Consider the following 228,916-nt stretch of genomic DNA (forward strand, 5'->3'; position numbering starts at 1 on the left):
TAGACATCCGATGTTTGTGGGGGAATATGTTGTGGCACACAACGTGGCATATCCGCTGGGCGTGTGGAGCATCAACCGGTCGTTAGAACTCGACGGACGACAGGCAGCTCTCGAGCTCGACGAGAGTTGGGGGATTGGCTCCGATTTTCTGGACCGTCAGCGCCGCGGACAGCGAAGCGGTGCGCAGCGCTGACTCCAATGCGTCTTCGTCCAGATTCTCGTTGGACACCAGCGCCTGCAGTAGCGGGCCGTTGCCGATTGCATGGAGCAGCCCGGACATGAAGGCGTCTCCGGCGCCCACGGTGTCTGCGACGCTGACCTGCAAAGACGGCATGGAGACTTCAAGCTGGTCGGTGCGTGCTTCGCAGCCGCGCACCCCGAAGGTCATGACCGCGAGCTTGGCGCCGCGCGCCAGCAGGTGCCCGAGCACCCGTGCGGTATCCCAACCTGGGTAGAGCCACAGGGCATCTTCGTCGCTGAGCTTGACCACATGGCTCAAGGCGCACAGCTTCTCGATGCGGGAAATCACGGCACGGCGCTTGTCCACCAAGGCGGGACGGAGATTGGGGTCATAGCTGCGCAGCTGATGCGCCGGAGAGGCCGCGAAGACTTCATGGATCCGCGAGCAGCCCGGCTCGGCAAAGGCGGCGATGGAACCGGTGTGGAGGATCTGCGCATCGGTGGGGACCACAGATTCTAAGTTCCAATCGAGCTGGAAGTCGTAGGTGGCCTGGCCGGTGGAATCCAGGGACACGGTGGCGGTGCTGGTGGCCGATTCCGTGACCGAATCAGGGCCGAGCAGGACATCTGACGCATTTAAGTGCTCGATGATGGCGCGGCCGTGCTCATCGCCGCCGATTCCGGTCTGGAGTGTCACTTCATGCCCCAGACGTCCCAGTCCCACGGCCACGTTCAGTGGGGATCCGCCTGGATATGCGAGCCCATTGACGATGTCGACCAATGCCTCGCCTGCAACCTGTATTGATGCCATGCCAATGATCCTACGTACGGATGCTTCGAAAGTCCTCTTAACTCCGCCTTGGCGTGGGAGAAGGTTGTCCAGAGCACATATAAACCGTGTTCGTCCGGCTTGCCGGGGCCGGATGCTACAGTCGGTGGCGGCACGACAGCCGCCGCGGGACGGATAATTCGCAGACTAGAGGCAGGGAACCCATGGACTTTCTCTTCGATGACAGCGCGCTGCCGCGCGAGCCGAGGCTACTGCGTCCCGGCGCCTGGCATGTGCCCGGCTGGCTTTCGCCTGAAATGCAGTCCTGGATCATCAACCGGTTCTTCGAATGGGGAAACGGGCCGGTTCCGCCGCATCAGACATTGGTCAACGGGCACCCGATGAGCGTGCAGAGCCTGTGTCTGGGCTGGCATTGGAGCCCCCACAGCTATTCGCGCACGGCCGACGACATCAATGGGGAGCCGGTGGCGCCCATGGAACCTTGGCTGGTGGAGCTCGGGCGCCGTGCGGTCAACGACGCGACGGGGGACCAGGCCAAGGCGCAGTCTTATCTACCGGACGCGGCCATCGTGAACTACTACAACGTCAATGCCACGATGGGTATGCACCAGGATGCCGAAGAACGGATCAATGCGCCGGTGGTCTCGCTGTCCCTGGGCGATTCCGCGACCTTTCGACTGGGTAACACGGAGCATCGCAACAAGCCTTGGCAGGAGGTGCGCCTCGCCTCGGGAGACCTGTTCGTCTTCGACGGGCCGGCGCGCTTCGCCTATCACGCGGTAACGAAGATCCATCCGGGGACGGCACCGCAAGAATGCGAGCTGGGCGGCGGACGCATCAATATCACCCTGCGCCAGACCGGCCTGTCCTAGCCGCCGGCCAGGTCCACGGACGCCCGCAGGGCGTAGTGGTCGGAATCGCCGGCAGGAATGCGGTCGAGAGAGGTGCCGGTGACGCCGCGGACCATGACGTGGTCGATGCCGAGCATGGCGAATGGCGTGCGCGGCCAGGTCATCGCCAGACCCCAGGCGCTATAGTGCACATCGTCCAGCTGGTCAGCGACCGGGGCGAAGTGGCGGTCCGTCGAGGTGGCGTTGAAGTCGCCGGCGGCAATGACCTTGGACGAAGGATCCTTGGCCACGTAGTCCGCCAGGGACGCGAGCATGGTGTCGCGCTCATCATGGCCCGTCGGGCGCGCCGAAGCGGCGTGGACCGCGTACACGCGGACCGGCCCGGATTCGGTGTCGACGTCGGCGCGCAGTGCGCGGTCCCAGCCCAGACCCAAGTCCAGCGGTTCGGGGTTGGACAGCGGGTAGCTGCTCCATAGGCCCACGGTGCTCACTGAGTAGTAGTACGGATGGCTCCGCTTCAGGGCGTCCGTCACCAGATCAATCTGGCCCTCGCCCAGTTCCTGGAGCGTGATGACTTCGGCTCCCGATTCGGCCAGGGAGCGGGCCGAGGTCACCGCATCCTGGTGGACGTTCTGCGAAGCGACTACCAAGGGATCCTGGCTATCGACGGGCGCGGAGGGCAAGGCCGCAGACCCGAAAAGAACACCCCAGACAACAGTTGGCACCAGCAGCGCAACGTAGGTTGCGCGGCCGCCGAGGACGATGGTCAAGAGCAGCAGCAGTGGTATGCCCAGGCCGAGCCAAGGGGTTAAATTGTCAAGTATGAGCCCCAGTCCCGCGACGTCGGGAATCTGCTGGTGGAAAGCCATGAGCACGGCAAGGCCAAGGCACAAGAGGATGACCGTGATTCGTGCCAGGATTCGTGATGCCGACAACCGGCGAGGTGATGCTTTGGACATTGGACTTCCACAGTGCCACAGAAAACTGTGGGAATCGTAATTTTCCTCAGCCGTGCCTGCAACTACGATGGAAGTCAGGCGTCGATGAAGCCGTGCCATCTCCAAACTCCCGAGGATCCAAACGTGACTACTTCTGCGCCCAGCAAATACTTGTCCGGCGGCCGGCTGCTGTTGGCGATTCTCGCCCTGTCCATGGGCGGATTCGGCATCGGTGTCACCGAATTCACCCTGATGGGGCTGCTCCAGGAGGGCGCCGCCGACCTTTCGGTGAGCAATTCCCAGATGGGCCTGATGATCAGCGCCTATGCCATCGGCGTCGTGGTTGGCGCCCCGGTGCTGACCGCACTTGCCGCCAAGATTCCGCGCAAGCGCGCGGTCTTGCTGCTGATGCTGTTCTTCACTGTCGCAAACTTGTCATCGGCCTTTGCCCCGGATTACGGAACAATGCTGGCTACCCGATTCCTCGCCGGCCTGCCGCATGGCGCCTACTTCGGCTTGGCCGGAGTCCTGGCTGGTTCGCTGGTGCCCGGAAGCATGCGCGGGCGCGCCATCGCATGGGTGATGCTCGGGCTCTCGGTGGCCAACGTCGCCGGTGTTCCGCTGGTCACCCGTTTGGGGCAGCTGACTGGATGGCGAGCGATGTTCGTTGTTGTCGCTGTGGTTGGCCTGATCACGATGCTGATGATCAGCTTGTTCGTTCCGTGGCACAAGGCTGAACCCGGAGCGAGCATGCGCCGCGAACTCTCGGCGCTGAAGAATATCCAGGTCTGGATGGCCATGGGGACGGGCATCGTGGGGTTTGGCGGCTTCTTCGCCGTGTACTCGTACATTTCACCGACCTTGACCGAAGAAGCAGGGCTCGACATCAATCTTGTTCCCTGGGCTCTGGCGCTCTATGGCTTGGGCATGGTCGTCGGTTCGCTGGCCGGCGGACGCTTGGCCGACTGGTCGATTTTCGGTTCCATCAAGCTGACCAACCTGATCATGGTGGCGGCCATGCTGATTTTCGCCGCCGTGACCAGCTGGATTATCCCCACGCTCGTCATGGTCTTCGTGCTGGGCGCGGTGGGCTCGCTATTGATCCCGAGCTTGCAAACCTTGCTGATGGATTCGGCACCCCATGCCCAGTCGCTGGCCGCCTCCTTGAACCATTCCGCGCTCAACGTGGCCAACGCGTTGGGGGCCGCCCTGGGTGCTGCGGTGATTTCCGCGGGCTTCGGCTACCGTGCGCCGTCCATCGTCGGAGCGGGGCTCGCGGTACTCGGCTTCCTGCTGGCTTGGGCAACCCAAATCCGGGCAAAGAAGATCGGCCTGCTCGTGGGCAGCGAAGCGGTCGCTTCCCGCGAACAGGCCGAGCTGAAATAGCTACGTGCGCACCGCAGAGATATTGAACATCCAGGTGACGCCGAACTTATCGGTGAGCTGACCGAAAGAGTCTCCCCAAGGAGCTGTTGCCAACGGAACATCGATGCGCGCGCCTGCAGATAGTCCATCCCACCACTTCTGCAGCGGCACCGAGTCCGCATCGTCCGTGCCGTCGCTGCTGAAGGACACGGTGCCATTGGGCATGAGATTCATTTCGGGCGGGGTGTCCGAGGCCATCAGGTGCACGCCGCGACTCACGAACAGCGATGAATGCATGATTTGGTCGGTGGTTGCCGGGCGATCGTCATTCATTCCTTCTTTGAAGGTCATCATCGACAGTTCTCCACCAAATACGGAGTGGTAGAACTCCATGGCTGCGCGGGCATCGCCGGCGAAACGCAGGTACGGGGTCAGTCCAATGCTCATGGAAGTGCGCCTTTCGACTATGTTCTCGGGACCGATCGATCCACGTGGAAGATTCTGCCACCCGCAACCGACAAAGTGAATAGCATCCTGTGACCAGCGTCTCCGGACGCCGATTTGGTGTTTTCTAAACACGTCCGGTAGAGTTTTATCTCGGTTCAGAGGTCGAAAAAACCGAAGAAACCGCATCCTTTTGGGGGTATGGCGCAGTTGGTAGCGCGTCTGCATGGCATGCAGAAGGTCAGGGGTTCGAATCCCCTTACCTCCACAAGATAAATAATCTCGGGTGACTTATGGCGCCCGAGATTTTTCTTTCCGGTTGCACTTCTGACGCCAACCCACGACTGAACGTGCGAAACTCCAGGATGTTCTCTGACCCGCGCCGTTGTAAACGACGCCAGCACCAAAAATTCTTGTTCCGTAGAAGGTTCTTGCGGTATCAAGCACGCGTGGAGCCGTGATGCCGCCTCTGCCGCATGGAGTCCAGGAATACGCCACGTGGACGGCCGGCGTCAGCATTAATCGCGCCGTGAAGGCATTCGTGCGCTACCTGCTCGGAGTAGACTCTGCGCTTTCTATGCAGGTGCCTCTGCTTTCCGATGGGGCTTTAGTGGAACAGCGGGTCGAGATTCCGGATCTCGACCCGCTGTCCGCGTGGTTATCAGTCGTGAGGCTGCTTACGCGGTTTGCTCCGGCAACTAGGTGTATTACAACTAGGCCGGGCTGGCGGAGCTGTCCTTGCCGCGGACCATACGCTCCAGCTCGTCCTCTTCTGGCTGGGACAGGTAGCGCTCCAATGAATCATCCAGCTCGCGAAGCCACGGGGTGTGGTGCTCGCAGGCCATGGTGCCGGTCATGACCGAACGATAGACCTGGTCGCGGTAGTTCAAGATGTTGTGCTGTTTGTCGTTCTTCCACGCCAAGAAGATGCGGGTTACCTCGTCCAGATCGAACATCGGGTAGTCGGTCTGCTCTATGAGGTCTCGAATGTAGTCGGCCTGGAAACGGACTTCATCTGCTGCGCTGCCTAGATTCTCCAAGCGCTGTGTCCATTGCGCCATGTCAAGTTTCTGCTCGGCTTCAGAAGGAAGCTTCGCATCGCCGAGGATGACATCGCGGACGTACCAGGCCTGGGCATCGAACATGTTGAAGGTGAACCACTGGTCCTGGGCGCCCAGGTAGAACAAGTTGTTGTTCGCTTCGCTGACAACGCCGCGGTACAGGGACTTGGGGTACAAGTTGTTGGGAGAGGACAGGGCCAAATCCGATGGCAGGAACGGGTAGTGGTGCAGGTATCCGGTGCACAGGATGACTGCGTCGAACTGTCGCTCGGTTCCGTCGGCGAAGTGGGCGGTGCTCCCTTCGAACCGCTGGACCAGCGGGCGTTCCTGGATGCCCTCGGGCCAGTCGTAGCCCATCGGGGCAGTACGGTAGCTCATGGTCACCGAGCTGGCGCCCATCTTGAATGCCTGGATGCCGATGTCCTCGGCGGAGTAGCTGGCGCCGATCAACAGGACGTTGCGGCCGGCCAGCCGTTCCGCACCGCGGAAATCATGGGCGTGGATCAGCGTTCCCGGGAAGGTTTCGATTCCGGCGAAGTCCGGAACATTCGGGAAGCTGAAGTGGCCGGACCCGACGACGACCTTATCGAATTCGCTGCTTTCCGTTTGACCGGTTTTCAGGTTTTCAATCGTGACGGTGAACTTCTGGGTACCTTCATCGAACTGGACCCAGCGCACGACGGTCGAGAATTGGACGTACTTCTTGACATTCGACTTCTCGGCGCGGCCGTTGATGTAGTCCCACAGCACCGCACGAGGTGGATATGAGGAAATCGGACGGCCGAAGTGCTCATCAAAAGTGTATTCGGCGAACTCCAAGGCCTCCTTGGGACCATTGGACCATAAATTGCGGTACATGCTCGAATGGACTGTCTCACCATACTTGTCGATGCCCGTGCGCCAGCTGAAATTCCATTGGCCACCCCAGTCATCCTGTTTTTCGTAGCAGACGATTTCCGGGACCGAACGACCGGCTGTGCGCGCCGACTCGAAGGCTCGCAGTTGAGCCATTCCGCTGGGTCCTGCTCCGATGATTGCAACGCGTTGTGACAAGCGTACCTCTCCGGCATTTCAGCCTAATAAGTTACTCCTTGCGCGGCGAAAAAATGTTCAAAATCGACTGGGCTGCGCCACGCTGAACCCCAAATAAGCACCAGCCGAAACCCGGCGGGTCACGCTGAAAAAGCTCCCACGCGCCGGGTGTAAATCTCGTCAGGAATCGAGTGCGATGGATCAAGTATAGCAGATCGTCGATGCACTGGATCGTAAAGTCCCAAATCAACGAGTATTTTGCTGCGAATAAAACTTATGGAGTGAAATAAGATGACAAGCTCAGGGTGGCATCCGCTGTCCAACTGGCACCCTTGTGCACCGGGTCGAATTGCGGTCTATTCAAGCCTGAAAAGCCCCTTGTTTTGTGGATCAATTCGCATTTTTCCCGACGTGATATTCCGCTGAAATACACCTGGATTCACCTCACGCGCGGAGGGGCGCGCCTTGCTGGTTGCACCTTTCGTGCGCCGTTGCTTCTGGAGGGTTGCCCCTGGGCGGGTGCAACGTCGCAAAGATGGCGAGATCGGATCTTTAAAAACATATTTATTATCGCGTTTAGCTTGTTAAGTCTGTTATATTGGGCGTGGCGACGAGGCCCTCTGTGACGCAGCTGCTTGCTGGTCGGCGGGAGCGTCCGCCGACGACATCTGACATGTGATGGCAGCTTGCTGCCGTCAGAACAGGGAAGCGGGCAAGCATGAGCAATCTATTCGACCTCACGGGCAAACTGGCCTTGGTCACCGGATCATCACGGGGTATCGGCAGGGAACTGGCCCGGGCCTTGGCAGACGCGGGTGCCGACATCGTCCTGCATGGCCGCGACGCCGACCGGCTGGCAACCACGGTCGCCGAATTCACCGAGCTCTATGGGCGAGAGCGTATCCACTCTGCTTGCTTCGACGTGACGGATGACGAGTCGGTCAGTGCCAATATCGAGGACATTGAGAAAGGCATCGGCACTCTGGACATCCTGGTGAACAACGCCGGAATCCAGCACCGCGTCCCCTTGCTTGAGCTCGAGGTCGCGGACTGGCAACGAGTCATCGACACCAACCTCACCAGCGCCTTCCTGGTCGGCCGGGCCGTTGCCCGCGGCATGGTGCAGCGAGGCGCCGGGAAAATCATCAATATCTGCTCCGTCCAGACCGATTTGGCGCGACCGACGATTGCCGCCTACACCGCGGCCAAGGGCGGACTGCGCAACCTCACCCGCGCTATGACCGCTGAATGGGCCGGCTCCGGGCTGCAGATCAACGGCATCGCCCCGGGCTACATTCATACCGAAATGACGCAGAACCTGGTGGACGACGAGCAATTCAACTCCTGGATCCTGGGCCGCACCCCCGCCGGGCGCTGGGGCACGGTCGCGGACTTGGCCGGGCCGGCGGTCTGGTTGGCGTCCGAGGGATCCAACTACGTCAACGGGCAAACTATTTTCATCGATGGAGGCATGAGCGTTGTCGTCTAACCTGAACGAACAAACCTTGGCAGTGGTGGCCCACGCCGCCGGAGACCTCCGGGTGGAGCAGATCCACCTGCCCGCTCCCACCGCGGACCAGGCGCGCGTCGCCATTGCCTACGGCGGCATCTGCGGCTCGGACCTGCACTACTGGAGCCACGGCGCCGCCGGCGAATCCATCCTGAAGGCGCCCATGGTGCTCGGGCATGAAATCGTCGGCACCGTGGTGCAGGCCGCCGCCGACGGCACCGGTCCGCAGGCCGGTGCCCAGGTAGCAGTCCATCCAGCGACCCCTGCGGGCACCGGGGAACCCTATCCGGAGGGCCGCCCTAACCTGTCCCCGGGGTGCACCTACCTGGGTTCGGCCGCCCGCTTCCCGCACACCGAGGGAGCTTTCGCCACCGAAGTGAACCTGCCCGCGCGCATGCTGCGCGAACTTCCCGCCGGGCTGTCCCTGCGCGACGCTGCACTGGCCGAGCCGGCCGCGGTGGCCTGGCATGCAGTCTCCCGGGCAGGGGAGGTGGCCGGTAAACGCGTCCTGGTGATCGGGGCAGGCCCCATCGGCGCGCTGGCCGTCGCCGTGCTCAAGCGCGCCGGCGCGGGGGACATCATCGCGGTGGACATGTACGATGCGCCGCTGCACGTCGCCGCCGAGCTTGGCGCGACCCGCACTCTGCGTGCCCCGGAAGCCGGGGACATCGCCGGCATCCACGCGGACGTGGTCATCGAAGCGACCGGGAACTACCGCGGGCTGGCCTCGGCCGTGCGCGGCGCGGTCCGCGGCGGGCGAGTGGTCATGGTGGGGCTGCTGCCTTCCGGCGAGCAGCCGGCGCTCATTTCGCTGGCCATCACCCGGGAACTGGAATTGGTCGGATCCTTCCGTTTCAACGATGAAATCGACGAGGTGCTGCAGGCGCTGGCCGATGGATCGCTGCAGATCGGCGCCGCGGTCACCCATGAGTTCCCCGCGTCCGAGGCCTTGGCCGCCTTCGAAACTGCCAAGGATGCTTCCGTCTCCGGCAAGGTGCTGCTGGACTTCCGGTAGACATCGCAACGCAACGGTCCGCGACATGATCCTGCCGCGGGCCATCGCGTATCCCAGTCAGCCTGCCAGTGCCAGCGGTTGCTTCGCCGCCGGCCCTGCCCCGTGCCTAGAGCGCCTTGTACTGCTGTTCGGAATCAACCGACTGCACGCAGTCAAGTCCCTTGAGCTCCTTAACCCGTTCATCCGCAGCCTGGCCGATCACCTGCCCCAGCATGCCCAGTACCTGCTGGACTTGCAGCCCATGGGACTCCAGCTGGGTCACCGCGGCGGGCATGTTGCTGGTGTAGGTCTCGGAAATCGTCACGATGAACGTGCGCTGGGAAGCCATGATGCTAGGCCTTCTCCTGCGCCGGTTCCGGCGACCTGGTCAGGCCCGCTCCCACGTCAACGGAGAACTGCTCCAAACGCCGGGCCTGCTGCACCAGCTCGGCCCACAGCTCGCGGGCGCGGTACCCGGTCGCCTCGGCCAGCAGCGCGGCCACGCCGGCCACGTGCGGGGTGGCCATCGACGTGCCGCTGATCGTGTTGTAGCGCTGCGCGCCCGGCCACGAGGAATAGACCTTGACGCCGGGACCGGAAATGTCCACCTGTCCGCCGCGGCCCGGAAGTGTCCTCGCGGAGAACGGCGCGATCTGCAGGCCGGAGTCCAGCGCGCCGACCGCCATGATGTACGGGCTGTTCGCCGGCGCACCCACGAATCCGGGATCGTTGGAAGCGCGTTTCGCGTTGTTGCCCGCCGCGGCGATGATCAGGGTTCCCTGTTCCAGCGCGCGGCGCCCGGCGGTGACATAAGGCGGATGCACCTCGCGCACGTCCGCGCCGAGGGACATGGAAATGACGTGGCATTCATTCTGCAACGCCCAGTCGATGCCGGCCAGGATCATCGAGTCGGTGCCGGACCCATTGGAACCCAGCACCTTGCCAGCGAAGATTTCCGCGCCGGAGGCGACCCCGTAGCCGCGGCCGCCTTCGACTGCGCGCGGCCCGCAAGCGGTGCCGATGCAGTGGGTACCATGGCCGTGGCCGTCCGCGGCGTCCTCGCCGGCCGCGAAGGACTTGGTGGTGACGCTGCGCCCGGCGAAATCGGGGTGCTGGGTGTCGAAGCCGGTATCCAGCACCGCAACCTTGATGCCGGCGCCGGTGTACTGCGAATTCGCGGCCTGGACCGCTTGCAGCCCCCAGGTGAACTCGTCGTTGTCCGCATAACTCGTGGGTTCGTCATCGGCTTCAGCGAGGATCCGGTAGATCCGCTCCGGGACCACGCGGGCAGGCATGTGCTCGCCTGCCACTCGGGCTGAAAAATCATCCAATTGCTCCGGGGGAGAATCCACTACGGCGATGCCCAGACGCGGAAAATATTCCGTTGTCTCGTAGCCGGCGGCCGACAGCAAGTTGGGCACCTTGTCTTCAAGGGCTGCAATACCAAGGGTGGATGAATGGGCAGTTGTCGGCGAATCGAAAATCAGGACGTAGCGGCCGGGAACTTCCGCGGTGGGTTGGCTTTCTGGGGTAATCATGACGCACTCCTCGCTCGGGTACTTAGCACTGTAGCCCCAGTGCACCGACAGATAAAGGGGTTGGCCCACGCTCGCTGGTCCAGCCGATCAAGGCCATCGGATAACCATCGGCATGGTCTGGCGCGGAAACAACGAAAGCTCCAGAATCGGGAATACTTGATCCCATGACCGCCGCAGAAAACCTGAGCTTCCAGACGCTCGCACGCCGAGGCCACCACGGTTACCGCCAGTACCGCATTCCAGCTTTGGCGGTCACGACCGCCGGCACCGTATTGGCCGCCTATGACGGCCGCCCCAACCTGGACGACCTGCCCAACACCATCGACCTGCTGCTGCGACGCAGCACCGATCACGGACAAACCTGGGAAAACCAGCAGGTGATCCGCACCGGTTCCGGCCTTGAAGGCTTCGGTGATCCCAGCCTGCTGGTTGACGCCGACACCTCGCGAATTTTCTGCTTCCACGCCGCCGGCACCCGCGCGGGATTCTTCGAATCCGCCGAAGGGGCGCAGCCCGTGGACGAGGTGCAGCACGTGGACCTCTCCTACTCGGACGACGACGGGAGGACCTGGTCGCATCGCCGACTGACCGCGCAGCTGAAGCGGCCGGGCATCACCGGCATCTTCGCCGCCGCCGGCGCGGGGATCCAGCTGCGCACCGGCCGGCACGCCGGACGCCTGCTGCAGCAGATGGTGGTGCTGTACCACGGGCGGATCCGCGCCGCCTCGGCCTACTCCGACGACCACGGCGAGAGCTGGCGGCTCGGCGAGCTTACAAGCGCCGAAGCGAACGAGAACAAAGCGGTCCAGCTGCCCGACGGGCGGGTGCTGATGAATTCCCGGGCTCCGGACCAGCGGCTCCAAGCGGTGTCCACCGACGGCGGGCACCGCTACGGCGAGCTTGCGCCCGTGACTGACCTGCCGGATCCCGGGGACAACGGAAGCATCTGCGCCCTTCCCTCCGACGGAGGGCAGCTGCTGCTGCTGACGAACAACCGCGACGCGGCCCTGCGCCGCAACACGGTGTTGAGTGTGTCCTTCGACAACGGAGACCACTGGAGCCCGGTCCAGTCGATCTGCCCCGGCAGCAGCGCCTACTCCACCGCCGCGCTGCTGGCCGACGGCTCGCTGGGGGTGCTGTTCGAACGCGACGGCTACCAGGACATCGTCTTCACCAAGCTCGAACCCGGGAGTCTTGCCCCGACCGCGCTCGCCGAGGCCGCCGCGCGGTACCGGGAGGATCCGGGCAGCGAGTTCACCATGGTGCTGCGCTCCATCACCCCGGCACGGCCCGAGCGCTGGACCAGCATCGGCGAGGAGCACGTCATCAGCGCCACGGCGGGGGACTGGGCAGGGCACACCTGGAAGGAAATCGGCCAGGGGTACCAGGACGGAGTGCAGGTCCTGGGATCCCGCGAAGCGCAACTGACCAACTATGGCCCGGTGCTGCCGGGGTTGCGCGCCGGGGACATGCTGGCATTCACCGGGCGGTTCGTCAATTCCTCCGAGCGGGCTCTGGAGGTGGAACTGCTCGGGAACTACGACCGTGCCCCCGGCACAGGATTCGGGCCCGCCAGCGTACCGGCCGGCGGCCAGCGGCTGTTCTTCACCCCCACTTACACCGTGACCGCCGAGGACCTGCGCGCCGGCCGCGCCAGAGTGGGCTTCGAGGTCCGCGGCGGCTCAGGAAGCTGGAGCCAGGAGTTCGAGGTGGACACCGCCGCCGGCACCATCCGGTCGCTTCCGGCGCGCTGAGCACCGGAGCTTCGCTGGGAGCCGGCCGCAGTGATTGCCAGCGGTGCGCCGACATGTGAGGATCGAAGGACACCTACGCGTGAAAGGCGATCGATGAATCCGGAAAAGATTGTTGTCATTGGCGCGGGGCTGGCCGCGGCCACCCTGGTCTCCGAGCTGCGCTCCCGCGGGTACGACGGGGTGCTGCGGCTGATCGGGGACGAAGCCTCGCTGCCCTACGAACGCCCGCCGCTGTCCAAGGGCTACCTGCAGGGCAGCGACACGGTGGAGGACTTCACCGTGAATACCGCCGCCTGGTACGCGGCAAACCATGTGGATCTGCGCCTTGACACGCACGCCATCAGCATCGACCGCAAGCACCAGCACGTGGTGCTGGCCGACGGCACCACCTTGGACTACGACGCGCTGGTGCTGGCCACCGGCGCGCGCTCGCGGCTGGGCGGGGAGGAGCCGATGGCCGGGCACGACCTGCCCGGGGTGCATACGCTGCGCAGCCTGGCGGACGCGGACGCGCTGAAAACCGAGATCACCCAGGGCAAGCAGGTCGCGGTGGTCGGCTCGGGCTGGATCGGTATGGAAGTCGCCGCCAGCGCCCGCTCGCTCGGGGCGCGGGTGACCGTCTACTCCCCGGACGAGGTGCCGCTGGCCAAGGTCTTCGGCGAACGCTTCGGCCACCACCTGCTGGAGCTGCACCAGGGCCACGGCGTGGATGTGCGCACCGGCACCCGGGTGCAAGGCATCGAGCTGGCCGACGGGCACCTGCAGGTCATCTCCGACATCGGCAGCAGCCGCGCCGACGTGGTGCTGCTGGCCATCGGCGCGGTGCCCAACGTGGAGCTGGCCGAAACCGCGGGGCTGGACATCGACCGCGGCGTGGTGGTGGACGCCTCGCTGCGCAGCAGCGACTCGAAGATCCTGGCCATCGGGGACGTCGCCCAGGCGTTCAATACCCGGCTGCGCCGCCAGCTGCAGGTGGAGCACTGGGACAACGCGATCCGCCAAGGCAAGCTCGCGGCCGCCACGCTCACCGGGGCCGACCAGGCCTACGACTGGCTGCCCTACTTCTTCACCGACCAGTACGACCTGGGCATGGAGTACGTCGGGGACGCCGCGCCGGGGGACGAGACCGTGCTGCGCGGCTCCGAGAACGAGTTCATCATCTTCTGGCTGCGCGAAGGCCGGATCACCGCCGCCGCGAACGTGAACATCTGGGACGTGAACGACACGCTGCGCGGGCTGGTGGGCCGGCAGATCGATTCGGCGCGGCTGGAAGACACGGCCATCGAGCTGGGGGACCTGTAGGCGTGCCGGCCCCAGGCGAACTGGAGGTCACCGTCCCCGGGGTGTCGATCGGGCACTGGAGCACCGAGGGCACCGGGTGCACGGTCGTGTTGTTCGACCAGGGCACCGTCGCCTCCGTGGAGGTGCGCGGCGGGGCCCCTGCCTCCCGCGAGCTGGATGTGCTGGGCCCGCTGATGACCGTGCAGCAGGTCGACGCGGCGCTGCTCACCGGCGGGTCGGCCTTCGGGCTGGCCAGCGCGGACGGGGTCATGCGCTTCCTGCAGGAACAGGGGCGCGGGGTGCAGACCCCCGCCGGGCGGGTGCCCATTGTGCCCACCTTGGGCCTGTTCGACCTGGCCGAGGGCACCGCGCGGCCGGATGCCGAGTCCGGCTACCTGGCCGCCGCGGCCGCCGCCGCGCCCGAATCCGCCGGGAGGGTCGCCGTCGGGGCGCTGGGCGCCGGCACCGGGGCCCGCGCCGGACGCTGGCGCCGGGAGGACTCCTACCCGGGCGGGCTGGTCTACGCGGAGCAGCGCCTCGGCGAGCTGGTCGTCGGCGCGCTGTGCGCGGTCAACGCCTTCGGCGACGTGCTGGCTCCGGGCGAGGAGCCGTCCCTGGACTCCGTACCGGTGTTCGAGGCGCTGGCCGCGGCGGCCCGCAGCGGCGGGGCGCAGCCCCCGCGCACCAACACCACCATCGGGGTGGTGTTCACCAATGCGAAGCTGGACAAAACCGGCTGCCACCTGATCGCCCAGGGCGCCCATGACGGCCTGGCCCGCGCCCTGCAGCCGCCGCACACCAGGCTGGACGGGGACGCGTTCATCGCCGCCGCCACCGGACGGGTGGACGCGGACGTGGACACGGTGCGCCTGCTGGCCCTTTCTGCCACCGCCCGCGCCATCGCCTGCGCGGCGCGCAAAGATGCCTGATGGCGGGGAACAGGGTAATTTGGTAGTCAGAACGAAGGAGCGCCAATGAGCACTGTTGTAGTCGGCATCGAACCCGGCCAAGCCCCATCCGTCCTGGCCACCGCCGCGTCGATCGCCGCGGACCTGAGGGCCAAGGTCCAGGTGATCTACGCGGATTCCGGCCGGTACGTCACCGAACGCCTTCCGGAAAGCAACGTGCTGGGCACCGCAGAAGCCGACTTCCCGGCCGAGCTGGCCGAACTGGTCGCCGAGCACCTGGCCGGCGTGGACTACGAGCTGCACAACGTGCCAGGCGATCCCGCCAAGGTGCTGATGGCAGTGGCCGAGGAGGTCGACGCCCGCATGATCGTGATCGGCACCCGCCGCCCGGGCATCCGCAACAAGCTGGCCCAGTTCATCGACGGCTCGATCGCGGTGGCGCTGGCGCAGAAGCAGACCCGCCCGGTGCTGGTCGTCCCGCAGCAGATCATCAACCTGCCGGAGGCCTAGGCCGTGGATTTGGCGATCGTGGGCTCCGGCTCGGGCAACTCGTTGCTCACCCCCTTCTGGGACGGCAAGCAGGTCGCGATCGCCGAATCCGGCGTCTTCGGCGGCACCTGCCTGAACGTGGGATGCATCCCCACCAAGATGTTCGTCAGGCCCGCCCAGCTGGCGCGCACCTGGCAGGAAGCCGAGAAGCTCGGGATCCAGCTGCCCCCGGGACGTGCCGACTTCGCCGCCATCCGCGACCGCATCTTCGCGCGCATCGACCCGATCTCCGCCGGCGGGCTGGACTACCGCCAGCAGGCGGACAACGTCCGGCTGCTGGGCCGCGTGCAGCTGCTCGACGAGCACACCCTGCTCACCGAGGAGGGCGAGAAAATCCACGCGGAGCAGATCGTGCTGGCTGCCGGATCCTCCCCGGTGCTGCCGGACATCGAGGGCATCGACCTTCCCGGGGTGCACACCTCGGACACCATCATGCGCATCGAGCAGCCCCGGCGGTTGCTAGTGATCGGCGCCGGATTCATCGCCTGCGAATTCGCGTCGATCTTCGCCGGGCTGGGCACCGAGGTGACCCAGCTGGTGCGCGGGGACAAGCTGCTCAAATACCTGGACGAGGAAATCTGCGAGGCTTTTAATACCCAGGTTGACTGGGACGTGAAGCTGCATGCGGAGCCGCGGTCAATTGCCGCCGGGCCGCAAGGGCTGAGCGTGCGCACCGAGGCCGGGACCTTCACCGCGGACGCCGTGCTGGTCGCCACCGGACGCCGCCCGAACACCGAGTTCACCGCGCCGGCGGGCCTTGACTTGCACCCGGACGGCCGGCTGCAGGTGGACCAGTTCCAGCGGGTGATGCGCAGCGGGGAACCGGTCCCCGGCCTCTACGCGCTGGGAGATATCAGCAGCGAGCAGCAGCTGAAGCACGCGGCCAACCACCAGGCGCGGGTGGTCGCCCACAACCTGGAGCACCCCGGGGACCTGCGCGAAGTCTCGGAAGCCGACATCCCCGCCGCGGTCTTCACCCACCCGGAAATCGCGCATATCGGGCTGACCGAGGCCCAGGCCCGCGCCGAAATCGGCGAGCATGCCACGGCCAAGACCCAGAAGTACGCGGACACCGCCTACGGCTGGGCCATGGAAGACGAGCAGGGCTTGTTCAAGGTCGTCGCGGACAAGCGCGACGGACGCATCCTGGGCGCCCACGTGCTCGGCTACGAGGCGGCGAACCTGATCCAACCGCTGGTCACCGCCATGAACCTGGGCATCGACGCGCACACCCTGGCACGCGGGCAGTACTGGATCCACCCGGCGCTCATGGAAGTCGCGGAGAACGCGCTGCTGGGGCTGGAGGTCCCGGAGTCAGGAAGGCTCTAGGGCCGCAGCGGCGGCTCGAAGTACAGCGGGGCGTGCGCCTTGCACCCGGGGTTGAACAACGCCTGGCAGGCCGGGCAGGACCCGGTGCCCAGGTATTCGGCCGCTGTCATCTCGTGCCCGCACACCCCGCAGAGCACCGCCGGTTCGGTCCCGCGCGCCGCCGGCCATGGCACCGCCGGGTGGTCGGCCAGCTCCCGGTGGCACAGGTGGCAGGGGTACCAGGCATCGCAGCAGGCATGGCGCAGCGCGATGACGTCGATGAGCTGGCGGTAGTGCGCGCAGCGGGTCTGCGAATCCATGTCCACCCCGCGCACCTGCCGGGATCCGCTAGCCACGCAGCATGACCTTCAGGCAGGTGCGCGCCTCCATGGCCGCATAGCCCTCGGCCACTCGGTCCAGCGGCAGCACGCTGTCGAAGACGCGGCCGGGGTTGGCCCGCCCCTCCAGCACCCCGGGCAGCAGGTCGCCGATGTAGTTGCGCACCGGGGCCACCCCGCCGGTCAGGGTCACGTTGGGGCCGAAGAACTCGCGGCCCACCGGCCCGGTGGCGTACTGCGGCACACCCACCCGGGAGATCGTCCCGCCCGGGCGCACGATGCCGATGGCCTGCTCGAAGGCCGGCAGCAGCCCCACGGCTTCCAGCACCTTGCCCGCGCCGTGGCCGGTCATCTCGCGCACCGTGGCGATGCCTTCCTCGCCGCGCTCGGAGACCACGTCGGTGGCCCCGAACTCGCGGCCCAGATCCGTGCGGTCCGCGTGCCGGCCCATGAGGATGATGCGCTCGGCGCCCAGCTGGCTGGCAGCGAGCACCGCCAGCAGCCCCACCGCGCCGTCGCCGATGACCGCCACGGTGTCGCCTTCGCGGACCCCGGCGCTGCGCGCTGCATGGTAGCCGGTGCCGTAGACGTCGGACAGCGCCAGCAGGCTGGGAAGCAGCGCGTCGTCGACGGCGGCGTCGACCTTGAACAGCGTGCCGTCGGCCAGCGGGACACGGATGGCCTCGGCCTGGCAGGCGGAGTCCCGGGAGTTGGTGCGGCCCCAGGAGCCGGCGCGCAGGCAGGAAGTGGTCAGCCCCTGCAGGCAGAATTCGCAGCTGCCGCAGTTGATGGTGAAGGGGGCGATCACGAAGTCGCCGGGCTTGAGAGTGGACACTGCGGAGCCTACCTCGGCGACCCGGCCGACGAATTCGTGGCCGATCGGGCGGGCGGCGACCGCCGGGCCGTGGTAGTGGTGCAGGTCCGAGCCGCAGATGCAGCTTGCGGTGATGTCGACCAGGGCGTCGGTCGGCTCCAGCAGCACCGGATCCGGCACCTCGCGCAGTTCAACCGCGCAGTCTCCGAGCAGATAGGTGGCGCGCATGATGCTCCTTGCGTTGGCATGGGTTGCTGGTTCAAGCCTAGGATGTGAGCATGTTCCTTTCCAACCTCCGTGAAGCAGGGGGAATGCCCGCCGCGGGCGGGCGCATCGCCGCCGGGGTGCTCTTCCGCTCCGCCGCCCCGCATCTGGTCGACCAGCAGCTGGCCGACTGGGTGGCGCAGCAGCGCATCGAGCGCATCTACGACCTGCGCAGCACCCAGGAGACCGCATACCTGCCCGGTTTCCCTGCCAGCTTCGCCGGCACCATCCGCACCCACCTGCCGCTGCTGGAAGGCGCGGTGGGCCACCTGTCCACGCTGGATGAGATCTACGAGCCGCTGGTCGAGCTGCACGGCCCCACCTGGGCCACGCTGGCCGCGGGCATCGCCGAATCCGGCGCCACCCTGGTGCACTGCACCGCCGGCAAGGACCGCACCGGCGTGGGCGTGGCCATGGTGCTGATGGCGGTGGGCGCGGACAAGGACGCGGTCATGGAAGACTACGCCGCCTCCACCGCGGCGCTGTCCGGGGACTGGCTGGCGGCCATGACCCGGCGCATGGGCGAGCACGGGGTGGCGATGACCGAGCAGATGCGCACGCTGCTGGTCGGCACCTCCGTGGCCGGACTGGACAAGGCGCTGGACGCGGCCCGGCGCACCGGGTCGATCGCCGACTACCTGCTCTTGCACGGGCTTGGCCGCGCGCAGCTCGAAACCCTGGGCGAGAAGCTGGTGGTGGCCAGTTGAGCGCTGAGAACGCGGGTCCACGGGCCTTGGCGGCGCTGACCGACGAACGGGTGTTCGGGCTGCTGGCCCAGGCCCCTGCCACGCGCACCGAGATCTCCGCGCGGCTTGGCATCTCCAAGCCCACCGCGTCGCAGTCGATCCTGCGCCTGCAGGAGTTCGGGCTGGTGTCCGAGGGGCGTTCCAGCGCCGAGGGCAAGCGCGGGCGCATTCCCGAACGCTACGCCCTGCGCACCGCCTACGGGCACGTGCTGGGGGTGGATCTGAGCGCCGAGCGGCTGGCGCTGCGTGCGAGCGACGTGACCGGCACCGTGCTGGCCGAGCGCATCAGCCCGGTGCAGACCTCCACCGGCGCCGAGCAGCTGCTGGACACCGCCCGGGCGCTGCGCGACGAGCTGCAGGCCGAGCTCGGCTCGCCGCGGCTGGCCGCGGGCATCAGCCAGGCCGCCCCGGTGCTGCACGGCGAGGACGGCACCACGCGGGTGGTGCCCACCCCGATCTTCGCGGCGTCCGGCGCCGATCTGGCCGGGCTGTTCGATTCGCCTGCCACGCTGCTGGACAACGACGTGAACTGGATGGCGGTGGCCGAATACTCCCGGCGCGCCGGCTCCATGCTGCTGCTCTACCTGGGCGCGGGTCTCGGCTCCGCGCTGGTGATCGAGGGCCGGGTGTACCGCGGGCGCCATGGCCTGGTCGGCGAGCTGGAAACCCAGCGGCTGCAGGGACGCACCCTGCTGGAGCACCTGGACTCCGGGGGATTGGTGGGAACCAGGGTCCTGTTCGAGAAGCTGAGCGACCCGCAGATGTGGCCGGCGCTGCTTGAGCCGCTGGGGCAGGTGCTGGGCAACCTGCTCGGCTACCTGGATCCCGACGCGCTGGTGGTCACCGGCCCCGGGGCCAGCGCCGCGCTGACCGAGAAGCTGGCGGAGCGGCTGCGCGGCATCGTGCCGCTGGCAGGTCCCGACATCGAGTATTCGCCGCAGGGCGGGACCGGGGCGTTGGACGGGGCCCTGGCCGCCGCGCGCCGCCGCGCGCTGGCCGAGTTGTGGAGCGCCTACCGCCACGCGTGAGCCGCCACGTCGCACCATTGACCGCAGGCCGGGCGCTAGATATTGTAAAGAGTCCTAAATATTTTGAATGGAGTTCTCATGCCAGCTTCCGCCTCGCCCTATGCAGCCATCGGCCTGGATATGGGCGGCTCGTCCATCAAGTACGGCATGGTGGACTCCGAAGGAAAACTCGTCGAGAGCACCTTCAGCCACGCGCCCACCCCTGCCGGCGCGCATCCGGACGCCGTCGCCCAGGCGATGGCGGACATTGTGACCGGCCTGCAGGAGCAGGCAGGCAGCGACCTGGCCGGCGTGCCGGTGGGCGTCACGGTGCCGGGCATCGTGATCGGCGGGGTGGTGCACTCCGCAGCGAACATCGACAGCGCATGGATCGGGCTGGATGCGGTCGCCCTGATCGGCGGCGTGCTGGGCCGCGAGGTGAGCGTGCTGAACGACGCGGACGCCGCCGGCATGGCCGAGGTCTTCGCCGGCGCAGGCAGCCTCGACGGGAGGCCGCGCGCCGGCAGCACCCTGGTGCTGACCCTGGGCACCGGCATCGGCTCGGCGTTCTTCCGCGACGGACTGCTGTTCCCCAACGTCGAATTCGGCCACCTGGAAATCGACGGGGCGGATGCCGAATCCCGCGCCGCGGCCCGGGTGATCCGCGAGGAGAACCTGAGTTGGGAGCAGTACGTCCAGCGCCTGCAGCGCTACCTGGCCCACGTGGAATTCCTGTGCAGCCCCGACCTGATCGTGATCGGCGGGGCGGTCTCGGCGGACCACGAGAAATTCATGCCGCAGCTGAAACTGCGCGCACGCATCGTGCCGGCGCAGTACAACAACGCCGCCGGAGTGCTTGGAGCCGCGCACCGGGCGATGAACCACTAGCGGCCACCCGCCGCCGAAATAGGAACCGATGCATACCATTGACCCCGACGCCCGCCTCAAGCTCGTCGCCGTCGACATGGACGGCACCTTCCTGGACGGGGCAGGGATGATCCCCGACGAGGCCTGGCAGGTCATTGCCGACCTGCAGGAGCGCGGAGTGCATTTCGTACCCGCCTCGGGCCGCCAGTACGCGACCCTCAGCGAGCAGTTCGCCCGGCTAGGCGCGATCCCGATCATCGCGGAGAACGGCACCGTGGTGATGCGCGGGCAGACCGAGGTGTATTCGAACATCATCGACCCGCAGCCGGTGGCGGCGGTCGTCGACGCGGTGCGCGGCCAGCGGGAGCTGGATGCGGGACTGGTGCTGTGCGGACGGCGCACCGCCTACGTGGAGCGCGGCGATGCGGCCTTCGCCCGGGCCATCGCCCCCTACTACCGCGCGGTGGAAGTGGTCCAGGACCTGCACCTGGTGCAGGATGACATCATTAAGATGGCGGTGAACGTGGGCACCGGCAAGGTCGCGCAGATGGCCGCGGCGCTGGATGTCCCGCTTCAGGTCGTGGTTTCCGGAAGCCACTGGGTGGATGCCATGAACCACGGCGTGCACAAGGGCCTGGCCCTGGGCCGGCTGCAGGAGTCGCTGCAGATCAGCGCCGAGCAGACCGCGGTGTTCGGAGACTACCCGAACGACCTGGAGATGATGGGCCGGGCGCGCTATTCCTTCGCCATGGCCAATGCTCACCCGCAGGTGGCGCAGGCGGCGAACTTCACCGCCCCGGCCAACACCGAACACGGGGTGCTGCAGGTGCTGCGCGCCTACCTGGAGGGGCGCAGCAGCCTGTAGCCGCCCTTAGCAGCCCACGTAGTGCCCGATGCCCGCCAGTGCCGCGCGTACGCCGGTGTCCAAGGCGCCGCGGTACTCGGGCAGGAAGAATGGCGAATGGTTGCCAGCCGGCGCCGGGTCCGACGGATCCGCGCCGCCGAACATCCAGAACACGTTCGGCACCCCGATGGCGTCTCCCAGCGCGCCGAAGTCCTCGGAGCCCATCAGCGGGGCCACCAGCTTGACCCGGTCCTCGCCGAACTCGCTGGCCAGCGCGGTGGCGACATTGCCGGTCTGCTCCGGGTCGTTGAACAGGCGCGGGAAGCGGTACAGCGTGGTGATCTCGGGCTGTGGCGCGGCGGAGGCGGCCGCCTCCGCGGTGACGATGCGGGTCACCGCCGCCAGCACCTTCTCGCGCACCGCCTCGGTGAGCGTGCGGATGTTCAGCGTGAACACCGCCCGGTCAGGAATGATGTTCTCCTTCAGGCCCGCGTGGAAGGAGCCGCAGGTGACCACCGCGGCGTCCCGCGGATCCAGCTCGCGCGAGGTAATGGTCTGCAGCCGGGTGATGATGTGCGCACCGAGCACGATCGGGTCGATCGAGTCCTGCGGTTGGGAGCCGTGGGCCTGGGTGCCGTGCAGCGTGATCTCCAGCGAATCGGCCAGCGCCATGGCGGATTCAGGGGTTAAGTGGATGGTGCCTGCGGCGAAGGGGAAAACGTGCTGTCCCAGCACCACCTCGGGCACCGGGGCCTTGTCCCACAGCCCGTCGGCCAGCATGGCCGCCGCCCCGGCGCCGGTCTCCTCGCCGGGCTGGAACACCAAGACCACGGTGCCCGACCAGCCTTCGGTGCCCTGCGCCAGCACCGCCGCGGCGCCCAGCGCGCTGGCCACGTGGGTGTCGTGCCCGCAGCCGTGCATCAGCGGCACCTCGGTGCCATCAGCCAGCTGGCCTACCGCGGTGGAGGCGTACTCCGCGCCGGTGGCTTCCTTGATCGGCAGCCCGTCGGAGTCGGCGCGGAAGGCGATGACCGGGCCTGGCCCGTTGCGCAGCACGCCGACCACCCCGGTGCCGCCGCAGCGGAAGTGCTCGATGCCCAGCGCGGCCAGCCTCGATTCGATGTAGGCGGCGGTCTGGTGCTCCTGCATGGACAACTCGGGGTTTGCGTGCAGGTGAAGGTAGTCAGCGTGGACGGCGGCCTGGATGTCGGCGGTCGGTTTGAGGGAGTGGCTCATGGCGGGGTCCTGGTTCCTTGTAGTGGCTGGTTCGCGGAAGGCAGCTAGTGCTCGGAGGAAGCCTGGGTGGTGCGCTTGCGCAGCACCCAGGAGAAGACAATGGAGGCGATGACGACCAAAGCGGTGGCGAAGGCGCCGGTGGCCGGGGCCAGCGGGACCACCACGAAGTTCACCAGCAGGCCTGCGACGACCGCGACGATGGTCGGGCGCAGCGCCTTCATGGAGACGATGCACTGCACCAGCACCGCGCCCATCAGCGAAGGCAGGATGTACAGGCGGGCGACCTCGATGACCTCGACGGGGATGTTGTGCACCAGCCAGGTGCCCAGCACGCCCACGAACAGCAGCAGGCTGGTCAGGTGCACGGTGGCGGCGCCGCAGATGGCCATCACCGCGGCCAGGTCGCCGCGCTTGGTGCCCGGCTTCGCGTCAATGGCAGACTGGGCCACGATGGCCGCCGGGAGCAGCTTGTTGGAAATGTTGCCGATCATGAACGCCTGGTACATGGCGGCGGAACCGAGGATCGGGAAGTAGGTCAGCGGCTCGACCACCCACAGCACCCCGAAGGTGGCGGCCACTGCCAGCAGCGCCACCCAGACCATGCCGGCGGTGACTTCCATGCCGCTGAAGAACGCGATGTAGATCGGGCCGGCCAGCGAGAGGATCAACCCCAGGGCCATGGTGATGGAGCCGTAGCGGCTGGTCTGCCGGTCGAAGCGCTCCATGGAGGCTGCGGCATTGGCGGAAAGCGAGGTTGCGCTCATGGTCAATCCTTAGGCGGTATGCAGGTAGTAGGCGGATACGAGGGCGATGACGATGGAGATTCCCAGCGCCCATTCCTTGAGCCATTTCTGGTGCAGGGCCTTGGCCAGGTACAGGCACAGGCCCATAGCGGCGGCTGAAATCCCGACCAGGATCAGGTGCACGTTAGATTTCGGCAGTTCGGCGATGGTCAGCGCGGAGAACGCGCCGAGCAGCGCGGCGGTGGGAATCAGGGCCATGACCGCCGGGTTGCGCTTGGCCAGCGACTTGCCGCCCTTCTTCAGCAGCGGGGTCATGATCAGCGTGCAAAGCATCCACATCGCGCCGGACAGGCTCATGGCCATGAACGCGACGGCGAAGACCTGCTGGGTGTAGCTGTCCCCGCCCAGCGAGGCGCCCATGGTTCCGGCGGCGATGCTGGCCGAGGCGGTTTCGGCGGCGGCCGAGCCGATCAGGCCGATGCGCACCAGCACCGCCGGGGTGCCGAACAGCGCCAGCAGCGCGATGGCGACCAGCACCACTGCCAGCGACGGGCCGATGGAGGCCACCGCGCCAGCGCGGAACGCCTCCTTCAGCTCGCGGACCGGCATCTCGATGTGCGGTGCGGCGGCCGTGGCGGCCTTGGCGTAGAGCACTGTCTGGACGAAGATGACGGCGAAGACGCCCAGGACACAGATCCAGAGGAACGGCGTGTTGGCGATGGCCCAGATGTTCGTCGCGCTCGGGTCGGCGGCTGCCACTGCTAAAGGCGTTTGCATGGTGGTTCCTTGCGGGGGAGGTCGAGGTGCGGTGTGAGGTGGATCTCGTAGCTTTAACGGTGACCGAGCATGCCCATCGATGGCAAGAAATGGGGATTCTTGCCAAGTGTCTGACGATTTCCCGCATTTCGAGGGTCCAGATGTCGTTCAATAGGGCAATTGGCAACTGAATTCGTCATCTGCCGGTCAGCCGACGGACGAATGTTGCGCCCCGGTCGGATTAGCCCGAAAGTTGAAGTCATGGTTGATTTTCAGGAGTTGGGCGAACTCGAGCAACGCATAGTCATGGCCCTCCAGGTCGACGGCCGGGCCACCTGGCGCAAAATCGCCAAGGTCCTGGACGAGCCAGAACGCACGGTGGCGCGGCACGGGGCCGCGTTGTTGGAGGACGGCAAGGTGAACATCGCCGCCATCCGCCATCGTGCCGGAGCGGTGATCGCGGCCTTGAACTGCGTTCCGGGCACGGTTCCGGTGGCCAGCGAGGCACTGTCGGCCCGAGCTGACACGAGCTTCACCTATATGGTGACGGGGCAGAGCGACGTGGTCAGCGAACTGCACTACGACGGGGGACTGGAAGACATCCTGACCCTCCAGCTGCCGGCGACCCCGGGGCTGAGCCAGATCCAGGTGTATCCGATCCTGAAATTCTTCAAGACCATCAGGGGCTGGAGGGCCGGGAACCTGAGCACCGCGCAGTTGCGGATGCTGGAGCCGGAGGTCGGGGGCGAACGCACCGAATGGCATCCGACCGAGGCGCTGGACGCAACGGACCTGACGATCATCGATGCGCTGCGCCGCGACGGCAGGGCGAGCATCGAGGCGATCTCCCGCCAGGTGAAACTCGGGGAATCGTCGGTATCGCGCCGGGTGGAGGCGCTGCTGCGCGGGGAGCACATCAGCATCCGCACGCTGGTGGAGCCTGCCTTGCTGGGACTTCCGGTCGAAGCGCTGCTATGGGTGCAGGTCTCCCCGGAGCGCATCGACGAGTTGGGCCAGCGCCTGAGCCAGCTGCCGCAGGTGCGCTATCTGGCGGCCATCGCCGGGGACGCGCAATTGCTGGTCGACGTGACGGTGCCTTCCCAGCAGGACTTGTACCGCTTCATCGCGCAGACCGACTGGGGGCAGATGGTACAGCTGCGCACCTCGGTGGTGCTCGGTGCCCGCAAGCGCGGAGGACGGCTCGTCTCCACGGCCAGCGGACGGTAGCCGGACGCACCCGGCAGCCGACAGGATCCGATAGGTCCCGTTGGCGGGGCCAGCGCAGTAGCCCGGTTGCGGCGAACGCGAAGCCGGTTAACGGAAGGAGAATTCTTGGCTGATAGCCGATCATAATCCGTCATATGCGCTTCTGGCCCTCAAAAGGGCGCAAGATTTCGCCTATTGTCTCGATTAGAAGGCAGCGCAGGACGCTTCCGTCACCGATCGAGCATCGGTTCGTGCTGCAGAGCTGAGAGGACAACGGCAACCGTGACGATGAGGTTAGCCAAGAGCAACAAGCAAGCAATCGCGACGCCGGAGAGCGCGTGGAGAAAACGCAAAGACGCGTGGGAACACCTGGGCTACGTACTCAGCGAGATCGTCTCCATCCCGGTCGACGAAGCCGGACGACGGGAGAACGAGCAGGAAGCCGGGCGGCTGCTCGGGCTGCTGTCCGCGATCGAACCCTATTGGGCCAATCCGGGGCTTGAATACTTCAACCGCGTGGCCGCCCTGATGTCCGACGGGCACTACGAGGACGCCATGCATCTGGTCTACCAGGCCAACCAGACTTTCCGGACCCAGACCCAGTACTTCGATGCCGATGGCCATGACAGCGCCGCGCCCGAGCCTGCTGAACGAGGCGCCTCCCATGGCAGCCCCCAGCAGCACGGCGCGCGCACGGTTCCGCAGGTCGAGATCCTGCTGGTGGAGAATGGCCCGGCGGAGGAAATCGAACGCTTCAAGGAGGAAATCCTCGAGCAGCGCCAGCGCACCGATCCGTTCCACTACAACTTCGTGGTGGTTCCCAGCGTCGAGGACGCGCTGGCGGCGATCGTCATCAACCCCTCGATCCAGTCGGTGGTGCTTTCGGCCAGGTATTCGCTGGAATCCAGCCGCCGGCTCAGTTCCACGCTGCAGAACTTCATCGCCGGGCGGATGGCGGGATACTTCACCTCCCGGCGCCAGATCCAGGGGCTGCTGGACCTGGAACAGATCCTGGAGAAGCTGCGCCCTGAGCTGCCGGTGTACCTGATCGCCGGGGTTGCGCTTGAATCCATCGCCCATGAGATCACCGGGCGCTTCCGCCGCATTTTCTCGCGCAATGACCGCATGGATTTGCATCTGTCGATCCTCGCCGAGATCACCGACCGCTACGACACCCCGTTCTTCGCCGCGCTGCAGAAGTACGCCAAGCGCCCGGGCGGGGTCTTCCACGCGCTGCCGATCTCCCGGGCCGCCTCGGTGAAGAATTCGCCGTGGGCGCGCGACCTGGTGGACTTCTACGGCAAGAACTTGCTGCTGGCCGAGACCTCGGCGACTTCCGGCGGGCTGGACTCTCTGCTGGACCCGCAGAGCTCCATCAAGAAGGCCCACGAACTGGCGGCCCGGGCCTTCCGGAGCCACCGCACCTACTTCGTCACCAACGGGACCTCGACCGCGAACAAGATCGTGCACCAGTCGATCCTCGCCCCGGGGGACATCGTGCTGGTGGACCGCAACTGCCACAAGTCGCACCACTATTCGCTGGTGCTGGCCGGGGCGAACGTGAGCTATCTGGAGGCCTACCCGCTCAACGAGCACTCCATGTACGGCGCGGTGCCGCTTCAGGAAATCAAGGGCCGGCTTCTGCAGCTGCGCCGCGAGGGGCTGCTGCACAAGGTCAAGATGCTGACGCTGACCAACTGCACCTTCGACGGCATCATCTACGATCCGCGCCGGGTCATGGAGGAATGCCTCGCCATCAAGCCCGACCTCGTGTTCCTCTGGGACGAGGCCTGGTTCGCCTTCGCCGGCTTCCATCCGGTCTACCGCCAGCGCACCGGCATGACCGCCGCGGCCCGCATGGAAGCGCAGATGGAGACCGTAGAGTACCAGGAGCGCTACGCGGCCCAGGCCGCCGCGCTGCCCGAGCCCGGTACCGCGCAGGATCCAGCCAACGACGAAGCCTGGCTGCGAACCCGGCTGATTCCGGATCCCGAGGCCGTCCGCCTGCGGGTGTATTCAACCCAATCGACGCACAAGACCCTGACCTCCCTGCGCCAGGGATCCATGATCCACATCTACGACCAGGATTTCGCGGCCAGGAACCTGAATACGTTCCGCGAAGCCTACATGACCCACACCTCGACCTCGCCGAACTACCAGATCCTCGCTTCGCTGGATATCGGGCGCCGGCAGGCGGAACTTGAAGGCTACGCGCTGGTCCAGCGGCAGGTGGACCTCGCCCAGTCGATCGCCAGGGCAGTCAGCCGGAACAAGCTGCTGAGCAAGTACTTCCGCATCCTGAACACCGCGGACCTGATCCCGGAGGAATACCGCTGCACGCGGACGGCGAATCCGGTGCGGGACGGGCTGGCGGTCTGGGACGAATCCTGGCAGCAGGACGAGCTGGTGGTCGACCCGTCGCGGTTGACGCTGGACATCAGCCGGACCGGAGTGGACGGGGACACGTTCAAGCACACCTACCTGATGGACGGGCATTCGATCCAGGTCAACAAGACCAGCCGCAGCTCGGTGCTGCTGATGACCAATATCGGCACGACCCGTTCGGCCGCGGCGCACCTGATCGAGGTGCTGGTGAAGATCGCCGAGGGCCTGGAACGCCAGAGCCGGATCGACGGCCGCGTGCTGGCCATGGGCACCGTGGAGGGGCCGGGACAGATCCCGCTTCCCGATTTCAGCTCATTTGCCCCGCAGTTCGCCGGTGGTGGCGGCAGCGGCAACATGCGCGCCGCCTACTACCTGACGTATCAGGACCCGGCCACCCAGTTCCTCTCCTCGGCCCAGATCAAGGAGCGCATCGGCGCCGGGCAACGGGTGGTTTCCGCGGTGTTCGTCACGCCGTACCCGCCGGGCTTCCCGGTGCTGGTGCCGGGGCAGGTCGTCACCATGGAGATCATGCGCTACATGGACGTGCTCGATACCCGGGAGATCCACGGATACCATCCGGACCTGGGCTACCAGGTCTTCACGAACCGCGCGCTGCGCGAATTCGCCGCCGACAGCTAGCGGCGCAGCCCGCCACAACGCCCCGGACGCTGCCAGAGAGCGGCCGGGGCGTTGCTTTGCGGCCTACGGGTTCAGGCCGGGCATCCCAAGTGCCGTGCCACGGCCTCGAACGCCCGCAGGGTGGGGAAGAGCTTGGAAGCATCCTGCGGCAAGGGCCAGCTGGAGAGCTTGACCGCCACCAGCTTCACCGCGGGATCCATGTAGATCATCTGCCCGTGGATGCCCAGCGCCACCGCCGCATTCGTGGCGGGATTGGGGAACCAGATCTGGTTGCGGTACCGGCCACCGGGCATCAGGTTCTCTCCCGGCGACTGGGCGAACGCCTGGAACAGCTCATCGCTTTGCCGGAAGGTATCCTCAATCCACGCCGGAGAAAGCACCGCTTTCCCGGTCAGTGCGCGGCCGCCGTTGACGTAGAGGTGCCCGAAGCGGGCCAGATCCCGCAGCGTGGTGTTGAAGCCGCCGTCGAACATTCCGGTCCCGAATTGGTCCACACCCATCAGCAGATCCTGCTGGGCGCCGAGCTTCGACCACACGTATTCGGAGAGCAGCTGCTGCATCGGAGCTCCGCCAGCAGCCTCGCAGACCCAGCCCAGCACGTCGGTTTCACAGGACCGGTACTCAAACGGTCCGCCATGGGGTCCCTTGGCCTTGAGCGTCAGCAGGAAGTCGTACATCCCGACCGGGCCGATTGATCCGCGCTCCGGCGCCCAGCCGATGGCCTCTTCCAGCAGACGCACCTCGGCGTTGGGATCCAGATACTCCTCCGAAAACTGGATGCCCGAGCGCATATCGAGGATGTCGCGCACGCTGGCCCCGGCATAACCACTGCGCGCCAGCGACGGAACGTAGCTGCACACCTGCCGGGACACATCCAGCAGCCCGGCATCGGCGAGTGCGCCGGCCAAGGTGCCCACCAGCGTCTTGCTCACCGACATCAGCAGATGGTCGCTCTGCGCGGTCATCGTGTTGTAGTACTTCTCCCATAGGATCCGTCCGTTGTGGATGACGAGCACCGCGTCGGTATTCGTCGCGTGGATGACTCCTCGCACCGTCAGGGCTGGATCGGTGAAGCTGGATTTGGCGACCTCGAGCTTGCCGAGCTTCTCCTCGGCCAGCGGCAGCTTGACGATCGGCCCGTCGCCGCGGGAGACCCGTACGGTCGGGTGGATGCGTGCGATGTTCTGGAACGAGCGCTTGACGTTCTGCGGGGCCTGCCAGTTGGCGATGGACAGGGCGCCTGCGGGTTCAGGCCGGGCGGGAAGGACGCCATCGCCGGGAGGGCCCGCCGAATCAGTGTCCATTGTCATTGGGAGGAACGTCGATGCCCTTGTACTGGGAGCGGATGGAGGAAATGAAATGCTTGGCATCGATGGTGAGTTTGGTTTTCTTTTTGCCTTCGTACTGAAGCTTGGCCTTGGTGACCAGGACCCCAAGATCGGCTCCCTTCCAACGGTAGTCGTGCTCGCCGTAGATGCGCAGGAAAAACGCTTCCTTGTGGTTCTGAAGCTGGTGCCAGTCCAGGGCCGAGCGGGAGAATTGCAGTTTGCCGCGGGAATCGAGGTAGTAGTTGCCCGTGCGCGGCGCGTGTGTCAGGTACTGGAGGATGTCGTCGGTTTCCTTGATGATCATGTGGCTCCATACGTCAGCCCCGGACATCTCCTGCCAGCGTTCGTTGATCTCGTCCACGTCCAGCTTGAAGTCCACGTCGAGGTACTCCAGCAGGTGGAAGAGGAACAGCGGAACGTCCGCGTAGGCGCCGGCGGTGACGTTGGTGATTGCGCTGGCCCCTGAGATGCGCGGATTCAATTCGCCCAGGTACACCTCATCGGTGTCGGTGTCCACCAGCACGTCGACTTCGAAGAAGCCGCGGTACCCGGTATTCTGCAGCCCGCTGCCGACGTTTCGCACCAGCTCAATGGCCCGCGCTCGCTGCGAGTCCGTGAGGATATCTGGGTGCATTTCATTGCCGCACCACCCTCCCTTGTAGGGAGTGAGCTCCTTGTAACCGGCCAGTTCGGTGAGGATCGGTCCCACCACGGTGCCGCAGCGGGTCAGGACCGCCTCGACGGCCACCGGCTGGTTGTTGATGCGCTTCATGACCTTGAGGTCTTCGCCGAGAATGTACTTCGAATACTGGTTCCAGTTCTCTTCGTTGGCGATGAAGAATGTTGTCTTGCCCGAATCGCCGTAGGGGGTTTGCACCACCAGGTCATTTCCGAGCTTGCCCGTGCGCGCCAAGGCCATCAGCTCGTGGTAGCTGGAAGCGGTGCCCAGCACATTGGGCACCGAGGGAGCTCCGGCGGCGTTGCCCAGCTTGGTAGTGACGATTTTTGAATCAAGTTCGGTGCGCAGCGCAGCCGGGGGAAGGATCAGGTCGTAGCCTAGCTCTTCGCAGATGGATTCGGTCTCTTCGTTGAAAAACACCATGGCGACCTTGGGCTTCGGCCCGCCGACGGTGCGCTGGGAGTCGATGAATTCGCGGACCTCCGAGTTCTCCAGCAGCCAGTTGTTGATCTCCTCGGCGCTGTCGAATTCGACATAGGGTTTCTCACTGGGGGTGAAGACGCGCGGATGTTGTCCGTCCCACCCGTCGTAATAGGTGATGTAGCTGAACTTTCGAACCCAGCGGTCCAGCCCCAGCAGGTTCACCGGGGTCGCGCCAATGAAATAGATCGGCGTCTGATTGGTCCGGAAGAAATGGCGCACCTCGCTCATGTTCTTCAGCTGCCGTCCGAAAGGCAGCACCCGCGGGGCCGCTTCGGGATGGGGCTCGTCGTTGTAGGCGGCGTCGGTAGCGACATTGGCGTTCAAGCCTTCGGTGGCCTGGACCTGATGGCGCAGCTTGGACAGCTCGCTGGGCTTCGGGATTCGTGGACGTGTGATGTGGGATGAAGCTTCGAGAATATTGGCCATGTCGGTAGTCGGTCCTTCTCAAACGGTCAAGAGGCAGGTCACTGCGCGCACGGGGTGTGACAGTTTCATGCTCAGCGCTTGCGGTGAGCGCCGGAACACCGGGCGGTGAACGGCCGATGAACATTGGCCGGTGTCGCCCGCTGCCGCCCGGTGACATGGCGCGAAGCTGCGGGCAGCGCTTCGGCCTGAGCTTTTGTGACCCAAAATGACATGGCGAAGGCCGGAGGATCTACGAAAGATCCACCGACCTATCCCGGATCCGGCTAGCGACCAACGGTCGCCGCGAAATCCAGCTCCTTGAATTCGAAACCTGCGTCGCGAAGGACAGTGCTGGTCGCCTTGCGTCCTGTCAGGATGACCCGGGCATTGGTGCCCATGACCGCCGCGCCCACCGTGGGAATTAGGCTCCCGGTCGGCACACCGGGCATCCCGGCCAGCGAGCGCAGGGCTGTCATCACTTCCTCGTTGCGCAGCGGATTCGGGGCCGTGGCGTGCACGATTCCGTCGGGGATTTCAGGTGCTTCAAGGCGCAGCAGGCAACGGATGACGTGCAGCCAATCTTCCATGCCGATCCAGCTGAACCACTGCTTGCCGTGGCCCAGCTTTCCGCCCAGCCCGGTGTTCGCCAGCAGATTCAGCGGGCCGAGCAACGGGGCGTCCGGATGCATGACCAGGGAGGTGCGCAGGATGTAGCGGTGCTTCGCATTGACCTGAGCCTGGGTGAACGCTTTCTCCCACGCGGCGGCAACACCGGTCATCTCGGGCAGCGCCTGCTCGCCGGTGGGGATGGGGCTGGACTCGGTGAGTTCCGTTTCGCCGGCATCGGAGAAGATCGCGGTGGTGCTGGACTGGATCCAGGTGGCCAGCTTCGAGCCCTTGGCGGTGGCCTCGGCCAGCGTACGGGTGGTGCGCACCCTCGAATCTGTCAGTTCGGCGATATTCTGGGCGGTGTTGCGCTTGTCCACGCGCTCGCCGGCCAGGTTGACCAGGTGCACCGGTCGGTCGCTGGCGAAGGCACCGGTCCACGGGCCCTGGTGCTGCCCATCCCAGATGTACTGTTCGGCGGGGAAATCAGCCTCGCGGGTGCGCGAAAGCACCGCCACCGAGGCACCTCGGCAGACCAGGTCCGCGGCGAGGTTGCGGCCCAGGAACCCGCGCCCGCCGGCAATGACCACATGGGCGTTGAGCTTGATGTGCGCGGTGTGGGCGATCAGCCGGTAGAGCCGGGCTGCGGACACGGCGAAGTCCTCGCACAGGTCCTTGCCCACGGTGAACTTGAAGGCGGTGGTGCCCGGTCCGTGCAGCTCGACGGTGAAGTGCAGCATGCAGCCGCCTTCGTGCTCGTCGACGCGCCAGCGCAGCACCATGGAACCGCCGGGCTGAGGCTGGGTGAACTCGACCATGCGTGCGGCCTGGTTGCGGCGGGTGATGGAGCCGGACGGCGCGGTGGCCCGGTGCAACGGGCCGAAGACCTTGCCCGGAGGCAGCAGGTCCACCTTGGTGCCGACTCCGCGCTGGTCGTCATGCACCGTGAAGCCCAGCTGCTTCATCCAGTGCCCGGTCTGCGAGAGGTTTCCGACGATCGAATACACGGCGTCGGCGCCCGCCGCCAGGAACTGCGACTCAGTGCGCTGCCAGTGCGTGAACTTCTTGGTGCTGCTCATCGAGATTCCCCCTGCGTCGTGGAGCTTGCGGCTTATCCCAAGGCTACTTGGTGGAAGGCTGTTCGGTGGGCAGGAACCGGACGTGTGCTCGGACTGTTACGCGATCTGCTGTTCGAGGAAAACAAAGGCTCCCGCCGTCCCCTGGGTCCGGGGATGGCGGGAGCCATATGCAGGTTGGCGCGGGCGGCGCTTAGGCGGTGACCTTGACGCCGAGCTCGTTCTCCATTTCGGTGAATTCTTCCTGCACCTGCTCGTTGTGGCGGTAGGTGCCCAGGGACACCAGCCAGGCAACCAGCAGGTTGATGGCGAAGCCAGGAACGATTTCATACATTGCATTCGAAAGATCTGGGATGTTGCCCCAGACGAAGACGACCACGGCGCCGGAGACCATGCCGGCGAAGGCGCCTATGGCGGTCAGCTTGCGCCAGTACAGGCTCAGCAGCACAATCGGGCCGAAGGCGCCGCCGAAGCCAGCCCAGGCAAACGATACGAGCTTGAGGATCGATGAATTCGGGTCCAACGCCAGCAGCACGGCGATGACCGCGATAACCAGCACGCCGGCGCGGCCCAGATTCACCAGGGCCTTCGGGGAGGCCTTGCGGCCGGCGATGTTGTACAGGTCCTCCACCAGCGCGGAGGAGCAGACGATCAGCTGCGAGGACATGGTGGACATGATCGCCGCCAGCACCGCCGCCAGCACCAGGCCGGCGATCAGCGGGTGGAAGAAGACCTGGCTGAGCAGCAGGAAGACGGTCTCGCTGCTGGACTTGTCCAGCGGGGCGTCGGCGAAGTAGGCGATGCCGATCAGTGCGGTGCACACCGCGCCCAGGGTGGTCAGGAACATCCAGCCGATGCCGATGCGGCGTGCGCTCTTGGCCTCGGCCGGGGTGCGCAGCGCCATGAAGCGCACCAGGATGTGCGGCTGGCCGAAGTAGCCGAAGCCCCAGGCTGCGGTGGAGAAGATCGCGACGATGGCCAGGAAGGTGCCGTTGCCGTCGAAGGAGGAGAACAGGTTGAAGGCCACCGGGTTGGCGTCGGTGATGCGCTGGCCCAGGGTATTGATGTCTCCGACCTGCAGGACTGCCACGATCGGCACCGCGACCAGGGCCGCGAACATCAGTAGGCCCTGGACCATGTCGGTCAGCGAGGCGCCCAGGAAGCCGCCGAACAGCGTGTACAGCAGGGTGATGCCGGCGACGAACAGCAGGCCGGTCATGTACGGCCAGTTGAAGGTGGAGTCGAAGAACTTGCCGGCGGCCACCATGCCCGAGGAGACATAGAAGGTGAAGAAGCCCAGAATGATGATCGAGGAGGCAATGCGCAGCATGTGCGTGCCGTCCTTCAGGCGCTTCTCGAAGTAGCTCGGGATGGTGATCGCGTTCTGCGCGATGGCGGTGTAGGAGCGCAGGCGCGGGGCCACGAACTTCCAGTTCAGCCAGGCGCCGATGAGCAGGCCGATGGCGATCCAGGCTTCGTGCATGCCGCCCAGGTAGATGGCACCGGGCAGGCCCATGAGCAGCCAGCCGGACATGTCCGAGGCGCCAGCCGACAGCGCGGCCACCCAGGGCTTCAGGCCGCGGTCGGCCAGCATGTAGTCATCGATGTTGTTGGTGCGGCGATACGCGATATAGCCGATGCCAAGCATGGCGGCCATGTAGATCGCGATCGCGATCATCTGAAAAGTCTGGTCGGACATGTTTCCTCATAACCTGTTCTGCCCGCCGCGATGATGTACCGGGGCGGGACGCGGGTCTTGTGGTGCGAGTCACCACTATGGCACCAATTGGAGGGTTTGTCGCGTTCCGCCCGGAGCGTTGTTACCGAAATGTGACCCAACTCATCGAAGGAGCCGTTTGGTCGGCGGCGGGTCGGCCGAACCCTGCTCGTCGATCATTCCAGGCTGCCGGTGCAGCAGCGAGCGCACCGCCTGCATGGCCGGGGACTGGGTCGAGGAATGCCGCATGGCGGTGAAGATGGTGCGCATCGGCGCGCCCGGCAGCTCGACCGCGCGCAGCGTCCCGGAATCGGTGCGCAGCACCAGTGCGGGCAGCAGCGCCACCGCGTTGCCGGACGCCACCAGCTGCAGATGGGCCTGTAGGTCCGCGGTTTCGTAGCGCACGTCCGGCTCGAAGCCGGCCAGCCGGCAGGACTGCTCGGCCCAGTGGCGGCTGGCCGCACCCTCCGGCTCCATCACCCAGGGCAGGTGCGCGGCGTGCTCCAAGGTGGCGACCCGGTCGAATTCGGCATTGCCCGCCGCACCCCGGGCCGGCAGCGCCAACCGGATGGCGTCGTGCGTCAGCACTCGTCGGTCGAGGTTTTCATAGTGCGGTGCGGCGTGCCCGGGGTACTGCTCGGCGACCACCAGGTCGAAGTTGCGGCTGCTGGTTTCGTGCAGCGCCTCGGCCGGCTCCTGCTGGCTCATCTCCACCCGCAGGCGCGGGTAGGTGGTGCGCAGCTCGCGCAGTACCGGCGGCATCAGGGCCAGCATGGCGGTTTGGAACACGGCCAGGCGCACGGTACCGGTGACCGTGGACAAGGTGGCGGCCAGCGCCGCTTCGGCCCGCTCCATGGAGCCAAGCAGTTCCTCGGTGTGGGCCACCAGGACCTGGGCCTGCGGGGTCAGCTGCAGCGTGCGTCCGGTGCGGCGCAGCAGCTCCACGCCCGCTTCCGCCTCCAGCTGGGTGAGCTGCTGCGAAACCGAGGAAGGGGAGTAGCTGAGCACGTCGGCGACCTCCGCGATGGTGCCGCGGATGCTCAATTCCCGAAGCAGCCGCAATCGGCGCAGTTCAAGCATGGTTTACCCCCGCGTTTTCCGGTGAATTTCAGACCCTGTGGAAACATTAGCAAACCCGAATGAAATCCTTCGGTTTTGTTCACTTTTGCTTAACCCGCAAAAGGGTCATACTCAATCTTGCACACAGCTTCGCGTGGCGCGTGGTTCCTGACCGGAGCAGGCGGCCAGCACAGCCCAAAAACGACCTGAGCGTTCGGTGCCGAACCCCCATGTACGAACCGCATCGAAGGGACCACAAGTGTCTTCCACCAACACCCAGCACCTCGTGCCGCCGGCCGTCGACGCCGCCGGCAACACCATGACCACCCCGGCCGAACTGGCCGACGACGCCATCAAGCTGGTCCGCCGCTGGCTCACCGAAGCCGCGCAGTTCCCGACCGACGCCTCCGCCGCCCGCCTGGCCGGAGTGCTCAAGGACCCCAACGGCCTGGACTTCACCGTCGGCTTCGTCGACGGCGTGATCCGTCCCGAGGACCTGAACGTCGCCGCCGCCAACCTCAAGGCCCTGGCCCCGAAGGTGCCGGCCTTCCTGCCGTGGTACATGCGCAAGGCAGTTGGCCTGGGCGGCGTCATGGCGCCGATCGTGCCGCAGATCGTGGTTCCGGCGGCCCGCAAGGTGCTGCGCGAGATGGTCGGCCACCTGATCATCGACGCCTCCGACGCCAAGCTGGGCGGCGCGATCTCCAAGATCAAGCGCGAAGGCGTCAACCTGAACGTCAACCTGCTGGGCGAGGCCATCCTGGGCGAGGGCGAAGCAGCCCGCCGCCTGGAGGGCACCACCAAGCTGCTGGCCCGCGACGACGTGGACTACGTGTCCATCAAGGTCTCCGCCACCGTGGCCCCGCACAACCACTGGGCCTTCGACGAGGCGGTGGAGCACATCATCGAGAAGCTCAAGCCGCTCTACGAGCTGGCCAACCGCGGCTCCAAGAAGAAGTTCATCAACCTGGACATGGAAGAGTACAAGGACCTGGAGCTGACCATCGCGGTCTTCACCAGGATCCTGTCCATGGACGAGTTCAAGAACCTGGAAGCCGGCATCGTGCTGCAGGCCTACCTGCCGGATGCCCTGGGCGCCATGATCCAGCTGCAGGACTTCGCTTCGGCCCGCGTGGCCGATGGCGGCGCACCGATCAAGGTGCGTGTGGTCAAGGGCGCGAACCTGCCGATGGAAACCATGGAAGCCGACATCCACGGCTGGCCGCTGGCCACCTGGCACACCAAGCAGGACTCCGACACCAGCTACAAGATGGTCATCGACTACGCGCTGCGCCCGGAGCACGTGAAGAACGTGCGCATCGGCGTGGCCGGCCACAACCTGTTCGACGTGGCCCTGGCCTGGCTGCTGGCCAAGTCCCGCGGCGTCACCAAGGGCATCGAGTTCGAGATGCTGCTGGGCATGGCCACCGGCCAAGCCGAGGCGGTGCGCCGCGAGGTCGGCGAGTTGCTGCTCTACACCCCGGTGGTGCACCCGGAAGAATTCGACGTGGCGATCGCCTACCTGATCCGCCGCCTCGAAGAGGGCGCCAGCCAGGAGAACTTCATGTCCGCGGTCTTCGAGCTGGAGAAGAACGAGGCGCTGTTCCAGCGCGAGAAGGACCGCTTCCTGGCTTCCCTGGAGGCCATGAGCGAGCAGGTCCCGGCTCCGCACCGCGTGCAGAACCGCCAGGTCCAGGACGAGGCGCTGGCCGGGAAGGTCCAAGGCCTGATCGAGGGCACCACCGGGTTCTTCAACACCCCGGACACCGATCCGGACCTGGCCCAGAACCGCGCCTGGGGCCGCGAGATCCTGGCCAAGATGCAGGACTCGTCGCTGGGCAAGGACCTGGTCTCCTCGCACACCATCCACTCCTCCTCGGAACTGGATGAGGCCATCGCCATGGGCGTGGACGCCGCCGCCGGCTGGCAGGCACTGGGCTCGGCCAAGCGCGCCGAGATCCTGCACCGCGCCGGCCAGCTCTTCGAAGAGCGCCGCGCCACCATGCTCGAGGTGCTCGGCTCCGAGTGCGGGAAGACCATCGACCAGGGCGACGTGGAAGTCTCCGAGGCGATCGACTTCGCCCACTACTACGCCCAGCGCGGCCGCGACCTGGACACCGTCGACGGTGCGACCTTTGTGCCGTCCAAGCTGACCGTGGTCACCCCGCCGTGGAACTTCCCGATGGCGATCCCTGCCGGCTCCACCCTGTCGGCCCTGGCCGCGGGTTCCGCCGTCATCATCAAGCCTGCCAGCCAGGCCGCGCGCATCGGCGCCGTCATGGTCAAGGCCCTGTGGGACGCCGGCGTGCCGAAGGACGTGCTGCAGCTGGTCTTCGTCAGTGAGCGCGAGCTGGGCACCCAGCTGGTCTCCGACGCCCGCGTCGACCGCCTGATCCTGACCGGCGGCTACGAGACCGCCGAGCTGTTCCGCTCCTTCCGCAAGGACCTGCCGCTGCTTGCGGAGACCTCGGGCAAGAACGCCATCATCGTCACCCCGCATGCGGACCTCGACCTGGCGGCCAAGGATGTGGTGCAGTCGGCCTTCGGCCACGCAGGCCAGAAGTGCTCGGCCTCCTCGCTGGTCGTGCTGGTCGGCTCGGTGGCCACCTCGCGCCGCTTCAACAGCCAGCTGATCGACGCGGTCAAGTCGCTGAAGGTCGGCTACCCGTGGAACCCCGAGTCGCAGATGGGCCCGCTGATCGGCGAGCCGGGCGAGAAGCTCAAGCGCGGCCTGACCACCCTGGGCGCCGGAGAGCGCTGGGAACTGAAGCCCGAGCAGCTCGACGACTCGGGCAAGCTGTACTCCCCGGGCGTGCGCTACGGCGTGAAGCGCGGCAGCGAGTACCACCTGACCGAGTACTTCGGCCCGATCCTCGGCGTGATGACTGCCGAGACCCTGGAAGAAGCAGTGGCCATGGTCAATGAGATCGACTACGGCCTGACCTCGGGCCTGCACTCGCTGGACCAGGACGAACTGGCCTACTGGCTGGAGAACATCCAGGCCGGCAACATCTACGTGAACCGCGGCATCACTGGCGCCATCGTGCAGCGCCAGCCGTTCGGCGGCTGGAAGAAGTCGGCCATCGGTGCCGGCACCAAGGCTGGCGGCCCGAACTACCTGGTCGGCATGGGTTCGTGGACCGATGCGCCGGTCACCGAGACCGCCGCGCTGTCCACCTTCGATGAGCGCCTGCTGAACACCGCGGGTCTGGACGAGGCCGACACCCAGTGGCTGTCCGCAGCCCTGGGCAGCGACAAGCTGTGGTGGAACACCGAGTTCAACCAGGCCAAGGACCGTTCAGGTCTGCAGGCCGAGCGCAACGTGTTCCGCTACCGCCCGGTGGACGTGACCGTGCGCTACGAGAACGAGACCAGCGGCCACGGCATTGCCGAGGCGCTGCGCGTGCTGGCCGCCGGCGTGACCGCGGGATCGCGCGTGGTGTTCTCCGCTGACGTCGAGCTGCCGCGCGGCGTGCGCAACCTGCTGGCCGAGCACTCGGTCACCGTGGTGCGCGAAGACGCAGCGGGCTTCGCGGCCCGCGCCGCCAAGCTGGCAGCCAAGACCGGTCCGCAGTCCTCGGCCCGCATCCGCCTGATCGGCGGGTCGCTCTCCGAGGTTGCAGAGGCCACCAACGGCAAGCCTGACGTGGCGATCTACGCCTCGAACGTCACCGGCGCCGGTCGTGTGGAGCTGCTCCCGTTCCTGCACGAGCAGGCAGTGTCCATCACCGCCCACCGCTTCGGCACTCCGAACCACCTGAGCGACTCGTTGATCTAGGCGCCGTCAGCACCAGGTCGAAGACAGGCCGCGGTGAGTTCCCCGACAAGGGGAGCTCGCCGCGGCCTGCGGGTTTAATCGAGGTCCACTGACCAGTGGGCATGAACGCGCGATGCGCTGCCAAGGCCACGGCGATGCCTGGCCGAGCATTGCTGGTTTGGCCGGCAAGCATGGGGCCTCGGAGCAGGGCACGTCGTGTTGTCCCATATCCTCGATGCCGATCTTCCCGTGCCGCCTCTGGGAGGCCACGCGGAAGGAGCGGAACGCTCGAAGCTAGGTACCAGAAGTGCCCAGGGGGATATGTTCGAGTGGGCGCGTGTGCTTCCGGGAGGAATGGATCATCTGTTCGCGGCTGCACGTTAGGCGGTCACTGCGGGCAAACAGCGGAATTTCTCGAACGCGGACATCATGGTTCCATCCCTTGGGCCGGAAGCGCACTGCGGGGCTCTGCATCGCTTTCTGACACATTTCCCGGAAGGTGTACGCTTCATTGCGCTTGAGTTCAACGCCGTCTTCGGGATGCTCGGTGGATTCCGGCCCGGAAACTTGCCACAGGGTGAGCTCGTCCGAATACGGGTCATAACATCCGATAAGGACCGCCGAGTTGTAGGTGGATACCAGCCCCATCGCGGTGTCCAGCGTTTCGTAGGGTGCAGTGATGACTATGGGCATCGCAGGCTGCCAACCATAGCGGCGAAGGTGCTCCTGCGCATGGGGTGACGTCAACAGATTCCTAAGTTCATCGGCCGTGTGGGTCCGCAATTCTTGGTGAAACATCGCATGTGCTCCTGTCGTTCATGTCCGCAGCAAGTCCTTGCAATCTCAGGTATTCGCCAAGTGCGAGAGCTAATCTGTGTTCTATGTCGGTAGCTGAGTCACCACGAATCATAGGCCCTGCGTATTCTTGTCGCGGCGATTCCGCCTGATTCACAGCTTCCAACCATTTAGCGGGCGGCGGGCGGGGTCGGGACATCCGCTCGCCGGCAGCAAATCGATTGCTTCTCCGGTACCGCTCAAGGTGGGCTGGAGCCGCCAGCGGGGCACTGTGCCGGCCTAGGACGATGACTGCATGCCGCTGGGGATCGGCACTGCAATGCGCCCTGGTCGCGGTCGGCACCCGGAGCCGTCCTCCCGTACGATCAGTTCGTTCAACTCGGATCGGTCTTTGGGGTTGATCCAGTGTCCCCGGTGTGGATGCGTCCTTCTTGGTCATAGGCCAAGGAAGCCGGACGAGGCCGCTTCGCTTCTCGCGGTCCTGGGTCGGTTCAGGCATCCGCGCGCCGCTGAACGAATTCTGGCCAACGGGTCGTTCTTGGTGCGAACCGTTGCTGCTCGTTCCGAAGGGGTGCGCCCGGTCTTCGGTTCGGACGCACCCCTGTCGACCACTCTGTTCAGGTTCTTCGGCCAGGCTCACCGGCTACCGGTGGTGAACGCGAATAAACCCTTGCAGGTCCGATGGCGCGTACTGACCTTTCACTCACTCGGGTATCGTTCTCTGCTTCCGGACACCGCTGACTGGGCCGCGGAACACCGTCGAGCGCGGTTCGTCGGCGCGCTCGCGGCGGCTGGTCCTGACGTGGTGCCGTGGATAGCTCGAGCTCGTATATGGCCAGAAGCAACTCGTCATCAATGACCAACGGGTGGAACACCGGATCAATGAAGGCAGACATGACACATCATCTCCGCGCATGCCCCTCAGGGGCATCCTTGACTAGCTGGTTAATTCCTTGGGGTCTTTCCCGCCGCGGTTGACCGCAACCTGGATACGGCGGGGCTTGGCACTTTCGGCCACAGCAATATCCAGCCTCAGCACGCCATCGACATAGGAGGCTTGGATGCTCTCGGTATCCAAATGATCCCCCAGCACCAGTTCGCGGGTGAAGTGGCCCCACAGTCTTTCCGAACCGGTCACGTACTGACGGCCTTCCGGCTTGGTGCGCTCGGCGCGGATGGTCAAGATGTTCTTTTCCACGGCCATGTCGATCTGCTCGGCATCGATGCCTGGTAGATCGAATTCAGCATGGAATCCGTCTTCGTCCCGCCATGCCTCCATTGGCATCGGGTGGACGGGCTCAGAGCTGAGTTGGGTGTTGAAAGCTCGCTGTACCAAGCGGTCGAAATCGCGAAGTACCTCGGTCTGCATCATCTGAACTCATTCCTTTCTGGTGTGACACTCTATGATGGTGCAATTCACTTTCCGTTAGATCTATACCTAACGATGTAGATTTTATAGCATGGGAATCAGAGATTACGCAAGCTACGCAAGGTAAAAAATGTCAAAAAATTCTGCACACCCAGAAGGTGCCTCTCGAACGCATTCCATTGCCACCGCTGCGCAGAGCGTGGGGGTGAGCGTGCAAACTGTCAGGCTTTATGAAGTGCGAGGCTTGATCACCCCAGCACGGACCAGCGGGGGCACGCGCAGGTACCATGCGGAGGATTTGGCCCGGCTGAAGCAGATATCTGAGCTGATCGAGCGGGGCGTGAATCTGGCCGGCATCGGCATCATCTTGGAGCTGGAAGCTGAAAATATCGGCCTACGGGAGCAGCTTGCCGAACAGTCTGCCGAGGGGACGAATGAGCGCATCAGGGAATGAGCCTTGATCCGCCATCCGCCAAGGCCCGGAGGCCAGGGATGCGTTTCTCCTGCGTGGGAGAATGTGCAGTCGGGGGTTTGCTGCCGTGGCCGTGCATCAACGAGAGAGCCATCGCCAAGAACGCTGGGACGTCGAGCTTGAGCGGCGATCGAGATGACCGGGCCATGCGCGTCCTGTGTCCCGATGGTCTTCCGGACTCTGCGCGCAGATTCACCAGCAGCTCGAAAAAGGGCAGGGCGGACCGTTGGCCAAGATCTGCCGGTGCTGTGCTCCGCCAGGCAACGTGACTGCCATGCCTGCTTGCCGGCATTGGAGAGGAAGCAGCAGAGACAGAGCAAGCGGACGAAGCCTCTTAAAAGGAGGAACATCCCATTGGGCAATGGGATGGTTCCTCGCAAAAGTTACCGCAGCGCGGGATCCGTTGCCCACGGTACTGCCCTTCCGGATCTGCATACGCAAATGCGTGGAAAATTACTCGACGAAAGCACGCATCCGCAAAGGGCACCTCACGAGCGTTTTGACGCTATCTGGGAGTATCCACTCGAAGGACATGGGCAAGAGTTCCGCACTCTTAGTAATCTGCCGGTGGATCCGAGGCCGGGAACGATTCCTTCTCCCACTCGCGGGCCAGGGCCTCCTCTTCCTCTTTGGTCTCCTTGCTAAGTACTTCATTTTTCTTCGGGACTAGCGTCCACTCGATCTCGGTTCATCTTGTTCCCTGCCTTCTTGGGAATCCCTGAATCACCTCGTTGACGATTCGTCCGCAAATAATTGCGCGGCAGCCTCTGCGAATCGCGGGTCCGCCTGCGGCACGAGCCAGCCCTCTGGCATGCCCTGGCCTTGGCGGCTGACGGCTCTTCGACCCGTAGGCTCCGTGCAGCGCGTTCCCCTAGATCCCGGTGGCGGGATGGGGCAGCCGGTTCCACGCGCCAGCAAGCACATCTCAAGCAGACGAAGGCGGCGTGCAGGCATCAACCAGCGGGGAAGGAAGTGAAACTACAGTGCCCTCCGTCTCGCCCTAGCTTGGGAGGCAACTGCGTTCGGCTGCGAACCCCCGGCAGGTAGTTCTCGTTCCCGCATGCCAGCTGCGCAATAACGCGCCGGTCGTTGAACCCTTGAAGTCGTGGAAAAGCCCGGATTCCGGGGCCTGGCAAATGGCAGGGCGGGTAAAGATTCTCGCAGCGCTGGCGGTGCCGTCCGCAGCCTGCTTGGCCAGTTCCATAAGGGCCTGTCTTGCGCCCTCGCCGCCTGCCGGGATTCCCCGGGATCCGTTGCCAGCGATCCGGCATGTTCGGCAATCAGCGCGGGAGCACCCGCGCCGAATAGCGTGCCACAGCGAAATCGGCCAGAGCCGCCAGTGCGGCAGGCACGATGTAGCGGGCGACGGTGACCACGGCGAAGAGGGTGAAGGTTCCGTCCACGGATCGGGAGACAGCCTGCACCGCGAAGCCCATGCCCAGGGTGGAAGCCAGTCCGACCAGCCAGCCAGCCAGCCGGCGCTGGCGCAGGATGAACCAACCGGTCATGCTCAGCACCGGCAGCAGCAGGCCCCAGACGGTGAAGTAGCCGGCGTACGCGCCGGTGAGGTCCAGTGCCGAGACCAGGAACCAGTCCGCGTATTGCACCGAACCTAGCACCGGAAACTTGAGCAGCACGTCGAGGACCAAAGACAGCAGCACCAGCCCGATGCCGAAGATCTTCGTGTCCCGCGGCAGCGGCAGCAGCCAGAAGCTTGCGAGCACGAGAACCCGGAGGGCCCACAGGACGATGACCGACAGCACGCCGGTATCGAAGACGTAGTGCGCGGTGGCCAGGATGGTTGAGCCGATGATTCCGCTCAGGGCCACCAGCCAAACGACGATCAGCCGGGCGGACAAATTCACAAGGGGTTTCTCTTCTCGCACCCGAATGATTTTAGCGACCCCGCCTGTGCACCGGCTGATCCGCGACGTGCGGTTTTCCGGCAGCTGGCGCTAGAGCTCGAGCTTCATGGCCCTGCGAAGGGTCAGTGCCCCGCCGGTGTGCATGACCGCGCGGCGGTAGATGCGTTCGGAGAAGAGCAGCACGGCCCAGCACGCGGCCAGCAGCACGGCCAGCGACAGCAGCGGTTCCCACAGGGCCACGTCCCCGGACAGCATGCGGATGGGCATCGCCACCGAAGAGGCGATCGGGATATACGAGGCGAGGACCAGGAAGCCGCCCTTGGCGTAGATGCCAATGAACATCACCGCCACCAGCGCGCCGATGATCGGGCCGCTGGACTGCTGCAGGTCCTCGGTGCGGGTGGCCAGTGCGCCCAGCGCTGCCCAGATGCCCGCGAGCAGCATGAACCCGCCGAGGAAGAAGACAACGAACCATCCAGCCACGGTGGAGACCACGCCGAGGAACGGGATCTCGCCCGGCGCCAGGTAGGCCGCCAGCAGGCCGACACCGAGGAACAGGAGCAGCTGGACCATGGCCAGGATGACGTTGCCGATGATCTTGCCGGCCAGCAGCTGGCGCAGCCTGACGGTGCTGGCAAGGATCTCGACCACGCGGTTCTGCTTCTCCTCGATCACCGAGTTGGCGATCGGCATGCCGAAGATCAGCGCCGCCATGTAGAAGAGGAAGGAGAAGATGAAGGCCATCGCGCGGATCATCGAGCTGCGTTCGGAATCTCCCTGCAACTGCTCGGTTTCCAGGTCATCCGCCGTCGGCAGCGCGGAGGCGTCCAGCCCTTGGGCGGACAATAGCCGGTCGGTGAGCACCGTGCGCATCGCGGTGGAGACCAGCTGTTCCAGATCGGCGTCGAGCTCGTCGAAGCCGGTGAGCGTCATGCTGCGCTGGTCGGCGGAGGAGGCCAGCATCGCGTCGATGTCCTGCGACTGAACCTGGTCACGGGCCTGTCCGGGGTCGAGCTGGGAGATGGCAAGGCTCATGTTCTCCGGGCGCTGGTCCTGGGCCTCGGTGAGAACCTGGTAGCTGAGCGGGTCGGTGGCGGCCACGGAGTAGTCCGCGGACTTGCTGCCCAGGAATCCGGTGAGCGCGACGGCGCCGATGATCAGCGCCAGGGTGCCGAGGGTGGAGATGACGAAGGCCTTGTCCTTGAGCTTCGTCTCGACTTCGCGCAGAGCCACGATCAGCCAGGGGGCGGAGGTGGTGTTCATTTGATGATCTCCCGGTAGATGTCGGCCAGGGCGGGGCGGTGGATCGCGAACTCGGTGACGGTGCCCAGCGACAGGGCCTCGCGCAGCACGCGCTGGGAGTCGGTCTCGGTCTGGAAGTTCACCAGTGCCCGGGAGCCGGAGATGTCGATCACCTCGACCCCGGGCTCGTCGCGCAGCCATCCGGCGTCCGCGCCGAGCGAGAGCTTGTGGCGGGTGGCCTGCGATGCTCGCAGGTCCTCGGCGGAGGCGTTGGCCAGGATGCGGCCGTCCTGGATGATGACCAGGTGGTCGACCAGCACGTCGAGCAGGTCCAGCTGGTGGGAGGAGAACAGCACCGGGACGCCGCGGGAAGCGTAGTCGCGCAGGATGGAGCTCATGGAGTCCACCGCAATGGGGTCCAAGCCGCTGAAGGGTTCGTCGAGGATCAACACCTCCGGCTCATGCAGCAGCGCCGCGGCGACCTGGACGCGCTGCTGGTTGCCCAGCGAGAGGGATTCGAGCTTGGACTTGGCGCGGTCGTCCAGGCCGAAGCGGGCCAGCAGCTCCATGGCGCGGCGGCGGGCCTCGGACCGGGAGAGCGAATGCAGCTGGCCGAGGTACACCAGCTGGTCGATGATCGGCTGCTTGGGATACAGTCCGCGCTCCTCGGGCATGTAGCCGAAGTGGGGGCGGGTATCGCCCTCCAGCGGCTTCCCGTCCAGGCTCACGGTGCCCGAACTGGCCTTCAGCAGCCCCATGATGATGCGCATCGTGGTGGTCTTGCCGGCCCCGTTGGCGCCGACGAAGCCGGTCAGCGCGCCGCGCGGCACGGTGAAATTGACGTCGTCCAACACAAGCCGCTCCGCGAAGGAACGCGACACGTTGTGTACCTCTAGCATGGTCATCCTTTAGCTGCTGTGCCTTGTCTACCTCCTAGCCTAGGAATCCAGGCGGCGGCGGGGCTCACTCTGCAGGCTGAAACTATTGGATGAGTCCGACGCGGTGGGCGAAGAGCACACCCTGGACCCGGTCCCTCAGATGCAGTTTCGCCAGCAGGTTCGACAGGTGGGTCTTCACCGTCGCCTCCGACAGGGAGAGCACCGCGGCGATCTCCTGGTTGTTCTTGCCCTTGGCCAGCTCGGTGAGCACCTGCAGCTCGCGTTCGGTCAGGGCGGAGAGCAGGTCCTGCCCGTCCGCGTCCGGCGCCGCCTCGGCCGGGGCGGAGCGGTGGCGGATGAGCTTGAGGGTGACCTCGGGGGAGAGCAGGCCGTGGCCCGCGGCGACCTGGTGCACTGCGGTGATCAGCGTTTCCGGGTCGGTGTTCTTCAGCAGGAAGCCGCTGGCCCCGGCGTCCAGGGCGTCGAAGAGGTAGTCATCGCGGTTGAACGTGGTCAGCACCACGACCTTGGTGTCGGTGTCCCGGCTGATCCGGGAGGTGGCGGCGATGCCGTCCAGCTGCGGCATCTGGATGTCCATCAGGACCACGCTTGGATTCAGCTCGGTGACCAGCGCCACCCCCTGCTCGCCGTTCTCGGCGGTGCCCACCACGCTGATCTGCGGGTCGGTTTCCAGGATCAGCTTCAGCGAGGAGACGATCAGAGGCTGGTCGTCGCAGATCACGACGGATATCTTGCTCATGGCACCAGTGTAGTTTCCGCGCCGGCCACCACCCGCAGCCGCGCCCGGGTGCGCCAGCCGTGCGGGACGCGCGGGCCGATCTCCACCAGACCGTGGTGCAGATTGGCCCGCTCTCGGATGCCGCGCAAGCCGAAGCCGCTGCCGGAGCTGTCAGGGAGCGTAGTTCCCTCGTCGGTGATCTCTGCTTCGACCCACGGGCCCTGCTCGTCGACGCCCGAGCGCAGGCTCAGGGTGGCGCGGCGGGCGGTGGAGTGCCGGCGGACATTGGCCAGGGCCTCGCCGCAAATCCGGTAGAGGGCCAGGGACACGCCGGCGGGCAGCGAGTCCAGGTAGCCGGGGGTGTGCTCGGCGCGGGAGAGCTCGACGGCCAGGCCTTGCGCGCGGTTCTCCGCCAGCAGCGTCGGCAGCTGCTTCATCGACGGTTCAGGCCGGCGCGCGTCGCCGCCGGAATCAGGCAGCATGTCGCCCCCGCTTTCGCGCAGCACGCCGAGCAGCGCGCGGGTCTCGCCCACGGCGCTGCGCGCCGAGTCCTCGATGCCCTTCATGAGCTCGGCGGCTTTTTCCGGGTCGCGCCGCTGGACCATGCGCGCGGCGCCGGCCTGGACCCCGACCGAGGCGATGTGGTGGGCGATCACGTCGTGCAGCTCGCGGGCGATGCGCAGGCGCTCCTCGTTCACCGCGCGGTCCGCCAGTTGCTGGGACTGGTCGGCGATGCGCTGCGCTTGGGTCTTGACCAGTTCGTTGGCGTAGGCATTGGACCAGCTGACCAGCCCGAGGAAGATGGAGCCGCCGAAGAACAGCAGGTTGATCAGGAAGGTGTACAGCGGGAAGGCGATATCCGCCGGGATGTCGCCGGCGGGGTTGTCCACCATGCTGACGTCCATGGATTTCATCAGGTCCGAGGTGAACAGGTCGATGATGATCCAGACGGCCATGGCCAGCAGCACGATGCTCAAGATGCTCCACAGCGCGCGGCGGTTCCGCGACCAGGTGACGGCAGTGTACAGGCCCAGGAAGTAGGCAAGCTGCGCGCAGATCTGCATGGTGACCATGTAGGCCTCCGAGGTGCCGCTGACCATGAAGGCGGCGGAGCCCAGAAGCATCATGGAAATCGGCCAGCGCCTGCGGAACATCAGCGGCAGGATCATCGCCGACAGCACTGCCAGCGACGCCCCCTGAGATGGGGCGTGCTCGACCTCGGTCAGCGAGAGGCTCAGCTGCTGCATCACGATGGCGAAGGCCAGCAGCCCCAGCGCGGCGAACATGTCGCGGCGCAGGCCGGCCTTGTCGGGGGCCGGGCGTTCCCAGTCGGCGGGCGGGAGGGAAGGAAGCCGCCGGTGGACGTAGTCGGTCAGTCGGCGCATGGCGGCTCCTTGGACAAGTGCGTCGTTCAAAAGTCGCTTTCGACTTTAGCGGGCGGCGAGGGGAAAACGCGTGATCCGGCAGGATTAGGCCAAAGGTTGAGAGCGGAGGAAACAACTGGGAAAACAAGTTACCGAACGGTAATGTGATGGTATGCACATGATTTTTCGAATCCTGATGGTGTTCTTCAAAAGCAAGAAAGCACCGAAGCTGTCGATGTTCGACACCGGCTCGGTGAGCATGCGGGCCACGCTGACCGACATCGACTTCGCAGGCCACATCAACAACGGCATGTACTTCTCGATCTTCGACCTGGGCCGCTTCGACCTGATGTTCCGCTCGGGCGTCTGGGACATCCTGCGCAAGAAGAAGTGGACCCCGGTGGTGCAGTGCGAAACCATCACCTTCCGCAAATCCGTCGAGCTGGGCAAGAAGTTCTCCCAAGAAACCCGCTTGCTGGGGCTGGACGAGAAATGCATCTACTTCGAGCAGCGCATCGTGGTCGACGGGGAGATCTACGCCCGCGCCTACATCGCGACCCGCATGACCTCGAAGAAGGGCGCGGTGTCCAACGAGGAGATCATGCAGGCGGTGGGGCTGGAGGTTCCCGCGGACCGTGTGGTCCCGCAGTGGCTGCACGACTGGCGCGAAAACGGCGCGCTGCCAGGCTCCCGCAAGCCCGCGCCGCACAACTGGCTGGGCTAGCCGGCTCTGGTCTTCGCGGCGTCGAGAAACGCGGCGATCAGCTGCGGGTCCTTGACCCCGCGCGAGGATTCCACCCCGGAGGAGACATCCGCGCCGGAGGCCTGCGATTGCTCCAGCGCGCCGGCCACGTTGCCGGAATGCAGCCCCCCGGCCACCAGCCAGCGGCGCCCCGCCGCCAGCTCGCGCACCGCGGCGTAGTCCCAGCTTTCGCCGCTGCCGGGAACGGCCGCGTCGATCAGCAGGAAGTCCTCGCCCCAGTCCTCGAACTCGCTTGCTCCGGCATCCATGCGCACGGCGCGGATCGCATGGAATCCAGCAGCCTTGACCGCGGCGATGTCCTCAGGGGTGCGCCGTCCGTGCAGCTGGATCCAGCCGACGCCGGCCTGCCGGGAGAGCCGGATCGCGGTGTCCGCGTCCTCGGAGCGGAATACCGCCACCGTGGCCACCGCGGCGGGAACGGCGGAGAGCAGTTCGGCGGCCAGGGCGGGGGAGACCTCGCGCGGGCTGGGGGTCAGCACGAAGCCCAGGGCGTCGGCGCCGTGGGCCACGGCGGCCGCGACGTCCTGTGCGGTGGACAGCCCGCAGACCTTCACGAAGGGCGAAGCGCTCACTTGGACTGCTCCTGGGCTGCGCCGGCCTGCCCCAGATCGTGCGCCAGGTGGGTCGGGGTGTAGCCGCCGGGGGCGTTGGCGCGGATGGTCAGCAGCTCCAGCGCGTGGTCGTGCAGGCGGTGGTCCTCCTCGGTGACCGGGATCCATGGCTTGACCGGCACCGCGGTGCCGGTCTCGTCGCGGGTGACCATGATGGTCAGGCAGTAGGTGGTCAGGTTCATTTCGCGGGTCTTCGGGTTGCCCGAGCGCACGTGCACCGCGATGTGCATGCCCTTGGTGCCGGTGTAGACCAAGCGGGCCTCGACCTCCACCAGGTCCCCGATGAACAACGGGCGGTAGAAGCGGATGCCGCCGGAGAACACCGCGACGGTGTCCAGCCCGCAGTAGCGCGAGGCGCACAGTGCCGCGGCCTCGTCGATCCACTTCATCACGATGCCGCCGTGCACCTTGCCGCCCCAGTTCACGTCGGTGGGCGAGGCCATGAAGCGCAGGACTACGCGCTCGGCGGTGCCGGCGTTCGAGTAGACCTGGTCCTTCATCGAGGCGACGATCTGGTTGCGGACCTCGATGCGGGCCAGCGCGTTGTTGCGCAGCTCGATCTCCCGCAGGGATTCGGGAACGTAGTTCGGCACCGCGGTGGGCTTGCCGTTGCCGTCCACCGCCACGAAGATCACCAGGCAGGTGGTGGACATGGTGGGGCGCAGCTCGCGCGGATCCGAGAAGGAGACCTCGGTGCGGATGTGCATGGAGGTGCTGCCGGTGTAGACCACCGAAGCGGTGACCTCCACCAGGTCGCCGGAGCTGATGGGATCCTCGAAGCGGATGTTCCCCACGTAGGCGGTGACGCAGTAGCTGGAGGACCAGCCCACGGCCGCGGCGTAGGCGGCCTTGTCGACCCATTCCAGCACGGTGCCGGCGGAGACCGTGCCGGCCACCCCGACATCCATCGGGGCCGCCAGGAAGCGAAGGGTCACCGAATTCGGTCGGGTGGCAGGTGCAGGACTCATCATGCGTTCAAGTCTGACTGATGCGAAACCCTGCGGGCAATCTGTGACATCCCGGCCCCGCCGCGGGCGCTGGCCTAGGATTGAAGCTGTGCATAGGGTCTTTGGTCTTTTCTCGGCGTCCACGGCACTGGTGGTCGCGCTCAGCCTGCTCGGAGCGGCCGGCACCGCGGGGCTGGCGGTCCTCATCGGCCGCGCCATCGACGTCGTCGCCGCCGGCGGCATGCCGGATGCCGGCTGGTACCTCGGCGCCGTCAGCGAACTGCTCACCGTCGCGGTGTGCGCCTGGCTGGTTCCGGTGCTCGCCGCGCAGGCGGGCCGTCAGCTGACCGAGCACCACCGCACCCGGCTGCTGCAGCACTACCTGGCCATCGGCCCGCTGGCCGTGCGGCGCGCCGGGGAAGGCGAGCTGGTGCAGGCGGCCATGGACTCGGTGGACCGCTCGGTCAAGTACCGCACCGCCTTCATGGGCCCGGCGATCGCCGCGGTGTCCACCCCGGTGCTGGTGCTGGTGTTCATCGCGCTGTTCATCGACCCGCTCTCCGCGGGGCTGATGCTGCTGCCCACCGCCCTGGTCCCGCTGATCGTGCTCGGATTCCAGAAGCTGTTCAGCGCCTCCTCCGGCGAATACCGCCGGGCGCAGGGCATCCTGACGGCGACCTTCCTCGACGCGCTGCGCTCGCTGGGCATGCTCAAGCTCAACGGCGCCGGAGGCTGGATGGGGCGCCGGGTGGCCAGGGCCTCCGAGCGGGTGCGCTGGCAGGTCATGAAGCTGCTGGCCCGCAACCAGATCGTGCTGCTGGTCATCGACGCCAGCTTCGCCATCCTGCTGCTGTCCACCGCCTCGATCCTGGCCTGGTGGCGTTTGGGCAGCGGGGCCTTCACCACCGGCGAAGCGGCCGCGCTGGTCATCCTCAGCTTCCTGATGCTCGCCCCGGTGAACTACGTGGGCAGCTTCTTCTACATCGGCCTGACCGGGCGCAGCGCGGAGAAGAAGATCGCCGAGATCGAAGAGATTCCGGTGCACCAGTCAGTCGCCCGGCCGCTGGATATCGACCTGCACACCGGGGATCTGGTGCTGGAGAACGTCGGCGCGAGCTACGACGGCGAGCACCGCACGCTGCGTGGCGTCAACGCGGTGTTCCCGGCCGGCTCGCGCACCGCGGTGATCGGCCCTTCGGGCAGCGGCAAGACCACGCTGCTGCGAGTGCTGCAGGGGCAGCTGGAACCGGACGAGGGCATCATCCACGACGGCCGCCACGGCATGGGGCCCGCCACGCTGAAGCACAACGCGGCGGTGGTGGAGCAGCACGCGACGCTCTTCGCCCTGACGCTGCGCGAGAACCTGCAGCTGGCCGCCCCGCTGGCCACCAATGCCCAGATGATCCACGCGCTGGAGCAGGCAGGGCTCGGCGGCTGGCTGGGCGATCAGGCGACCAGGAGGCTCGACGAGCCGCTGGGCGAATCCGGGGCGCGGCTGTCCGGCGGCCAGGCCCAGCGCCTGGCGCTGGCCCGGGCGCTGCTGGCCGGCCGCCCGCTGCTGCTGCTCGACGAGCCCACCAGCTCGCTGGACGTGCAGACCGAGGCCGAGGTGCTGGCGACCCTGCGCAGCCTGGATCGCTCCATCACCACCGTCACCGTCACCCACCGGCTGGGCCTGCTGGCCGACTACGACCGGGTCATCGTGATGGACGGCGGACGGATCATCCAATCCGGGGACCGGCAGGCCCTGCTGGCCCAAGACGGCTACCTGAAACGCGCCATGGAACATTTCACGCAGCGCGCCCGCGGGCTGCGCACCGCCCACAGCGGAAGGGACAAGTAGATGAGGCCCCAGCCAACCGCCCCCGCCGCGCCGAAGCCCGGGACCGCCGCCACGCTGCGCTGGCTTGTCGGGGCCACCTCCGACCTGCTGCCGCCGCTGGCCCTGGCCTGCCTGCTTTCCTGCCTGACCCGCTTCGCCTCGCTGGGCATCTACCTGGTCGCCGCGCTGGGCGTGGCCAAGGCCGCCGGGATCCAGGTGCTCGGCATCTCCGCGTCCTGGACCGCACTGGCGCTGGGCATCCTCGCGCTCGGCCTGGCCAAGGGGGCGCTGCGCTACGGCGAGCAGTACGTCGGGCACAAGGTGGCGTTCCTGTCGCTGTCGCGGCTGCGCAACACGCTGTATGCGGCCGCCGAGCACCAGGCGCCCTTCGCCGCGCGGAGCCGGAATTCCGGCGGCCTGCTGGCCGTCGCCACCCGCGATGTGGACCGAGTCGAGGTGTTCTTCGCCCACACCCTGCCGCCGGCGGTCTCAGCCGTGGTGGTCAGCGGCGCCGTTACCTGGTGGACCTGGTCGTCCTTCGGCAGCGCTGCTGCGCTGGTCCTGCTGGCAAGCTACGTGCTGCTAGGCCTGGTGATCCCGGCGCTGGGCATCCCGACGCTGCGCAGGACCGCCGCTGGGCAGGCGCGTGTGCGCGGCCTCCAGAACCAGCAGCTGGCCGAGCTGCTCAACGGCATCGACGTGGTCCACGGCTACGAGGCGGGGCCGCGGATGCTCGCCCGCTTCAACGGAACGGCCAAGCCCTCCACGGCGGACACCCTGCGCGCCGGACGCATCACCGGCCTGCGCGCCGCGCTGTCCCAGGCGGTCATCTGGGGCAGCCTGCTCGCGCTGCTGGTGGTCGCGGCCCGGGACCACGAATTGGGGGCGCTGCTGGTGCTCACGGTGATCGCGGTGCCTTCCTATGAGGCGGTGCGCGCGGTGGACGGCTTCGTAGTGGGGCTGCAGGACTCGCTGGCCAGCGCCAAGCGGCTGCATGCCATGGCGCTGGGAGAGCCGCAGGTGGCCGAACCTGATATGCCGCGGCTGCTGCCTGAATCAGGCACGCTGTCGGTCAGGGGCCTTTCCGTGGCCTACGGGAAGGACACCGTGCTTTCCGGCCTGGACCTTCAGCTGGCTCCCGGGCAGCTGGTGGCGCTGGTGGGAGACAGCGGATCGGGCAAGTCCACCGCGGCTTCCGCGCTGGTCCGCGCGGTGCCCAGCACCGGTGAATGCTCCTATGGCGGAATCCCGCTGGAGAGCGCGCCGCTGCGCGAGGTGCGCTCTCACCTGCTGCTGGTGTCCCAGGAGGCGGTCATGGTGCGCGGCACGCTGCGCGAGAACCTGCTGCTGGGCCTGGAGCACATCGAGGACGCCGAGCTGGTCGCCGTGCTCGAAGAGCTGGGCCTGGGAACCTGGCTGGCAAGCCAGAAGCAGGGCCTGGACACCAGGCTGGGGGACCGTGCCACCCGGCTCTCCGGCGGGCAGCGCCAGCGTCTGGCTCTGGCCCGCGCGCTGATCCGCCGCCCGAAGGTGCTGATCCTCGACGAGTCGACCAGCGCGCTGGACGCCGCCAGCGAGCAGCTGGTGCTCGCGGCGGTCGAAGCCCGGCGCACCGCGGGAATGGCGGTGCTGATGATCAGCCACCGGATCTCCATCCTGCACGGGGCCGACCGGATCGTGGTGCTGCGCGAGGGGCAGGTTGCCGAATCCGGCACCCCTGAGCAGCTGCTGGCCCAGCCGGATTCGCTGTTCAGCCGCATGGCAGTGCGCGAAGCCGACCGGATCGAACCTGCGAACTAGCTTGGCGCAAGGCGACTATTTCCCCGGCGCACCTGACAGGGAACCCCGTGCGGGGTTAGGCTCGCCACATGATGCGCATAGTTGTCCTCCTGTTTTTAGCTGTGCTGGTGGCGGGCTTCGTCATCACGGCAATCCTCGCGGGAACCTCCGGGGAGTGGGTCTGGTGGATCCTAGTGGGGCTGACCGGCCTGCTGGTGGCCCTGGGCATCCACGATCTGGTGCAGAAACGCCACGCGATCCTGCGCAATTTCCCGATCGTCGGCCATGCACGCTACCTGTTCGAGTTCATCCGGCCAGAGATCCAGCAGTACTTCATCGAGCGAAACACCGATGGGAAGCCATTCAGCCGGGATACCCGTTCGGTGGTCTACGCCCGCGCCAAGGGGGTGGACAGCCACAAGGCCTTCGGCACCGAGCTTGACGTGAACCGGGTGGGGCACGAGTACCTGGTGCACTCCACCGCGCCGGTGGCGCCGCCCTCCGAGCAGCACAGGGTCCGTATCGGCTCCAGCCAATGCACCCGTCCCTATGACATCTCGCTGCTGAATATCTCCTCGATGAGTTTCGGTGCGCTGTCCTCCCACGCTGTCATGGCGATGAACAAGGGCGCTTCCATGGGCGGATTCGTGCAGGAGACCGGCGAAGGCGGGCTGACCAAATACCATCTGGAGTACGGCGCAGACCTTTTCTGGGAGATCGGCTCCGGGTACTTCGGCTGCCGCACCGAGGAGGGGCGCTTCGCGCCGGAAACCTTCCGCGCCAAGGCCAGCCGCGAGGAAGTCAAGGGCATCACCATCAAGATCTCCCAGGGCGCCAAGCCCGGTTTGGGCGGCGTGCTGCCGGCGGCGAAGATCAACGAAGAGATCGCCGAGGCGCGCGGCGTCCCCATGGGGCAGGACTGTATCTCCCCGGCGAGCCACCCTGAATTCTCCACCCCGCGCGAGCTGCTGGAGTTCGTGGCCCTGCTGCGCGAGCTCAGCGGCGGCAAGCCGGTGGGCATCAAGTTCTGCGTGGGCTCGCGCACCGACGTGATGGCGATCTGCAAGGCGATGCTGGAGACCGGGACCCTGGTCGACTTCATCACCGTGGACGGCGCCGAAGGCGGCACCGGTGCGGCGCCGATCGAGTACGAGGACCATGTAGGCACCCCGCTGACGGAGGCGCTGATGCTGGTGCACACGATCCTGGTGGGCACCGGGTTGCGCGAGGAGATCCGGCTTGCGGCCGCCGGCAAGGTGGCCAGCGGCTCGGATATCGTCAAGCGGCTGATCCAGGGCGCCGACTTCACCTTCGCCGCCCGCTCCATGATGATGGCCACCGGCTGCATCCAGGCCCAGCAGTGCCACACCAACCATTGCCCGGTGGGCGTGACCACGCAGAACAAGCGCCTGGAACGCGCGCTGGACGTCCAGGACAAGGGACACCGCGTGTACAACTACCACCGGCTCACGGTCACGGAAGCCGGCCAGCTGATGGCGTCCATGGGACTGACCAGTCCGGAGCAGCTGAACACGCGGATGCTGCGCCGCCGGGTGAACTTGCAATCAACCCGTTCCTATGCGGAGCTGTTCCACTGGCTGCGCCCCAACGAGCTGCTGGAGAATCCGCCGGCTTCCTGGGTCCAGGACTGGCAGGAAGCGGATCCGGACCACTTCGGCGAATTCGTACCGGTGCCCTACGGGGTGCCGCGCGGGGTGGGCATCGAACCGCCCCGGCGGGAAGAGGAACCGGCCGACGCGGTCAGCGCACCGCGCGTGGAGCCGCGCAACTCCACGAAAGTGCATCCGGTGCACCAGGACGTCACGCGTCCCGAAGGGCAGCCCGGGAACCAGATCATGGACCAGCAGCACGAGCCGCAGCAGCCCTAGGCGTCGGCCGGGTCCATCAGCTCCAGCAGCGCGTCCTGGTCGACGGCTTCCAGGGTGCCCGGGGTCCACGAGGGGTTGCGGTCCTTGTCGATGACCTGGGCGCGGATTCCCTCGGCCAGGTCGGGCCGGTGCATCAGGTGCGCGGCCAGCCGCAGCTCGCGGTCCAGCGCCGAACGCAGGTTGTCCTCGGCGCGGGCGGCGCGCACCGCATGGAACGCCGAGGCGACGGAGGTGGGGGAGTTCTGGGCGATCAGGGCGGCCGCCTGCTTGGCATGCGGGTGCACCATCTGCTCCAGACGCTGCACGACGTCCTCCGGGCTGGCGGCGCTGAAGGCGTGGTCCACCCAGCTCTGGTCCAGTTCAAGCCGGTGGGATTCCGCCGCGCCGTGCATCACCTCGATCGCCGCGGCCAGGTCCCCGGCGTTCAGGCCCATGTATTCGTCGAGGTGGTCAAGGATGTTTGCGGCGAACTCCTCCGAGACCACGACGTCGGCGAAGCCCAGGTAGACGGCGTCCGCGCCGGTGAAGGAGTCCGCGGTCATGGCGAAGTATTCGCCGAAGTGGCCGGGCATGTTGGCCAGCAGGTGGCTGCCGCCGACATCCGGGGTGTAGCCGATCTTGGCCTCCGGCATGCCCATGCGGGCCCCGGCGGTCACCAGGCGCACCGGCGCATGGCTGGCCAGGCCGATGCCGCCGCCCATGGTGATGCCGTGCGCCAAGGTGACCAGCGGCTTGGGGTAGGAGGCGATGAGCTGGTCGGTGTCGAACTCGTTGGACAGCAGGTTGAGGAAGTCCTCGTGGCGTCCGGTGGTCACCGCGGCGTGGAAGTCGGCGATGTCCCCGCCGGCGCAGAATCCGCGCGATCCGCGCCCGGTGAGCAGCACCGTGGAGATCTTCGGGTCCTGGGCCCAGGCCTTGAGCACGCGGTGCAGCTCCAGCAGCATCTGGAGGTTCAGGGCGTTCAGCTTCGCGGGGCGGTTCAGTTCCAGATGGCCCAATGCGCCGTAGACCGTCGAAATGACCAATGGTTCTGCCGGAGAATTGCTGTCGTGCGCCACGAAGTACCTGCCCTGCTGAGTTCTTGAACGAGTGTTGTTGGCTTAAGCCTAGTGGGCCAGCACCTGGGCGAGGCGGTCCAAAACCAGGTCAGCCTTCGGCTTCTTCGAATTCTCCGGTTTCAGCGCGAAGATGGAGCGGGCCAGCCGGATTTCCGGGGCGTCGACGATGCGGATGCCTTCAGGGGCGTTGGCCATGGCCAGGTCGGGCACCAGCGCCGCGCCCAGCCCGGAGGCGACCAGGCTCAGCGAGGCGTTGAAGTCGTCGCAGTAGGCCGAGACCTGCGGATGAATGTTGTAGGAGGCGAACAGCCGCGAGATCAGCGTCGCGTCCGAGGTGCCGGGGTGGTGGAAGATCCAGGGCCATTCGGCCAGCTGGTCCACGGTCAGCTGGGAGTCCTCGGCGATCGGCCAGGAGGAAGGGATGACCACGCGGAACTGGTCGTCGCCCAGCCAGGTGCGTTCCAGCGAGGCTGGCCAGGACAGGCCGCCGGGGCCCACCTGGAAGATGAGCGCCAGGTCCAGGTCGCCGCCGCTGCCCAGCCCGGCCACGGTCTGCTGTGGTTCGCCGATCCACAGGCGCAGGTTGATGCCCAGCGAGGGCCAGTCCTCGGCGGTGAGGATCTGCGGCAGCGCGAAGGTCGCCAGCGACGGGAAGATGCCGAGCTTGATTTCCTCGTTCTCCGCCGAATCGGTGGAGATGGTCGCGACGTCCGCCATGAGGGCGTCGAGATCCGTGAGGACACGTTTCGCGTGGCGCACCATGCGCAGCGCTCCGGCGGTCGGGGTGATGGAACGGGCGCCGCGGACGAACAGGGTGGTGCCCGTGCTGCGTTCCAGGGCGGTCATCTGCTGGGAGACGGCGCTGGCGGTATAGCCCAAGCGGGTCGCGGCGGTCGCGAATGAACGGTGTGCAACCACCTCGAGCAGGGTACGCAAGTGAACTGGATTAATCACTTCTAAAGTCTAAGACCTTCAGCCCAACCTTCGCTTAGTCAGTGAGCTAGTCCTCATCTTCGCGCTCGCCGTCCTCCGAATCCTCGTCGTCGTCCTGGCCGTCCTCGCTGAACTCGTTGTCCAGCTCGTCTTCGGTTTCCAGGTCATCGTCATAGAGGTAGTGGCGCTGGGCCAACGGGTCGATGTTGCGCATGGTTTCGGGCATGTCGCTGGATCCCTCGTAGGCCTGCGAGTCGCGGCCGTCGTCCGGCTCGTAGATGTCGTTGCCGTATTCGGGGGCGAAGTCGGTGGGTTCAAAGTCCCGGCTCATGGCGTGCTCCTTCGATTGGACGAGGATCTGCCGGAAGTCGGGCACATACCTCGTGACTTCTCTTGGCTCCAGCCTAGAACCCTTATGACCTGAACAAAAGACTTGTAATTGCGTGTCGCGGGTGGTTGCGATCAGTGGTCGTGCTCGGCGTAGTGCTCCAGCAGCGGAGCGGTGCGATAGGCCAGGTGGGAGTGCAGCGCGAAGGTCGTTTCCGAGCGGGTCACGCCCTTGATGCGCAGGATTTGGCGCAGCACCGACTGCAGCTGGTGGGTGTCGGTGGCGATGAGGCGGACCCAGACGTCTCCGCGCCCGGAGGTCTCGTGGATTTCCAGCACGTTCGGGATCTGGCGCAGCGCGGTGATGACCGCGTCCAGCTCCCGGTGGTTCACCTCCAGGGTGACGAAGGCCAGCACGTCGTAGCCCAGCACACCCAGGTCGATGTCGCGCCCGCCTTCGCGCAGCACCTCGGAGCGCTGCAGCCGGCGCAGGCGGGACTGCGCGGTGTTGCGGGCGACCCCGGCTTCGTCGGCAAGCTCTGAAACCTGGATGCGTGGATCCCGGATCAGGGCCAGAAGAATCTTCAGGTCAACGTCGTCCAACCGCACCATTTGCTCACTCCCGATACCGCCATAGGCCCTAAATTTGACCATATTGCTCAAATTCTATCAATAAACAATCCTTGGTGAGATCAGAGGGCGGATATTTGTGAGAGAACGATCTGTTGTAGTAGACAAACGCAAGCAGAACGCTCAAACAACCGGTGGGGCAGCGAGTGGCCCCACCGGTAAAAATTTTTCCCCTGCCGACAGCTATTTCCGCGGGAGCGCCAATGTCCGTCATCAGTGAGCTGCGTATGCAGCACGGCACGCCGCGCATGATGTCATGGAACCCCGGCACCGCCACCCGCTTGGCCATTACCATCCTGGTCAGCTTCACGCTGCTGGTCGGCGCGAACCTGGCAACGCCGCTGTATCCCCAGCTGCAGGCCGACCTGCACCTGGGCGCCATGGGCACCACGATCGCCTTCGCCTCCTATGTCTGCTCCCTGATGTTCTTCCTGCTGGTGGTCGGGCATTGGTCGGACCATGTGGGCCGCCGCGCCGCCCTGGTGCTGGCCGTCGGGGTCTCGCTGCTCGGTACGCTGGCGTTCGGAGCGGCCGGGAACCTGTGGCAGCTGTGCCTCGGACGAGGGCTGCAGGGCGCTGGAGTCGCCCTGGCCACCGGGGCCAGCGCCGCGGCGCTGCGCGAACTGCTGCCGAGCAAACCCGAATGGGCTTCGCGTTTCACCCTCCTGGCTTCGTCGGGAGGCGTGGCATTCGGACCACTGATCGGCGGCGCGCTGGCGGGCCTTCCGGGAGGCCGCTCCACGGTGTTCCTGATTCAGGCCGTCCTGCTGCTGGTCGTCCTGGTTCCACTGGGCACACTGCAAGCGCGCCCGGCCATTGCCATGGCGAACCGCGGTGAAAGAAGCCGCGCGCTGGCTCCGCGCCGCGTGGGCATTCCGTCCAACGCCCGCACCGAGTTCTGGATGGCTTCGCTTGTCGGTTTCCTCAGCTTCGCGATCTTCGGTTTCGTGCTGTCCTTGGCACCGGGCTACCTGGCCGGCGCCTTCGAGCTGCAGTCCCTGTGGGCCGTCGGGCTGGTTGCCGGGCTGCCGCTGGGTATCGCCGCGCTGTCGCAGATCGTGGTGCGCGGCGGAAAGATCCTGCTGCCGCTGGGCTTGGGGCTGATGGCCGCCGGGACCCTTGCCTTGCTCGTTGGCGCCACCCTGGGCTGGCTCTGGCTCGGGGTGCTGGCCATGGTGGTCCTCGGCTTGGGCCAGGGCATCGCCTTCCGCACGGCATTCGGCCTGTGCGTGGATGCTGTCAGCCCTGCGTCCCATGCGCAGACCGTCTCCAGCATCTACCTGGTCACCTATCTGGGCAGCGCGCTGCCGGTGATCGTGCTGGGTTGGGCCGCGGGGCGCTTCGGGCAGCTGCCGAGCATCATGGTGTTCTGCATTGCCGGTGCGGCGGCTGCCTTGCTGATGCTGGTATGGTCGGCGCTGTCCCTGCGCAGGACTGGCGGCCCCTCGCGCGTAGTGTAGGGGGGGCATGAGCGCTTCGGCCCTACGTGCACCGACCGCGCCGCCCTGTGGGCCGCAGCAGCCAGGTCCTTGCTCCCGCGCTGCGGCTGGGCTTGGTGACCGGTATTTCCTTCATCGAGGCACCGCTGAAATTCACCGCCCCGGGGATCACCATTCCGCTGGGGTCGGGCATCGGGCGCCTGGTCTTCTTTGCGAGTGAACATCGTTGGAATCCTGCTGTTCATCGCCCTGCTGCTCGGCACGCCCAGCCGCGGCACCGACACGGCCTGGAAAGGGGGCGTGGGGATTGCCGGCCTCGTGCTGCTGCTGAAGAAGGCAGCGATCCGCCCCGGCTCGTCCCGCCGCACCGATGCGGTGCTGTCCGGGAACTTCGGGGGCGGATCGCTGTGGCACTGCGCCTATATCGGAGCCGAAGGGGTGCTGACCGTGACGCTGGCGGTGCTGCTGGTCATGGCGGTCAGGCGCTGGGTGACGATCAGCGCGCGCTGACCAGTTCGGCGGCGTCGGCGGTGATCATGACCGATTCCAGGCGGGCCTGCTCGTCGGTCGGGTAGTGCACGGTGATCAATTCATCGGCTTGGGCGGTCTGCGCGAAATGCGCGAGGTACTCGGTAACCTGCTCGCCGGTGCCGACCGCCGAATACCGCATCATGTCCAGGATCTGCTGGGCCTGCGGCGTGTCCATGAGCATGTCGATTTCAGCCTCGGTGAACTCCTTGTCCGCTCCGCGGCCCAGGAAGCTGGCCACGCGGTGGCGGCGTGCGACATTGAACAGTTCATGGGCCCGTTCGCTGGTCTGCGCCGCCAGCACGCCGACGCCTGCGATGACGTATGGCTCGGAGAGCTGCTCGGAGGGGGTGAATTCCTCGCGGTACAGCTTCACCGCCTGGTGCAGGGCCGCGGGGGCGAAGTGCGATGCGAAGGAATACGGCAGGCCCAGCTGGGCTGCCAGCTTCGCCCCGAACAAGGAGGAACCCAGGATGTACAGCGGGACGTTCGTTCCGGCGCCGGGGATGGCCTGCACCGTGGGGATGCGGGATTTGCCGGCGAGGTACGCCTGCAGTTCCAGCACGTCGTGCGGGAAGGAGTCCGCTGCCGACGGATCGCGGCGCAACGCGCGCAGGGTCGTCATGTCGGTGCCCGGGGCGCGGCCCAGGCCCAGGTCGATGCGGTCGCCGAAAATCGTGGCCAGGGTGCCGAACTGCTCCGCGATCACCAACGGCGAGTGGTTCGGGAGCATGACGCCGCCGGAACCCAAACGGATGCGCTCGGTGTGGTGGGCGATGTGGCCAATCAGCACGGAAGTCGCGCTGGAGGCGATATTCGGCATGTTGTGGTGTTCGGCGTACCAGATGCGTTCGTAGCCGTGGCGTTCAGCAGTTTGCGCAAGCCTGACGGATGATTTGAATGAGTCTGCAATTGAGCCGCCGGGAGACACCGGGGCGAGGTCCAAAATCGATAGCTTCACCTTGTGCATAACCATGGGCCGGCTGCGTCTATTCCGTGGCGGGCACGGAAAAACCGATGGGTGGCTATCCATTGCGGATAGCCACCCATCGGGTGAAGTCAGGCGTTAGTGCCAAAGACCTTCTTTAGAGAGCACGGATGTCTGCAGCCTGCAGACCCTTTGGACCCTCAACTACTTCGAACTCAACCTTCTGGCCCTCGTCCAGGGTGCGGAAGCCCTGGGTCTGGATTGCGGTGAAGTGTGCGAAGACGTCTGGATCGCCGCTGTCTGGAGCGATGAAGCCGAAGCCCTTTTCAGCGTTGAACCACTTGACGATTCCGGTTGCCATATTCTTATTTGGTCCTTTCAGACGTTTCTCGCCATGGTTTGTGCGGCGAGCTTGGTTGTATCCACGCAAGTTCCACGCTGGTTGCGCGAGGTGAACTTGCGAAGCAGCCAAGTCATTCACTTCACGTCTAGAAGGGGTTCGCGCCAACCAGGGATGGTCCGACATTCACAAACTTCTAAAGGGTACTTCGCGAATTACTTTGGAACTACACTGCCTAGCCTACGTGGTCAAAGTCGACTTTTGAATAACTTTGCAGCAATTTATCGAAAATTTGAGATATCGTCGCGAAAGCTTCACTTCACGGCTGGTTTGATGATTTTCACGACCATGACCGCAGCGATCAGCGAAAGCACCGCGGCGATGCCCGAGGTGAACAGCACGCCGTGGTCGAAAGCCTGCGCGGCGGATTCGATCAGGGCCTGCGCCGAGGCCGGGTCCAGACCCGCAGCCACGTGGTGCGCGCCGCTGAGGGTTTCGCCCGCCTGGGCCGCCGCATCGGGGGAGATGCTGCCCGGCACCTTGAGGTTCGAGCTGTAGACAGTGTTCAGGATGGTGCCCAGCACGGCGGTGCCCAGCACGGCGCCGACCTCGTACGCGGTCTCGGAAATGGCCGAGGCAGCCCCGGCCTTGGAAGCCGGCACCGCGGCCAGCGCCATGTCGTTGGACAGCGTTTCGGTCATGCCGATGCCGATGCCCAGCACGCAGAAGGCAGCCATGAGCAGCACGACGTTCGGGTTGCTGCCCGCCACGATCACCATGGTGTAGGCCGTGGCCGAGAACAGCAGGCCCAGGATCATGATGTTCGGCGAACCGAAGCGCTTGGACAGCGGGACGGAGAGCAGGCCGAAGCCCATGGTCAGGATCAGGCCCGGAGTCATCAACAGTCCGGCCTCGATCGGGCTGTAGCCGGCGATCAGCTGCAGGTGCTGGGAGACGAAGTAGATGAAGCCGACCAGCGAGAACACGCCGATGAGGTTCACGATCAGCGAGCCGGAGAAGCGGCCGTTGTTGAACAGGCGGACGTCGATCATCGGCTTGTCGGAGCCCAGCTGGCGCCGCACGAAGGTCACGCCGCACACCACCGCCAGTGCCAGGGCGCCCAGCGGGATGTACCACGGGCTGCTCGAGAAGGACTTGATGGCGTAGGTGAATGGCAGCAGGGTCATCACGATCAGCAGGATCGAGACCGGATCCACGCGTCCCGGGTTCGGGCCCTTGGACTCCGGAACCAGGATCAGCCCGCCGATCAGCAGCGGCAGCAGCATCGGGACGGCGATCAGGAAGACCGAGCCCCACCAGAAGTGTTCCAGCAGCAGGCCGCCGACGATCGGGCCGAGCACCGAGCCGCCGGAGAAGGCAGAGGCCCAGACAGCGATCGCGGTGCGGCGTTCGGTGTCCTCGGTGAAGATATTGCGGATCAGCGACAGCGTGGCAGGCATCAGCATCGCGCCGAAGATGCCCAGCAGGGCGCGGGCGGCGATCAGCTGGCTCGCGTCGGTGGCGAACGAGGCCAGCGCGGAGACAATGGCGAAACCCGAGGCGCCGATCAGCAGCAGCCGGCGGCGTCCGATGCGGTCGCCCAGCGAGCCGAACGGCACCAGCAGGCCGGCGAGGATCAGCGGGTAGATGTCGATGATCCACAGCAGCTGCGCGCCGCTGGGGGAGAGGGCTTCGGAAATCGCCGGAACCGCGAAGGTGAGCACGGTGTTGTCCACCGAAATCAGCAGCACCGGGAAGAGGAGCGCTACCAGCGCCGCCCAACGTCGCGGCTTGGACAGCGTTGAGGTGTGGTCGGAGAGCAGTGGGCTCATGGGTATCATCCTGATGATCGTTAACGGGGCTGAATGCCTGAACAATTCGTAACTATACCGTCTGGACGGTATAGTTACAATTCTTGGGTATGGTTGTATCCATCACTTCAACTAATCGAATGGAGTCCCATGGCAAGGCCGGCGGCAGCGCGCGTCAAGGTTCTGGACGCATACATCTCATTGCTCTGCGAGGAAGGCGAGCGTGCAGCAACCCTGGAAGCGACCGCCGCGCTGGCCGGGGTGTCCAAGGGCGGGCTGCTGTACCACTTCGCCTCGAAGGAAGCCCTGGCCGATGCGGTTATTAAGTTAAGTGAAGAACTGATCCTGATCGACCTGAAGGACATGGCCCAGGCCGAAGAGGGGCCCGCCGCCTACTTCATCCGGACCAGCGCCGAGGTGAACACCGAACTGGACCGCCTGCTGGTGGCCCTGCATAGGCTTGCGCATTCGGGGGTTGAAGCGGCCACCGCGCAGATGGAAAGCATCAACGAGCGCTGGCTGGCCGCGCTCATGGAGGAAATCGGCGACAAGGATATCGCCCATCTGGTGATGCTGGTCAGCGAGGGGCTTTATGCTTTCTCCGGTACTCCGGGCACCTGGTACGCCCGCCATTTTGAAGGTAACCTGTCTCACTTACTAGAGTTGGTTCCGCAACTGAAAAAGTTGGGAACTAACAACCAGTAGTCAGCGGAGAACCAATCGATGTCGAATGCCAGCCCGAAAACCTCACTCAAGGGAAGAATCGGGGCACTGCTGGGCATTCTGCTGATGGCCCTGTCCCTGCGCGCAGCGGTCGTTTCCGTGCCGCCGCTGCTGGCCCGGATCCAGGTCGACATCGAATTCACCGAGTTCACCATCGGCCTGCTCGCCACCCTGGCGCCCATCGTCTTCGCTTGCTTCGGTCTGCTGACGCCGCGCCTGATCCGTTCCTTCGGGCTTGAGAAGACCCTCATCACCGCCATCGCGCTGGCCGTGGTCGGGCAGGTGGCTCGCGTCTTCATGCCGGAGGTCTATTCCTTCCTGGCGCTTTCGATCATCGCGCTGGCCGGATACGGCATGGGCAACGTGGTGCTCCCGCCGCTGGTCAAGAAATACTTCCCCGACCGCATCGGACTGGTGACCAGCGGCTACGTCACGATGCTTGCGGTAGGCACTTGGATGGCCCCGCAGTTCTCGGTGCCGTTGGCCAACGCCAGCGACTGGAAGATCTCCATCGGTTCCTGGGCGCTGCTGTCGATGATCGTCCTGGTGCCGTGGATCATCCAGCTGGTGGCCGACCGCAATGTGGACCGCCCGGACCAGCCGGTGCAGGCGGTCGGCGCGGCGCAGCCAATCGCGAAGATCAATCCGTGGAAGTCCAAGGTCGCCTGGGGCTTGGCCATCTTCCTGGCCGGCAATTCCGCGCAGACCTACGTGTACTTCACCTGGCTGCCGCCGTACCTGCAGGACCGCGGGCTGAGCGAGCTGTCCGCCGGCAACATGCTGGCCCTGTTCGCGATCCTCGGCCTGCCGGTCTCCCTCCTGGTGCCGCTGTGGGTTCCGCGCCTGAAGAATCCGATCATCGCTGTGCTGATCTTCACCGCCTGCTGGGTTTCGGGGCACCTTGGCATCTACCTGTCTCCCACCGAAGGCACCGTGCTGTGGGTCTGCCTGGCCGGTCTGGGCCAGGGAACCTTTGCCATCGCCCTGCTCATGATGAATCTGCGCTCGCGCACCACGTACGGATCCGGCGTGCTTTCGGGATTCGCCCAGGGCCTGGGTTACGCCGGCGCGGGCATCGTTCCGCTGCTGTTCGGCGTGGTGCAGAAGTCCACCGGCTCGTGGGGCCCTGCCTTCGCGATGCTCGGGGCCTGTGTGCTGGTGATGCTCATCGGCGCGATCATCATCAACCCGTCGCGCACCATCGAGGACAGCGTGGAAGGCTCCGAGAAAGCCGGCCGGCTCGAACGCATCGGGTAGGTTCCCGGGCGCCCGTGGCCTAGAAGTTCCGGCGTGGCCCGTCGCCGTGGTTCGGGATGTTCGGCTGCCGGTGCCAATGGCCGGCCGCCAGCGGGACGCTCCAGCCGAACCGGATCGAGGCCAGCCGCAAGACGAAGGTCAATCCGGCGATGCCAGTGCCAACGGCGATATTCAGCACATCGAAGTGCCAGACGAACGCGGTGGCGGTGGCGCCGAGGATGGCCGGGAGGGCGTAGACGTCGCGGGGGTTGAACAAATCCGGGGTGACGTTCGAGATGACATCGCGTAGCATGCCGCCGCCCACGCCAGTGATCACCCCGAGCAGCACCGCGGTCACCGGGTTCACGTCGTTCTCCAGCGCCTTCATGGTGCCGGTCATGCAGAACAGCCCCAATCCCGCCGCGTCGAAGATCTGCACCAGCCGGTGCAGCTTCTGTACCGCAGGAGTGAAGGCGTACACGCACAGCGCTGCCAGCACCGGCGGCAGGAAATACACCGGATGCGCGAAGGTGGCGGGGGACTGGTTCAGGATCAGGTCGCGGACCACGCCACCGCCCAGGCCGGTGACGCCGCCGAGGAACGCCGATCCGAGCATGTCGAATCCTCGCCGCGCCGCCATCAGCGATCCTGAGACGGCAAAAAAGAAAATACCAACGAGTTCGATAAGGGTCAGCATTCACGGACTTTCACTGAGGATCCAACGGCAAAAAAGCGCAACGCTCAATTATTGCCCGTGAAGGCGCTCAGCGAATAATCGCCGCCAGCTTCACCAAGGTGTTGTGGTTCCGGGTCGTGATCACCCGCTTGCGGGCCTGGGCGGTGGTGAGCTTGGCCAGCGGATCGGTGGTGCTCTGCCCCCTGCGCACGATCCAGCACAGCGCCCTGCCCAGCACGTCCACCGCCGGCTGCGGATCAAGGCCTCGGGCCAGCTCGCAGAGCTCCGCCGCATCGGCGGCGGATTCGCACAGGGTGAGGTATCCGTGGTGCTCGGCCGCGGGCTCGGGCAGTTCCAGGACGAAGGGCCGCGCCAGCTGGAGGATCTCCTCCCGGGTATAGACCAGTGTGGGAATGCTCCGGCCGTAGTACTCCTCCAGCAGCTCGTTGCACCGCCGCTGCACCGCCTGCGCCTCGGAGAGCTCGGATTCGAGGACCACGTTGCCGCTGGCCAGCAGCGTGCGCACCTCGGTGAAGCCGCCGTCGGTCAGCAAAGAGGCCAAATCCTTCATCAGGACCTTGACCCCGCCCACGTTCACGCCGCGCAGAAAGACCGCAAAAGTTGTCATGAGTTAATCCAAGCCGAACATCTTTGTACTTGTCGAGGGTCGTTTGGCATCAAAAATCTGGTTAGGATCGAATCATGCCTTCGAAACTGCCCTACGGATCCTGGCCCTCGACTATTTCCGCGAACGACGTCGCCGCGGGGACCAAACCACTAGGCGGTGCATGCTTCCACGGGCAGAACGTCATCGTCCAGGAAGGCCGCCCCGCAGAAGGCGGACGCATCACCCTGGTCAGCTACCCGCTGGATCAGCCGGGTGAACCAATCGAGTTGATCAGCAAGCCCTACAACGTCCGCTCCCGGGTCCACGAGTACGGCGGTGCCAGCTGGAAGCTGGTCACCGGGCGCCTGCAGGACGCCATCGTCTTCACCAACTTCGCCGACCAGCGGGTGTACCTGCAGCAGCTCGGGCAGGTTACCCCGATCGCACTGACCCCGGACTCGATGTCCGGCGGGAACCCGCAGCTGCGCTTCGCGGAGTTCATCGACGGACCCAACCGCAGCGTGCTGGCCATCATGGAAGACCTGCGCTCCGAGCCGGTGCGCCACATCGTGCAGATCCCGCTGGACGGCTCCGCGGCCCAGGACGCCACCCGTATCCGGGTGCTCACCGCGCCGGCCCGCTTCGTGGCCGCGCCCCGGCTGAGCCCCTCGGGAAAGATGCTGACCTGGATCAGCTGGGAACACCCGAACATGCCCTGGGACGGAACGCAGCTGCACCTGGCCGAGGTGGCAGGCAACGGGCAGCTGGAAGACACCGTGATCGCCGGGGCCCAAGACATCTCGATCATGCAGCCCGAATGGGTGGACGAGGACCGCATCGCGTACGTCAGCGACGAATCCGGCTGGTGGAATCCCTACATCCACCAGGTCAGCTCCGCCCGCGCCACCCGGCTGGTGGACCGCGCCGCGGAATTCGCCGGACCGCTGTGGCAGGTCGGAAGTGCCTGGTACGTGCTGGAGGACCAGCGCACCCTGCTGTGCTCCTACGGCACCGGTACCACCAAGCTGGCACGGGTCCATGCGCTGACCGGGGGACTGGAGGACCTGCCGCTGCCCTTCACCCGGGTGCGCCCGCTGCAGGTGCGCGACGGCTGGCTGCTGGCCGGAACCTCCTCGATGACCCAGGGCGAGCAGATCACGCTGGTCAACCTTGACACCCTGGAGCACCGCGCTGTGGCCGGTTCCATCGCGCGGCTTCCTGATCCGGCCATGCTGCCGCAGGTCGAGGAATTCGAGTGCACGAACGTGGCCGGCCAATCGGTCCACGCGCTGCTGTACCGCCCGCGCCAGGACGGCTTGACCGGCCTGGACGACGAGCTGCCGCCCTATGTCACCTTCGTGCACGGCGGGCCCACCGCGCAGGCCGCGGCCACGCTGAATGCAACCATCGCCTACTACACCTCGCGCGGCATCGGCGTGGTGGACGTGAACTACGGCGGCTCCACCGGATACGGCCGCGACTACCGCAACCGCCTTCGCGGCCAGTGGGGCGTCGTGGATGTTGCGGATACCGTCTCGGTGATCAAGGCGCTGGTGGCCCGCGGGATCGCGGATCCGGCGCGCGTGGGCATCGAAGGCGGCAGTGCCGGCGGATGGACGGTGCTCAGCGCGTTGACCAACTCCGAGGTGTTCCGCGCCGGGATCAGCCGCTACGGCGTCTCGGACCTGGTCGCCCTGGTGCAGGACACCCATGATTTCGAGTCCCAGTACATGTTTTCGCTGGTCGGACCATACCCCGAAGCCGCGGACCTGTATGAGAAGCGCGCGCCGATCAACCACGTGTCAAAGATTTCCTGTCCGGTCCTGTTGCTGCAGGGGGACGAGGACCTGGTGGTTCCGCCGTCGCAGTCGCAGGTCGTGGCTGACGCGCTCGCCGCCCGCGGCATTCCCCATGCCTACATCCTGTTTGCCGGGGAGCAGCACGGTTTCCGCCAATCAGAGAACATCGTCAGCGCCCTGGAAAGCTCGCTGGCCTTCTACGCGCAGATCTTCGGCTTCGAAACCGATGCCCCGGCCATCGAGCTGTCGTAGCGCGGCGGATGACCCGGCCTAGTCTTCGGGGTCGATCCAGGAGGCCCTCAGGCGATCCATTTCGCGGCGGTCCTTCTTGGTGGGGCGGCCTGCACCGCGTTCGCGCACCGGAACCTGCGGGATGATGATTTTCTCGCGCGGTTCGCTGTGGTCGATGTAGCATTTCACGGCCACGGAGGCGCTCATGCGCTTGGATATCAGGCCGACGACTTCCAGCTCGCGATCGAAGCCGTTCTTGCGCACACGCACGCGGTCGCCCGGAACCACCGGCTGCGCGGCCTTTGCGGACACTCCATTCAGCCTCACATGGCCGGCGCGGCAGGCAGCCGTCGCCTCGGACCGCGTCTTGTAGGCGCGGACAGCCCAAAGCCAGGCATCAATTCGGATTTTACCGGTTGTCGGAATTTCGAGCATGAAAAAAGTCTAGGTCAGGACCTGAGCGGGCCGCGCGCACTAGTTGGCTTGGGCGGTCGCGTCGTCGCAGGCCTGCACGAGGCGTTCCTGCAATCGGGAGGACACCGAGTCGCCGGAATCGGCCAGATCGTTCAGGACGTCAACCAGATCCTGTGGCAGGCCCCCGCCTTCTACCGCACCGACCAGCGATGTCAGTACACGCAGTTCGCTCGCGTCGATTCGACCGTCCTGGATCGGCGCGCAAGCCTGCCGGACGATTTCCTTGGATGCCGCATCGGTGAGCTCGTTGGCCGCCGAATTTGCCGTGTCCTGGATGACCGAGCAGCCCGCGCTGAAGAGTGTTGCCGATGACACCAGAAGCAGGATTGCCGTGTTCCGAACCTTTACTTTCCCCATGGCAATAAATCTTAGCCGCGAACTTTTGGGATCTCCTGAAAGCCAGCCGAGTCGATCATTAGAACCGAAACGCTCATGGGGCACAATGGTTCGGTGAGTAGCGATCAGAAGAACAACGCAGTCAGCAATGCCACCGAACAGCGCATCATCGAGGTGCTGGCCCGGGAACTGTCCGTCGAATCGATGGTGCAGCCCTGGCAGGTCAAGGCCGCTATTGAACTGCTGGATTCCGGATCGACGGTGCCCTTCATTGCGCGCTACCGCAAGGAAGTCACCGGCATGCTCAGCGACAGCCAGCTGCGACTGCTCGAAGAACGCCTGCGCTACCTGCGCGAACTCGAAGACCGCCGCGTGGTGGTCCGCGAAGCTATTTCCGAAGCCGGCAAGCTGACCGACCAGCTCGATGCGGCCATCACCGCAGCGAGCACCAAATCCGAGCTGGAGGACATCTACCTCCCGTTCAAGTCCAAGCGCCGCACCAAGGCCCAGATTGCCCGCGAAGCCGGCCTGGAGCCGCTGGCGGACCTGCTGCTCGCCAATCCGCAGACCGACCCGGCGGCCGCTGCCGCCGACTATCTCAACGCCGACGCCGGATTCCCGACAGATCTGGACGTGCTTTCCGGAGCCCGTTCAATCGTCACCGAGCGGGTTTCCCAGGATGTCGTGCTGGCGGCAGACCTGCGAGAGCGCCTGTGGACCAACGGCAAGATCGGCGCCAGCATCGCCGCCGGAGCCACAGCGGAAGGCCAAGGCAAGTATTCCGACTATCTGGACTACGTGGCGGACTTGGACAACCTGCCATCCCACCGCGTGCTCGCGCTGCTGCGCGGGGAACGCGACGGGGTGCTGAATCTTCAGCTGGCCGAGGCGGACCCGCGCGACGCGGAAGCCGTTGACCAGGCCCGCGCAGGCTACGAGAACGCGATCGCCGCTTCGCTGGGAATCAATGCCCCGGCTGACGCCCCGGCCGGCAAGTGGCTGGCCCAGACCGTGCGCCTGGCCTGGAAAGCCCGCCTGCTCACCCGCTTCGAATCGGATCTGCGTTCGCGCCTGTTCGAGGAAGCCGAGGACGCCTCGGTGAAGATCTTTGCCGCGAACCTGCGCGACGTGCTGCTGGCCGCACCGGCCGGCAACAAGGCAGTCCTGGGGCTGGATCCGGGACTGCGCACCGGCGTCAAGGTCGCAGTCGTGGACCTGACCGGCAAGTCCATCGAGACTGCCACCATCTACCCGCACGCACCGGCGAACAAGTGGAACGAATCGGTCGCGATCCTGACCCGGCTGGCGCAGAAGCACGGCACCACCTTGATCGCAGTGGGCAACGGCACCGCAGGGCGCGAAACCGACCGGCTGGCCGCCGAAGTCATCAAGGCACTGGGCACCGCCGAGGTCAGCAAGGTCATCGTCTCGGAGGCCGGTGCCTCGGTGTACTCGGCTTCCGAACTGGCAAGCCAGGAGCTGCCGGGCATGGACGTGTCGCTGCGCGGCGCGGTTTCCATCGCCCGCCGGTTGCAGGATCCGCTGGCTGAACTGGTCAAGATCGACCCCAAGTCCATCGGCGTGGGCCAGTACCAGCACGATGTCACCGCCTCGAAGCTCGACCGCGCGCTGGACGCCGTGGTTGAGGACTGCGTGAACGCCGTCGGCGTCGACGTGAACACCGCGTCCCCGTCGCTGCTGGCACGCGTGGCCGGCGTCGGACCGCTGCTGAGCCGCAACATCGTCGAGCACCGCAACGCCAACGGGCCCTTCGCCACGCGCAAGGACCTGCTCAAGGTGCCGCGCCTCGGCGCCAAGGCATTCGAGCAGTGCGCTGGATTCCTGCGCATCACCGGCGGCAAGGAACCGCTTGACGCCTCTTCGGTGCACCCGGAAGCCTACGACCTGGCCCGCGCACTGCAGAAGGCCGCCGCGCAGCAGGGCCGCCGCCTTGAGGAACTGAAGCCTGCGGACTTCGTCACCGAGCAGTTCGGCGAACCGACCATCCGCGACGTGGTGGCAGAGCTGCAGCGTCCGGCCCGCGACCCGCGCGGCGAATTCGTCACTGCGACGCTGAAGGAAGGCGTTGAATCAATCGGCGACGTCAAGCCGGGAATGATCATGGAAGGCACAGTCTCCAACGTGGCGGCGTTCGGCGCTTTCGTCGATCTGGGTGTGCACCAGGACGGGCTGATCCACGTGTCGGCGATGAGCACCAAGTTCATCTCGGATCCGCGCGAAGTGGTCAGCTCCGGGCAGATCGTCAAGGTCAAGGTGCTGGAGGTGGATACGGCCCGCAAGCGCATCTCGTTGACCCTGCGACTGGATGATGAGCTGCCGGCCGCCGGCGAATCCGGCAAGCCGAACGGGCAGCGCGAGCGCAGCCCGCGCGGCTACGGACAGAATTCCCGCTCCGGACAGCAGCGCTCGAGCAACCGGGGCCGGCCGAATGGCGGCAACCGGGCCGAAGCTCCTTCGGGAAACACGGCCATGGCAGAAGCCCTGCGGCGGGCGGGATTGGGCAAATAGGACGTGCATGTTCGCCTTCCCTAAGTTAGGTTAGTGCGGGCTATGTCAACCCGGGCCCAACTAGGGTTTATTGCCTAATTCCAGTACTACTAAGTGAGTCCAAACTTCGATGACAACGGTTTTAAAGCGTTCTAATCTAAAGACATGGAACTTACAGGAAAACTGGCAGAAGCCTTCAACACGCAGGTAACCCTCGAACTGACTGCTGCAACGGTTTACCGCCAGCTGGCAGTTGAAATGGATATCATGAGCCTTCCTGGCATCGCCGGTTGGTTCCGAGCCCAGGCCGCTGAAGAAATCGTCCATGCTGAAAAGTTCATGGACCACATGACCGACCGATCGGCACACCCGAGGATCGGCGAGCAGTCGGCTCCCGTAGTCAACGTGAAATCCGTTGCCGATGCCTTCGCTGCATCCTTGGCCCACGAGCAGAAGGTCTCGGAAGCGATCCGCGAGCTGTACCGCTTGGCGCAGACCGAGGGGGATATCGACTCGCTTCCGTTGCTACACTGGTTCATCGACGAACAGGTCGAAGAAGAAGCCACGGTCTCCGAGATCCTGGACCGTGTCAACTTGATCGGAAACGACGGCAACGGACTGCTTCGCCTGGATTCCGAATTGGGCGCGCGCAAGTGAAACTAATACGCAGAAGAACCAACTTCTAAAAATGGAATAAACTTAGGGGAAGCGACATTTGTTGCTTCCCCTAAGTTTTCTTTTTGAGGTGCTCGTGAATCAGATGGGTTATTCGCAGTCAACGGCTCGTTCGTCGTCGGCATCGCGTACGCATCGAACCACGGCACCATTGAAACTGCGCAAGGGCGCAGGCCGGCACTACCTGGTGCAAAGCAATTTGGATCAGGGAACCGAGCTGACCTTGGTCAAGGTGCACGGTTCGTGGGCGCACGTCTATGTTCACAAGATTTATGGATGGGTGCCGAACATTTATCTGGAACCGATTCCGGCGGAGTTCGACGAGCCGGTGGCTACCCAGTCCGACGACGATCACGACGAACGAACCCTCTCACGCTACTCCTTGGTCGAGACGACTCACTCAACCACCGCGACCCTCAATTTGCGCAAGGGCAGCGGCACCGGATATCCGGTGCTCATGGTGATCGATCAGGGCGTCAAGGTGCGTCTGCTGCTCCAGCAGGGGCTGTGGTCCCAGATCCAATGCGGAAAGCTGCACGGCTGGGTGCCGAGCATGTATCTTCACGAGCTGCCGGCTCGGCCTGCAAAGGGCGGATTGATGGCAGTTCCCAATCAGCGTGCGCTGACTACGATCGGCTTGAACGCACGTCGCGGACCGGGCGACCACTACGGTTTGGCGCGCATCCTCCAGGCGGACACCGCCGTGGTGATTGTCGCCCGACAGGGTGCCTGGCGACAGATCGACCGCGACGGTGAACAAATGTGGATCCCGGCCAGCCAGCTGCGCACTGTCTACTAGAACTCAGGCAATCTGCAGATCAGCGGACGTGATCAGGCCGGTTTCCGCCGCAATGACTGCAAGCTGCACCCGGTTTGTCACCGAAAGCTCATCCATGATGCGTGCCAGATAGAGTTTCACCGAGCCCTCACTGATGTGCACCGCACGGGAAATCTGGACATTGGTCAGACCCGCAGCAACCAGGCTGACCAGCTGCCGGTCGCGTCCGGACAATGCTTGGATAATCGTCTGGTTTTCCGTGCGTTTCTCCATACGAACCGGGTACTCCCAGCCATCAGTTGGTGGAGCGAACAGCTGGTAACCGGCGGCCACCATACGAAGCGCACTGGGCAATTCTGTGCTGATGGAACTCTTGGAGATGATTCCGGAGCTCCCCGCATCGTACGCTTGCGTCACTTCTTCCCGGCTATACCTTGTAGCCAGCACGACCACTTTGCTGTTTGGCGCCGCGGATATGAGTTGGCGGACGGACTTGAAAAGGCTGTTTCCGCTCAACGAGGTCTCCAACAGAATGATATCCGGCTTTTTCAGCGATGCGCTCTCTAAGGCTTCAGCTATCGATCCTGCGACATGTTCAACGTCGATATCTCGTTCTGCTGTCAGTGCTCCTACGATTCCGGCACGCGAGAAATGATCGCTGTCGGCAAGGTGAACTCGAATTTCAGGCATTGGGGGCATCCTTGGCTTGGCTTCCGTCAACTCAGGCCTGCAGCATTTCGCCCCTCACGTCCCCGCATGATCCAGTGCTGCAACTAGGTTCATTCTATGGCCAAGCAGTTAGAGGAAATAACCCCACCGGTAATTGTTAACTGTTCACTTGGCCAGGAACAGGGTGAGTCAAATCTCTTCCGAGTGTCTTCGTGCAAAGACAATACCGAAAATACACGCAAGCAGAGAATTAAGTTACCGCGTAGTTTATCCCAGTAGTGAAAAAGATTAGACAACTGGATAGAAAATATGACCTCAAACAACCAAGAAATAGCTGAAAGAAACCTGAGTGCCCTGATGTCTCGCGCCTAGGGTCGATATGGGGCTTGCCTAAAGTTCCGCGATCACAAACAACCTGGGAGGACTGCGGTGCAAGATACTCATTTGCCGCCTGAGAAGAAGGGTGCGGCCCCTCGTGCTGCTCGTCGGGTTCTAGCCGGCGCTGTAGTTACAAGTCTGTTTATCGCACCTTGTGTTACTGCTGCCTACGCAGCGCCGAACGATTCGTCTGAAGCACTTGGGCGGGCGATTGACCTGAACCTGCTGACGATTCCTGTAGCAGATGCTGGTTATGCATATTCTGGCAATCAAAGTTCGCCGGATGCAGTGCATGCACCTTTGAACGTTAGTGCGCTGGGTGCTATTGAACTGGACTTGGGACCTGGACTCCAGCTTCCCTTGATCGGCGAAGCCGGTACAGGGCTGCTTCAACTTGGACAAGCAGGTGTGCTCAATTCTTATGCAGAGGCGGCAACTGCCACCAGTGCCAAGGCCGGAGCTGGCGCAGTCAGTTCCAACGGTGGTATTGCGCTGGATGCCGAAGGCTCGGATTCGATGACCGCCAACGTGGATCTGACCAAGTTGCTGAAGCAGCTTAAGGTCGAGAATCTGACGGATTCAGTAATCGACGAGGCATCTTTGGAGATAGGCGCGCTTGGTTCAACGGCTGAGAAGTCCGACGGCACCTTGAAGAGCGAATACCTGGTTGCCGGAGCTGAAGCGACGATTAGTAGCCCCGCTGTGGAGGGCCTGACAACTTCGCTTGGCGGTGTCGTTGATGGACTTGGCACAACGCTGAATACGACCCTGTCATCAGACGGCGTTCTGGGAACCATTACTTCAGGGCTCAATGCCATTGACATTGATCTACGACCACTTGCCCGAATTGGTATTACTGAATCGAAGGTCGCGCTGGATGGCGTAGATGCTGCACTTGACCAGGTGAAGACCGACGTGCTGCAAGGCGTAGTTACTTCCAAAAGTGGCCTTGTTTCAATCGACCTGGGCACAGGAGATGTCTCAGTTGATCTGTCGAAGGTAACGACCGGTGGTCTGAACGGAAAATCGGCAAACTATGAGCTTCTTAGTGCGCAGGCGGTTCAAGAAATTGCCGATGAAGTGACTTCGGCCCTGTCCAGCATTGTCACAGATCTGCGAGATGCACTTGTAGCGGCGCTAGATGAAATCGATATCGTCGTTGACCTAGGACTGGAAGCAAGACTTGCACTGCCTTTGGCCGAGGGCACTGCGAATATTCGAGGAAGTGTGGCTAGCTTCCTGGGTCTTGTCGACACTGAACCGACCACGACTGTGGATTTGAAACTTCTTGGATTGAATCTCGGAGAACTGATCACTCCACTGGTTAAGGGTGTTGTGGGCGTCGTCCGTGGAGCCATCGGGCCCGTTCTTAACCCCGTTGTCGACGGCCTTGCTGGGACAATTACCGGTGTCGTCAGTGGTGTAACTGACCCGCTGGAGCCTGTGCTCGAGGGTGTGCTGAATGAAATTGTAGAAATTACCCTGAACGAACAGGGCAAAACTACCATCGACGATCCAAATGCGGATCCTGATTCTACGCAAGAAGCGGACTACGTTACTGCACTGTCCGTGACTTTGCTACCAGCAATGGGCGAGCAAGCGAACAAGGTATCGCTGGCTCGCTCGGAAGTTCGTGCCGATGACGAAGTCGCTCCGGTTGATATTCTGACTCCCGGCGAAAATACTACGGTTCCCATCGGAGATCTTGAAGTTACTGGTACTGGGCAAGCCGGAACCACACTTGATGTAGCTCTTGATAACAGCCCTCCGCAGAAGGTTACCGTAGGCGAGGATGGCACCTGGAATGTGATTTTCCTTGATGTGCCAGCTGGATCGCATACGGTAACTGCTACCGATGGCAGCACCGAAGATTCTGTTTCCTTCACTGCTGAGGACGATTCCACGACTGACGCTACGGCTGATGCATCTTCCGACGCTCAGGCTGATGCGGAGGTCGGTGCAGATACCGCTGGTGCCGACACCAACTCTGATGCTGATGCCAACGCTGACGCCCAGGCTGATGCCAACGCTGATGCTGAGGCTGGTGCGGATTCGGCTGGTGCTGATGCGCAGGCTGATGCGAACGCTGATGCTGAGGCTGGTGCGGATTCGGCTGGTGCTGATGCGCAGGCTGATGCGAACGCTGATGCTGAGGCTGGTGCGGATTCGGCTGGTGCTGATACCAACGCTGATGCGCAGGCTGATGCAAATGTAGACGCTGAAGCTGGTGCTGATGCGCAGGCTGATGCTGAGGCTGGTGCGGATACCGCTGGTGCTGATACCAACGCTGATGCGCAGGCTGATGCAAATGTAGACGCTGAAGCTGGTGCTGATGCGCAGGCTGATGCTGAGGCTGGTGCGGATACCGCTGGTGCTGACACGAACGCTGACGTGCAGGCTGATGCAAATGTAGACGCTGAAGCTGATGCTGAGGCTGGTGCTGACACGAACGCTGATGCTGCTTCGTCTGCTGATGCCAACGCTGACGCGCAGGCTGATGCAAATGTAGACGCTGAAGCTGGTGCCGATGCGCAGGCTGATGCTGAGGCCGGTGCGGATACCGCTGGTGCTGACACGAACGCTGATGCTGCTTCGGCTGCTGATGCCAACGTCGATGCTGAGGCTGGTGCGGATTCGGCTGGTGCTGATACCAACGCTGACGCGCAGGCTGATGCCAACGTCGATGCTGAAACCGGTGCGGATTCCGCTGGTGCCGACACCAACGCTGACGCGCAGGCTGATGCTGATGGCGACACGGACGGAAATTACGAGCCGGTTGGCATCACGTCGCCGAAGGAGAACGCTGAAGTTGAGGGTCCAAGTATCGTGATTTCTGGAGTTTCGGATCCTAACGCCAAGGTAACCGTTACCGTTGCCCGCGTACCTGAAGGCGCGGCAGCCAAGGCTGCAGTGACGGATCCGCAACAACAGATTGATGCGGACGATAAGGGGAACTGGTCCGTGACTGTTGCCGGCGTCGAAGCCGGCAAGTACACGGCACACGCAGCTGATGGTCGTACCGAAGATACAACGACCTTCGTTGTCTATGATCCGGCTGCGGAAAGTGATAGCGATTCGTCGGCTACTGAGGGTGGCAGTGATTCGTCGGCTACTGAGGGTGGCAGTGATTCGTCGGCTACTGAGGGTGGCAGTGATTCGTCGGCTACTGAGGGTGGCAGTGATTCGTCGGCTACTGAGGGTGGCAGTGATTCGTCGGCTACTGAGGGTGGCAGTGATTCGTCGGCTACTGAAGGTGCCAGCGACTCATCGTCCACCGAAGCCAACGCGTCGGCCGATGGAAAGGACGACGACTCCTCGTCCAAGCATGATTCCGACGGCAAGAAGGACGAGCTGGCTGACACTGGTGCCAATGGCGTATTGATTGCGGCAGGTGCTGCACTCATGCTTGCCCTGGCCGGTGCGGGTATCTTGTTCGCACGCCGCAAGAAAGCATAGCAGCGTCATGACGCGAGCTTGACGATAAGCCGGGTTGACCTCGTGAGCAACCCGGCTTATCAAGCGCCGGATGCCAGCAGTCAAGAGACTGTTGGCATCCGGCTTCACGACTTTGTACTTCCCCGATTGGCTGGGGCAGCTTTTCGCTTCCACCCAACCGGATTCCCGAACTGACAGGACAGGGATATGACCGAAACTGACAGCAAGCCCAAGATCAAAAAGCGACCCATGTGGCTTCGCCTAGTGGCGGTTGCCTGCGTAGGACTGACGGCATGGCATGTTTTTGCGACATTCCTCTGGGTTTCGCCCTCAAGCGAGTTGCGCAACGCTGTGCCCGGCAATGCACTCCGGGCTTACATGCAGCCGATGTTCGGACAGAGCTGGTCAGTTTTCGCTCCTAAGCCGATTGATGGAGACTATTCATTCGAAGTCCGCGCCACGTTGGAAGATGCCGATGGAAAGGGCGAAGCGACGCAATGGGTGGATGCGGTCAATTTGGAAATGGACATGATCCATCACAATCCCTTCCCGCCACGGGCGTCACTTGCTGGCAACCAGCTTGCCAGCGATTATCGGAACAGATGGCAGAAACTGAACGACGAGCAGAAAGATGTTGTCGAACTCGGTTATTTCAAAGGTGACGACTGGTCCAACCGACTTGATGAAGAATTAGTCGAGCGTGCTGCCCAGAGCGCTAGCTCGCAAAAGAATACCAAGTCGTTCATCGAATCAGAACGCGTAGCCAGTGCCTACGCTACGCAAGTCGCCAAATCCCTGTGGGGGCAAGATGTCAGCTCGGTGCAATTCCGTGCCGGGCGTCAGGGAGTGATCCCATTCGAGCAGCGCAACGACCCGGACGCACAGCGGCCTGATGCTGTGACCATCGACTCCGGCTGGCGTGGACTGACAGTTATCGAGGACCAGAACGAACAGAACTTTGCCGAAGTCTTCAACTCACTGGAAGGCGTGCAATAAGCATGGCAGGAAAATCGAACCTCGTTGCTCCCCTGGCGCGGGTCTGGTCCGCATTCTGGAAGGAAGGGCCAGCACATTTGGCACAAGCCGCCAAGGGCGTGATCGCCACGATTGACGGTTGGCTCTTGGACAGTAAACACGCGATGTACGGTATCGCCGTTGCACGAATGATTTTTGCAGCCGCTGCACTCGGTCTTCTACTGACCAACTTCAGCACGCGCCACTACACCTACGGTAGCGGTGCGGCCTGGAGCGGTCAGCTGGAGGAAGCCAACGGTAGTTTCGCAGGGAATCCGCTGTTCGAGCTATTTTTCAGTATTGCGCATAATGATGCAGCAGTTACCGTCTACTTCCTGATGCTGATGGTGCTAGCTTCGGCCCTTCTCGTAGGATATCGGGCCAGACTCGTTCTGCCGGTTTTCCTGGTTCTCTGGATCGGTTTGATCGAGACTCCGTACTTCGGCGGCGACCAGGGAGACAACGCACTGCGTATCGCTTTGTTCCTGATGCTGTTTACCGACCATTCGGCGCGTTGGTCATTCGATGCCCGCCGCCGTGGACGCAACGCGAACTCGACGGGCACAATTCCCGCCAAACTGTGGCGGGGCACGCGAATCCTGCCTGCTGGCTTGACCAACTTGTGGCACAACTTGGCCTTGGTTGCTTTGGCCTGCCAGGTGTTCATGATCTATGTTTCCGGCGCCTTGTTCAAGGCCGGTGGCGAACCATGGCAGAACGGAACGGCCATTTACGGCCCCCTGCACACCATGAGGTTCGGGCCATGGCCCGAGCTGAGCGAACTGATCACAACCTTCGGCTGGGTCGTGGCGCTGGGAAGCATTGGATCAGTGATGCTCCAAGTCTGCTTCCCCGGTGCATTGCTGTTCAGATGGACCCGGATTCCGGTCCTGTTTGCGATGATCTCATTCCATGCAGGCATCGCGATTCTGATGGGCCTGCCCTGGTTCTCGTTGGCCATGGTAGGTATCGATGCGATCTTCATTCGTGATGTCACCTGGGAGCGCATGGCCAACTGGGTTAAGCGTTCGGCACACGCCGTCGAAGAAGCACCGCCGATGCCTGTTCTAGACGAACTGGTCGACACCGGGGACCGGGAAACCGAGCGAATCACCGTTGGCGTCTAAGAAAACAAAGCTGGCACAAATTAAGACTGGCACAACTAAGGGGAAGCACCTGATGGTGCTTCCCCTTAGTTGATTAGACGATTACTCGCCTACGTAGAACAGGCGCTTGTTGACGAACTCTTCCATGCCCAGCGGGCCGAGCTCGCGGCCGAAGCCCGAGCGCTTGACTCCGCCGAATGGCATTTCAGCGCCTTCTGCGCTGGCGGCGTTGACGTTGGACATGCCGACCTGCAGCTTCTGGGCAACCTTTGCGGCGCGGGCTTCGTCGGTGGAGTGCACCGATCCGCCCAGGCCGTAGATGGTGTCGTTGGCCAGCTCTGCAGCTTCCTCGTCGCTGGTGACCTTGTAGACCACTGCGACCGGGCCGAACAGCTCCTCGTAGTAGGCGCGCATTTCCTTGGTGACACCGGTGAGCACGGCAGGGGAGTAGTACGCCGAAGGACCGTCATGCAGCACACCGCCGGCATGCAGGGTTGCGCCCTTGGAAACTGCGTCCTGAACCTGTGCGTGCAGGTCTTCTGCGGCCTTGCGCGAGGACATCGGCGCGAACGATCCGTCCTCTTCCTTCATCGGGTCGCCGGGCTTCAGGCCCTCGGCACGCTTGGTCAGCTCGGAGACGAACTCGTCGTAGATGTCATCCATGACGATCATGCGCTTGTTCGAATTGCATGCCTGGCCGGTGTTGTCGATGCGGAAGCCCCATGCGGCTTCGGCGATCCCGGACACGTCATCCGAATCCAGAACCACGAATGGATCCGAACCACCGAGCTCCAGCACTGCCTTCTTCAGGTTGCGGCCTGCCTGCTCGCCGATGATGGCGCCTGCGCGCTCCGAACCGGTCAGGGAAACACCCTGGATACGGCTGTCGGCGATGATGGTGGAGATCTGGTCGTGGGTGGCGAACACGTTGTTGTACACGCCTGCCGGAACGCCTGCTTCATCCATGATTTTCTGGATGGCCAGAGCTGAACGTGGGCAGGACTCTGCGTGCTTCAGCAGAATGGTGTTGCCCAGCATCAGGTTCGGAGCGGCGAAGCGTGCGACCTGGTACAGCGGGAAGTTCCATGGCATGATGCCCAGCAGCGGGCCTACGGGCAGCTTCTGGACGATGGCCTTGCCGCCGGAGAAGGACTTGATCTCCTGGTCCGCCGCGAGGGTCGGGCCCTCGGAAGCGAAGTATTCGAAGATCTCCTGGCAGAACTGGGCCTCGCCCACTGCCTCGGACAGTGGCTTGCCCATCTCGGTGGTCATGATCTTGCCCAGTTCCTCCGCGCGCTCGGCGAAGAGCGCACCGACCTTGGAAACGATCTTGGCGCGCTCGTTGATGTCAACGTCCTGCCAGGACTCGTATGCGGACTGCGCGGAGGCTAGTGCCTGCTCGATCTGCTCATCGGTGGCAACGTCGAATTCCTCGACTACCTCGCCGGTCGCCGGGTTCAAGACCTTGTAGGTTGGGGCGCTCATCGATGCTCCTGTCTTTGTGCATGTTGGTCGGTTTTACGCGAACGTAGCTGGTTGTTATTGAACTATAACCAATAAATGAATGTAATTCACTTCATATCGCGTCCACTCTGAGCTTATCCATACAATGCAGAATCTGCCAGCATGGAATCGCTGCGCTAAACGAACTTTCACTAGGAAGTGTTGGAGAGACAGAAAATGCCGCACTGCCTGGAAAATTCTCCAGACCAGTGCGACACCTTCAGATCACCATGCGGGTTCGCGCAGTCCTCATTTAGCCGATGGCGGAGCTGCGCCACCAGTCGATGCCTGCATCGCCCTGCGCGATCTGCGCGATTTCGTCCAGCTCGGCCTGCGTGAAATCGACGTTCTTCAATGCGCCGAGGTTCTCGTCCAGCTGCTTGGTGGAGGAAGCTCCGATCAGCACCGAGGTCGCGGCTCCGTCGCGCAGCAGCCAGGCGATGGCCATCTGGGCCAGCGACTGGCCGCGGCGCTGCGACACGTCGTTCAGGCGGCGGATCTTGGTCAGGTTCTCATCGGTCAGCTGCTCGGTCAGCGCCCGGCGGCCGCCTTGGCGCTCGACGTCGGTCGTGGTCAGGTACTTGTCGGTCAGCAGCCCCTGCGCCAGCGGGGTGAAGGCGATGGCTCCCATGTTCTCTTCTGCCAGCGTTTGCAGCAGACCGTGCTCCACCCATGGGTTCAGGATGTTGTAGGACGGCTGGTGGATCACTAGCGGGGTCCCCAGATCCTTCGCGATCGCCTTGGCCTGGGCCGTGCGCTCGGCCGAGTAGGACGAAATGCCGACGTACAGCGCTTTGCCGGAACGTACCAGCGTATCTAGCGCCCCGATGGTTTCCTCAAGTGGCGTCTTCGGATCGAAGCGGTGGGAATAGAAGATATCCACGTAGTCCAGACCCAGTTTCTCCAGCGAGGCGTCGCAGGAGGCGATCAGGTACTTGCGTGATCCCAGGGTTCCGAAGGGGCCGGCCCACATGTCCCAACCGGCCTTGGAAGAGATGACCAGTTCGTTGCGGTAAGGCTTGAAGTCCTTGCGCAGCATGCGTCCGAAGTTCTCCTCGGCAGCCCCCGCCGGCGGACCGTAGTTATTGGCCAGGTCGAAGTGCGTGATTCCGTGGTCGAACGCATGACGCAGGATCTCGCGCTGCGAATCAAAAGTCCGGTTGTCGCCGAAGTTCCACCACAGACCGAGGGAGAGGGGTGGGAGCATGAGGCCCGAATCGCCGACGCGGCGGTATCCGAAGTGCTCGTAGCGGTCAGCCGCGGCCACATAGGGGCGGTGGGTGTCGTTCACGGGGTTGACGATCTCGTATTCCATGAAAAACCTTTCTGCCGGCTGAAGCCGATCAGTGCGATGGAGAAATCTCTCTGCTCCACCATATGTCAGATTTTTGAGACATTTCTGGGTGGAAACCGAATCGCTCGGAAGGAATGTGGAGATGAGCGGACCCACCGCCTGCGCGTGGCATGCGATGGGCCCTGCGATACGAAAGCTTGGGGGTGCTTCCGTATCCCGCAACTGCATGGTTTATGGGGGTACCATGCAGCCACGGCCGGCTTAGCCGGTTCTTGAAGTCTATCTTTGTGCAGATCAGCTAGGGCTTTATGACAACCAAGAGTGGCTGGTGGACCGATGATTCTAACCAGTTGGCTATTGGTTCGGGGCTGGTTGCCGGATTAAATGAAGAACCGATCTGTCAGGCCAAGGAGGTAACGCCTGCGCAGATCGGTTCTTCCAGATCACTCGCACCTTGAGAAGGTAGTACCAAGACTAGGAGCGAAGGCTTGAGATAACCTGAGAGTCGCGTGTGCGACAGCTTGAACGATTGGTGCCTAGTAATTCGAGGGTGGGTCGGAGGCCGGGAATGACTCGTCTTCCCATTCCTCGACCAGCTGCTCGTCATGCTCGTCGTGCAGCTTCTTCTCGAGATCCTCTCCATTGGGTTGCTCGCTCATGTCATTCCCCTTTCATAGCTCTCAACGCGTGGCCGGCAAATGGCCAAGCCACTGTAACCTCAGTGTTCTCCTTCTAGCCCAGGTTGTCGAGGGCTGGGAAGGACAGGCGATTTCCTTCGGAGGAAAGGAAGGGATTTAATCGAGGGTATGCCGATGATCAAGAACCCCGCTGACGGTGCAGAAATCTTCTTCGACGACGATGCTGCCGATGGCGAGCCGATCCTGTACCTGCACGGTTCCGCCCTTTCGCGATCCATCTGGCGCGGTCTGGGCTACACCAAGACCTTGGGCGCGGGTCATCGCAACATCCGGATGGACCTGCGCGGCCACGGCCGCTCCTCCAAGTCCCACGACGTCGCCGACTACACGATGGAAAAGGTTATGGGGGACATCCATGCGCTCCTGGACCATCTCGGCCTGGAATCCGTCCACGTGGTCGGGTACTCGTTCGGCGCGCGCACCGGGCTGCATCTGGCGATGACCTCTCCGGCCTCGGTGCTGTCGTTGATCATGCTCGGCGGCACCTTCGAAATCACCCCGGGCGAAATCGGCAAGCTCTTTTTCCCCGGCTACCTCCAGGTGCTGCGCGACGGGGACATTGAAGGCTTCGTCACCGGCCAGGAAACGCGCGGACGCCTGGATCCCGCCACCCGGATGGCGTTCAAGTCCAACGACCCGCTGGCCCTGGCCGCCTACTACGAGGCGGCGGAAACGGTCCAGAACGTCGAGCTGGCCGAGCTGGCCCAGATCCGCGTCCCGACGCTGCTGCTGATCGGCACCCGCGACCAGCCGCGCTTCGACCAGAACAAGATCATGGCCCACACGTTGCCTAACGCGCGCATGGTCGCGCTGCCCGGGCGCACCCACGGCAGCACGCTGTTCCCCATCGAACCGGTGGTCCAAGCCATCGAGTCCTTCTGGAACGGCCGACGGCGATGAGTTCCGCGCTGTTCGACCTCGACGCGGTCTCCCGCGGCCTGGCCTTCGGCCCGAGCCGCCACGAGCTGTTCAACAGCGTCAAGGCCGACCCGGCCCAGCCGCTGGTGATCCAGGCACCGCCGGGATCCGGCAAAACGACCATCGTGCCGCCCACCGCGGCCAATGCGCTGGCAGGCCGCGGGCTTGATGGACGGGTCGTCGTCACCCAGCCGCGCCGCGTGGCAGCACGCGCCGCGGCCCGGCGCCTGGCGCAGCTCGACGGCTCCAAGCTCGGGGACCGGGTGGGCTTCTCCGTGCGCGGCGAACGCATGCTCAGCGACCGCACCAAGATCGAATTCGCCACCGCGGGCCTGATGCTGCGCCGCCTGCTGGCCGACCCGGACCTGGATGGCGTCAGCGCGCTGATCATCGACGAGGTCCACGAGCGCTCCATTGACACAGACCTGCTGCTGGCCATGGCCAACCAGGTCTCCGAACTGCGCGACGACCTGAGCTTGGTGGTCATGAGCGCCACCCTGCACGCGCAGGAGCTCTCCCAGCTGCTCGCCCGGGACGCCCCGGCACCGGTGCTCAGCGCCCAGAGCGCCCAGTTCCCGGTCCAGGAACTGTTCGATAGCTTCTCCGGCCAGCGCAATACCGAGCGCGGGCTCTCCCACGACTACCTGAGGCATGTGGCCCGCAGCGCGCTCAAGCACTCCGAGCTGGCTAACCGCGCTGCCGGGCAGCCGGTGGACACCCTGGTGTTCCTGCCCGGCGCCGGGGAGGTGCAGCGGGTCTGCTCGTACCTCGAAGCCTCCGGCGCGCGCAGCTTCGCGCTGCACTCGCAGATCTCTTCCCGCGAGCAGGACTCGATCCTCGGCGTCCCCGACGTTGCGGAACCTGCGCGCATCATCGTGTCCACCTCCATCGCCGAATCCTCGGTGACCGTGCCGCGGGTGCACCTGGTGGTGGATGCAGGCTACTCCCGGGAACCGCGCCGTGACGAAGGCCGCGGTTTCAGCGGCCTGGTCACTGTGGTGTCAAGCCGTGCCGCCGCCACCCAACGGGCCGGCCGCGCCGGACGCCTGGGACCCGGCACGGTGGTGCGCACCCTGGATGCGAAGTCCTTCGCCGCGGCCCCGGCGCACTCGACCCCCGAGATCCGCACCGCGGACCTGGTGGACGCCGGGCTGACCCTGGCCGCCTGGGGAGCTCCACGCGGGGAAGGACTGTCCATGTGGGAGCAACCTCCGGCCGCGACCATGCGCGCCGACCAGCAGGTGCTCCACGCGCTGGACGCCGTGGACGAATCCGGCCGGATCACCGCGCTGGGCGAACGCATGTCCAAGATCCCCACCGATCCCCGTACCGCCAGGGCGCTGCTGGAAGGCACCGCGCGCTTCGGCGCGAAGGCCGCCGCAGAGGTGGTCGCGATGCTGGCGGGGTCCGAACGGGTGGCCAGCGCCGACCTCGGCGAGCTGCTCGCGGCGCTGCGGCGCACCTCCCACCCCGGGCACCGCAGTTGGGCCCGGGAGGCCAAGCGGCTGGCCGCGCTGGCCCCGGCAGGGAAAGACGGCAACGCGGCCCGGCCGCAGGCGGCGGCGGACGCCGTGGCTGGGATCTGCGCACTGGCCTATCCGCAGTGGATCGCGCGCCGCATGGGGCCGGCCGAATACCTGCTGGCCTCCGGCACCAGGGCCTCGCTGCCGCGCGGCAGCCATCTGGAGCATTTCGAATACCTGGCGGTGGCCGAGGTCTCCCGCACCGGCGGGGGCGCGATGATCCGCAAGGCCGCGGGCATCGACTTCGATACGGCCTGCGAGCTGCTGCCGCAAATGCACCGGATCCGCGACACCGCGCAGCTGCTCGACGGCAGGATCAGCGCCCGCAGGATCGAGTCCTTCGGCGAGATCGAACTGTCTTCCAAGCCGATCAAGGTGACCGGGGAGCTGGGGCTGCAGGCGGCGCAGGCAGCGCTCGCCGAGCAGGGCCTGGCGGTGTTCGGGACGCAAGAAGGTTTCGAGGCGCTGCGCCGGCGGATGGCGGTGGCGCACCGGCTGCTGGGCGAGCCCTTCGCCCCGATGGACGAGGCCTCGCTGATCGCCCGCGCCGAGGACTGGCTGACCCCGGCGCTGCGCCAGCTGGCCGCCGGCAAGAGCGCGGCGAAGATCGAGCTGCATTCCGCGCTGCGCACGCTGTTGCCCTGGGAGCACGCCCACGACTTCGATGAGCTGGTGCCGCAGCGCCTGCAGGTGCCCTCCGGATCGCGGATCACCGTGGCCTACCCGCCGGTGGGCGACGCCGGACCGGCGGTGGTCTCGGTGAAGCTGCAGGAATGCTTCGGGATGGAGAAGTCGCCCAAGCTGGTGCGCCAGAAGCTGCCGGTGCAGTTCCACCTGCTCTCGCCCGCGGGACGGCCGCTGGCGGTCACCGACGACCTGGTCAGCTTCTTCAACGGCCCCTATGCGCAGGTCCGCTCCGAAATGCGTGGGCGCTATCCGCGCCACCCCTGGCCGGAGAACCCCTGGGAGCACGTGGCGACCGCGTCGACCAAGAACAGGCTGAAGCGCGAGGCCGGAGGCAACGCTTAAAGCGAGCCGGGCCCCGCGCGAGGTGCGCGGAGCCCGGAAACCGGTGTGCCGTAGGCGGCTTAGGCGAAGGCGGAGATGCCGGTGATGTCGCGGCCCATGATCAGGGCCTGGACGGTCTCGGTGCCTTCGTAGGTGTGGATTGCCTCCACATCGGCGAAGTGGCGCGCCACGCGGTTGCTGGTCAGGATGCCGTTGCCGCCCAGCAGGTCCCGGGCGTTGGAGGCGATCGATCGCGTGGTGCGGGTCGCGGTGTATTTGGCCAGCGAAGCCTGCGGGCCGGTCAGCTCGCCGGATGCTTCGCGCTTGGTGGCCTGCATGACCAGCAGCTGGATGGTGGCCAGCTCGGACTGCATGCGCGCCAGGCGCTCCTGCACGATCTGGCTGGCGGCCAGCGGGCGGCCGAACTGGATGCGCTGCTTGGCGTAGTTCACCGCGCTTTCGTAGCAGGCCGTGGCGTGCCCCACGGCGGCCCAGGCGACACCCAGGCGGGTCGCGAACAGCACGCGCGAGGTGTCCTTGAAGCTCTTGGCCTCGGGCAGCACGTCCTCGTCGGGGACGAAGACCTCGTCCATGCGGATGTGCGCCTGCCAGATGGCGCGCAGAGAGAGCTTGTTCTCGATGTTGGCGGCCTGGTATCCCTCGGCCTCCTGGTGGACAATGAAGCCGCGGACCTTGCCCTCCTCGTCGCGGGCCCACACGATGGACACCCCGCCGATGGAGCCGTTGCCGATCCACTTCTTTTCGCCGCTCAGGGCGTAGCCGCCCTCGACCTTGCGCGCTGCGGTCTCCAGCGACACCGAGTCCGAACCATGGGTCGGCTCGGTCAGCGCGAAGGCGCCGGGCAGCTCGCCGGCGAGCATCGGCATGCCGTACTTGGCGATCTGCTCCGGGCTGCCGCAGTAGATGACCGAACGCAGGGCCAGGCCGCCCTGCACGCCGATGATCGTGGCCACCGAGCCGTCGCCGCGGGCCATCTCCATATTGATCAGGCCAGCGGCCAGCGGGCTCATCTCCTGGCGGCCCTCGATCGCCAGGCCGTCGCGCAGCAGATCGGCGTCGCCCAGCTTCTTGACCAGGTGCAGCGGGTAGTCGGCCTTGTCCCAGTACTCGTGGATGTCGTCCTTGACCTCGTCGAGCACGAACTTGCGGGCCTTGGCGCGCCAGGCCGCGTCAGCCTCGGACAGCTCGGAGAAGATGCCGGTGGGATCGATGTTGACCCCGTCTGACCACAGGTCGTATTGCGGCTCGGTGACTCCGGAAGGGAAGGCGAAACCGGTCTGCTGCTGGGTCATGTGGGCGCTCCTTAGGGGCCTGGGAGAAAATGTTCTACCTCAAGCGTAGTGGAACGCAGTGTCATGTCAAGATACTAGGTTTCAAATGTGGTGTGTTGCGTCGGAGACGAGGTCAGTGCTGGCGTTCTCGCAGCGCCTTGGCGACGGCGTCCAGGATCGACTGCTCGTCCGCGCCGGCGGGCAGCACTGAAACCACCACGCTCGGGGCGGCGCTGGCTGGTTTGCGCAATTCGTCGTTCGGATTGAGCACGTCGGAGAAGCGTTCAAGGAAGATCAAAACGTCGTGGGCGAGCTTCGTGCGGTCGGTGCTGTGCGGCTCGCGCAGCCACATGCGCAGGTGGTCGTTGTGGATCGCCACCAGGCCGGCGCTGATCCCCAGTCCCAGGGCGTGGGCGGCCGGGGTGGACACCAGATCGCGGCGGGCCAGGAACTGGTAGAACGCCCGTTCGTAGCGATGCGTGGATACCAGTTCGCGCTCGCGCAGCGAAGGCACCGAGGACAGCAGCTTGTGGCGCAATTGGGCGGCCTCCGGATTGGCCGTGTACTGGTCGAAAACCACGTGCGCGGCATCGATCAGCGTCTGCGTGGCATCCACGGAGGACGCGGCAAGGGTCGTTTCGACATGCGTGATGATCATTTCCTGATCCGCGAACACCATGTTCTCCTTGGAGCCGAAACGGCGGAAAAAGGTTGAACGCGAGATTCCCGCCGCGGTCGCCAACTCGTCGACACTCGTGGCATCGAAGCCTTGGGTGATCAGCAGATTCAGGGCGGCGGAAGGCACGGCGGAGGAGGGGATCATGATTCAAAAATCTAGCATGATTCCCGCAGCGGGATTCTTGCCCTTGGCTGAAAACGACACGCAAAAGATTGTGAACACCCAAGTCGATGACTACGCTGAGCAACAAGGCAACCCGTTCGGGCGGCCAATGACGAACCTAAGGAATGAGGCCCCATGGGAATCTCGATCGCAAACGCAGCGCTACGTTTGGTCAGTGGCGCATTCATTCTCAATAGCGGCATCAACAAGCTGCGTCTGGACGAGGCCAGCGCCGCAGGCCTGCAGCAGATGGCGGCCAACGGCGTCCCGCAGCTGGGCGAAATGGAGCCGGCGGCCTTTGGCAAGATGCTCTCGATCGGAGAGATCTCGCTGGGCAGCGCGCTGCTGTTGCCCCTGATTCCTTCGCGGCTCGCCGGCCTGGGGCTGGGAGCGTTCTCCGGAGTCATCCTGGCTTCCTATCTGCGCACCCCGGGGCTCACCGAATCCGACGGCATCCGCCCGACCCAGGACGGCACGGCCCTCGCCAAGGACGTCTGGCTTGCGGGCATGGCAGTGGCGCTGATTTTCGGGCGTCGTTCGACCAAGAAGGCCAAGAACAAGAAGAAGTAATTCGCCAAAGTTCTTGGGTGCCCCGGAGCGACAGCATAAGTTGATACTTGGGCTACTAATTTTCCGTGGTCACAACCGATTCTAGTGATGAGGAGAGTTGCATGGGTTTCTTGGATGATGCGAAGAAGAAGCTGGGCGAGGCCGTCGAGAACGTGAAGGAATTCGCGGAGGACGCTACGGAGAACGTGAAGGAGTTCGCCGAGGACGCGACGGAAAATGTCAAGGAGTTCGCCGCCGGCGCCACCGAGAACGTCAAGGAGTTCGCCAACGACGCGCAGGAGAAGATCGGCGAGAAGGTCGAGGAATTCAAGGGCGGCAACAAGCCGAACGGCGAAGCCTGAACCTGTTTTTCGGCATTGTCCTGATCAAATTTTTTGATCAGGAATCGAGCAGAACATACTGCCCCTGGCCACGAGTACGAACTCGTGTCCAGGGGCGGTGTGCGTGAAGCGAGGTTTAGCCAGCGGGGGCGTTATCCGCGCAGCTTCCTCTCCGACGGATGCGACTTGAAGAAGAGCACCGAGAAGATCGCGGCCAGTGCCACGATGCCAGGCAGCATCAGCGCCTGGCCCAGCCCGACCGAGGTGGCTTCGAAGATCGCGGACTGGTCGGCGGGCTGATTCAGTTCACCGATCTGCGCGGTGATCCTCGAATCCATCATGAACGCGATCAGCGCCGATCCCAGCACCGAACCGATCTGCCTGGTCGTGTTGTAGATGCCGGAGCCTGCGCCCGCATCGACGGCGGTCAGGTCCCGGGTGGCGGCCAGCGAGAGCGAAGGCCAGATCATGGCCGAGCCGAAGCCCTGGATCGCGGAAGGAATCAGCAGCAGCCATAGCGGAATATCGGCGTGCATCATCAACGCGTAGGCGATGGTCCCGCCGCCCATCAGGAAGAAGCCTGGCAGGGCGAAGGTACGCGGGTTGAACTTGTTGATGTGCTTGCCGATCATCGGCGCCATGATGATGCCTACCACGGCCATGGGGGAGATCATCAGCGCGGACTCGGTCGGGGTCAGTCCGCGGACTTCCTGGAGGAAGAACACCATGGGCAGGCTGATGGTGGCGATCGCCAGGCCCATGAAGGTGATCGCGATATTCGCCAGCGAGAAGTTGCGCACCGTGAACAGGCGCAGCGGGACCAGCGGCTCGGCCTTGGTCTTGGACTGCCACCAGACGAACAGCGCCATCATCAGGATGCCGAAGATGATCAGGTGCCAGGCGCTGATCGGGCCGATGAACGGCTCCCAGTTGGTCGCGTCGCCTTCCTGGATGCCGTAGACGAGGCTGAACATGCCGATGGCGGACAGCGCCACGCCGATCCAGTCGAAGGAGTGCGCCTGCGGCTTGAGCTTGGGCACGAACTTGAACACCATGGCGATGCTGACCACGGCGATCGGGATGTTGATGAAGAAGATCCATTCCCAGCCGGCCGAGTCGACCAGCAGGCCGCCGGCGATCGGTCCGACCAGCGAGGCGATGCCGGCCACCGCGCCCCACACTCCCATGGCCGCTCCGCGGTGGGCATAGGGGAACAGGCGGGTGATCATGGTCATGGACTGCGGCGAGATCAGGGCGGCGCCCAGCCCCTGGACGGCGCGGGCCAGGATCAGTGAGGCCAGCGACGTGGACAGGCCGCTCCACAGCGAGGCGATGGTGAAGATGACCATGCCCAGCAGGTAGATGTTGCGCGGGCCGAAGCGGTCGCCCAGCCGCCCGGTGACCAGCAGCGGCACCGCAAAGGTCAGCAGGTAGGCGCTGTTGATCCACAGGATGCTGGAGATGTCGGAGTCCAGGTCCTCCATGATCGCCGGCATGGCCGTATGGACGATGGTGGTGTCGAGAAGGATCATGAAGAAGCCGATGACCAGCGCCCAGAGGGCGTTCCACGCGGCTTTCTTGTTGAATTCAGTGGGGGTGTTCGCTGTTTGTGGCACTGGTCAAGACTAGTGCGTTCGGGCGCAATGCGAAATAAATAGGAAGACTATTGAAGCTGAATCAGTCGAAGCTCACAGTTCCGCAGACCCTGGTCACCACGTCGCCGCTGACCCAGACGCCCTGGTCGTCGGCCTCGACGTGCAGGATCGCATCGCGTCCCACCCGGGTGCCCTGGCGCACCGTGTAGCGCTGCGGGGCGTAGCCGGTCTCGGTCAGCCAGACGCCGAAGGCGGCGTTCAGGCTGCCGGTGGCGGGGTCCTCGGGGACGGCTTCGCCGGGAACGAAGTTGCGGACCTCGAAATCCGCCGGCGGCTGCATCACCACGGAGCCGAACCGTTCCTCGGAGCGTTCGAGGTCCGAGGAGTCCAGCGGGAGCAGCTCCTCGCGGGTGCCTGCCAGGCGCGGCAGGACCGACTGGCGCGGTTGCCAGCTGCCGTTGGAGACGCTGGATGCGGTGTACGGGCCGATGACTCCGACTTCGAGGCCTTCCAAGGCGTCGAAATCCGGTTCGATGGCCAGCACCACGTCGGCGTCGCGCAGCACCAGGCCTGCCGGCTGGGGGCCGTTGACCAGCCAGGAATGGTCGATGACGTCCTCGGGCTGCAGGCCCAGGCCGGAGATTGCCCACTGCAGGACGTCGGGCTCCAGCGGGCCCGAACGGGTTAGCGGGGGAGCGAGGAAGGCGATGCGCTGGGAGTGCTCGGCGGTGCCTTTCCGCTCGACGCGCAGCCGGATCAAGCCGCTGCGGCACTCCTGGATCAGGGAGCCGCTGGGGCCCGGTTCGCCGCCGGATTCCAGCCAGGCGTGGGCGGCCCCGAGCGTGGGATGGCCGGCGAAGGGCAGCTCCGTCGTCGGGGTGAAAATGCGGATCGCGTAGTCAGCCTCCTCCTCGGTCGGCTCGACGAAGAACACGGTCTCGGCCATATTGACCCACTTGGCGAAACGCTGCATCTGGTCGTCGCTGAGATGGTCGGCGTCGAAGACCACGGCCAAGCCGTTGCCGTTGAATTCGGTGGCCGCAAAAACGTCAACCTGCTGATAGGCAAATGTGCTGCTCATACATAGCATCGTGGCACATTCGTCAGCAGGTTGACGGGGTGTTACGCGGAACGTCATGCAAAAAGTGCCGAACCGCACCGAATATTTTTTGCGGTCACCACTGGTGGGCGACGTCGATCACGAGCCGGGAGGATGTCCCCGGGCCGTTGAGCAGGAATGCACGCATCGGAAGCCGTGCCCGGGTGGAGACGCCGAGCAGGGTTTCCCCTTCGAAGCTTCCCAGCCAGACCTGCTGCTTGAACGTCTTGTAGTTCAGGGTCTTGACCTGGGCACCTGGATTGTACGAGGTGCTTGCCGGGGCATGGAGCTGGATCTGCAGCTTCGCCCCGCCGGTGGTCTTCACTTCAATTCCGGAAGCGATGCCGACGAACTTGTCGACGTACTTCACGGTGTAGCCGGCCGGCTTGGACTTCAGGTCGATGACCATGCGGTCGTAGCACGTGTGCTGGCCGGTGCGCACGTTGGTCAGGGCGGACGTGGTGGACAAGGTCTTGGTCTTGGCCAAGGAACCCCAGTAAACGGTTGCGCAGGTCGAGGCTGCGGTGGAGGTGGGTACTGCTACTGCTGCGGGCGTCATTGCCAGCATGGCTGCCGTCGCCGTGGCGGCGACGATTCCGAATTTTGTTCGGCGCACGGTGATCACCGGCTTTCTGTGGTTGCGCCAGCCGGCCGATTCACGTGGCCGGTCACACTACTAAAGCGCCGCGGCCGGGGAAAAGGCAAGAGTCTGGAGAAAACGGAACGATACCGATATTGATCTGTGACGGAGGCCGAGAAGTTCGGAATGACACAAGCGGCTACACAGCTCCCGGCCAGAGCCCTATGACATGCTTTAAGGATGACTCCAACACCTACCGCACCCATCGACGAAACTGTTGAAGATGTCATTCAGGCCTCAAGCTTCCTACCCGAATCGTTGCAATTCTGGGTGGTTATAGCTATTGGTGCAGTCGTTGCCGGGATCCTGACGGTCGTCTTCAGCGGCGTCGCGCGCCGCATCCTTTCGCGCATGGGCATTCCGGCCGGGACCGTGAAACCGACCAGGACTCCGTTCTTCGCCACGATGACCTCGATCGTCGTCAAATCGGTGTTCTCGATCTTCTACCGGGACAGGCCCTGGTACAACGCCTGGCAGTTTGTCATCCTCGCCTTGCTGATCTTCTTCCTCACCTGGTTCATCATCAGCGTCGTCAAGGTCATCGAGACCTCGGTGCTGACCCGGGTGGAAGTCAGGTTCGGTCCGGGACGCAAGCTGGCCAAGGTGCGCACCCAGGTGGGCCTGCTGCGCCGGGTGCTGACCGCGGTGCTGTGTGTGCTGGCGATCGGGGCGGTGCTCCTGTCCATCGAGCAGGTCAGGGCGCTGGGCGCCGGTATTCTCGCCTCCGCCGGCCTGGCTTCGGTGGTTGTCGGCCTGGCCGTGCAGTCCACGTTGGCCAATGTCTTCGCCGGCATCCAGATCGCGTTCACCGATTCGATCCGCGTGGAGGACACCGTGGTGGTGGAAGAAGAACGCGGCACGGTCGAGGAAATCACCCTGTCCTACGTGGTGGTGCTGCTGCTGGACGGGCGTCGCATGATCCTGCCTTCCACCTACTTCACCACCACCCCGTTCGAGAACTGGTCGCGCCGCAGCAGCGAGATCTCCGGCAATGTGGTGCTGCAGCTGAAGCTGAACGCCCCGATCGAGTACCTGCGCCAGCGCACCACCGAACTGCTTGAATCCTCCGATTGGTGGGACGGCCGCACCAATGCCCTAAACGTGACCGACGTCCAGGGCGGCCTGCAGACATTGACCATATTTTTATCGGCGCGCAACCCCTCGGACCTGTGGGAGCTGCGCAACATGGTCCGCGAGAAGCTGCTGGGCGAACTGGTGCAGAGCTATCCCGAATGCCTGCCGGATCCGCGCACGCTGCCAAACGCCCCGACCGTGTAGCGATATATGCAGATGGCCCCGTGGAACCGCCGCTTCTGCGGTGCGTTCCACGGGGCCAGTGCGGCTACGAGCACGGCTGAGGCGGCCGGCCTGGACTAGAGCCGCAGCGCGGCCGGCCCGTAGTCGTTGTAGCGCTGCTGCCGGGCGGTGGCGTCGCGCAGGGCCGAGATCAGCGACTCGGCCTTGTCGATCAGGTCCCGGATGAGGTCGTCATCGCGTTCGACCCACAGGTACTCCGGGGTGTCGCGCAGCGGGACGAAGTTGTCGTGCTCCTCCCAGACGAACAGGGTGCGCTCGGCACCGATGACGTGCTGCTGCCAGAGCACCTGGCGCAGGTAGTTCTTCGGGATCTTCTTGAACGGCTTGTTGGTGGTCTTGATTTCCGCGAGCACCGGCACCCCTGCCGCGTCGAACCCGAGGCCGTCGGGGGTGGCCAAGTGCAGTCGGGAGTGCTGGGCGTGGAACAGCTGGGTGGAAGGGAAGATGTTGAAGTTCTCCTGGACCCAGGCGGCGATCACCGGCTCGCGCTTGCGGCCGTGGTCCGTGTAGGGGTTCCCGGAGAAGCCGTTGCCGTAGAGCTTGTCCCATGCGGCGTTCTTGATCGACTTCTCGGTGGAAAGCTTGGCCACGTCGGTCGCGGTGATGCCCTGCGACCGGGCCCGGAGCCACTCGATGCGGTTGGACGAATCGGCGAGAACTCGTTCGAAGCATTCATGGCTGACACCGGGCACTGTAATCACGTGCTCTATTCTCCCCCACAAAAGGAGCGCAACCGTGCATCTGCGCATCCAATCCCGCGTGAGGCTAGTCGCTGGCGCGGGCGATGGCGGCCAGCAGCTGGTTCAGGGTGGGCGGCTGCCCGCCGCGGAACCGCTCCTGCCCGTCGACCAGCAGGCGGATCACCGGGGTCGAAGTGATGCCCAGCTCCTCGCCGCGCCGCACCTGCTCGACCACGTTGATTTCCTCGACCTCCAGGTCCGGCAGCAGCCGCTGGACGCGGCGGACCAGCGACCTGGTGCTGACGCAGGGCGCGCAGAACGGCTGCGAGTACAGTTCCAGCTTCATGGATCCGGTGTTCCTCCTGCCGGGGGATGGAGCGCGAGGCGCGGGCCTCATACCAGGGTATGTGCCCGGGCCGGCCGGTTTCGCTCCCCGAGACGATGCGCCCGGCCGCCGACATTGAAAACATGGAAGCATGCTAGAAAATTCCTTGGGACGCCCGGCAGTCATCTCCGCCCGCGGCCTGTACCGCAACTTCGGCAGCACCGCTGCCCTGGACAACGTGAACCTCGACATCCAGCTGGGCCAGTCGCTGGCCATCATGGGCCCGTCGGGATCCGGCAAGTCCACCCTGCTGCACGCGCTGGCCGGAATCGACCTGCCGGACTCCGGGCAGATCACGCTGAATTTGCCGGGGAGCGCCCCGGTGCAGATCGAATCGCTCAAGGACAAGCCCCGCACCAAGCTGCGCCGCGAGGCCTTCGGCTTCGTATTCCAATCCGGGCTGCTGATCCCGGAGCTGACAGCCATCGAGAACGTGGCCATGGCGCTGATGATCAACGCGGTGCCGCGTTCCAACGCGATGGACCGCGCCGCCCGGGCGCTGGCGCAGCTGGGGCTGGCGGGCATGGAGGAGCGCCGCATCGGGCAGCTCTCCGGCGGCCAGCAGCAGCGTGTGGCCATCGCCCGCGCCCAGGTGACCGGCGCCAGCGTGGTCTTCGCCGACGAGCCGACCGGAGCGCTGGACTCGGCCACCGGCGCCGAGGTGCTGGAAACCCTGCTGGACTGCACCGTCGGCGCCGGCAAGTCGCTGGTCATGGTCACCCACGACCGCACGGTGGCCGAACGCTGCGACCGGATCGTGCACCTGAGCGACGGCCGGTTGCTGGACGGCACGGCGCGCCAGGAGCGCCAGGCAGGAGCCTGGTCATGAATTCGGTGCACCTGGCCTGGATGCTGGGCCGTCCCTCCTCGACGCGCAGCTCGTCGCAGATCCTGACCGTCAGCGCCTACGCCATGGTCAGCGCGATGCTGCTGATCGTGCTGGGCGGCGCCTACTCGTTCACCAGCTTCGAACGCGAAGTCCAGGCGACCTACCTGCCGCTGGCGGGATTCGCGGTGGTGCTGCTGGCCGTGCCGCTGATGGTGCTCGGCTCGGCCGCTGCCCGGCTGTCGGCGCGCACGCAGGACCGCGCGTTGTCCTCTCTGCGGCTGCTGGGCGCGACCGGCGGCCAGATCCGCAGCGTCTCGCTGCTGCAGGCCGCCGGCACCGCCTTGGCCGGGGCCTTGGCGGGCGTGGTGCTGTACCTGGCCTCCTCGCCGCTGGTGGCGATGATCCGCTTCCAGGGCGCGCCGCTGGGTGACGCCATCTACCTGCCCTGGTGGGCGGTGGCCATCGCGGTGGTGGTCATCGTGCTGCTGGCGGTGATCAGCTCGCTGGCCGGGCTGCGCAAGCTCATCATCACCCCGCTGGCCGTGGCCACCCGGCAAAGCGTGCCGGTGCCCAGCTGGATCCGGGTGCTGGTCACGGTGGGCTCGGTGGCGCTGCTCTACTTCGTCTTCACCAACATCGGTGTGGTGAGCCAGGAATTCGGCACCATCATCGCGGTGATCATCCTGGGCTTCGGCTTCGGCCTGCTGGTGCTGAACCTGGCAGGGCCGTGGCTGGTGGCCACGGTCGGGCGGAGCAAGCTGAAGAAGGCGGTCAAGCCGGAGCAGCTGCTGGCGGCCCGCATGATCCTGGAGAACCCCGGCGAATCCTGGCGCCAGGTGTCAGGCGTCGCGATGGCCTCCTTCGTCGCCGTGGTCGGCGGCAGCGGGGCGGCGCTGATGAGCATGGGCAACGGTCAGGAGTCGACCGGCACCTGGTTCGACTACCTGCCGCAGGACATCCTCACCGGCGTGCTGCTGACCCTGGTTATTACTTTTGTTTGCGTGGCCGCGTCGGCCTCGATTTCGCAGAGCGCCAGCACCCTGGACCGCGCGGACCTCTACGACGGACTGCACAAGCTGGGCATGGGCTACGAGGTGATGAATGCGGCCCGTACCAAATCGCTGATGATCCCGGCGCTGACCGCTTCGATCGGCTTTGCCATCGCCTCGGTGGTGCTGGTCCTGCCGCTGGCCGGCGTTGCGGTGCTGATCAAGCCGCTGACGGTGCTGGTGGTCATCCTGGCCGTGGTGCTGGGCCTGGTGCTGATCCGCGCGGCCATCAGCGTGGCCAACCCCCGCCGGCTGCTCGCCGAGCGCGCCTAGCAGGTATTTCCGGGGCTCCAAGGTAGGGGACGGATACCCGAAAAGCCCAGATTTTCTCCGATTAGGGATTAACCGTGTTGCGTAATGCGGACGAAAACGCGTATTGTGACCTGTGGTTCGGGTAGGCATGCCTTACCTATTCGAATTCACAGTTCACGGAACCTCGCATAGTCTGGATAACCCCGCCCATGAATATCTCGCGCCGCACCGGCATCTTCGCCGCCTCCGCCGCCATCCTCGCCCTGAGCCTGACCGCCTGCGGCTCCAGCGCCGAACCCGGCGCCAATTCCTCGGCCGCGCCGTCGGCCTCGGCAGACTTCAGCCCGGTGACCATCAAGAACATCTACGGGGAAACCGAAATCACCGAGGTGCCGGAAACCATCGCGACCATCTCCTGGGTCAACGCCGACACCCTGCTGGCACTGGACACCGTGCCGGCCGGCATGGACACCGACACCTACGGGCAGAACGCCAACAACTCCACGGACTGGAAGGACGCCGCGCTGGCCGAGCTGGGCGCGTCCATCGGCTCCGAGAAGGCCCCGAAGCAGTTCGACATCGCCGACGGCATCGACTTCACCGGCATCGCCGAACTGAAGCCGGACGTCATCTTCGCCCCGTACTCGGGCATGACGCAGGAAGAATACGAAAAGCTGGAAAAGATCGCCAAGGTCGTCGGGCCGATCGAAGCCAACTACACTACCAGCTGGCAGGACGCCACCGAAGCGGCGGGCCAGATGCTGGGCAAGCAGGACCAGGCCACCGCCTTGATCTCGGAGATCGAGGGCAAGATGGCGGCCGTGGGGGACCAGAACCCGGTGCTGAAGGATTCCACCTTCATCGCGGCCGACCTCTCCTCGCCGGAGACCTCCTACGTGTACTCCACCGGGGACACCCGTCCGCGATTCCTGACCGCGCTGGGCATGAAGCAGGCGCCGTACGTGGATGAGAACGCCGCCAAGGACGCCTTCTACTTCACCGTCTCCCCGGAAAAGGTCAACGAATGGGACGCGGACGTCGTCTTCGCCTCCGCCGTGGCAGGAAACACCGTGGACGACATCGTCAAGGCCCAGCCGCTGTACGGCCAGATCCCCGCCGTGAAGAATGACGCGGTGGCCCTGCCGGGTACCGACCAGGCCACCTTGTCCATCTCCGCGGCCTCCCCGCTGTCCATCGAATGGGCGCTGGAGCACGTGGTGCCGAATATCGTGAAGGCCGCCGAGAACGCGGCGGCCGCCAAGTAGCCCTTAGGCAGTTCGCGACAAGTAGTGCAATTGCGCCTCAAGGGAATGACTCGCCGCGCCGGCCAGGCGCGGGTCAAGGTCGGGGTAGACCAGATCCAGCAGCTCTGCTGGCTTTGCGTCCGCCCCGGCCTTGCCGAGCTTCTCCAGCGCGGCGCGCACCTGGTTCAGCCGGTCCTCCCGGTGCGCCAGGTATCCCTCCAGCAGCGGGTGGGATTGCCGGTGCTGCTCGCCGTGGGCGGGATGCAGCGGCATGTCCGGCAGCTCCAGCAGGCGCTCCAGCGAGGACAGGTAGTCGTACAGCGTTCCATCGGGGTGCTCCAGGATGGTGGTGCCCCGGCCCAGCACGGTATCCCCGGTGAACAGGTGCTCCTCGGCGCCGATGCGCACAAAGCAGACCGAGTCCGAGGTATGCCCGGGAGTGAATTCCACCCGCACCGCGGTGCCGGCAGCCTCGATGGCCTCCCGGTCCGCGAACACCTCGGCCCCGCGGCAGAACTGCTCCAGGAAGGCACGCACCGGGGCCCCGGTCAGTTCGCTCAGGCGGTCGATGCCCTCGGTGTGGTCCGGATGGCGGTGCGTGATCAGCACCAGCTGCACGTCGTAGGCGGCCAGCGCCTGCAGGTGCGGCTCCAGCTCGGGGCCGGGATCGATCACGATCACCGGAGTCCCGGGCGCAAGGCTCGCCTCGGGGGCGAACAGCAGATAGGTATTGGTCCCGTCGAGCGTCATTTCCGAAGGGTTGTCGGCACGCAGCACGGCAATGCCGGGCGCCAGAACTGTGGGCGCAGAAACATGATCCATGACAACGAGTGTAGGAAGCAATGACCGCAACCGAAAGTACATTGCGCCCCGCAGCGCAACGTTCCGGCCCCGGGCTGGGAGGCAAACTCGGTGCCCTCGCGCTGCTGGTGCTGGTGCTGGCAGCTGCCGTCCTCGCTTCGCTGCTGCTCGGGGCCCGCAACGTCGGCCTGGACAGCGTGCTGGCCGCGTTGTCCAATGTCGACCCCGCAGACGGGGACCAAGTGGTGGTGCAATCACGAATGGCGCGCACCGTCGGGGCCATCGTGGTGGGCGCCGCCCTGGGCCTGGCCGGCGCCGGGTTGCAGGGGCTGACCCGCAACCCGCTGGCGGACACCGGGATCCTGGGCCTGAACGCCGGCTCCTCGCTGGCCGTGGTGGTTGTGGTCGCGCTCGCCGGGGCGGCCTCGCTGCCGCTGGTCATGGCGGCGGCCTTCCTCGGCGCGGCGCTGGTCATGACGCTGGTCTACGTGGTCGCCAGCGTGGGGCGCGAGGGCGCCACCCCGATCAAGCTCGCCCTGGGCGGTGCGGCGCTGGCCGTGGGCGTCGGCTCGATCACCAACACCATTCTGATGATCTCCAAGTCCACGCTGGATGAATTCCGCATGTGGCAGATCGGCTCGCTGTCCGGCGGAAGCCTGGAAACCTACCTGCTGGCAGTGCCGGTCATCGCCGTCGGCGCGCTGGTTGTGCTGTCCACCGCCCGCGCCTGCAACGCCGTGGCCATGGGCGAGGACACCGCGATCGCCCTGGGCATCAACGTGAACCGTGCGCGCCTGCTCGGCTCGGTCGGCGTGGTGCTGCTGGCCGGCACCGCCACCGCCGTGGCCGGGCCCATCGCCTTCGTCGGCCTGATGATCCCGCATGCGGTGCGCCTGCTGGTGGGCGGGGACTACCGCTGGATCATGCCCGCCAGCCTGCTTGCAGGGCCGATCCTGCTGCTGCTCGCGGACACCGCCGGACGGCTGGTCCTCCCGCCAAGCGAGATCCAGGTCGGTGTCATGTGCGCCATGCTCGGCGGGCCGATCTTCATCATCATGATGCGCAGCGGCATGAAGTCGGTGAAGCTATGAGCGCCATCGAGCAGTCCACGCGGCGGCACGAGCCGGGGCGGCCCACCGGCGTCGCGGCCCGCCGCTCCGCACGGGTGCGCATCGCGGCGCTGTGGATGCTCCTGGTGCTGCTGGCCACCGCCGCCGCCTACATCTTCTGGGGCCGCGACCGGCTCCCGGTGGACGAGGTCCTGCAGGTGCTGGGCGGGGCGAGCGTGCCCGGCACCAGCTTCATCCTCATGGAGGACCGGCTGCCGCGGCTGGTGGTCGGGGCGCTGGCCGGGGCCGGGCTGGGCATCTCCGGCGCGCTCTTCCAGCGCTGGCTGGGCAATCCGCTGGCCAGCCCCGACGTGATCGGCGTGGGCTTCGGCGCCTCGGCCGCCGCGATCGCCGCGATGATCGTCTTCGGCGTGAACGACTGGAAGCTGAGCGCCTTCGCGCTCGCCGGGGGCCTGGCCGTGGCCGCGGTGATCTACTGGCTGTCGGCCTCGGGTCAGCGCACCGGTTCCCGGCTGATCCTGGCCGGCCTGGCCATCGGGGCCATGCTGCAGGCGCTGATCCAGTTCCTGCTGACCCAGGCCGAGGTGAACACCGCCAGCGACGCGATGCGCTGGCTGACCGGTTCGCTGTCCGCCAGCACCTGGGAACGCGCGGCGGTGCTGGGCATCGGCCTCGGCGCGGCGGGAATCTTCCTGCTGCCGGTGGTGCTGCGGCAGCTGAAGCTGCTGGAGCTGGGCGAGGACGCCGCGGCGGCGCTGGGCTTGCACGTGGGACGGGCCCGCGTGCTGCTGGTCTTCACCGCGGTGGCCCTGGGTGCGATCCCCATCGCCGTCACCGGGCCGCTGGCCTTCGTTGCCTTCCTGGCCGGCCCGATCACCGCCGCGCTGTCCCGCTCTGCGATCCATGTGCCGCTCGCCGGGCTGACCGGTGCGACACTGGTAGTGGTCGCCAATTTCTTTGCCGCGAACCTGTTCGCGCAGATCAACCTGCCGGTGGGCGTTATCACCGGCGCATTCGGCGCACCGTTCCTCATTTGGGTGCTGGTGCGCGCCAACTCTACTGGAAACGGGGGATAACCCATGGCCACTTTGCAGGCTAGCGGGCTGACCTTGGCCTACGACAAGGTCACCATCGTCGATGAATTGTCACTGGACATCCCCGCCGGGCAGGTGAGCATCGTGGTCGGGGCCAACGGCTGCGGCAAGTCCACGCTGCTGCGCGCCCTGTCTCGGCTGCTGAAGCCGGCCGGGGGACAGGTGCTGCTGGACGGTGCGGACATCCACTCCAAGCCGGCCAAAGAGGTTGCAAAGACCCTGGGTCTGCTGCCGCAGTCGCCCACCGCCCCGGACGGGATCACCTCCCGCGAATTGATCAGCCGCGGCCGCTACCCGCACCAGGGCCTGTTCAAGCGCTTCTCGGCCGAGGACGAGGCGGCGGTGAACCGCGCCATGGAGCTGACCGGCACCGCCGGCCTGGCCGACCGCCCGGTGGACGAGCTCTCCGGCGGCCAGCGCCAGCGCGTATGGATCGCCATGGCCCTGGCCCAGGAAACCGACCTGCTGCTGCTCGACGAGCCCACCACCTTCCTGGACGTGGCCCACCAGCTGGAAGTGCTGGACGTGGTCAGCGAGCTGAACCGCACCCGCGGCATCACCGTGGTCATCGTGCTGCACGATCTGAACCTGGCAGCCCGCTACGCCGACTACCTGGTGGCGCTGAAGGACGGCAAGATCTACGCCGCCGGGCACCCCACCGAGGTGGTCACGGAGAAGACGGTCAAGGCGGTGTTCGGCATGCCCAGCCGCGTCATCCCGGACCCGGTGGCAGGCACCCCGCTGGTGCTGCCCATCGGCCGCCAGCGTGTGCTGCGCACCGAATCGGTGCTCGCCGCCAACGGCATCTTCCGCGGCGACGCGCCGGTCAACGAGCCGCGGGCGCTGGCCGAAGGCCTGGAGCAGGACTCCGCGGTGGTCGAGGAGGAGGCGCAGGCCGCCACCCGGGCCGTCGCCGAGGCGGACCCGAACCTCGCCCGCCCGGCGCGCGAGCATCTGCAGACCCTGGCCTTCCAGACCACGGTCCTGCGCAGCCAGCAGCTGTCCTCGTCCTTCCGCCGGCTCACCGTGGGCGGCGCGGACCTGGAGGACTTCGGCACCAACAGCCACCCGCTGGACATGCGCATCAAGCTGCTGCTGCCGCCGGAGGCAGGCTTCGGGCCGAACAGCGAAATCGCCAGCCTGCGCCCGGATGCGCTGACCAGCCCGGCCGAGCAGCTGGGCTGGTACCAGCGTTGGCTGGCCATCGACCCCGCGCAGCGCGGCTACATGCGCACCTACACCGTACGCGCGTTCCGCGAAGCCGGGCACCGCGACAACCTGGGGACGACCCCGGAGCTGGACATCGACTTCGTGCTGCACGGCAAGGTGGTGGACGGGCGGCTGCAGGGCGGTCCTGCCACCGAGTTCGGCGACCGCGCGCAGCCGGGCGACCCGCTGCTGCTGCTGGGTCCGAACAAGGCGTTGACCGACGACAGCTATGGCGGCATCGAATTCCGCCCGGGTGCCGCGTCCCGCATCGTGCTCGCCGGCGACGAGACCGCGGCCCCGGCCATCTGCGCGATCCTTGAATCGCTGCCGGCCAACGTCACCGGTCACGCGTTGATCGAGGTGCCGGAAACCACCGACATCCTGGGCACCACCACCCGCTCGGGCATTTCCGTGCAGTGGCTGACGCGCGGCACCGCGGAGCACGGCTCGCTGCTGCGCGACGCGGTCCGCGGCGCCGTGGCCATCCCGGGCGCCGGCGTGGTGCAGACCACCGCGGACCCGGAGGACATCAACGTGGACGAGGACATCCTGTGGGAAACCGGCCAGGCCCAGTCCGCCCCGTTCTACGCCTGGATCGCCGGGGAGGCTGGCACCGTGAAGGAGCTGCGCCGCTACCTGGTGCGCGACGCGGGCATCGACCGCAAGCAGGTGGCGTTCATGGGCTACTGGCGCCGGGGCAAGCAGGAGAACTAGCCTTCCTCCGCACGCTGGAAGGGGCTCCCGCCCGCCGGAAACATCGCCGGCAGGCGGGGGCCTCTGCGCATTCCACGCCGGGACGGGGTCAGTTGGCGGTCCGGTCTGCGGTGCCCGGCTTGCAGGTCCCGGCGCGCGGAGGGCGGGGGTTCTCTCGGTTCAGGATGCCCAGCAGGCGGGTGAGCTCCTCGCGGTCCTCGGCGCCGAGCTTGTCGAAGTAGCCGTCCATGCTGCTCTTGCGCAGCGCCGAGAGCTCGCCGAGCAGCTCCCGGCCGGCGTCGCTGAGCACAATCAAGGTAGCGCGGCGGTCGCCCGGATCCGGGGTGCGGAGCACCAGTGACTTGGCCGCGAGCTGGTCCACCACCTCGGTGGTCGAACGCGCAGCGATGTGCAGGCGCTCAGCCAGCTGGGAGTTGCGTAGCCCCTGCTCCTCGGCGCGGCCCAGGATGGACAGCACCCGGGACTGGTGCGGGGTGACGCCCGCGGGGATCAGGCTGTCGCGCCAGCGGCCGCGGATGGTCCGGGACGCCTGCAGGAATAGATCGGTCAAGTCAGGCTTGGACTCATCGGTGTGCATAGGGTCAAGGATAGTGTGTTTTCCCGAACAGTTTCAAGATGTAACCACATAGTGAGGTAACCTCTGCTATTCTGTAATCCACAGTGGAACAACCAGTGGAAGGGAGCACCCATGCACCCGATGGCGCCAATGGGCGGCGGAAGGCCGCCGGCTTCGGCGGCGCGCAGCGCCGACGACAAGAAGTGGCTGGCTGAGCACCCGGTCTCCGTCAAGCGCATCGCCGCGCTCTTCCGCCCGCATCTGGGCACGGTCATCGTGGTGGTGCTGCTGATCGTCGCCTCCTCGCTCATCGGACTGGCCCAGCCCTTCATCATCCGCGAGCTGATCGACGTCGCCATCCCGAACCGGGAGGTGGACTTGCTGCTCGCCGGCGCCGGGGGACTGGTGCTGATCGCCCTGGTCTCCTCGGTGCTGGAGGTGGTCCAGACCTGGCGCGCCACCCTGATGGGGCAGAGGGTCATGCACGGGCTGCGCACTGGGCTCTTCACCCACCTGCAGAAGCAGTCGCTGGGATTCTTCACCAACTCCAAATCAGGCGACGTGCAGTCGCGGCTTATCAACGACGTTGGCCAGATGCAGTCGGTGATCACGAACTCGGCGACCAGTATCGCCTCCAACCTGACCACCGTGGTCGCCACGGCCTGCGCCATGGTCGCGATCTCCTGGAAACTGAGCCTGATCTCCCTGGTGGTGCTGCCGCCGGCGATCATCCTGGCCCGGCAGACCGCCCGGCTGCGCCGCGCCGTCACGGGCCGGCGCCAGCGTGAAATGTCGAACCTGACCTCGCTGATCGAGGAACGCCTGAGCATCTCCGGGGTGCGGCTGTCCAAGATCATGGGCACCGGCGCCGCCGACGCGTCGGCTTTTGCGCAGTCCAGCCACCGGCTGATCGACCTTGAAATGAAAAGCGCGCTGGCCGGACGCTGGCGCATGGCGGCCATGAGCATCATCTTCGCGGTGATTCCCGCGGTCCTGTACCTGGTGGCGGGGCTGCCGGCCACCGGCGACGGGATGAGCATCGGCACGCTGGTGGCCTTCACCGGGCTGCAGGCAGGCATCTTCCGGCCTGTCATGGGGCTGATGCAGATCTCGGTGCAGTGGATCTCCGCGATGGCGCTGTTCGGCAGGGTCTTCGAATACCTGGATACCGACCAGGCGCTGCCGCTGCCCGAGCATCCGCGCCGGCTGGATCCCGCGGCGATGCGCGGGGAAGTGGTGCTGGAGCGGGTAGGTTTCCGCTACCCCGGGGCTGCCGCGCCGACGCTGGAGGCGCTGGACCTGGTGCTGGAACCGGGAACCATGACAGCGGTGGTCGGGGCGACCGGGTCGGGCAAATCCACCATGGGCTCGCTGCTTCCGCGGCTGCTGGATCCGACCTCGGGGCGGGTGCTGCTCGACGGGGTCGACCTGCGCGAGCTGGACCCCGAGCAGGTTTCCCGGGCGGTGTCGGTGGTGGCGCAGGAAAGCTACCTGCTGCACACCACGGTGCGCGAGAACCTGTTGTGGGCGGCGCCGGGGGCCAGCGAGGCCGAGCTGTGGCAGGCGCTGGAAGCGGCGCAGATCGCCGAGCTGATCCGCTCGCTGCCCGACGGGCTGGAAACCGCGGTGGGCCAGCGCGGACACCGCTTCTCCGGCGGGGAACAGCAGCGCCTTGCCATCGCGCGCACCATGCTGCGCCGGCCCAAGGTGCTGGTCCTCGACGAGGCGACCAGTGCGCTGGATACCGTCACCGAGGCGCTGGTGCAGCAGGCGCTGGACGAGCTGGCGGTCGGGCGCACTACGCTGCTGATCGCGCACCGGTTGAGCACGGTGCTGCGGGCCGACCGCATCGTGGTGCTCGATAGCGGGCGGATTGTCGAATCCGGAACCTTCGCCGAGCTGGTGGGGCAGGGCGGGCGCTTCGCCCGGCTCGTGGCGAACAGCGAGTTCGCCGACAGGGTCGGCTAGTCCTCTTCGCAGTCCTGCGGGCCGCCGGGGACGGACGCCTTGCAGGATGGGTCGGACTCGCAAGTCTCCAGGGCGCCGAGGATCTTGGGCAGCGCGGTTTCGAGCGCTGCGCGTTCGTGCTGGTCCAGCGAGTCGAACAGCTTTTCGCGGATGAAGGTGACGTGGCTCGGGGCGGCTTCGCGGATGGTCTTCCATCCGGCCTCTGTCAGTTCGATCTGCTGCCCGCGGCGGTCGGTTGAATCCGAGCAGCGGGTGATCATGCCCTTGGCTTCCATGCGGCGCAGCAGGTGGGACAGCCGCGAGCGGTCCCAGCGCAGGTTGTCGGCGATGTCTGCCGGGCGCAGGGAGGTGGCGGGTCCTTCGGAGAGCACCGCGAGCACCGAGTACTCGCCGGTCTGCATGCTCGAATCCACGCTCAACTGGCGGTCCATGGCGCTGGGGAACTGCCACAGGAACTCGCGGATAATCCGCCAGAGGGCCTGTTCCTTGTCATCGAGCCAGCGGGTCTCATCGGCAGCCATGCGTGGGCGCTCCTTCTCTACGTGGCGTACCCGGCATGCTGCGGGTCCGCACTCATTTGTTGACGTATCAATTATCTCTGGTATTGTTGGATTTAGCAAGAGTTGATGACGCATCAACTAAAGCGTTCGGCGCACGAACTTCCCCAAGGAGAAAATACTATGTCGAAGATCGCCATCGTTACCGGTTCCACTCGTCCAGGCCGCAACAACATCAGCGTTGCCCAGTGGGTGCTGGAGCAGGCGCAGGCATTCGGCGGCGCCGACTTCGAGCTTGTAGACATCGCGGACTTCAACCTGCCGGTGCTGGACGAAGCCTTCCCGGCCGCCTACCAGAACTACCAGAGCGAGCATGCCAAGGCCTGGGCCGCCAAGATGAACGAGTTCGACGGCTACATCTTCGTTACCCCGGAGTACAACCACTCGGTCTCCCCGGCGCTGACCAACGCGCTGAGCTACATCAACGTCGAGCTGAACAACAAGGCCGCCGGCCTGGTGGGCTACGGTTCGGCCCTGGGCGCCCGCTCCATCGAGCACCTGCGCGGCATCCTCTCCGAGCTGCAGGTAGCCCACGTGCAGAAGACCGGCCTGTTCTCCCTGTTCACCGACTTCGAGAACTTCTCGAACTTCAAGCCGACCGCGGAGGGCGCCGCTTCGGTGCAGCCGATGTTCGAGCAGCTGCTGGCCTGGACCGAAGCCATGAATTCGGTGCGCGCCGCCGCATCCGTCAGCGCCTAATTGCACGCTGCCTGAACGGCCTAGCGTTCAAGTGCAAACGGCGGGAAGCTTGTACCAGGCCTCCCGCCGTTTGCCGTATCACCCGAGAACTTGCCCCAGAGCGGGCAACCAAGCCAGAGATTGTGGAGGATCGAGCATGTCGCAGGACTATTCAACCAAGGGCGCGTACGTCACGGGCAGTGAATTCACGCGCGATACCAACTACATCCAGGACCGCATCGTTGCCGATCCGCGGCCGGAGGCGTTCTCCCACGGGGAGCCGGTAAGCAAGATCGGGCACCCGAATGCGGCCCTGGGCGAAGGCGCCCAGCTCTGGCAGGTCGAAGCAGGGCGCTACCGCTTGGTGGCCGCCCGCGCCTGCCCGTGGGCCAACCGCACGCTGATCGTGCGCCGCCTGCTGGGCCTGGAGGATGCGATTTCGGTTGGCCTGCCAGGTCCGACCCACGACGTGCGCAGCTGGCGGTTTGATCTGGACGAGGGCGGCAAGGACCCGGTGCTGGGCACCGAACGCCTGCAGGAGAACTACTTCAAGCGCTTCGCCGACTATCCCCGTGGCATCACCGTCCCGGCCATCGTGGACATCCCCAGCGGCGCGGTGGTCACCAACGACTACCCGCAGATCACCTGGGACTTCTCCACGCAGTGGAAGCAGTTCCACCGCGAAGGAGCCCCGGACCTGGTCATGGCGGACCAGCTCGACGAGATGCTCCCGCTGATCAAGCGCATCTTCACCGAGGTCAACAACGGCGTCTACCGTGCGGGCTTCGCCGGTACGCAGGCCGCCTATGAGGACGCCTACGACCGGATCTTCACCACCCTCGACTACCTCGAAGAACGCCTGGCCACCCGCCGCTTCCTCATGGGCGACTACATCTCCGAAGCCGACGTGCGCCTGTTCACCACGCTGACCCGCTTCGACCCGGTCTACCACGGACACTTCAAGGCCAACCGCAACAAGCTGATCGAGATGCCGAACCTCTGGGGCTACGCCCGCGACCTGTTCCAGACCCCGGGCTTCGGCGACACCGTGGACTTCGAGCAGATCAAGGACCACTACTACAAGGTCCACGAGGACATCAATCCAACGCAGATCGTGCCCAAAGGCCCGGACCTGTCCAACTGGCTCGAATCCCATAACCGCAACGAGCTGGCGGACAACGGCCCATTCCTGGGCGGCACCGCTCCGGGCGAAGTCCGCACCGAGGAACGCGTCGCAGCAGGCCACAACCCGCTGTACCCGCTGGAAGGAAAATAGCCGGCAGCGGCCGGGCTACCTCTTGAAGTCGAAGCCCTGCTGCTCGCACGCCGCGGCAAACGCCTCGTCGTCGGTGATCACGGGCTGACCTGATGCATCTGTCGATACCGCGTTGCGGATCGAATCGGTGGAGGCCGCCGAGCCATGCTCGGCGGCCTTTTGCCGATTCGTCTGCCCGATATCGCCCGGGGCGGTCAGGCTGCCGCCGTAGTGGATGCACGCGGTGCTGCCCTCGGGATCGCTGCGGCGCAGGTCGTCGGGCGACGGACCCGAGCAGGCGGCCAGGCCCAGGGTCGCAACAACGAGGAGCGGCAGAATCTTTTTCACAGTTCACCATCCTACGGACCATCGCCAGCGCCGCGGCGTTGGCGCGGCGCAAGGACTCCGGAGCCTTCGCACGTCTCTTTAGGCGGCGGGGGAGGTCAGGTGGCAGGATTAAAGCCATGACGATCACCGCAGCGGCAGACGGATCAGCCCTAGGAAACCCCGGCCCGGCAGGCTGGGCCTGGTACATCGACGAGGCGAACTGGGCCTCCGGCGGCTGGGACCATGGAACCAACAACATGGGCGAGCTGCAGGCGGTCCTCGAACTCTTCCGCGCCACCGCCCAGTACCCGGAGCAGGAACTGAAGATCCTGTGCGACTCCCAGTACGCCATCAACTGCATCAGCAAGTGGATGCCGGGATGGAAAAAGCGCGGCTGGAAAAAGGCCGACGGCAAACCGGTGCTGAACCAGGAGATCCTCAAGGAATTGGATGCGGCGATCAAGGACCGCAAGTACACCTTTGAATGGGTCAAGGGCCACGCCGGGCATGACCTGAACGAAGCTGCCGACGACCGTGCCCGTGCCGCCGCCACCGCGCACCAGCAAGGCACTGCGCCGGACCCGGGCCCCGGTTACACCGCCGGAGCGGCATCTGCCGCGGCAGCTTCCACCGCAGCCCCTGCCGCCCCCGCTGAAGCAACCGCTCCCAAGTCCGCCCAGGATACGGCTGCCACGGTCTATGAACTTGAACTGGGCTTCCTCGACCCGCAGATCCGCACCAGCTTCGCCGAGCTGAGCGATTTCCTGCATCCGGGATACCAGGAAGTCACCCGCGGTGGCGGGCTGCTGGATGTCGCCACGGTGCGCACCCAGCTCGAAGCCGGGGCGCAGCTGCCTGCCACCGGCGAGGTGCAGGTGCTCACCGCCCGCGAGGTCGACAGGGATCTGGCCCTGCTGGCCTACCGCATGAAGGTCGAGGGCTCGCCGATCCTCGTGGTCTCCTCATGGTGGCAGCGCACCGAGAGCGGCTGGAAGCTGCGCTTCCGCCAGGAAACCGTCCAGCAGTAGCCGCAAGGCGATGGGCATCCCGCCCCAAACGGCGAAGGCACGAACCCCGCACGGTTCGTGCCTTTGCCGTTTTGCCGGGGCGGATTGCTAGAAGTGCCCCGAGGAGATGTTGCCCTTTTTGTAGTTGATGCGGTTGGCCAGCCAGTTGACCGCCCAGAGCGCGACGCCAAGGGCCAGCAGCAGCCCCGCAATCTCATACTGCACCCAGTCCGCGCGCGAGCGGGCCCATGGCCCGATCAGGAAAGCGCTGGTGGCGGCGCCGAGGATCGGGATGATCGTCGGTGCGCGGAAGGAATCCTCCGGCGCCTTGTCGCGGCGCAGCACCAGCAGTGCGATATTGACCATCGTGAAGACCACCAGCAGCAACAGGGCGGTGGTGCCGCCGAGCGAGCCGACGATCCCGCTTTCGGTATCCAGGTTCACGTAGACCACCAGCGCGATGGCCAGCAGCGTGGTGAAGATGATCGATAGCGTCGGGGTGCGACGCTTGGAATGCACCTTGCCCAGCACCTGCGGCAGCACACCCTGGCGGGCCATGCCGTAGAGCAGGCGGCTGGCCATGAGCATGTTCATCAAGGCGGTGTTGACCACGGCGAAGACCGTCAGGAACGGGAAGATCGCGTCCACCGGCAGGCCCGGGGCGCCGATGCGCACGACATCGAGCAGGATGCCCGCGTCAGGATTCTTCGGGTTCAGCAGGTCGCCGGTGGGGATCACCATGATGATGGTGACCGCGACGAGCATGTAGATCACGGCGCAGATGCCCAGGCTGATGAGCATGATGCGCGGGAAGGTCTTGTTGGGGTTCTTGGTTTCCTCGACCAGATTCACCGAATCCTCGAAGCCGACCATCGCGAAGAACGCGATGGCGGTGCCCATGGTGACCGCTGCGAACAGGCTGCGGTCCTCGGGGGCCTCGAAGACCACCAGTCGGCTGATGTCGCCGTGGCCGCTGGCGATGGCGCCGATGCCGATGGAGATGATCACTGCCATGATGCCCAGGGAGATCACCGTGAGCACCATGTTGAACTTGACCGATTCCCCGACGCCGCGCAGGTTGATCAGGGCCAGGATCACGATGATCGCGATGGCGGCGAACATACCGGCTTCGGGTGTGGTCGGCACGCCCTCGATGAATTGGCCGAAGCCGATCAGCAGGTTCTGCCCAACCAGGGTGGCCGAGGTCGCGGCGCTGGTGATGCCGGAGCAGGCCACCGTGAAGGCCACCAGAAAGGTGACGAAATGGATGCCGAAAGCCTTGTGAATATACAAAGCAGCGCCCGCCGCGTGGGGATACTTGGTGACCAGCTCCATGTAGCTGAAGGCGGTCAGCGTCGCAATGGCGAAGGCGATCAGGAACGGCAGCCAGGCGGCGCCGCCGACCTGTCCGGCGACCTTGCCGGTGATCGCGAAGATGCCTGCGCCGATGATGTCGCCGATGATGAGGAACATCAGGAGTTTGGGGCCGATGACCCGCTTGAGTTCGGCGGGTTGTCCGCCTGGAGTTGAGTCTTCTCGGGTTGCAGTCATAGGCGGATGAGCCTTTCCAATCTTCGATTCGAGCTGAAGAATGCGACATATTTTGTCGTCGTCTATTCAATGGGCGAAATCGATCACTATGCTAACAGCAATAAATGCTTGTCGTTCCGGCCTTTTCGGAGGTTATTCCTCCGTTTATTGAGAATGGCTCTTTGAGGAACTTATGGTTCAGGCATGATTTCGCCGGAGAACGCGAATTTCCGCTGCGGCTACTAGTGTTAGTTGCAAAGAGACATGCTTTCGAAGGATTTAGATGGAATCGGTCATAACTGACGACTTTGCCCCGCTCGCGCAGGCGCTGCAGGACCGTGCCGCAGTGGAGGACGGCTACTCGGCGCAGCTGGCCGTGTACCACCGCGGCGCCCTGGTGTTGAGCCACAGCGTGGGGGAGCACCTTTCGGGGGATGCGCTCACCTGCGTGTTCTCCTGCACCAAAGGGCTCAGCGCACTGGTCATCGCCCTGCTGGTCCAGGACGGGCTGATCGATCCGGTCGCCCCGATCACCGACTACTGGCCCGAATTCGGCACCCACGGCAAGGGCAAACTGAGCGTCGGGGAAGTGCTCAGCCACCAGGCCGGAGTGCTGGGCGTCCCCGGCGGGGTGCCCAGTCAGGTGTTGCTGAACTCCTCGGAATATGCCAAGATCCTCGCCACCATGCCGAGCATCTGGCCGCTGGGCCAGAACATCGTGGGCTACCACGCCATCACCATGGGTGTGCTCATGGAGGAACTGGTCCGCCGGGTCACCGGCAAAGAGCTGAAAGAGGTCTTCGAGGAACGCATCCGCAAGCCCCTGGGCGTGGACGCGTATATCGGGCAGGACGACTCGCTGGAACCGCGCTACCGTGACGTGCTCCCCGCCGCCCCGGCCGAACCGGCATTCTTCGACCCCTTCTCCCCGGCAGGCCTGGCAGTCAACTCGGCCTCCGGGTTCGCGCTGGACAGCGGTCCGGTCTACAACTGGCACGAGCTGGCCAACTCCCGGCAGGTCCGCAGGCTCGGCCCGGCCTCCATGGGCGGCGTCGCCGATGCCCAGTCGCTGGCGGCCATCTACGCGGCCTCCTTCGGCCCGGTGCCCTCACTTGGCGCCGCCCGGGGGTTCCTGAGCGAGGACACCTGGTCCCGGGTATCCGCGGAGCTCGTCTACGGGCACGACCGCACCAACGGGCTGCTCCAGGCCTTTGCCCTGGGATTCATGAAGGCCACCGCCCGCAACGACTATGGTTCGATCTTCGCCTACGGCCACGACGGGGCGAACTCCTCGCTGGCCTTCGCCGATCCGGCCTACCAGCTCGGCTTCGCCTACATTCCGTCGCGCAACGAGGGCGAGAAGAGCATTTCCACGGGCGTGCAGCTCAGCCAGCTGGCGCGCCAGGTGGTTATCGGCAAAATGATGCAGGCCAAGGGCTAGGAGGAAGAGCATGGCAAAGTTTCTGGCAATGGGGGACTCCTTCACCGAAGGCGTTGGCGACGACGATCCGCTGCGCCCCAACCAAGTGCGCGGCTGGGCGGACCGGGTGGCCGAGGTGCTGTGCGCCCGCGGCGACTGGGAATACGCGAACCTCGCGATCCGCGGCAAGAAGATCGGGCAGGTGATCAACCAGCAGATGGACCAGGCGCTGTCCATGAAGCCCGACGTGGTCTCCCTCTACGCCGGCGGCAACGACATCCTGCGGCCCAAGGCCGACCTCGAGGCGCTGATGCGCAGCTACGACAGCATGGTCAAGCGCTTCGCCGATGCCGGGATCACCGTGCTGCTGTTCACCGGCTTCGACACCGTCGACTCGCCGCTGTTCTCCAAGACCCGCCCGCGCACCGCGATCTACAACGAAAAGGTGCGCGAGATCGCCGACCGCTACAACACGCTGGTCGCCGACTACTGGCGTTGGCGCGAATTCTCGGACGTGCGCTACTGGGCCGTGGACCGCCTGCACATGGGCACCGCTGGCCACACGCTCATGGCCGCCAAGGTGCTGGACGTGCTCGGAACCCACGGCGTCACCGAGGGCAATTGGTCCTCCGACATCGAAGTTCCGGTGCTGCCAGCGGCTGCGGTGAACGCCCCCCGTCAGAAGCTGCGCCAGGACCTCGGCTGGGCCCGGGAATACCTGGCTCCATGGGTCAAACGCCGCCTGACAGGCACTTCCTCGGGGGACAGCCTGAGCGCAAAATACCCGGACTACATCCGGCTGGGCGCGGAAAGCAGCTAGCGCTCGTCATGCAGGGGCTCCGGGGCCGAAAGATTGTTTGCAGTTGGCCCCGGGGCGGGTACCATGGGAGGTGTGTTGTGGGTCATTGGCCCGCAACCGAAGCCATAGAAGGATGGCGGGAGAGTCCCGTTCACACCATGGACGGGCGCCGTAGGAGCAATTCCTCCCCAGGAAACTCTCAGGCACCCGTACCGCCATCAAGAGGCAACTCTGGAAAGTAACCGGCCTGTTCCGGTTCACCGAAGGTGCAAGCAACCGGTTTGGTAGGCCGGCTGCGTAAAACTCTCAGGTTGTGCAACAGGGATGGGGAGGGACAGCGACCTTCCTTTGGCATGCGCCAAGACAGATCCCCATGGAGACACCTGCACCATGACCATCACGCAGACTTCTGCTAACACGAACAGCGAATTCGTGTCCCGCCATATCGGCCCGCGTCAGTCCGACGTCGAGACCATGCTCCAGACCCTTGGCTACAACAGCCTGGACGAGCTGATCGACACGGCAGTTCCCGCCGACATCCGCCAAGATGCCGCTCTGGACATCCCGGATGCACTGACCGAGACCGAGGCACTGGCCCACCTGCGTGAGCTGGCCTCCAAGAACGTCATGAAGACCCAGATGATCGGCCAGGGTTTCTACGACACCATCACCCCGGCAGTCATCCGCCGCAACATCGTCGAGAACCCGGCCTGGTACACCGCCTACACCCCGTACCAGCCTGAGATCTCCCAGGGCCGCCTCGAAGCCCTGCTGAACTTCCAGACCATGGTCATGGACTTGACCGGCATGCCGATCGCCAACGCCTCGCTGCTGGACGAATCCTCCGCCGCCGCCGAAGCCGTGCTGATGATGCGCCGCGCCAACAAGAAGAAGTCCAACGGCAAGACCGTGCTGGACTCCAACATCTTCCCGCAGACCATCAAGGTCGTGCAGGGCCGTGCCGATGCGCTGGGCTTCGAGGTCGAGGTCGCCGACCTGTCCGCGGGCTTGCCGGAAGGCGACATCTCGGGCATCGTGCTGCAGCAGCCGGGCAACGACGGCTCGATCGCCGACCACGCCGAGGTCATCGCCGCCGCCAAGGCCGCCGGCGCGATGGTCACCGTGATCGCCGACCTGCTCTCGCTGACCATGATCGCCGCCCCGGGCGAGCAGGGAGCCGACATCGCGGTCGGCAACACCCAGCGCTTCGGCGTGCCGCTGTTCTTCGGCGGCCCGCACGCCGCCTACATGGCCGTGGCCAAGGGACTTGAGCGTTCCATGCCGGGCCGCCTGGTGGGTGTCTCCACCGACGACGCCGGCACCAACGCCTATCGCCTGGCCCTGCAGACCCGCGAGCAGCACATCCGCCGCGAGAAGGCCACCTCCAACATCTGCACCGCCCAGGCGCTGCTGGCCATCTGCGCCTCGATGTACGCCGTCTACCACGGCCCTGCAGGCCTGAAGCAGATCGCCACCCGCGCCCACAACCACGCCCGCGTGCTGGCCAGCTCCCTGGTCGCCGGCGGCTTCGAACTGGCATCGCAGGCCTTCTTCGACACCGTGGTCGTGACCGTCAAGGACGCCGAGGAAGTCATTGCCAAGGCCAACGATGCAGGCATCAACCTGCGCAAGGTCTCCGGCACCCAGGTCGGCATCTCCACCGACGAGACCACCACCTCCGCCACCGTCAAGGCCCTGGCCGGCGTCTTCGGCGTGGAACTGTCAGCACCGGAAGGCTTCGAGATCCCCGAGGGCCAGGTGCGCACCAGCGCCTACCTGACCCACCCGATCTTCAACACCATCTCCTCCGAGACCCAGATGATGCGCTACCTGCGCCGCCTCTCGGACCGCGACCTGGCCCTGGACCGCACCATGATCCCGCTGGGCTCGTGCACCATGAAGCTGAACTCGGCCGCCGAGATGGAATCCATCACCTGGCCTGAGTTCGCCTCCATCCACCCGTACGCCCCGGCAGCGCAGACCGCCGGCTGGCGCGAGCTGATCACCGACCTGGAAGGCCGCCTGACCGCGATCACCGGCTACGCCGGCGTCTCCATCCAGCCGAACGCCGGGTCCCAGGGCGAGTACGCAGGCCTGCTGGCGATCTCCGACTACCATGCTTCGCGCGGCGAGTCGCAGCGCAACGTCTGCCTGATCCCCGCCTCGGCCCACGGCACCAACGCCGCCTCGGCAGTGCTGGCCGGCATGAAGGTTGTGGTCGTCAAGACCGCAGCCGACGGCACCATCGACGCCGGCGACCTGGATGCCAAGATCGAGGCCAACAAGGACGTGCTGGCCGCGATCATGATCACCTACCCGTCCACCCACGGCGTGTACGACGCCGACGTGCGCGAGGTCTGCGGCAAGATCCACGACGCCGGGGGACAGGTCTACATCGACGGCGCGAACATGAACGCCCTGGTGGGTCTCGCCCAGCCGGGCAAGTTCGGCGGCGACGTCTCGCACCTGAACCTGCACAAGACCTTCTGCATCCCGCACGGCGGCGGCGGTCCGGGCGTCGGCCCGATCGGCGTGGGCGAGCACCTGGTGCCGTTCCTGCCGGGCGACGCCTCGGGCACCTACTCCGAGCGCGACGGCGTGCCAGTGGTCGCCACCGCCTTCGGCTCGGCCGGTGTGCTGCCGATCTCCTGGGCCTACATCGCGATGATGGGCGGCGAGGGCCTGACCAGCGCCACCAAGCACGCGATCTTGAACGCGAACTACATCGCCAAGCGCCTGAATGAGCACTTCCCGATCCTGTTTACCGGCAACAAGGAACTGGTTGCGCACGAGTGCATCCTGGACCTGCGCGAAGTCACCGCCAAGACCGGCGTCACCGCAGAAGACGTGGCCAAGCGACTGATCGACTTCGGCTTCCACGCACCGACCCTGGCTTTCCCGGTCGCCGGCACCCTGATGGTGGAGCCGACGGAGTCGGAGGACCTGGCAGAGATCGAGCGCTTCATCGAAGCCATGATCACCATCCGCCAGGAAATGGAAGAAGTGCTGGCCGGCGTCTACGAGCTGGCCGAATCCCCGCTGCGCCGTGCCCCGCACACCGTGGCGGCAGTGGTCAACAGTGGTTGGGACCGCAAGTACACCGTCGAGCAGGCAGCCTTCCCGGTCGCCAGCCTCAAGGTGGACAAGTACTTCCCTGCGGTGGGCCGCATCGACGGCGCCGGCGGCGACCGCAACCTCATCTGCTCCTGCCCTGCTCCAGAAGCCTTCGAAGACTAGGAACATCGCAATGACTGAAACCATCACCAAGCACACCGCGCTGCACGGCAAGCACGAAGCCCTGGGCGCGAGCTTCACCGACTTCGGCGGCTGGGACATGCCGCTGAAGTACGGTTCGGAACTGGCAGAGCACAAGGCGGTGCGCTCCACCGCGGGCCTGTTCGACCTGTCCCACATGGGCGAGGTCTGGGTTTCCGGCCCGCAGGCAGCCAGCGCGCTGAACACCGCGCTGGCCGGCAACTTCGCCCTGATGAAGGTCGGCAAGGCCAAGTACTCGCTGATCCTGAACGAAGCCGGCAAGATCATCGACGACCTGATCGTCTACCGCATGGAAGACGAAAAGTACCTGGTGGTGCCGAACGCCGGCAACGCCCCGGTGGTCGCCGCCGAGCTGGCCAAGCGCGCCGAGGGCTTCGACGCGCAGGTGCAGGACGCTTCCGCTGATGAATCGCTGATCGCGGTCCAGGGACCGAACGCCGAGGCCATCGTGGCCAAGCTCGCCGCCGACGAGGCCGGCGCAGCTATCGTCACCGAGATGAAGTACTACTCGGCCGCCTACACGAAGCTCGGCGGGGTGGACGCCATCCTGGCCCGCACCGGCTACACCGGCGAGGATGGCTTCGAGCTGATCATCAAGAACGCCGACGCCGCCGGCCTGTGGGACACCATCGTGGAGATCGGCAAGGACCATGAGCTGGTTCCGTGCGGCCTGGCCGCACGCGACTCGCTGCGCCTGGAAGCCGGCATGCCGCTGTACGGCAACGAGCTCTCGCTGGAGCGCACCCCGTTCGACGCGGGCCTCGGCGCGGTGGTCTCCTTCAAGAAGGAAGAGGACTTCGTCGGCCGCTCCGCGCTGGAGGCAGTGCGCGAGCAGACCCCTGCCCGCAAGCTGGTGGGCCTGAAGGGCCTGGGCAAGCGCGCAGGCCGCGGCGGCTACGCCATCGTCAAGGACGGCGCCGTCATCGGAGAGATCACCTCCGGTCAACCTTCGCCGACCCTGGGCTACCCGGTCGGCCTGGGCTACGTCGATGCGGCCTTCAGCGAAGTGGGCACCGAGCTGGAAGTCGACCTGCGAGGTAAGACTTTGCCATTTGTTGTCGTGGAACTGCCGTTCTACACGCGCGCCAAGTAACGTTAAACAAAGAGGGCATAGCCTAACGCCCCCTATTTCCCCTTGGGAGAGGAAAAATCGTGAGTAAAGTTCTGTCATCGTTGCGCTACTCGGCCGAGCACGAGTGGATCGACGCATCGTCCCCAGCCAAGATCGGCATCACCCAGATTGCTGCCGACGCGCTGGGCGACGTTGTCTACGTAGACCTGCCAGAGGTCGGCGACACCGTCACCGCCGGCGAGACCTGCGGCGAAGTCGAGTCCACCAAGTCGGTCTCCGACCTGTACTCGCCGGTCACCGGCACCATCGTCGAGGTCAACCAGGAAGCAGCGGACAACCCTGCCGTCCTGAACGAGGATCCATACGGCGCAGGCTGGCTGTTCACCGTCGAGGTCGAGTCCGAAGGCCCGCTGCTTTCCGCAGCCGACTACGCAAGCGCGAACGGTGGAAACGTCGAGTAATGAGCAACAAGACTTATGAATCACTGGCACCGGCATCGCTGACCCAGTCCCTGGCCGAGCTGGATCCAGAGGTCGCGCAGCGTATCGATGCTGAGCTGGCCCGCCAGCAGCGCGGCCTGGAAATGATCGCCTCGGAAAACCACACGGCCCAGGCCGTGATGCAGGCGCAGGGTTCGGTGCTGACCAACAAGTACGCCGAGGGCTACCCGGGCCGCCGCTACTACGGCGGCTGCGAAGAGGTCGACGTCATCGAGACCCTGGCCATCGAGCGCGTCAAGGAACTGTTCGGCGCGAAGTTCGCCAACGTCCAGCCGCACTCCGGGGCCCAGGCCAACGCGTCGGTCTACCACGCGCTGGTGCGTCCGGGCGATACCGTGCTGGGCTTGAACCTGGCCCACGGCGGGCATTTGACCCACGGCATGAAGATCAACTTCTCCGGCCGCCTGTTCAACATCGTCCCGTACGGCGTGGACGAGGAGACGAACCTGGTGGACATGGACGAGGTCGAGCGCCTGGCCATCGAGCACCAGCCGAAGATGATCGTGGCCGGCTGGTCGGCCTACCCTCGCCAGCTGGACTTCGTCCGCTTCCGCGAAATCGCGGACAAGGTCGGTGCGTACCTGTTCGTGGACATGGCGCATTTCGCCGGCCTGGTCGCGACCGGGCTGCACCCGTCGCCGGTGCCGCATGCGCATGTGGTCACCTCGACCACGCACAAGACCCTGGCAGGCCCTCGCGGCGGCATCATCCTGTCGAATGATGCGGAGATCGCCAAGAAGCTGAACTCGGCGGTGTTCCCTGGCCAGCAGGGCGGCCCGCTGGAGCATGTGATCGCGGGCAAGGCGGTGGCGTTCAAGATCGCCGCGTCGCCGGAGTTCAAGGAGCGCCAGCAGCGCACCCTGGCCGGTTCGCGGATCCTGGCCGAGCGGTTGACCCAGGCCGATGTGGCCGCCAAGGGCATCAGCGTGTTGACCGGCGGCACGGATGTGCACCTGGTGCTGGTGGACCTGCGCCACAGCGAGCTGGATGGGCAGCAGGCCGAGGATCTGCTGGCGCAGGTGGAGATCACGGTGAACCGCAATTCGGTGCCGTTTGATCCGCGTCCGCCGATGACTACCAGCGGGTTGCGGATCGGCACCCCGGCGTTGGCGACCCGCGGGTTCTCCGAGGAGGCGTTTGCCGAGGTTGCGGAGATCATTGCGCAGACCCTGATTGCCGGGGCCGAGGGCAACACCGGGGTGTTGCCGGCGTTGAAGGCCCGGGTTCTGGAGCTGGCCGCAGCCCACCCACTGTACCCGGAGCTGGCCAAGGTTTCCGAGTAGCATCTTCAAACGAAGATGAGGGCCCGGAAAGCGGCGAAAAAGCGCTTTTCGGGCCCTCAGTCTCTCTACTGCCGAAAATACGCGGCACAAGAAGGACGGCAGGGGGAAGAACCCTGCATGACAGACAAGCCGATCCGGGTTTCACCCGGATCCCAAGATCTAAGGATGTGATCCGCTATGGCGGTAAGCGTATTCGATCTCTTCTCGGTAGGCATCGGACCATCGTCCAGCCACACCGTGGGACCAATGCGTGCGGCCCACGCTTTCATTGCGCATCTGGTGCGCGAGGGGCAGCTCCCCGCGGTGGAGAGCATCCGCGTTGACGTCTACGGTTCGCTGGCCGCCACCGGCCGCGGGCACGGAACCTTCACCGCCATCATGCTGGGGCTGGAAGGCTTCGAGCCGGAAAGCATCCTGCCGACCCAGGTTGATTCCCGCCTGGCGGACATGGACGCCAGCGGCGTGCTGCGCCTGGCCGAGCAGCTGGGGCACCGCAAGGACCTGGACTACCGGGTCGAGGACATGATCCAGCACCCGCTGACCGTGCTGCCCCGCCATACCAACGGCGTGAAGTTCATCGCCTTCGACGCCCAGGGCGCCGAACTGTCCAATGAGACCTTCTTCTCCGTCGGAGGCGGCTTCATTGTGCGTGAAGGCGCCGAGGAACGCATCGAAAAGAGCCTGGAAAAGAAGCTCAAGCAGCAGCCCTATCCGTTCACCACCGCGTCCAAGCTGCTGGAGCACTGCCGCGAAACGGGCAAGTCGATCGCTGAAATCATGATGGCCAACGAGGAAACCTACCGCACCCGCGAAGAAATCCGCTCCGGCCTGATCCACATCTACGAGGTCATGGAGGAGTGCAAGAACTCCGCCCTCGAGCGAACCGGCGTGCTGCCCGGCGGCCTGAAGGTCCGCCGACGCGCGCCTGAATGGCACAAGCGCCTGCGCAAGGAAGACAAGGACCGCGATCCGGTGTTCTGGCAGGAGTGGATCAACCTCGTGGCCCTGGCCGTCAACGAGGAAAACGCTTCGGGCGGCCGGGTGGTGACCGCCCCGACCAACGGCGCCGCCGGCATCATCCCCGCCGTCCTGTTCTACGCAACCCACTACGCCCCGGGGGCCAAGTACTGGAACGCGGAAGAAAAGCACGACGCCGTCGTGAACTTCCTGCTCACCGCCGGCGCGGTCGGCGTGCTCTACAAGGAACAGGCCTCGATCTCCGGCGCCGAGGTCGGATGCCAGGGCGAAGTCGGTTCGGCCTCCTCCATGGCCGCCGGCGGGCTGGCCGAAATCCTGGGCGGAACCCCTGCACAGGTGGAGAACGCCGCGGAGATCGCCATGGAACACAATCTCGGACTGACCTGCGACCCTATCGGAGGACTGGTGCAGATCCCATGCATCGAACGCAACGCGATCGCCGCTTCCAAGGCAGTGAACGCCGCGAAGATGGCGCTGATGGGCGACGGCGAACACCACGTCACCCTCGACGAAGTCATCATCACCATGCGGGAAACCGGCAAGGACATGAGCGACAAGTACAAGGAAACCGCGATGGGCGGACTGGCCGTCAACGTCGTCGAATGCTGACGCACTGACAATCGTGCACCATGCGCCGGCAGGGCGGAGCTTCATCGAAGCTCCGCCCTGCCGGGCTTCCGGACCCTATGAGCTCAGGCACCATGGCGGGACATCAGCAGGCAAGGATGATAGAACTGGAGATAGACGGTGGCCCACGCGCCACCCTGTCCGCAAGGAGGTGATCACATGGACGACGGCCCTAGCCGATCTATGTTCACGCGATCTCTTCGGGACGATTCGTAGCGCCCAAGCCTCTTTCGGCTTCCCTGCGTGCACGTCTGCGAGTTCGCGACCGGCTCTCATTCACGTGCGCAGAACACCAGCTAAATCAGGAGATTTATCTCCTCTTTTTTGATGCTTCCGGCCTTCGGCTTACGGGGCAGAATGCTGATGTTTCCGCGCCAAACAACACGTTTGGACGACTTGCCATGTACACCACTCCAAAAGTAGACTTCTCAACTAATTCTCGGGAACTGCACGCAGCCTTGAAAGCGGAGGAGCTCGGCGCATTGGCCGCGCAGCTTCGCCGGCTGGAACCGGCGGAAATCATCGAACACCTGGACACGCTCAGCCTCTCCGAAGCCGCCATCGCCTTCCGCCTGCTGGACAAGCCGCGGGCGTTGAGGGTGTTCGAAAAGCTCGACGCCCCGCTGCAGGCCGACCTCATCAAGGGCCTCCAGCAGGACGCGGTTGCCCAGACGCTGGCCGGTATCGGAGCCACCGAGCGGGCGGCGCTGCTCGACGAGCTTCCTGCCACGGTGGCTTCCAGCCTGCTGCAGGCACTGGACTCCACGACCCGCGAAGAAACCCGCGTGCTCCTGGGCTACTCCGCGGCCTCCACGGGACGCTTCGTCTCGACGCGCTACATCAAGACCTACCCGGAGCTGACCGCAGAGCAGACCCTTGAGCGCGTCCGTCAGCAGGTGGCCGAGCGCACCAGCGCAAACCTGGTGCTCGTGGTGGACCACGAGCGCCGCCTGCTCGGCGGAGTGGAGCTCAGCCAGCTCATCGCCGCTGATCCGCAGAGCCTCGTCGGGGACCTGCTCACCCCGATGTTCACCGCGACGGTCGCGGATCCCGCGGTGCAGACCGCGCGCCGTGTGGTCAACCGCCAGCTCGAAATCGGCGCGGTGCTCGACCAGGAAGAAAAGCTGGTCGGGGTCCTGAGCTGGGCTCAGGCGCTGGAGATCCTGGACGACGCCGACGAGGCGCGGACCGCACGCACCGCCGGTTCCGAACCGCTGAACCGGCCGTACCTGAGCACCCCGATCGGCGGCATGGTCCGCTCGCGCATCCTCTGGCTGCTTGTACTGGCCATCGGCGCCACGTTGACCGTGCAGGTGCTTTCCAGCTTCGAGGAAACCCTTGAATCCATGGTGGTGCTCAGCCTGTTCATTCCGCTGATCGTCGGTATCGGCGGCAACACCGGCAACCAGGCGGCGACCACCGTCACCCGAGCCCTGGCCATGGGGGAGGTGCGGATCTCCGACATCGGCCGCGTGCTGCTGCGCGAGGTCCGCGTGGGCTTCGTGCTGGGGCTCAGCCTCGGGCTGCTTGGCTTCTTGCTGACGCGGGTGATCTTTGAGGAACAGGTCGCCTGGGTGATTGGCCTGACCTTGATGGTGCTGTGCACCGTGGCGGCAGGGGTCGGCGGCATCATGCCGATCATCGGCAAGTCGATCAAGGCCGATCCGGCGGTGTTCTCCAACCCGTTCATCTCGACCTTCGTCGACGCCGCGGGGCTGGTTGTCTACCTGAGCATCGCGGTGCTGGTCCTGGGCTGAGGCTCCGGCCCGCGCCGGGGCGAAATGTTACGCCGCATCTCGGCGGCGGAATAAGCGGCCGGGCCGGAACGTCATACCTAGCATGCCTCAAAGTAAACTCTTCGCTCCCACGACCATCCCTACCCGCGCCGGAGAAGGCCTGGCGCTGCGCAACCGCGCGGTGCTCCCGCCGATGTGCCAGTACTCCATCGAGCAGCGCGACGGGATCCCGACCGCCTGGCAGCTGGTCCATCTGGGCGCCCACGCCCAGGGCGGATTCGGGCTGGTCATTGCCGAGGCCACGGCAGTGGCGCCCGAAGGCAGGATCTCCGATTTGGACGTCGGTTTGTGGAACGAGCAGCAGGCCGAAGCCTGGAAGCCGGTCACCGAGTTCATCCATTCCCAGGGGGCCGCCGCCGGCGTGCAGCTGGCCCACGCCGGAGCCAAGGCCTCAACCTACGGCTGGCTCAAGGAATACGAGGACGCCGGGAAGACCGGAAGCCTCGCCCCGGAGGACGGCGGCTGGCAGACCCTGACCTCGACCCCGAGCGACCTGCACGGACTGGCTCCGGCAGCCCAGATGTCCGGGCAGCAGATCGCCGACTCGGTGCAGGACTGGGCCGAGGCCGCGAAGCGTGCGGACCAAGCTGGATTCGACCTGATCCAGATCCATGCAGCGCATGGCTACCTGATCCATCAGTTCCTCTCCCCGCTGGTGAACCATCGCACCGACCAATACGGCGGCAGCTGGGAGAACCGCACCCGCTACCTGCGTGAGATCGTGCAGGCAGTCGCAGCCGTGTGGCCGCAGGAGAAGGCCCTGGGCATCAGGTTCTCCGGAGACGACTGGGTCGAGGGCGGCTGGCGCATCGATGACACGGTGCGGCTGGCCACGGAACTCTACGCGGCGGGCGTGCGGGCCTTCGACCTGTCCAGCGCGGGGATCGGGCCCTTCCGCGGTCCCAGCGGACCGGGATACCAGGTGCCGCTGGCCCAAGCTGTCAAGCAGGCGCTGCCCGAGGACGCGTTCGTCACGGCCGTCGGCGGGATCACCGATCCAGTGCAGGCCGAGCAGATCCTGGTGACCGGCCAGGCCGACGGCGTGAGCGTGGGACGCGCCGCCCTGGGCGACCCGCAGTGGCCTAACCGGGCTGCCAAGAAGCTGGGCGCGGCCACGGCATCCCCGGCGCAGTACTGGCGCGGCCGCTGGTAGATTCAGGGGGCCATACTGATTTGCGCGGATCCGCGGCTTACTTTGCGCTTACCTCTTCCTGCATCTGAATAGTGATGTTAGGTTAGTGCCACGGATCAAGTCGCATCGCGGCGAGAGTCGCGTGCGGAAGGGAGTCAGCATGGCACTACGCGCGGATTCTAATGGAATCGACGCTTCGCTCTACCGAAAGCCCGGCCCGTGGAGCACCGCACTGGTCGATGCTTCGCTGGGAAACACATCCGCCCAAGAGGCAGCAGATAATCTTCCCGACAAGGTGGCGAAGCTGCTCAAAAGCCAGCAGGCAAGCGCTGGGGATATCAGCGCCGTCACCGGTGCACTTGAGCCAGCGCAGGGAATGCGCGCACCGGTAGCCCGTTTCATCGCAGTGCATGACGGCGAGGTGCTGTTGAACGAACTGCTCCCCGGGCTGAAGGTTGAATCGCCGTCGGTCGACGTCGGACCGTTCCCGAACTTCACTGCGCTGGCGCGATCCCGCGGCGGCTCGTTCTCCTACCTCGTGGCAGAGGTCGGACGCGACGGCGGAGAAGTCCATCTCTACAACACCACTTCACCCGAACGCATCGCCAGCCGCGGCATCGTCGGCGCACCGGAGGAAGTCCGCCACGCGCGCAAGGTGCCCGGGGAATACGACCAGCCCAAGGCCCAGGCCGCTGCGGATGAAATGATTCGGCGGAACACGGAGGAAGTCGCCGAGCTGATTGAGGACATGTGCCGCGACAACTACGTACGGCTGATCGTCCTCTCCGGGGACATCAAGGCCCGCGAAGCGGTCGCCAGCGCGCTGCCGGCCAACCTGCAGGACTATGTGGAAGTCATCGACGCCCACACGCGCACCGGCGGCGCGGATACCAAGCAGGTGCAGCAGCATATTTCGAAACTCGTGGACGAGGTGAAATCGGCGGCCGTCGCGGACCTGGAGGCCAAGGTCACGGCGCAGGCAGGCAACGGGAGGTCGCTGCTGGCCGTGGGGCTGGACGAAGTCGTCACCGCGCTGCAGTCGGCCCAGGCCGAAGTGGTGCTGGTCGGCCAGTACCAGGACGAGCACACCCTGCGCGCGCTGAGCGCCGAGCCATGGGTCGCACACCAAGAAGGAGATGATCACGCAGACCTGGTAGTCGGCGAATGGCCGGCCCCGGAAGTCCTGCTGCGGGCCACTGCCCTGACCGACGCAACGATCCGCTACGTCCCGGACATGGCCATGCCCGACGGTGCCGGCATCGCCGCGCTGCTTCGGTGGGCCAAGTCCTAGGAGCCAACCGCACTTAACCAACCAAGCGTGGGAACGCCTCGGCGATCCCACGCTTGCCTATGCCTGCCGTCGCGTATGCGGGGCGGCTACCGGTAGCTCCGGTCCGGGTCCTGTCCGGCTGGTCCGTCCGGCCCCTGCGCTCCGGGCTGCCCCGGTTCCATCGGCGTCTGCGGGAATCCGTCCGGCCCGGGCTGGTGCTGTCCGGCGAAGTTCCCGTTCTCCTGCGGCGCCCAGTAGGCCTGCTGCTGCGGGCCCATCGGGTAGGCGATGGGCCACGGCTGCAGCAGGTGCTGCTCGGCGCGGCGGCGCGGCGCCGGCCCGACGCTGCGCTGGATGTCCTTCTTCTGCGCGAGCTTGACCAGCAGGACCGTCAGGATTGCGGTCATCGCGCCGGAGATGAGCAGCGAAACCAGGTCCGAGCCCTCGGCGTTCAGGTCCACCAGGCCGACCGAACCGAGCAGGAACAGCGAGGTGTTGTTCACGACGTGGATCGCGATCGCGGCTTCCAGGCCGCCAGTGCGCCAGGTCAGGTAGCCGGCGGCGATGGCGAAGATCGCCACGTCCAGCAGGCCGTAGACGTCGTACAGGTGCCCGGCGGTGAACAGCGGCACCGGCAGCAGGATCGCGAAGAGCGGGTGCTTGAGCCAGCTGCCGATGACCTGCATGAACGCCCCGCGGAAAACAAGTTCCTCGGCTGCGCACTGCAGCGGGGTGAGCAGGATGACCAGCAGGGCGTAGAATAAGGGGCTTGGCGGGATGCTGCTGGCAGGCACCTCGACGCCGCCGCCCGCATCCAGGGCGTCCAGGATGAACGTCAGCGCGAAGTAGGCGGCGTACACGATGCCGCTGACCGCGAACGCAGTGCCCATCCAGCCCCAGCGGATCTTCCCGGCGACCGAGACCAGCAGGCAGACCGGCTTGGCTCCGAGCAGCAGGTAGGCGAACCACACCGAGGGGATCATCACGATCAGCGAGATCATCACGATGGAGAACATCATCGGGTCAGCCATGTTCATCACCGTGAGCTGCTCCAGCGCCGCGGTGTCGCCGCTCCAGAACGCCGGATTGGACATCATCATCACGAAGGCGATGACGCCAACCACGATGGAGAGCACCGCGAAGAATCCGGAGGCAGTGCCCAGCAGCGCCAGCGGACGCCACCAGCGGTAGTTCTCGTCGCGCCGCAGGAGCCTGTGGAACTCGTAGCGCGGTTCATCAACGTTTTCCGTCGGGGCCGGAAGCCCCGCATTTGATGTCATGCTCATGCTTCCATTCTCCCGGTGAGGCCCACCCAAACGCATGAACCTTCCGGAGGATCTCTGCGCTCATTCCGAAGGGGCAGGCATCCGGGCTTGCCACTGGCTGATTAGACTTGGGGACGACAACTTCGACTCGAGCGATGCGGAGAACGCACCCGTGGGCCACCACCATCACGACGAACCCATCCTGCAGGACCCCAAGCGGCGCCGCCGTGCCTCGATCATCCTCTGGGCCTTGCTCGCACCGGTCGGCGCCCTGGCGCTGGTCATGGTCATCGCGCTGTGGCCGCAGGGGAACTACGACAAGTTCGCCCTGTCGGGATCCACTGACACCACCGGCGGCGCGGTGATGGCCACCGGCACCGTGACCCGTTCGGTGTTCCAGGACTGCCCTTCTTCGCAGGGCCTGGAGGACGTGGGCGGCAAGGTGCTCGAATGCACCGTCACCTACGTGATGCCCGATGACGGCGGCGCCGAGATCCAGCTGGAGATCCCGCAGGAGACGCTGCAGTCGCGCGAAGCGCGGGCGGGGGATTCGCTGCGCTACCTGGACCTGTCCAAGGTGGGCTCCAACTCCGGGACGGATTTCGTGTTCGTTGACTTCGTGCGCACCTTCCCGATGGCCCTGCTGGCGATCGCCTACGGCCTGGTGGTCGTGCTCGTGGCAGGATGGCGCGGGGCCCGCGCCATGATCGGGCTGGTCGGCGGCATCGCCTTCATGATCGTGTTCATGGTCCCGGCGCTGCTGGAAGGCGGCAATCCGATTGTGGTGGGCCTGACCGGTTCGACTGCCATCATGTTCGTGGCGTTGTATTTCGCGCACGGGCTGAATGCCAAGACCTCCACCGCGCTGCTGGGCACGCTGTTCGGCTTGGGGGTGACGGCCGGACTGGCGCTGTGGCTGACCGACGCGGCGGCGCTGACCGGGGCGCACGACGAGGCCGCCATGACGCTGTCCACCGTGGCTCCGCAGATCTCGCTGCCGGGCCTGCTGATCTGCGGCGTGCTGATCGGCGGCATGGGTGTGCTCAACGACGTGACCATCACCCAGTCGGCCACGGTCTGGGAGCTGGCAGAGTCCGCGCCGAAGGCCAGCGCCACCGAGCTCTTCCTGCGCGGCATGCGCATCGGGCGCGACCACATCGCCTCCACGGTCTACACCATCGCCTTCGCCTATGCCGGCGCGGCGCTGCCGGTGCTGGCCATCGCCGCGCTGAGCAACCAGGGCTTCGGCACCACGCTCAGCTCCGGGGAAATGGCCGAGGAAGTCATCCGGATCCTGATCGGCTCCATCGGCCTGGTGCTGGCGATTCCGGTGACGACCGCCATCGCGGTGCTGGTGGTCAAGGCCACCGGAACCGGGGGAGCACACGGCAAATCGCTGGGCGGCAGCGGCCGCCGGGCGGCGCTAAGTGCGAATCATTCTCACGAGTAATGTAGAATAGTTCTCAATAGCGAACCTGAACTAGAAAGCTTCCTCGTGAAAAACCGCTCAATTCTCGCCTCACTTGCCCTCGTTCCCGTCGCCGGCCTGCTGCTGTCGGGATGCTCCTCCGATGCGCAGAGCGCGCCGGAGACCTCGGGCCCGAGCATCGTGGCCACCACGAACGTCTACGCGCAAATCGCCCAGACGGTAGCCGGCGAGCATGCGGAGGTCAGCGAGATCATCGCCTCCACCGCGCAGGACCCGCATTCCTACGAGCCGACGGCCCGCGACAAGCTCGCCGTCTCCCAGGCCAGCATCGTGCTGGCCAACGGCGGGGGATACGACTCCTTCATGGACACCCTGGTCCAGTCGCTGCCCCAGGAGCAGCGCGACAACCTCTCGCTGCTGCATGTGGTCGACTCCTCGCCGGTCGCCGCCGAGGAAGCCCAGGGCCACGGGGACGAAGCCGATGAGCACGCCCACGACGAGGGCGGGGAGCACGGGCACGAGCACGCCGAGTACAACGAGCATGTCTGGTACGACCTGGACTCCATGAGCGCGCTGGCCGATGCCCTCGCCGCCGAGCTGGGCAAGCAGGACGCCGCCAACGCCGCCGACTACACGCGCAACGCCCGGGAATTCGACGCCGACATCGAGCAACTGGCTGGCGAGCTGTCCGCCGCCGGGCTGGAGGGCAAGAGCTACCTGATGACCGAACCGGTGCCGTTCCACCTGCTGGAGGACGCCGGCATGGTCAACAAGACCCCCGCCGGGCTGAGCGAAGCCATCGAGGAAGGCGAGGGCATCGCCCCGCTGACCCTCAAGAACGCCGAGGACCTGCTGGCCGGCAAGGGCGCGGACGTGATGGTCTACAACGTGCAGACCGAAGGCACCGAAACCAAGGCCCTGAGCTCGGTGGCGAAAGACGCCGGGGTGCCCGTGGTGGAACTGACCGAGACGATCACCGACGGCTCGACCTACCTGGAATGGATGCAGGGAAACATCGAATCCCTTGCCTCCGCGCTGAAGGGCTAGCGCTTACGTAGACTTAACGCATGCCGTTGATTCCATCCCCAATCAATCAAGCCGCTGGAAAAGCCAAGTCCCTGCTGGCCGAGCGCTCGGTGCGAGCCCAGATCGCCGAAGCCTCCCGTGGACTGGAACAGGCGGATGTGGTCCTGTTCTTCGCTGAAGGCCCGGGCCAGATCTACCAGCTGGACACCTGGCTGGAGACCTTCGAACGGCTGGCCGACCAGGGGATGAGCACCGGGGTGGTGCTCATGGACGCGCTCAGCGCGCGGCAGGCGCTGGACTCGACCAGCCTGCCGCTGCTGTTCACCCGCTCCATGGAGCAGATCGAGAAGCAGCTGGCCGCGATGGGCACCAAGGCCATCTGCTACGTGAACAATTCGCAGCGCAACTTCACCATGCTGCGCTTCAACGGCCCGGCGCACATCCACCTGAACCACGGCGAGAGCGAAAAGGCCTCCATGGTCTCCAACCAGCTCAAGGCCTACGACTACGCCTGCGTCGCCGGCCCGGCGGCGGTCGAGCGCATCCGCGAGGCCATCCCGCGCTTCGACCTCGCCCACCTGGTGCAGATCGGCCGCCCGCAGCTTGATGCGCTGACGCCCAGCGGCCCGAGCGCCAGGATCCGGGTGCTCTATGCGCCGACCTGGGAAGGCGATTCCCAGGCCATGGCCTATTCCTCCATCACCGCGCTGGGGGAGCGGATCCTCGCCCAACTGCAGGCCGACGACCGCTTCGAGGTCCGCTTCCGCCCGCACCCCAAGACCGGTGACGTGTCGGGCGAAGCCCGCAAGTCCATCACCGCATTGAAGTCCAACTACACCTCGCTGCTGGATCCCACCGCGGACGCCGGCCAGTCGCTGGTCTGGGCCGACGTGGCGATTTGCGACATCTCGGCCATGTCCTACGACGCGGTGGCACTGAATGTGCCGCTGCTGCTGGCCGGGGACCGGGACTGCAAGCTGCGCCAGGGCCTGCCGGCGGACCAATTGCTCGGCCACGCCAACGGGCTGGCCGACCGCGTGGCCGCGCTGGCGGCCTCCGGGGTGTCCGGACGGCAAAAGCAGCTGGCCCAGTATTTCTTCGCCACCACCGAACCGGGGGGCGCGACGGAAAAACTGGGCCAGCTGCTGCGCAGTGTCTGACGCTTCGGGCTAGCGCTGCTTGAACACCGTGTCCTGCCATTCGCGGTGGGCCGCGGTGTCATGGGCGATCAGCACGTGTTTGACGTTCGTGTACTCGTCGAAGGAGTACTGACTCATGTCCTTGCCCATGCCCGAGGCCTTGTAGCCGCCGTGCGGCATGTCCGAGACGATGATGATGTGCTCGTTGATCCACACGCAGCCGGCCTGGATCTCGGCGCTGGCGCGCATGGCGCGGTTCACGTCCTTGGTCCAGGCGCTGGCGGCCAGGCCGTAGGGGGTGTCGTTGGCCAGCTCGATGGCCTGCTCGTCGGTGTCGAACGGCAGCGCCACCAGCACCGGGCCGAACACCTCGTCCTGCACGATCTCCGAATCCTGCGCCGCTCCGGTGATCAGGGTCGGGCGGTAGAAGTTGCCCGGACGGTCAACGCGCACGCCTCCGGCCAGGGCGGTGGCCCCGGCGGCGACGGCGCGCTCGACCATGGCCGCGACCTTGGCCGCATGCTGCTCGCTGATCAGCGCGCCCATGTCGGTGTCCTCGTCGGTCGGATCCCCGACCACCATGGCGTCCATCAGCTCGGCCACGCGGGAGGTGAACTTCTCGAACACCGAGGAGTGCACGTAGGCGCGAGTGGCGGCGGTGCAGTCCTGGCCTGCGTTGATGGTGGAACCGGCCACCGCGCCGTGAGCTGCTGCCTCGATATCCGCGTCGTCGAAAACCACGAACGGCGCCTTGCCGCCCAGTTCCAGATGCACGCGCTTGCCGCTCTCGGCGGCCATGGACATGATCTTCAGGCCCACCGCGGTGGACCCGGTGAAGGAGGTCATCTTCACCAACCGGTGGCGCACCAGCGGCTCGCCGACCTCCACGCCGCCGCCGACCACCACGTTGATGACGCCGTCGGGCAGTCCCGCGTCCTTGGCGGCCTGCGCGAACAGCAAGGTGGTGCCAGGGGTGAGCTCGCTGGGCTTGAGCACGATGGTGTTGCCCGCGGCGATCGCCGGCAGCACCTTCCATGCGGCCATCTGCAGCGGGTAGTTCCACGGGCTGATCGAGCCGATCACGCCGATGGCCTCGCGGCGCACCATCGAGGTGGTGTTTCCGGCGTAGTCCCCGGCGGCCAGGCCCTGCAGGTTGCGGGCCGCTCCGGCGAAGAAGTTCACGTTGTCGATCGAGCCCGGCACATCGAATTCGGTGGACATGCGGATGGTCTTGCCGGTCTGCGCGGTTTCCACCTGTGCCAGCAGGTCGGCCTTGCCCTGCAGCTCGCGGGCCAGGGCCAGCAGGTGGTCGGAGCGCTCGCCCGGGGTGAGCTTGGACCAGCTGGAGAACGCGGCGGCCGCTGCCTGCACTGCCTGGTCGACCTGGGCGGCGGTGGCGGTGTCCACGTCCATCAGCTTCTGGCCGGTGGCAGGGCTGGTGCGGGTGATGGCAGGGCCTTCGCCGCGCACGAACGCGCCGTTGATGAACTGGTGGCCCTCGGTGAATTCAAAGGTAGTCATAGGTGGTTCCTTGGATAGGTAGTGGCTGGCGGCGGGCTCAGGAATCGAAGCCCATGCCGATCTTGTCCATGAGCTTCAGGAAGGGCGAGCGCTTGCCTTCGTTGCGGTCGGCCTTCACCAGGTGGCTGGTCATCAGCTTCACGCCGACCCAGGCGGCAGGCTCCGGCGGGAACGGGATCGGCTTGGTGCGCACCAGTTCCAGCTCGGTCAGCTCGGTCTTCGCGCCGGAGAGCAGGTCCAGCATGACCTTGCCGCCGAAGCGGGTGGCGCCCACTCCCAGCCCGGTGAAGCCGGCGCAGTAGGCGACCTTGCCGCCGTAGGCCAGGTCGAAGAAGGAGAAGAAGCGCGAGCAGGTGTCGATTGCCCCGCCCCAGGCGTGGGAGAACTTCACCTCGCGCAGCTGAGGGAAGCTGCCGAAGAAGTGCGAGGCGAGCTTCTCGAAGGTTTCCTGGTTGGTGTCGTAGCTGGAACGCACCTTGCCGCCGAAGTGGTAAACCGCGTCGTAGCCGCCGTACAGGATGCGGAATCCGCCCTGCTCGTCGATGGTCGGGCGGGAGTAGTGGAAACGGTTGTTCATGTCAGCCAGTCCCACCATCGGATCCCAGCCGATGGCGGCACGCTGTTCTTCGGTCAGCGGCTCGGTCATCAATGCGTAGTCGTAGACCGGGATGACGTGGGCGCGGTGGCGCTTGAGCAGCGAGGGGAAGACGTTGGTGGCCAGTGCGACGTGCTTCGCGGTCACCTGTCCGTCGGCAGTCAGCGCGCGCATGGTGGCGCCGTCCTCGACCAGCTCGGTGACTTGGGTGTGCTCGTAGATCTTCACGCCAAGCTCGGTGCAAACCCGGGCAAGTTCCCAGACCAGCTTGGCGGGGTGGACCAGCGCGGAGCTGTCCTTGTCCCAGGCGCCGGCCAGGAAATCGGGGGAGTTGATGAGCGTGCGGGTACCGGCGGCATCCAGGACCTCGACGCCCTCGGATCCGGCTTCCTCGGTGACCCATTCGATCTGGTGGGGTTCGGTGGCAACGTTCAGCACGCCGTCGCGGGTGAAGTCAACGTCCATGGTGTAGCGTTCGACGGTTGCCTGCAGCTCGTCGAGGTTCTGCGCGCCAAGCTTTGCCAGCAGCGCGTTCTCCCTGGGCAGGTGGTTCTCGCCGTTGGTTTCGCCGTGGACCAGCGAGGCTTCGCAGAAGCCGCCGTTGCGTCCTGAGGCGGCCCAGCCGATGCGCTGGCCCTCGAGCAGCACGACCTCGCGTTGCGGGTCGCGCTCCTTGGCCTGCAGCGCAGTCCACAGGCCGGTGTAGCCGCCTCCGACCACCAGCAGGTCGGTGTCGACGCTGCCGTGCAGCGCGGACTTCGGCGCCGGGCGCTTGTCCGTGTCCAGCCAGTAGCTGGTGTGCTTGGCGTCGGCCAGCGAGGCGGAGATGTGCGCGCGCGAGGCCTTGGCCTCGTGGCGGTCGAATGAAATCGGGTTGGTGATAGCCATGGTGGTCCTTGGTCTGAAAGGTATGGGGTCGGGAAGGAATGCGGGTTCAGGCGCGGTGCGTGGCGCATTCCAGTGGTACGACCAGGGGACCTTGGGCCTTCGCGGTGAACTGAGCGCGGGTGATCTCGGAAGATTGCCAAGGGGCAGTCAAGGGTATCCCTCTTCTCAAGGTCAAGATCACGAATAGAATGTGATTCATTACATATTCAATCGTTCCGCGGTAGCGGTGTCAAGCCAAACCCGACCAACTGGTCGGTTTGTGACGAGCCAGTCTTTTAGCGACTTCAGATGTGCCCTGTTGCAGGCAGGCAAAAGCCCCCGGGCTGTTTCGAATGAAACAGCTCGGGGGCTTGGGTATCAAGGTCGGCTGAGCGCGGCGGGAACCGGAAGATTCGCCGCGTTGGCCGCCCCGGCATGCCGGCGGCGGACCACTAGCGCCGAGGCGAACATGAGCGCGAACTCCATGAGCGCGATCAGCAGCATCGGGACCGCATGGCTTCCTGGGTGCCCCGAGTGCCCATCGTGATGCCCGGTGAACCAAGGCATCCCGACAACCATCGCGATATGCGCCGCTCCCATGGCCGCGCACATGCCCAGCAGTTCCAGCGCGTTCCCGCCGCGCAGCACGCACCAGGCGCACTTAAGGCACCAGGCGGTCATGGCCAGCAACAGCGCCGTCCACAGCGGCGCGTGCGGGATGAGCGCCAGTACCGCCAGATGCACTACGGCCGAGCCGAGCACGGCCGCGCCCAGCACGCGGTTCCCGAGCTGCACCCGGGCCGGTGCTGCCGGGGCGGCGCTAGCCGTTAGAACCGCAGCAGCCATCGGCTTCGGTGGTGGCGCAGCAGCCGTGCTTGGCAGGCTCCGGGACATCCAGCACCGGCGAGCGGTCGAAGAAGCCCTCGGGGCGGATCTTGAAGCCGACGGTGTCCACCGGCATGATCGGCCAGTCCTCGGTGCGCGGGAAGTGGGTCAGCGCGAAGGTGTGCCACAGGCTGATCTTCTCGCCGTCGATGCTCTTGTCGTCCTCGATCCAGGAGCCGATGCCGTCCACGCCCGGGTTCTGGTTCACGAAGTCGCCGGTCGGGTAGCGGTGGGCGGCGTTGCGCTGGGTGACCCACAGGGCCTTGGAGGCGAACTGCGCGCGCTGATGCACCGAGGAGCCTTCGGCGGCCAGCAGGGTCGGCAGGCCCTGGGGCAGCAGCTTGAAGCCCACCGGCTTGCCCAGGTAGTTCTTCTTCTCCGGGTTGGTGACCACCCAGGTGCGCCCGGCGGCCTGATTCGCGTCGCGCACCGCCTGCTTCTCGGTGGCTAGCACGGTGTGGCTGCGGGTGAAGGCGTTGCCGCGCGGGTTCTCCTCGCTGATCGGCAGGCGTACCGCTTCTTCCTCGATGACCTGGCTCGGCCCGCCGTCCAGCGAAAAGTCGAGGCGGGCGCCGAACAGGTGCTGGTGGAACGGCGCACCCAGGCCCGGGGCCATCTCCGAGGCGAAGCGCTCGTCGCGCATCGCGGAGGTGAACACGATGCCGGTGGCCTTGGCCTCGAACTCGATGGTGCCGTCCAGGTACAGGTACCAGTAGAAGCCGTAGTCGTAGTTGCCCACGGTAGTGAAGAAGCTGATCACTAGGCGGCGGTTGCGGCGGGTGTACTTCACGCCCGACCAGTCGTCCGAGTGCTTGGAGAGGATCGAGGCGTCTTCCTCGTGCATGCAGATGCCGTTGGTGATTCTCTGCGCGTTGCCGTCGGCGTCGGTGATCACCGGGGAGATGTAGTGGATCTCGCCCAGGCAGTCGCAGCCCAGTTCCAGGGAGTTGGCGAAGCGGCCGACCAGGTACTCGCCGGTGTCGAAGTAGTTCTGCCAGCTGCGCACCGGCGACGGATCGCCGTAGGGGACCACCATCTCGGCGATGGACGCGCGGTCAAGGATGCGGCGGCGCTCGCCCGCATCGTCGAAGCCGATGTTGTAGAGCACCAGGCCTTCGCGCATGTCGAAGCCGATGTCCAGCGACCACTTCTCCCACTCGACGTGGTTGCCCTCGGTCACGGTGAAGCTGGCGCCCTGCGGCTGGGTGATCTCGATCGGCTTCTGGGAGGTGCGGACCGGGCCGGTCAGCTCGGGATCGGTGTAGTTGCCGTGGGTGGCAGGGATCTCGACATTGCCGAAGTCCAGCAGCTGGTCGACCTTCGCGGCGATGGTGTCGATGTAGACGACCAGGCCGTCGATCGGGTGCGCCCAGGCGGAGTCCTCGGCGAAGTCCTGGCGGAAGGCCAGGCCGCGCAGGATGCGGCGCCCGGATTCCTCCGGGTACTCGAACACGCCGGCGGACAGCGGGGCGACGCGCACCTGGTCGGTGCGCAGCCCGCGCTTGGCCAGCGCGGCGACCCACTGCTCGTCCTCGGCCAGGATCGCTTCCATCATCTCGAATTCCTCGACCAGCACCGGCAGCTGTCCCACCGCGGCCGGGTCGAGGTTGATGACCGAAGCGACCTCGCCCCGGGTCAAGTCCAGCACCACGTCCTTGGGTTCGTTGCGCAGCTTGTCCATGAGCATGACGCGCACCAGGCGGTCGGCGTTCTGCTCGCTCGGGTCCTCAAGGCCCATGTAGGCGATGCGGGTGTGCTCGGTGAACAGCCGGTTCTCGACCAGCAGCGCCTTGGCTGCGGCGATTTCCTGCTCGGCGAGCAGGGTGAAGTTGGTGTCCACGGAGGTGGTTTCAGTCATGATGCTGGAGCCCTTCGGTGATGGGATGTGATCCACAACATTTTTTGTTCTCTGGGTGTAGAGAATACGGTGCTGTGACCCACGACGCAAGCCCTGCGGTGAAACGCGTCATTGCGCCTAGGCTTAAGCCATGCCGAAAATCGTCGACCATGACCAGCGCCGTCGCGAGATCGTAGAAGTCACGTGGAGATTCATCGCCCGCGAGGGCATCGCGAAGCTGAATTTGCGCGACCTGGCCGCGGCCGCCGGTTACGCCAACGGCGGGCTGAAAATCTATTTCCCGACCAAGGATGCGATTCTCGCGGCCACCTTCACCTACGTCGCCGAGTCCACCGATGCGCGGATCGAGCGCAGCGCCGGCTCGCTGGAAGGGCTGGCGGCCATCGAGGCCTTCGCCCACGAGGTGCTGCCGCTGGACGAGCTGCGCCGCGACGAGGCCCGGGTTGCCGTGCACTTCTGGCACCTGGCGCTGGGTGATCCGGCGCTGGCCGAGGCCAATGCCCGAACCATGCAGGGCTGGCGCGACGCTCTGGATGCCTGGCTGGAGCAGCTGCTGGGCGCCGGGCACCCGGAGGCTTCGGCGGCGCGCGATGCGCTGATCAACTTCCTGATGGGCGCCCAGGCCGGAAGCGTGCTCGACGAGCAGGCCAATACCGTGCAATCGCTGCTTGAACAGCTCGAGCACCATCTGGCCGGGCTGTCGCGGCTAGCCGAAGCCCGCTGATCTTTCCTCTACGTAGGAAGAAAAACCGTGACTTTTCGGTCTTTGTGGGCTACCCTCGAACGTGTCGCCCGGCACAGTCGCGGGCGCAGAGCACAGGGGGCGTGGATGTATCAGGTGCAGCATGTTGACTCGTTTTCCGCATGGTCGGCGCTGATCTCCGACGCCTTCGTGCAGCTGCGCAGCGAACAGGTCTCCCGCGGCCACTTCGCCGCCACGCTCGGGGCCAACATGCTTGGGGACATCGGCCTGATGCGCATCACCGCCAAGCCGCACGCCGTGCTGCGCACCGAGGACTTGAGCACCAGCGGGGACGGGGACTACTACAAGGTCTCCTACCAGCTCGACGGGCACGGCCTGCTCATCCAGGACGGGCGCGAAACCGTGCTGTCCCCGGGGGATCTGGCCATCTACGACACCCAGCGCCCCTACACCCTGTCCTTCGACAAGCCTGCCTCCGTCATGGTGGCGCTGGTGCCGCACGACCAGTTCAGGCTGTCCCCGCAGCAGGTCGGGCAGATCACCGCTGTCGCGCTGAAGCACGAGCACCCGCTGGCCGGCACCGTCACCCCGCTGCTGCGCCACCTGGGCAACAACCTGGCCGCCTGGGACGAATTCGGCGGCTACTCGCTGGCCCGCAACACCGTTGACCTGATTGCCACCGCCCTGGCCGGCGCGCTGGGCGGGGAAAACCAGGCCGACTCCAAGGCCGCGCAGCGCCAGCGCATCACCGCCTACATCGACGCGCACCTGGACGAACCCGAACTGGATCCGGCGCGCATCGCCGCCGCGCATTTCATTTCGGTGCGTTCGCTGCACGCGCTGTTCGAGCACGAGCCGCGTACCGTCGCCGCGCTGATCCGGCACCGCCGGCTGCAGCAGGCACGCACGCTGCTGCGCGATCCGCTGCTCGGGCAGGTCTCCGTGCAGCGCATCGGCGCGAAGGTGGGCATCCCCGACGCGGCGGGCTTCAGCCGCATGTTCTCCCGTGAATTCGGCCTCACCCCGGGCCGCTTCCGCCAGCAGCAGGCCGCCTGAACGCACAGGCGGCGAACCTGCGCCCAAGCGCAAGAGCGCTGCACGCAATGCCAAGGTGATCCACGCCATACCGGGGGATCCTAGAGTTACCTACTCGTAATGGGGGATCCAATGGGACTCGAACAACGCAAACTGGGCGTGCCGGCCCTGGTCGTGATGATCATCGCGGCCAGTGCACCGCTCACCGCCGTCGCCGGCGGCGTCACCACCAACTATGCGGTCACCGGCATGCAGTCCGTGCCGCTGTCATTCCTCGTGGTCGGCGCGATCCTGTTGGTCTTCAGCATCGGCTACACCGCCATGAGCCGCCACATTCCCAACGCCGGCGCGTTCTATGCCTACATCGCCCAGGGCCTGGGCCGGGCCTCCGGCGTGGGCGCCGCGATGATCGCGGTTGTCAGCTACAACCTGATGCAGATCGGCATCTACGGCATGTTCGGCTTTGCCGCTTCCTCCTTCGCGAATTCCATGATGGGCACGCAGATCCCCTGGTGGGTCATGGCCTTGGCGGCCTGGGTGCTGGTCGGCCTGCTGGGCGTGAACCGCGTGGACTTCTCGGTCAAGGTGCTGGGCATCGTGGTGGCCGCCGAGTTCCTGGTGGTTGTCATCTACAACGTGATGGCCTTCGTCATCTCCCCGGAGGCCCCGGCCCCGGGTGCCGCCTTCGACCTCTCGGACGCGATCGCACCCGGCATGGGCGCTGTCATGGCGTTCACCATCGCCGCGTTCATGGGCTTCGAATCCGGCACCATCTACAACGAAGAAGTCAAGGACCCCAAGCGCACCGCCCGCACCGCCACGATCATCGCAGTCATCGTGATCGCCTGCTTCTACGCCTTCTCCGCATTCGCGATCTCCGTGGGCGAGGGCGCCTCGAACGTGCTCGGCGCCTCGGCCGAATTCGGCCCGGATCTGATCTTCGTCTTCTTCGCCACCCACGGCCCGGCCTGGTTCGTGGACCTGGCCAACCTGCTGTTCATCACCAGCCTGTTCGCCGCGCTGCTGGCGTTCCATAACGTGGTTGCCCGCTACTTCTACTCCATGGGCCGCGGCGGCGCACTGCCCGCCTTCCTGGCCGGCACCTCCCGCCGCACCCACGCCCCGGTCGCCGGCTCGCTGGCCCAGTCGATGCTGGCGCTGATCGTGATCGCGGTCTTCGCTGTCATCTCCACCGGCGAAGACCCGATGTTCATCGTGTTCACCATGTTCACCTGGCTGACCAATTCCGCGGCCTTCGGCCTGGTGCTGCTCATGGCGCTGACCTCCTTCGCGATCATCGGATACTTCGCCACGCACCGCACCAGCGATTCGCTGCTCACCCGGGTCATCGCCCCGCTGCTCTCCGGAGCCGCACTGGTCTTTATCTTCATCCAGATCGTCATCAACTTCGACGTTTTGCTCGGCATGGAAGAACCGGGCATGCTGGGGTACATCCTGATGGCCATCGTCATCGTGCCGGGCATCATCGGATTCCTGGTGACCACCGCGGCCCGATCCAAGGCCGTCATCAAGACCGACGCCGACCAAGTCCCAGTCCTCTAACCACACCACCCACGTAAAGGAGCCAAATCAATGGCCTACGCAAATGCCCAGGAACTGCTCGCGGCAATCTCGCCGGCGACCGGCGGCACCGAAGTCCTCGACCCGGCCACCGGCGAGCTTGTCGGCCGCGTGGCGGAGAAGTCCGTCTCCGACCTGGACTCCGCCGTCGCCGCGGCCCGCGCCGCCCAGCCGGCCTGGGACGCGCTGGGGCACGATGAGCGCAAGCGCCTGCTGAACGCCGCCGCGGACAACATCGAGGCCAACGCCGAGGCCCTGGCCGAACTGCTCTCCCGCGAGCAGGGCAAGCCGTTGAACGGCCCGAACGCCCGCTTCGAGGTCGGGGGAGCAGCCGCCTGGCTGCGCGCCGCCACCGCCTACGACGTGGACCCGGAAGTCGTGGTCGACGACGGTGAAACCTACGCCGCCAAGCACTACCGCGCCCTGGGCGTGGTCGGCGCCATCGGCCCGTGGAACTGGCCGATGATGATCTCGATCTGGCAGCTGGCCCCGTCCCTGCGCATGGGCAACACCGTGGTGATGAAGCCCAGCGAATACACTCCGCTGTCGGTTATCGCCCTGGGCCACATCCTCAACGAGGTCCTGCCGGCCGACGTGCTGCACGTGGTGGCCGGCGGGCGCGAGGTCGGCGAGAAGCTCTCCGCCCACCCGGACATCGACAAGATCATGTTCACCGGCTCCACCCGCACCGGCAAGGCGATCATCCGCTCCTCGGCCGACACCGTGAAGCGCCTGACCCTTGAGCTCGGTGGCAACGACGCCGGCGTGGTCATGGAGGACGCCGATCCGCAGGCCATCGCCCAGGACCTGTTCTGGGGCGCCTTCATCAACACCGGCCAGACCTGCGCCGCCCTCAAGCGCCTCTACGTGCCGGAATCCATCTACGACCAGGTCTGCTCCGCGTTGACCGAGGTCGCCAAGGCCATGCCGATGGGCGTGGGACTGGACGAGAACAACGTGCTCGGCCCGCTGCAGAACAAGGCGCAGTACGACATCGTCGCCGACCTGGTGAAGGACGCCGTGGACTCCGGCGCCACCGTGCTGCTCGGCGCCAACCCGGATGATTCGGCGGCCGGCTACTTCTACCCGACCACCCTGATCAGCGACATCGACCCGGGCAACCGCCTGGTCACCGAGGAGCAGTTCGGCCCGGCGCTGCCGATCATCAAGGTCAAGGACAGCGCCGAGGCCATCAAGCACGCCAATGCCCTGGAGGTCGGCTTGGGAGCCTCGGTCTGGGGCTCGGACCGTGCCAAGGCGTTGGAAGTTGCCGCCCAGCTGCAGGCAGGCACCGTGTGGATCAACTCCCACGGCACCATCGACCCGCGCATCCCGTTCGGCGGTGCGAAGCAGTCCGGCTACGGCCTCGAATTCGGTCTCGACGGCCTGAAGTCCCTGGCCCAGCCGCAGGTCATCAAGGGCTAGCAACCGCTGCCAGGGCGCCGCACCGCAAGGTTCGGCGCCCTGGCATTTTTTAACGCGTCATCCCCGGGGCTTCGGGTGGTAGTGGTACCAGAGGTCCTCGATGAATGGCTCGTTGCCTGCGCGGACGTCCACCCGCGCATTGCTGAAGCTCGTGCCGTCATCCAGCGTGATGTCCGCACTCATCCACGAGCCGTTGAACGTGCCGAGCTCGAGTTTCGCCGGATTGTAGAGCTGCTCGATGTTCGACTGCAGATTCCGGGCCGATGAGGTGTAGCCGAGCACCGCAAAAATGCCGAGTGCCGCCATCAGTGACAGCACCAACCCGCCAGCGACGAGTTCGGCACGGATGGAAGAGCGCAACTTGTAGGTCTGGTAGCCATCTGCCAGCTGCTCGAACTTCTTCCGACGGTACCAGCCGTGCAGCAGCAGCGGCACGCCTCCGATGAGCAGCACGGCGGCCACCCCGAAGCCCAGCACCGGGGTGATGAAATCCACGTTCAGGTATCGCTCCTCCATAACCCCACGTTATGACGGTACTTTCCCTTGTGCGACCTCATTTTGGATGATTTCTCCGCTGGCATCGAAAGTGCCCGGAGGCGATCGGACCTTTCCGGCGCGTGCCGAGCATGCCGAAGAGCTGCCGTTTCTCGGTGGCAGGCGCAGACAGCCGAGCAGCATCCGGGTTATCGGTCTTCGCGCCGTGGGGTATGGATGTTCTCACGGAATTCGAGTTCCCCGGTCGCGTCATGAACGAAGATTTCGCCCGAACCGAGCTCCTCGGCTTTTTTGCAGGCAATGTCATAGGCTTCGGCTCGTGAGTGGCAAGTTGCCAGGTGCTTCCCGCTGAGAGTCACGACCCAGGCCTCGCTGTTGGCCAGAATTTGGAAGTGGTTGGCGCTCATGCTCTTTCCTTTCTCGGGGGCCATGGGGAAGCGTTTGCTTCGATGTGAGATCTGGTCACTGGTTGGGACGCCGGAAAAGATCGGCCTTGCCTCCACCATTCCATGCTGATTTCCGGGCTTCCAGATGGTTCAGGGAATATCCAGAGTAGACCCCTCGCGCGATGATCGGGGATTCTGGATATTTCCTCTGATATCCAGATCGGGCATGAACTGTCTCGCTTTCCGTCCTACATTGAGCACATCACCGTTCGGTCGCTACTGGACGGCACGAGAAGGAGAGAAAGTAGTGCGGGTTAAGACAAGGACATTGCAGAAACTCCTACCGGGCATGGCCGTGCTGCCCTTGCTGGCCGGCTGCGGCGCACAGATTCCCGTGGATCCCGAGGGAACGCTTGAGGACGTCAGATCGGGGACCATCAGCGTCGGAGTATCACCGAATGCGGACTTCGTGGAGGTTTCGAACGGGCCGTTGCAAGGTTCCGAAATCCAGATCATTCAGAATTTCGCCGAAAACCTCGATGCTGAGGTGGAATGGACGGTGGGAGGCGAGGAACAACTCGTCGAAGCTTTGGAAAACGGTGATCTGGACCTCGTGGCCGGAGGGATCAGTTCCAAGACTCCGTGGGCCGAACAAGTCGGGATGACACGGCCCTATACGACTCACGTGGATGTTGATGGCAAGGAAAGCAAAATCGTGATGCTGGTGCCGCCCGGCGAGAATGCTTTCCTCTTTGAAGTGGAACGCTTTCTCGACCGGACACAGATGCCATGAATAGCTCGCCCGGAACCCATTTGCCCGAGGAACAGAAGCGACTGATGCGCCGCGCCGCCAAGCTGGAGTGGATCAGCGTTGGATACGCGGCTTGCACGATCACAGTGGTCGCCCTGGTTGTTGGGAATTCGCAGGCTATGAGGACGGCTTGGGTTGAGGACATGCTCTCGGTGCTTCCGCAGCTTGCCTTCCTCATCGCTCTGCGCTGGACGCGCAAGCCACGCAAGCCACGCCAGCCGTACGGCTATCACCGTTCCATGGGTGCCGGACATCTCGTCGCAGGCGTGGCGTTGCTGGTGGTAGGCGCCATGCTGGCCTACGAATCGATTACCGCGTTGGTTAAGACGGAACATCCCACCATCGGAACGGTCAATCTGTTCGGCCACACAATCTGGCAGGGGTGGCCGATGATTGCGGTGATGACGGTTATTGTCATCCCCGCGCTCATCCTCGGTCGGCTGAAGATCAAGGTCGCCAAGCCACTGCACAACAAGCTGCTGTACGCGGATTCAAAGATGGCCAAGGCCGACTGGCAGACCAACGCGGCTTCCATCGTGGGTGTTGCCGGAATTGGTCTGGGAATCTGGTGGCTGGATGCCGTGGCCGCATTGGTCATCTCGCTCGGAATTCTCAAGGACGGCTGGGACAGCACACGCTCAGCGACCTCCGACCTGCTCGACAGCCGAGCATCCGACCTTGACGGCACCGATCCGCATCCGCTGGTGTCGAGGATCGAGGAGCAGCTGGCCCGAATGAATTGGGTCGAGGAATCAGCGGTCAGGGCTCGTGAACTAGGCCAGGTTCAGCACATCGAGGTTTTCGTGGTTCCGCATTCGGGGCAGGTCGGTGTCAAGCAGGTCGCTGAGGCCTGTGCTGAGCTGGAGGAACTCGATTGGCCGGCCTACGACGTAGTGATGATCCCCGTGAGTTCGATCCCGGACTATTTAAGCAAGGCTCCGGCCAGGGTGTGAAGCCCTGCTAATGGGCACCCGTGGCACGAATGCCGTGGTCCTGCAGGGCGGCGAACGCGGCATGCCAACCGCCCATGCCGTGAACGCCCCCTCCTGGGGGCGTGGACGAGGAACAAAGATACAAGCCGTCCGGGGCCAGACGATAGGGATTGAGGGAGACGGTAGGTCGCAGGAACTGCTGCAGTCCGCGCAGCGAGCCTCCGGCGATATCGCCGCCGACGAGGTTCGGATTCCAGCGCTCCAAATCCGCTGGGCTGCTCTCGCGGCGCGAAATGACGCGGTCGGTAAATCCCGGGGCGAAGCGTTCGATCTGCGCATCGATAAGAGCACCGGCACGGCCTGCATAGCCATTGGGAACGTGCGCGTACGACCAGACGACGTGCTTGCCCTCGGGAGCGCGGGTGGCATCCGCGCTGGAAGGCTGGACAACCATCACGAACGGCTTGTCCGGCATGCGTCCCCGGTTGACCTCTCCCTCCGCCCGGGCGATCTCGGGTGCATCGCCGCCGACGTGCACCGTGCAGGCTTGTTGTGTGCGCTGATCGGTCCACGGAATTGGTCCGTCCAGCAGATAGTCGACCTTGTATACGGCAGTTCCGTATCGCCATCGGGACAACTGTTGGGCATAACGCGCAGGCAACCTGTCGCGTGCGATCGACAGGATCTGTCGCGGTGTCAGGTCCATGATCGTGATGTCCGCGGGCGGAAGCTCGCCGAGACTCCTGACTTCATGACCGGTATGGATGCGTACCGAGCGGGATTTCGCGGCGCGGCCCAGGGCTTGGATAATCGATCCGGTGCCGCCATGCGCTACCGGCCAGCCCCAACTTGAGCCCAGCGACCCGAAGATGATCCCGAACCCCGAGGTGAATGGATGGGATTGGGGAAGCATGGAGTGCGCACTGGTTCCGGAGAAGAGGGCCCGGGCTTGTCGGCTGCGCAAGACGCTGGAGGCCATGACGGCCGTTGGAGGTAGTGAGCGCAGACCGAAGCGTGCCATCAGCACAGGGTTCGGTGGCACGCGCAACAGCGGGCCGGTCACGTTGTCCAGCAGCTGCTGCGCACGCTTGACGAAGGGGCCGTGCAGGGCCGTCCAGATTTTCCGATCCGCTGCGAATTGGGCGGTGGTAGCCGCGAGCGTTTGGTGCAGGAGCACGCTCGGTGCGTCATCGAGCGGATGAGCCAGCGGCATGTCGTGGAAATCCCAGCTCAGGCCGTGGCTATGCAAGTCCAAGTGCCGGAACGCCTTGCTGCCGTAGGCAAAAGGATGGGCCGCCGCACCCAGATCGATCAAGGCCTCGCCATCAAATGCCCGGGCGCTTGCGGCGGCACCCCCGATCTCCTCGTTCCGTTCGTAGACATCCACTTCGATTCCGTTTTCGGCAAGGATCGCAGCGGCGGTCAGGCCATTGGGGCCGGAGCCGATAACATGGGCGCGCAGTGTCATATAACTTGTTTCCGTATCTCAGTTCGGTCAAACTCAGCGAAAGCGCTCGGCCCATGAACTGTCGCTGAACTCCGATAGTTGGCGAATCTGCGATTCGGCACGCAACTTCAGATCGCTCAGCAAGGCTTGGTCCAGCGTCGGCTCTTCACCAACCATGAGCAGCAGGGTGCGCCACATGCTGTGCTTGGCATTCAGCAGGCCGGTCAGCACATCGAGCTGTGTCTGAGCCAGCGTCTTGCGGCGCTGCCGCAGGGGATTGAGCAAGTTGATCTTGCCCAGAAGCTTAGCCCATGGCTCGGCAAGCAATGCAAGGCCGTGGGGCTCACGGCCCAGCTTTTGCAAGATGCGCTCGAGATCCTGCTGGTCTTCCTTAACCTGCAACCAGAGGGAGTGGAAGACGTCCGCATGTTGAGTATCGGCCCACATCCGTTTGGCGCTGGCGAAATGTTCCAGCCCGGCAGCGGAACCCAAATGGTGTTCACTGAGGTATTTATGCAATTTCTCGTGATCAATTGGCTTCTTCACTACGTGGCATCCTCAAGAAACTAGGCGATTTCATCCACCCGGAAAGCTTTTAATCCGGTCCCTTGTGCACCAGCGTAGGGAGAGTCCGGTGGCGATGTTATGCATGCGACGCGAACTCATGGGAAATCACCAGAAACCCGTGGCAGCTCTGGTGGAATTCGGGCGATGTGGAGGAAGACGCAGTTCGCGGAAATGTTGCGTTCTTCTTTGCGTTTCCTGTGATTCGGAGCCGGCATGCCGAGCCGAGCCGCAAGCCCGCATAAACTCCAGCTGAAGCAGAATCGACATCCCGGAAGGATAGTGCATGCCCAGAACTTTCGGGATCGAGGAAGAGTTTTTCCTCGTGAATCCCCAGACCGCGACTTTGGCCACGGTCCCGCCCGGCTTACTGGGGGATCTGCAGGGCGAGAACCTGGCTGGGGCAACGCTTGTCCCGGAGCTCCTCCGTCCCCAGGTGGAACTTGTATCCGGAATTTGCACCAGGGCATCCGATGCCTTGGAAAGCTTGCTGTTGGGTCGACAGAAGCTGCAGGAAGCGTGTGCGGGTGCAGGCCTGGCGGCAGTAGCAACTGGCACGCCGCCCTTCCTTCCCGGAGCGACGGAGGTGTCCGAAGGGCAGCGTTACGAGGATATCCGCCAGTTCGTGCCGGGGATCGTGCGCGAGCATTACATCAACGGGCTGCATATCCATGTGCATATCCCTGACGCCCCAACCGGGCTGCAGGCCATGAACGTGCTGCGCCCGTGGCTTCCAGCACTGACTGCCATTGGGGCGAACTCGCCGGTCTGGAACGGTGAGCTTTCCGGATTTGAGTCCTGGAGGATGGTGCATTACCGCCGTTGGTCCGTGATAGGCGTTCCTCCGGCGTTCGACTCCATGGAGCACTACCAGCGGATGCGCCGGATAATGCTCGATTCCGGCGCCCTGCTCGACGCTGGACATATCGGCTGGGCCGTGCGCCTGTCCGAGCGCAACCCCACCATAGAGGTGCGCACGGCCGACGGGCAGTTGACGGCCGACGAATCGGTGGCCATAGCCATGCTGGTTAGGGCTCTGGTGGATACCGGTCTCGCGCAGGGAGGCGTGGCCAAGACCGTGGAGGACCGGCTGCTGGATCTCGGTCTGTGGCATGCCTCCAAAATGGGCCTGTCAGGACCGCTATTCGATGCGGGAACCGAAACCAGACTGGAGCCGGAGCAAGTGCTGGGGCAATTGCTCGACTATGCCGGCGAACATCTGGCGCACAACGGCGATCTCGATTTCGTGCAGAACTACTTCGCGCGGATCACCTCTGTCGGGAACGGCGCGCAACGGCAGCGCGCAAGCTGGGCACGCGGGGGAGGCACGGCACTCGTCCACGACGCCCAGCAGGAATTCGCCCGGGAAACGATTTCGGAACTCCGCAGCAACCCATGACTGGCTGGCGCGTTTCGAGCTGGCTCGAATGCCTCGTGTGAATTCTCTGGTAATCCGTACCCCGGCCCGGTCAACCGGTTGGCCATTGCCTATAGTCGTTTTTTCAGTATGTGTGCATTAAGGAGCAGGTGGAGAAGTGGAGCTTCCAGAAGACCGCGGCCGGATCAGCGAATCTCTTTTCGAGGTGCTGAGAACCTACGACCCCGATGTCGATCTGTCAGGTTTGGAACATGAGGCCTTCAAAGTCCTGGACTCGGAAGACATCCTCCATAGCGAGGACATCCAGATTGTCCTATTCGTCCTCTACGAACTGCACTACCGCGGGTTCGATGGCATCGATGCACGCTGGGAATGGAACCCGCCTCTGCTGGGCCTTCGGGCAAAGATCGAAGAACAGTTTGAGGCACGATTGCGGCAGATCGCCGGGGATCCAAGTTTCTCGCTCGGATCTGCCCAGGATACGGCTCGACAACTTTTCGCCCTTGCCAGCGCGGACGACGGACCATCGGTCTCGACCTACATATCCCGGCATGCGACGGTTGAGCAGGCGCGTGAATTCCTGATGCACAAGTCCATCTACCAGCTCAAGGAAGCCGACCCGCATTCGTGGGCGATTCCACGCCTGACAGGGCGCGGAAAGTCCGCATTGATGGAGATCCAGTTCGACGAGTACGGGGCAGGCAGGCCCGGCGCCATGCACTCCGAGCTGTTCGAAACCACCATGCGGGGGCTGGGGCTCGACTCCGAGTTCGGAGCCTATATCGAGTCGTTGCCTGCCATCACGCTGGCGTCGGTCAACATGATGTCGTTCTTCGGCCTGCATCGTCGATTGCGCGGCAGCATCGCCGGCCACCTTGCCATCTACGAGATGACATCGTCGATCCCCAATGCCAGGTATGCACGCGGATTCCGGCGCCTGGGCTTCGACTCCCCGGTGACAGACTACTTCGATGAGCATGTGGAAGCCGATGCGGTCCACGAGCAGATCGCCGGTCGCGATCTGGCGGGCGGATTGATCGAGCAGGATCCCAGCATCGCCGAAGCGGTGTTCTTCGGCGCGCAGGCGGCTTGCGCCATCGACGCGCTGGTGGGAGCCCACCAGCTTGAGGCGTGGGGCCGGGGCCGTTCGTCCCTGCGCCAGCCGAAAGTAAAGGTCGAGGCATGAGCGCGGAGGGAGCGCAGATCGTGGTCTGCCCGCAGGGGCCGCTGATTCTCCGTGGCGACTTCGAGATTCTCGACGCGGAGGGCGAAGCTGTTCCGACAAGCCGTGAAACCGTGGCGTTGTGCCGTTGCGGAAGCTCGGCCATCAAACCGTTCTGCGACGGCACGCACAAACTCAAGAAGTTCGAAATGCCACGTGACTGACGGCGAGTCCCCTCCAAGCCCGACGGAGCTGATGCGGCCAGATCGATGGAGCCGGAGGACTCGGAGCGCAAAAAACATCTTTAATGCCCCGGGGTCGCTTGCAGCCGCCGTATATTAGGTGAAGACCTCGTCCCCCCGACTCCGGAAGAGCTCTGCATGCCCATCCTGAATAAAGACATGACCCTGTGCATCTCGCTGTCCGGCCGGCCGTCGAATATCGGCACCCGCTTCCACAACTACCTGTACGAGGAACTGGGGCTGAACTTCATCTACAAGGCGTTCTCCACCGACGACTTGGCCGGTGCGATTGCCGGCGTCCGCGCCCTGGGCATCCGCGGCTGCTCGGTGTCCATGCCTTTCAAGGAGGACGTCATGGCGCTGGTGGACACCATCGAGCCTTCGGCGGCGGCCATCGACTCGGTGAATACCATCGTGAACACCGACGGCCACCTCAGCGCCTCCAACACCGACTTCGAGGCGATCGCCACGCTGATCGGGCGCCACGAGCTGGACCCGTCGGCGAACGTGCTGGTCCGCGGTTCCGGGGGCATGGCCAAGGCGGTGGTCGCGGCATTCCGCGATGCCGGCTTCGAGAACCTCACGGTGCTCGCGCGCAACATCGCCGCGGGAGGGGCGCTGGCGCAGAAGTACGGCTACGCATTCATCGATGCCGATCCGGAACCGGGCCACCAGGTGCTGGTCAACGTCACGCCGCTGGGCATGGACGGAGAACAGGCCGCTATCCAGTCATTCAGCGATGCGCAGATCGCCGCGGCGGAAACGGTGTTCGACGTGGTCGCGTTCCCCAGCGAGACCCCGCTGGTCGCCGCCGCACGGGAGCACGGAAAGCAGGTCATCACCGGGGCCGAGGTGATTGCCCTGCAGGCCGCCGCGCAGTTCGAGAAGTACACGGGACATGGGCTCAGCGAGGATCAGGTCATCCGCGCCTCCGAGTTCTCCCGACAGTAGGAACTGAAAAACCCTGCACCGCGCGTGCGGTGCAGGGTTTCCCTGTAATAGGCGTTTTCTAGCCGCGCAGGGTGACTTCGACTTCTTCCATCGCCTGCCCGGCAGGGTACTGCCCGTTGAACATCTTGGAGCCGTCTTCAGTCACCACGGCCGAGAACCGGGTTCGGGTCATGCCCATGGCGTGCGAAACTCCGGTCTCGGTCAGTTCCGCGATGGCAGTGCGGCCCTCGGGGGTGTCGATGGTCAGGAAGATCGACTCGCCCTGGTTCTCGATGCGCGGTTCGTTCAGCTCGAGCTTCATCATCCCGCCGTGGCCCGAGAAAGACACGCGCCCGTTGAACCAGATCTCGTTGTCGGGAACGTCCACCGCCGGGTGCACGGGGAAGGCCAGCGCGTTGCCGACCTGCCACACGCCATTCGAGGCCTCGATGCGGCCGTCAGCCAGCGATGCAATGTATCCAACGAACGAGGCCTTGACACCCCACTGAAGATGCGGCTGGAAAGCGTCGCCTGCCATGAGTTCCTCCATAAAGATTTGCGGTTGACCCCAGTATTTCACAGCACCAGCGGGAGCCTGCGGCCCATTCATCTGCCAGCGAATTGTTAATACCGAATATTAAAAAGCACAGCTGGCAGGGGGATTCCTGCCAGCTGTGCGGGGTCGGCTACTTGACGAAGCCGTCGGCGACGACGAGCGCCTGTTCCAGCTTGTCCAGCGCCTCGATGAGCACGTCGTCCGGGATGTTCAGCGCCGGCACCACGTGCAGGCGGTTGAAGTTCGCGAACGGCAGCAGGCCTGCGGCGCGGGCCGCGGCGATGACCTGGTTCATTTCCGGCGAGCTGCCGCCGTAGGCGGCCAGCGGTTCGCGGGTTTCGCGGTTGGTGACCAGTTCGATCGCCCAGAACACGCCGGTTCCGCGCACGTCGCCCACCGACGGGTGGTCGGCCTTGAACTGCGCCAGGCGCGGGCCGATGATCTCATCGCCCAAGCGCTTGGCATTGGCAACCAGGTCCTCTTCCTCCATCGCTTCGATGGTGGCAACCGCTGCCGCGCAAGCCAGCGGGTGGCCCGAGTAGGTCAGCCCGCCCGGGTAGACGCGCTCGCGGAAGGTCTCGAAGATCTGCGGGGAGATCGCCACGCCGCCCAGCGGCACGTAGCCGGAGTTCACGCCCTTGGCAAAGGTCATCAGATCCGGAACAACGTTCCAGTGGTTCACCGCGAACCATTCGCCCGAACGGCCGAAGCCCGCCATGACCTCATCGGCGATGAACACGATGCCGTACTTGCGGGTCAGCTCGCGCACGCCTTCCATGTAGCCTGCCGGCGGCACGTAGATGCCTGCGCTGCCCGGGATCGACTCCAGGACCAAGGCGGCGATGTTCGATGCACCCTCGAGGATGATCGTGTCTTCCAGGTGCTTCAGCGCGCGCTGGGTCTCTTCGGCCTCCGTGGTGGAGTTGAAGTAGGAGCGGTACGGGTAGGCGGGGAAGAAATGCACGACGCCGTCGGAGGCGTTGTCCGAGGCCACGCGGCGCGGATCGCCGGTGACGTTCACCGCCAGGTGGGTGCCGCCGTGGTAGCTGCGGTACGCGGAGAGCACCTTGTGCTTGCCGGTGTGCACGCGGGCCATGCGGATGGCGTGCTCGTTGGCGTCGGCGCCGCCGTTGGTGAAGAAGATCTTGTCCAGGTCGCCCGGGGTGTGCGAGGCGATCAGCCGCGCCGCCTCGGAGCGAGCGTCGTTCACGTGCTGCGGGGCGATCGTGGCGATCTTGCCCGCCTGCTCGATGATCGCCGCGACGACCTTCGGGTGCTGGTGGCCGACGTTCGTGTTCACCAGCTGGCTGGAGAGGTCGATGAGCTTGTTGCCCTCGCCGTCCCACACGTACGAACCCTCGGTCTTCAGGATCGTCATCGGGTTGAACGGGCCCTGCGCCTGCCAGGAGTGGAAAACGTGCTCGCGGTCAAGTTCGTGGGCACGCTGGCCGGCTGCGATCTGCTCGCTGGTGATGTCGCTGATTTCGGTAGTCATTGGTCCTAGTCGTTCTGTGGGAAGCCGAGGTTGATGCCGCCGTGGCTCGGGTCCAGCCAGCGCTTGGTGACAACCTTGTTGCGGGTGAAGAACTTGAAGCCCTCCGGGCCGTAGGCGTGCTGGTCGCCGAACAGCGAGGCCTTCCAGCCGCCGAAGGAGTGGTAGCCCACCGGTACCGGGATCGGCACGTTGACGCCGACCATGCCCACCTGGATGCGGTTCTCGAAGCGGCGGGCGGCGCCGCCGTCGTTGGTGAAGATCGCGGTGCCGTTGCCGTACTTCGAGGAGTTGATCAGCTCGACGCCCTCGTCGAATGACTCCACGCGGACCACGGACAGAACCGGGCCGAAGATCTCGTCGGTGTAGATGCTCATGTCGGTGGTGACGTTGTCGAACATGGTCGGGTGCAGGAAGAAGCCTTCGCCGTCGGCGTCCACCGTACCGGTGCGGCCGTCCAGGGCCAGGGTGGCCCCGGCGGCGATGCCGGCGTCGATGTAGCCTGCGACCTTGTCGCGGTGCTCGCCGGTGATCAGCGGGCCCATGTCGCAGCCGCGGGTGCCATCGCCCACGCGCAGGGTCTTGGCGCGCTCGGCGATCTTGGCGACCAGCTGATCGGCGATGCCCTCCAGCGCAACGACCACGGAGATCGCCATGCAGCGCTCGCCGGCGGCGCCGAAGCCGGCGTTCACCGCCATGTCGGCTGCCAGGTCAAGGTCTGCGTCGGGAAGCACCAGCATGTGGTTCTTCGCTCCGCCGAAGGCCTGCACGCGCTTGCCGTTGGCAGTGCCGGTGGAGTAGACGTACTGGGCGATCGGGGTCGAGCCCACGAAGGAGACCGAGGAAATGCGCTCGTCGTTCAGCAGGGTGTCGACCGACTCCTTGTCGCCGTGCACGACGTTCAGCACGCCGGCAGGCAGGCCTGCCTCGGCGAACAGCTCGGCCATCCAGTTGGCGGCCGACGGGTCCTTCTCCGAAGGCTTGAGCACCACGGTGTTGCCCGAGGCGATGGCCACCGGGAAGAACCACAGCGGCACCATGGCCGGGAAGTTGAACGGGGAGATGATGGCCGAGACGCCCAGCGGCTGGCGCATGGACTGCACGTCGACGCCGGTCGAGGCGTTCTCCGAGTACTCGCCCTTGAGCAGGTACGGCGCGTTGCAGGCGAGCTCCACGACCTCCAGGCCGCGGGCGACCTCGCCCAGCGCGTCGTCGAGCACCTTGCCGTGCTCGGCGGTGATGATCGCCGCCAGCTCGCCCTTGCGCTCGGTGAGCAGCTCGCGGTAGCGGAACATGATGGCGGTGCGCCGTGCCAGGGAGGTGTCGCGCCAGCCCGGGAAGGCTGCGTGCGCGGAGGCGATCGCTGCCTCGGTGGTTGCCTTGGAGGCCAGTGCCACCTCGCGGGCGACCTCGCCGGTGGCAGGGTTGTAGACCTTGCCGGTGCGGTCGTCTGCAACGTAGTTGGCGTTGTCGATCCAGTGCTGCAGGGTTGATGTCAGCGTCGTGTTCATCGTGGCTCCTTGTTGTCCTCGAATGGATTCCTGAATTCATCATCGGGCACGAACATGGCCTGCGACACAGGCAGTATGTAATGATTTATCGTGACGCTGCGACGATGTGTAAAGGTGCGAGGATGCTGACTGTCAACGACGTGCTGGCCCTGCCGGTGGTGCAGGAGGCCGATCCGCAGCTGCTGTGCGCCGACGGGCTGGACGCGGAGCTGCGCTGGGTGCACGTCACCGAGTCGGAATCCAACGTTGACCTGCTCTTCGGCCGCGAGCTGGTGCTCACCACGCTGCGCAACGTGACCGACGTTCGCGGCTTTTTGGAACAACTGCGCGACGCCGGCGCGGCGGGCGTGATCATCGAGGCACCGGGCGAAGCGGAACTGCAGGTGGCAGGGCTCGGGTTCCCCGTCATCAGGCTGCGCCGCAAGGTCCGTTTCGTGGCCATCACCGAGGTCATCCACCAGAAGCTGGTCGCCCAGCAGCTGGCAGACCTGCAGTTCTCGCGCAGCGTGCACGAGATCTACACCGAACTCTCGCTCTCAGAGGCCGACGAGCAGGCCATCGTCGAGCGCACCGCCGAGCTGCTTGACGCTCCGGTGGTGCTCGAGGACGTGCGCCACCTGGTCCTCGCCCACGCGAACGCGGATCTCGACGACTGGATTTCCCGCTCCCGCTTCGTCGGCTACCTGGAGCACACCGGGCGCTCGGCGGGCGCCGAGAACTGGCTGCAAACCCCGGTGGGGGCGGCCCGCCGCCGCTGGGGCCGGCTCATCGTCCCGGCCGCGCTGGAGGACGATGCCAACGCCGCGCTGGTGCTGGAGCGCGCCGGCCAGGCGCTGACCATCGCCCGGCTTTCCGGGCGCGACGACCGCGAACTGCTCTACCAGGCGCGAACCTCGATGCTGCACGAGCTGCAGGCCGCGCACGGCTACGGCGACAAGGAGATCGCGGTGCGCGCCCAGTCCCTGGGCTTGGACGCCGCGCCCTACTACGTTCCGCTGGTGCTCTCGCTGGCTGCCGGGGAGCGCACCCCCACGGAGACCCAGCTGGCCGAGCGCGCCGCGCTGGAAGTCATCGAGCAGCTGGCCGACACCCTGCACCTGGGGGTGCTCGCCGGGTCGCTGAAACCCGGCTACCTGGCGGTCATCCTGCCGGTGCGCGCCCGCGAGCTGGTGGACTCCGCGTTGCAGGGCTTCACCCGCCGGCTGGCCGAGCAGCTGGCCGAGCCGGTGGCGATCGGCGTCGCCGCGGAGGGACCGCTGGCCGCCTGCCTGGCCCGGCTGGACGAGGCCGCCCACGTCGCGCACATCGTCCCGCACCTGCCCACCCGCGCCCAGCCCTACTACCGCTTCGCCGACCTGCGCCTGCGCGGGGTGCTCTCCGCGATGGGCGCCGATGCCAGGCTGCGCGCCTTCGCGCACACCGAGCTGGACGGCCTGCTTTCCCCGCTCGACGAGGACGGGCTGCAGCTGCTGGAGCTCTACCTGGCCCACGGCGGCAACAAGTCCGCCCTGGCCAAGGCCGGCTATTTCTCGCGCCCCACGCTCTACGCCCGGCTGGCCAAGCTGGAGGACAAGCTCGGGGTCTCGCTGGAATCCGCCGAGTCCCGCGCCAGCTTGCAGGTGGCGCTGCTCTGGTACCGCATGCACGGCTAAGCGTACGTGTCCAAGCCCGCACGCCTGTTACAGGGCGAGGCACGCCGGAAATCACCGTGCACCGGTTTATCCCCACCGTGCAGTACTGTCGCCCCGAGCCTGCCGCCGCCCGGGCACGCTGGATCCATGAGCACCAGCAGCGAAGCACTGATGAACCTGTCCCAGGCGGACAGGCTGCTCGGATCGGCGGTGAGCGCCCTGTCCGACCCCGACGTCCCCGCTGGGCACGCCGCCTATGCGGCGCTGCTCATCGAGCACCTCGCGCAGCAGCTCAGCCGCGCCCAGCTGCGCGCCGCGGAAGCCGTGCGCCGCACCGGCGCCCACAAGCTCGACACGGACTCGCTGCAGGCCATCGCCGACGGGGGCCTGGAGCCCACGCCCCAGGACGTCGAGGCCGCCGCCGGCCGCACCACCGTCGCACGCACCCACTTCAAGAAGGCGCTGGACCTGCTGGCCGGCTGGCTGAACGTGCCGGTCTCCACCGCCCGCGACCGCCTGGCCGCCGCCGACAGCCTGATCGCACAGGTCACCGACGCCGGCGAGCCGGCCGGCCCCGCGCTGCCGGTGCTGGCCGCAGCTTTCGACGATCCGGACACCGACCCACGCCTGGTCATCTCCGCTGCCCGCAAGATCAGGGCCGCGGACAAGGACCTGGGGACCGGGCCCGAGGCGGAGCAGACCCGGGCCGAACTCCAGGAGCTCTCGCTGGAACTCATCCGCAGCCAGCCGGCCACCGCGCGCAAGCACATCTCCGCGCTGGTCGCCCAGGCGGTGGGGGAGCGGCGCCCGCCCGAGGCCCTGCTCTCGCAGATCGGTGTCTACCCGCTGGGCATCCGCAACGGGCTGGAGCGCTTCCTGGTCAAGCTGCTGCCCTCGCAGGGCGAAACCATGCACGCCATCTTCCGCGCCGTCGACAACCCTAAAACCATGGCCGGCAACCGCGACGCGCTCGCCGAGCAGGCCGCCGCGCTCACCGACGACGACTCCGCCCCCGGCTGGGACGACGAGTCCACCATGCCGGACTGGGCCAAGGCCGGCTCCGCAGCCGACGACTCCGCTGACGACGACCCCACCGGCGACCACTCCGCCGGCGACCACTTCACCGACGGCACCGGAGACGAAACGCCCGACGACGACTGCCCCAGCGGCTTCGATGCGGATATCTGCCCCGAGGATGACGACAACGAGTGCGGAAACCGCCGGGAAGCAGACCGCGAACCCGGCACGGACGCCGAGGCACCTTCCGGAACCCCGCCCGGCGCAGTTGGCGGCACGGCGCGAACGGCTGCGAATGACGCGGCGGTTCCCGGTCCCTTCGAGGATCTGCGCCCTGAATTGCGGCATCTGCTGGGTCTGATGGCGGTGCTGCAGGCCAACGGACCGGGCGCCCTGGCGGCCGACGGCCACGCGGTGATCACCCCGCAGATCGGTGTGCTGCTGGACTACGACAAGATGCTCGAAACCGGCCGGGACTTCGCGGTCAGCACCTCAGGCATCCCGATTCCGGCGGGCCAGGCACGCGCCATGGTGTGCAACGCCGGGCTGTACCCGGTGGTGCTCAACGGCAAGAGCCGCATCCTGGATCTCGGGCGCACCCAAAGGCTGTTTTCCAAATCCCAGGCCCGGGCGATCCGCGCCGCCTACCGCGGCTGCGCCTATCCGGGGTGCAGCATGCCGGCGCACCGCTGCGAGCTGGACCATCTGGACAAGTGGGAGCTCGGCGGCCGCACCGACATCGAGACCAGCGACCTGTATTGCGAAATCCACCATATCGCCCGGCATTGCGGGCTGTTCCACGCGGTGAAGGTCAAGGGCTCGCGTCCCATGGTGCTGCTGCCCAGGGAGCTGGACCCAGAGCAGCGCCTGCAGTTCAACACCTACTTCTTCTCGCCCTCTGAAGCCCTGCGGTTGGCCGAGTGGGCGCGGCAGGCCACGGTGCTGTGGCGGGCGGGCAGACTGGACGCCAGCATCGCTGACCCGTAGGTCCTGAAAGGATCGCTGACGTTGGCCCCGCAACGGAACCGGGGTTGCACGGCCGGACTCGGAAAATCCCGGATCAACTTTTCAGAAGGGACCCGGCGCTCGTGGTCATGCCGGTGCCCTCGAACCCGTCCAGCCATTCGGGGGAATGCCCGTGCACGTCGTCCGGGCGTAAATTGGTCCGACGTCGCGGCAGTGAATCGGTGCACGAACACATCGCGCCCAGCTACCGCCCCGGCCGAGCAAAGTCGAAGGCGCAAAGCTTGACCGGCTTCGAAGGGCACAACAGCCCGCATGGCAGTGGGTGTGGATACCATCGACGGTGCGACCCCAAACGCCGTCTGGAAGCCCGAAGCGGTAGAAGCTGCCGATTCGGTGAGTGCGGTGCTAGTCGGCCGCAAGACGCTCTCAGTCAGTGCAAACCTTGCTACGGAGCGGGCATCCCGAATAGATCGCTCGATTGCCGGACACGGGCATATGCTCCTGAAGACGGGACGATGGCAGTGATCCGAGGCGCCCCCGGGAGAACGTGACAACTCTGGCGAGAACCGAATCATCCAGCGAAGCAATGACGATCAAGGAAAGTCGCGCGAGCGGAGAACCGCTAACCTGCCTATTCCCGCCGGTAGCTCGCACAAACGGACACCGACCCACTATCTTGTTTTTCTGAAAAGTTTACTATTCCGATCAGATGGCGGCTGGTTAGAACTACGGGGTGACCGCGTCCCAGGCTGTGGCCAAGGCATTCGTTAGTGGTTCGCCGAGCCCGGCCGAAGATGTTCCACGGCCATGGCGGTCCAGCTTTGCGCGGTGAGAACCGCCAGCCGTTCCTCATTGACCGGCGTGCCGAACGCCCGTCGCCGGAAAGCAATGAACAGCGGTGCCATGAAAACCATGGCCATGGCGTCGGCGGTCGATTCATCGGGGCACACCTCGGCATCGACCAGGGCCCGGGCCAGCGGCTTCGAGCCGGGAAGAGTCTCCGGCAGCAGCTGTTTGGCCAGCATCCGGTCCTGGTCTGCGGCGTCGAAGACCGGGCGCATCAGTACCGCTGCTTCGGACCAGCGGGACAATCCCCGGAGCAGCCACTGCTGGATTTCTTCAACCCGGGGATCGCGCAGCAGCGAAACAAGTTTCCGGTAGTCAGGTTCGAAATCTTGTTCCGCTCGGTGTCTCAGCTCGAAAAGCAGATCGCTCTTGCGGCGGAAGTGCAGGTAGAAAGTCGCCCGGCTTGTTCCGGCGCAGGAAGCCACCTCGTCGATCCGGCTGTTCTCATAGCCCCTGGCAGCGAAAACCACCACTGCCGCGTCGATGATCAGCTCACGGGTCGCTGCCTTCTGGCGTGCGCGCAGGGACGGAGTCGCAACGGCATTTCGGTACGGTGACATGACCCCATGCTAGACAAATTCCGGTTTTCGTCTAGTCACTCGACGCCGCGCCGGGTGGATTGACCGTGTCTCAGGTGGATGGTTTGGTGGAACACACCCCGTGCCCGGACGTGCGGAACCGGGAGACGGCGGGCGTCCTTCCCGCTGCAGGGTTTTCCGGTGCCGCCAAGGACCGGACGGGCGCCGGGCCTTCCCTCCGGAACGACGGCAACTCCACACGGAAAGAAGCAACGCATGAGACTTGCAGGAAAACGCGCACTGATTACCGGAGCGGCTTCGGGGATGGGTGCCGCGCACGCACGCGCCTTCATCGCGGAAGGCGCCACCGTGCTGCTCGCTGACATCAACGACGAAGCAGGACGTGCGCTGGCGGCCGAGCTCGGAGACCGCGCCAGCTACGCGCACCTGAACGTGGCGGACGCCGGGGACTGGGAGGCCGCGGTGGCGCAAGCCGTGGCGGAATTCGGCGGGCTGGACGTGCTGGTGAACAACGCCGGTATCCACGACGACGCGCCGCTGGAAGACACCACGCTGGAAAGCTGGAACCGGGTCATGGACATCAACCTGACCGGCGCCTTCCTGGGCATGCGCGCGGCGGTGCGCGAGCTGAAGAAGTCAGGAGCTTCCTCGATCGTGAACGTGTCATCCACCGCCGGACTGGAAGGCTACCCGAACCGGCACGCCTACTGCGCGTCGAAGTGGGGCCTGCGCGGGCTGACTAAGTCCGCGGCGCTGGAACTGGCCGACTTCGGTATCCGGGTCAACTCGGTGCACCCCGGCGCGGTCGCGACGGCGCTGACCCAGGCGCTGCGCCCGCTCACCGAGGAGGACCTGGCCGGCAACTCGCTTGAGCGCTTCGCCCGGCCGGAAGAGGTCAGCGGCCTGATCCTCTTTTTGGCCAGCGACGAATCGAGCTTCTGCACCGGCGGAGAGTACGCGGTCGACGGAGGCATCTCCGCCGGGACCAGGTACTAGCCGGCCAGGGGCGTGGCAGCTAGTCCGCCGTTCCGTAGAGACGGCGGACGTCCGCGCGCCCGGACTCGGACCACGGCGCAATCCATGGGCCGGTGCCCTCGGACACGTCGCGCACACCCTCCTCAAGCCAGAGGTAGGCCCCGTCGAGCAGGTCCTCGGCGACCTTGTCGTCGTGCGAGGTGCCGTCCCACAGGTGCTCGAAATGGTCCTCGCAGCGCCGGGTGGCCTGTTCGCAGAACGCCTGCGCCAGGGTCTCGGCGGAGAAGCGCTCGGGGGCGGTGGAATCCAGCAGAGCTGAGGTCTTGGCGATTACCGCTGCCATGGCGAACAGCTCGGCTCCGATGTCCACGATGTGCCCCAGGAACACCTGCTGCTTCTCCAGCCCTGCCTGCCAGCGCGCCATGCCGGCGAAGGTCTGCCGGGCCAGCTTGCGGCTGGTGCGCTCGATGTAGCGCAGATGCTTGGCCAGCGGGCCGTGCTCCGAGTAGGTGCCGGGCAGGCTGCCGGCGCCGGCGACGAGCTTGGGCAGCCAGCGGGCGTAGAATCCGGAGGCCTCGCGCGCCGCGGCGGCCTTTTCCGCCAGCGTGGAGTCGGCCACCGCCAGCGCGCCGGCGGCCTGCAGGTGCGCGTCGACGGCTTCGCGGGCGATGAGCAGGTGCATGATCTCGGTGGAGCCCTCGAAGATGCGGTTGATGCGCAGATCGCGCAGCAGCTGCTCGACCGGGACCGCGCGCTCGCCGCGGGCGGCCTGGGAGGCGGCGGTCTCGTAGCCGCGCCCGCCGCGGATCTGCACGAGCTCGTCGGCGATCCGGCAGGAGACCTCGGAGGAGTACAGCTTGGCCAGCGCCGCCTCGATGCGCACGTCCTTCATGCCCGCGTCCGCCAGCAGCGCGCTGACCTCGAACACCGCCTCCAGCGCGTAGGTGCTGGCGGCGATGTAGGCGAGTTTGGAGGAGACGGCCTGGTGCTCGCCGATCGGGTGGCCCCACTGCACGCGGGCGGCGGACCATTCGCGCGCGATCTTCGTCGCCCACTTGCCGGCGCCGGCGCACATCGCGGGGATGGACAGGCGCCCGGTGTTCAGGGTGCTCAGCGCGATTTTCAGGCCAGTGCCCTCGCGCGAGAGCCGGTTGGCGGCCGGCACGCGCACCTGCGCGAAGCGGGTCACGCCGTTCTCGATCCCGCGCAGGCCCATGAACGCGTTGCGGTTCTCCACGGTGATGCCCGGCGCGTCGGCCTCCACGATGAACGCGGTGATCCCGCCCTTGCCGGCCGGGACCTCGCCGCAGGCCTCGTGGGGTTCGACGGCGGCCATCACCACCAGCAGCTCGGCGACCACCCCGTTGGTGGTCCACAGCTTCGCGCCCTCCAGGGTGTAGTAGGCGCCGTCCTCGCTCAGCGTCGCACGCGTGCCCAGCCGCGCGGGGTCCGAGCCCACGTCGTTCTCGGTGAGCAGGAAGGCGCTGATCGCCCCGGCGGCGCAGCGCGGCAGGTACTCGCGCTTCTGCGCCTCGGTGCCGAAGGACTTGACTGGCTCGGGCACGCCGATGGACTGGTGGGCGGAGAGCAGGGCGCCGACCGCGGGGCTGACCGAGCCCACCCGCATCAGTGCGCGGCCGTAGTCCAGCAGGCTCAGCCCCAGCCCGCCGTACTCGGTGGGGATCTTCATGCCGAACGCGCCCACCTCGCGCAGCTGAGCGATGTATTCGTCGGGCACCCGGGAATCCGCCTCGATGCGCCCGGGGTCGAACCCGTCCAGCACCGTCTCCAGCTCGGCGATGAAGGCCGCGCCGCGGGCGGCGGCTTCCGGATCGGGGGCGGGCAGCGGTTCGATGAGCGAGAAGTCGACCTCGCCCATGTAGATGCCCTTGGCGAAGCTCGGCCGCTGCCAGCCCTGTTCGCGGGATTCTTCGGCCAGTTCGCGGGCCTTGGCGGCGTTGATGTCCATGGCAGTACCCTTTCGAGACCGGGCGGCAGGCCACCGCCTGGAATGCCCAGCCTAGTCCGGGCAGGCATGCACCGCTAGGGTGGCGCCCGCGCTAGGACAGCGCGCGCAGGTGACCGGGCATGCCCCGCGGCGCGGCGTCCCGCAGCCCCGGCAGCACCATGAAGGCGTGTCCGAAGGTCAGCTCGTGCAGGGTGCGGGCAGGCACCCCCAGGGTGTCGGCGATCCGCGCGGTATCCAGCCGGTCTTCGCCGCGCAGCGACGGGAACACCAGGGAGAACACCCGCGAGGCCAGCGGGGCGCGGCGCGGCGCCGGTTCCAGCGCCAGTTCCTGCACCAGCCAGCTGTAGCTGGCGTCGCCGAGCATGCCGCATTCGCGGGCGTGGGACAGGATGATCCGGGCCGGGACGCCGAACAGCTCCTGCAGGTCAAGCAGCTGCGGCAGTTGCAGGGTGTCGCCCATGCGCGCCTGCAGCGATAGCGCCGGCAGCAGCAGGCGCGCGGCGAACTGCTCCGCCTCGGCTTCGGCCGCCGCATGCCCGTCGGCTCCCAGCGCGCTGTGCAGCAGCAGGTGGCCCAGCTCGTGCGCCAGCTGGTGGCGCTGTTCGGCGCGGTCCCCGGCGGCCAGGAAGATGAACGCCTGCCCCTCTTCCCAGAAGCTGAAGCTGGTCCCGGATGCCAGGCTGAGCACCCGCACGCCGCGCGATTCGAGCACGTAGATCAGGTCGGGCACCGGCCCGCAGCCCAGGTTCCAGTCCAGGCGCAACTGCGCGGCGGCGGCCTCCGGGTCGAACCCGGTGTAGTCGGGCACCTCGGTGTCCGGCAGCGTGTAGTCGGCGGTGATCAGGTTGTAGAGTTCGACCCCGGTGCGGCCCAGCGCCGAGCAGGCGGTTTTCTGCGCCCGGCTGATGCGCCGCGGGGTGCGGAAGAAGATGCGTTCGACATCGATCCCGGCAGCCGGCGGGCGGTGGAAGTAGCCCGGGGCGCAGCCCAGCGCGCCGGCCAGCTGCCCGGCCAGGGCCTCGGGGGCGCCGCAGGTTTCGTAGCGGCGGACGGTGGATTCGCCGACCTGAACCAGGCGGGCGAGATCCAGGGTGCTATACCCCGCCGCGTGGCGGGCGAGCGTGATTCGGGTCGGTTCCAGCATGACGTTCCTGCTTCCATGGCTGCTTAATCCACACAGTAGTGTCACAGGCCACAAAGCACCAATCGGGCGCAGCCAGGTTACACCGGCCGCGCCCCAAGGGTGTGGAAACTAGATGTAATACCCACATAGGTTAAGAACACACGGCGCGGCAAAGTGACAAAGAGAAGACCCCTGAGTGAAGTGGTGTTTGCGACAACATTCACGACAACCCAGAGGTCTTCTCCATGTCCCATCCTAACGCCACCCTCACGCCCAAAGGCCGCACCCTGCTCGCCCACTGCATAGTCGAGCACGGCTGGTCCCTGCGCCGCGCCGCTGAACGCTTCCAAGTCTCCACCGGCACCGCCAACCGCTGGGCCACCCGCTACCGCGAGCACGGCGCAGCAGGCATGCACGACCGCTCCAGCCAGCCACACACCAGCCCGCACCGCACCTGCACCCGCACCGAACGACGGATCATCGCCCTGCGCGTGAACCGCCGCTGGGGACCGGCCCGCATCGGCTACCACCTGGGCATCCACCCTTCCACCGTGCACAAGGTCCTCTCCCGGTACGGGTGCTCCCGCCTGTTCTTCCAGGACCGGGCTACCGGCCGGTGCATCCGCCGCTACGAGCACAAGGCGCCCGGGGACATGATCCACGTGGACATCAAGAAACTCGGGCGGATCCCCGACGGCGGCGGCCACCAAGCACTGGGCCGGGCGGCCGGGAAGCGGAACAAAACCCGGACCGAGGCCAACCGGAGGCCCGGCTACGCCTACCTGCACAACGCGGTGGATGACCACTCGCGCCTGGCCTATACCGAGATCCTGAAAGATGAGAAGAAGGAAACCGCGGCCGGGTTCTGGGAACGGGCCAACGCCTACTTCGCCTCGCTGGGCATCACGGTGCGTCAGGTGCTCACCGATAACGGGGCGTGTTACCGGTCCCACGCGTTCAGGGACGCGCTGGGGGCAGCGGTGAAGCACCGGCGCACGCGCCCGTATCGGCCGCAGACCAACGGCAAGGTGGAGCGGTTCAACCGGACGATGCTGGAGGAATGGGCGTATGCCAGGCCGTACCGCACGGAGGCCGAGCGGGTTGCCGCGTTCCAGGGGTGGTTAGACTATTACAACTACCGTCGAGGACATACTGCACTGAAGGGTCTGGCGCCGGCTGATCGTGTTCTCAACCTCCGTAGGTAATACAACTAGATCTTGCTGGACGCCTCGGAGAGCACCGAGCGCAGGATCGACTCGATCTGGTCGAACTCGGGCTGGCCGATGGTGATCGGCGGCGCGAGCTGGATGACCGGGTCGCCGCGGTCGTCGGCCCGGCAGTACAGGCCTGCCTCCCACAGCGCCGGGGTGAGGTACTCGCGCAGCAGCCGCTCGGATTCCTCGTCGTTGAAGGTTTCCTTGGTGGACTTGTCCTTCACCAGCTCGATGCCGTAGAAGTAGCCGGCGCCGCGCACGTCGCCCACGATGTCGATGTCCTTGAGCTTCTCCAGTGTGGACTTGAAGGCGTCGGCGTTGCGGTGCACGTTGCCGTTCAGGTCCTCGCGTTCGAAGATGTCGAGGTTCGCCATCGCCACCGCCGCGGCCACCGGGTGACCGCCGAAGGTGTAGCCGTGGTAGAAGGTGGTATCGCCCTTGGTGAACGGCTCGAACAGCTTCTCGGAGGCGATCATCACGCCCAGCGGGACGTAACCGCTGGTCAGCGCCTTGGCGGAGGTGATGATGTCAGGGGTGTAGCCGAAGTCGTTGCAGGCGAACATGTCGCCGATGCGGCCGAAGGCGCAGATGGTCTCATCGGAGACCAGCAGCACGTCGTACTCGTCGCAGATTTCGCGTACCCGGTCGAAGTAGCCCGGGGGAGGCGGGAAGCAGCCGCCGGAGTTCTGCACCGGCTCTAGGAAGACCGCGGCGACCGAGTCGGCGCCCTCGAATTCGATGGCCTCGCGGATGCGCTCGGCGGCCCACAGCCCGAAGTCCTTCTCGTTCTCGGAGAACATCTCCGGCGCGCGGTAGAAGTTGGTGTTCGGCACGCGGAAGGTGCCGGGAACCAGCGGCTCGAACGGGGTCTTCATCCCCGGCAGCGAGGTGATCGCCAGCGCGCCTTGCGGGGTGCCGTGGTAGGCCAGCGCGCGGGAGATGACCTTGGTCTTGCCCGGCTGGCCCTTGAGCTTGAAGTACTGCTTGGCTAGCTTGAACGCGGATTCCACCGCCTCGCCGCCGCCGGTGGTGAAGAAGACGCGGTTCAAATCGCCCGGGGCGTAGCCTGCCAACCGCTCGGCCAGGTCGATGGCCGGCTCGTGGGCGTAGGACCACAGCGGCATGAACGCCAGCTTCTCCGCCTGCTTGGCCATGACCTCGGCCAGCTCGGCGCGGCCGTGGCCCGCGTTGACGACGAACAGCCCGGCCAGGCCGTCGATGTAGCCGCGGCCGGCGTCGTCGTAGATCATGTGTCCCTCGCCGCGCGAAATGATCGGCACCTTGCCCCCGTTGTGCAGGCCGGAGTGCCGGGCCATGTGCATCCAGAGGTGGTCGCGGGCGGCTTGCTGGCGGTCGGTGCCAAGTGGAGTATTCATCGTGTTCCCCAGTTGTATTCCTGTTTTTTGAGTGAAAGGTAGGTGAAGGTGTTGGTGCTGAGCACACCCTCGATGCCGCGGATGGTGCTGATAACCCGCAGAAGGTCTTCGTCGCTGGAGCAGATCACCTCGGCCAGGATGTCCGCATTGCCGGCGGTGACCACGCAGTAGTCGACCTCGGGCAGTTCGGCGATCCTGTCGGCGGTGGAGCTGATGTCCGATGCGGCGACGATGCTGATCATCGCCTGCCGGGTGAAACCCAGCTCCAGCGGGTTGGTGACGGCCACGATCTGCATGATCTGGCTGTCGGCGAGCTTCTGCACACGCTGGCGGACGGCCGCCTCGCTCAGGCCCACCGCCTTGCCGATGGCGGCGTAGGAGCGGCGTCCGTCTTGCTGCAGCTGCTCGATGATCTCCTTGGAAATCTCGTCGATGCCGGCGCTCGCCGGTGGCGGCAGTGTCATGATCATCCTCGTCTCAACAGCGTTAGCCACGACACTACCGCCACCGAATCAGTTGCGAAAGGGGTTTATCAATAAAGTTTTCGACGCTATGGGGAGGATTTTAATGTGGAATCTTTTGCCGGAGTCTTGTCAGCGCCACCTCGACCTGACAGGATGTTCCTCAACACGAATCGTGTGATCGATCGCACATGCAGCGATGAGAAATGGGGGAGATGGTCCGATGTCGCACTCGCACAAGACGCCGCAGGATCCACAAATTCGAGCACTGGTCAACGCCATGAGCCAGCGCAGCCTCAGCCGCCGTTCGGTGCTCGGCGCCGCCGGCGCACTGGGCCTGGGCGGGCTGCTTGCCGCCTGCGGCACCGGTGGCGGCGGAGGTGCCACGGCGGGCCCTGCTCCGGCCGTGACCGACGTATCCGCATCGGATCCGACGCTGAACTGGGCCAACTGGACGCTCTATCTGGACTACGACGACAAATCCAAGACCTATCCGACGCTCGAAGCCTTCAGCAAGCAGAGCGGCATTACGGTGAACTACTCCGAGGACGTCGACGGCAACGACACCTACTACGGCAAGGTGCAGGCCCAGCTGAAGGCGGGGCAGGACATCGGCCAGGACATCTTCACGTTGACCGACTGGATGGCCGGGCGCGTGATCCGCCAGGGCTACACTCAGGCGCTGGATCTGGCGAACATCCCCAACAGCTCCAACCTGTTGCCGAGCCTGCAGGACGTGGACTTCGACCCGGGCCGCGAGCACTCGCTGACCTGGCAGTCCGGCTACGCGGGTATCGCCTGGAACAAGGCGAAATACCCGAAGGGCCTGAAGAGCGTCTCGGATCTGTGGGATCCGGCGCTGAAGGGGCGGATCACAGTGCTCGACGAAATGCGCGACACCATGGGCCTGCTGATGCTGCAAGACGGCGTGGACATCTCCGGCCAGTGGGGCCAGGACGAGTTCCAGAAGGCTTTGGAGGTGCTGCGCGCGAACATCGACAGCGGCCAGATCCGCCAGGTCAAGGGCAACTCCTACAAGGAAGACTTCATCTCGGGAGACGCCATCGCCGGCATCGTCTGGTCAGGGGATCTGGTCCAGATGAACTTCGAGAACGACGACCAGTGGGAATTCGTGATTCCCGAGGCCGGCGGCACGCTGTGGAGCGACAACCTGATGGTTCCCATCGGCTCCCCGCGCAAGGCGAACGCGGAGAAGCTGATGGACTACTACTTCCAGCCGGAGATCGCCGCCCAGGTGGCGGCCTATGTGAACTTCATCTGCCCGGTCACCGGGGCCAAGGAGGCGATGGAGAAGATCGATCCGTCGCTGATGAAGAACCCGCTCATCTTCCCGGCCGAGGAGGATCTGGCCAAGGCCCACGTCTTCCGGTCGCTGGAGGCGGACGAGGAATCGAGTTTCGCCGCAGATTTCCAAAGTGCCATCGGCGCATGATTCATAGGAGCATGGCATGACGCGCCAACGCGCTATCAATAACCAGCGCCGACGGCTGTTGCAGGGCATCGAGCAGGCGCAGGCTTCGCGCCGCTCGGTGTTGGCAGGAGCGGCGGGCCTGGCCCTGGCCGGGCTGCTGTCCGCCTGCGGGACCAAGGGCACCAGCTCGGGCAACGCCGCGGCGCTGGCCCCGGCCACCGACCTGTCGGACAGCGAAGCCGTGGTGAACTGGGCCAACTGGACCCTGTACCTTGACTACGACGAGAAGGCCAAGAACTACCCGACGCTGCAGCGCTTCATGAAGGAAAGCGGGCTGAAAGCAAAGTACGCGGAGGACATCGACTCGAACGACTCCTACTACGGCAAGGTGCAGGCCCAGCTGGCCGCCGGGCAGGACATCGGCCAGGACCTGATGGTCTTCAGCGACTGGATGACCGAACGCATCATCCGCCAGGGCTACGCCCAGGAGCTGGACCACAACAACATCCCGAACATCAAGAACCTGCTGCCGGCGCTGCAGGAGGTGCGCTTCGATCCGGGGCGCAAAAAGTCCCTGACCTGGCAGTCCGGCTACACCGGCCTGGTCTGGAACAAGGAGGCGTTCCCCAAGGGGCTGCGCAACGTCGAGGACCTGTGGGATCCGGAGCTCAAGGGACGCATCTTCATGCTCGACGAGATGCGCGACACGATGCCGATGCTGATGCTCGACGACGGCGTGGACATCGCCGGGTCCTGGGGACAGGTCGAGTTCGGCCGCAGCCTGGAAGTGCTTGACCGTAATATCCGAAACGGGCAGATCCGCCAGGTCAAGGGCAATGCCTACAAGCAGGATTTGATCAGCGGCGACGCGATCGCCGGCCTGGCCTATTCGGGGGATATCACGCAGCTGAACTTCGAGGAGGGCGGCAAGTGGGAGTTCGCGCTGCCCGAGCGCGGCGGCCTGCTGTGGAGCGACAACTTCCAGGTGCCCATGGGTTCGCCGCACAAGAAGAACGCGGAGAAGCTCATGGACTTCTACTACCAGCCCGACGTGGCCGCGGAGGTCGCCGCCTACGTGAACTACCTCTGCCCGGTTCTCGGCGCCCAAGAGGAGATGGAGAAGTTCGATCCCGAGCTCGTGGAGGATCCGCTGATCTTCCCGACCGAAGAATTCCTTTCCAACACCAGCTCCGAGCGCGAGCTGTCGGTGGAGGAAGAAACAGATTTCCAGAACCAATTCCAGGAAGTGATCGGGGTATGAACGCCAATCTTGCACCCACCCTGCCAGAAACCCGCACCTCGGGGGCGGACCTTGAGCTGCGCGGCATCACGAAGCGCTTCGCCGAGTTCGTCGCCGTCAAGGACCTGGACCTGCTGGTCCCCTCCGGCACGTTCTTCGCGTTGCTGGGCCCCTCGGGCTGCGGCAAGTCCACCACGCTGCGCATGATCGCCGGCCTGGAGGCACCCAGCGAGGGCAGCATCTCGATCGGCGGCGAGGACGTCACCTCGCTGCCCAGCCACAAGCGGCCGGTGAATACCGTCTTCCAGTCCTACGCGCTGTTCCCGCACATGAGCGTGCTGGAGAACGTCGCGTTCGGGCTGAAGCGCAAGAAGGACCCCGAAGCGATGGCCAAGGCGCAGGCCGGGCTGGAAATGGTGGAGCTGGCGCATCTTGCCAACCGCAAGCCGGCCCAGCTCTCCGGCGGCCAGCAGCAGCGAGTGGCCCTCGCCCGCGCGCTGGTCAACCGCCCGCAGGTGCTGCTGCTCGACGAGCCGCTGGGTGCGCTGGACATGAAGCTGCGCCGGCAGATGCAGCTGGAGCTGAAGACCATCCAGACCGAGGTGGGCCTGACCTTCATCCACGTGACCCACGACCAGGAGGAGGCCATGACCATGGCCGACACCGTCGCGGTCATGAACGAGGGGCGGATCGAGCAGATGGGCCCGCCGCGCGAGCTCTACGAGCTGCCGCGCACCGCGTTCGTCGCGAACTTCCTGGGCAAGTCGAACCTGATGCGCGGCGAGGTCACCGGCAAGCGCTCCGGGCTGCTGGAGGTCGACGTCGCCGGGCACAGCGTGCTGCTGCCCGAGGACCGCGCGGTGCAGACCAGCGGGCAGGTGGTCGTGGGCGTGCGCCCGGAGAAGATCACCATCGACCGCACCTCCTCCGGGGCGGCGCACAACGAGCTGTCGGGCACCGTGATCGACGTGTCCTTCACCGGCACCACCACCGAATACCTGGTGGACGTGCCGGGCATCGGGCGCATCGGCACCTTCTCGCAGAACCGCGGGCAGCAGCCGGCGGCCGTGGGGGACACCGTCTACCTGTACTGGGAGGCCGACTACTCGTTCGGCCTGGCCGGCGACGAGCGCATGGACGCGGGGGTGGAGCAATGACGCAGACCATCAGCAAGTCGGGCCTGAGCGACCTGCGCAGCAAGGATGAGATCCGCGCCGAGCGCCGCAAGGGGCGCACCGGCATCTACCTGGTGGCCCCGGGGCTGCTGGTGCTGGCGCTGTTCTTCGCGCTGCCGGTGGTGGTGCTGCTGGCGATGAGCCTGTACGTGAAGCCGCCGGGAGCTGAGATCGGCGAATTCGTGCCGGGCTTCGAGATCGGCAACTACATGACGGTGCTCTCGGCCTACTGGCCCGAGCTGCTGCGCTCCTTCTGGTTCGCGCTGATCGCCACCGTGCTGGCGCTGCTGATCGGCTTCCCGATGGCCTACCTGGTGGCGGTGCGGCTGCGCGAGAAGCCGTTGCTGCAGGGCATCCTGCTGGTGCTGCTGATCGCCCCGTTCTTCTCCAGCTTCATCCTGCGCACGCAGGCGTGGAAGCAGATCCTGGCCGACGAGGGCTTCATCGCCCAGGCGCTGAAGTTCGTGGCGATCCTGCCAGCCGACGGGCACCTGACCGCGACGCCCTTCGCCGTCGTCGCCGGACTGACCTACAACTTCCTGCCGTTCATGGTGCTGCCGATCTACGCGAACCTGGGCCGATTGGACACCCGATTGCTGGAGGCCGCGGGCGACCTGTACGCCAGCCCGATGAACTCCTTCTTCAGGATCACGCTGCCGATGAGCGCCCCGGGCATCTTCGCCGGCACGCTGCTGACCTTCATCCCGGCGGCCGGCGACTACGTGAACTCCGCACTGCTGGGCAACAACCGCAATACGACGATGATCGGCCAGGTGATCGATTCCAGGTTCTTCAAGGTCATCGACTACCCCGGGGCGGCGGCGCTGAGCTTCGTGCTCATGGTCTCCATCCTGATCCTGGTCACGATCTATATCCGGCGTTTCGGCACCAAGGAGCTGATGTAAATGAAATTGGGACGCTGGTTTGTTCCCGTCGTCGGAGGCCTGGCCTTCGTCTACCTGCTGGTGCCGATCGTCTACATCTTCGTGTTCTCGTTCAACGATGCGGGCCGCACCAACCTCGAATGGCGCGGTTTCACCTGGGATAATTGGGCGAACCCGTGCGGCGCCCCGGCGGTGTGCGAGTCGCTGGCCAACTCGCTGCAGGTCGGCATCGTCGCCACCCTGATCGCCACCGCGCTGGGCACCTGCATCGCGCTGGGCCTGGTGCGCTACAAGTTCCGCTTCCGCAAGCTGACCGACGTGCTGATCATCCTGCCGCTGGCCACCCCGGAAGTAGTGCTCGGCGCCTCGCTGCTGGCGCAGTTCCTGAACCTTGGATGGGAGCTGGGCTACTGGACCATCGTGATCGCGCATACCGTGTTCTGCATGTCCTTCGTGATCGTCACGGTCCGCGCCCGGGTGTCCTCGCTGGATCCGCGGCTTGAGGAAGCCGCCGCCGACCTCTACGCCTCGCCGCGGCTGGCGTTCTGGAAGGTGACCTTCCCGCTGCTGCTTCCGGGCATCGTGGCCGCCGCGCTGCTGAGCTTCGCGATGAGCTTCGACGACTTCATCATCACGAACTTCAACTCCGGCAACTTCCAGACCTTCCCGAAGTTCATCTACGTTTCGGCCACCCGCGGCATCCCCGCCCAGGCCAACGTGATCGGCTCGGCGATGTTCATCGTCGCCCTGCTGGTGGTGATCATCGGGCAGATCATCAGCTACCGCAAGAAGAAGCAACTGGAAAAGGTCTAAACACGCCTGCTACAGAGGGAACCTGGCACGCCCGGGTTCCCTCTGTGGCGTCCCGGCGAGAATCTGTCGTTGTTCTGCGCTGTCACCCGAGGAGAAATTCGCATACTATGGAGCCCTCAGCACCGTTCTTTCCAAGAGAGTGACAAAATGCTTCCCCCTTAGTGCGAGGTGCTTCGCATCCTTGGAATGTTGAAAGGGCTGCTGTGGGTCGCTTGCGGCCCGCAAATTAATACCGTCGCACCGCTGATGCTGCGGGAGCGATGCACGACCACAGAGGGGACAACTTCATGGGCGAGACACCGGTTTGGCTTTCGGAGCAGGAGCGCGAAGCATGGCTGGGGCTGAATGCGGTGTTGACGCTGCTGCCTGCCGCCCTCGATTCGGACCTGCAGGTTCTGGATGGCATTACCCTTTTCGACTACCACATGCTCGCGATGCTCTCGGAGTCCACGGGGCGAAAGATGAGCATGACCAAGCTGGCATCGCGCACCAGCGCTTCGCTCTCGCGCCTGTCGCACGTGGTGAAGAAACTGGAGGTCCGCGGTTGGGTGGCACGCGAGCAGTCCGAAGAAGACGCCCGTGTGAAAATCGCCTCATTAACCGACGCTGGTTGGCAGGCTGTGGTGCGCATGGCACCCCACCATGTGGCAACTGTCCGTGCGCTGCTCTTCGAATCCCTGAGTGACAAGGACATTAACGATCTTCGACGAATTACCCGCAAGTTGACCGCGGGGATGGACCCGGGGCATTGGATCCTGCAGGACCCTTCCAAGGATTTGGAACCCTGAGAAATTCTCGATAAGCTTATCTGGCGTTAATCGCGCATGCCGTAATGCCATCTTTTGGGATCTTGGCATGCACGAATAGCCCGTAATACCGAATGTCGCAACCCACTGAGTACGGGGAAAATGCTCGATCGGCTGCGAAGTTCACCGTCTTACATACTTTAAGGCTCTTCGGTTGGTTCTCACCCAGCCTGGTTTCTTCCTAGTGTGCAGTAATAACGGTGTTTCACTGGTTGGCGGGACTCATAACGCAGATGTGCTGTCGATATTCACTTATGGGCAGCACGCGCGAGTACCGTCGAATTTTTACTACTAACTAACTGAGGAGTGATCATGGCAGCTGTTTGCCAGGTAACCGGTACTACTCCGGCCTTCGGACATAGCATCTCCCACTCGCACCGTCGCAACAAGCGTCGTTTCGATCCGAACATCCAGAAGAAGACCTACTACGTGCCTTCGCTGCGCCGTAAGGTGACCCTGACCCTGTCGGTCAAGGGCATCAAGGTCATCGATGCCCGCGGTATCGACGCTGTTGTTGCAGACCTGATTGCGAAGGGTGTGAAGCTCTAAAAATGGCAAAGAAGGATAAGGACGTACGTCCGATCATCAAGCTGAAGTCCACCGCCGGCACCGGTTTCACTTACGTAACCCGTAAGAACCGTCGTAACGACCCAGACCGCATGGTTCTGAAGAAGTACGACCCGGTAGTCCGCAAGCACGTAGAATTCCGAGAGGAGCGCTAAGACATGGCCAAGAAGTCCAAGATCGCAAAGAACGAACAGCGCAAGGTCATCGTCGAGCGTTACGCTGAAAAGCGCCTCGAACTGAAGAAGACCCTGATCGATCCAAACGCCACCGACGAGGCTCGCGAAGCAGCCCGCGTTGGCCTGCAGAAGCTGCCACGCAACGCTTCCCCAGTGCGCGTTCGCAACCGCGACGCCATTGACGGCCGCCCACGCGGTACCTTCCAGAAGTTCGGTATCTCCCGTGTTCGCTTCCGCGACATGGCACACCGTGGTGAGCTCCCGGGCATCACCAAGTCTTCCTGGTAAGACCTGCAAGTCTTCTGACTTAGCGAAAGCCGCACTCCTTCGGGAGGGCGGCTTTCGCCGTTAAGCCCGCTTCCTGCGTTGCCACCAGCGGCGCGTGGCCTGGTCGGGCTGTTCCTCATGGGCCGGGGCGGCGGCGCGACGTCGCTGCTGCCAGGCAAGGACCTCGGCGGTGGCATCGCGCAGGGCGGTGATCACCGGAGGGCCGCCCAGCAGCTGGCGCCGGGCCTCGATAACACGCTGGTTGAAGTCCTCGATATGTTCGCGCACCGCCGCCTCGGTAGGCAGCTGGTCCAGCGTCTGGTCCATATGCTCGTCCTCCACTCGTAGCGTCAGCGCCGGCGGGCCGAGACCGGAGATCTTCTCGCGGTGCATCATCGACTTCAGCCACCAGTCCGGATCGGTGGTGTTGGTGATGTGGTCGATATTCTTTCCCGCCAAGGCGAGGTTGTCGAAGTCGCCGCGAGCAAAGGCCTCGTCCAGCACGGAGTTCGCGACCTCCCAGGCCTCGTCCTCGGCGTAGAACTGCAGGGGAGTGCTCGGAGCCTTGTCCACCGGGGCCATGCCGGTGGCCTCGGCGTATTCGTCCACCGGCAACTGTTCGCCAGCCGATTGGCTCAACTTGTAACGGGCGGCGTTCAGTGCCGCATTCTCGTCAGGTTTCGGGGCACCCATGGCTCTATTTTCCCACCGTGCCACCGCGTGTTCAAGGATGACCCCTGCGCCGTGCGGGCGGGCATGGCGTATTCGCAGCCGAACCGGCCCGAGCCTTCCGGAACCCGCAGCGGGCGCATAGTAGCGTGGAAGCCATGCAGCAAGCCACCGGTAGACATTCAGCACCCCAGTACACGCAACCGCTGGGCGACGTCCATGCAAACCGCGGCCGCTGGGCCGGCCTGGGCCGAGGCAGGACCGCGGTAGTCACCGGGGCCAACGCCGGGCTGGGCTTCTTCACCGCGCTGGCCCTGGCCGAGAGCGGGGCCACCGTGCTCATGGCCTGCCGCAACCAGGCGCGGGCCGAACACGCCGCCGCGCAGATCCGCCGACGCGTGCCGCAGACGCAACTCGAATTCATGCAGTTCGACGCGGACTCCATGGCCTCCGCGGTGGGTCTGGCCGCCGAACTGCGCGGCCGCACCATCGACGTGCTGGTCGCCAACGCCGGCATCATCCACACCCCGCGCACGCGGCAGCCCGGGCTGCTCGGCTACGAGCAGGTGATGACGACCAACGTGCTCGGCCATGCGCGGCTCGTGGGGGAGCTCGCCGCAACTTTCGCGTCCCACCCGCTGCGCTTCATCGCGCTGGGCTCGATGTCCACCCTGATGCTGCAGGCCGACCCGCAGAACCTGAAACTCGAGCAGGACTACCACCCCTACCGGGCCTATGCGCAGTCCAAGGCCGTGCTGCAGGGGTTCGGCTTGGCTCTGGACCGGCGCCTGCGCCAGCTGTCCTGGCCGGCACGCTCCATCACCGTGCACCCAGGTTATTCGGTGTCCGGGCTGACTCCGCAGATCGCCGGCGTCAACGAGCCCGGCTACGCCAAACGCCTGCAGGGGCAGCTGCAGGCCGGTTTCGCGCAGGGCAAACACGAAGGCGCGGTCGCCATCGTCGAGGCGGCGCTGAACCCGGACCTCGGCTCCGCACCGACCGGCGTGTACCTGGGGCCCAAATACATCTCGAAGGGCCCGATTACACTGGCCAGCCCCGCAAAGAGCACCCGCAGCAAGCAACTGCAGCAGCGCGCCTGGCAACTGTTCACGGCGGCTAACGACGGATTCGACCCGTTCGCACACGGCTGATTTCGTGAACTTTCACACCTCGAATGGCAGGAGAAACTCCATGCAATCCGCGGATTGATGCAGGAATTGACGGTTATTGCTGGTAAGTTCATCTCTGATAAGTCCGTGCGACCGCGCGGCGTTCGAGGTCTGAACCGGGCCTTGGACCACTAGTCCAGGAGGACATACATTGGCTATGAACCGTAGCGAACTTGTTGCCGCTGTTGCAGCGAAGACCGAAAACTCCCAGGTTGCCGTCAACGGTGTTCTGGATGCTGTTTTCGACGTTTTCGTTGAGCAGATCTCGCAGGGCGAGAAGGTTTCGATCCCAGGCTGGCTGGCAGTGGAGCGCACCGACCGTGCAGCTCGCACCGGCCGCAACCCGCAGACCGGCGAAGCCATCGAGATTCCTGCCGGCCACTCGGTGAAGCTGACCGCTGGTTCGAAGCTGAAGGCCGCTGTCGCCAAGAAGTAGTACCCCGATCCTTCCCGCAGCCGCCCGCCGGAACGAAGCTCCGCTTCGGCCCGGCGGGCGGCTTCGTTAAGCGTTTTAACGCCGTTCGGGTCAAGAATTGCCGCCTTTGGGCCCAAAAAATGGGCAATAGCTGAAAAAATCCCGGAGAATACGCTGTTTTCGGGCGTTTCTCTCCCTCAGGTTTGGTATGTTCTTGACTGATAAGTCCGTGCGACCGCGCGGCGTTCGAGGTCTGAACCGGGCCTTGGACCACTAGTCCAGGAGGACATACATTGGCTATGAACCGTAGCGAACTTGTTGCCGCTGTTGCAGCGAAGACCGAAAACTCCCAGGTTGCCGTCAACGGTGTTCTGGATGCTGTTTTCGACGTTTTCGTTGAGCAGATCTCGCAGGGCGAGAAGGTTTCGATCCCAGGCTGGCTGGCAGTGGAGCGCACCGACCGTGCAGCTCGCACCGGCCGCAACCCGCAGACCGGCGAAGCCATCGAGATTCCTGCCGGCCACTCGGTGAAGCTGACCGCTGGTTCGAAGCTGAAGGCCGCTGTCGCCAAGAAGTAAGCACCGCAAGCTTTCCTGAAGGCCCGGTTCCACGCGATGTCGCGGACCCGGGCCTTTGGCATGCCCCGGACTTTGAGGCAATCTTCTACTTCGCGTAGAATCAGCGGTGATCACCTACCCGTCGACGAACGGCTGAACCACGTGCCCAAGAACCCAGCGATCCGCGTTGTGCGCGGTTGGCTCGCGGCTTCAGTGTGCACCTGGACCGCGTTCGCCGCCCACGCGCACCAGGCACCGACCAAGATGTCGCTGATGGTAATGCTGCTGATCACCTGCGTCTCGGCCGTGATCGCCATGGCCATGCTGGGACGCAAATTCTCGCTGTGGGCCACCAGCCTGGTGGTTATGCTCAGCCAAGGGCTGTTCCACTTGTCGCTGTCGGTGATGAGCCATGGCGAGACCGGGCCGCTGGCCGCAATGGAACACGCGGCCCATCACGGTCCCGTGGATCTCTCGGGCCAGATCGTCGAACAATACGCCCAGGTGCAGAGCGAATCGATGCTCTACGCCCACGTGCTGGCCGCCGCAACCAGCATCCTCGTGCTGAACGGCGCCGAGCGGTTGCTCGTTCCGCTGCGCGGGGTGCTTACCCTAGGATCAGCCCGACTGCTCCTGTCCTTGATCCGCATTCCGGTCCCGGAACCGCGCCCGATTCCCGGCTACTACCCGCTGCGTTTCCAACTCAAGCTTGCGCAGCTGGGCAGGTTGCCCGAACGGCGCGGACCGCCTTCCTTCGTATTGAGCGCCTGAACCCCATCAATACGTACTCCCCCGGACCCCGGGGACTTGGAAGGACCACTGTGAAACTGCGTAACAACATCTCCCGACTGATCGCCGGCGCGGCGGTCGCACTGCTGGCGGCCTTGGGAACCGTCGGGGCGGCCAACGCCCACGACTTCCTCACCGGCTCCAGCCCGGAGAACGGCGCGAGCGTGAAGAGCTCGCCGAAGGAAATTACGATGACCTTCTCCGCGGAACTGCAGCAGCTCTCGGGCACCGACTCGACCGTCGTCGCCTTGAGCCAAGCGGGCAAGAAGGTCGCGACCACCGCCAGCACCAAGGGCACCACCGTCACCGTGGTGCCGGACGCCGAGCTTGCCTCCGGCGAATACACCCTGGCCGTGCGGGTGATCTCCTCCGATGGGCACCCGGTGGAGGACTCCATCAACTTCACCGTCGACGCACCTGCCTCTGCCGTGCCGAGCGCAACCGCTTCGGAAAGCGCTCCAGCGTCGCCGAGCGCGGATCAGCCCACCGTGCAGCCGGTCCAGCCGGTGCAGGACCTGGGCGCCGGGATGAACCCGGTCGTCTGGATCATTGCTGGCGTCGTGGTGCTGGGCGGCGTCATCGCCGTACTGGTCAACTTCATGCGCAACACCAAATAATCTTCCCCATTCCTAACCGGCGCGCCCGACGTGCCGTGATTGCGCACGCCGGAAAATCGTGCCGCCGGTTGCACACCGAAAGCTTGAGAAACCCATGAACACCAAGAACACCCTGAAGACCACCGCCGCCCTGCTCGGACTGGGACTGCTGCTCACCGGCTGCGCCCAGGACGGCGCGAACGCCACCGGGGCGGCGGCTTCCGAAAGCCCGGCCACCCAGGCATCTTCCCTGCAGGCCAGCGAAACCTGGGCCAAGGCAGCCCAGACGGGCATGACCGCCGCCTTCGGCGTGCTGCACAACGCCGGCAGCACCGACATCGAACTGGCCAAGGTCGAGGATCAGGCAGGCAACGTCATCCAGATCCACGAAACCACCGGTACCGGCACCGACGCGAAGATGTCGCAGCTGGACGGCGCGCTGAAGATCGAAGCCGGCAAGGACGCAGTCCTTGAGCCCGGCGGAACCCACCTGATGTACATGGACTTGAAGGCCCCGCTGGTCGCCTCGGAAACCGCGTCGCTGACCCTGAGCTTCAGCGACGGATCGAGCACCGAGGTGCCGTTCGAAGTCCGCAACTTCACCGGCGCCAAGGAGAGCTACGAGAATCACGGCGGCATGGACCACGGCTCCATGGATCATGAATCGATGAACCACGATGGCTAATGCACCAACCCGCCGGATGCTGCTGGGCACCTCGGCGGCCGCGGCGCTGGGCGGCGTGCTCGCCGGCTTCGGCACCTCGCAGGCCGTGGCCGGGCCAGCCACTGCCGCGGCGCCCGCGCAGCAGGGCCCGCAGTACCTCCCGTTCCACGGGAAGTACCAGTCCGGGATCCTGGATGCGCCGCAGGCCCACGCGGTCTTCGTCGGCTGGAACCTCAACTGGCGAGACGGCGGCAAGAAGGACCAGCTGCGCTCGCTGCTGAAGATGATCACCGACGACGCGCAGCGGCTGACCGCCGGGCGCGGAGTGCTGGCTGACACCGAGGCCGAAATGGCAGCCGGCCCCAGCGACCTGACCCTCACGGTCGGGGTCGGCCAGAGCCTGCTGGATGTCATGGGCGGCGCAGAGGTCGGCACGCTGCCGGGCTTCGCGGGGGACAAGCTGCACAAGCGGTACGGGCAGAGCGATCTGCTCATCCAGTTCTGCGGCCAGGACCCCACGGTGCTGGCCCACGCGGTGCGCGCGGTGTCCAAGAACCTGCGCGGGCTGGCGGACAAGCAGTTCATCCAGCGCGGATTCATGCACCAGCGCGGCTCCGGCGACACCTTCCGCAACCTGTTCGGACAGGTCGACGGGGTCAACAACCCCCAGGGGGAGACCCGCGAGCTGGCAGTGTTCGGCACGCCGGATCAGCCCAGCTGGATCGCCAATGGCACCACGCTGGCGCTGCGCCGGTTCGAGATGGACCTGGAAGGCTGGGACGAGGTCGCCACCTCGGGGCGCGACTTCGCGCTGGGGCGCCGGCAGTCCGACGGCTCGCCGTTGACCGGCAGCGTGCCGGAGGATCCGGTGGACCTGGATGCCGTGAACGAGGTGGGGCTGCCGGTGATCGGTGCGAACTCCCACGTGGCGCTCGCGATGCCGCGCAGCGCGCAGGAGGCGATCCACCGCCGCGGCTATAACTTCGTCGACGGCGAGGCCTCCGGGCTGCTGTTCGCCAGCTACCAGCGTGACCCGGCGACCAGCTTCATCCCGCTGCAGCGTCGGCTGGCCGAGGCGGACTTGCTGAACACCTGGCTGACCCCGAGAGGATCGGCGCTGTACGCGATCCTGCCGGGCATCGAACCGGGCATGTACCTGGGCCAGCAGCTGCTGGGCTAGGCCGCTGCCGGCCGGCGGTGTGAGATGCACCGCCGACCGGCAGAAAACCGCCCAGCGGCCTCCGCTCCGGCGCGGGCAAGTGAGATGATGGAAAGGTTATGGCCATAGATACTGCACAGCGCGAGAGCGCGCCAAAAGTCACCCGCTTCATCCTGCCGGGGATCCTGGCGATGGCACTCACCTTCGTGGTGGCGGTGCTCCTCGCCGGAATCGCCGCGCCGAGCCTGCTGGGAGACCCCGGGCCGTTCGTGCGTTGGGCGCTGCCCGCCACCCGAGCCATCCACCACACCTCCATGGCGCTGGCCGTGGCGGCGCTGGTCTTCGCGGCGGCCATTGTGCCGCGCGCGGTGAAGACCAAGCGCGCGGCCGCCGGCGAGGCCGAGGACCAGACCCACGACCACCCGGCCTTCACCCGCTGCATGAACATCGCCGCGGGCGCCGGCGTGGTGTGGACGCTGTCCGCCGCCGGGGTGCTGATGCTGACCTTCTGGGACCTGGCCGGCATCCCGATCAACCTGCGCCCGGAGTACTCCGTGGCGATGCTGGACTACATCATGGGCATCACCACCGGCCGCGCCTGGGCGTGGATGGTCGTGATTTCCGCGATCACCACCTCGCTGGCGCTGGCAGTGCGCTCCAAGACCGGGGTGGGGCTCGCCGCGGTCTTCTCGATGTCCGGCATCATCCCGCTGGCGTTCATCGGCCACGCCTCCGGGGGCGACGACCACTTCGCCGCGGTGAACTCCATCGGCCTGCACCTGCTGGCCGTGGTCCTGTGGTTCGGCGGCATCATGATGCTCGGCCTGCTTGCCCCTGCCATGGGCGGCGAAGCCCCGGGCCGGCAGCGCGGCCAGCTGCTGGCTGGCGTGGTGCTCAAGCGCTTCTCTGCGGTCGCCACCGGCGCGATCTTCCTGATGATCGGCTCCGGCGTGGCCTCCGCGGTCATCCGTGTGACCGAGGTCGGCCAGCTGTTTTCCACCTACGGCTTCCTGCTGATGGGCAAGGCGCTGCTCACGCTGATGCTCGGCGCGCTGGGCCTGATGCACCGCAGCCGGGTGATCCCGAAGCTGCTGGCGGGCGACTACAGCGTCCTGAAGGCCGCCTGGAGCGTGATCGCCGCAGAGGTCGCCATCATGGCCGCGGTGATGTCACTGGCCACCGTGCTGGCCCGCACCGCGCCGCCGACCAGCGACGAGGCCCCACCGGTGGTGTCCCCGGCGCGGCTGCTGACCGGGTACGACCTGCCCGAGGCGCCGACCATGTCCAGCTGGTTCACCGTCTGGCGCATGGACTGGATCTGGGTGGCGGTGTGCCTGTTCGGCCTGGCCTTCTACGTCTGGGCGTTCATCACGCTGCGCCGCCGCGGCGACAAGCCGAGCATCCTGCGCCTGGCCAGTTGGATCGTCGGCCTGGCCGCGCTGTTCTACGTGACCAGCGGCGCCGTCGCGGTCTACGGCAAGGTGCAGTTCTCCACGCACATGATCGACCACATGTCGCTGACCATGATCGTGCCGATCTTCCTGGTGCTGGGCATGCCGGTGACGCTGCTGCTGCAGGCGCTCACCCCGCGCACCGACGGCACCCGCGGGCCGCGCGAATGGATCAACTACGTCATCCACTCGCGCTACTCGAAGGTGATCACCCACCCGATCTTCGCCGCGGTGAACTTCGCCGGATCGATCGTGATCTTCTACTTCTCCCCGGTGCTGGAACCTGCCATGGTCTACCACGCAGGCCACGAGCTGATGAACCTGCACTTCCTGCTCACCGGCTACCTGTTCGCGCTCTCGCTGATCGATGCGGACCCGGTCCCGAAGCGCTACCCGTACCCGATGCGCTTGGTGGCGCTGCTGGCCACCGTCGCCTTCCACGCCTTCGTGGGCGTCGCGCTGATGAGCACCACCCAGTTGCTGGCCCCGGACTACTTCGGCAACATGGGCCGCACCTGGGGCGGCAGCGCCATCGCCGACCAGGAGCTGGGCGCCGGTTATATGTGGGCGATCGGCGAGGTCCCGACCCTGGTGCTTGCCATCATGGTCGCGGTCTCCTGGCTGCGCCAGGACAACAAGGACACCAAACGCTACGACCGCAAGGCCGACCGCGACGGCGATGCCGAGCTGGAAGCCTACAACCAGATGTTCGAGCGCTACAAGAAGATCGACGAGAAGGAAACCCGTGGCTAAGAAGTTCACCGCACTGATGGCAGCGGGCCTGTTGCTCACCCTCAGCGCCTGCGCGGCCGAACCGGCCGAGATGCCGCAGGACCAGACGCACAAGATCGCCTCGGGGGAGTCGGCCACCCCGAGCCCGGAGGTGCCGGACCTGAGCACCGCCGAGGTCGCCGCCACCGCAGGCGCCGTGATCGCCGCCAAGCTGGGCTTCCCGAACTCCGCGAAGATCCAGGGCGAGGACCTCAAGGCGCTGGCCGAAAAGCCGACCGATACGCTCAAGGACATCGTGGTGCTGCCGGGGAGCTGCGCGGCCCCGGTCGACGACTTGAACTGGTCCCCGGTGCAGCTGGGCACCGAGGCGGCCCGCACCGACTTCACCAACGAGTCGCAGAACATCACCGGTTCCATCGAGGTCGCCAAGCTGGAGAACGACCAGGACCGCCAGGAGCTCAAGGATCACTTCGCGAACGTGTCGGCCATCCTGGCTGACTGCCGGAGCGTGAAGATCAACGGGCTTGACTACTCCGAGACCCTGAAGTTCTCCGACCCGAAGGTGGACTCGGTGGATTCGGCGCTGTACTACACGCGCAACGGAAAGTACCCGCAGGATTCGCTGGTGCTGATCTCCGCCACCGGGAACTACGCCGGCATGGTCTCCTTCGTCTCCTCCCAGCCGCTGGACGACAAGACCTTCAACCAGGTGGCTACCAGCATCCTGGACACCGCGATGACCCAGGTGCAGTAGCGCCGCAGGCGCGCGGGGAATACCGCCGGGCGCGCGCTGGTTGCACTGCGCAGGAGTCGAATCCGGCGCCTGCCGGGGCGGCACTCAACGTTGCTTAACACCTTTAGTCCCCACCGGTGCGGTGGCGGATAATTGAAGACAATCTGCCACACCCAGGCAACTGCGAAAGGATGCCCATGAGCGCCACTTCCGATTCGGTCCGAGCCAACTACAAGGTCCGCGCCAGCGAACTGCTGGGCCGCAACTGGCTGAATACCGGCGGCAAGCAGCTGGACCTCGAAGCCCTGCGCGGAAAGATCGTGATCCTAGACTTCTGGACCTTCTGCTGCATCAACTGCCTGCACGTGCTCGACGAGCTGCGCCCGCTGGAGGCGCAGTACTCCGACGTGCTGGTCACCGTGGGTGTGCACTCCCCGAAGTTCGAGCACGAAGCCGACCCGGAGGCGCTGGCGGCCGCCGTCGAGCGCTACGAGATCCACCACCCGGTGCTGGACGACCCGGAGCTGGTGACCTGGCAGGCCTACGGCGCGCGCGCCTGGCCGACCCTGGTGGTGCTGGATCCCGAGGGCTACATCGTCGCGCACCTTTCCGGCGAGGGCCACGCCCAGGGCCTGGGCTCGCTGATCGAGGAACTGATCGCCGAGCACGAGGCCAAGGGCACCCTGCACCGCGGCGACGGACCCTACGTGGCGCCCGAGGCCCGCGAAGGCGACCTGCGCTTCCCGGGCAAGGCCATCGCGCTGGGCAACGGCAACTTCCTGGTGGGCGATTCGGGCCACCACCGCCTGGTGGAGCTGACCGCCGACCTGCAGCTGGTGCGCACCATCGGCGCCGGCGTGAAGGGCTACGCGGACGGCAACGCGGACACCGCGAAGTTCAACGAGCTGCAGGGGCTGACCGCGCTGCCGGCGGAGCTTGCCGCAGAAGTTGGCTACGACGTGATCGTCGCCGACACCGTGAACCACCGCCTGCGCTCGGTCAACCTGTCCACCGGCGCGGTGGGCACGCTGGCCGGCAACGGCGTGCAGCGCCTGCTGGATGCGGACACCGCGCGCAGCGCGCAGCAGCCCACGCAGCTGGGCACCGACGCGCTGAACATTTCGCTCTCCTCCCCGTGGGACGTGCTCTACCACCCATCGGGCCTGGTGGTCATCGCGATGGCCGGCACCCACCAGATCTTCGCCTTCGACCCGCGCACGTCAGCTGTCTCGGTGTTCGCCGGCAGCGGCCTGGAGGGCCTGGCCGACGGCGAGCCCACCGAGGCGTGGTTCGCGCAGCCTTCGGGCCTGGCCCTGGCAGGGGCGGACGTGTGGGTGGCCGACTCGGAGACCAGCGCGCTGCGCCGCATCGAGATTTCCGAAGGGCACGCCGTGGCCGTGCACACCGCGATCGGCGCAGGTCTGTTCGACTTCGGCTTCCGCGACGGCGCAGCCGAGCAGGCGCGCCTGCAGCACCCGCTGGGCGTGGCGGTGCTGCCGGACGGCTCGATCGCGATCGCCGACTCCTACAACGGCGCGGTGCGCCGCTTCGACCCGTCGAGCAACACCGTCTCCACCCTGGCCAAGGGCTTGAAGGAGCCGGCCGACGTGCTGGTGGACGCTTCCGTGGACGGGGACCCGGTGCTGCTGGTGGTGGAGACCAACACCCACCAGCTGGTGCGCATCCCGATCCCCGCCGAAGCGCTGGTCATCGACGAGGGCGCCAGCCAGACCCAGCGCCCCAAGACCCGGGTGCAGGCAGGGGCCCACGCGATCCAGGTGCGCTTCGCCGCGCCGAAGGGCCAGAAGCTCGATGACCGCTGGGGAGATCCGACCCAGTTGAAGATCTCCGCCAGCCCCGAGGAGCTGATCCTCGACGGCGCGGGCACCTCCACCGGCCTGACCCGCACGCTGAGCCTGAACCCGGAGGTTGCCGAGGGCGTCCTGCACATCACCGCCCGCGCGGCCGCCTGCGACGGCGAGCCGGGCGGCGAGATCCCGGACCACGCGGCCTGCCACCTGTACCAGCAGGACTGGGGCATCCCGGTGCTGCTGGACGCCGAGGGCGAGAACGAGCTGCAGCTTGACCTGCGCGGCGTGAACTAGCCTGCCGCCAGGCTCCCAGGCCCGTCCCGATGCCGGCCCCGCTCACCGCGAGCGGGGCCGGCATCGGGCATTAAACGGGGTCCCGGTGGTTGCCCCGCAAGCGCCCCGGAAGAGAAATATGAGGAAACCTCAGCAAGTCCGGCGCACGCATGGCTAGACTGGATGCGGGAGGCGCCGGAGGGATCCGGCAGATACTGATGGCATCGCAAATGTTCCGGGCTCTGGAAATACCCAACTACCGCAACTGGGTGGCGGGCGCGCTGGTCTCCAACATCGGCACCTGGATGCAGCGCGTGGCGCAGGACTGGCTGGTGCTCACGGTCCTCACCGACAACGACGGCACTGCCACCGGCATCACCACCGGCCTGCAGTTCCTGCCGATCCTGCTGCTCGGTCCCTATGCGGGGCTGGTCGCAGACCGCTTCAACAAGCGCCGGCTGCTGATCATGACCCAGGCGTTCATGGGCCTGTGCGCGATCGTGCTGGGCCTGCTGGTGGTCACCGAGACCGCGGCGCTGTGGCACGTGTACATCCTGGCCACCCTGCTGGGCATCGGTTCAGCGTTCGACGCCCCGGCCCGCCAGGCCTTCGTCTCCGAGATCGTTCCGGGCACCCATCTGGCCAACGCGGTGGCGCTGAACAGCGCGAACTTCAACCTGGCCCGGCTTGCCGGCCCCGGCGTGGCCGGCGCGGTGATCGCCGCCTTCGGCACCGGCCCGGCGTTCCTGGTCAACGGCGCCTCGTTCCTGGCGGTGATCTCCTCGCTGGTGTTCATGCGCAAGGGCCAGCTGCACCCGGCCAAGCCGGTCAAGCGCGAGCGCGGGCAGGTGCGCGAGGGATTCCGCTACGTGAAGGGCCGGCGCGACCTGCTGCTGATCTTCGGGCTCGCGTTCGTGATCGGCACCTTCGGGCTGAACTTCCAGATGACCAACGCGATGATGGCCACCGAGGCCTTCGGGGTGGGCGCCGGCGAATTCGGCATCCTGGGCAGCATCATGGCGGTGGGCACCTTCGGCGGCGCGCTGCTGGCCGCCCGGCGCTCCAGCCCGCGCTGGCGCTACCTGATCGGCGGCGGCATCGCCTTCGGCATTTCCGCGCTGGCCAGCGCCTGGATGCCGAACTACGTGCTCTTCGGCATCATGCTGGTGCCGGTGGGGCTGGCGTCGCTGACCTTCCTGAACAGCTGCAACACCATGGTGCAGACCTCGGTGCCGGCCCAATACCGGGCGCGCGTGCTGGCGCTGTACCTGATGGTGGTCATGGGCGGCACCCCGATCGGCTCGCCGCTGATCGGCTGGCTGGCCGAGGAGCTGGGGGTGCGGGTGGCGGTGTCCATCGGTGCCGGGCTGTCGCTGGCCGCGAGCATCGCGGCGCTGGTTGCCTGGCAGAAGTTCCGCCACGACGCGGTGCCGCTGCGCGCGCAGATCCGCGAAATGCTGAACCTGCGCTAGCTGCCGCGCGCTGGCCGCCGGCCGGGCCGCAGGCTAGCGGGCGGCCTGCTCGCCGCCGGCCACCGGGGACACGGAGACCTCGGTGGTGCTGGTGGTCAGGTGCGCGGTGAAGGAGAACTTCTCGGTGACCTTCTTCGCTTCCTTGGCGCCGGTGCGCAGGTCCTGCTCCACCAGATTCACGCTGGCCTTGACCTCCAGCGGGGCCAGGATCCAGGCGCCGTTGTAGTAGCTGACGTCGATGGTCGGGTATTTGTCGATGGACCACTTGATCGAGGAGGAATCCACCCGGGCGGTGGTGTTGTAGGCGAACGGGCAGCCCGAGGGCATGAGCACCTGCTGCGTGGCGCAGCCGTCGAGGTACTTCTTGACCTTGGCGCTGATGGAGGCGATGAATTCCTTGGTCGGCTGGGTCTTCAGCGCGATCTGCACCGGCTGCTTGCCGACCCCGGTGACCACCACGCCGCGGGTGTCCGCCTCGAAGTTCTTGGTGCTGAAGCTGGCGTCGAGCACCGCCGGGTAGAACACCGGCAGCGTGCTGGTGCCGGCCTTCAGCGGGATGGCCTGCTGGTTGACGTTGACCTCGTTGACAGTGTTCGCCTTGATCTGCACCGTCGGCAGCGTGGATGGCTCGAAGGCCCAGGTGTCGAAGAACAGCCAGTTCTTGCCGGTGTGGCGCAGTGTGTAGGTGGACTCCTTCTCCACCCCGGCGGCCTTGTAGTGCGCGGTGACCTGGCGCAGATCCGGATCCTGCTCGCTGGGCACGGCGGCGTCGACGGTGAAGTCGGTGATGCCTTCCTGGGTGCGCTTGAGCACCTCGCCGTCCAGCGCGACCGCGTCGCCCTGGGGCACCGTGGCCTGCATGAGGCCCAGCGCATGGGCGCCGTCGCCCGCGGCCAGGTACTGCTGCAGCGAGGCGACCTGCTTTTGCGGGGAGAAGAGCAGGCGGTTGGCGGCCAGCGCGCCGCCGACCAGCAGGGCTATGACGACAACGGCGGCAATGGCCCACCGCACGGCGATGCGCGAAGCGGTGACGGGCGCTGAGGTACGAGAATTCATCACGTCTCAGGCTATCGGTTTTCACCGCCGACCCTGAAACCGGGCTACTTATTGCGGTGTTTCACCGCCGTTTGCGCTTGCGGGTGCCGAACATGCCGCGCAGCACCTCGCGCCCGAGCATGTTCGCCGCATCCAACGCGAAATCCATCAGCTCGCTGCTCTGCGTGCGCTCGGCAGGGCGCCGCGAGGAGGTCGAGTCCTGCGGTGTCGAATCCTTGCGGCGGGAGCGCGGGGCAGGTACGGGCTCCGGGCCCTGCTGGTAGTCCGGCATCGGGAAGTCGCTGGCCGGCACCGTGGTGGGTTTGCCCAGGATGGACTCGGCGATGCGCCGGGCTTCCTCGTCGATGTCAGCGCTGGTCGCCGGCCCGCCCTGCGAGCCCGCGGACGCCGGCTCCGGGGTGCCGGGCTGGTTGGCGGGCTGCGCGGCAGGCTGCGCTTGGGCCGGTTGGGCGGCAGCGGGCTGCCCGGTGAGCATTTCATGGGCCGAATCGCGGTCCAGCGCGGTGGAGTACCTGGCCGCCAGGGAGGAAGCGGCGATGATGCCGGAGACCACCGAGGCGTCGGCCGGGCCGATGCGCGAGCCCGGGGAAGACAGCCGCGTCCACGCGGCGGGGGTCGGCACGCCCTTCTCGCCGAGCACCGTGATCACTGCCTCACCCACGCCTGCCTGGGTGAGCGCGGTCTTCAAGTCCAGTTCGCCGGCCGGGAAGGTGCCCATGACCTCCTTGAGCGCTTCGGCGTCCTTGGGAGTGAACACGCGCACCGCGTGCTGCACCCGGGTACCCAGCTGCGCCAGCACCTCGTCGGGCAGGTCGGCGGGGGACTGCGAGATGAAGAACAGGCCCACGCCCTTGGAACGGATCAGCCGGACGGTGGAGATGATTGCCTCGGTGAAGGCCTTGGACGCTCCCTTGAACAGCAGGTGCGCCTCGTCCAGGAAGAACACCAGCTTGGGTTTGTCCAGGTCCCCGGCTTCGGGCAGCTCGTCGAACAGGTCAGCGAGCAGCCACATGAGGAAGGTGGAGAACAGCAGCGGCTGGCGGTTAAGCGCGGGGAGCTCCAGCACGCTGATGATCCCGGTGCCCTCGCTGCGCAGCAGGTCTGCGGTGTCGAATTCGGGCTGCCCGAAAAACGGGTCCATGCCCTGGGCCTGCAGGATGGTCAGCCCGCGCAGGATCACCGAGGCGCTGGCTGGGGAGACCCCGCCCAGCGAGCGCAGGTCTTCCTTGCCTTCGGGACCGAGCAGGAATTCCAGCACCGACTTCAGGTCCTTGAGGTCATCCAGCGGCAGCTTGCGGGTGTCGGCGTAGTGGAACACCAGTTGCAGGACCTGCTCCTGGGTCTCGTTCAGCTCCAGCACGCGGGCCAGCAGGATGGGGCCGAAGGAGTCCACAGTGGCGCGCACCGGGATGCCGCCGGGGCCTTGGCCCAGGACCAGGAATTCGACCTTGTTGGACCGGGCGGTGAAGCGGTGCCCGATGCCGGCCAGGCGCTCGTCGAGCTTCGCGCTGGGTTCGGCCGGCTGGGCCAGGCCGCTGAGGTCGCCCTTGAGGTCGGCCAGGAACACCGGTACGCCGGCGACCGCCAGCTGCTCTGCCATCACCTGCAGGGTCACGGTCTTGCCGGTGCCGGTGGCTCCGGCGATCAGGCCGTGGCGGTTGAGCATCGACAGCGGCACGCGGACCTGTGCCTCGGGGCGCGCGGCCCCGTCGACGATCGCAGCGCCCAGCTCCAGGCAGTCGGTGGTGAAGGCGTACCCGTTGATCAGGTTTGTCAGCAGCGTGGATTCCATAGCCATAGCCTAATGCAGAAATTCCGCGGTTGGCATGGGAACCGGTGAGCCTCTAAAAAGGGTGCAGCAGACGCTGGACGAAGGCCTGGGTGCGCGGGTTCTGCGGCGCGGCGAGCACCTGGGAGGCGGGCCCGGTTTCCACCACGACCCCGCCGTCCATGAACACCACGGTGTCCGCGACGTCCCGGGCGAAAGCCAGCTCGTGGGTCACCAGCACCATCGACCAGCCTTCCTGGGCGAGCTCCTTGATGACCACCAGCACCTCTCCGACCAGCTCCGGGTCCAGCGCGCTGGTCGGCTCGTCGAAGAGCAGCAGGTCGGGCTTGAGCATCAGCGCGCGCACGATGCCCACGCGCTGCTGCTGGCCGCCGGAGAGCGAATTCGGGTAGGCCTGGGCCTTGTCCGCCAGCCCGACGCGGGCCAGCAGCGCCGTGGCTTGCTCCATGACCTCGGCGCGCGGGCGCTTCTGCACCTCCAGCGGGCCGACGGTCACGTTCTGCAGCACGCTCAGGTGCGGGAAGAGATGGTGGCCCTGGAAAACCATGGCCGAGCGCTGGCGCAGGATCTGCGCCTGCTTCGGCTTGAAGCCCGCGCTGAAGGCGACCTCGGGGCCGCCGGCGAAGGCGACGGTGCCGGCATCCGGGATCTCCAGTCCGTTCAGGCAGCGTAGCGCGGTGGTCTTGCCGGATCCCGAGGGCCCGATCAGCGCCACCACCTCGCCGGTGTGCACCGTGAAGTCGATGCCCTTGAGCACCTGGTTCGCCCCGAAGGACTTGTGCAGGCCGGTGACGGTTAGCAGGCTTGCGGCAGGGTTACTTGGCGACATGCTTTTCAAGCCTTCCTTCCAGTGAATTCTGCAGGGCGGAGAGCAGCAGGCAGATGACCCAGTAGATGCCGGCCGCGGTGCAGTACAGCAGCATGAATTCGAAGGTCACTGCGGTGATTTCCTGGGCCTTGCGGAACATCTCGCCGACCAGGATGATCGAGGCCAGCGAGGTGTCCTTGACCAGGGAGATGAACGAGTTGGATAGCGGCGGCACCGCGACGCGGGCGGCCTGGGGCAGGATGATGCGGTACAGCGTGCGGGTGCGTGACATGCCGACGGTGTAGCCTGCCTCCCACTGCCCGGCCGGGACCGAGAGGATTGCGGCGCGCAGGATCTCGGCGCAGTAGCCGCCGGTGTTCAGGCTGAACACGATGATGGCGCTGGGCCACGGGTCGATGGTCAGCCCGATCGAGGGCATGCCGTAGAAGATCACGAACAGCTGCACCAGCAGGGGAGTGCCGCGGATGATCGAGATGTAGACGCGGGCGACCGAGGAGAGCACCTTGCTGCCGCTGATCCGCATCAGCGCCATGAGCAGCGCCACGGCCAGGCCGATGGCGAAGCTGATGACGGCCAGCGGAATGCTGGCGGTGATCGCGGCCTGGGTCAGCGGCCAGAGCGAGTCGAGGAACAACTGCCAATTCGAGTCCATGGGTCACCTTTTGCGAAAAATGAAACCGGCTCCACGCGTGCTACGTGTGGAGCCAGTCTACTGGGAAGCCGGTCGCTACTTGCTGACGTCCTCGCCGAAGTATTTCTCGGAGATCTTCGCCAGTTCGCCGTCGGCGCGCAGGGAGTCCAGAGCCGTGTTGATGGCCTCCTGCAGGTCGGTGGCGTCCTTGCGCAGCGCGACGGCCGAATCGGTCTTGTCCTCGGCCTCGGCGGCGATCTTGATGCTGTCATCCGGGTGCGTCTTCTGCGCGTCCAGGAAGGTCAGCTTGTCGTTGACGGTGGCATCCACGCGGCCCTGCTTGAGCAGGGTGACCGCCTGGGCCCAGCCCTCCACCGGTTCCACGGTGGCGCCGGCGGCCTTCGCGGTCTCGTAGTAGTTGCTGGTCAGCGACTGCGCGGTCTTCTTGCCCTTGAGCGACTCGAAGGAGGTGATGTCCGTGTTGTCGCTCTTGGTGACGATCACGCCGGTGGAGACCGTGTAGGGCTCGGAGAACAGGTACTTGGCTTCGCGTTCGGGATTGATGGCGACCTGGTTGGCGATCACGTCGAAGCGCCCGGCGTCCAGCCCGGCGAAGATCGCATCCCACTGGGTCTGCTGGAACTTGACCTCGACACCCATCTTCTCGCCGACCGCCTTGATGACCTCCACGTCGTAGCCGGTCAGCTCGGAGCCCTCATTGTAGGAGAAGGGGCGATAGGTGCCTTCGGTGCCCACGGTCAGCACGCCGGCGTCCTTGACCTTCTGCAGCGCGGAGGCGCCCGCTTCATCGGGGGTGCCGCCGCTGTCCGGGGATCCGCCGCAGGCGCTCAGCGTCAGGGCAAGGGCGGCGGCGGTGGCCAGCAGGGGAGCGATGCGTTTCACGATGACCTCACAAGGATGCTAGGGAACGGATAACCGTACACAACGGCCGGCGGCCGCGGGCTATTCCCCGATCATAGACCCGGGTGCCGGGTCTTTTCCGTGCCCAAGTCATGTAAAGAAATACGACGGTTCAGATGCCCAGCAGCAGCGCCAGCGCCATCATCAGCGGGATGGCGCAGATGGTGGTCATCAGCACGGTGTCCTTGGCGATCACGACCCCGTGCTCGTAGCGCGAGGCGGTGACGAAGATGTTCTGCGCGGTGGGAAGCCCGGCCATGATGACCGAGGCGACCAGCAGCTCGCCGCGCAGGTCGAACAGGTAGTAGGCCAGCACCCAGGCCAGCAGCGGATGGACCACCAGCTTGGCGACCGAGCCGATGAGCACGTCGGCCCGGCGGCCGGAAGCTTTCTCCAGCGGCTTGGAGCCAACCAGCGAGATGCCGAAGGCCAGCAGCATGGCGGGGATCGAGGCGCCGGCGATCAGGTTGACCGGTTCGAGCACGATCTGCGGGACCTGGACACCGGTCAGCGCGACGACCAGGCCCAGCAGCGAGCCGATGATCATCGGGTTCTTCGCGGTGGCCAGGACCATGGCCATGGGGGTCGTGCGGTGCTTGGAGGTGGTGGCGTCGAGCATCGCCAGGTTCACCGGCTGGTACAGGGCCAGCTGGAACAGGATGATCGGCGCCGCGTAGGACATGTCGCCGAGTACGTACAGCGCGATGGGAAGCCCCAGATTGGCGGAGTTCACCGTGGAGGCGGCCATGGCCGCGACGATCCGTTCCGAGGCTGGGCGCTTGAGCCAGCGGGCGGTGGCCAGATGGTAGACGACGGCGGTGAGCACCGCGGACAGGCCTGCCACCCAGAGCAGCGGGCCGAGCACGGCGACGGGGTCGGAATCGGCCAAAGTGGTGAACAGCAGCGCCGGGCTGGCGACGAAAAACGTGACGCGGTTGAGCACGTAGCGGGCCTGCTCCCCGAGCACCCCGGTGCGCCCCACCAGGTAGCCCACGGCGATGACCACCCAGATGATCGAGAAGCCTTCAAGAACTCCGGTCATGAAACTCCTCGCGGTGGAACAGAAAATTGCCGGGGCACCCATGGGTGTCCCGGCAATCTGTGCGAGCGGGCGACGGGAATCGAACCCGCGTATCGAGCTTGGGAAGCTAGCGCTCTACCATTGAGCTACGCCCGCATGCTCCGAGCGGCCTAATGACGGCCCGGGCGAAAAACAGCATATCGCACGATCAGGCTCCGGAAAAATCCAGGTCCCGCTGCGGTGGATTGCTAGGCTTCGGGATCCTGCTTAAGCATTTGCTCCTTGAGGATGTCCACGCCCTCCGCGGGAATCTCGAAGCTCAGCTCGTCGCCGGGGTTCACTACGAAACCGGTGCCCTGCAGCGCGCGCACGATCGTCGCGCCCTGCACCTTCACGCCGTAGCCTGCCTGGTCGATGTAGCTGGAGGGGATGCGCTCGACGGAGGTGAACACGGCGACCATCGGAGCGCCGGCCGGGTTGGTCAGCAGCAGCGGCTGGGCGTTCTTGTTCTCGCCGGTGACCTCCTCGCGGGAGAGGAAGAAGACCTCCGCGCTCATGAACGCGCTGAGCACCGAACCGGAAAGCTCCGGTTTGTTAAGCCCTGCCTGCAGCATCATTTCGAAGTGGGTTTTCGGCCGGGCCCGTTCCTTGTCCATCGGGGTTTCGATGATCATATCCGGGCGCTCGTTAGGATCTTGTCCGTCCAGCGGGGCGGAGGTGTTCTCGGTGCTCATACCCCAAGCATGTCGCGATCACCGCCCGGGCGCAAACGCCGAATAAGCCAAATCCGGTTACAAGGCCTAAACTGGATAGCGAGCACCCACCATAGATTCAAGGAACGAGCATGCCTGAATTTCGTTATGAGGATCTTCTGCCCATCGGCGAAGACACCACCGAATATCGCAAGATTTCCACCGAGGGCGTCGAGGTTGTCGCCGGTCCCGATGGCAAGAACTTCCTGAAGGTCGCCCCCGAAGCACTGGAGCTTCTGGCAGAGACCGCTCTGCACGACATCTCGCACTACCTGCGCCCGGCACACCTGCAGCAGCTGCGCAACATCCTCGACGACGAGGACGCCAGCCCGAACGACAAGTTCGTGGCGCTGGACCTGCTGAAGAACGCGAACATCGCCGCCGGCGGCATCCTGCCGATGTGCCAGGACACCGGCACCGCGATCGTGATGGGCAAGCGCGGCCAGCGTGTGCTCACCGAGGAGCAGGACGAGATCTCGCTCTCCCGCGGCATCTATGACGCCTACACCCGCCTGAACCTGCGCTACTCGCAGCTGGCCCCGATCACCACCTGGGAAGAGAAGGCCACTGGAAACAACCTCCCGGCCCAGATCGACCTGTACGCCAACACCAAGCCGGGCGCGGACACCAGCTACAAGTTCCTGTTCATGGCCAAGGGCGGCGGATCGGCCAACAAGTCCTTCCTGTACCAGGAGACCAAGGCGCTCCTGAATGAGAACGCCATGCTGACCTTCCTTGATGAGAAGCTGCGCTCGCTGGGCACCGCCGCGTGCCCTCCGTACCACCTGTCCATCGTCATCGGCGGCACCAGCGCCGAAATGGCGCTGAAGACCGCCAAGTACGGTTCCGCCAAGTACCTGGACTCGCTGCCGACCGAGGGCGCCATGACCGGCCGCGGCTTCCGCGACACCGATCTGGAAGAGAAGGTCCTCGAGCTGACCCGCCACTTCGGCATCGGCGCGCAGTTCGGCGGCAAGTACTTCTGCCACGACGTGCGCGTGGTGCGCCTGCCGCGCCACGGCGCCTCGCTGCCGGTGGCCATCGCCGTGTCCTGCTCGGCCGACCGCCAGATGCTGGCGAAAATTACCGAAGAAGGCCTGTTCGTCGAGCAGCTGGAAACCGATCCGGCGCGCTTCATGCCGGACGAGTCCCACCCGGCCATCGCCGCCCACGACGACGAGACCTCGGGCGTCTCCGGCACCGGCGGCTCCTCGGTGGTCAAGATCGACCTGAACAAGCCGATGGACGAGATCCTGGCCGAGCTGACCAAGTTCCCGGTCAAGACCCGCCTGTCGCTGACCGGCCCGCTGGTCGTGGCCCGCGATATCGCGCACGCCAAGATCAAGGAACGCCTAGACGCCGGCGAAGAGATGCCGCAGTACCTGAAGGACCACCCGGTCTACTACGCAGGTCCTGCCAAGACCCCTGAGGGCATGGCGTCGGGCTCCTTCGGCCCGACCACCGCAGGCCGCATGGACTCCTACGTGGACCAGTTCCAGGCAGCCGGCGGCTCCATGGTGATGCTGGCCAAGGGCAACCGCTCGCAGCAGGTCACCGATGCGTGCGACACCCACGGCGGCTTCTACCTGGGCTCCATCGGCGGCCCTGCCGCCCGCCTGGCGCTTGATTGCATCAAGAAGGTCGACGTCATCGAGTACGAAGAACTCGGCATGGAAGCCATCTGGAAGATCGAGGTTGAGGACTTCCCGGCCTTCATCGTCGTGGATGACAAGGGCAACGACTTCTTCGCCTCCACCATGAAGCCGACCTTCACCGGCATCCCGGTACGCTCCAAGTAGTCCCGGATAGCGCCGCTGACCGGCGCAAACAGCTGCGCTCCGTCGCCGTTCCCCTCAGGGGAGCGGCGGCGGACAGCTTGTTTAACCGCGGATCTTCACAGCTGATGCACACCGGCCGGGTGCGCGAAAAGCCCCGGAATGTCCAGGAACCGGGGGTAGACTTGAAGGAACCGATACGCAGGCATCGCCTGTCGCCTGCGGTGCACAGCGCATCCGGGCACCGCTTGGAGGCAACCGCATGACTCGGCTTTTTGTCGTCAATGTCCTGCTTGGAATCCCCGGCATCATCTATTTCTGGATGCTGTACATGTACGTCAGCCAAGGGCCGATGATCTCTATGGGCGCAGAGTCCCTCGCTCACAACGTGGAGGGCTACTTCTCGTCCAACCTCGTGCTCGGGCCGCCGCTGGCCATCGGAGCGATCGTCTGGATCCTGGTAAACGTGTATCTGGTGAGCCGCCGCAAGCGCAGCGGAGCCTGCCAGAACGCCACCGGCAAGACCGCGCACTGGCTCACAGCCTTGGGTTCGACCCTGGTGCCGCCGATGGTGCTGCTTTCGGTGGCGGCGATCTTCTAGCCGCTATTTGGTGAAGCCGAAGCTCCAGTCGCGGTAGGGCGGCAGGAAACGCAGCACCATGAGGTCGTCCTCGCGCAGCACGCCGGAGCCTTCGACCTTCTGGTTCTCCTTCTCGGTTGTTGGCTCAACGGGCGTGGACGGCACGGAGGCCGGTTCATCACTCGGCTTCGCCGCCGGGGTGGCTTGGGCCTGCATGGACGCGTCCTGCAGCATGCCGAAGTATTCCTCGTAGGTCGCGGCGCCGGATTCCTGCATGGCCTTGGCCTGCTCCTTGCCGATATAGCGCACATGCCACGGCTCGTACTTGTAGCCGGTGATCTCTTCCTTGCCCACCGGATAGCGCACGATCAGCCCGTAGTCGACCGCGTGCTCGGCGATCCACTGGCCTGCCGGGGTCTGCCCGAAGGCTTCCTTCAACTCGGCGCGGCTGTTGGTATAGCCGAGATCGGCGGCCAAGCCCAGCTGGTGCTCGCTGGTTCCTGGACGGGCCGAGATGCGCTCGGCGTACTCGGTGCCGTACTGCGCCTGGTACTTGTTGAACAGGGCGGCTTGGCGCTGGTAGGAGCGGAAGGCACTGAGTACCTTGATGCTGTGGCCCGCGGCGCGGGCGTCTGCGACCAAGTCCTCCACCGCGTCGGCGGCCTGCTTGCGCAGCTGGAAGGAGGTCCCGGATACGGTGACCAGGTCCTTCGGGGTGTAGTCCTCGGGGGAGAGCTTGGTGCTCGGGTTAATCAGCGCCAGCAGGCTCGACGCAGAAGTCAGCTCCGCGGCCTCGACGGACGGAATATCCTCGGGCGCGGCAACGGCGGCCGTGCCGGAGAAGACGAGCGCTCCGACGAGTACGGAGCTGGTCAGGGCGGAAGCCAAGCGCATGAATGAAAATCCCTCGGTGGTGCGATGGGGACACGGTGTCCCGCTCCCAGAATATCCGGATTTTCTGGACAGCACATGCGAATCCGCCCACTTCGAAACCTCCGGAAGCGCGAATCGCGCGTACATATAGGGGTGCTGTATTCACCGTTGCGCCGCAGACACGATAAATTTAAAGGCGTGTTGTATTCAGATGGTGATATTCGCAGAGAAATTGAGTCCGGAGAGATCGGCTTGGAGCCGTTTAATGCCGAGATGATCCAGCCCGCATCGGTGGACGTTCGAATCGACCGGTTCTTCCGGCTGTTCGACAACCACAAGTACGCGCACATCGACCCGGCCCAGGACCAGAGCGAATTGACCCGTCTGGTCGAGGTCGATCCCGAGGAACCGTTCATCCTGCATCCGGGAGAGTTCGTGCTCGGCTCCACCTATGAAGTGGTCACCCTGGGCAACTCCATCGCCGCGCGCCTGGAGGGCAAGAGCTCCCTGGGGCGCCTGGGCCTGCTGACCCACTCGACCGCCGGCTTCATCGACCCTGGCTTCTCCGGCCACGTAACCCTGGAGCTGTCGAACATGGCCACCTTGCCGATCAAGCTGTGGCCCGGCTCCAAGATCGGCCAGCTGTGCTTCTTCAAGCTGACCTCGGAAACCGAGAACCCCTACGGTTCGGGCCGCTACGGCAACCGCTACCAGGGCCAGCGCGGCCCGACGGCCTCACGCAGCCACCTGAACTTCCACCGCACCATCATCGAGAACTAGCACCCTCGCGAATCGCTTCGCCTCGTCCCGGCAGCCCGAACGGCTGCCGGGACGAGGCGCTTAAGCAGAGGCTTCGTTGGAGGACTTCTTCGGCGCGCGGATCGGAAGCAGCAGGGCCAAGCCGACCGCCAAGACCACCAGGATGCCCAGAATGCCGTAGCGCTGGGCCTCGCCGGCTGCCACCAACGGGGTGGCAATCGCAATCGCGGCGCCGAACAACGCCGGAGCCAGGAAGGACACCGCGCGGCCGGTGGTCGCGTACAGCCCGAACATCTCGCCCTCGCGGCCGGCGGGAATGAGCCGGGCCAGGTAGGAGCGGGCGGCGGCCTGGGCCGGGCCGACGAATAGGCACAGCAGCAGGCCGAAGATCCAGAATCCGGTGGCGGCGGGGGAGAAGAACACCCCGGCCCCGGCCAGCAGCAGGCCGACCAGGGAGCCGGTGATCACGGCTTTGGGGCCGAGTACGTCGTCAAGCCGTCCGCCGATGATCGCGCCGACCGCAGCCACCACGTTGCCCACGATGGCGAAGATGATGACCTCGCTCAATGCGAACCCGAAGGTGCCGGCGGCGATGACGCCGCCGAAGGTGAAGATCGCCGCCAGGCCGTCGCGGAACACCGCGGAGGAGAGCAGGAAGAAGATCAGGTTCTTGTCCTCGCGCCACAGGCTTGCGATGCGCCGGAACAGCACCGCGTAGGAGCTACGCAGCGGGATCTTCTCGCTCATCGCGGCGGGGGATTCGGGGATGATGAAGAACAGCGGCAGCGCGAACACCAGGCACCACAGCGCGGAGAACACCGCGACCAGCCGCAGGTTCAGCGAGTTCTCCGTGGAGGCTCCGGGCCATTGGAAGATCGGATCCACGAAGCCGAAGAGCACCAGGGCCAGCGCCAGGATGCCGCCCACGTAGCCCATGCCCCAGCCGAAGCCCGAGACCTTGCCGACCGTGGCGGGGGTGGAGATCTGGTTGAGCACCGCGTTGTAGTTCACCCCGGCGAACTCGCTGGCCACCGACATCGCCGCGATCAGCAGCGCGCCGAACCACAGGAAACCGGGATCGGGGTAGACGAAGAAGCCGGCGGCGCAGATGAGCACCAGCGCGATGGTGTTGACCATGATCCACAGCTTGCGGCGCCCGGCGGCGTCGGCGCGCATGCCGGTGACCGGTACCAGCAGGGCGATGAGTACCCCGCCGATGGCCAGCGCCTGCGAGAGCACGAGCGAAGCATGGTCCTTGTCGCCGAAAAGTTCGCTGGTCAGGTACACAGTGAACACGAAGGTGATCATCACCGCGTTGATCGCGGCCTGGCCCCAGTCCCAGCTGGCCCACGCCCAGGTGTACTTGGTCAGCCATTTCTCTGCTGGAGGAACCGGCTGCGTTCGCTGATTGAAACTCATGCTCGCATAGTACCCGTTTGCGGTAATCAGCAGATGAATTCGAGAGAAGCGGCGGAGGGCTGGCGTAGGGCCGGGCGCGATAGATGTGCCGTCCGAACCGCCGAGATGACGGCATGGAAACGCTCTGACATGAAGGAAGTCTGAGCCCAGACTGATAAAATTACAAGTGCCGGCTATTTTTGGTCGTCGAACTCTGCCCCATTTCCAGTCGACAGAGGAGACGCGTGCTCATCATTCTCAGTGCACTGTTTGCCACAGCACTGCTGTGCCCACTGCTTTTCCGGGTGCTGAAGCGCAACGCGTTCTACGTCGTCGCGACGGTTCCTGCCGCGGGATTCATCTGGCTGCTCACCAAGCTGCCCGCCGTGCTGGCCTCCGACCAGTCGCTGGCCTCCGGGGCCCCGAACGCCCCGCCCTCGATCCGCATCGACTGGATCCCCGGGCTGAACATCGGGCTGAACTTCCGCATGGACACCCTGTCCGCCACGATCCTGCTGCTGATCCTGGGCGTCGGCGCGCTGGTGCTGTTCTACTGCGCGCGCTACTTCAAGAACGACGACCCGCAGATCGGCGGCTTCGCAGCCAAGATGGTCGCGTTCGCCGGCGCCATGACCGGTTTGGTGACCGCAGATGACGTGATCATCATGTTCATCTTCTGGGAAATCACCAGCGTGCTGTCCTACCTGCTGATCGGCTTCAGCCAGGCCCTGATCACCGCGCGCCGCTCGGCCATGAACGCGCTGATCATTACGACCTTCGGCGGCCTGGTGATGCTCGCCGGCATCCTGATGCTGGGCACCCAGACCGGCAGCTACCAGCTCTCCGAGATCATCGCAGCCTCCGGCGAACTGGTCGCGCTGGGAACCTACACCGACGTGGCAGTGGCGCTGATCATCGTCGGCGCGCTGTCCAAGTCCGCACTGGTGCCCTTCCACTTCTGGCTTCCCGGGGCGATGGCGGCGCCCACCCCGGTCTCCGCCTACCTGCACGCCGCCGCGATGGTCAAGGCAGGCGTCTACCTGATCGCCCGACTGGCTCCCGGATTCGCCGAAACCGGCCTGTGGGTGCCGATGACCGTCGGCATCGGCCTGCTCACCATGCTGATCGGCGGGTTCCGCGCGCTGAAGCAGTACGACCTGAAGCTGATCCTGGCTTTCGGCACCGTCTCCCAGCTGGGTTTCATCATCGCCGTCTTCGGCCTGGGCACCCCGGACGCCGCCTTCGCGGCGCTGGCGCTGACCCTGGCCCACGGCCTGTTCAAGGCCACCTTGTTCCTGTCGGTGGGCATCATCGACCACAACACCGGTACCCGCGACATCCGCAAGCTCACCGGGCTGCGCCATGCGATGCCGATCCTGACCACCGCGGCCGGCATCGCCGCGGCCTCCATGGCGGGGCTGCCGCTGCTGCTCGGCTTCGTGGCCAAGGAAGCTGTCTACGAATCGGCGCTGCACCTGGACACCGGGTGGGGCCCGTCCGCGCTGATCGGCATGGTGCTGGGCGCAGCGCTGACCATGGCCTACTCCTTGCGCTTCTTCTTCGGCGCGTTCGGCGTGAAGAAGTACAAGGTCGACCCGCTGGTCTGCAAGCCGCCGACGCTGATCTTCCTGACCCCGCTGCTGGTGCTGAGCACCCTGACCCTGGTGTTCGGGCTGTTCCCGTACCCGGTGGAGCTGCTCTCCAAGCACTGGTCCGCGCTGCAGGGCGGGGCCCCGGACATGCACCTGGCGGCCTTCGCCGGGTTCAACGCGGCCCTGGGCTTGAGCGCGATCTCGGTGGGGCTTGGCCTGTTCTTCTACTGGATCCGCCGGCGCACCGATACCGGCGCGCCGCTGCGCCGCATGGTCACCTCCGCCGAGGAGCTGTACCGCATGTCGGTGAACGTGCTGGACATGGCGGCCATCTGGATCACCGGCCGTACCCAGCGCGGTTCGCTGTCCTTCTACCTGGGCGTGATCCTGTCAGTGGTGCTGGTCCTGCCGCTGGGCATCGCGCTGGCGGTGGAAACCCCGTGGCCGACCAATTGGGTCATTGCCGACCATCCGGCGCAGCTGATCATCGGGGCGATCATCATCGCCGGCTGCGTGATCGCGATCGCCGCGCCCAAGCGCTTCATGGCGGTGCTGATGGTCTCGGTGACCGGCTACGGCATGGTCGCGATCTTCGCCCTGCAGGGCGCCCCGGACCTGGCGCTGACCCAGCTGCTGGTGGAAACCATCGTGCTGGTCTCTTTCGTGCTGGCGCTGCGCGCGCTGCCCAAGCGCCTGTGGGTTGGGCTGACCCGCATCAAGTGGGGCCGCGCGATCCTGGCGATCGCGCTGTCGATCATGGTCGTGTACATCGCGATCGCGATGATGGCAGCCCGCGGGCAGGCGCCGATCTCCCTGGAATGGCCGGAACTTGCCTATTACGAGGGCTTCGGCAAAAACGTCGTGAACGTGGCCCTGGTGGACATGCGCGTATGGGACACCTTCGGGGAAATCACCGTGCTGGCCGCTGCGGCCACCGGCGTGGCCTCGCTGATCTTCGCCGGCCGCGGCTTCGGCCGAAGGGTGCGCGCCCACCAGGTGGCCCCGGGCAGCATCGACTCCGGCTCCGAGGCCATGGGCTCCCAGGCGGAGAAGGAGGTCGAGCTGCGCATCGCCCGGCGCTTCGCCGCCAGCTCCAACCAGGACTGGCTGATGGCCGGCAACACCCTGGTGGCCGAACGCCGCTCGATCATCTTCGAAGTGGTCACCCGCCTGATGTTCCACTCGGTGCTGATCATGTCCGTGTACACGCTGCTGGCCGGGCACAACACCCCCGGCGGCGGGTTCGCCGGCGGCCTGATCGCCGGCCTGGCGCTGACCATCCGCTACCTGGCCGGCGGGCGCATCGAGCTGTCCGAGTCCATGCGCATCGCTCCGGGCATGCTGATCGGCGGCGGCATCGCGCTGGCGGGGCTGTCCGGGATCATGCCGCTGTTCGCGGGGGACGAGATCTTCACGACCTACGCGTGGGAGTTCTGGCTTCCGGTCTTCGGCGAGCACAAGTTCGTGACCTCCACGATCTTCGACATCGGCGTGTACCTGGTGGTGCTCGGCCTGGTGCAGGACGTGCTGCGCTCGCTGGGCAGCGAGATCGACCTGCTCTCCGAGGGCCGCAGCCCCATCGAACAGCATGACCCAATCCAAGCGTCGCAGACGGGAGTCGGCCGATGAGCGTGAACATCACTTTCCTGGTCATCACCGGGGTGCTGCTGGCCACCGGGTTCTACCTGGTGCTCGAACGCACCCTGACCCGCGTGCTGCTGGGCATCATGCTGCTGGGCAACGGGGTGAACCTGCTGATCCTGACGGCCGGCGGGCGCAAGGGCGCGGCGCCGCTGTTCAAGCCCGACCTGCCCGCCGATCAGTACTCCGACCCGCTGCCGCAGGCGCTGATCCTGACCGCGATCGTGATCACCTTCGCGGTGACCGCGTTCCTGCTCGCGATGATCTACCGCTCCTGGACGCTGACCAGCGCCGACGTGCTGGCCGACGACACCGAAGACATCAAGGTGTCGCAGTCCACCGCCTATGACGAAGAGGAAGATTCGCCGGTGGCCGAGGACACGACCGAGTTCGTTGACGAAGAAGGCCGACCGATTCGCGAGGGGGAAGAGTGAATTTCCTGGATCTTGCTCCGCTGGCGGTGGTACTGCCGATCTTCGGCGCCGGCGCCGCCTTCCTGGTCCGCCGCCGCATCAAGCTGCAGCGCCTGATCACCATCGGCATCCTGTGCGTGACCCTGCTCCTGGAAGCCGGCATGCTGGCCGCCGTGTGGGGCGGGGAGAGCTACGCGGTGCATATCGGCGGCTGGCAGTCGCCGTGGGGCATCTCGCTGATGGTCGACGGCTTCAGCGCCTTCATGCTGCTGATCTCCACCCTGGTGTCGCTGGCGGTGCTGTTCTACGCGACCAGCCAGGGCCTGGCCGACGGGGACGAACCCGGGCCGGTGTCGGTGTTCCACCCGGCCTACCTGATCCTGCTGGCCGGCGTGTCCAACGCGTTCCTGGCAGCTGACCTGTTCAACCTGTATGTCGGCTTCGAGATCCTGCTGACCGCCAGCTACGTGCTGCTGACCCTGGGCGCCACTGCCGAGCGCATCCGCGCGGGCACCACCTATGTGGTGGTCTCCGTGGTCTCCTCGGTGATCTTCCTGATGGGCATCGCGATGACCTACGCGGCGACCGGCACCGTGAACATGGCGGACCTGGCAGTGAAGCTGCCGCAGCTTGACCAGGGACCGCAGCTGATCCTGCATGTGCTGCTGCTGATCGCCTTCGGCATCAAGGCGGCGGTCTTCCCGCTGTCGCTGTGGCTTCCGGACTCCTATCCGACGGCCCCGGCCCCGGTGACCGCGGTGTTCGCCGGCCTGCTGACCAAGGTGGGGGTGTACGCGATCGTGCGCACCGAGACGCTGCTGTTCCCGGGAGGCGCGGTGAACGCCGGGCTGCTGGTGGTCGCGGCGCTGACCATGGTCATCGGTATCCTCGGCGCGATCGCGCAGACCGACTTCAAGCGTATGCTGTCCTTCACGCTGACCAGCCACATCGGCTACCTGATCTTCGGCGTGGCCGTGGGCGGCGAGCTGGCCATCGCGGCGACCATCTACTACGTCGGCCACCACATCATCGTGCAGACCTCGCTGTTCATGGTGGCGGGGCTGATCGAGCGCCGCGCCGGCAGCGCGAACGTGACCCGGCTGGGATCGCTGGCCAAGCTGTCCCCGGCGCTGTCGCTGCTGTTCTTCATCCCGGCCATCAACTTGGGCGGCATCCCGCCGTTCTCCGGCTTCCTGGGCAAGTTCGGGCTGCTGCATGCGGCCGCGCAGGATGCAGACGCGTTGACCTGGGTGGTCATCGCCGCCGGCCTGCTGACCAGCCTGCTGACCCTGCTGGCGATCATCCGCGTGTGGGCCCGCATGTTCTGGCGCCGCGCGGCGGACGCCGAGATCCCCAACCCGGACCTGGTGGACGAGGCGGCGAAGGTCGCGGACCAGACCGCCGCCGGCGGCGCCCAGGCGCCGCACCTGGGCCTGAAGCTGGCCCGCGAACTCGAATCCGAGGCGCTGCCCTGGGGCATGCGCTACGCCACCGGCTCGCTGGTGGTGGCGGGCATCGCGCTGACGGTGTTCGCCGGGCCGATCTTCGAGTTCTGCCAGCGAGTGGCGGCGCAGCTGATCGCCCACGAACCGTACATCAACGCCATCCTGAGTTACTGAGCGGAGGGACAACATGCCGAACAAGAACCTGGCCCCGCGCGACCAGCGCATCGACGACGCGCTGGACACCGCCGGCGTCCGCCACCGCGCCACGCTCAAGCAGGAGTGGCCGCTGCTGCTCCTGCTGGTTTTCGTCTGGGGAGCGCTCTGGCAGGACTTCTCCCCGGGCAACCTGATCTTTGGCGCCGTCATCGCGCTGGTCATCGTGAACCTGTTCCCGCTGCCGCCGGTGGTGCTCTCCGGGCGGCTGAACCTCTGGTACTGCGTCAAGCTGTTCGGATGGTTCCTGGGCCAGGTCGTCGCCGCCAGCGTCCACGTCGCCTGGCTGGCGGTGGTGCGCGGGAAGAAGACGCGCAGCTCGGTGATCGCGGTGCCGCTGCGCACCGACTCGGACCTGATCGTGATGACCGTGGGCCATGTGCTGACGCTGATTCCCGGGTCCTTCGTGCTCGACGTGGACCGCAGCTCCTCGACCCTGTATCTGCACTACATCGACGTCGACTCGGCCCAGGAGGTCGCGAAGGCGCGGGAGAACATCCGCGACATCGAACGCCGCCTGATCATGGCCATCGGCAGCCAGGACGAGTACGAAGCCATCAAGAACGAATGCAGCCCCCGCGTGAGAAGGACAAAGGAGAAGCCATGATCGAAGTTGTCGTCTGGATCTGCGGCAGCCTGCTCGGGCTGGGCGCCATCGCCTGCCTGGTCCGTGTGGCGAAAGGCCCCTCAATCCTCGACCGGGTGCTGGCCCTGGATGTCATGCTGCTGATCATCTCCGCGGCCCTGTGCCTGGAGATGGCGTTGAACAGGCACACCGACTACGTGCTGTTCGTGGTCGCCGCCTGCACCATCGGGTTCATCGGCTCGGTGACCGTCTCGCGCTATGTCTCGGATCAGAGGAACGCGTAATGGACCTTTTCCTCGACATCCTCGTCGCCGTGCTGCTGATTCTGGGCTGCCTGATGTCCCTGATTGCCGGCATCGGCCTGCTGACCTTTCCCGACATGCTCACCCGCATGCATGCGGCCACCAAACCCCAGGTGCTGGGCTTCCTGCTGATCTTCGCCGGACTGGCCATCCACCTGCGCAGCTGGACCGTCATCCCGGTCCTCGTCCTTGCCTGGGCGATGCAGCTGCTGACCGCCCCGGTGTCTGCGCACATGATCGGCCGCGCCGGCTACCGCACCAAGCACGCGGCCAAGGAGACCCTGTACTCCGACGAGCTGCGCCAGGTCGTGGAGAAGGTGACCTCCGCCCCGCACACCGGGACCGTGCCGGAAATTGATCCGCAGGAGACCGGGCCGGACGCGAAATAACTTCAACCAACAGCAGCGGGCCATTCCCTGAGCAGGCAATGCCCCGCTGCTGTTGCGCTGGAGTGCTACTTGGTGAACTTGGCGATGGCCTTGGTGGTGCCGCGATCAGCCAGCACTTGGATGACCGCTGCGACCACGGCGGAGAACACGGCGAAGCCCAGCGCCTGGCGCATGGAAGCCTCGGCGGCTTCCTCGCTGCCCTTGCGCGGGGCGGTGTTGCCGGTGAAACCCTTCCAGACCTGATCGACCAGCTTGCTGCCGAGGAAGCCCGCACCCAGGGAAATGCCGGTTGCGATGAGCTTTTGTACTGCGTTCATGTGGACCTCACGTTCAACGTTGTGACTTATCGTTCCGTTGCCAGCTTACCTGCGGTATGGTGGGTGGGCAGTAATTATTCCGACAGGGGAGCGTCAAGCCGTTCGCGGCGAAAGGCGCTGAGAGTGCGATAGATCGCAGACCCTCGAACCTGCTCCGGTTAGTACCGGCGAAGGAAGTCGAGCATCTCGGATGCGGACCGGCGCTGGACAGCGCCCCGATTCCGTTCATCCCCCCTCCTGATCAAGGAGGACACCTCATGAGCACAACCCGCACGACGCAGCGCAGCACCTGGCGCGTAGTCGATATCGTCATCGCCTCGGTCATCGCCGTCGCTTCCGGCGTGGTCTTCTGGGCCTGGTCCGCGAGCTACGGCCTGTTCTCGCTGGCCTTCACCGCCTTCCCACCCGGCACTGCCCTGCTTACCGGCCTGTGGCTGTTCCCGGCGGTGCTCGGCGCGCTGATCATCCGCAAGCCCGGCGCCGCACTGTTCTGCGAGGTGCTGGCCGCCGTGGTCGAGGCGCTGCTGGGCACGCACTGGGGCATGCCGGTGCTGATTTCCGGCCTGGTCCAGGGCCTGGGCGCCGAGCTGGTGTTCGCGCTGTTCCGCTACCGTCGCTGGAACCTGCCGGTGGCGTTGCTTGCAGGCCTGGGCTCGGGCCTGTTTGCCGGCCTCAGCGAAGCCTACGTCGTGGGCAGCGTGGCCGAATACACCGAGTTCATGAAGCTGTTCCACGTGGGAGCCACCGCCGTGTCTGGCCTGGTCGTCGCCGGCCTGCTGTCCTGGTGGATTACCCGGGCGCTGGCCCGCACCGGCGCGCTGAGCAACCTCGCCAGCCGCCGCGCGCACCTGGAACCGGCGCTTGCGGTGCGCAAATGAGCGCCGCCGCCAACGGGCGTACGGCCCCGCTGACCCGGCAGGGTGTGGAGATCAGCGCGCGCGGCTTCACCTGGCAGCATGCCGAGCGCGACCGCCCGGCCATCGCCGGACTTGACGTGCAGATCCCTGCAGGTCAGAAGGTGCTCCTGCTGGGCCCCTCGGGGGCCGGCAAATCCACCTTCCTGCATGCGCTGGCCGGCGTGCTCGAAGTCGACCAGGACGCCGGTCCCACCGGCGAGCTGCTGGTCGGCGGGCAGGACGCGTTCGCGCGCAGCTTCCCGGTGGGCCTGATGCAGCAGGATCCGGAAACCCAGGTGGTGCAGAGCCGGGTGGGTGACGACGTCGCCTTCGGCGCCGAGAACCTGGGCATCGACCCGCAGGAGATCCGCGAGCGGATCCCGCAGGCGCTTGACGCCGTGGGGCTCGGCGCACTGGGCTACGAACATCGCACGCAGGAACTGTCCGGCGGGCAGAAGCAGCGCCTGGCCCTGGCCGGGATCCTGGCCATGCGCCCCGGGCTGATGCTGCTTGACGAGCCGACCGCGAATATCGACCCGGGCAGCATCCCGCCGTTGCGCGATGCAGTGATCGGCGCCGTGGAGTCCACCGGGGCGACGCTGATCGTGGTGGAGCACCGGCTGGAGGCGTGGGCCCGGCAGGTGGATCGGGTGCTGGTGCTGGCCCCCGGCGGGGGGATCGCCCACGACCTGCACCCCGAGGCGCTGGCCGGGGACGCGGCGGTGCGCGCCGAATTGGCGCAGGCAGGGGTCTGGATTCCGGGCTATGTTCCGCAGACCTCGCCGGCGCCGAGGGCCGGCGGCGCCCCGATGCTGCACGCCGAGGAGCTGGTTTGCGCGCGGGGCGAGCATGCTGTGCGCACCGCCCCGGCCAGCTTCGAGGTCACCGGCGGCAGGGCCCTGGTGATCCGCGGGGAGAACGGGGCAGGGAAGTCCACGCTGGCACTGACCCTGGGCGGGCTGCTGCAACCTGTGTCAGGCCAGTTCGCCGCCAGCCCCCAGCTGGCCGACGGGTTGCCGCCCTCGCCGTTCAGCTGGAAGGCCGGAGCGCTGGTCGCCCGCATCGGCTCGGTGTTCCAGGAACCCGAGCACCAGTTCGTCACCCAGTCCGTGCGCGAGGAGCTGGCTTTCGCGCCGCTGCGCGCCAGGCACGGCGCGGCCGAGGAGCAGAAGTACGATCCGCGGCAGGTCGAGGCCCGGGTGCAGGAGTTGCTGGAGCGGCTTGGCCTGCAGGACTTGGCCGAAGCCAACCCGTTCACGCTTTCCGGAGGGGAGAAGCGCCGGTTGTCGGTGGCCACAGTGCTGGCCGCCTCGCCGGACGTGGTGATCCTTGACGAGCCGACCTTCGGGCAGGACGCGAACACCTGGCGCGAGCTGGCGCAACTGCTCATCGAGGAACTCGCCGAATCCACCGCGATCATCGCGGTGACCCATGACGAGCATTTCGCCGCGGCGCTGGGGGCCGACGAGCTGGTGCTGGCGCCGGCCGAGGTGGCCGCCGCGAGGACCTCGTCGGGGCCGATGCTGGACGCCCCAGTGGGGGACAGCTGGCTGGCGAAGATCAATCCGCTGGCCAAGTTCGGCGCGATCGCCGGGGCCACCTTGCCGCTGATCAGCACGGTGGACTGGGTTTCGGCGGCGGTGGTCATCGCGGCCACGCTGCTGATGCTGCCGCTGGCGGGGCTGGGCATCGGCGGGTTCTTCCGCCGCGGCTGGCCGCTGCTGGCGGCCGGCGTCATGGCGGCCTGGGGCATCGCCCTGGTGGGCCAGGATTCGGGACGGGTGCTGCTGGATCTGGGGATCTTCGACATCACCGAGGGCTCGGTGGCCGGAGGCGTCGCCACGGGGCTGCGCGCATTGGCCATGGCGGTGCCGATGGTGCTGCTGCTGTCCACCACGAACCCCAGCGACCTGGGCGGCGCGCTGTCCCAGCAGCTGAAGGTGCCGCACCGTTTTGTGCTCGGTGCCTTGGCGGGCATGCGCCTGCTGGGCTTGATGGTGGAGGAATTCACCACGCTGACCCTGGCGCGGCGGGCCCGCGGCATCGGCAACCTGGGCACCGTGCGCCAGCGCGTGGGTGCGAAGCTCGGCCAGCTACTGGCGCTGCTGGTGCAGGCGATCCGCCGGGCCGGGCGCCTGGCCACCACCATGGAGGCCAAGGGCTTCGGCACCGGGCAGCGCACCTGGATCCGCACCGCCACCTTCACCCGGCGCGACGGTGCGGTGCTGGCCGCCGGCGTCCTGCTGGGCGCCGCGGCCATCGCGGCCGCCATCTGGGCCGGGACCTACAACCTGATCTGGTAGCCGGGGCTAGCGGATCGAATCGGCCAGGGCGGACAGCTGTTCGTGCAGCTCGGCGTCCATCCGGATCGGCTTGGCATCCAGGGTGCGCACCGGGGTGAGCAGGCGGACCGAGGACACCAGCCACACGCCGTCGGCCTGGTACAGGTCCTCCGGGCGCAGCGGGCCGTAGCCCAGCTCCCAGCCGTCCTGCTGCGCGGCGTCGAAGATGGCGCTCTGGGTGGTGCCGGGCAGGATACCGGTTTCCAGCATCGGGGTCAGCAGGCGGCGGGTTTCTCCGTCGCGTTGGGCCAGCAGCACGGTGGCGGTGGGTGCTTCGAGCACCACGCCGTCGGCGGAGGTGAAGATGACCTCGTGGGCGCCGTGCTTGCGGGCGTAGCGCAGCGCCGCCATGTTCACCGCGTAGGACAGGGTCTTGGCGCCCATCAGCAGCCACGGTGCGCGTTCGGCGAGCTTCGAATCGTAGCCGCGGTCCAGGAAGAGCACATCCACGCCGGTTTCCCGCTGCTCCATGCCCACGCGCGGGGCGGGGGTGACGGTCACCCAGCACACGGCCGGGTCCTGGTCCAGTTCGCCGCGCATGGCCACCAGCTTGACTACTGCTTCCTCGGCGCCGCCGGTGGCGTCGAAGTCGGCGACAGCGGTGTCGACCGCTGCACGCCAGCTGCGCTCGTCCGGGACCGGCAGGTCGGAGGCCTCGGCGGAGACCGCCAGGCGAGCCAAGTGTGCCTCGATCTTGCGGACTGCCTGCTGGGTGTACAGCATCGACTCGAAGACCCCGTCGCCGCGGTTCACGCCCTGCAAGGTGACCGGGAGCTGGGGCGCGTTGATGTCGGCAAGGCGTCCGGCGGGATAGGCCGGATCGAGGAATACAAGAGAACTCATTCTCCAAGGTTATCGAATTTCCCGCCAAGTCCGCGCGCGAAGCCCCTGCGCAGGCTCTTCGTGGACTGCATTCCTAGAAGAGGCAGGGGATTCGATAGGCTAGGCAAAGATGTTTTTCCCGCTTCTCTAACTGCGGGATGCGGCGCACACGCCGCAGACGCCCACGGGCGCTGACGTGAGGGGGGTGCCGCGATGTGGCCGAGTAACGAAGTGATGCTGCAGATCGGCGGCGTCGTGTGGAGCATCCTTGTCGCGGCCGAACTGGTGGTGCGCTACTTCATGATCGGCATCGTCCCCGGAAACCGGCGTCCCACCACGGCCATGGCCTGGCTGCTGGCCATCTTCTTCCTCCCGGTGGTCGGCCTGGTCGCCTACTGGCTGTTCGCCAACCCGAGGCTCTCGCGCCGCCGGCTGGAGAAGCAGAAGCGGGCGCACGACGAGATCATGCGCGGCACGGCCCACATGCAGCTGCCCGAGGAATTCCACTCCACGGAGGAATGGGTCGAATCGGCGGTCATCCTCAACCGCAACCTCGGCGCCATGCCGCTGGAAGGCGGGAACACCGTGCAGGTGCTCTCCGACTACCGCGGCTCGCTGGAAGCCATGCGCGAGGAGATCGACAAGGCCAAGCGCTACGTGCACATCCAGTTCTACATCATGGGCGACGACCCGGACTACGTGGATCCGGTGCTGGATTCCCTGGAAGCGGCCGTGCAGCGCGGGGTCAATGTGCGCCTGCTCTTCGACCATCTGGGCACGCTGCGCGTGAAAGGCTACCGCAACTTCAAGAAGCGCCTGAAAAGCTCCGGCATCATCTGGCGCCCGATGCTGCCCATCGACCTGATCGGCCGCCGCTGGCGCCGCCCGGACCTGCGCAACCACCGCAAGATCCTGGTGGTCGACGGCGAAGTCGCGTTCACCGGAAGCCAGAACCTCATCGAGCCCGGCTACAAGCGCGAATCCGCGCACAAGGTGGGGCGCGAATGGGTGGAGATGATGCTCCGCGTGGAAGGCCCGCTGGTGCGCAGCCTGGATGTCACCTTCGCCACCGACTGGTGGCAGGAGGATGACGGCCAAGAGGTGCTGATGGACATCACCGAGGCCAGGCACCCGCTGCCCTACGACGACCGGCCCGGCAGCACGCTGGCCCAGCTGCTGCCCAGCGGCCCCGGTTTCGGCGGGGAGAACAACCTGCGCCTGTTCAACACCCTAATCTATTCCGCCTCCGAACGGCTGATGATCACCAGCCCCTACTTCGTGCCGGACGACTCGTTGCTCTACGCCATCACCACCGCCGCCCAACGCGGGGTGGAAGTGCACCTGTTCGTCTGCGAGGAGGGGGACCAGTTCCTGGTGCACCACGCGCAGCAGTCCTACTACCAGCAGCTGCTGGAAGCCGGGGTGCGGATCCACCGCTACCCGGCGCCGATGGTGCTGCACACCAAGTGCTTCACCGTGGACAACGAGGTCGCGGTGGTCGGATCCTCCAACATGGACATGCGCTCGTTCAGCCTGAACATGGAAATCTCGGTCATGCTGCTTGGGCAAGAAATGGTCGATGCAGTGAACAAGGTGCAGAACGACTACCTGGAGATCTCCTCGGAGATCACTCTGGCCCAGTGGCGACGCCGTCCGCGCATGCAGCGCTGGATCGACAACGTGGCACGTCTGACCGCCACGCTGCAATAGCAATGGCTCCGGCGCACCATGCCTGGGCGCTCTGGATGCTGGATGTCTTTTCCTTGATTCCCTCGCCCGCCTTTCGTGCACCCATTGGCCGGGCTCACCATAGGAGCCTCCCGCGATGACCGCGGGAGGCTCCAGCGCGATTGGTGATGAGCTGCAAACACGCTTGATCGGCTCTGGGATGGGATTGGCCATCGCATGGGTTTCGAGATGGCCCGATGCGCGCCGGCCCTCAAGCAGGCTGCCAGAAATTACCGCTGGCCATATCCATGCAGCAAGCCAGATGTGACTGTCATGGACGGCATCGCGGACGCCAAAGCATTGGCGAGCCACCTTGGCTTACTGCGTCGGTGCTCTGTGCGCGAAGCAGGATTTCGGGGTTGACAACCGTATGGGCGGTAGCACCGGAAGCCCGGTTCCACCGCCCATACTCTTCGGCCTATTTGCTACTCAACTTCGTGGAAGTGCGCCTGGAAGCGGTGGCACCACCGGAGGCAGCTGGCGTTCCGGAGCGGCCTTGCGGCGTTGGCTGTTCAGGTCCTCCAGTTTTTCGGTGAACGGTTGCGCGTCTCCGGTGCAGAGCGTTCCGGTGGCAGGCAACTGCACGGTGAGCAGGTAGCGGTCCATGGCATTGGTGACACACTTCGAGGTGCCGTACGCAGTGTGGCCCCAACTGTTGCTGCTCAGAAGCCGGGCCTTGGGCATCAACTTCGAGACTTTTTGGGCCCCGGCGTAGTTCGTGGCCGGGTCATAGAAGTTTCCAACCACCAGCATCGGGTTCACGGTTCGTTTGGTGAACGGTCCCCTATAGGTGTCCTCGTCCTTGGCCTTCCAAGTGGTGCTGGCGCACGGAGCTGAGCTCCAGGTCCACAGCTGACCGAATCCCGGAGCGCTCCTGCCTGCGTTCTCCGCGTAGCGGGCCCAGTTTTCGGCCTTGGCCGGGTTGCGCGAGTCGGTGCACAGCACGGTCTGGAAAGCCTCGAAGGAATTTTCATACGGGAAGGCGAAACCGGTGGCTGCGGCCTTGCCGGCGATGTCCTTCGCTGCGGCATTTTGCTCGGCCTCGATCGCACGTAGGCTTTGGGCCAGCGCCTTATGGGCCACCTTCATCTTGGCCTTGGTCGGAGCCTTGTCCTTGCCAGCCGACGTCGGGAACGTGGTTCCGTTCGACGCGGCACGGTCCTGAAGCGCCAGCAAGGTATAGGTCAGCTCGGAGTCCACCATGGAGGAGCCCTGCGGGTCATACAGGTAGTCAAGCAGGATCGACCACATCATCGCCGCGGTGACGGAATAGTCGAAGTCAGGGTACTCGGGATCTGAGAACACCAAGGGGGAGCGCTTCAACTCGGCCATGATCTCGCGATAGAGCTTCTGCGGATCCCCTTGTTCAGCCAGCATGCAGTACTCCGGACCGGCGGTCTTACAGCGGCTCAGAATGCCGCGCATGGCCTTTTCGGCGCCTTCGCCTGATTTGATGCGTTGGGTCTGCGGCATCCACATGTTGGCTAAGGTTCCGGCCCAGGCCACCGGATCGAGTACTCCGTCGATGGCCACCGCGCGGACCCGGTCGGGGAACATGTTTGCATAGACAGTGCCAAGGTAGCTGCCATAAGAGAAACCCAGGTAGCTCAGCTGCTTGTCGCCTACCATGCGACGCAAGACATCCATGTCACGTGCGACCTCCGCGGTGGACATCGACGTGGAGAGGGGTTTGCCGGTCGTGGAGCAAGCCTTGCCGAAGGCCTTGGAGGAATTCACATAGGCACGTATTTCCTTGGATGTGACCGGATAGGGGACGTACATTGCTTCCAAGGCTTCGCTCTGGGCGCCGAAATTCTTCCAGCAACGCACGTTGTCGCTGAAGTTCGTGCCGCGTGGATCAAACCCGACGATGTCGAAACGCTCAAGGACACTTGGAGAAAGGAACTCAGGGGCCGCTGCGGCAATCTGAATCCCTGAACCACCCGGTCCGCCGGGATTCACAAACAGGGTTCCAATGCGCTTCGACTGGTTTGTCGCCTTGATACGCAGCAACGCGACCTCGGTGGTGGCCCCGCGCGGCTTGTCATAATCCAAGGGCAAGTTCACCGTCGTGCATTGGGCGCCAAAAGCCAGCTCCTTGCAGTTGAACCATTTCGGTCGCGGTGTCTTGATCCCGTCGACACGTTTGCGTTCGGCCTTGCTCGTTTGGTCGTAGGTGTTCTTCGCAGCCATTTGCATCGTAGATGCGCCTAATGTGGCATTTTCCCTGGTTTGCGGAGGTGCTGAATTGGCAGGAGAGGCTAAGCCCAGTCCTGCCAAGAGTCCCACCGCCATCGCCATGCCCAGGGCACGACCCCATCGTTTGTTTGTCATGTCAGTTCCTTCCCAAGTAGGTACTCTGCATGGCGTCTTGGACGGTCGGTCATCTGGCCATTATTGAATTATCTTGGCCCGGATGGATAAATCAAGCGTTTGAATTGTAACGATTTGGAGAAGACTGTTCCAAGCACTGGAAAAAAGGGAGCAACTTCGGGGGTCCTTCGGCTGATGCCTCAAGTTCCCGTGCACCGCTTCCACGCTCCGGCTAGGTGAATTCACGTTGTGGCGCAGGCTTCCCCGCACGATGCCGCATCCCGCGTGAGCAGAGTTGCACCGTGAGTCCCTGACTGCAGGTACGGTGCTTGTGTTACGTCGTTTCCTCCGCACGTTGCGGAGCGGGAAGTGTCGTCTGCCCCATGAGGGCATCGCTGGGCGACAGCGAAGCCGAACTTACCGAGGTCCACCTTTTCATGCCAGCATGCCCGCGACGAATTCCCCACCTGTGGTTTTCGATATTCCGGGTCATTACGAGGCCGGCGTCCGGGCTATGCTGCCCGTCATGGACCAGAGATGTGCGCCGAACCGGGAACATGCTCAGACGCGGGCAGCGCCGTCATGGTCTTTCAGAGCAGCCACGCGCGCATTGCGCGCTCGGAGGATGGCCGCCGTGGAGCCGTGGCGAACGACTGGGGCACTGAGTGCTTCTAGCGCCGCTGTTTGCCGGCGGTGACGGCAGGGTGCGGGAACTTCGAGCCCAACGCGGAGAGCACGCCCACGGACTTGGTAATGACCTCGTCCCATTCATCCTGCGCCACCGAATCGGCGGTGATCGCACCGCCCAGACCCAGGCACAGCTTCCATCCGCCGTCCGGGGTGCGGTCGCAGACCAAAGTGCGGATGACCACCGAAAAATCGGCGGACCCGTCTGCGCCCAGATAGCCCACGGCTCCGGAATACAGTCCGCGCTCACGCCGGTCTTCCAGCTCGTCCAGGATCTGCATGGTCGACAGCTTGGGCGCGCCGGTCATGGAGCCCGGAGGGAATGCCTCGCGCAGCGCCTGCGCCGACAATGCCGGATCGCGAAGCTGCGCGTCGATGGTGGAGACCATCTGATGCACGGTGGCGTAGCTTTCCACCGCGCACAGTCGGGCCACGCGCACCGAGCCGGGGACCGCATGGTGCGAGAGGTCGTTGCGCAGCAGGTCGACGATCATGATGTTTTCCGCGCGGTCCTTGGGGCTGGTGGCCAAATCCTGCTTCAGCGCCTGGTCCTCCTGCACGCTGGTCCCGCGCGGGCGAGTGCCCTTGATCGGTTCGGCGCGCAGCACCCCGGTGGCCCCGAGGCTCAGGAAGCGTTCGGGGGAAATGCTGGCGACTTCGGTGCCGCCCATACGCAGGTAGTGGGCGAACGGTGCCGGGCTGGAGGTGCGCATTCGGCAGTAGGCCTCGAAGGGGCTGTACTGCGCGGCGGTTGCGGTCAGCTCGGTGGTCAGGCAGACCTCGTAGGTGTTGCCTTCGTAGATCTGGCGCTGGGCGCGGGCGATCTTGTCCTTGTAGCCCTGCTCGGTGTCGGCGCAAACGAATTCCACCGGCGGCAGGTCCAGCGCGGTGCGGTGCTGAACGCCGGCTTCGGCCAGATGCTCGGTGATCCATTGGCGCAGGCGCGCGGGCGCGTGGATTGCCATCTGACCGGTGCGGTGGTTGATGACCAGCACGATATTCGGGGAGAAGAACCCCGCATCGGGGCGCGCTGCCTCGGCTCCGGATGCGGTTCCGGCTGAGACCTCCCGCTTGAGCTCGTAGCCCAGGTAGCCGACCCAGGCAGGCAGCGGGTAGTTGTCCGGCTCGGTCCCGGCCGCGGGCCACAAGCCCTGCAAGGATTCGAAGAATCCTGGCTGCAGGCGCAGGCTGGCCCCGCCGCGCTGCACGGTGGCGCCGGAAGCGCTTGCCTGCAACAGGGGATAGGCATCGCCGACGGCCAGGGCGATCAGCGAGTACTTGTTCCGATCCAGCGGGTCGGTGAGGTGGTGGCTGGTGGACTCCAGCAGGGCTGCATGCTCCAGGCCTTCGGCCAGCGCTTCGAACAAGGTGGCGGCATCCGCGGGGGCTGCATGGTGTCCGGCCAGCGGCGGCGCGGCAGAGGCAGGCGTGGTCGCCGGCAGCAGGCCGCGCAGGCCAGCTGGCAGGAAAGCGCTGAGCCCCAGCAGCTGCTCGAACGGCGAGCGCTGGCTGTCGGCGTCGAGGACCACGTCCGCGGCGCGGGGCACGTCGTCTCTGGACAGGTACGCGTCTTCCTGGGCGGCCCAGCGCTCCCAGTGCGGGGCGTAGGTCTGGCCGTCGCGCTGCAGGGCGCGCTGCTTGCGGACCCCGGCTGGAGCTTGGAGCCAGATGCTCAGATCGAGCAGGCCGCGGACCTGGCGGTGCGCGGCGCCCACGCCCTCCACGATGACGACCTGCGCCGGGTCGAGGCTGGCGGTGTCGCCTGGCGCATCGGCGTCCCAGTCCCACAGCGGCCAGCTGGCGGTGCGGCCGTGGGCGAGCTGTTCGAGCAGAGCGGAATAGAGGTCCTGGGCGGCCTGCAGCCCGTCCCAGCCGTGGTAGAGATCTTCCAGACGCAGGACAGCCACCGAGGCGGTTTTCGACAACTGGTTCGCTAGCAACGCTGCGAGGCTGCTCTTTCCCGAGCCGGAGCGTCCGTCGAGAGCAATGAGGTAGGGTCTAGCGGTTTCCACGAGAGGCTATATTACTCCGGACGTAGTCAACGAGCGCAGGCAGGGCTGCGGAGACGAGCTTCCAGGTTTCGCGGAAATCTCCTGCGTCACCGTACCAGGGATCGTAGACACCCTGGCGGTCGTGCGGCTCGCTGGCGGCGACGGGGTCGAAGGACCTGAACATGCGCAGCATGGGGCGCTCGCTGGGATCGATCTCCGTGAGTGCAGGAACGAGGTCTTCGAAATGATCGGTGTCCATGGCCAGCACCAGGTCCATGGAACCCAGTTCGTCGGCCTGAACCTGCGTTGCGACGTGGTTCGAGGCGTCCAGTCCGTGGGCGCGCAGGGCACTTGCGGCGCGCGGGTCGATCCCGTTGCCGACTTCGCCGTAGCTGATGGTCCGGGAGCAGACCTCGACCTCGGTGACGTCTGCCTCACGCAAGGCGTTTTTCAGCATGTACTCGGCCATAGGTGAGCGGCATATATTTCCCGTGCACACGATCATTATCCGGAACATGGCATCAGTCTATGGCCACATCACATTTCGATCGAGAGGTACGCGCAAGATAATCAGCAACAATACGGCAACGATTTAGAGCAACCCCAAAATCACGGGGTGATTAGTGGATTAGGAGCATCATCGCGGCGACGAGAATGAACAGGACGCCGAAGACGATATTGAGCAGCTTGGCCCCGCGTACGGTGGTGGTGAAGCGCTGGAAGCTGCGCGCGGTGCCTGCGAAGAAGAAGAACATCACCAGTACGTCGACTGCGACGATGGTGCCGATATAGATCAGGTATTGCGGCAACAGCGGCTGGTCGGTGCGGATGAACTGCGGGGTGAATGCCAGGAAGAAGACAATCGCCTTCGGGTTCAGCAGATTGACCAGGATGCCGCGGCGCAGCATGGCGCCACGGGTGAGCGTGCCGCCGGTGCTGGTTCCGTCCGAGGCGACATCCGGTTTGGACAGCATCATCCGGATGCCCAGGTAGACCAGATAGGCGGCGCCGGCATAGCGGATGCCCGCGAAGAGCAGCGGGGAGCTGGAGACCAGCAGGCCCACTCCGGCGGCGACGATGACCACGTGGATCAGCAGGGCGATCTGCTGGCCGATCACTCCCCAGATGGAAGCGCCCCAGCCTTGGCGCATCGAGTTGTTCATCGTGTTGATGGCCCCGGCGCCCGGGGTGAAGCTGATGACGATGGTTGCGCCGAGAAGTGAAAGCCAGAGAGAAAGTGCCACCTGTCTAGGGTAGTGGCACTGCAGGAGTTCTCTTGACTCGAAGACTGGTCATGACGGGGCGTTCGGCAGGAGGCTTAGTTCGGCGGCGCGAGGACTTCCAGCCGGGCTTCATCCACGCCGGCGACGGCCCGGGCCATGAAGTCGCTGAGCAGTGCGACCTGCTGCTCGTCGTAGGAGGAGATCAGCTCCATCATTTTCGCTCCGAGCGGTCGGAACATCTCCCGCGCCTCGGCCATTGCCTTCTCGGTCAGGGCGATGTGCACGCTGCGGCGGTCCTGCTCGCTTCGCTGGCGGATGATGTAGCCCAGCCGGTCCAGCCGGTCGAGCATGGCCGTGGTGGCGGGGGAGCTGAGCTGCAGTTCCCTGCTCAAGTCCCGGGGCGAGGGCGAGGTTCCGGCGCGCTGGTATTTCATGATCACTGTCAGGCCGTTCATGTCGGTCCGGTGCGTGCCGTAGTGCCCGCCGGTGGATTCCACGTAGCGGTCCGAGGCCTGCCCGAAATCCTGCAGCAGCTGCAACAGCCGGTGGTGTGTGCTCGCGTCCATAACACAATTATAAACTAAGTAAACATTTCCATCATCAAACTAAATGTTGGTACGCTGTAGCGGTAGGCCACAGCGGTCGCAACTATTCGAATCAACGTGAGGACAGCCCCATGTCGCACATAGCGAAAGTCGATGAGCCCGCCGACCCCGCCGCGCGCTCAGTCAGCGGAAAGGGCATCGCCATCCGGGCGGTGGTGTATTCCCTGCTGATCGTGCTCTGGATCGGCATCGCGGGGGTCGGCGGACCAACCTTCGGCAAACTCTCGGACGTGCAGACCAACGACCAGACAGCTTTCCTCCCGGCCAGCGCGGAAGCGACGCAGGCCCTTGAATGGCAGAACAAGTTCCGCACGAGCGACGCAATTCCCGCGGTGGTGCTGGTGACCTCCGAAAGCGGCGTCGACCAGAAGCAGGCCGCCGCGCTCGCCGAGAAGCTTTCCGATTTCGAGTTCCTCGACGGGCAGGTGACGGGGCCGTTTTTGGCCGAGGATGGCAAGGCTGCCGAATTCATCATGCCGATCTCCTCGACCGTCAAGGCCGATGAGGGCGTGACCGCGCTGCGCGCCCTGCTGGCAGACATTCAGCCGGAGGGCATGAGCAGCTATGTCACCGGTCCCGCCGGGTTCTCCGCGGACCTGATCGAGGCATTCGGCGGCATCGACGGGGTGCTGCTGGGTGTCGCGCTGATCGCGGTGCTGGTGATCCTGCTGCTGGTCTACCGTTCGCTGCTGCTTCCGCTGACCGTGCTGATGACCTCCATGGTGGCGCTGTGCGCTGCTATCCTGGTGGTCTACTTCATGGCCAAGGAGGGGATCATCCGGCTGGACGGCCAGGCCCAGGGCATTCTCTCGATCCTGGTGATCGGTGCGGCCACCGACTACTCGCTGCTGTTCGTTGCCCGCCACAAGGAAGCCCTGTCCACGGGGCTGAACCGCTGGCAGGCAGTGGCCAAGGCCTGGAAGCGCTCGCTGGAGCCGATCATCGCCTCCGGCGGCACCGTGACCGTGGGCCTGCTGTGCCTGCTCTTCTCCGACCTGAACTCCAACAAGGCGCTGGGCCCGATCGGCGCGGCGGGCATCGTCTTCTCGATCATTGCCGCCCTCTCCTTCCTGCCGGCCGTGCTCGGACTGCTGGGCCGGGCCGCCTACTGGCCGTTCATGCCCAAAACGCAGGACGCGGAAACGCAGGCGGCGGCCAAGCCTGGACTGTGGGCCCGCATCGCCGCCTTTGTCGCTTCCCACCCCCGCCCGATCTGGATGGTGACAGCACTGGTGCTGGCCGTCGGCGCGGCGTTCTCGCTGCAGCTCAAGGCCAGCGGCGTGCCGCAAAGCGAACTGGTGATCGGCGGCTCCGAGGCCCGCGACGGGCAGGTGGCGCTCGGCGAGCACTTCCCGGGCGGCAGCGGCTCGCCGGCCACCGTGATCGTCAACGAGGCCGAGGCGAACACCACCCTGGACGCGGTCCTTGACGTGCCCGGTGTCGACTCCGCCTACCTGCAGGCCGAAGACGGCGGTCCGGCCATGGCCCAGCGCGGCGCCCCGGCGTACACCGTCGAAGGACGGAACCTGATTTCCGTCACCCTGAGCGATGCGGCGGACTCGGATGCGGCCGCGAACACTGTCACGCAGCTGCGCGAGACGGTGCACGAGATCGATGCGACGACCCTGGTCGGCGGAACCACCGCGACCCAGATGGACAAGAACTCCACCGCCGAAGCCGACCTGTTCAAGATCATTCCGATCACCCTGGTCGCGATCCTGGTCATCCTGATGCTTCTGCTGCGCTCGATCCTGGCTCCGGTCCTGCTGATTCTGACCACGGTGCTCTCCTACGGCACGGCGATGGGCGTCAGCGCGCTGGTGTTCAACCACGTTCTGGACTACGTGGGCGCCGACCCCTCGGTGCCGCTGTTCGGATTCGTGTTCCTGGTGGCCCTTGGCGTGGACTACAACATCTTCCTGATGACCCGGGTGCGCGAGGAGACGCTGCTGCACGGCACGCGGGACGGGATGCGCCGCGGCCTGACCGTCACCGGCGGCGTGATCACCTCTGCCGGCATCGTGCTGGCGGCGACCTTCGCCGCGCTGGGGGTCGTGCCGATCATGTTCCTGGGGCAGCTGGGCTTCATCGTGGCCTTCGGCGTGCTGCTCGATACCTTTATCGTGCGAAGCCTGCTGGTGCCGGCGCTGGTCGAGGACATCGGCCCTGCGGTGTGGTGGCCCTCGAAATTGGCGCACGAAAAAACGTCGGCGGGTGTGCACCGGGCCTGAGCGCCAGGCTTCAGACGTGGCGGAAATCTCCTGTGATTCGCCCCGTTGGCAGGCTCCGGGACTGCTAAGTCCCGGAGCCTGCCTGTAGAATTGAAACCTGTACGCACCGATGGTTCAACGCCTGGAACACCCGGCCCGCCTCGGTGCGTAGTCGTCGACAGACTTGATTTCCTTCGAGCGGAAACTCCCGGATTCCCGGTGTTTTCGCGCGGGCGTCGGGCACTTTTCTTGCCGCCCCGCATCGGACTTCCTCCTGGATCGGCGAACCCGAGCGTCGAAAACGACGCGCGAATTCAGAGAGAAAGTTTGAGCATTGACTTCTACTTTTAGCGCCCTTGGCGTGCCCGCAAACCTGGTTGACGTGCTGACCGAGCGCGGCATCGACACCCCGTTCCCGATCCAGGAAGCAACCCTTCCCTCCACCCTTGCCGGCGGAGACGTGCTGGGGCGCGGCCAGACCGGCTCGGGCAAGACCCTGGCCTTCTCGCTGCCGCTGGTGGCCCGCCTGAGCGAGCGCCCGCAGCGCCGCAAGGCCCGTTTCCCGCGCGCACTGATCATGGCGCCGACCCGCGAACTGGCGACCCAGATCGCCAAGACCGTTGATCCGCTGGCCGCCGCCTCCGGCCTGCGCACCACCGTGATCTACGGCGGCGTCCCGCAGAGTCGACAGGAAAAGGCCATGAACGAGGGCGTCGACATCGTCATCGCCTGCCCCGGCCGCCTCGACGACCTGATCAAGCAGAAGATCGTTGACCTGTCGCAGCTTGAGATCTCGGTGCTGGATGAAGCCGACCACATGGCAGACATGGGTTTCCTCCCGGTCGTGCGCCGCATCATGGACCGCATGCCGACCGGCATCCAGCACATGCTGTTCTCCGCCACCCTGGACAACGGCGTGGACAAGGTCGTCAAGCGCTACCTGAGCAGCCCGACCATCCATTCGGTGGATGCGCCCGAGGCCGCAGTGAACACCATGGAGCACCACGTCTTCGTGGTCAGCAACGACGACAAGAAGGACCTGGTCCGTGTGCTGGCGCAGGGCACCTCGCGCCGCATCATGTTCATGCGCACCAAGCACCACGCCAAGAAGATGGCTGTAGTGCTGTCCAAGGCCGGCGTGCCAACCGTTGACCTGCACGGCAACCTGTCGCAGAACGCCCGCGACCGCAACCTGGCCGCCTTCGCCTCGGGCGAGGCAAAGGTCCTGGTCGCCACCGACGTAGCAGCCCGCGGCGTGCACGTCGACGGCGTGGAACTGGTGGTCCACATCGATCCGCCGGCAGAGCACAAGGCCTACACCCACCGGTCAGGCCGCACGGCCCGCGCCGGCTCCAGCGGAACCGTGGTGACCATCTGCACCCCGGACCAGCAGGGCGACGTCGCGACCCTGATGAAGCAGGCAGGCCTGAAGAAGGTCCCATTCGAAAAGGTCTCCCTGGACTCGCAGGTCGTCAAGGACGTCGTGGGCGAAGTGGCCGAACTGGTGCCGTACACCGCCCCGGTGAAGCAGCAGAGCAACCCTGCCAAGCGCAAGCCTGCCGGCGAATCCGGCGGTTCGCGCGGCGGGCGCGGCCAACGCGGTTCACGCGGCGGCCGTTCGGCCGGCGAGGGCCAGAACCAGCAGCGCAGCGAGTCGGGCCGCCGCAATGAACGCAGTCCGAAGGCCTCGGGCGAGCGTCCAGCACGCGCTGGCCGCGGCGCAGGATCCGAGCGTCCGGCCGGTGCAGGCCGTGGTGCGAACTCGGAACGCCCATCGGGTGCAGGCCGCGGCTCGCGCCAGGGTGGCCGCGCCGCCCAAGGCGCCTCGACCGGGGGCCGCTCGCGTGGTCCGCGCCGCGCCACCAGCCCTGCCACCCGCAGCCGCTAGGCATTTCGGGCCAGCCGGAACAACGGCTGCCAACCTAGGAATCCTCCGCTCGTACGCCGAGCGGAGGATTTCTTTTGCCACCCTGCGCCCGGTGAGCGTCGAGCGCACTGACTAGACCGAAAGTTTAGCCCCGGCGGATGACCGGTGGCTGAAGTCCTCCAACCTAGTCTTGAAGTAGAGGAAATATCTATTTCGCCTAGCCAGGAGCACCTGACCATGATTGAATCACTGCAGAATTTTGTCGCTGCTTGCCCCGAGCCGCTGCAGTGGCTGGCGGTCGCGCTGGTTTCGGCCATTCCCTTCGTCGAGTCCTACTTCGGGTCCGTCATCGGAGTGCTGATGGGCCTGCCGCCGGCGGTCGGGATTCTTGTTGCGGTGCTCGGCAACGGCATTTCCATGCTCTTGTTCGTCAACAGCGCCCATGCCGTACGCTCCAAGGTGCGCCAAGGCAAGGAGAGCAAGAAGCCGAGATACGAAAAGATCCGCAGGGCCTTCGACAAGTTCGGCATTGCAGGGGTCAGCCTGGTTGGCCAGACCATGCTTCCCTCGCAGATCACCTCGGCGGCGCTGGTGTCCTTTGGCGCATCGAAGCAGAAAGTGATTTTCTGGCAGGTCATTTCCATAATCTTGTGGGGAGTGATCTTCGGAGTCCTGGCAGGGCTCGGCATGCCGCTGCTGACCAAATAATTCGTTCCCCTCGGCACGCTGCAAAGCAAAGCCGGAAGGAGCACGCGCACCAGTAGTGCGTGGGCTCCTTCCGGCTTGTGCCATCTTGGAGGCGGCGATTAGTCCTGCGGCTTCTTGCGGCCGAACCTGAAATAGCTCAGCGGACCGAGAATGTTGATGAAGCACAACCCCACCCACAATCCCTTGCTTCCGTGAATCTGCTCGGGCCTGCGTCGGTAGATGTCGATCTGCGCGGCGGCGAATAAGGCAACCTCGATCACGCCCGCAACGATGGCAGCTGCCCGTGCAATGGGGGACAGCTCGGAGAATTTCTTTTTGGTTCGTGCCATTCTTCCGCCTTTGATCTGTAGTTTTCGCTTCGTGACCGGACTGTCAGGAGTGGTCTGAAAAAGTTTTCGGTTGATGGGAATTATTCTGCCACCCCACCCGTTGAATAAGACAGAGCGCAAAGTTGAGTCGAGTTCACTCAAGTTAATTTGACAGTCGAAACCGGCTGAGTAAACTTGAGTCCGAAGCGCTCAATGGGGGTCCAAGCCCCCAGCGTTGGGATTTTTTTCAGACAAGGCAAAGGAGAGCCATTATGTCGCGTGCCGTAGGTATTGACCTTGGAACCACCAACTCTGTCGTATCCGTGCTCGAAGGTGGTGAGCCAACCGTCATCGCTAACGCGGAAGGCAACCGCACTACCCCGTCCATCGTTGCTTTCTCGAAGGGCGGCGAAGTCCTGGTCGGCGATATCGCCAAGCGTCAGGCAGTCAACAACATCGATCGCACCATCGCATCGGTCAAGCGCCACATGGGCACCGACTGGTCCGTTGCCATCGATGACAAGAAGTACACCGCCCAGGAAATCTCGGCGCGTACCCTGATGAAGCTGAAGAACGACGCTGAGTCGTACCTGGGCGAGAAGGTCACCGACGCGGTGATCACCGTTCCTGCATACTTCAACGACGCCGAGCGCCAGGCCACCAAGGAGGCCGGCGAGATCGCGGGCCTGAACGTGCTGCGCATCGTCAACGAGCCAACTGCTGCTGCTCTGGCCTACGGCCTGGAGAAGGGCAACGAGGACGAGCTCATCCTGGTCTTCGACCTCGGTGGCGGTACCTTCGACGTCTCCCTGCTGGAAGTTGGCAAGGATGACGACGGCTTCTCGACCATCCAGGTCCGCGCGACCGCCGGTGATAACCGTCTGGGCGGCGACGACTGGGATCAGCGTGTTGTCGACTGGCTGCTGGCCCAGGCCAAGGCCAAGGGCGCAGACCTGTCCAAGGACAAGATCGCACTGCAGCGCCTGAAGGAAGCCGCAGAGCAGGCCAAGAAGGAACTGTCCTCGGCTACCAGCACCAACATCTCGCTGCAGTACCTGTCGGTCACCCCTGAGGGCCCTGTACACCTGGACGAGCACCTCTCGCGTGCGAAGTTCCAGGAACTGACCGCAGATCTGCTGGAGCGCACCAAGAAGCCATTCAAGGACGTCATCGCCGAAGCCGGCGTGAAGATCTCCGACATCGCCCACGTGATCCTCGTTGGCGGTTCGACCCGTATGCCAGCCGTTGCCGAACTGGTCAAGGACCTGGCCGGCAAGGAAGCCAACAAGGGCGTGAACCCGGATGAGGTTGTCGCCGTAGGCGCAGCCCTGCAGGCCGGCGTGCTGAAGGGCGAGCGCAAGGACGTGCTGCTGATCGACGTCACCCCACTGTCCCTGGGCATTGAGACCAAGGGCGGCGTGATGACCAAGCTGATCGAGCGCAACACCGCGATCCCGACCAAGCGTTCGGAGACCTTCACCACCGCCGAGGACAACCAGCCTTCGGTATCGATCCAGGTCTTCCAGGGCGAGCGCGAGTTCACCCGCGACAATAAGGCACTGGGCACCTTCGAGCTGACCGGCATCGCTCCGGCTCCTCGCGGCATCCCGCAGGTCGAGGTCACCTTCGACATCGATGCCAACGGCATCGTGCACGTGTCCGCCAAGGACAAGGGCACCGGCACCGAGCAGTCGATGACCATCACCGGCGGCTCCTCGCTGTCGAAGGAAGACATCGAGCGCATGGTGCAGGAAGCCGAAGCGCATGCGGAAGAGGACAAGGCACGCCGCGAGGCAGCCGAGACCCGCAACGCTGCCGAGCAGGCCGCCTACTCGGTGGACAAGCTGATCAAGGACAACGAGGACAAGCTGCCTGAAGAGGTCAAGTCCGAGGTCCAGGCCGACGTCGACGCCTTGAAGGCCGCCTTGGAGAAGCAGGACAACGACGACGAGGTCAAGGCCGCGTTCGAGAAGCTTCAGGCTTCGCAGTCCAAGCTGGGCGAGGCAATCTACGCCAACACCCAGGCCGAAGGCGCGGCTGCCGGCGAGCAGAATGCGCCGAACGCTGATGAAGACATCGTCGACGCCGAGGTCATCGACGAAGACGAAGCCGACAAGAAGTAGGGAGTTTAGGAATATGTCCGAGGCAAACAACCAGAACGAAAACTCCGGCCAGGAGCCGGAGAACCAGCCAGAGGCCGCTGACCAGCAGCCAACTGCTGACGCTTTGGGCCAGGCCGAGGCGATCCTGAACGAGGCCGGCGACTCCGTGGACGCGGAGCAGGACGAGGTCAGCGAGGTCGTCACCGAGCTGCGCAACGACCTGCTGCGCCTCCAGGCCGAGTACGTCAACTACCGCAAGCGCGTGGAGCGCGACCGTGCAGTGGCGCGTGAAAACGCCGTGCAGGGCATGCTTTCCACCTTGCTGCCCGTGCTTGACGACATCGACGCGGCACGCGCCCACGGCGACTTGGCCGATGGCCCCTTCGCATCGATCGCCAACAAGCTGGACTCGATCCTGGCCCAGCATGGCTTGGAGCGCATCAACGAGGCGGGGGTCGAATTCGACCCGAACGTCCACGAAGCGCTGCTGCGCCAGGCGGTGCCGGAGGTCCCGGCCGATCATGTGGGACAGGTGCTGCGTACCGGCTACCGCAAGGGAAGCAACATCCTGCGCGCTGCCCAGGTACTGGTCGCCACCGGCGAATAGCAACTAGCTAGCACAACTGAAACTGCCCACTGTCGAGTATTCGCCAGTGGGCAGTTTCGAATTGTCATAGAAAGGATGAGGCCCTGATGGCAAGTCAGGACTGGATAGACAAAGATTTTTACGCGATCCTCGGCGTCTCCAAGGACGCCTCGGACGCGGATATCAAGAAGGCGTACCGCAAGCTGGCGCGCAAGTACCACCCTGACACCAACGCCGGTGATGCAACCGCCGAACAGAAGTTCAAGGACATCACCGAAGCCAACTCGGTCCTCTCCGACAAGGAAGAGCGCGAGCAATACGACGCCATCCGTGCCATGGGCTCGGGAGCACGTTTCTCGGCAGGAGGTCCGGGCGGAGCTCCGGGCGGCGGCGCAGGGTTCGAGGACATCTTCTCCAACCTGTTCGGCGGGGGAGGCGGGGCACGCCAGCGTGGCGGGCAGCCGGACTTCTCCGACCTGTTCGGGGGAGCGGGCGGCTTCGGCGGTTTCGGCGGCCAGGCCGCTCCGCCGCGCAAGGGCGCGGACCGCACCGCGAACACCTCGATCTCCTTCGCCGGCTCGATCAACGGCACGAAGATCGGGCTGCGCGAGCCGAGCGGCGAGGTCATCGACGTGCGCATCCCGGCCGGCATCAAGGACGGCCAGTCGGTGCGCGTGCGCGGACGCGGCCAAGCCGGCGCCGCCGGCAACGGAGACCTGATCGTCAAGGTCAAGGTCGCTGAGCACCCATTCTTCAAGCGCGAGGACAACAACATCCGCGTGCACGTCCCGGTGACCTTCGACGAGGCCGCACTGGGCGCGAAGATCCACGTCCCGACCCTCGACGGGGAACAGGTCGCGGTGAAGGTTCCGGCAGGTTCCAACTCGGGCCGCACGCTGCGCCTGAAGGGCCGCGGCGTGAAGACCTCCAAGGCCACCGGCGACCTGCTGATCGTGCTCGACGTGGTCATTCCGCAGAACCTCTCGGATGCCGCGAAGAAGGCGGTTGAGGACTTCGCCGCAGCCACCGAGGGCGAGGACCCGCGGGCGGACCTGGCCTCGAAGGCCAAGCTCTAGGATCGGCACCCGCCGATCACCCGTCGCCGGCGCCGGAGGAGCCAACATCCTCCGGCCCCGTCGATAGACTCAAGATACAACCAAGGCAGAAAGGTGGTTGAAGTACCGTGAACGGGGAGTACCTGCGACCTGTCTTCGTCATTTCCGTCGCCGCACAGCTTGCCGACATGCACCCCCAGACGCTGCGCCAGTACGACCGCATCGGCCTGGTTTCGCCCAGCCGGCAGTCGGGCAAGCAGCGCCGCTATTCCCAGCACGACGTGTCCCTGCTGCGCCAGGTTCAGGCGCTGAGCAAGGATGGCGTGTCGCTGGAAGGCATCAAGCGGATCCTTGAGTTGGAAAACCAAGTGGCTAGCCTTAAGGGCCAAGTGAACCAGTTGCGCGCGGAACTGGACTACGTGCGCCAAGGCCAATCGCGCATCTTCGCCGCCGGCACCGTCGCAGGCGACGTGGTGTCGCTGGCCCGCGGCATGCGCCCCTCGCGGCCCGAACCGACGGTATCGCTGTTCCCGGTGCGCCGCGCTATCGGCAGGTAGGCCTGCCGCCTGAAAGACATTAGAAATCCAGCCCGCCAGATCCCGGCGCGGCTGGATTTTCTGTCTCTATCCGAGCCGGCCGTGGCGGCGCAGCCGGGCCTTCAGCTGGGTGCGCACCGCCGGCCATTCGTGGGGCAGGATCGAGAAGACGACGGTGTCTCGCAGGGTTCCGGTCGCCGGATCGTACTTGTGGTTGCGCAGCACGCCGTCTTGCTTGGCGCCCAGCCGCGCAATGGCGGCGCGGGAAGCCTCATTGTGCCAATGCGTGCAAAACGCGACCGAGTAGCATCCGAGCACTTCGAATGCCCTGCGCAGCAGCAGGTATTTCGCTGCCGGATTGATGCCGGTGCCCTGCGCCGCAACGGCCAGGAAGGTCGATCCGATCTCCACCCGGCGGTTTGCGGCATCGATGTTCAGGTAGGCGGTGGCGCCGACGGCTTTGCCGGCGGAGGTGTCGATGATGGCGAAGGGGGCCATGGTTCCGGCTGCCTGGGAGTCCAGCCGCTGGGCGATATTGGCTTCCACCTGCTGTGCAGGGGGAGTTGTCGCGAACCAGTCCTCGTCGAGGCGTCCGGCGGCCACTACCTCGGCCAAGTCCGGCGCGTGCGAGGCGGCGAGCTGTTCCAGCCTCACCCCGGCGAATTCCATGGCGGGCGCGGTGGAGAACTCGGAAGCCGGGATTAATGACGAATGGCTCATGGCCACCAGTTTAGGGTGGACATGAGCCATTGCCGGACTTTATGTCAGGTCGTGCACTAGCCGACGCGAGTGTACGCCAAGTCGAAGACCAATCGGCCTGCCTTCAGCGCCTTGCCCTCGAAGCTGGTCAGGATGCGGCGTTCGAAGCGCGGGGCCCAGCCGCCGAGCTCGTCGGTGAACTCTGGTTCCTTCTCGAAGCCTTCCATGCCCTCGCGGCGGACCTTGGTCAGGTTGCTTTCCTCGCCGGCAAGGTTGCCCGGGAACTGGTTCTCGAAATCCGGGTGGGCGGTGAGCGCGTCACGCATCTGCTCGGCGTAGTTGGACCAGTCGGTGGCCAGGCGCAGGGTTCCGCCGGGCTTGAGCACCCGGGAAACCTTGTCCAGGAACGATGCCTTGATCAGGCGGCGCTTGTGGTGGCGCGGTTTGTGCCAGGGGTCGGAGAAGAAGATCCAGATTTCGTCGGCGCTGTTCTCTTCGAGCATCACGTCCAGCACCTCGGGGGCATTGGCCTGGACGGCGCGGACATTCTCGATACCGAAGGACTCGACCTTGAGCATCAGCTGGGCCAGCCCGGGGCGGTAGACCTCCACGGCGAGGTAGTTGCGCTCGGGGTCGTCCTTGGCGGCGTTGGCGATGCATTCGCCCAATCCGGTGCCGATCTCCACGATCAGCGGCGCCACGCGGCCGAATGCCTGGTCCGGGTCGAGGGTGAAATCATCGGCTACCGAGGTGTCGGCGATCTTGCGGGGAGGCTCGATGACGTACTGCTCGGCATTGCGCTCCCAGGCGCTGGCTCGGCGGCCCTGCAGGCGGTTGCCGCGGCGGACAAAGGAGACCGGTTCGGCCCGGAAAAGTGCTGGGTCTTTGGGGGTCGGGGCCGCGGCCTGACGCTGTTCTTCGCTCGAATCGCTCATGATCATTAATCCTAGCCGAGCGCACCGCATCGATTCTTCCCGGGAGAGTAGGGGATTGGCCACGGTTTCAGGGGAAAATCCGGGCTGTCACCCATGGCGCCCGGGGGAGTCGATGGGGAAGACTGGATCCATGACTGATCTATTGCGGGGAATCCTGAATATCATCTGGCTGCTCTTCGGCGGCCTGTGGCTGGCACTGGGGTATGTCCTG

Annotated in this window: 203 protein-coding genes, 2 tRNA genes and 2 riboswitches (1 of these 207 only partly in view); of the genes, 115 read left to right on the forward strand and 90 right to left on the reverse strand. The window is 65.5% G+C overall.

Annotation, left to right across the window (positions count from 1 at the left end):
- Positions 1-82: 82 nt before the first annotated feature.
- On the reverse strand, positions 83-991 hold the full coding sequence (locus tag ATC04_RS03965; RefSeq protein WP_047120037.1) for a carbohydrate kinase: 909 nt from the start codon (positions 989-991) through the stop codon (positions 83-85).
- A 182-nt stretch (positions 992-1,173) separates the two neighbouring features.
- Here ATC04_RS03965 and ATC04_RS03970 point away from each other — a divergent pair, with 182 nt between their 5' ends.
- Positions 1,174-1,842, forward strand: a complete 669-nt coding sequence (locus tag ATC04_RS03970) for an alpha-ketoglutarate-dependent dioxygenase AlkB (protein ID WP_047120036.1) — start codon at positions 1,174-1,176, stop codon at positions 1,840-1,842.
- Here ATC04_RS03970 and ATC04_RS03975 read toward each other — a convergent pair.
- Positions 1,839-2,780, reverse strand: a complete 942-nt coding sequence (locus ATC04_RS03975; RefSeq protein ID WP_147407272.1) for an endonuclease/exonuclease/phosphatase family protein — start codon at positions 2,778-2,780, stop codon at positions 1,839-1,841. The genes ATC04_RS03970 and ATC04_RS03975 overlap by 4 nt on opposite strands.
- A gap of 84 nt (positions 2,781-2,864) precedes the next feature.
- On the opposite strand from ATC04_RS03975, the gene ATC04_RS03980 reads away from it, so the two are divergent.
- Complete coding sequence (locus ATC04_RS03980; RefSeq protein WP_047120035.1) at positions 2,865-4,145, forward strand: MFS transporter; 1,281 nt, start codon at positions 2,865-2,867, stop codon at positions 4,143-4,145.
- Here the strand turns inward: ATC04_RS03980 and ATC04_RS03985 are convergent, their stop codons facing one another.
- Positions 4,146-4,571: a VOC family protein gene (locus tag ATC04_RS03985; protein WP_047120034.1), complete on the reverse strand. Its 426-nt coding sequence runs from the start codon at positions 4,569-4,571 to the stop codon at positions 4,146-4,148. It abuts the gene before it with no gap.
- A 192-nt stretch (positions 4,572-4,763) separates the two neighbouring features.
- Here ATC04_RS03985 and ATC04_RS03990 point away from each other — a divergent pair.
- Positions 4,764-4,836, forward strand: a tRNA-Ala gene (locus ATC04_RS03990).
- Between the two features lie 445 nt (positions 4,837-5,281).
- On the opposite strand, the gene ATC04_RS03995 is transcribed toward ATC04_RS03990, so the two are convergent.
- Entirely contained in the window at positions 5,282-6,682 is a 1,401-nt protein-coding gene (locus ATC04_RS03995; RefSeq protein WP_082123976.1) for an NAD(P)/FAD-dependent oxidoreductase, read from the reverse strand.
- A 697-nt stretch (positions 6,683-7,379) separates the two neighbouring features.
- Here ATC04_RS03995 and ATC04_RS04000 point away from each other — a divergent pair.
- Together ATC04_RS04000 and ATC04_RS04005 are read left to right on the forward strand one after the other, a co-directional pair.
- Positions 7,380-8,150 (forward strand): SDR family oxidoreductase, encoded by a 771-nt coding sequence (locus tag ATC04_RS04000; RefSeq protein ID WP_047120032.1) that lies wholly within the window; start codon positions 7,380-7,382, stop codon positions 8,148-8,150.
- Positions 8,140-9,186 carry an L-idonate 5-dehydrogenase gene (locus ATC04_RS04005; RefSeq protein ID WP_047120031.1) on the forward strand — a complete coding sequence of 349 codons (1,047 nt, stop codon included), beginning with the start codon at positions 8,140-8,142 and terminating at the stop codon, positions 9,184-9,186. The genes ATC04_RS04000 and ATC04_RS04005 overlap by 11 nt, the downstream gene beginning before the upstream one ends.
- 106 nt (positions 9,187-9,292) lie before the next feature.
- On the opposite strand, the gene ATC04_RS04010 is transcribed toward ATC04_RS04005, so the two are convergent.
- Together ATC04_RS04010 and ATC04_RS04015 are read right to left on the reverse strand one after the other, a co-directional pair.
- The gene (locus ATC04_RS04010; protein WP_047120030.1) at positions 9,293-9,514 is read right to left on the reverse strand and encodes a hypothetical protein; all 222 of its coding nucleotides are present in this window, start codon (positions 9,512-9,514) and stop codon (positions 9,293-9,295) included.
- A 4-nt stretch (positions 9,515-9,518) separates the two neighbouring features.
- A complete protein-coding gene (locus ATC04_RS04015) occupies positions 9,519-10,703 on the reverse strand; it encodes a S8 family serine peptidase (RefSeq protein ID WP_047120029.1) in 1,185 nt (394 codons plus the stop codon).
- A 164-nt stretch (positions 10,704-10,867) separates the two neighbouring features.
- On the opposite strand from ATC04_RS04015, the gene ATC04_RS04020 reads away from it, so the two are divergent.
- From ATC04_RS04020 to ATC04_RS04040, 5 genes are all read left to right on the forward strand, one after another.
- Complete coding sequence (locus ATC04_RS04020; protein ID WP_047120028.1) at positions 10,868-12,457, forward strand: sialidase family protein; 1,590 nt, start codon at positions 10,868-10,870, stop codon at positions 12,455-12,457.
- 93 nt (positions 12,458-12,550) lie between these two features.
- Positions 12,551-13,759, forward strand: coding sequence for an FAD/NAD(P)-binding oxidoreductase (locus tag ATC04_RS04025; protein ID WP_047120027.1), 1,209 nt, complete (start codon positions 12,551-12,553; stop codon positions 13,757-13,759).
- Between the two features lie 2 nt (positions 13,760-13,761).
- Positions 13,762-14,667 (forward strand): P1 family peptidase, encoded by a 906-nt coding sequence (locus ATC04_RS04030; RefSeq protein WP_197413514.1) that lies wholly within the window; start codon positions 13,762-13,764, stop codon positions 14,665-14,667.
- A 45-nt stretch (positions 14,668-14,712) separates the two neighbouring features.
- Positions 14,713-15,156, forward strand: a complete 444-nt coding sequence (locus ATC04_RS04035; protein WP_047120026.1) for a universal stress protein — start codon at positions 14,713-14,715, stop codon at positions 15,154-15,156.
- 3 nt (positions 15,157-15,159) lie between these two features.
- Positions 15,160-16,524, forward strand: a complete 1,365-nt coding sequence (locus ATC04_RS04040; RefSeq protein ID WP_047120025.1) for a mycothione reductase — start codon at positions 15,160-15,162, stop codon at positions 16,522-16,524.
- Here ATC04_RS04040 and ATC04_RS04045 read toward each other — a convergent pair.
- Together ATC04_RS04045 and ATC04_RS04050 are read right to left on the reverse strand one after the other, a co-directional pair.
- Positions 16,521-16,859 (reverse strand): CHY zinc finger protein, encoded by a 339-nt coding sequence (locus tag ATC04_RS04045; RefSeq protein WP_342352849.1) that lies wholly within the window; start codon positions 16,857-16,859, stop codon positions 16,521-16,523. The two genes, ATC04_RS04040 and ATC04_RS04045, sit on opposite strands and share 4 nt — an antisense overlap.
- Entirely contained in the window at positions 16,852-17,883 is a 1,032-nt protein-coding gene (locus ATC04_RS04050) for an alcohol dehydrogenase catalytic domain-containing protein (RefSeq protein ID WP_047120024.1), read from the reverse strand. Before ATC04_RS04050 ends, ATC04_RS04045 begins: the two co-directional genes overlap by 8 nt.
- Positions 17,884-17,933: 50 nt before the next feature.
- Between ATC04_RS04050 and ATC04_RS04055 the strand changes: the two genes are divergently transcribed.
- The 4 genes from ATC04_RS04055 (at position 17,934) to ATC04_RS04070 (ending at position 21,404) form a co-directional block, all read left to right on the forward strand.
- The gene (locus ATC04_RS04055; protein ID WP_047120023.1) at positions 17,934-18,626 is read left to right on the forward strand and encodes a tyrosine-protein phosphatase; all 693 of its coding nucleotides are present in this window, start codon (positions 17,934-17,936) and stop codon (positions 18,624-18,626) included.
- On the forward strand, positions 18,623-19,693 hold the full coding sequence (locus tag ATC04_RS04060) for an ROK family transcriptional regulator (protein WP_082123975.1): 1,071 nt from the start codon (positions 18,623-18,625) through the stop codon (positions 19,691-19,693). Before ATC04_RS04055 ends, ATC04_RS04060 begins: the two co-directional genes overlap by 4 nt.
- Positions 19,694-19,771: 78 nt before the next feature.
- Positions 19,772-20,560 (forward strand): polyphosphate--glucose phosphotransferase, encoded by a 789-nt coding sequence (gene ppgK, locus ATC04_RS04065; RefSeq protein ID WP_047120021.1) that lies wholly within the window; start codon positions 19,772-19,774, stop codon positions 20,558-20,560.
- A 28-nt stretch (positions 20,561-20,588) separates the two neighbouring features.
- Positions 20,589-21,404 (forward strand): HAD family hydrolase, encoded by an 816-nt coding sequence (locus ATC04_RS04070; protein WP_047120020.1) that lies wholly within the window; start codon positions 20,589-20,591, stop codon positions 21,402-21,404.
- Positions 21,405-21,410: 6 nt separating this feature from the next.
- On the opposite strand, the gene ATC04_RS04075 is transcribed toward ATC04_RS04070, so the two are convergent.
- From ATC04_RS04075 to ATC04_RS04085, 3 genes are read right to left on the reverse strand one after another with little or no spacing between them, the layout of a single operon-like run.
- On the reverse strand, positions 21,411-22,619 hold the full coding sequence (locus tag ATC04_RS04075) for an amidohydrolase (protein ID WP_047120019.1): 1,209 nt from the start codon (positions 22,617-22,619) through the stop codon (positions 21,411-21,413).
- Positions 22,620-22,663: 44 nt separating this feature from the next.
- Positions 22,664-23,383, reverse strand: a complete 720-nt coding sequence (locus ATC04_RS04080) for a hypothetical protein (protein ID WP_047120018.1) — start codon at positions 23,381-23,383, stop codon at positions 22,664-22,666.
- Positions 23,384-23,392: 9 nt separating this feature from the next.
- Positions 23,393-24,139: a DUF5058 family protein gene (locus tag ATC04_RS04085; RefSeq protein WP_047120017.1), complete on the reverse strand. Its 747-nt coding sequence runs from the start codon at positions 24,137-24,139 to the stop codon at positions 23,393-23,395.
- A 240-nt stretch (positions 24,140-24,379) separates the two neighbouring features.
- On the opposite strand from ATC04_RS04085, the gene ATC04_RS04090 reads away from it, so the two are divergent.
- Both ATC04_RS04090 and ATC04_RS04095 read left to right on the forward strand, forming a co-directional pair.
- Positions 24,380-25,345: an AsnC family transcriptional regulator gene (locus ATC04_RS04090; RefSeq protein WP_047120016.1), complete on the forward strand. Its 966-nt coding sequence runs from the start codon at positions 24,380-24,382 to the stop codon at positions 25,343-25,345.
- 267 nt (positions 25,346-25,612) lie between these two features.
- Positions 25,613-28,348 (forward strand): ornithine decarboxylase, encoded by a 2,736-nt coding sequence (locus ATC04_RS04095; RefSeq protein ID WP_047120015.1) that lies wholly within the window; start codon positions 25,613-25,615, stop codon positions 28,346-28,348.
- Positions 28,349-28,419: 71 nt separating this feature from the next.
- On the opposite strand, the gene ATC04_RS04100 is transcribed toward ATC04_RS04095, so the two are convergent.
- From ATC04_RS04100 to ATC04_RS04120, 5 genes are all read right to left on the reverse strand, one after another.
- On the reverse strand, positions 28,420-29,652 hold the full coding sequence (locus ATC04_RS04100) for a serine hydrolase (RefSeq protein WP_082123974.1): 1,233 nt from the start codon (positions 29,650-29,652) through the stop codon (positions 28,420-28,422).
- On the reverse strand, positions 29,642-31,264 hold the full coding sequence (locus ATC04_RS04105) for a biotin carboxylase (protein WP_047120014.1): 1,623 nt from the start codon (positions 31,262-31,264) through the stop codon (positions 29,642-29,644). The genes ATC04_RS04100 and ATC04_RS04105 overlap by 11 nt, the downstream gene beginning before the upstream one ends.
- Before the next feature lie 263 nt (positions 31,265-31,527).
- Positions 31,528-32,928 (reverse strand): NAD-dependent epimerase/dehydratase family protein, encoded by a 1,401-nt coding sequence (locus ATC04_RS04110; RefSeq protein WP_052772480.1) that lies wholly within the window; start codon positions 32,926-32,928, stop codon positions 31,528-31,530.
- A gap of 190 nt (positions 32,929-33,118) precedes the next feature.
- Positions 33,119-34,624, reverse strand: a complete 1,506-nt coding sequence (gene putP / locus ATC04_RS04115; protein ID WP_047120013.1) for a sodium/proline symporter PutP — start codon at positions 34,622-34,624, stop codon at positions 33,119-33,121.
- 141 nt (positions 34,625-34,765) lie between these two features.
- Positions 34,766-35,722, reverse strand: a complete 957-nt coding sequence (locus ATC04_RS04120; RefSeq protein ID WP_047120012.1) for a LysR substrate-binding domain-containing protein — start codon at positions 35,720-35,722, stop codon at positions 34,766-34,768.
- A gap of 298 nt (positions 35,723-36,020) precedes the next feature.
- Between ATC04_RS04120 and ATC04_RS04125 the strand changes: the two genes are divergently transcribed.
- Entirely contained in the window at positions 36,021-39,479 is a 3,459-nt protein-coding gene (locus tag ATC04_RS04125) for a proline dehydrogenase family protein (protein ID WP_052772589.1), read from the forward strand.
- A gap of 273 nt (positions 39,480-39,752) precedes the next feature.
- On the opposite strand, the gene ATC04_RS04130 is transcribed toward ATC04_RS04125, so the two are convergent.
- Both ATC04_RS04130 and ATC04_RS04135 read right to left on the reverse strand, forming a co-directional pair.
- Positions 39,753-40,256 (reverse strand): hypothetical protein, encoded by a 504-nt coding sequence (locus ATC04_RS04130; RefSeq protein WP_047120011.1) that lies wholly within the window; start codon positions 40,254-40,256, stop codon positions 39,753-39,755.
- 934 nt (positions 40,257-41,190) lie between these two features.
- The gene (locus tag ATC04_RS04135) at positions 41,191-41,625 is read right to left on the reverse strand and encodes an Hsp20/alpha crystallin family protein (RefSeq protein ID WP_047120010.1); all 435 of its coding nucleotides are present in this window, start codon (positions 41,623-41,625) and stop codon (positions 41,191-41,193) included.
- A 127-nt stretch (positions 41,626-41,752) separates the two neighbouring features.
- On the opposite strand from ATC04_RS04135, the gene ATC04_RS04140 reads away from it, so the two are divergent.
- The gene (locus tag ATC04_RS04140) at positions 41,753-42,076 is read left to right on the forward strand and encodes a MerR family transcriptional regulator (RefSeq protein WP_047120009.1); all 324 of its coding nucleotides are present in this window, start codon (positions 41,753-41,755) and stop codon (positions 42,074-42,076) included.
- A 1,298-nt stretch (positions 42,077-43,374) separates the two neighbouring features.
- Here the strand turns inward: ATC04_RS04140 and ATC04_RS04150 are convergent.
- The 5 genes from ATC04_RS04150 to ATC04_RS04170 all read right to left on the reverse strand — a co-directional run bounded on the left by ATC04_RS04150 (position 43,375) and on the right by ATC04_RS04170 (position 48,203).
- Entirely contained in the window at positions 43,375-43,959 is a 585-nt protein-coding gene (locus ATC04_RS04150) for a hypothetical protein (protein WP_047120007.1), read from the reverse strand.
- Positions 43,960-44,049: 90 nt separating this feature from the next.
- Entirely contained in the window at positions 44,050-45,222 is a 1,173-nt protein-coding gene (locus ATC04_RS04155) for an ABC transporter permease (protein WP_047120006.1), read from the reverse strand.
- Positions 45,219-46,100 (reverse strand): ATP-binding cassette domain-containing protein, encoded by an 882-nt coding sequence (locus ATC04_RS04160; RefSeq protein ID WP_047120895.1) that lies wholly within the window; start codon positions 46,098-46,100, stop codon positions 45,219-45,221. The genes ATC04_RS04155 and ATC04_RS04160 overlap by 4 nt, the downstream gene beginning before the upstream one ends.
- Before the next feature lie 82 nt (positions 46,101-46,182).
- Positions 46,183-46,839, reverse strand: coding sequence for a response regulator transcription factor (locus tag ATC04_RS04165; protein ID WP_047120005.1), 657 nt, complete (start codon positions 46,837-46,839; stop codon positions 46,183-46,185).
- On the reverse strand, positions 46,836-48,203 hold the full coding sequence (locus ATC04_RS04170; RefSeq protein WP_047120004.1) for a histidine kinase: 1,368 nt from the start codon (positions 48,201-48,203) through the stop codon (positions 46,836-46,838). Before ATC04_RS04170 ends, ATC04_RS04165 begins: the two co-directional genes overlap by 4 nt.
- Positions 48,204-48,354: 151 nt before the next feature.
- Between ATC04_RS04170 and ATC04_RS04175 the strand changes: the two genes are divergently transcribed.
- Positions 48,355-48,906 carry an acyl-CoA thioesterase gene (locus tag ATC04_RS04175; protein ID WP_047120003.1) on the forward strand — a complete coding sequence of 184 codons (552 nt, stop codon included), beginning with the start codon at positions 48,355-48,357 and terminating at the stop codon, positions 48,904-48,906.
- On the opposite strand, the gene ATC04_RS04180 is transcribed toward ATC04_RS04175, so the two are convergent.
- Entirely contained in the window at positions 48,903-49,517 is a 615-nt protein-coding gene (locus ATC04_RS04180) for a phosphoribosylanthranilate isomerase (protein WP_047120002.1), read from the reverse strand. The two genes, ATC04_RS04175 and ATC04_RS04180, sit on opposite strands and share 4 nt — an antisense overlap.
- Complete coding sequence (locus ATC04_RS04185; RefSeq protein WP_231735900.1) at positions 49,514-50,527, reverse strand: acyl-CoA thioesterase; 1,014 nt, start codon at positions 50,525-50,527, stop codon at positions 49,514-49,516. Before ATC04_RS04185 ends, ATC04_RS04180 begins: the two co-directional genes overlap by 4 nt.
- Positions 50,528-50,612: 85 nt before the next feature.
- Between ATC04_RS04185 and ATC04_RS04190 the strand changes: the two genes are divergently transcribed.
- From ATC04_RS04190 to ATC04_RS04200, 3 genes are all read left to right on the forward strand, one after another.
- A complete protein-coding gene (locus ATC04_RS04190) occupies positions 50,613-52,346 on the forward strand; it encodes an ATP-binding cassette domain-containing protein (RefSeq protein ID WP_160309099.1) in 1,734 nt (577 codons plus the stop codon).
- The gene (locus ATC04_RS04195; RefSeq protein ID WP_047120000.1) at positions 52,347-54,125 is read left to right on the forward strand and encodes an ABC transporter ATP-binding protein; all 1,779 of its coding nucleotides are present in this window, start codon (positions 52,347-52,349) and stop codon (positions 54,123-54,125) included. It abuts the gene before it with no gap.
- Positions 54,126-54,193: 68 nt separating this feature from the next.
- Positions 54,194-55,993, forward strand: a complete 1,800-nt coding sequence (locus ATC04_RS04200; protein WP_047119999.1) for an FMN-binding glutamate synthase family protein — start codon at positions 54,194-54,196, stop codon at positions 55,991-55,993.
- Here the strand turns inward: ATC04_RS04200 and ATC04_RS04205 are convergent.
- The 4 genes from ATC04_RS04205 to ATC04_RS04220 all read right to left on the reverse strand — a co-directional run bounded on the left by ATC04_RS04205 (position 55,990) and on the right by ATC04_RS04220 (position 58,923).
- Positions 55,990-57,051, reverse strand: a complete 1,062-nt coding sequence (locus tag ATC04_RS04205) for an enoyl-CoA hydratase/isomerase family protein (RefSeq protein WP_047119998.1) — start codon at positions 57,049-57,051, stop codon at positions 55,990-55,992. The two genes, ATC04_RS04200 and ATC04_RS04205, sit on opposite strands and share 4 nt — an antisense overlap.
- Before the next feature lie 48 nt (positions 57,052-57,099).
- Positions 57,100-58,005 (reverse strand): LysR family transcriptional regulator, encoded by a 906-nt coding sequence (locus tag ATC04_RS04210; RefSeq protein ID WP_047119997.1) that lies wholly within the window; start codon positions 58,003-58,005, stop codon positions 57,100-57,102.
- A 46-nt stretch (positions 58,006-58,051) separates the two neighbouring features.
- Positions 58,052-58,315, reverse strand: coding sequence for a hypothetical protein (locus ATC04_RS04215; protein ID WP_047119996.1), 264 nt, complete (start codon positions 58,313-58,315; stop codon positions 58,052-58,054).
- Between the two features lie 131 nt (positions 58,316-58,446).
- A complete protein-coding gene (locus ATC04_RS04220) occupies positions 58,447-58,923 on the reverse strand; it encodes an Lrp/AsnC family transcriptional regulator (protein ID WP_047119995.1) in 477 nt (158 codons plus the stop codon).
- Between the two features lie 221 nt (positions 58,924-59,144).
- On the opposite strand from ATC04_RS04220, the gene ATC04_RS04225 reads away from it, so the two are divergent.
- Positions 59,145-60,401, forward strand: coding sequence for an MFS transporter (locus ATC04_RS04225; protein ID WP_047119994.1), 1,257 nt, complete (start codon positions 59,145-59,147; stop codon positions 60,399-60,401).
- 195 nt (positions 60,402-60,596) lie between these two features.
- Positions 60,597-60,890 carry a hypothetical protein gene (locus tag ATC04_RS19840; protein WP_231735901.1) on the forward strand — a complete coding sequence of 98 codons (294 nt, stop codon included), beginning with the start codon at positions 60,597-60,599 and terminating at the stop codon, positions 60,888-60,890.
- Here ATC04_RS19840 and ATC04_RS04235 read toward each other — a convergent pair.
- From ATC04_RS04235 to ATC04_RS04245, 3 genes are all read right to left on the reverse strand, one after another.
- Positions 60,877-61,869 (reverse strand): LLM class flavin-dependent oxidoreductase, encoded by a 993-nt coding sequence (locus tag ATC04_RS04235; RefSeq protein WP_231735902.1) that lies wholly within the window; start codon positions 61,867-61,869, stop codon positions 60,877-60,879. The two genes, ATC04_RS19840 and ATC04_RS04235, sit on opposite strands and share 14 nt — an antisense overlap.
- Before the next feature lie 124 nt (positions 61,870-61,993).
- A complete protein-coding gene (locus ATC04_RS04240; protein WP_028268826.1) occupies positions 61,994-62,197 on the reverse strand; it encodes a cold-shock protein in 204 nt (67 codons plus the stop codon).
- Between the two features lie 293 nt (positions 62,198-62,490).
- Entirely contained in the window at positions 62,491-64,008 is a 1,518-nt protein-coding gene (locus ATC04_RS04245) for an MFS transporter (protein ID WP_047119992.1), read from the reverse strand.
- Between the two features lie 129 nt (positions 64,009-64,137).
- Here ATC04_RS04245 and ATC04_RS04250 point away from each other — a divergent pair, with 129 nt between their 5' ends.
- Positions 64,138-64,692: a TetR/AcrR family transcriptional regulator gene (locus tag ATC04_RS04250; protein WP_047119991.1), complete on the forward strand. Its 555-nt coding sequence runs from the start codon at positions 64,138-64,140 to the stop codon at positions 64,690-64,692.
- Between the two features lie 18 nt (positions 64,693-64,710).
- On the forward strand, positions 64,711-65,967 hold the full coding sequence (locus ATC04_RS04255) for an MFS transporter (RefSeq protein ID WP_047119990.1): 1,257 nt from the start codon (positions 64,711-64,713) through the stop codon (positions 65,965-65,967).
- Between the two features lie 19 nt (positions 65,968-65,986).
- Here ATC04_RS04255 and ATC04_RS04260 read toward each other — a convergent pair whose 3' ends face one another.
- On the reverse strand, positions 65,987-66,643 hold the full coding sequence (locus tag ATC04_RS04260; protein ID WP_047119989.1) for a TRIC cation channel family protein: 657 nt from the start codon (positions 66,641-66,643) through the stop codon (positions 65,987-65,989).
- Positions 66,644-66,710: 67 nt separating this feature from the next.
- Positions 66,711-67,250: a DUF1697 domain-containing protein gene (locus tag ATC04_RS04265; RefSeq protein ID WP_052772479.1), complete on the reverse strand. Its 540-nt coding sequence runs from the start codon at positions 67,248-67,250 to the stop codon at positions 66,711-66,713.
- 74 nt (positions 67,251-67,324) lie between these two features.
- On the opposite strand from ATC04_RS04265, the gene ATC04_RS04270 reads away from it, so the two are divergent.
- Positions 67,325-69,280, forward strand: a complete 1,956-nt coding sequence (locus tag ATC04_RS04270) for a prolyl oligopeptidase family serine peptidase (RefSeq protein ID WP_047119988.1) — start codon at positions 67,325-67,327, stop codon at positions 69,278-69,280.
- A gap of 18 nt (positions 69,281-69,298) precedes the next feature.
- Here the strand turns inward: ATC04_RS04270 and ATC04_RS04275 are convergent, their stop codons facing one another.
- Together ATC04_RS04275 and ATC04_RS04280 are read right to left on the reverse strand one after the other, a co-directional pair.
- Entirely contained in the window at positions 69,299-69,694 is a 396-nt protein-coding gene (locus ATC04_RS04275) for an RNA-binding S4 domain-containing protein (protein ID WP_047119987.1), read from the reverse strand.
- Between the two features lie 39 nt (positions 69,695-69,733).
- Positions 69,734-70,048, reverse strand: a complete 315-nt coding sequence (locus ATC04_RS04280; RefSeq protein ID WP_231735903.1) for a hypothetical protein — start codon at positions 70,046-70,048, stop codon at positions 69,734-69,736.
- Between the two features lie 135 nt (positions 70,049-70,183).
- Here ATC04_RS04280 and ATC04_RS04285 point away from each other — a divergent pair, with 135 nt between their 5' ends.
- From ATC04_RS04285 to ATC04_RS04295, 3 genes are all read left to right on the forward strand, one after another.
- A complete protein-coding gene (locus ATC04_RS04285) occupies positions 70,184-72,598 on the forward strand; it encodes a Tex family protein (protein WP_231735904.1) in 2,415 nt (804 codons plus the stop codon).
- A 144-nt stretch (positions 72,599-72,742) separates the two neighbouring features.
- Positions 72,743-73,234 (forward strand): ferritin, encoded by a 492-nt coding sequence (locus tag ATC04_RS04290; RefSeq protein ID WP_047119984.1) that lies wholly within the window; start codon positions 72,743-72,745, stop codon positions 73,232-73,234.
- Between the two features lie 58 nt (positions 73,235-73,292).
- A complete protein-coding gene (locus ATC04_RS04295) occupies positions 73,293-74,051 on the forward strand; it encodes an SH3 domain-containing protein (protein WP_082636913.1) in 759 nt (252 codons plus the stop codon).
- A 3-nt stretch (positions 74,052-74,054) separates the two neighbouring features.
- On the opposite strand, the gene ATC04_RS04300 is transcribed toward ATC04_RS04295, so the two are convergent.
- The gene (locus ATC04_RS04300) at positions 74,055-74,720 is read right to left on the reverse strand and encodes a response regulator transcription factor (protein WP_047119982.1); all 666 of its coding nucleotides are present in this window, start codon (positions 74,718-74,720) and stop codon (positions 74,055-74,057) included.
- Positions 74,721-75,128: 408 nt separating this feature from the next.
- Here ATC04_RS04300 and ATC04_RS19210 point away from each other — a divergent pair, with 408 nt between their 5' ends.
- From ATC04_RS19210 to ATC04_RS04320, 3 genes are all read left to right on the forward strand, one after another.
- Positions 75,129-78,533, forward strand: a complete 3,405-nt coding sequence (locus ATC04_RS19210; RefSeq protein WP_157359276.1) for a choice-of-anchor G family protein — start codon at positions 75,129-75,131, stop codon at positions 78,531-78,533.
- 186 nt (positions 78,534-78,719) lie between these two features.
- Positions 78,720-79,508, forward strand: a complete 789-nt coding sequence (locus ATC04_RS04315; RefSeq protein WP_047119979.1) for a DUF5819 family protein — start codon at positions 78,720-78,722, stop codon at positions 79,506-79,508.
- Between the two features lie 2 nt (positions 79,509-79,510).
- Positions 79,511-80,653 carry an HTTM domain-containing protein gene (locus tag ATC04_RS04320; protein WP_082123969.1) on the forward strand — a complete coding sequence of 381 codons (1,143 nt, stop codon included), beginning with the start codon at positions 79,511-79,513 and terminating at the stop codon, positions 80,651-80,653.
- 81 nt (positions 80,654-80,734) lie between these two features.
- On the opposite strand, the gene ATC04_RS04325 is transcribed toward ATC04_RS04320, so the two are convergent.
- The 3 genes from ATC04_RS04325 to ATC04_RS20005 form a co-directional block, all read right to left on the reverse strand.
- Complete coding sequence (locus ATC04_RS04325) at positions 80,735-82,117, reverse strand: NAD-dependent succinate-semialdehyde dehydrogenase (protein ID WP_047119978.1); 1,383 nt, start codon at positions 82,115-82,117, stop codon at positions 80,735-80,737.
- 271 nt (positions 82,118-82,388) lie between these two features.
- Entirely contained in the window at positions 82,389-83,450 is a 1,062-nt protein-coding gene (gene mgrA, locus ATC04_RS04330; protein WP_047119977.1) for an L-glyceraldehyde 3-phosphate reductase, read from the reverse strand.
- Positions 83,451-83,965: 515 nt separating this feature from the next.
- Complete coding sequence (locus tag ATC04_RS20005) at positions 83,966-84,088, reverse strand: hypothetical protein (protein WP_272926234.1); 123 nt, start codon at positions 84,086-84,088, stop codon at positions 83,966-83,968.
- A gap of 153 nt (positions 84,089-84,241) precedes the next feature.
- Between ATC04_RS20005 and ATC04_RS04335 the strand changes: the two genes are divergently transcribed.
- Complete coding sequence (locus ATC04_RS04335) at positions 84,242-85,027, forward strand: alpha/beta hydrolase (RefSeq protein ID WP_052772588.1); 786 nt, start codon at positions 84,242-84,244, stop codon at positions 85,025-85,027.
- Positions 85,024-87,597: an ATP-dependent helicase HrpB gene (gene hrpB / locus ATC04_RS04340; RefSeq protein ID WP_060616995.1), complete on the forward strand. Its 2,574-nt coding sequence runs from the start codon at positions 85,024-85,026 to the stop codon at positions 87,595-87,597. The genes ATC04_RS04335 and hrpB overlap by 4 nt, the downstream gene beginning before the upstream one ends.
- 59 nt (positions 87,598-87,656) lie before the next feature.
- Here hrpB and ATC04_RS04345 read toward each other — a convergent pair whose 3' ends face one another.
- Positions 87,657-88,889, reverse strand: coding sequence for an acyl-CoA dehydrogenase family protein (locus tag ATC04_RS04345; RefSeq protein WP_047119973.1), 1,233 nt, complete (start codon positions 88,887-88,889; stop codon positions 87,657-87,659).
- 112 nt (positions 88,890-89,001) lie between these two features.
- The gene (locus ATC04_RS04350; RefSeq protein WP_047119972.1) at positions 89,002-89,691 is read right to left on the reverse strand and encodes a TetR family transcriptional regulator; all 690 of its coding nucleotides are present in this window, start codon (positions 89,689-89,691) and stop codon (positions 89,002-89,004) included.
- Between the two features lie 153 nt (positions 89,692-89,844).
- Here ATC04_RS04350 and ATC04_RS04355 point away from each other — a divergent pair, with 153 nt between their 5' ends.
- Together ATC04_RS04355 and ATC04_RS04360 are read left to right on the forward strand one after the other, a co-directional pair.
- On the forward strand, positions 89,845-90,279 hold the full coding sequence (locus tag ATC04_RS04355) for a hypothetical protein (RefSeq protein ID WP_113608156.1): 435 nt from the start codon (positions 89,845-89,847) through the stop codon (positions 90,277-90,279).
- Between the two features lie 101 nt (positions 90,280-90,380).
- The gene (locus ATC04_RS04360) at positions 90,381-90,620 is read left to right on the forward strand and encodes a YtxH domain-containing protein (protein WP_047119971.1); all 240 of its coding nucleotides are present in this window, start codon (positions 90,381-90,383) and stop codon (positions 90,618-90,620) included.
- A gap of 131 nt (positions 90,621-90,751) precedes the next feature.
- On the opposite strand, the gene ATC04_RS04365 is transcribed toward ATC04_RS04360, so the two are convergent.
- From ATC04_RS04365 to ATC04_RS04375, 3 genes are all read right to left on the reverse strand, one after another.
- Positions 90,752-92,215, reverse strand: a complete 1,464-nt coding sequence (locus ATC04_RS04365) for an MFS transporter (protein WP_047119970.1) — start codon at positions 92,213-92,215, stop codon at positions 90,752-90,754.
- Positions 92,216-92,276: 61 nt separating this feature from the next.
- Positions 92,277-93,275 (reverse strand): PhzF family phenazine biosynthesis protein, encoded by a 999-nt coding sequence (locus ATC04_RS04370; protein ID WP_231735905.1) that lies wholly within the window; start codon positions 93,273-93,275, stop codon positions 92,277-92,279.
- Between the two features lie 94 nt (positions 93,276-93,369).
- Entirely contained in the window at positions 93,370-93,909 is a 540-nt protein-coding gene (locus ATC04_RS04375; protein WP_229777435.1) for a hypothetical protein, read from the reverse strand.
- A gap of 204 nt (positions 93,910-94,113) precedes the next feature.
- On the opposite strand from ATC04_RS04375, the gene ATC04_RS04380 reads away from it, so the two are divergent.
- The gene (locus ATC04_RS04380) at positions 94,114-95,211 is read left to right on the forward strand and encodes a mechanosensitive ion channel family protein (RefSeq protein ID WP_052772477.1); all 1,098 of its coding nucleotides are present in this window, start codon (positions 94,114-94,116) and stop codon (positions 95,209-95,211) included.
- 95 nt (positions 95,212-95,306) lie between these two features.
- Here ATC04_RS04380 and ATC04_RS04385 read toward each other — a convergent pair whose 3' ends face one another.
- Entirely contained in the window at positions 95,307-95,951 is a 645-nt protein-coding gene (locus ATC04_RS04385) for a YqaJ viral recombinase family protein (protein WP_231735906.1), read from the reverse strand.
- Positions 95,952-96,015: 64 nt separating this feature from the next.
- The gene (locus ATC04_RS04390) at positions 96,016-96,276 is read right to left on the reverse strand and encodes a hypothetical protein (protein WP_052772476.1); all 261 of its coding nucleotides are present in this window, start codon (positions 96,274-96,276) and stop codon (positions 96,016-96,018) included.
- A 130-nt stretch (positions 96,277-96,406) separates the two neighbouring features.
- On the opposite strand from ATC04_RS04390, the gene ATC04_RS04395 reads away from it, so the two are divergent.
- The 3 genes from ATC04_RS04395 (at position 96,407) to ATC04_RS04405 (ending at position 99,710) form a co-directional block, all read left to right on the forward strand.
- A complete protein-coding gene (locus tag ATC04_RS04395) occupies positions 96,407-97,144 on the forward strand; it encodes an ABC transporter ATP-binding protein (protein WP_047119965.1) in 738 nt (245 codons plus the stop codon).
- Positions 97,141-98,466 (forward strand): FtsX-like permease family protein, encoded by a 1,326-nt coding sequence (locus tag ATC04_RS04400; protein WP_047119964.1) that lies wholly within the window; start codon positions 97,141-97,143, stop codon positions 98,464-98,466. Before ATC04_RS04395 ends, ATC04_RS04400 begins: the two co-directional genes overlap by 4 nt.
- Before the next feature lie 188 nt (positions 98,467-98,654).
- Complete coding sequence (locus tag ATC04_RS04405; protein ID WP_047119963.1) at positions 98,655-99,710, forward strand: ABC transporter substrate-binding protein; 1,056 nt, start codon at positions 98,655-98,657, stop codon at positions 99,708-99,710.
- A gap of 3 nt (positions 99,711-99,713) precedes the next feature.
- Here the strand turns inward: ATC04_RS04405 and ATC04_RS04410 are convergent, their stop codons facing one another.
- Positions 99,714-100,511: an MBL fold metallo-hydrolase gene (locus tag ATC04_RS04410; RefSeq protein WP_047119962.1), complete on the reverse strand. Its 798-nt coding sequence runs from the start codon at positions 100,509-100,511 to the stop codon at positions 99,714-99,716.
- Between the two features lie 20 nt (positions 100,512-100,531).
- Between ATC04_RS04410 and ATC04_RS04415 the strand changes: the two genes are divergently transcribed.
- From ATC04_RS04415 to ATC04_RS04425, 3 genes are read left to right on the forward strand one after another with little or no spacing between them, the layout of a single operon-like run.
- Positions 100,532-101,581, forward strand: a complete 1,050-nt coding sequence (locus ATC04_RS04415) for an iron ABC transporter permease (protein ID WP_047119961.1) — start codon at positions 100,532-100,534, stop codon at positions 101,579-101,581.
- A complete protein-coding gene (locus ATC04_RS04420; RefSeq protein ID WP_052772475.1) occupies positions 101,578-102,636 on the forward strand; it encodes an iron ABC transporter permease in 1,059 nt (352 codons plus the stop codon). The genes ATC04_RS04415 and ATC04_RS04420 overlap by 4 nt, the downstream gene beginning before the upstream one ends.
- 3 nt (positions 102,637-102,639) lie before the next feature.
- Positions 102,640-104,577 carry an SIP domain-containing protein gene (locus tag ATC04_RS04425; RefSeq protein ID WP_047119960.1) on the forward strand — a complete coding sequence of 646 codons (1,938 nt, stop codon included), beginning with the start codon at positions 102,640-102,642 and terminating at the stop codon, positions 104,575-104,577.
- A gap of 88 nt (positions 104,578-104,665) precedes the next feature.
- On the opposite strand, the gene ATC04_RS04430 is transcribed toward ATC04_RS04425, so the two are convergent.
- The gene (locus tag ATC04_RS04430; protein WP_047119959.1) at positions 104,666-105,154 is read right to left on the reverse strand and encodes a MarR family transcriptional regulator; all 489 of its coding nucleotides are present in this window, start codon (positions 105,152-105,154) and stop codon (positions 104,666-104,668) included.
- Positions 105,155-105,265: 111 nt separating this feature from the next.
- Between ATC04_RS04430 and ATC04_RS04435 the strand changes: the two genes are divergently transcribed.
- Positions 105,266-107,101, forward strand: a complete 1,836-nt coding sequence (locus tag ATC04_RS04435) for an ABC transporter ATP-binding protein (RefSeq protein ID WP_047119958.1) — start codon at positions 105,266-105,268, stop codon at positions 107,099-107,101.
- Here the strand turns inward: ATC04_RS04435 and ATC04_RS04440 are convergent.
- Complete coding sequence (locus ATC04_RS04440) at positions 107,098-107,622, reverse strand: MarR family winged helix-turn-helix transcriptional regulator (RefSeq protein ID WP_047119957.1); 525 nt, start codon at positions 107,620-107,622, stop codon at positions 107,098-107,100. The genes ATC04_RS04435 and ATC04_RS04440 overlap by 4 nt on opposite strands.
- A 159-nt stretch (positions 107,623-107,781) precedes the next feature.
- On the opposite strand from ATC04_RS04440, the gene ATC04_RS04445 reads away from it, so the two are divergent.
- On the forward strand, positions 107,782-108,357 hold the full coding sequence (locus tag ATC04_RS04445) for an NAD(P)H-dependent oxidoreductase (protein ID WP_047119956.1): 576 nt from the start codon (positions 107,782-107,784) through the stop codon (positions 108,355-108,357).
- Between the two features lie 136 nt (positions 108,358-108,493).
- Entirely contained in the window at positions 108,494-109,612 is a 1,119-nt protein-coding gene (locus tag ATC04_RS04450) for a glutathione S-transferase C-terminal domain-containing protein (RefSeq protein ID WP_047119955.1), read from the forward strand.
- A 15-nt stretch (positions 109,613-109,627) separates the two neighbouring features.
- On the opposite strand, the gene ATC04_RS04455 is transcribed toward ATC04_RS04450, so the two are convergent.
- The gene (locus ATC04_RS04455) at positions 109,628-109,939 is read right to left on the reverse strand and encodes a hypothetical protein (RefSeq protein ID WP_047119954.1); all 312 of its coding nucleotides are present in this window, start codon (positions 109,937-109,939) and stop codon (positions 109,628-109,630) included.
- Positions 109,940-110,055: 116 nt separating this feature from the next.
- Here ATC04_RS04455 and ATC04_RS04460 point away from each other — a divergent pair, with 116 nt between their 5' ends.
- The gene (locus ATC04_RS04460; RefSeq protein ID WP_047119953.1) at positions 110,056-110,946 is read left to right on the forward strand and encodes an RNase H family protein; all 891 of its coding nucleotides are present in this window, start codon (positions 110,056-110,058) and stop codon (positions 110,944-110,946) included.
- Between the two features lie 87 nt (positions 110,947-111,033).
- Here ATC04_RS04460 and ATC04_RS04465 read toward each other — a convergent pair whose 3' ends face one another.
- A complete protein-coding gene (locus ATC04_RS04465; RefSeq protein WP_047119952.1) occupies positions 111,034-112,476 on the reverse strand; it encodes an APC family permease in 1,443 nt (480 codons plus the stop codon).
- A 262-nt stretch (positions 112,477-112,738) separates the two neighbouring features.
- On the opposite strand from ATC04_RS04465, the gene ATC04_RS04470 reads away from it, so the two are divergent.
- The 10 genes from ATC04_RS04470 (at position 112,739) to ATC04_RS04515 (ending at position 126,629) form a co-directional block, all read left to right on the forward strand.
- Positions 112,739-113,896, forward strand: a complete 1,158-nt coding sequence (locus tag ATC04_RS04470) for a serine hydrolase domain-containing protein (protein ID WP_047119951.1) — start codon at positions 112,739-112,741, stop codon at positions 113,894-113,896.
- A gap of 10 nt (positions 113,897-113,906) precedes the next feature.
- Positions 113,907-114,695: an SGNH/GDSL hydrolase family protein gene (locus ATC04_RS04475; RefSeq protein WP_047119950.1), complete on the forward strand. Its 789-nt coding sequence runs from the start codon at positions 113,907-113,909 to the stop codon at positions 114,693-114,695.
- A 106-nt stretch (positions 114,696-114,801) separates the two neighbouring features.
- A riboswitch (glycine riboswitch) is annotated at positions 114,802-114,899 on the forward strand.
- Positions 114,900-115,064: 165 nt separating this feature from the next.
- The gene (gene gcvP / locus ATC04_RS04480; protein ID WP_181728198.1) at positions 115,065-117,911 is read left to right on the forward strand and encodes an aminomethyl-transferring glycine dehydrogenase; all 2,847 of its coding nucleotides are present in this window, start codon (positions 115,065-115,067) and stop codon (positions 117,909-117,911) included.
- A gap of 10 nt (positions 117,912-117,921) precedes the next feature.
- Positions 117,922-119,043 carry a glycine cleavage system aminomethyltransferase GcvT gene (gene gcvT / locus ATC04_RS04485; RefSeq protein WP_047119949.1) on the forward strand — a complete coding sequence of 374 codons (1,122 nt, stop codon included), beginning with the start codon at positions 117,922-117,924 and terminating at the stop codon, positions 119,041-119,043.
- 59 nt (positions 119,044-119,102) lie between these two features.
- Complete coding sequence (gcvH, locus tag ATC04_RS04490) at positions 119,103-119,483, forward strand: glycine cleavage system protein GcvH (protein WP_047119948.1); 381 nt, start codon at positions 119,103-119,105, stop codon at positions 119,481-119,483.
- Positions 119,483-120,805: a serine hydroxymethyltransferase gene (gene glyA / locus ATC04_RS04495; protein WP_060616996.1), complete on the forward strand. Its 1,323-nt coding sequence runs from the start codon at positions 119,483-119,485 to the stop codon at positions 120,803-120,805. The genes gcvH and glyA overlap by 1 nt, the downstream gene beginning before the upstream one ends.
- A gap of 177 nt (positions 120,806-120,982) precedes the next feature.
- Positions 120,983-122,392, forward strand: coding sequence for an L-serine ammonia-lyase (locus ATC04_RS04500; RefSeq protein WP_047119945.1), 1,410 nt, complete (start codon positions 120,983-120,985; stop codon positions 122,390-122,392).
- 419 nt (positions 122,393-122,811) lie between these two features.
- On the forward strand, positions 122,812-124,167 hold the full coding sequence (gene mgtE / locus ATC04_RS04505) for a magnesium transporter (protein WP_047119944.1): 1,356 nt from the start codon (positions 122,812-122,814) through the stop codon (positions 124,165-124,167).
- An 82-nt stretch (positions 124,168-124,249) separates the two neighbouring features.
- The gene (locus ATC04_RS04510) at positions 124,250-125,359 is read left to right on the forward strand and encodes an NADH:flavin oxidoreductase/NADH oxidase (protein WP_047119943.1); all 1,110 of its coding nucleotides are present in this window, start codon (positions 124,250-124,252) and stop codon (positions 125,357-125,359) included.
- 139 nt (positions 125,360-125,498) lie between these two features.
- On the forward strand, positions 125,499-126,629 hold the full coding sequence (locus ATC04_RS04515) for a hypothetical protein (RefSeq protein WP_047119942.1): 1,131 nt from the start codon (positions 125,499-125,501) through the stop codon (positions 126,627-126,629).
- 86 nt (positions 126,630-126,715) lie between these two features.
- Here the strand turns inward: ATC04_RS04515 and ATC04_RS04520 are convergent, their stop codons facing one another.
- Entirely contained in the window at positions 126,716-127,894 is a 1,179-nt protein-coding gene (locus ATC04_RS04520; RefSeq protein WP_160309098.1) for a CPBP family glutamic-type intramembrane protease, read from the reverse strand.
- A gap of 151 nt (positions 127,895-128,045) precedes the next feature.
- Here ATC04_RS04520 and ATC04_RS04525 point away from each other — a divergent pair, with 151 nt between their 5' ends.
- From ATC04_RS04525 to ATC04_RS04535, 3 genes are read left to right on the forward strand one after another with little or no spacing between them, the layout of a single operon-like run.
- Entirely contained in the window at positions 128,046-129,323 is a 1,278-nt protein-coding gene (locus ATC04_RS04525; protein ID WP_047119941.1) for a YibE/F family protein, read from the forward strand.
- 45 nt (positions 129,324-129,368) lie between these two features.
- Positions 129,369-130,349, forward strand: coding sequence for a zinc ABC transporter substrate-binding protein (locus ATC04_RS04530; protein WP_052772473.1), 981 nt, complete (start codon positions 129,369-129,371; stop codon positions 130,347-130,349).
- Between the two features lie 20 nt (positions 130,350-130,369).
- On the forward strand, positions 130,370-131,488 hold the full coding sequence (locus ATC04_RS04535) for a CDP-glycerol glycerophosphotransferase family protein (RefSeq protein ID WP_052772472.1): 1,119 nt from the start codon (positions 130,370-130,372) through the stop codon (positions 131,486-131,488).
- A gap of 9 nt (positions 131,489-131,497) precedes the next feature.
- On the opposite strand, the gene ATC04_RS04540 is transcribed toward ATC04_RS04535, so the two are convergent.
- The 4 genes from ATC04_RS04540 to ATC04_RS04555 all read right to left on the reverse strand — a co-directional run bounded on the left by ATC04_RS04540 (position 131,498) and on the right by ATC04_RS04555 (position 137,193).
- Positions 131,498-132,988: an aminobutyraldehyde dehydrogenase gene (locus tag ATC04_RS04540; RefSeq protein ID WP_047119939.1), complete on the reverse strand. Its 1,491-nt coding sequence runs from the start codon at positions 132,986-132,988 to the stop codon at positions 131,498-131,500.
- Between the two features lie 37 nt (positions 132,989-133,025).
- Positions 133,026-134,471, reverse strand: coding sequence for an FAD-dependent oxidoreductase (locus ATC04_RS04545; protein WP_047119938.1), 1,446 nt, complete (start codon positions 134,469-134,471; stop codon positions 133,026-133,028).
- A 357-nt stretch (positions 134,472-134,828) separates the two neighbouring features.
- On the reverse strand, positions 134,829-135,296 hold the full coding sequence (locus ATC04_RS04550) for a hypothetical protein (protein ID WP_146956053.1): 468 nt from the start codon (positions 135,294-135,296) through the stop codon (positions 134,829-134,831).
- Positions 135,271-137,193 (reverse strand): primary-amine oxidase, encoded by a 1,923-nt coding sequence (locus ATC04_RS04555; protein ID WP_047119936.1) that lies wholly within the window; start codon positions 137,191-137,193, stop codon positions 135,271-135,273. Before ATC04_RS04555 ends, ATC04_RS04550 begins: the two co-directional genes overlap by 26 nt.
- Before the next feature lie 130 nt (positions 137,194-137,323).
- Here ATC04_RS04555 and ATC04_RS04560 point away from each other — a divergent pair, with 130 nt between their 5' ends.
- The 4 genes from ATC04_RS04560 to ATC04_RS04575 all read left to right on the forward strand — a co-directional run bounded on the left by ATC04_RS04560 (position 137,324) and on the right by ATC04_RS04575 (position 141,937).
- Positions 137,324-137,917 carry a TetR family transcriptional regulator C-terminal domain-containing protein gene (locus tag ATC04_RS04560; protein WP_047119935.1) on the forward strand — a complete coding sequence of 198 codons (594 nt, stop codon included), beginning with the start codon at positions 137,324-137,326 and terminating at the stop codon, positions 137,915-137,917.
- A 114-nt stretch (positions 137,918-138,031) separates the two neighbouring features.
- Positions 138,032-138,952 (forward strand): helix-turn-helix domain-containing protein, encoded by a 921-nt coding sequence (locus ATC04_RS04565; RefSeq protein WP_052772471.1) that lies wholly within the window; start codon positions 138,032-138,034, stop codon positions 138,950-138,952.
- 111 nt (positions 138,953-139,063) lie between these two features.
- Positions 139,064-140,494, forward strand: a complete 1,431-nt coding sequence (locus tag ATC04_RS04570) for an APC family permease (protein WP_047119933.1) — start codon at positions 139,064-139,066, stop codon at positions 140,492-140,494.
- A 30-nt stretch (positions 140,495-140,524) separates the two neighbouring features.
- Entirely contained in the window at positions 140,525-141,937 is a 1,413-nt protein-coding gene (locus ATC04_RS04575; RefSeq protein WP_047119932.1) for an aldehyde dehydrogenase family protein, read from the forward strand.
- Positions 141,938-141,994: 57 nt separating this feature from the next.
- Here ATC04_RS04575 and ATC04_RS04580 read toward each other — a convergent pair whose 3' ends face one another.
- Positions 141,995-142,453: a hypothetical protein gene (locus ATC04_RS04580; protein WP_047119931.1), complete on the reverse strand. Its 459-nt coding sequence runs from the start codon at positions 142,451-142,453 to the stop codon at positions 141,995-141,997.
- Between the two features lie 167 nt (positions 142,454-142,620).
- On the reverse strand, positions 142,621-142,839 hold the full coding sequence (locus tag ATC04_RS04585) for a DUF2188 domain-containing protein (RefSeq protein WP_146956051.1): 219 nt from the start codon (positions 142,837-142,839) through the stop codon (positions 142,621-142,623).
- Positions 142,840-143,167: 328 nt separating this feature from the next.
- Between ATC04_RS04585 and ATC04_RS04590 the strand changes: the two genes are divergently transcribed.
- Positions 143,168-143,611: a transporter substrate-binding domain-containing protein gene (locus ATC04_RS04590; RefSeq protein WP_047120885.1), complete on the forward strand. Its 444-nt coding sequence runs from the start codon at positions 143,168-143,170 to the stop codon at positions 143,609-143,611.
- Positions 143,612-143,655: 44 nt separating this feature from the next.
- The gene (locus ATC04_RS04595) at positions 143,656-144,582 is read left to right on the forward strand and encodes a cation diffusion facilitator family transporter (protein WP_231735907.1); all 927 of its coding nucleotides are present in this window, start codon (positions 143,656-143,658) and stop codon (positions 144,580-144,582) included.
- A gap of 7 nt (positions 144,583-144,589) precedes the next feature.
- On the opposite strand, the gene ATC04_RS04600 is transcribed toward ATC04_RS04595, so the two are convergent.
- Both ATC04_RS04600 and ATC04_RS04605 read right to left on the reverse strand, forming a co-directional pair.
- Positions 144,590-146,029 carry an NAD(P)/FAD-dependent oxidoreductase gene (locus ATC04_RS04600; RefSeq protein ID WP_047119928.1) on the reverse strand — a complete coding sequence of 480 codons (1,440 nt, stop codon included), beginning with the start codon at positions 146,027-146,029 and terminating at the stop codon, positions 144,590-144,592.
- Between the two features lie 33 nt (positions 146,030-146,062).
- Positions 146,063-146,554, reverse strand: a complete 492-nt coding sequence (locus ATC04_RS04605; RefSeq protein WP_047119927.1) for a hypothetical protein — start codon at positions 146,552-146,554, stop codon at positions 146,063-146,065.
- Between the two features lie 304 nt (positions 146,555-146,858).
- Between ATC04_RS04605 and ATC04_RS04610 the strand changes: the two genes are divergently transcribed.
- The 4 genes from ATC04_RS04610 to ATC04_RS04625 all read left to right on the forward strand — a co-directional run bounded on the left by ATC04_RS04610 (position 146,859) and on the right by ATC04_RS04625 (position 150,305).
- Complete coding sequence (locus ATC04_RS04610) at positions 146,859-147,971, forward strand: YbdK family carboxylate-amine ligase (RefSeq protein ID WP_052772470.1); 1,113 nt, start codon at positions 146,859-146,861, stop codon at positions 147,969-147,971.
- A 136-nt stretch (positions 147,972-148,107) separates the two neighbouring features.
- The gene (locus ATC04_RS04615; protein ID WP_047119926.1) at positions 148,108-149,136 is read left to right on the forward strand and encodes an iron-containing redox enzyme family protein; all 1,029 of its coding nucleotides are present in this window, start codon (positions 148,108-148,110) and stop codon (positions 149,134-149,136) included.
- On the forward strand, positions 149,133-149,336 hold the full coding sequence (locus ATC04_RS04620; RefSeq protein ID WP_047119925.1) for a CDGSH iron-sulfur domain-containing protein: 204 nt from the start codon (positions 149,133-149,135) through the stop codon (positions 149,334-149,336). The genes ATC04_RS04615 and ATC04_RS04620 overlap by 4 nt, the downstream gene beginning before the upstream one ends.
- A gap of 156 nt (positions 149,337-149,492) precedes the next feature.
- Entirely contained in the window at positions 149,493-150,305 is an 813-nt protein-coding gene (locus tag ATC04_RS04625; protein WP_047119924.1) for a shikimate 5-dehydrogenase, read from the forward strand.
- A 58-nt stretch (positions 150,306-150,363) separates the two neighbouring features.
- On the opposite strand, the gene ATC04_RS04630 is transcribed toward ATC04_RS04625, so the two are convergent.
- The 3 genes from ATC04_RS04630 to ATC04_RS04640 all read right to left on the reverse strand — a co-directional run bounded on the left by ATC04_RS04630 (position 150,364) and on the right by ATC04_RS04640 (position 153,843).
- On the reverse strand, positions 150,364-150,822 hold the full coding sequence (locus ATC04_RS04630) for an HtaA domain-containing protein (RefSeq protein WP_052772469.1): 459 nt from the start codon (positions 150,820-150,822) through the stop codon (positions 150,364-150,366).
- A gap of 148 nt (positions 150,823-150,970) precedes the next feature.
- Entirely contained in the window at positions 150,971-152,335 is a 1,365-nt protein-coding gene (locus tag ATC04_RS04635) for an aspartate aminotransferase family protein (protein ID WP_047119923.1), read from the reverse strand.
- A 5-nt stretch (positions 152,336-152,340) separates the two neighbouring features.
- Entirely contained in the window at positions 152,341-153,843 is a 1,503-nt protein-coding gene (locus ATC04_RS04640) for a CoA-acylating methylmalonate-semialdehyde dehydrogenase (RefSeq protein ID WP_047119922.1), read from the reverse strand.
- A 122-nt stretch (positions 153,844-153,965) separates the two neighbouring features.
- On the opposite strand from ATC04_RS04640, the gene ATC04_RS19215 reads away from it, so the two are divergent.
- Both ATC04_RS19215 and ATC04_RS04650 read left to right on the forward strand, forming a co-directional pair.
- Positions 153,966-155,495 carry a PucR family transcriptional regulator gene (locus ATC04_RS19215; protein WP_052772468.1) on the forward strand — a complete coding sequence of 510 codons (1,530 nt, stop codon included), beginning with the start codon at positions 153,966-153,968 and terminating at the stop codon, positions 155,493-155,495.
- A 126-nt stretch (positions 155,496-155,621) separates the two neighbouring features.
- Complete coding sequence (locus ATC04_RS04650; protein ID WP_047119921.1) at positions 155,622-157,478, forward strand: HNH endonuclease signature motif containing protein; 1,857 nt, start codon at positions 155,622-155,624, stop codon at positions 157,476-157,478.
- Between the two features lie 746 nt (positions 157,479-158,224).
- On the opposite strand, the gene ATC04_RS04655 is transcribed toward ATC04_RS04650, so the two are convergent.
- On the reverse strand, positions 158,225-158,863 hold the full coding sequence (locus ATC04_RS04655) for a TetR/AcrR family transcriptional regulator (protein WP_052772467.1): 639 nt from the start codon (positions 158,861-158,863) through the stop codon (positions 158,225-158,227).
- A gap of 234 nt (positions 158,864-159,097) precedes the next feature.
- Between ATC04_RS04655 and ATC04_RS04660 the strand changes: the two genes are divergently transcribed.
- Positions 159,098-159,838 (forward strand): glucose 1-dehydrogenase, encoded by a 741-nt coding sequence (locus tag ATC04_RS04660; RefSeq protein WP_047119920.1) that lies wholly within the window; start codon positions 159,098-159,100, stop codon positions 159,836-159,838.
- A 19-nt stretch (positions 159,839-159,857) separates the two neighbouring features.
- On the opposite strand, the gene ATC04_RS04665 is transcribed toward ATC04_RS04660, so the two are convergent.
- On the reverse strand, positions 159,858-161,786 hold the full coding sequence (locus ATC04_RS04665) for an acyl-CoA dehydrogenase family protein (RefSeq protein WP_047119919.1): 1,929 nt from the start codon (positions 161,784-161,786) through the stop codon (positions 159,858-159,860).
- A gap of 91 nt (positions 161,787-161,877) precedes the next feature.
- Complete coding sequence (locus ATC04_RS04670; protein ID WP_047119918.1) at positions 161,878-162,930, reverse strand: XRE family transcriptional regulator; 1,053 nt, start codon at positions 162,928-162,930, stop codon at positions 161,878-161,880.
- Between the two features lie 224 nt (positions 162,931-163,154).
- On the opposite strand from ATC04_RS04670, the gene ATC04_RS04675 reads away from it, so the two are divergent.
- Positions 163,155-164,114 carry an IS481 family transposase gene (locus ATC04_RS04675; RefSeq protein ID WP_047119917.1) on the forward strand — a complete coding sequence of 320 codons (960 nt, stop codon included), beginning with the start codon at positions 163,155-163,157 and terminating at the stop codon, positions 164,112-164,114.
- Between the two features lie 5 nt (positions 164,115-164,119).
- Here the strand turns inward: ATC04_RS04675 and ATC04_RS04680 are convergent, their stop codons facing one another.
- A complete protein-coding gene (locus ATC04_RS04680) occupies positions 164,120-165,499 on the reverse strand; it encodes an aspartate aminotransferase family protein (RefSeq protein WP_047119916.1) in 1,380 nt (459 codons plus the stop codon).
- On the reverse strand, positions 165,496-165,963 hold the full coding sequence (locus tag ATC04_RS04685) for an Lrp/AsnC family transcriptional regulator (RefSeq protein WP_047120880.1): 468 nt from the start codon (positions 165,961-165,963) through the stop codon (positions 165,496-165,498). Before ATC04_RS04685 ends, ATC04_RS04680 begins: the two co-directional genes overlap by 4 nt.
- A 220-nt stretch (positions 165,964-166,183) precedes the next feature.
- Between ATC04_RS04685 and ATC04_RS04690 the strand changes: the two genes are divergently transcribed.
- The 9 genes from ATC04_RS04690 (at position 166,184) to rpsN (ending at position 173,341) form a co-directional block, all read left to right on the forward strand.
- Entirely contained in the window at positions 166,184-167,413 is a 1,230-nt protein-coding gene (locus ATC04_RS04690) for a spermidine/putrescine ABC transporter substrate-binding protein (RefSeq protein ID WP_047119915.1), read from the forward strand.
- A 16-nt stretch (positions 167,414-167,429) separates the two neighbouring features.
- Positions 167,430-168,653, forward strand: a complete 1,224-nt coding sequence (locus tag ATC04_RS04695) for a spermidine/putrescine ABC transporter substrate-binding protein (protein ID WP_047119914.1) — start codon at positions 167,430-167,432, stop codon at positions 168,651-168,653.
- Positions 168,650-169,789, forward strand: coding sequence for an ABC transporter ATP-binding protein (locus tag ATC04_RS04700; protein WP_047119913.1), 1,140 nt, complete (start codon positions 168,650-168,652; stop codon positions 169,787-169,789). The genes ATC04_RS04695 and ATC04_RS04700 overlap by 4 nt, the downstream gene beginning before the upstream one ends.
- Complete coding sequence (locus ATC04_RS04705; RefSeq protein WP_047119912.1) at positions 169,786-170,712, forward strand: ABC transporter permease; 927 nt, start codon at positions 169,786-169,788, stop codon at positions 170,710-170,712. The genes ATC04_RS04700 and ATC04_RS04705 overlap by 4 nt, the downstream gene beginning before the upstream one ends.
- A complete protein-coding gene (locus ATC04_RS04710) occupies positions 170,713-171,504 on the forward strand; it encodes an ABC transporter permease (protein ID WP_047119911.1) in 792 nt (263 codons plus the stop codon). It begins immediately after the preceding gene.
- A gap of 287 nt (positions 171,505-171,791) precedes the next feature.
- Positions 171,792-172,292 (forward strand): MarR family transcriptional regulator, encoded by a 501-nt coding sequence (locus tag ATC04_RS04715; RefSeq protein ID WP_047120879.1) that lies wholly within the window; start codon positions 171,792-171,794, stop codon positions 172,290-172,292.
- Positions 172,293-172,622: 330 nt separating this feature from the next.
- On the forward strand, positions 172,623-172,859 hold the full coding sequence (gene rpmB, locus ATC04_RS04720) for a 50S ribosomal protein L28 (protein WP_047119910.1): 237 nt from the start codon (positions 172,623-172,625) through the stop codon (positions 172,857-172,859).
- A 2-nt stretch (positions 172,860-172,861) separates the two neighbouring features.
- On the forward strand, positions 172,862-173,032 hold the full coding sequence (gene rpmG, locus ATC04_RS04725) for a 50S ribosomal protein L33 (RefSeq protein ID WP_022874359.1): 171 nt from the start codon (positions 172,862-172,864) through the stop codon (positions 173,030-173,032).
- A 3-nt stretch (positions 173,033-173,035) separates the two neighbouring features.
- On the forward strand, positions 173,036-173,341 hold the full coding sequence (gene rpsN, locus ATC04_RS04730; protein ID WP_047119909.1) for a 30S ribosomal protein S14: 306 nt from the start codon (positions 173,036-173,038) through the stop codon (positions 173,339-173,341).
- 60 nt (positions 173,342-173,401) lie between these two features.
- Here the strand turns inward: rpsN and ATC04_RS04735 are convergent, their stop codons facing one another.
- Complete coding sequence (locus ATC04_RS04735; protein ID WP_047119908.1) at positions 173,402-174,013, reverse strand: DnaJ family domain-containing protein; 612 nt, start codon at positions 174,011-174,013, stop codon at positions 173,402-173,404.
- A gap of 134 nt (positions 174,014-174,147) precedes the next feature.
- Here ATC04_RS04735 and ATC04_RS04740 point away from each other — a divergent pair, with 134 nt between their 5' ends.
- From ATC04_RS04740 to ATC04_RS04790, 11 genes are all read left to right on the forward strand, one after another.
- On the forward strand, positions 174,148-175,140 hold the full coding sequence (locus ATC04_RS04740; protein WP_052772466.1) for an SDR family NAD(P)-dependent oxidoreductase: 993 nt from the start codon (positions 174,148-174,150) through the stop codon (positions 175,138-175,140).
- Between the two features lie 169 nt (positions 175,141-175,309).
- On the forward strand, positions 175,310-175,594 hold the full coding sequence (locus ATC04_RS04745; protein WP_047119907.1) for an HU family DNA-binding protein: 285 nt from the start codon (positions 175,310-175,312) through the stop codon (positions 175,592-175,594).
- Positions 175,595-175,866: 272 nt separating this feature from the next.
- The gene (locus tag ATC04_RS04750; RefSeq protein ID WP_047119907.1) at positions 175,867-176,151 is read left to right on the forward strand and encodes an HU family DNA-binding protein; all 285 of its coding nucleotides are present in this window, start codon (positions 175,867-175,869) and stop codon (positions 176,149-176,151) included.
- A 141-nt stretch (positions 176,152-176,292) separates the two neighbouring features.
- The gene (locus ATC04_RS19695) at positions 176,293-176,901 is read left to right on the forward strand and encodes a hypothetical protein (protein ID WP_047119906.1); all 609 of its coding nucleotides are present in this window, start codon (positions 176,293-176,295) and stop codon (positions 176,899-176,901) included.
- 50 nt (positions 176,902-176,951) lie between these two features.
- Positions 176,952-177,536 (forward strand): copper resistance CopC family protein, encoded by a 585-nt coding sequence (locus tag ATC04_RS19700; protein ID WP_047119905.1) that lies wholly within the window; start codon positions 176,952-176,954, stop codon positions 177,534-177,536.
- A 94-nt stretch (positions 177,537-177,630) separates the two neighbouring features.
- Positions 177,631-178,200: a copper chaperone PCu(A)C gene (locus ATC04_RS04765; protein WP_047119904.1), complete on the forward strand. Its 570-nt coding sequence runs from the start codon at positions 177,631-177,633 to the stop codon at positions 178,198-178,200.
- Positions 178,193-179,359 (forward strand): Dyp-type peroxidase, encoded by a 1,167-nt coding sequence (locus ATC04_RS04770; RefSeq protein WP_047119903.1) that lies wholly within the window; start codon positions 178,193-178,195, stop codon positions 179,357-179,359. Before ATC04_RS04765 ends, ATC04_RS04770 begins: the two co-directional genes overlap by 8 nt.
- A 98-nt stretch (positions 179,360-179,457) precedes the next feature.
- Positions 179,458-181,542: a cytochrome c oxidase assembly protein gene (locus ATC04_RS04775; protein WP_047119902.1), complete on the forward strand. Its 2,085-nt coding sequence runs from the start codon at positions 179,458-179,460 to the stop codon at positions 181,540-181,542.
- Entirely contained in the window at positions 181,535-182,275 is a 741-nt protein-coding gene (locus tag ATC04_RS04780) for a hypothetical protein (protein WP_047119901.1), read from the forward strand. Before ATC04_RS04775 ends, ATC04_RS04780 begins: the two co-directional genes overlap by 8 nt.
- Before the next feature lie 176 nt (positions 182,276-182,451).
- Positions 182,452-184,359 carry an NHL domain-containing thioredoxin family protein gene (locus ATC04_RS04785; protein ID WP_047119900.1) on the forward strand — a complete coding sequence of 636 codons (1,908 nt, stop codon included), beginning with the start codon at positions 182,452-182,454 and terminating at the stop codon, positions 184,357-184,359.
- A 197-nt stretch (positions 184,360-184,556) separates the two neighbouring features.
- Positions 184,557-185,810 (forward strand): MFS transporter, encoded by a 1,254-nt coding sequence (locus tag ATC04_RS04790; protein ID WP_231735908.1) that lies wholly within the window; start codon positions 184,557-184,559, stop codon positions 185,808-185,810.
- 33 nt (positions 185,811-185,843) lie between these two features.
- Here the strand turns inward: ATC04_RS04790 and ATC04_RS04795 are convergent, their stop codons facing one another.
- The 8 genes from ATC04_RS04795 to ATC04_RS04830 all read right to left on the reverse strand — a co-directional run bounded on the left by ATC04_RS04795 (position 185,844) and on the right by ATC04_RS04830 (position 192,791).
- Positions 185,844-186,866: a hypothetical protein gene (locus ATC04_RS04795; protein ID WP_047119898.1), complete on the reverse strand. Its 1,023-nt coding sequence runs from the start codon at positions 186,864-186,866 to the stop codon at positions 185,844-185,846.
- A gap of 61 nt (positions 186,867-186,927) precedes the next feature.
- Complete coding sequence (locus ATC04_RS04800) at positions 186,928-188,658, reverse strand: helicase HerA-like domain-containing protein (protein WP_047119897.1); 1,731 nt, start codon at positions 188,656-188,658, stop codon at positions 186,928-186,930.
- A 52-nt stretch (positions 188,659-188,710) separates the two neighbouring features.
- The gene (locus tag ATC04_RS04805; protein ID WP_047119896.1) at positions 188,711-189,484 is read right to left on the reverse strand and encodes an amino acid ABC transporter ATP-binding protein; all 774 of its coding nucleotides are present in this window, start codon (positions 189,482-189,484) and stop codon (positions 188,711-188,713) included.
- Complete coding sequence (locus ATC04_RS04810) at positions 189,471-190,136, reverse strand: ABC transporter permease subunit (RefSeq protein WP_047119895.1); 666 nt, start codon at positions 190,134-190,136, stop codon at positions 189,471-189,473. Before ATC04_RS04810 ends, ATC04_RS04805 begins: the two co-directional genes overlap by 14 nt.
- Positions 190,137-190,211: 75 nt before the next feature.
- Positions 190,212-191,018 carry an amino acid ABC transporter substrate-binding protein gene (locus ATC04_RS04815; RefSeq protein ID WP_047119894.1) on the reverse strand — a complete coding sequence of 269 codons (807 nt, stop codon included), beginning with the start codon at positions 191,016-191,018 and terminating at the stop codon, positions 190,212-190,214.
- A 130-nt stretch (positions 191,019-191,148) separates the two neighbouring features.
- Positions 191,149-192,078, reverse strand: a complete 930-nt coding sequence (locus ATC04_RS04820; protein WP_047119893.1) for an AEC family transporter — start codon at positions 192,076-192,078, stop codon at positions 191,149-191,151.
- A 64-nt stretch (positions 192,079-192,142) separates the two neighbouring features.
- Positions 192,143-192,213: transfer RNA gene (locus ATC04_RS04825), tRNA-Gly, on the reverse strand.
- Positions 192,214-192,305: 92 nt separating this feature from the next.
- On the reverse strand, positions 192,306-192,791 hold the full coding sequence (locus ATC04_RS04830; protein ID WP_047119892.1) for an SseB family protein: 486 nt from the start codon (positions 192,789-192,791) through the stop codon (positions 192,306-192,308).
- Between the two features lie 110 nt (positions 192,792-192,901).
- Between ATC04_RS04830 and ATC04_RS04835 the strand changes: the two genes are divergently transcribed.
- The gene (locus ATC04_RS04835) at positions 192,902-194,608 is read left to right on the forward strand and encodes a fumarate hydratase (protein ID WP_047119891.1); all 1,707 of its coding nucleotides are present in this window, start codon (positions 192,902-192,904) and stop codon (positions 194,606-194,608) included.
- Positions 194,609-194,846: 238 nt separating this feature from the next.
- A complete protein-coding gene (locus ATC04_RS04840) occupies positions 194,847-195,185 on the forward strand; it encodes a hypothetical protein (RefSeq protein WP_047119890.1) in 339 nt (112 codons plus the stop codon).
- A gap of 3 nt (positions 195,186-195,188) precedes the next feature.
- Here ATC04_RS04840 and ATC04_RS04845 read toward each other — a convergent pair whose 3' ends face one another.
- The gene (locus ATC04_RS04845; RefSeq protein ID WP_052772463.1) at positions 195,189-196,058 is read right to left on the reverse strand and encodes a M15 family metallopeptidase; all 870 of its coding nucleotides are present in this window, start codon (positions 196,056-196,058) and stop codon (positions 195,189-195,191) included.
- 177 nt (positions 196,059-196,235) lie between these two features.
- Here ATC04_RS04845 and dcd point away from each other — a divergent pair, with 177 nt between their 5' ends.
- Positions 196,236-196,817 (forward strand): dCTP deaminase, encoded by a 582-nt coding sequence (gene dcd / locus ATC04_RS04850; protein ID WP_047119889.1) that lies wholly within the window; start codon positions 196,236-196,238, stop codon positions 196,815-196,817.
- Between the two features lie 60 nt (positions 196,818-196,877).
- Here the strand turns inward: dcd and ATC04_RS04855 are convergent, their stop codons facing one another.
- Positions 196,878-198,215 carry an MFS transporter gene (locus ATC04_RS04855; protein ID WP_047119888.1) on the reverse strand — a complete coding sequence of 446 codons (1,338 nt, stop codon included), beginning with the start codon at positions 198,213-198,215 and terminating at the stop codon, positions 196,878-196,880.
- A gap of 224 nt (positions 198,216-198,439) precedes the next feature.
- Here ATC04_RS04855 and ATC04_RS04860 point away from each other — a divergent pair, with 224 nt between their 5' ends.
- The 6 genes from ATC04_RS04860 to mnhG are packed head-to-tail and all read left to right on the forward strand — an operon-like array spanning position 198,440 to position 204,775.
- On the forward strand, positions 198,440-201,415 hold the full coding sequence (locus tag ATC04_RS04860; protein ID WP_047119887.1) for a Na+/H+ antiporter subunit A: 2,976 nt from the start codon (positions 198,440-198,442) through the stop codon (positions 201,413-201,415).
- Positions 201,412-201,861: a Na(+)/H(+) antiporter subunit C gene (locus ATC04_RS04865; RefSeq protein WP_047119886.1), complete on the forward strand. Its 450-nt coding sequence runs from the start codon at positions 201,412-201,414 to the stop codon at positions 201,859-201,861. The genes ATC04_RS04860 and ATC04_RS04865 overlap by 4 nt, the downstream gene beginning before the upstream one ends.
- Positions 201,858-203,459, forward strand: coding sequence for a Na+/H+ antiporter subunit D (locus tag ATC04_RS04870; protein WP_047119885.1), 1,602 nt, complete (start codon positions 201,858-201,860; stop codon positions 203,457-203,459). The genes ATC04_RS04865 and ATC04_RS04870 overlap by 4 nt, the downstream gene beginning before the upstream one ends.
- A gap of 13 nt (positions 203,460-203,472) precedes the next feature.
- Positions 203,473-204,105, forward strand: a complete 633-nt coding sequence (locus tag ATC04_RS04875) for a Na+/H+ antiporter subunit E (RefSeq protein WP_082123963.1) — start codon at positions 203,473-203,475, stop codon at positions 204,103-204,105.
- A complete protein-coding gene (locus tag ATC04_RS04880) occupies positions 204,102-204,368 on the forward strand; it encodes a monovalent cation/H+ antiporter complex subunit F (RefSeq protein ID WP_047119884.1) in 267 nt (88 codons plus the stop codon). The genes ATC04_RS04875 and ATC04_RS04880 overlap by 4 nt, the downstream gene beginning before the upstream one ends.
- Positions 204,368-204,775 carry a monovalent cation/H(+) antiporter subunit G gene (gene mnhG, locus ATC04_RS04885; protein WP_047119883.1) on the forward strand — a complete coding sequence of 136 codons (408 nt, stop codon included), beginning with the start codon at positions 204,368-204,370 and terminating at the stop codon, positions 204,773-204,775. Before ATC04_RS04880 ends, mnhG begins: the two co-directional genes overlap by 1 nt.
- Before the next feature lie 65 nt (positions 204,776-204,840).
- Here the strand turns inward: mnhG and ATC04_RS04890 are convergent, their stop codons facing one another.
- Positions 204,841-205,092, reverse strand: coding sequence for a DUF4235 domain-containing protein (locus tag ATC04_RS04890; protein WP_047119882.1), 252 nt, complete (start codon positions 205,090-205,092; stop codon positions 204,841-204,843).
- Positions 205,093-205,166: 74 nt separating this feature from the next.
- A riboswitch (TPP riboswitch) is annotated at positions 205,167-205,285 on the forward strand.
- A gap of 64 nt (positions 205,286-205,349) precedes the next feature.
- Between ATC04_RS04890 and ATC04_RS04895 the strand changes: the two genes are divergently transcribed.
- Positions 205,350-205,970, forward strand: coding sequence for an ECF transporter S component (locus ATC04_RS04895; protein WP_047119881.1), 621 nt, complete (start codon positions 205,350-205,352; stop codon positions 205,968-205,970).
- A complete protein-coding gene (locus ATC04_RS04900; RefSeq protein ID WP_047119880.1) occupies positions 205,967-208,291 on the forward strand; it encodes an ATP-binding cassette domain-containing protein in 2,325 nt (774 codons plus the stop codon). Before ATC04_RS04895 ends, ATC04_RS04900 begins: the two co-directional genes overlap by 4 nt.
- Positions 208,292-208,297: 6 nt before the next feature.
- Here ATC04_RS04900 and ATC04_RS04905 read toward each other — a convergent pair whose 3' ends face one another.
- The gene (locus ATC04_RS04905) at positions 208,298-209,173 is read right to left on the reverse strand and encodes an aminodeoxychorismate lyase (RefSeq protein ID WP_047119879.1); all 876 of its coding nucleotides are present in this window, start codon (positions 209,171-209,173) and stop codon (positions 208,298-208,300) included.
- A 213-nt stretch (positions 209,174-209,386) separates the two neighbouring features.
- Between ATC04_RS04905 and cls the strand changes: the two genes are divergently transcribed.
- Positions 209,387-210,862 (forward strand): cardiolipin synthase, encoded by a 1,476-nt coding sequence (gene cls / locus ATC04_RS04910; RefSeq protein WP_113607508.1) that lies wholly within the window; start codon positions 209,387-209,389, stop codon positions 210,860-210,862.
- A 447-nt stretch (positions 210,863-211,309) separates the two neighbouring features.
- On the opposite strand, the gene ATC04_RS04915 is transcribed toward cls, so the two are convergent.
- The 5 genes from ATC04_RS04915 to ATC04_RS04935 all read right to left on the reverse strand — a co-directional run bounded on the left by ATC04_RS04915 (position 211,310) and on the right by ATC04_RS04935 (position 217,660).
- Positions 211,310-213,073 carry an alpha/beta hydrolase gene (locus ATC04_RS04915; protein WP_231735909.1) on the reverse strand — a complete coding sequence of 588 codons (1,764 nt, stop codon included), beginning with the start codon at positions 213,071-213,073 and terminating at the stop codon, positions 211,310-211,312.
- 791 nt (positions 213,074-213,864) lie between these two features.
- Entirely contained in the window at positions 213,865-215,892 is a 2,028-nt protein-coding gene (locus tag ATC04_RS04920; protein WP_047119876.1) for a chorismate-binding protein, read from the reverse strand.
- Entirely contained in the window at positions 215,879-216,328 is a 450-nt protein-coding gene (locus tag ATC04_RS04925) for a low molecular weight phosphotyrosine protein phosphatase (RefSeq protein WP_231735910.1), read from the reverse strand. The genes ATC04_RS04920 and ATC04_RS04925 overlap by 14 nt, the downstream gene beginning before the upstream one ends.
- Before the next feature lie 163 nt (positions 216,329-216,491).
- Positions 216,492-217,115: a LysE family transporter gene (locus ATC04_RS04930; protein WP_047119874.1), complete on the reverse strand. Its 624-nt coding sequence runs from the start codon at positions 217,113-217,115 to the stop codon at positions 216,492-216,494.
- A 74-nt stretch (positions 217,116-217,189) separates the two neighbouring features.
- On the reverse strand, positions 217,190-217,660 hold the full coding sequence (locus tag ATC04_RS04935; protein WP_047119873.1) for a MarR family transcriptional regulator: 471 nt from the start codon (positions 217,658-217,660) through the stop codon (positions 217,190-217,192).
- A 110-nt stretch (positions 217,661-217,770) separates the two neighbouring features.
- Between ATC04_RS04935 and ATC04_RS04940 the strand changes: the two genes are divergently transcribed.
- The 3 genes from ATC04_RS04940 to ATC04_RS04950 all read left to right on the forward strand — a co-directional run bounded on the left by ATC04_RS04940 (position 217,771) and on the right by ATC04_RS04950 (position 222,484).
- The gene (locus tag ATC04_RS04940; protein ID WP_047119872.1) at positions 217,771-219,930 is read left to right on the forward strand and encodes an MMPL family transporter; all 2,160 of its coding nucleotides are present in this window, start codon (positions 217,771-217,773) and stop codon (positions 219,928-219,930) included.
- Between the two features lie 340 nt (positions 219,931-220,270).
- Complete coding sequence (locus tag ATC04_RS04945) at positions 220,271-221,797, forward strand: DEAD/DEAH box helicase (protein WP_231735911.1); 1,527 nt, start codon at positions 220,271-220,273, stop codon at positions 221,795-221,797.
- Between the two features lie 216 nt (positions 221,798-222,013).
- Positions 222,014-222,484, forward strand: a complete 471-nt coding sequence (locus ATC04_RS04950) for a small multi-drug export protein (RefSeq protein ID WP_047119870.1) — start codon at positions 222,014-222,016, stop codon at positions 222,482-222,484.
- Between the two features lie 98 nt (positions 222,485-222,582).
- Here the strand turns inward: ATC04_RS04950 and ATC04_RS04955 are convergent, their stop codons facing one another.
- Positions 222,583-222,813, reverse strand: a complete 231-nt coding sequence (locus ATC04_RS04955) for a PLDc N-terminal domain-containing protein (RefSeq protein WP_047119869.1) — start codon at positions 222,811-222,813, stop codon at positions 222,583-222,585.
- 251 nt (positions 222,814-223,064) lie between these two features.
- Here ATC04_RS04955 and dnaK point away from each other — a divergent pair, with 251 nt between their 5' ends.
- From dnaK to ATC04_RS04975, 4 genes are all read left to right on the forward strand, one after another.
- Complete coding sequence (gene dnaK / locus ATC04_RS04960; RefSeq protein ID WP_047119868.1) at positions 223,065-224,915, forward strand: molecular chaperone DnaK; 1,851 nt, start codon at positions 223,065-223,067, stop codon at positions 224,913-224,915.
- Between the two features lie 13 nt (positions 224,916-224,928).
- The gene (locus tag ATC04_RS04965) at positions 224,929-225,501 is read left to right on the forward strand and encodes a nucleotide exchange factor GrpE (protein ID WP_047119867.1); all 573 of its coding nucleotides are present in this window, start codon (positions 224,929-224,931) and stop codon (positions 225,499-225,501) included.
- Positions 225,502-225,587: 86 nt separating this feature from the next.
- On the forward strand, positions 225,588-226,556 hold the full coding sequence (locus ATC04_RS04970) for a DnaJ C-terminal domain-containing protein (RefSeq protein ID WP_047119866.1): 969 nt from the start codon (positions 225,588-225,590) through the stop codon (positions 226,554-226,556).
- Positions 226,557-226,663: 107 nt separating this feature from the next.
- Entirely contained in the window at positions 226,664-227,092 is a 429-nt protein-coding gene (locus ATC04_RS04975) for a helix-turn-helix transcriptional regulator (protein ID WP_047119865.1), read from the forward strand.
- Between the two features lie 66 nt (positions 227,093-227,158).
- On the opposite strand, the gene ATC04_RS04980 is transcribed toward ATC04_RS04975, so the two are convergent.
- Positions 227,159-227,791: a GNAT family protein gene (locus ATC04_RS04980; RefSeq protein WP_353580016.1), complete on the reverse strand. Its 633-nt coding sequence runs from the start codon at positions 227,789-227,791 to the stop codon at positions 227,159-227,161.
- A 56-nt stretch (positions 227,792-227,847) separates the two neighbouring features.
- Positions 227,848-228,705, reverse strand: a complete 858-nt coding sequence (gene trmB / locus ATC04_RS04985; RefSeq protein WP_047120874.1) for a tRNA (guanosine(46)-N7)-methyltransferase TrmB — start codon at positions 228,703-228,705, stop codon at positions 227,848-227,850.
- A 142-nt stretch (positions 228,706-228,847) separates the two neighbouring features.
- On the opposite strand from trmB, the gene ATC04_RS04990 reads away from it, so the two are divergent.
- Positions 228,848-228,916 carry the start of a YccF domain-containing protein gene (locus ATC04_RS04990; RefSeq protein ID WP_181728127.1) on the forward strand. 330 nt of this gene lie beyond the right edge of the window, so the window shows 69 of its 399 coding nt (coding positions 1-69); it begins with the start codon at positions 228,848-228,850; its stop codon lies beyond the right edge, outside the window.

The organism is Arthrobacter sp. YC-RL1 (assembly GCF_001454985.1).
GTDB lineage: Bacteria > Actinomycetota > Actinomycetes > Actinomycetales > Micrococcaceae > Glutamicibacter > Glutamicibacter soli.

Excerpts from the sequence above, each read along its gene's own strand:
- ATC04_RS04785 (WP_047119900.1), top strand. The coding sequence starts at position 182,452 with ATGAGCGCCACTTCCGATTCGGTCCGAGCCAACTACAAGGTCCGCGCC.
- ATC04_RS04575 (WP_047119932.1), top strand. The coding sequence starts at position 140,525 with ATGGCCTACGCAAATGCCCAGGAACTGCTCGCGGCAATCTCGCCGGCG.
- ATC04_RS04200 (WP_047119999.1), top strand. The coding sequence starts at position 54,194 with ATGATGCGCATAGTTGTCCTCCTGTTTTTAGCTGTGCTGGTGGCGGGC.
- ATC04_RS04685 (WP_047120880.1), bottom strand. The coding sequence starts at position 165,963 with ATGACACTGCCGCCACCGGCGAGCGCCGGCATCGACGAGATTTCCAAG.
- ATC04_RS04360 (WP_047119971.1), top strand. The coding sequence starts at position 90,381 with ATGGGTTTCTTGGATGATGCGAAGAAGAAGCTGGGCGAGGCCGTCGAG.
- ATC04_RS04800 (WP_047119897.1), bottom strand. The coding sequence starts at position 188,658 with ATGGAATCCACGCTGCTGACAAACCTGATCAACGGGTACGCCTTCACC.
- ATC04_RS04670 (WP_047119918.1), bottom strand. The coding sequence starts at position 162,930 with ATGCTGGAACCGACCCGAATCACGCTCGCCCGCCACGCGGCGGGGTAT.
- ATC04_RS04690 (WP_047119915.1), top strand. The coding sequence starts at position 166,184 with ATGTCGCACTCGCACAAGACGCCGCAGGATCCACAAATTCGAGCACTG.
- ATC04_RS04875 (WP_082123963.1), top strand. The coding sequence starts at position 203,473 with ATGCCGAACAAGAACCTGGCCCCGCGCGACCAGCGCATCGACGACGCG.
- ATC04_RS04980 (WP_353580016.1), bottom strand. The coding sequence starts at position 227,791 with ATGAGCCATTCGTCATTAATCCCGGCTTCCGAGTTCTCCACCGCGCCC.
- ATC04_RS04520 (WP_160309098.1), bottom strand. The coding sequence starts at position 127,894 with ATGAGCATGACATCAAATGCGGGGCTTCCGGCCCCGACGGAAAACGTT.
- ATC04_RS04055 (WP_047120023.1), top strand. The coding sequence starts at position 17,934 with ATGTTCCTTTCCAACCTCCGTGAAGCAGGGGGAATGCCCGCCGCGGGC.
- ATC04_RS04130 (WP_047120011.1), bottom strand. The coding sequence starts at position 40,256 with ATGTTTCACCAAGAATTGCGGACCCACACGGCCGATGAACTTAGGAAT.
- hrpB (WP_060616995.1), top strand. The coding sequence starts at position 85,024 with ATGAGTTCCGCGCTGTTCGACCTCGACGCGGTCTCCCGCGGCCTGGCC.
- ATC04_RS04450 (WP_047119955.1), top strand. The coding sequence starts at position 108,494 with ATGTCGCAGGACTATTCAACCAAGGGCGCGTACGTCACGGGCAGTGAA.
- ATC04_RS04915 (WP_231735909.1), bottom strand. The coding sequence starts at position 213,073 with ATGGCTGCGAAGAACACCTACGACCAAACGAGCAAGGCCGAACGCAAA.
- ATC04_RS04110 (WP_052772480.1), bottom strand. The coding sequence starts at position 32,928 with ATGAGCAGCACCAAGAAGTTCACGCACTGGCAGCGCACTGAGTCGCAG.
- ATC04_RS04155 (WP_047120006.1), bottom strand. The coding sequence starts at position 45,222 with ATGAACACCACCTCCGCCCCCTGGCTGATCGTGGCTCTGCGCGAAGTC.
- ATC04_RS04550 (WP_146956053.1), bottom strand. The coding sequence starts at position 135,296 with ATGGCTGCTGCGGTTCTAACGGCTAGCGCCGCCCCGGCAGCACCGGCC.
- ATC04_RS04325 (WP_047119978.1), bottom strand. The coding sequence starts at position 82,117 with ATGAGCGCCCCAACCTACAAGGTCTTGAACCCGGCGACCGGCGAGGTA.
- ATC04_RS03970 (WP_047120036.1), top strand. The coding sequence starts at position 1,174 with ATGGACTTTCTCTTCGATGACAGCGCGCTGCCGCGCGAGCCGAGGCTA.
- ATC04_RS04300 (WP_047119982.1), bottom strand. The coding sequence starts at position 74,720 with ATGCCTGAAATTCGAGTTCACCTTGCCGACAGCGATCATTTCTCGCGT.
- ATC04_RS04695 (WP_047119914.1), top strand. The coding sequence starts at position 167,430 with ATGACGCGCCAACGCGCTATCAATAACCAGCGCCGACGGCTGTTGCAG.
- ATC04_RS04580 (WP_047119931.1), bottom strand. The coding sequence starts at position 142,453 with ATGGAGGAGCGATACCTGAACGTGGATTTCATCACCCCGGTGCTGGGC.
- rpsN (WP_047119909.1), top strand. The coding sequence starts at position 173,036 with ATGGCCAAGAAGTCCAAGATCGCAAAGAACGAACAGCGCAAGGTCATC.
- ATC04_RS04965 (WP_047119867.1), top strand. The coding sequence starts at position 224,929 with ATGTCCGAGGCAAACAACCAGAACGAAAACTCCGGCCAGGAGCCGGAG.
- ATC04_RS04735 (WP_047119908.1), bottom strand. The coding sequence starts at position 174,013 with ATGGGTGCCCCGAAACCTGACGAGAATGCGGCACTGAACGCCGCCCGT.
- ATC04_RS04545 (WP_047119938.1), bottom strand. The coding sequence starts at position 134,471 with ATGGCTATCACCAACCCGATTTCATTCGACCGCCACGAGGCCAAGGCC.
- ATC04_RS04460 (WP_047119953.1), top strand. The coding sequence starts at position 110,056 with ATGACGATCACCGCAGCGGCAGACGGATCAGCCCTAGGAAACCCCGGC.
- ATC04_RS04080 (WP_047120018.1), bottom strand. The coding sequence starts at position 23,383 with ATGAGCGCAACCTCGCTTTCCGCCAATGCCGCAGCCTCCATGGAGCGC.
- ATC04_RS04955 (WP_047119869.1), bottom strand. The coding sequence starts at position 222,813 with ATGGCACGAACCAAAAAGAAATTCTCCGAGCTGTCCCCCATTGCACGG.
- ATC04_RS04160 (WP_047120895.1), bottom strand. The coding sequence starts at position 46,100 with ATGCTAGAGGTACACAACGTGTCGCGTTCCTTCGCGGAGCGGCTTGTG.
- ATC04_RS04165 (WP_047120005.1), bottom strand. The coding sequence starts at position 46,839 with ATGAGCAAGATATCCGTCGTGATCTGCGACGACCAGCCTCTGATCGTC.
- ATC04_RS04135 (WP_047120010.1), bottom strand. The coding sequence starts at position 41,625 with ATGATGCAGACCGAGGTACTTCGCGATTTCGACCGCTTGGTACAGCGA.
- cls (WP_113607508.1), top strand. The coding sequence starts at position 209,387 with ATGCTGCAGATCGGCGGCGTCGTGTGGAGCATCCTTGTCGCGGCCGAA.
- ATC04_RS04025 (WP_047120027.1), top strand. The coding sequence starts at position 12,551 with ATGAATCCGGAAAAGATTGTTGTCATTGGCGCGGGGCTGGCCGCGGCC.
- ATC04_RS04925 (WP_231735910.1), bottom strand. The coding sequence starts at position 216,328 with ATGCTGAAAAACGCCTTGCGTGAGGCAGACGTCACCGAGGTCGAGGTC.
- ATC04_RS04435 (WP_047119958.1), top strand. The coding sequence starts at position 105,266 with ATGCACCCGATGGCGCCAATGGGCGGCGGAAGGCCGCCGGCTTCGGCG.
- ATC04_RS04880 (WP_047119884.1), top strand. The coding sequence starts at position 204,102 with ATGATCGAAGTTGTCGTCTGGATCTGCGGCAGCCTGCTCGGGCTGGGC.
- ATC04_RS04035 (WP_047120026.1), top strand. The coding sequence starts at position 14,713 with ATGAGCACTGTTGTAGTCGGCATCGAACCCGGCCAAGCCCCATCCGTC.
- ATC04_RS04640 (WP_047119922.1), bottom strand. The coding sequence starts at position 153,843 with ATGAACACGACGCTGACATCAACCCTGCAGCACTGGATCGACAACGCC.
- ATC04_RS04390 (WP_052772476.1), bottom strand. The coding sequence starts at position 96,276 with ATGAAGCTGGAACTGTACTCGCAGCCGTTCTGCGCGCCCTGCGTCAGC.
- ATC04_RS04095 (WP_047120015.1), top strand. The coding sequence starts at position 25,613 with ATGAGGTTAGCCAAGAGCAACAAGCAAGCAATCGCGACGCCGGAGAGC.
- ATC04_RS04225 (WP_047119994.1), top strand. The coding sequence starts at position 59,145 with ATGTCCGTCATCAGTGAGCTGCGTATGCAGCACGGCACGCCGCGCATG.
- ATC04_RS04170 (WP_047120004.1), bottom strand. The coding sequence starts at position 48,203 with ATGCGCCGACTGACCGACTACGTCCACCGGCGGCTTCCTTCCCTCCCG.
- ATC04_RS04835 (WP_047119891.1), top strand. The coding sequence starts at position 192,902 with ATGCCTGAATTTCGTTATGAGGATCTTCTGCCCATCGGCGAAGACACC.
- ATC04_RS04595 (WP_231735907.1), top strand. The coding sequence starts at position 143,656 with ATGCGCCGCGCCGCCAAGCTGGAGTGGATCAGCGTTGGATACGCGGCT.
- ATC04_RS04010 (WP_047120030.1), bottom strand. The coding sequence starts at position 9,514 with ATGGCTTCCCAGCGCACGTTCATCGTGACGATTTCCGAGACCTACACC.
- ATC04_RS04710 (WP_047119911.1), top strand. The coding sequence starts at position 170,713 with ATGAAATTGGGACGCTGGTTTGTTCCCGTCGTCGGAGGCCTGGCCTTC.
- ATC04_RS04700 (WP_047119913.1), top strand. The coding sequence starts at position 168,650 with ATGAACGCCAATCTTGCACCCACCCTGCCAGAAACCCGCACCTCGGGG.
- ATC04_RS04810 (WP_047119895.1), bottom strand. The coding sequence starts at position 190,136 with ATGGACTCGAATTGGCAGTTGTTCCTCGACTCGCTCTGGCCGCTGACC.
- ATC04_RS20005 (WP_272926234.1), bottom strand. The coding sequence starts at position 84,088 with ATGAGCGAGCAACCCAATGGAGAGGATCTCGAGAAGAAGCTGCACGAC.
- ATC04_RS04905 (WP_047119879.1), bottom strand. The coding sequence starts at position 209,173 with ATGAGTTCTCTTGTATTCCTCGATCCGGCCTATCCCGCCGGACGCCTT.
- ATC04_RS04655 (WP_052772467.1), bottom strand. The coding sequence starts at position 158,863 with ATGTCACCGTACCGAAATGCCGTTGCGACTCCGTCCCTGCGCGCACGC.
- ATC04_RS04675 (WP_047119917.1), top strand. The coding sequence starts at position 163,155 with ATGTCCCATCCTAACGCCACCCTCACGCCCAAAGGCCGCACCCTGCTC.
- ATC04_RS04585 (WP_146956051.1), bottom strand. The coding sequence starts at position 142,839 with ATGAGCGCCAACCACTTCCAAATTCTGGCCAACAGCGAGGCCTGGGTC.
- ATC04_RS04510 (WP_047119943.1), top strand. The coding sequence starts at position 124,250 with ATGCCTCAAAGTAAACTCTTCGCTCCCACGACCATCCCTACCCGCGCC.
- ATC04_RS04935 (WP_047119873.1), bottom strand. The coding sequence starts at position 217,660 with ATGGACGCGAGCACACACCACCGGCTGTTGCAGCTGCTGCAGGATTTC.
- ATC04_RS04765 (WP_047119904.1), top strand. The coding sequence starts at position 177,631 with ATGAACACCAAGAACACCCTGAAGACCACCGCCGCCCTGCTCGGACTG.
- ATC04_RS04840 (WP_047119890.1), top strand. The coding sequence starts at position 194,847 with ATGACTCGGCTTTTTGTCGTCAATGTCCTGCTTGGAATCCCCGGCATC.
- ATC04_RS04415 (WP_047119961.1), top strand. The coding sequence starts at position 100,532 with ATGACCGCAACCGAAAGTACATTGCGCCCCGCAGCGCAACGTTCCGGC.
- ATC04_RS04370 (WP_231735905.1), bottom strand. The coding sequence starts at position 93,275 with ATGAGCAGCACATTTGCCTATCAGCAGGTTGACGTTTTTGCGGCCACC.
- ATC04_RS04430 (WP_047119959.1), bottom strand. The coding sequence starts at position 105,154 with ATGCACACCGATGAGTCCAAGCCTGACTTGACCGATCTATTCCTGCAG.
- ATC04_RS03965 (WP_047120037.1), bottom strand. The coding sequence starts at position 991 with ATGGCATCAATACAGGTTGCAGGCGAGGCATTGGTCGACATCGTCAAT.
- ATC04_RS04120 (WP_047120012.1), bottom strand. The coding sequence starts at position 35,722 with ATGCTTGAACTGCGCCGATTGCGGCTGCTTCGGGAATTGAGCATCCGC.
- ATC04_RS04420 (WP_052772475.1), top strand. The coding sequence starts at position 101,578 with ATGAGCGCCATCGAGCAGTCCACGCGGCGGCACGAGCCGGGGCGGCCC.
- ATC04_RS04600 (WP_047119928.1), bottom strand. The coding sequence starts at position 146,029 with ATGACACTGCGCGCCCATGTTATCGGCTCCGGCCCCAATGGCCTGACC.
- ATC04_RS04500 (WP_047119945.1), top strand. The coding sequence starts at position 120,983 with ATGGCGGTAAGCGTATTCGATCTCTTCTCGGTAGGCATCGGACCATCG.
- ATC04_RS04085 (WP_047120017.1), bottom strand. The coding sequence starts at position 24,139 with ATGCAAACGCCTTTAGCAGTGGCAGCCGCCGACCCGAGCGCGACGAAC.
- ATC04_RS04320 (WP_082123969.1), top strand. The coding sequence starts at position 79,511 with ATGGCAGGAAAATCGAACCTCGTTGCTCCCCTGGCGCGGGTCTGGTCC.
- mgrA (WP_047119977.1), bottom strand. The coding sequence starts at position 83,450 with ATGGAATACGAGATCGTCAACCCCGTGAACGACACCCACCGCCCCTAT.
- gcvP (WP_181728198.1), top strand. The coding sequence starts at position 115,065 with ATGACCATCACGCAGACTTCTGCTAACACGAACAGCGAATTCGTGTCC.
- ATC04_RS04090 (WP_047120016.1), top strand. The coding sequence starts at position 24,380 with ATGGTTGATTTTCAGGAGTTGGGCGAACTCGAGCAACGCATAGTCATG.
- ATC04_RS04270 (WP_047119988.1), top strand. The coding sequence starts at position 67,325 with ATGCCTTCGAAACTGCCCTACGGATCCTGGCCCTCGACTATTTCCGCG.
- ATC04_RS04290 (WP_047119984.1), top strand. The coding sequence starts at position 72,743 with ATGGAACTTACAGGAAAACTGGCAGAAGCCTTCAACACGCAGGTAACC.
- ATC04_RS04220 (WP_047119995.1), bottom strand. The coding sequence starts at position 58,923 with ATGGTGCGGTTGGACGACGTTGACCTGAAGATTCTTCTGGCCCTGATC.
- ATC04_RS04215 (WP_047119996.1), bottom strand. The coding sequence starts at position 58,315 with ATGAGCCGGGACTTTGAACCCACCGACTTCGCCCCCGAATACGGCAAC.
- ATC04_RS04070 (WP_047120020.1), top strand. The coding sequence starts at position 20,589 with ATGCATACCATTGACCCCGACGCCCGCCTCAAGCTCGTCGCCGTCGAC.
- ATC04_RS04400 (WP_047119964.1), top strand. The coding sequence starts at position 97,141 with ATGAATTCGGTGCACCTGGCCTGGATGCTGGGCCGTCCCTCCTCGACG.
- ATC04_RS04105 (WP_047120014.1), bottom strand. The coding sequence starts at position 31,264 with ATGGCCAATATTCTCGAAGCTTCATCCCACATCACACGTCCACGAATC.
- ATC04_RS04805 (WP_047119896.1), bottom strand. The coding sequence starts at position 189,484 with ATGTCGCCAAGTAACCCTGCCGCAAGCCTGCTAACCGTCACCGGCCTG.
- ATC04_RS04250 (WP_047119991.1), top strand. The coding sequence starts at position 64,138 with ATGGCAAGGCCGGCGGCAGCGCGCGTCAAGGTTCTGGACGCATACATC.
- ATC04_RS04970 (WP_047119866.1), top strand. The coding sequence starts at position 225,588 with ATGGCAAGTCAGGACTGGATAGACAAAGATTTTTACGCGATCCTCGGC.
- ATC04_RS04380 (WP_052772477.1), top strand. The coding sequence starts at position 94,114 with ATGACTCCAACACCTACCGCACCCATCGACGAAACTGTTGAAGATGTC.
- ATC04_RS03975 (WP_147407272.1), bottom strand. The coding sequence starts at position 2,780 with ATGTCCAAAGCATCACCTCGCCGGTTGTCGGCATCACGAATCCTGGCA.
- ATC04_RS04260 (WP_047119989.1), bottom strand. The coding sequence starts at position 66,643 with ATGCTGACCCTTATCGAACTCGTTGGTATTTTCTTTTTTGCCGTCTCA.
- ATC04_RS04315 (WP_047119979.1), top strand. The coding sequence starts at position 78,720 with ATGACCGAAACTGACAGCAAGCCCAAGATCAAAAAGCGACCCATGTGG.
- ATC04_RS04125 (WP_052772589.1), top strand. The coding sequence starts at position 36,021 with ATGACCACCCCGGCCGAACTGGCCGACGACGCCATCAAGCTGGTCCGC.
- ATC04_RS04255 (WP_047119990.1), top strand. The coding sequence starts at position 64,711 with ATGTCGAATGCCAGCCCGAAAACCTCACTCAAGGGAAGAATCGGGGCA.
- ATC04_RS04590 (WP_047120885.1), top strand. The coding sequence starts at position 143,168 with ATGGCCGTGCTGCCCTTGCTGGCCGGCTGCGGCGCACAGATTCCCGTG.
- ATC04_RS04830 (WP_047119892.1), bottom strand. The coding sequence starts at position 192,791 with ATGAGCACCGAGAACACCTCCGCCCCGCTGGACGGACAAGATCCTAAC.
- ATC04_RS04245 (WP_047119992.1), bottom strand. The coding sequence starts at position 64,008 with ATGAGCCCACTGCTCTCCGACCACACCTCAACGCTGTCCAAGCCGCGA.
- ATC04_RS04395 (WP_047119965.1), top strand. The coding sequence starts at position 96,407 with ATGCTAGAAAATTCCTTGGGACGCCCGGCAGTCATCTCCGCCCGCGGC.
- ATC04_RS04610 (WP_052772470.1), top strand. The coding sequence starts at position 146,859 with ATGCCCAGAACTTTCGGGATCGAGGAAGAGTTTTTCCTCGTGAATCCC.
- rpmG (WP_022874359.1), top strand. The coding sequence starts at position 172,862 with ATGGCAAAGAAGGATAAGGACGTACGTCCGATCATCAAGCTGAAGTCC.
- ppgK (WP_047120021.1), top strand. The coding sequence starts at position 19,772 with ATGCCAGCTTCCGCCTCGCCCTATGCAGCCATCGGCCTGGATATGGGC.
- ATC04_RS04940 (WP_047119872.1), top strand. The coding sequence starts at position 217,771 with ATGTCGCACATAGCGAAAGTCGATGAGCCCGCCGACCCCGCCGCGCGC.
- dnaK (WP_047119868.1), top strand. The coding sequence starts at position 223,065 with ATGTCGCGTGCCGTAGGTATTGACCTTGGAACCACCAACTCTGTCGTA.
- ATC04_RS03985 (WP_047120034.1), bottom strand. The coding sequence starts at position 4,571 with ATGAGCATTGGACTGACCCCGTACCTGCGTTTCGCCGGCGATGCCCGC.
- ATC04_RS04635 (WP_047119923.1), bottom strand. The coding sequence starts at position 152,335 with ATGACTACCGAAATCAGCGACATCACCAGCGAGCAGATCGCAGCCGGC.
- ATC04_RS19215 (WP_052772468.1), top strand. The coding sequence starts at position 153,966 with ATGCTGACTGTCAACGACGTGCTGGCCCTGCCGGTGGTGCAGGAGGCC.
- ATC04_RS04775 (WP_047119902.1), top strand. The coding sequence starts at position 179,458 with ATGGCCATAGATACTGCACAGCGCGAGAGCGCGCCAAAAGTCACCCGC.
- ATC04_RS04425 (WP_047119960.1), top strand. The coding sequence starts at position 102,640 with ATGGCCACTTTGCAGGCTAGCGGGCTGACCTTGGCCTACGACAAGGTC.
- ATC04_RS04355 (WP_113608156.1), top strand. The coding sequence starts at position 89,845 with ATGGGAATCTCGATCGCAAACGCAGCGCTACGTTTGGTCAGTGGCGCA.
- ATC04_RS04620 (WP_047119925.1), top strand. The coding sequence starts at position 149,133 with ATGAGCGCGGAGGGAGCGCAGATCGTGGTCTGCCCGCAGGGGCCGCTG.
- ATC04_RS04440 (WP_047119957.1), bottom strand. The coding sequence starts at position 107,622 with ATGGCTGCCGATGAGACCCGCTGGCTCGATGACAAGGAACAGGCCCTC.
- ATC04_RS04555 (WP_047119936.1), bottom strand. The coding sequence starts at position 137,193 with ATGACTGAAACCACCTCCGTGGACACCAACTTCACCCTGCTCGCCGAG.
- ATC04_RS04465 (WP_047119952.1), bottom strand. The coding sequence starts at position 112,476 with ATGACTGCAACCCGAGAAGACTCAACTCCAGGCGGACAACCCGCCGAA.
- rpmB (WP_047119910.1), top strand. The coding sequence starts at position 172,623 with ATGGCAGCTGTTTGCCAGGTAACCGGTACTACTCCGGCCTTCGGACAT.
- ATC04_RS04240 (WP_028268826.1), bottom strand. The coding sequence starts at position 62,197 with ATGGCAACCGGAATCGTCAAGTGGTTCAACGCTGAAAAGGGCTTCGGC.
- ATC04_RS04705 (WP_047119912.1), top strand. The coding sequence starts at position 169,786 with ATGACGCAGACCATCAGCAAGTCGGGCCTGAGCGACCTGCGCAGCAAG.
- ATC04_RS04570 (WP_047119933.1), top strand. The coding sequence starts at position 139,064 with ATGGGACTCGAACAACGCAAACTGGGCGTGCCGGCCCTGGTCGTGATG.
- ATC04_RS04890 (WP_047119882.1), bottom strand. The coding sequence starts at position 205,092 with ATGAACGCAGTACAAAAGCTCATCGCAACCGGCATTTCCCTGGGTGCG.
- ATC04_RS04540 (WP_047119939.1), bottom strand. The coding sequence starts at position 132,988 with ATGACTACCTTTGAATTCACCGAGGGCCACCAGTTCATCAACGGCGCG.
- ATC04_RS04140 (WP_047120009.1), top strand. The coding sequence starts at position 41,753 with ATGTCAAAAAATTCTGCACACCCAGAAGGTGCCTCTCGAACGCATTCC.
- trmB (WP_047120874.1), bottom strand. The coding sequence starts at position 228,705 with ATGAGCGATTCGAGCGAAGAACAGCGTCAGGCCGCGGCCCCGACCCCC.
- mgtE (WP_047119944.1), top strand. The coding sequence starts at position 122,812 with ATGTACACCACTCCAAAAGTAGACTTCTCAACTAATTCTCGGGAACTG.
- ATC04_RS04660 (WP_047119920.1), top strand. The coding sequence starts at position 159,098 with ATGAGACTTGCAGGAAAACGCGCACTGATTACCGGAGCGGCTTCGGGG.
- ATC04_RS04515 (WP_047119942.1), top strand. The coding sequence starts at position 125,499 with ATGGCACTACGCGCGGATTCTAATGGAATCGACGCTTCGCTCTACCGA.
- ATC04_RS04410 (WP_047119962.1), bottom strand. The coding sequence starts at position 100,511 with ATGGATCATGTTTCTGCGCCCACAGTTCTGGCGCCCGGCATTGCCGTG.
- ATC04_RS04470 (WP_047119951.1), top strand. The coding sequence starts at position 112,739 with ATGGAATCGGTCATAACTGACGACTTTGCCCCGCTCGCGCAGGCGCTG.
- ATC04_RS04950 (WP_047119870.1), top strand. The coding sequence starts at position 222,014 with ATGATTGAATCACTGCAGAATTTTGTCGCTGCTTGCCCCGAGCCGCTG.
- ATC04_RS04100 (WP_082123974.1), bottom strand. The coding sequence starts at position 29,652 with ATGGACACTGATTCGGCGGGCCCTCCCGGCGATGGCGTCCTTCCCGCC.
- ATC04_RS04625 (WP_047119924.1), top strand. The coding sequence starts at position 149,493 with ATGCCCATCCTGAATAAAGACATGACCCTGTGCATCTCGCTGTCCGGC.
- ATC04_RS04265 (WP_052772479.1), bottom strand. The coding sequence starts at position 67,250 with ATGACAACTTTTGCGGTCTTTCTGCGCGGCGTGAACGTGGGCGGGGTC.
- ATC04_RS04535 (WP_052772472.1), top strand. The coding sequence starts at position 130,370 with ATGCCGTTGATTCCATCCCCAATCAATCAAGCCGCTGGAAAAGCCAAG.
- ATC04_RS04335 (WP_052772588.1), top strand. The coding sequence starts at position 84,242 with ATGATCAAGAACCCCGCTGACGGTGCAGAAATCTTCTTCGACGACGAT.
- ATC04_RS04185 (WP_231735900.1), bottom strand. The coding sequence starts at position 50,527 with ATGATGAGTCCTGCACCTGCCACCCGACCGAATTCGGTGACCCTTCGC.
- ATC04_RS04680 (WP_047119916.1), bottom strand. The coding sequence starts at position 165,499 with ATGAATACTCCACTTGGCACCGACCGCCAGCAAGCCGCCCGCGACCAC.
- ATC04_RS04740 (WP_052772466.1), top strand. The coding sequence starts at position 174,148 with ATGCAGCAAGCCACCGGTAGACATTCAGCACCCCAGTACACGCAACCG.
- ATC04_RS04015 (WP_047120029.1), bottom strand. The coding sequence starts at position 10,703 with ATGATTACCCCAGAAAGCCAACCCACCGCGGAAGTTCCCGGCCGCTAC.
- ATC04_RS04405 (WP_047119963.1), top strand. The coding sequence starts at position 98,655 with ATGAATATCTCGCGCCGCACCGGCATCTTCGCCGCCTCCGCCGCCATC.
- ATC04_RS04560 (WP_047119935.1), top strand. The coding sequence starts at position 137,324 with ATGCCGAAAATCGTCGACCATGACCAGCGCCGTCGCGAGATCGTAGAA.
- ATC04_RS04650 (WP_047119921.1), top strand. The coding sequence starts at position 155,622 with ATGAGCACCAGCAGCGAAGCACTGATGAACCTGTCCCAGGCGGACAGG.
- putP (WP_047120013.1), bottom strand. The coding sequence starts at position 34,624 with ATGTCCGACCAGACTTTTCAGATGATCGCGATCGCGATCTACATGGCC.
- ATC04_RS04865 (WP_047119886.1), top strand. The coding sequence starts at position 201,412 with ATGAGCGTGAACATCACTTTCCTGGTCATCACCGGGGTGCTGCTGGCC.
- ATC04_RS04050 (WP_047120024.1), bottom strand. The coding sequence starts at position 17,883 with ATGCGCGCCACCTATCTGCTCGGAGACTGCGCGGTTGAACTGCGCGAG.
- ATC04_RS04075 (WP_047120019.1), bottom strand. The coding sequence starts at position 22,619 with ATGAGCCACTCCCTCAAACCGACCGCCGACATCCAGGCCGCCGTCCAC.
- ATC04_RS04795 (WP_047119898.1), bottom strand. The coding sequence starts at position 186,866 with ATGAATTCTCGTACCTCAGCGCCCGTCACCGCTTCGCGCATCGCCGTG.
- ATC04_RS04345 (WP_047119973.1), bottom strand. The coding sequence starts at position 88,889 with ATGACCCAGCAGCAGACCGGTTTCGCCTTCCCTTCCGGAGTCACCGAG.
- ATC04_RS04895 (WP_047119881.1), top strand. The coding sequence starts at position 205,350 with ATGAGCACAACCCGCACGACGCAGCGCAGCACCTGGCGCGTAGTCGAT.
- ATC04_RS04020 (WP_047120028.1), top strand. The coding sequence starts at position 10,868 with ATGACCGCCGCAGAAAACCTGAGCTTCCAGACGCTCGCACGCCGAGGC.
- ATC04_RS04630 (WP_052772469.1), bottom strand. The coding sequence starts at position 150,822 with ATGGCAGGCGACGCTTTCCAGCCGCATCTTCAGTGGGGTGTCAAGGCC.
- ATC04_RS04715 (WP_047120879.1), top strand. The coding sequence starts at position 171,792 with ATGGGCGAGACACCGGTTTGGCTTTCGGAGCAGGAGCGCGAAGCATGG.
- gcvT (WP_047119949.1), top strand. The coding sequence starts at position 117,922 with ATGACTGAAACCATCACCAAGCACACCGCGCTGCACGGCAAGCACGAA.
- ATC04_RS04000 (WP_047120032.1), top strand. The coding sequence starts at position 7,380 with ATGAGCAATCTATTCGACCTCACGGGCAAACTGGCCTTGGTCACCGGA.
- ATC04_RS04275 (WP_047119987.1), bottom strand. The coding sequence starts at position 69,694 with ATGCTCGAAATTCCGACAACCGGTAAAATCCGAATTGATGCCTGGCTT.
- glyA (WP_060616996.1), top strand. The coding sequence starts at position 119,483 with ATGAGCAACAAGACTTATGAATCACTGGCACCGGCATCGCTGACCCAG.
- ATC04_RS04475 (WP_047119950.1), top strand. The coding sequence starts at position 113,907 with ATGGCAAAGTTTCTGGCAATGGGGGACTCCTTCACCGAAGGCGTTGGC.
- ATC04_RS04900 (WP_047119880.1), top strand. The coding sequence starts at position 205,967 with ATGAGCGCCGCCGCCAACGGGCGTACGGCCCCGCTGACCCGGCAGGGT.
- mnhG (WP_047119883.1), top strand. The coding sequence starts at position 204,368 with ATGGACCTTTTCCTCGACATCCTCGTCGCCGTGCTGCTGATTCTGGGC.
- ATC04_RS04350 (WP_047119972.1), bottom strand. The coding sequence starts at position 89,691 with ATGATCCCCTCCTCCGCCGTGCCTTCCGCCGCCCTGAATCTGCTGATC.
- ATC04_RS04195 (WP_047120000.1), top strand. The coding sequence starts at position 52,347 with ATGAGGCCCCAGCCAACCGCCCCCGCCGCGCCGAAGCCCGGGACCGCC.
- ATC04_RS04855 (WP_047119888.1), bottom strand. The coding sequence starts at position 198,215 with ATGAGTTTCAATCAGCGAACGCAGCCGGTTCCTCCAGCAGAGAAATGG.
- ATC04_RS04445 (WP_047119956.1), top strand. The coding sequence starts at position 107,782 with ATGTCGAAGATCGCCATCGTTACCGGTTCCACTCGTCCAGGCCGCAAC.
- ATC04_RS04845 (WP_052772463.1), bottom strand. The coding sequence starts at position 196,058 with ATGCGCTTGGCTTCCGCCCTGACCAGCTCCGTACTCGTCGGAGCGCTC.
- ATC04_RS04820 (WP_047119893.1), bottom strand. The coding sequence starts at position 192,078 with ATGACCGGAGTTCTTGAAGGCTTCTCGATCATCTGGGTGGTCATCGCC.
- ATC04_RS04790 (WP_231735908.1), top strand. The coding sequence starts at position 184,557 with ATGGCATCGCAAATGTTCCGGGCTCTGGAAATACCCAACTACCGCAAC.
- ATC04_RS04770 (WP_047119903.1), top strand. The coding sequence starts at position 178,193 with ATGGCTAATGCACCAACCCGCCGGATGCTGCTGGGCACCTCGGCGGCC.
- ATC04_RS04665 (WP_047119919.1), bottom strand. The coding sequence starts at position 161,786 with ATGGACATCAACGCCGCCAAGGCCCGCGAACTGGCCGAAGAATCCCGC.
- ATC04_RS03980 (WP_047120035.1), top strand. The coding sequence starts at position 2,865 with ATGAAGCCGTGCCATCTCCAAACTCCCGAGGATCCAAACGTGACTACT.
- ATC04_RS04175 (WP_047120003.1), top strand. The coding sequence starts at position 48,355 with ATGCACATGATTTTTCGAATCCTGATGGTGTTCTTCAAAAGCAAGAAA.